This window comes from Streptomyces sp. NPDC088400 (assembly GCF_044753355.1).
Classification (GTDB): Bacteria; Actinomycetota; Actinomycetes; order Streptomycetales; family Streptomycetaceae; genus Streptomyces.
The window spans coordinates 230,687-438,422 of record NZ_JBIVMZ010000008.1; the positions used below are offsets into that span (position 1 = coordinate 230,687).

Annotated in this window: 190 protein-coding genes, 2 tRNA genes, 7 pseudogenes and 1 riboswitch (1 of these 200 only partly in view); of the genes and pseudogenes, 90 read left to right on the plus strand and 109 right to left on the minus strand. The window is 69.5% G+C overall.

The genetic code is table 11. From position 1 onward, the window contains the following. Positions 1-535, plus strand: the 3' portion of a protein-coding gene (gene murQ, locus ACIQD6_RS21610) for an N-acetylmuramic acid 6-phosphate etherase (protein ID WP_401884705.1). Its footprint begins 509 nt before the window's first position; the window shows 535 of its 1,044 coding nt (coding positions 510-1,044); its start codon lies off the left edge, out of view; its stop codon occupies positions 533-535. Positions 536-603: 68 nt separating this feature from the next. Beyond that, a complete protein-coding gene (locus ACIQD6_RS21615; RefSeq protein ID WP_401884706.1) occupies positions 604-2,208 on the plus strand; it encodes a PTS transporter subunit EIIC in 1,605 nt (534 codons plus the stop codon). Here the strand turns inward: ACIQD6_RS21615 and ACIQD6_RS21620 are convergent. Continuing rightward, positions 2,204-3,142 (minus strand): annotated as a pseudogene (locus ACIQD6_RS21620) (GlxA family transcriptional regulator); the annotation flags it as partial. The gene ACIQD6_RS21615 and the pseudogene ACIQD6_RS21620 overlap by 5 nt on opposite strands. Before the next feature lie 162 nt (positions 3,143-3,304). Here ACIQD6_RS21620 and ACIQD6_RS21625 point away from each other — a divergent pair. Beyond that, a complete protein-coding gene (locus ACIQD6_RS21625) occupies positions 3,305-3,835 on the plus strand; it encodes a protease (RefSeq protein ID WP_401884707.1) in 531 nt (176 codons plus the stop codon). Between the two features lie 75 nt (positions 3,836-3,910). Here the strand turns inward: ACIQD6_RS21625 and ACIQD6_RS21630 are convergent, their stop codons facing one another. Next, entirely contained in the window at positions 3,911-4,189 is a 279-nt protein-coding gene (locus tag ACIQD6_RS21630) for a hypothetical protein (RefSeq protein ID WP_401884708.1), read from the minus strand. Beyond that, entirely contained in the window at positions 4,186-4,425 is a 240-nt protein-coding gene (locus ACIQD6_RS21635) for a hypothetical protein (RefSeq protein ID WP_401884709.1), read from the minus strand. Before ACIQD6_RS21635 ends, ACIQD6_RS21630 begins: the two co-directional genes overlap by 4 nt. 114 nt (positions 4,426-4,539) lie before the next feature. Here ACIQD6_RS21635 and ACIQD6_RS21640 point away from each other — a divergent pair, with 114 nt between their 5' ends. The 3 genes and pseudogenes from ACIQD6_RS21640 to ACIQD6_RS21650 all read left to right on the plus strand — a co-directional run. After that, positions 4,540-5,382: a helix-turn-helix domain-containing protein gene (locus ACIQD6_RS21640; protein ID WP_401884710.1), complete on the plus strand. Its 843-nt coding sequence runs from the start codon at positions 4,540-4,542 to the stop codon at positions 5,380-5,382. Next, positions 5,363-5,536, plus strand: a pseudogene (locus ACIQD6_RS21645) (DUF397 domain-containing protein); the annotation flags it as partial. The gene ACIQD6_RS21640 and the pseudogene ACIQD6_RS21645, both read left to right, overlap by 20 nt. Before the next feature lie 18 nt (positions 5,537-5,554). Continuing rightward, positions 5,555-5,824, plus strand: a pseudogene (locus ACIQD6_RS21650) (DUF397 domain-containing protein); the annotation flags it as partial. Positions 5,825-5,842: 18 nt separating this feature from the next. On the opposite strand, the gene ACIQD6_RS21655 reads toward ACIQD6_RS21650, so the two are convergent. The 3 genes from ACIQD6_RS21655 to ACIQD6_RS21665 form a co-directional block, all read right to left on the minus strand. After that, entirely contained in the window at positions 5,843-6,241 is a 399-nt protein-coding gene (locus tag ACIQD6_RS21655; protein WP_401884711.1) for an ACT domain-containing protein, read from the minus strand. A gap of 182 nt (positions 6,242-6,423) precedes the next feature. After that, positions 6,424-7,410: a hypothetical protein gene (locus ACIQD6_RS21660; protein WP_401884712.1), complete on the minus strand. Its 987-nt coding sequence runs from the start codon at positions 7,408-7,410 to the stop codon at positions 6,424-6,426. A 322-nt stretch (positions 7,411-7,732) separates the two neighbouring features. Continuing rightward, complete coding sequence (locus tag ACIQD6_RS21665; RefSeq protein WP_401884713.1) at positions 7,733-8,329, minus strand: TetR family transcriptional regulator; 597 nt, start codon at positions 8,327-8,329, stop codon at positions 7,733-7,735. A gap of 97 nt (positions 8,330-8,426) precedes the next feature. Between ACIQD6_RS21665 and ACIQD6_RS21670 the strand changes: the two genes are divergently transcribed. Further along, entirely contained in the window at positions 8,427-9,455 is a 1,029-nt protein-coding gene (locus tag ACIQD6_RS21670) for an NAD(P)-dependent alcohol dehydrogenase (protein ID WP_401884715.1), read from the plus strand. A 69-nt stretch (positions 9,456-9,524) separates the two neighbouring features. On the opposite strand, the gene ACIQD6_RS21675 is transcribed toward ACIQD6_RS21670, so the two are convergent. The 5 genes from ACIQD6_RS21675 to map all read right to left on the minus strand — a co-directional run bounded on the left by ACIQD6_RS21675 (position 9,525) and on the right by map (position 15,203). Continuing rightward, a complete protein-coding gene (locus ACIQD6_RS21675; protein WP_401884717.1) occupies positions 9,525-10,391 on the minus strand; it encodes an effector binding domain-containing protein in 867 nt (288 codons plus the stop codon). A gap of 221 nt (positions 10,392-10,612) precedes the next feature. Continuing rightward, positions 10,613-10,939 (minus strand): SCO4225 family membrane protein, encoded by a 327-nt coding sequence (locus ACIQD6_RS21680; protein WP_401884718.1) that lies wholly within the window; start codon positions 10,937-10,939, stop codon positions 10,613-10,615. A gap of 100 nt (positions 10,940-11,039) precedes the next feature. Next, positions 11,040-11,717 (minus strand): response regulator, encoded by a 678-nt coding sequence (locus ACIQD6_RS21685; protein WP_401884719.1) that lies wholly within the window; start codon positions 11,715-11,717, stop codon positions 11,040-11,042. Beyond that, complete coding sequence (locus ACIQD6_RS21690; RefSeq protein ID WP_401884721.1) at positions 11,702-14,212, minus strand: histidine kinase; 2,511 nt, start codon at positions 14,210-14,212, stop codon at positions 11,702-11,704. The genes ACIQD6_RS21685 and ACIQD6_RS21690 overlap by 16 nt, the downstream gene beginning before the upstream one ends. Positions 14,213-14,432: 220 nt before the next feature. After that, the gene (gene map, locus ACIQD6_RS21695; RefSeq protein WP_401884722.1) at positions 14,433-15,203 is read right to left on the minus strand and encodes a type I methionyl aminopeptidase; all 771 of its coding nucleotides are present in this window, start codon (positions 15,201-15,203) and stop codon (positions 14,433-14,435) included. Positions 15,204-15,643: 440 nt separating this feature from the next. Here map and ACIQD6_RS21700 point away from each other — a divergent pair, with 440 nt between their 5' ends. The 5 genes from ACIQD6_RS21700 (at position 15,644) to ACIQD6_RS21720 (ending at position 21,352) form a co-directional block, all read left to right on the plus strand. After that, on the plus strand, positions 15,644-16,885 hold the full coding sequence (locus ACIQD6_RS21700) for a cytochrome P450 (RefSeq protein ID WP_401884723.1): 1,242 nt from the start codon (positions 15,644-15,646) through the stop codon (positions 16,883-16,885). 53 nt (positions 16,886-16,938) lie between these two features. After that, positions 16,939-18,219: a cytochrome P450 gene (locus tag ACIQD6_RS21705; RefSeq protein ID WP_401884724.1), complete on the plus strand. Its 1,281-nt coding sequence runs from the start codon at positions 16,939-16,941 to the stop codon at positions 18,217-18,219. 262 nt (positions 18,220-18,481) lie between these two features. Then, positions 18,482-19,270: an alpha/beta fold hydrolase gene (locus tag ACIQD6_RS21710; RefSeq protein WP_401884725.1), complete on the plus strand. Its 789-nt coding sequence runs from the start codon at positions 18,482-18,484 to the stop codon at positions 19,268-19,270. Continuing rightward, positions 19,267-19,626 carry a winged helix-turn-helix transcriptional regulator gene (locus ACIQD6_RS21715; RefSeq protein WP_401884726.1) on the plus strand — a complete coding sequence of 120 codons (360 nt, stop codon included), beginning with the start codon at positions 19,267-19,269 and terminating at the stop codon, positions 19,624-19,626. The genes ACIQD6_RS21710 and ACIQD6_RS21715 overlap by 4 nt, the downstream gene beginning before the upstream one ends. A gap of 373 nt (positions 19,627-19,999) precedes the next feature. After that, positions 20,000-21,352, plus strand: coding sequence for an MFS transporter (locus ACIQD6_RS21720; RefSeq protein WP_401884994.1), 1,353 nt, complete (start codon positions 20,000-20,002; stop codon positions 21,350-21,352). A gap of 195 nt (positions 21,353-21,547) precedes the next feature. On the opposite strand, the gene ACIQD6_RS21725 is transcribed toward ACIQD6_RS21720, so the two are convergent. After that, positions 21,548-22,540, minus strand: coding sequence for a zinc-binding alcohol dehydrogenase family protein (locus ACIQD6_RS21725; RefSeq protein ID WP_401884728.1), 993 nt, complete (start codon positions 22,538-22,540; stop codon positions 21,548-21,550). Between the two features lie 784 nt (positions 22,541-23,324). On the opposite strand from ACIQD6_RS21725, the gene ACIQD6_RS21730 reads away from it, so the two are divergent. Both ACIQD6_RS21730 and ACIQD6_RS21735 read left to right on the plus strand, forming a co-directional pair. Continuing rightward, a complete protein-coding gene (locus ACIQD6_RS21730) occupies positions 23,325-24,209 on the plus strand; it encodes a hypothetical protein (protein WP_401884729.1) in 885 nt (294 codons plus the stop codon). Beyond that, the gene (locus ACIQD6_RS21735; RefSeq protein ID WP_401884730.1) at positions 24,206-24,790 is read left to right on the plus strand and encodes a Uma2 family endonuclease; all 585 of its coding nucleotides are present in this window, start codon (positions 24,206-24,208) and stop codon (positions 24,788-24,790) included. The genes ACIQD6_RS21730 and ACIQD6_RS21735 overlap by 4 nt, the downstream gene beginning before the upstream one ends. 109 nt (positions 24,791-24,899) lie before the next feature. On the opposite strand, the gene groL is transcribed toward ACIQD6_RS21735, so the two are convergent. The 4 genes from groL to thrC form a co-directional block, all read right to left on the minus strand. Beyond that, the gene (groL, locus tag ACIQD6_RS21740) at positions 24,900-26,525 is read right to left on the minus strand and encodes a chaperonin GroEL (protein WP_401884731.1); all 1,626 of its coding nucleotides are present in this window, start codon (positions 26,523-26,525) and stop codon (positions 24,900-24,902) included. A 406-nt stretch (positions 26,526-26,931) separates the two neighbouring features. Further along, on the minus strand, positions 26,932-27,135 hold the full coding sequence (locus tag ACIQD6_RS21745; RefSeq protein ID WP_005315736.1) for a cold-shock protein: 204 nt from the start codon (positions 27,133-27,135) through the stop codon (positions 26,932-26,934). 377 nt (positions 27,136-27,512) lie between these two features. Continuing rightward, positions 27,513-27,788: a ubiquitin-like small modifier protein 1 gene (locus tag ACIQD6_RS21750; protein ID WP_401884733.1), complete on the minus strand. Its 276-nt coding sequence runs from the start codon at positions 27,786-27,788 to the stop codon at positions 27,513-27,515. Between the two features lie 80 nt (positions 27,789-27,868). Continuing rightward, entirely contained in the window at positions 27,869-29,167 is a 1,299-nt protein-coding gene (gene thrC, locus ACIQD6_RS21755) for a threonine synthase (protein WP_401884734.1), read from the minus strand. 17 nt (positions 29,168-29,184) lie between these two features. After that, positions 29,185-29,315: riboswitch (SAM riboswitch) on the minus strand. 167 nt (positions 29,316-29,482) lie between these two features. Between thrC and ACIQD6_RS21760 the strand changes: the two genes are divergently transcribed. Both ACIQD6_RS21760 and ACIQD6_RS21765 read left to right on the plus strand, forming a co-directional pair. After that, positions 29,483-30,472: a glucosyl-3-phosphoglycerate synthase gene (locus ACIQD6_RS21760; RefSeq protein ID WP_401884995.1), complete on the plus strand. Its 990-nt coding sequence runs from the start codon at positions 29,483-29,485 to the stop codon at positions 30,470-30,472. A gap of 116 nt (positions 30,473-30,588) precedes the next feature. Continuing rightward, positions 30,589-32,052 (plus strand): trehalose-6-phosphate synthase, encoded by a 1,464-nt coding sequence (locus tag ACIQD6_RS21765; protein ID WP_401884735.1) that lies wholly within the window; start codon positions 30,589-30,591, stop codon positions 32,050-32,052. Positions 32,053-32,311: 259 nt separating this feature from the next. Here the strand turns inward: ACIQD6_RS21765 and otsB are convergent, their stop codons facing one another. Together otsB and ACIQD6_RS21775 are read right to left on the minus strand one after the other, a co-directional pair. Further along, entirely contained in the window at positions 32,312-33,154 is an 843-nt protein-coding gene (gene otsB / locus ACIQD6_RS21770; RefSeq protein WP_401884736.1) for a trehalose-phosphatase, read from the minus strand. Positions 33,155-33,232: 78 nt separating this feature from the next. After that, positions 33,233-34,441, minus strand: coding sequence for an FAD-dependent monooxygenase (locus ACIQD6_RS21775; RefSeq protein ID WP_401884737.1), 1,209 nt, complete (start codon positions 34,439-34,441; stop codon positions 33,233-33,235). Positions 34,442-34,595: 154 nt separating this feature from the next. Between ACIQD6_RS21775 and ACIQD6_RS21780 the strand changes: the two genes are divergently transcribed. Then, positions 34,596-35,153 (plus strand): MarR family winged helix-turn-helix transcriptional regulator, encoded by a 558-nt coding sequence (locus ACIQD6_RS21780; protein ID WP_401884738.1) that lies wholly within the window; start codon positions 34,596-34,598, stop codon positions 35,151-35,153. Positions 35,154-35,241: 88 nt separating this feature from the next. Here ACIQD6_RS21780 and ACIQD6_RS21785 read toward each other — a convergent pair whose 3' ends face one another. Together ACIQD6_RS21785 and ACIQD6_RS21790 are read right to left on the minus strand one after the other, a co-directional pair. Beyond that, positions 35,242-35,724, minus strand: coding sequence for a DUF3263 domain-containing protein (locus ACIQD6_RS21785; protein WP_401884739.1), 483 nt, complete (start codon positions 35,722-35,724; stop codon positions 35,242-35,244). A gap of 12 nt (positions 35,725-35,736) precedes the next feature. After that, on the minus strand, positions 35,737-36,963 hold the full coding sequence (locus ACIQD6_RS21790) for an ABC transporter substrate-binding protein (RefSeq protein WP_401884740.1): 1,227 nt from the start codon (positions 36,961-36,963) through the stop codon (positions 35,737-35,739). A 266-nt stretch (positions 36,964-37,229) separates the two neighbouring features. Here ACIQD6_RS21790 and ACIQD6_RS21795 point away from each other — a divergent pair. The 4 genes and pseudogenes from ACIQD6_RS21795 to ACIQD6_RS21810 all read left to right on the plus strand — a co-directional run. Further along, a pseudogene (locus tag ACIQD6_RS21795) lies at positions 37,230-38,120 on the plus strand (ROK family protein); the annotation flags it as partial. 251 nt (positions 38,121-38,371) lie between these two features. Next, the gene (gene nagA, locus ACIQD6_RS21800; protein ID WP_401884741.1) at positions 38,372-39,538 is read left to right on the plus strand and encodes an N-acetylglucosamine-6-phosphate deacetylase; all 1,167 of its coding nucleotides are present in this window, start codon (positions 38,372-38,374) and stop codon (positions 39,536-39,538) included. 274 nt (positions 39,539-39,812) lie between these two features. Continuing rightward, the gene (locus tag ACIQD6_RS21805) at positions 39,813-40,862 is read left to right on the plus strand and encodes a 1-phosphofructokinase family hexose kinase (RefSeq protein WP_401884743.1); all 1,050 of its coding nucleotides are present in this window, start codon (positions 39,813-39,815) and stop codon (positions 40,860-40,862) included. Positions 40,863-41,315: 453 nt separating this feature from the next. Continuing rightward, positions 41,316-41,723 (plus strand): hypothetical protein, encoded by a 408-nt coding sequence (locus ACIQD6_RS21810; protein WP_401884744.1) that lies wholly within the window; start codon positions 41,316-41,318, stop codon positions 41,721-41,723. 182 nt (positions 41,724-41,905) lie between these two features. Here ACIQD6_RS21810 and ACIQD6_RS21815 read toward each other — a convergent pair whose 3' ends face one another. After that, complete coding sequence (locus ACIQD6_RS21815) at positions 41,906-42,937, minus strand: CBM35 domain-containing protein (RefSeq protein WP_401884745.1); 1,032 nt, start codon at positions 42,935-42,937, stop codon at positions 41,906-41,908. 347 nt (positions 42,938-43,284) lie between these two features. After that, the gene (cdgB, locus tag ACIQD6_RS21820; RefSeq protein WP_401884746.1) at positions 43,285-45,054 is read right to left on the minus strand and encodes a diguanylate cyclase CdgB; all 1,770 of its coding nucleotides are present in this window, start codon (positions 45,052-45,054) and stop codon (positions 43,285-43,287) included. Positions 45,055-45,553: 499 nt separating this feature from the next. Here cdgB and ACIQD6_RS21825 point away from each other — a divergent pair, with 499 nt between their 5' ends. Further along, positions 45,554-46,147, plus strand: a complete 594-nt coding sequence (locus ACIQD6_RS21825) for a flavin reductase family protein (RefSeq protein WP_401884747.1) — start codon at positions 45,554-45,556, stop codon at positions 46,145-46,147. 50 nt (positions 46,148-46,197) lie between these two features. Here ACIQD6_RS21825 and arfB read toward each other — a convergent pair whose 3' ends face one another. Continuing rightward, positions 46,198-46,629: an alternative ribosome rescue aminoacyl-tRNA hydrolase ArfB gene (gene arfB / locus ACIQD6_RS21830; protein ID WP_401884748.1), complete on the minus strand. Its 432-nt coding sequence runs from the start codon at positions 46,627-46,629 to the stop codon at positions 46,198-46,200. 179 nt (positions 46,630-46,808) lie between these two features. Here arfB and ACIQD6_RS21835 point away from each other — a divergent pair, with 179 nt between their 5' ends. Beyond that, a complete protein-coding gene (locus ACIQD6_RS21835) occupies positions 46,809-47,384 on the plus strand; it encodes a TerD family protein (RefSeq protein WP_401884750.1) in 576 nt (191 codons plus the stop codon). Positions 47,385-47,508: 124 nt separating this feature from the next. On the opposite strand, the gene ACIQD6_RS21840 is transcribed toward ACIQD6_RS21835, so the two are convergent. Continuing rightward, positions 47,509-49,014: a M1 family metallopeptidase gene (locus ACIQD6_RS21840; RefSeq protein WP_401884751.1), complete on the minus strand. Its 1,506-nt coding sequence runs from the start codon at positions 49,012-49,014 to the stop codon at positions 47,509-47,511. Positions 49,015-49,187: 173 nt separating this feature from the next. Between ACIQD6_RS21840 and ACIQD6_RS21845 the strand changes: the two genes are divergently transcribed. Then, positions 49,188-49,685: a hypothetical protein gene (locus ACIQD6_RS21845; RefSeq protein ID WP_401884753.1), complete on the plus strand. Its 498-nt coding sequence runs from the start codon at positions 49,188-49,190 to the stop codon at positions 49,683-49,685. 110 nt (positions 49,686-49,795) lie between these two features. On the opposite strand, the gene ACIQD6_RS21850 is transcribed toward ACIQD6_RS21845, so the two are convergent. Further along, entirely contained in the window at positions 49,796-50,518 is a 723-nt protein-coding gene (locus ACIQD6_RS21850) for a pentapeptide repeat-containing protein (RefSeq protein ID WP_401884754.1), read from the minus strand. 233 nt (positions 50,519-50,751) lie between these two features. Here ACIQD6_RS21850 and ACIQD6_RS21855 point away from each other — a divergent pair, with 233 nt between their 5' ends. Beyond that, positions 50,752-52,272 carry an MFS transporter gene (locus ACIQD6_RS21855; RefSeq protein WP_401884755.1) on the plus strand — a complete coding sequence of 507 codons (1,521 nt, stop codon included), beginning with the start codon at positions 50,752-50,754 and terminating at the stop codon, positions 52,270-52,272. A 65-nt stretch (positions 52,273-52,337) separates the two neighbouring features. On the opposite strand, the gene ACIQD6_RS21860 is transcribed toward ACIQD6_RS21855, so the two are convergent. The 3 genes from ACIQD6_RS21860 to ACIQD6_RS21870 form a co-directional block, all read right to left on the minus strand. Further along, a complete protein-coding gene (locus tag ACIQD6_RS21860) occupies positions 52,338-53,219 on the minus strand; it encodes an alpha/beta fold hydrolase (RefSeq protein ID WP_401884757.1) in 882 nt (293 codons plus the stop codon). A 379-nt stretch (positions 53,220-53,598) separates the two neighbouring features. Next, positions 53,599-54,117 (minus strand): GNAT family N-acetyltransferase, encoded by a 519-nt coding sequence (locus ACIQD6_RS21865; RefSeq protein WP_401884758.1) that lies wholly within the window; start codon positions 54,115-54,117, stop codon positions 53,599-53,601. A 25-nt stretch (positions 54,118-54,142) separates the two neighbouring features. Continuing rightward, positions 54,143-55,021, minus strand: coding sequence for an aminoglycoside phosphotransferase family protein (locus tag ACIQD6_RS21870; protein WP_401884759.1), 879 nt, complete (start codon positions 55,019-55,021; stop codon positions 54,143-54,145). A 34-nt stretch (positions 55,022-55,055) separates the two neighbouring features. Here ACIQD6_RS21870 and ACIQD6_RS21875 point away from each other — a divergent pair, with 34 nt between their 5' ends. Beyond that, positions 55,056-55,739, plus strand: coding sequence for a rhomboid-like protein (locus tag ACIQD6_RS21875; RefSeq protein ID WP_401884761.1), 684 nt, complete (start codon positions 55,056-55,058; stop codon positions 55,737-55,739). A 116-nt stretch (positions 55,740-55,855) separates the two neighbouring features. Here ACIQD6_RS21875 and ACIQD6_RS21880 read toward each other — a convergent pair whose 3' ends face one another. The 4 genes from ACIQD6_RS21880 to hflX all read right to left on the minus strand — a co-directional run bounded on the left by ACIQD6_RS21880 (position 55,856) and on the right by hflX (position 60,375). Continuing rightward, positions 55,856-56,170, minus strand: coding sequence for a hypothetical protein (locus tag ACIQD6_RS21880; protein ID WP_401884762.1), 315 nt, complete (start codon positions 56,168-56,170; stop codon positions 55,856-55,858). A gap of 70 nt (positions 56,171-56,240) precedes the next feature. Further along, entirely contained in the window at positions 56,241-56,558 is a 318-nt protein-coding gene (locus ACIQD6_RS21885) for a hypothetical protein (RefSeq protein WP_401884764.1), read from the minus strand. A gap of 323 nt (positions 56,559-56,881) precedes the next feature. Beyond that, the gene (car(A), locus tag ACIQD6_RS21890) at positions 56,882-58,537 is read right to left on the minus strand and encodes an ABC-F type ribosomal protection protein Car(A) (RefSeq protein WP_401884766.1); all 1,656 of its coding nucleotides are present in this window, start codon (positions 58,535-58,537) and stop codon (positions 56,882-56,884) included. Positions 58,538-58,917: 380 nt separating this feature from the next. Continuing rightward, a complete protein-coding gene (gene hflX / locus ACIQD6_RS21895; protein WP_401884768.1) occupies positions 58,918-60,375 on the minus strand; it encodes a GTPase HflX in 1,458 nt (485 codons plus the stop codon). Between the two features lie 668 nt (positions 60,376-61,043). On the opposite strand from hflX, the gene ACIQD6_RS21900 reads away from it, so the two are divergent. Further along, complete coding sequence (locus ACIQD6_RS21900) at positions 61,044-61,862, plus strand: helix-turn-helix domain-containing protein (protein WP_401884770.1); 819 nt, start codon at positions 61,044-61,046, stop codon at positions 61,860-61,862. 75 nt (positions 61,863-61,937) lie between these two features. On the opposite strand, the gene ACIQD6_RS21905 is transcribed toward ACIQD6_RS21900, so the two are convergent. Then, positions 61,938-62,363 (minus strand): hypothetical protein, encoded by a 426-nt coding sequence (locus ACIQD6_RS21905; RefSeq protein WP_401884772.1) that lies wholly within the window; start codon positions 62,361-62,363, stop codon positions 61,938-61,940. 441 nt (positions 62,364-62,804) lie between these two features. Here ACIQD6_RS21905 and ACIQD6_RS21910 point away from each other — a divergent pair, with 441 nt between their 5' ends. Continuing rightward, on the plus strand, positions 62,805-63,428 hold the full coding sequence (locus ACIQD6_RS21910) for a hypothetical protein (RefSeq protein WP_401884773.1): 624 nt from the start codon (positions 62,805-62,807) through the stop codon (positions 63,426-63,428). A 5-nt stretch (positions 63,429-63,433) separates the two neighbouring features. Next, complete coding sequence (locus ACIQD6_RS21915; protein ID WP_401884774.1) at positions 63,434-63,715, plus strand: hypothetical protein; 282 nt, start codon at positions 63,434-63,436, stop codon at positions 63,713-63,715. A 41-nt stretch (positions 63,716-63,756) separates the two neighbouring features. On the opposite strand, the gene ACIQD6_RS21920 is transcribed toward ACIQD6_RS21915, so the two are convergent. Continuing rightward, positions 63,757-64,401 carry a response regulator gene (locus ACIQD6_RS21920; RefSeq protein ID WP_401884775.1) on the minus strand — a complete coding sequence of 215 codons (645 nt, stop codon included), beginning with the start codon at positions 64,399-64,401 and terminating at the stop codon, positions 63,757-63,759. A 455-nt stretch (positions 64,402-64,856) separates the two neighbouring features. Here ACIQD6_RS21920 and ACIQD6_RS21925 point away from each other — a divergent pair, with 455 nt between their 5' ends. Continuing rightward, the gene (locus ACIQD6_RS21925) at positions 64,857-65,612 is read left to right on the plus strand and encodes a S1 family peptidase (protein WP_401884776.1); all 756 of its coding nucleotides are present in this window, start codon (positions 64,857-64,859) and stop codon (positions 65,610-65,612) included. Between the two features lie 232 nt (positions 65,613-65,844). Here the strand turns inward: ACIQD6_RS21925 and ACIQD6_RS21930 are convergent. Then, positions 65,845-65,918, minus strand: a tRNA-Thr gene (locus tag ACIQD6_RS21930). 27 nt (positions 65,919-65,945) lie between these two features. Next, complete coding sequence (locus ACIQD6_RS21935) at positions 65,946-66,095, minus strand: hypothetical protein (protein ID WP_401884778.1); 150 nt, start codon at positions 66,093-66,095, stop codon at positions 65,946-65,948. Positions 66,096-66,281: 186 nt separating this feature from the next. Between ACIQD6_RS21935 and ACIQD6_RS21940 the strand changes: the two genes are divergently transcribed. From ACIQD6_RS21940 to ACIQD6_RS21950, 3 genes are all read left to right on the plus strand, one after another. Continuing rightward, entirely contained in the window at positions 66,282-67,406 is a 1,125-nt protein-coding gene (locus ACIQD6_RS21940; protein ID WP_401884779.1) for an ABC transporter ATP-binding protein, read from the plus strand. Positions 67,407-67,680: 274 nt separating this feature from the next. Then, positions 67,681-68,103, plus strand: coding sequence for a hypothetical protein (locus tag ACIQD6_RS21945; protein WP_401884780.1), 423 nt, complete (start codon positions 67,681-67,683; stop codon positions 68,101-68,103). Between the two features lie 38 nt (positions 68,104-68,141). Beyond that, the gene (locus ACIQD6_RS21950; RefSeq protein ID WP_401884781.1) at positions 68,142-68,858 is read left to right on the plus strand and encodes an NDP-sugar synthase; all 717 of its coding nucleotides are present in this window, start codon (positions 68,142-68,144) and stop codon (positions 68,856-68,858) included. Positions 68,859-69,067: 209 nt separating this feature from the next. Here ACIQD6_RS21950 and ACIQD6_RS21955 read toward each other — a convergent pair whose 3' ends face one another. The 7 genes from ACIQD6_RS21955 to ACIQD6_RS21985 all read right to left on the minus strand — a co-directional run bounded on the left by ACIQD6_RS21955 (position 69,068) and on the right by ACIQD6_RS21985 (position 76,595). Continuing rightward, positions 69,068-70,798, minus strand: a complete 1,731-nt coding sequence (locus tag ACIQD6_RS21955) for a DoxX family protein (protein ID WP_401884782.1) — start codon at positions 70,796-70,798, stop codon at positions 69,068-69,070. Positions 70,799-70,953: 155 nt separating this feature from the next. Next, positions 70,954-71,907: a 23S rRNA (guanosine(2251)-2'-O)-methyltransferase RlmB gene (gene rlmB / locus ACIQD6_RS21960; RefSeq protein ID WP_401884783.1), complete on the minus strand. Its 954-nt coding sequence runs from the start codon at positions 71,905-71,907 to the stop codon at positions 70,954-70,956. Between the two features lie 237 nt (positions 71,908-72,144). Beyond that, positions 72,145-73,545 carry a cysteine--tRNA ligase gene (gene cysS, locus ACIQD6_RS21965; protein ID WP_401884784.1) on the minus strand — a complete coding sequence of 467 codons (1,401 nt, stop codon included), beginning with the start codon at positions 73,543-73,545 and terminating at the stop codon, positions 72,145-72,147. 277 nt (positions 73,546-73,822) lie between these two features. Continuing rightward, a complete protein-coding gene (locus ACIQD6_RS21970) occupies positions 73,823-74,227 on the minus strand; it encodes a PPOX class F420-dependent oxidoreductase (protein ID WP_401884785.1) in 405 nt (134 codons plus the stop codon). 194 nt (positions 74,228-74,421) lie between these two features. Then, positions 74,422-74,952: a 2-C-methyl-D-erythritol 2,4-cyclodiphosphate synthase gene (gene ispF / locus ACIQD6_RS21975; protein ID WP_401884787.1), complete on the minus strand. Its 531-nt coding sequence runs from the start codon at positions 74,950-74,952 to the stop codon at positions 74,422-74,424. Beyond that, complete coding sequence (gene ispD, locus ACIQD6_RS21980; RefSeq protein ID WP_401884788.1) at positions 74,942-75,688, minus strand: 2-C-methyl-D-erythritol 4-phosphate cytidylyltransferase; 747 nt, start codon at positions 75,686-75,688, stop codon at positions 74,942-74,944. The genes ispF and ispD overlap by 11 nt, the downstream gene beginning before the upstream one ends. A gap of 424 nt (positions 75,689-76,112) precedes the next feature. Beyond that, on the minus strand, positions 76,113-76,595 hold the full coding sequence (locus tag ACIQD6_RS21985) for a CarD family transcriptional regulator (protein WP_003953493.1): 483 nt from the start codon (positions 76,593-76,595) through the stop codon (positions 76,113-76,115). Between the two features lie 764 nt (positions 76,596-77,359). Here ACIQD6_RS21985 and ACIQD6_RS21990 point away from each other — a divergent pair. Further along, complete coding sequence (locus tag ACIQD6_RS21990; protein ID WP_401884789.1) at positions 77,360-78,058, plus strand: DUF461 domain-containing protein; 699 nt, start codon at positions 77,360-77,362, stop codon at positions 78,056-78,058. 238 nt (positions 78,059-78,296) lie between these two features. On the opposite strand, the gene ACIQD6_RS21995 is transcribed toward ACIQD6_RS21990, so the two are convergent. Together ACIQD6_RS21995 and ACIQD6_RS22000 are read right to left on the minus strand one after the other, a co-directional pair. Next, positions 78,297-78,977, minus strand: coding sequence for a response regulator transcription factor (locus ACIQD6_RS21995; RefSeq protein WP_142217884.1), 681 nt, complete (start codon positions 78,975-78,977; stop codon positions 78,297-78,299). Continuing rightward, positions 78,974-80,251, minus strand: coding sequence for a sensor histidine kinase (locus ACIQD6_RS22000; protein ID WP_401884791.1), 1,278 nt, complete (start codon positions 80,249-80,251; stop codon positions 78,974-78,976). Before ACIQD6_RS22000 ends, ACIQD6_RS21995 begins: the two co-directional genes overlap by 4 nt. 217 nt (positions 80,252-80,468) lie before the next feature. Here ACIQD6_RS22000 and phoU point away from each other — a divergent pair, with 217 nt between their 5' ends. From phoU to ACIQD6_RS22020, 4 genes are all read left to right on the plus strand, one after another. Further along, complete coding sequence (gene phoU / locus ACIQD6_RS22005) at positions 80,469-81,149, plus strand: phosphate signaling complex protein PhoU (RefSeq protein WP_401884792.1); 681 nt, start codon at positions 80,469-80,471, stop codon at positions 81,147-81,149. A 301-nt stretch (positions 81,150-81,450) separates the two neighbouring features. After that, positions 81,451-81,588 carry a hypothetical protein gene (locus ACIQD6_RS22010; protein ID WP_401884793.1) on the plus strand — a complete coding sequence of 46 codons (138 nt, stop codon included), beginning with the start codon at positions 81,451-81,453 and terminating at the stop codon, positions 81,586-81,588. A 777-nt stretch (positions 81,589-82,365) separates the two neighbouring features. Further along, positions 82,366-82,719: a hypothetical protein gene (locus ACIQD6_RS22015; protein WP_401884794.1), complete on the plus strand. Its 354-nt coding sequence runs from the start codon at positions 82,366-82,368 to the stop codon at positions 82,717-82,719. Positions 82,720-82,722: 3 nt separating this feature from the next. Further along, positions 82,723-83,043 (plus strand): hypothetical protein, encoded by a 321-nt coding sequence (locus tag ACIQD6_RS22020; protein ID WP_401884795.1) that lies wholly within the window; start codon positions 82,723-82,725, stop codon positions 83,041-83,043. A gap of 234 nt (positions 83,044-83,277) precedes the next feature. Here ACIQD6_RS22020 and ACIQD6_RS22025 read toward each other — a convergent pair whose 3' ends face one another. The 6 genes from ACIQD6_RS22025 to ACIQD6_RS22050 all read right to left on the minus strand — a co-directional run bounded on the left by ACIQD6_RS22025 (position 83,278) and on the right by ACIQD6_RS22050 (position 88,590). Continuing rightward, the gene (locus tag ACIQD6_RS22025) at positions 83,278-83,925 is read right to left on the minus strand and encodes an RloB family protein (RefSeq protein WP_401884796.1); all 648 of its coding nucleotides are present in this window, start codon (positions 83,923-83,925) and stop codon (positions 83,278-83,280) included. Continuing rightward, positions 83,894-85,240, minus strand: a complete 1,347-nt coding sequence (locus ACIQD6_RS22030; protein WP_401884797.1) for an ATP/GTP-binding protein — start codon at positions 85,238-85,240, stop codon at positions 83,894-83,896. The genes ACIQD6_RS22025 and ACIQD6_RS22030 overlap by 32 nt, the downstream gene beginning before the upstream one ends. A gap of 413 nt (positions 85,241-85,653) precedes the next feature. Beyond that, a complete protein-coding gene (locus ACIQD6_RS22035) occupies positions 85,654-86,415 on the minus strand; it encodes a phosphoglyceromutase (protein WP_401884799.1) in 762 nt (253 codons plus the stop codon). Between the two features lie 146 nt (positions 86,416-86,561). Further along, positions 86,562-86,930, minus strand: coding sequence for a hypothetical protein (locus ACIQD6_RS22040; protein WP_401884801.1), 369 nt, complete (start codon positions 86,928-86,930; stop codon positions 86,562-86,564). Between the two features lie 104 nt (positions 86,931-87,034). Beyond that, on the minus strand, positions 87,035-88,243 hold the full coding sequence (locus ACIQD6_RS22045) for a helix-turn-helix domain-containing protein (protein WP_401884802.1): 1,209 nt from the start codon (positions 88,241-88,243) through the stop codon (positions 87,035-87,037). A gap of 32 nt (positions 88,244-88,275) precedes the next feature. Further along, positions 88,276-88,590, minus strand: coding sequence for a putative quinol monooxygenase (locus ACIQD6_RS22050; RefSeq protein WP_401884804.1), 315 nt, complete (start codon positions 88,588-88,590; stop codon positions 88,276-88,278). 365 nt (positions 88,591-88,955) lie between these two features. Between ACIQD6_RS22050 and ACIQD6_RS22055 the strand changes: the two genes are divergently transcribed. The 3 genes from ACIQD6_RS22055 (at position 88,956) to ACIQD6_RS22065 (ending at position 91,715) form a co-directional block, all read left to right on the plus strand. Beyond that, positions 88,956-89,282 (plus strand): hypothetical protein, encoded by a 327-nt coding sequence (locus ACIQD6_RS22055; RefSeq protein ID WP_401884805.1) that lies wholly within the window; start codon positions 88,956-88,958, stop codon positions 89,280-89,282. 133 nt (positions 89,283-89,415) lie between these two features. Then, a complete protein-coding gene (locus tag ACIQD6_RS22060; RefSeq protein ID WP_401884806.1) occupies positions 89,416-90,327 on the plus strand; it encodes a phosphatidylinositol-specific phospholipase C in 912 nt (303 codons plus the stop codon). A gap of 179 nt (positions 90,328-90,506) precedes the next feature. Next, positions 90,507-91,715, plus strand: coding sequence for a DUF2993 domain-containing protein (locus tag ACIQD6_RS22065; RefSeq protein WP_401884808.1), 1,209 nt, complete (start codon positions 90,507-90,509; stop codon positions 91,713-91,715). Between the two features lie 225 nt (positions 91,716-91,940). On the opposite strand, the gene ACIQD6_RS22070 is transcribed toward ACIQD6_RS22065, so the two are convergent. The 6 genes from ACIQD6_RS22070 to ACIQD6_RS22095 all read right to left on the minus strand — a co-directional run bounded on the left by ACIQD6_RS22070 (position 91,941) and on the right by ACIQD6_RS22095 (position 97,889). Continuing rightward, a complete protein-coding gene (locus tag ACIQD6_RS22070) occupies positions 91,941-93,353 on the minus strand; it encodes a sensor histidine kinase (RefSeq protein ID WP_401884809.1) in 1,413 nt (470 codons plus the stop codon). Next, positions 93,350-94,192 (minus strand): response regulator transcription factor, encoded by an 843-nt coding sequence (locus tag ACIQD6_RS22075; RefSeq protein ID WP_401884810.1) that lies wholly within the window; start codon positions 94,190-94,192, stop codon positions 93,350-93,352. Before ACIQD6_RS22075 ends, ACIQD6_RS22070 begins: the two co-directional genes overlap by 4 nt. Positions 94,193-94,283: 91 nt before the next feature. After that, positions 94,284-94,475, minus strand: coding sequence for a hypothetical protein (locus tag ACIQD6_RS22080; protein WP_401884811.1), 192 nt, complete (start codon positions 94,473-94,475; stop codon positions 94,284-94,286). 159 nt (positions 94,476-94,634) lie between these two features. Continuing rightward, entirely contained in the window at positions 94,635-95,804 is a 1,170-nt protein-coding gene (locus ACIQD6_RS22085; RefSeq protein ID WP_401884812.1) for a S1C family serine protease, read from the minus strand. Positions 95,805-95,972: 168 nt separating this feature from the next. After that, positions 95,973-96,995, minus strand: coding sequence for a LacI family DNA-binding transcriptional regulator (locus ACIQD6_RS22090; protein ID WP_401884814.1), 1,023 nt, complete (start codon positions 96,993-96,995; stop codon positions 95,973-95,975). A 24-nt stretch (positions 96,996-97,019) separates the two neighbouring features. Continuing rightward, entirely contained in the window at positions 97,020-97,889 is an 870-nt protein-coding gene (locus ACIQD6_RS22095) for a winged helix-turn-helix domain-containing protein (protein WP_401884816.1), read from the minus strand. A 235-nt stretch (positions 97,890-98,124) separates the two neighbouring features. Between ACIQD6_RS22095 and ACIQD6_RS22100 the strand changes: the two genes are divergently transcribed. The 4 genes from ACIQD6_RS22100 to ACIQD6_RS22115 all read left to right on the plus strand — a co-directional run bounded on the left by ACIQD6_RS22100 (position 98,125) and on the right by ACIQD6_RS22115 (position 101,815). Then, the gene (locus tag ACIQD6_RS22100) at positions 98,125-98,985 is read left to right on the plus strand and encodes an alpha/beta hydrolase (protein WP_401884817.1); all 861 of its coding nucleotides are present in this window, start codon (positions 98,125-98,127) and stop codon (positions 98,983-98,985) included. 159 nt (positions 98,986-99,144) lie between these two features. Beyond that, on the plus strand, positions 99,145-99,399 hold the full coding sequence (locus tag ACIQD6_RS22105; RefSeq protein WP_401884818.1) for a MoaD/ThiS family protein: 255 nt from the start codon (positions 99,145-99,147) through the stop codon (positions 99,397-99,399). Positions 99,400-99,409: 10 nt separating this feature from the next. After that, positions 99,410-100,777 (plus strand): hypothetical protein, encoded by a 1,368-nt coding sequence (locus ACIQD6_RS22110; protein WP_401884820.1) that lies wholly within the window; start codon positions 99,410-99,412, stop codon positions 100,775-100,777. Positions 100,778-101,065: 288 nt separating this feature from the next. Next, a complete protein-coding gene (locus tag ACIQD6_RS22115) occupies positions 101,066-101,815 on the plus strand; it encodes a DUF2993 domain-containing protein (RefSeq protein ID WP_401884821.1) in 750 nt (249 codons plus the stop codon). A 26-nt stretch (positions 101,816-101,841) separates the two neighbouring features. Here the strand turns inward: ACIQD6_RS22115 and sigJ are convergent, their stop codons facing one another. Then, positions 101,842-102,750 carry an RNA polymerase sigma factor SigJ gene (sigJ, locus tag ACIQD6_RS22120; protein WP_401884822.1) on the minus strand — a complete coding sequence of 303 codons (909 nt, stop codon included), beginning with the start codon at positions 102,748-102,750 and terminating at the stop codon, positions 101,842-101,844. 103 nt (positions 102,751-102,853) lie between these two features. Between sigJ and ACIQD6_RS22125 the strand changes: the two genes are divergently transcribed. Then, complete coding sequence (locus tag ACIQD6_RS22125; RefSeq protein ID WP_401884823.1) at positions 102,854-103,216, plus strand: hypothetical protein; 363 nt, start codon at positions 102,854-102,856, stop codon at positions 103,214-103,216. A gap of 15 nt (positions 103,217-103,231) precedes the next feature. On the opposite strand, the gene ACIQD6_RS22130 is transcribed toward ACIQD6_RS22125, so the two are convergent. Then, entirely contained in the window at positions 103,232-106,396 is a 3,165-nt protein-coding gene (locus ACIQD6_RS22130; RefSeq protein ID WP_401884825.1) for a SpoIIE family protein phosphatase, read from the minus strand. 592 nt (positions 106,397-106,988) lie between these two features. Between ACIQD6_RS22130 and ACIQD6_RS22135 the strand changes: the two genes are divergently transcribed. The 4 genes from ACIQD6_RS22135 (at position 106,989) to ACIQD6_RS22150 (ending at position 109,192) form a co-directional block, all read left to right on the plus strand. After that, positions 106,989-107,828 carry a sulfurtransferase gene (locus ACIQD6_RS22135; RefSeq protein WP_401884827.1) on the plus strand — a complete coding sequence of 280 codons (840 nt, stop codon included), beginning with the start codon at positions 106,989-106,991 and terminating at the stop codon, positions 107,826-107,828. 29 nt (positions 107,829-107,857) lie between these two features. Further along, positions 107,858-108,145: a DUF1416 domain-containing protein gene (locus ACIQD6_RS22140; RefSeq protein ID WP_028439550.1), complete on the plus strand. Its 288-nt coding sequence runs from the start codon at positions 107,858-107,860 to the stop codon at positions 108,143-108,145. 264 nt (positions 108,146-108,409) lie between these two features. After that, a complete protein-coding gene (locus tag ACIQD6_RS22145) occupies positions 108,410-108,673 on the plus strand; it encodes a DUF3099 domain-containing protein (protein ID WP_401884828.1) in 264 nt (87 codons plus the stop codon). A 111-nt stretch (positions 108,674-108,784) separates the two neighbouring features. Further along, entirely contained in the window at positions 108,785-109,192 is a 408-nt protein-coding gene (locus ACIQD6_RS22150) for an ester cyclase (RefSeq protein ID WP_401884830.1), read from the plus strand. Between the two features lie 18 nt (positions 109,193-109,210). Here ACIQD6_RS22150 and ACIQD6_RS22155 read toward each other — a convergent pair whose 3' ends face one another. Continuing rightward, on the minus strand, positions 109,211-109,582 hold the full coding sequence (locus ACIQD6_RS22155; protein ID WP_401884832.1) for a DsrE family protein: 372 nt from the start codon (positions 109,580-109,582) through the stop codon (positions 109,211-109,213). A gap of 479 nt (positions 109,583-110,061) precedes the next feature. On the opposite strand from ACIQD6_RS22155, the gene ACIQD6_RS22160 reads away from it, so the two are divergent. The 3 genes from ACIQD6_RS22160 to ACIQD6_RS22170 all read left to right on the plus strand — a co-directional run bounded on the left by ACIQD6_RS22160 (position 110,062) and on the right by ACIQD6_RS22170 (position 112,180). After that, on the plus strand, positions 110,062-110,634 hold the full coding sequence (locus ACIQD6_RS22160; protein ID WP_401884833.1) for an FABP family protein: 573 nt from the start codon (positions 110,062-110,064) through the stop codon (positions 110,632-110,634). Between the two features lie 61 nt (positions 110,635-110,695). Next, positions 110,696-111,133 carry a Fur family transcriptional regulator gene (locus tag ACIQD6_RS22165; protein ID WP_401884834.1) on the plus strand — a complete coding sequence of 146 codons (438 nt, stop codon included), beginning with the start codon at positions 110,696-110,698 and terminating at the stop codon, positions 111,131-111,133. Between the two features lie 81 nt (positions 111,134-111,214). After that, on the plus strand, positions 111,215-112,180 hold the full coding sequence (locus ACIQD6_RS22170; RefSeq protein WP_401884835.1) for a YgfZ/GcvT domain-containing protein: 966 nt from the start codon (positions 111,215-111,217) through the stop codon (positions 112,178-112,180). A 132-nt stretch (positions 112,181-112,312) separates the two neighbouring features. On the opposite strand, the gene dtd is transcribed toward ACIQD6_RS22170, so the two are convergent. Then, complete coding sequence (gene dtd, locus ACIQD6_RS22175) at positions 112,313-112,750, minus strand: D-aminoacyl-tRNA deacylase (protein WP_401884837.1); 438 nt, start codon at positions 112,748-112,750, stop codon at positions 112,313-112,315. 489 nt (positions 112,751-113,239) lie between these two features. On the opposite strand from dtd, the gene ACIQD6_RS22180 reads away from it, so the two are divergent. The 3 genes from ACIQD6_RS22180 (at position 113,240) to ACIQD6_RS22190 (ending at position 116,391) form a co-directional block, all read left to right on the plus strand. Then, positions 113,240-113,896, plus strand: coding sequence for an ABC transporter substrate-binding protein (locus ACIQD6_RS22180; protein ID WP_401884839.1), 657 nt, complete (start codon positions 113,240-113,242; stop codon positions 113,894-113,896). A gap of 107 nt (positions 113,897-114,003) precedes the next feature. Then, entirely contained in the window at positions 114,004-114,951 is a 948-nt protein-coding gene (locus ACIQD6_RS22185; RefSeq protein WP_401884997.1) for an asparaginase, read from the plus strand. A gap of 198 nt (positions 114,952-115,149) precedes the next feature. Then, on the plus strand, positions 115,150-116,391 hold the full coding sequence (locus tag ACIQD6_RS22190) for a GNAT family N-acetyltransferase (protein ID WP_401884841.1): 1,242 nt from the start codon (positions 115,150-115,152) through the stop codon (positions 116,389-116,391). 160 nt (positions 116,392-116,551) lie between these two features. Here the strand turns inward: ACIQD6_RS22190 and gntA are convergent, their stop codons facing one another. The 3 genes from gntA to ACIQD6_RS22205 all read right to left on the minus strand — a co-directional run bounded on the left by gntA (position 116,552) and on the right by ACIQD6_RS22205 (position 119,389). Continuing rightward, the gene (gntA, locus tag ACIQD6_RS22195; protein ID WP_401884842.1) at positions 116,552-117,310 is read right to left on the minus strand and encodes a guanitoxin biosynthesis heme-dependent pre-guanitoxin N-hydroxylase GntA; all 759 of its coding nucleotides are present in this window, start codon (positions 117,308-117,310) and stop codon (positions 116,552-116,554) included. Positions 117,311-117,546: 236 nt separating this feature from the next. Further along, on the minus strand, positions 117,547-118,302 hold the full coding sequence (locus ACIQD6_RS22200; protein WP_401884844.1) for an ABC transporter permease: 756 nt from the start codon (positions 118,300-118,302) through the stop codon (positions 117,547-117,549). Next, positions 118,295-119,389: an ATP-binding cassette domain-containing protein gene (locus ACIQD6_RS22205; RefSeq protein WP_401884846.1), complete on the minus strand. Its 1,095-nt coding sequence runs from the start codon at positions 119,387-119,389 to the stop codon at positions 118,295-118,297. Before ACIQD6_RS22205 ends, ACIQD6_RS22200 begins: the two co-directional genes overlap by 8 nt. Positions 119,390-119,605: 216 nt before the next feature. On the opposite strand from ACIQD6_RS22205, the gene ACIQD6_RS22210 reads away from it, so the two are divergent. From ACIQD6_RS22210 to ACIQD6_RS22255, 10 genes are all read left to right on the plus strand, one after another. Continuing rightward, positions 119,606-120,391 carry a TetR/AcrR family transcriptional regulator gene (locus ACIQD6_RS22210; RefSeq protein WP_401884848.1) on the plus strand — a complete coding sequence of 262 codons (786 nt, stop codon included), beginning with the start codon at positions 119,606-119,608 and terminating at the stop codon, positions 120,389-120,391. Between the two features lie 72 nt (positions 120,392-120,463). Continuing rightward, complete coding sequence (locus tag ACIQD6_RS22215) at positions 120,464-121,165, plus strand: TetR/AcrR family transcriptional regulator (RefSeq protein WP_401884849.1); 702 nt, start codon at positions 120,464-120,466, stop codon at positions 121,163-121,165. 43 nt (positions 121,166-121,208) lie between these two features. Next, entirely contained in the window at positions 121,209-123,476 is a 2,268-nt protein-coding gene (locus tag ACIQD6_RS22220; RefSeq protein ID WP_401884850.1) for a HelD family protein, read from the plus strand. A gap of 1,371 nt (positions 123,477-124,847) precedes the next feature. Next, positions 124,848-125,978: a helix-turn-helix domain-containing protein gene (locus tag ACIQD6_RS22225; RefSeq protein ID WP_401884852.1), complete on the plus strand. Its 1,131-nt coding sequence runs from the start codon at positions 124,848-124,850 to the stop codon at positions 125,976-125,978. A gap of 273 nt (positions 125,979-126,251) precedes the next feature. After that, positions 126,252-126,809 carry an SMI1/KNR4 family protein gene (locus ACIQD6_RS22230; protein WP_401884853.1) on the plus strand — a complete coding sequence of 186 codons (558 nt, stop codon included), beginning with the start codon at positions 126,252-126,254 and terminating at the stop codon, positions 126,807-126,809. A gap of 1,176 nt (positions 126,810-127,985) precedes the next feature. After that, a complete protein-coding gene (locus ACIQD6_RS22235; protein ID WP_401884854.1) occupies positions 127,986-128,723 on the plus strand; it encodes an SAM-dependent methyltransferase in 738 nt (245 codons plus the stop codon). Positions 128,724-128,988: 265 nt separating this feature from the next. Continuing rightward, positions 128,989-130,440, plus strand: coding sequence for a glyceraldehyde-3-phosphate dehydrogenase (locus ACIQD6_RS22240; RefSeq protein ID WP_401884855.1), 1,452 nt, complete (start codon positions 128,989-128,991; stop codon positions 130,438-130,440). Between the two features lie 949 nt (positions 130,441-131,389). Then, a complete protein-coding gene (locus tag ACIQD6_RS22245) occupies positions 131,390-131,752 on the plus strand; it encodes a PadR family transcriptional regulator (RefSeq protein WP_401884857.1) in 363 nt (120 codons plus the stop codon). Further along, positions 131,749-132,744, plus strand: coding sequence for a hypothetical protein (locus ACIQD6_RS22250; RefSeq protein ID WP_401884859.1), 996 nt, complete (start codon positions 131,749-131,751; stop codon positions 132,742-132,744). Before ACIQD6_RS22245 ends, ACIQD6_RS22250 begins: the two co-directional genes overlap by 4 nt. A gap of 326 nt (positions 132,745-133,070) precedes the next feature. After that, positions 133,071-134,612 (plus strand): alpha/beta fold hydrolase, encoded by a 1,542-nt coding sequence (locus tag ACIQD6_RS22255; protein WP_401884860.1) that lies wholly within the window; start codon positions 133,071-133,073, stop codon positions 134,610-134,612. A 124-nt stretch (positions 134,613-134,736) separates the two neighbouring features. Here the strand turns inward: ACIQD6_RS22255 and ACIQD6_RS22260 are convergent, their stop codons facing one another. Then, the gene (locus tag ACIQD6_RS22260) at positions 134,737-135,225 is read right to left on the minus strand and encodes a MarR family winged helix-turn-helix transcriptional regulator (RefSeq protein ID WP_401884862.1); all 489 of its coding nucleotides are present in this window, start codon (positions 135,223-135,225) and stop codon (positions 134,737-134,739) included. A 366-nt stretch (positions 135,226-135,591) separates the two neighbouring features. On the opposite strand from ACIQD6_RS22260, the gene ACIQD6_RS22265 reads away from it, so the two are divergent. After that, on the plus strand, positions 135,592-136,044 hold the full coding sequence (locus tag ACIQD6_RS22265) for a hypothetical protein (RefSeq protein WP_401884864.1): 453 nt from the start codon (positions 135,592-135,594) through the stop codon (positions 136,042-136,044). 74 nt (positions 136,045-136,118) lie between these two features. Here the strand turns inward: ACIQD6_RS22265 and ACIQD6_RS22270 are convergent. After that, positions 136,119-136,484, minus strand: a pseudogene (locus ACIQD6_RS22270) (MerR family transcriptional regulator); the annotation flags it as partial. A 117-nt stretch (positions 136,485-136,601) separates the two neighbouring features. Here ACIQD6_RS22270 and ACIQD6_RS22275 point away from each other — a divergent pair. Continuing rightward, entirely contained in the window at positions 136,602-137,675 is a 1,074-nt protein-coding gene (locus tag ACIQD6_RS22275; protein ID WP_401884866.1) for an alkene reductase, read from the plus strand. Positions 137,676-137,784: 109 nt separating this feature from the next. Here the strand turns inward: ACIQD6_RS22275 and ACIQD6_RS22280 are convergent, their stop codons facing one another. Beyond that, positions 137,785-138,792 (minus strand): GNAT family N-acetyltransferase, encoded by a 1,008-nt coding sequence (locus tag ACIQD6_RS22280; protein ID WP_401884867.1) that lies wholly within the window; start codon positions 138,790-138,792, stop codon positions 137,785-137,787. A 220-nt stretch (positions 138,793-139,012) separates the two neighbouring features. Here ACIQD6_RS22280 and ACIQD6_RS22285 point away from each other — a divergent pair, with 220 nt between their 5' ends. Beyond that, positions 139,013-139,378, plus strand: coding sequence for a DUF4440 domain-containing protein (locus ACIQD6_RS22285; protein ID WP_401884868.1), 366 nt, complete (start codon positions 139,013-139,015; stop codon positions 139,376-139,378). A 187-nt stretch (positions 139,379-139,565) separates the two neighbouring features. On the opposite strand, the gene ACIQD6_RS22290 is transcribed toward ACIQD6_RS22285, so the two are convergent. Continuing rightward, positions 139,566-140,432 (minus strand): NAD-dependent epimerase/dehydratase family protein, encoded by an 867-nt coding sequence (locus ACIQD6_RS22290; RefSeq protein ID WP_401884870.1) that lies wholly within the window; start codon positions 140,430-140,432, stop codon positions 139,566-139,568. A gap of 114 nt (positions 140,433-140,546) precedes the next feature. Then, positions 140,547-141,419, minus strand: coding sequence for a LysR family transcriptional regulator (locus ACIQD6_RS22295; protein WP_401884872.1), 873 nt, complete (start codon positions 141,417-141,419; stop codon positions 140,547-140,549). A 110-nt stretch (positions 141,420-141,529) separates the two neighbouring features. On the opposite strand from ACIQD6_RS22295, the gene ACIQD6_RS22300 reads away from it, so the two are divergent. From ACIQD6_RS22300 to ACIQD6_RS22310, 3 genes are all read left to right on the plus strand, one after another. Further along, the gene (locus tag ACIQD6_RS22300) at positions 141,530-142,111 is read left to right on the plus strand and encodes a helix-turn-helix domain-containing protein (RefSeq protein WP_401884873.1); all 582 of its coding nucleotides are present in this window, start codon (positions 141,530-141,532) and stop codon (positions 142,109-142,111) included. Between the two features lie 29 nt (positions 142,112-142,140). Then, positions 142,141-142,770: a hypothetical protein gene (locus tag ACIQD6_RS22305; protein WP_401884875.1), complete on the plus strand. Its 630-nt coding sequence runs from the start codon at positions 142,141-142,143 to the stop codon at positions 142,768-142,770. 122 nt (positions 142,771-142,892) lie between these two features. Then, positions 142,893-143,237, plus strand: coding sequence for a DUF2516 family protein (locus tag ACIQD6_RS22310; protein ID WP_401884876.1), 345 nt, complete (start codon positions 142,893-142,895; stop codon positions 143,235-143,237). Between the two features lie 142 nt (positions 143,238-143,379). Here ACIQD6_RS22310 and ACIQD6_RS22315 read toward each other — a convergent pair whose 3' ends face one another. The 3 genes from ACIQD6_RS22315 to ACIQD6_RS22325 form a co-directional block, all read right to left on the minus strand. Next, the gene (locus ACIQD6_RS22315) at positions 143,380-144,663 is read right to left on the minus strand and encodes a PP2C family protein-serine/threonine phosphatase (RefSeq protein WP_401884877.1); all 1,284 of its coding nucleotides are present in this window, start codon (positions 144,661-144,663) and stop codon (positions 143,380-143,382) included. Between the two features lie 258 nt (positions 144,664-144,921). Beyond that, a complete protein-coding gene (locus ACIQD6_RS22320; RefSeq protein WP_401884879.1) occupies positions 144,922-146,127 on the minus strand; it encodes a C40 family peptidase in 1,206 nt (401 codons plus the stop codon). A 92-nt stretch (positions 146,128-146,219) separates the two neighbouring features. Next, positions 146,220-147,050, minus strand: coding sequence for a class I SAM-dependent methyltransferase (locus ACIQD6_RS22325; RefSeq protein WP_401884880.1), 831 nt, complete (start codon positions 147,048-147,050; stop codon positions 146,220-146,222). Between the two features lie 257 nt (positions 147,051-147,307). Between ACIQD6_RS22325 and mshA the strand changes: the two genes are divergently transcribed. The 3 genes from mshA to ACIQD6_RS22340 all read left to right on the plus strand — a co-directional run bounded on the left by mshA (position 147,308) and on the right by ACIQD6_RS22340 (position 151,198). Continuing rightward, complete coding sequence (gene mshA / locus ACIQD6_RS22330) at positions 147,308-148,669, plus strand: D-inositol-3-phosphate glycosyltransferase (RefSeq protein ID WP_401884882.1); 1,362 nt, start codon at positions 147,308-147,310, stop codon at positions 148,667-148,669. A gap of 91 nt (positions 148,670-148,760) precedes the next feature. Continuing rightward, a complete protein-coding gene (locus ACIQD6_RS22335) occupies positions 148,761-149,291 on the plus strand; it encodes a YbjN domain-containing protein (RefSeq protein ID WP_401884884.1) in 531 nt (176 codons plus the stop codon). Between the two features lie 326 nt (positions 149,292-149,617). Then, on the plus strand, positions 149,618-151,198 hold the full coding sequence (locus tag ACIQD6_RS22340; protein ID WP_401884885.1) for an MFS transporter: 1,581 nt from the start codon (positions 149,618-149,620) through the stop codon (positions 151,196-151,198). On the opposite strand, the gene ACIQD6_RS22345 is transcribed toward ACIQD6_RS22340, so the two are convergent. Together ACIQD6_RS22345 and ACIQD6_RS22350 are read right to left on the minus strand one after the other, a co-directional pair. Next, on the minus strand, positions 151,152-154,085 hold the full coding sequence (locus ACIQD6_RS22345; protein ID WP_401884887.1) for a SpoIIE family protein phosphatase: 2,934 nt from the start codon (positions 154,083-154,085) through the stop codon (positions 151,152-151,154). The genes ACIQD6_RS22340 and ACIQD6_RS22345 overlap by 47 nt on opposite strands. 231 nt (positions 154,086-154,316) lie before the next feature. Further along, complete coding sequence (locus ACIQD6_RS22350; RefSeq protein ID WP_401884889.1) at positions 154,317-155,600, minus strand: adenylosuccinate synthase; 1,284 nt, start codon at positions 155,598-155,600, stop codon at positions 154,317-154,319. 219 nt (positions 155,601-155,819) lie between these two features. On the opposite strand from ACIQD6_RS22350, the gene ACIQD6_RS22355 reads away from it, so the two are divergent. Next, the gene (locus ACIQD6_RS22355; RefSeq protein ID WP_401884891.1) at positions 155,820-156,821 is read left to right on the plus strand and encodes a diacylglycerol kinase; all 1,002 of its coding nucleotides are present in this window, start codon (positions 155,820-155,822) and stop codon (positions 156,819-156,821) included. 313 nt (positions 156,822-157,134) lie between these two features. Continuing rightward, positions 157,135-157,806: a TetR-like C-terminal domain-containing protein gene (locus tag ACIQD6_RS22360; protein ID WP_401884893.1), complete on the plus strand. Its 672-nt coding sequence runs from the start codon at positions 157,135-157,137 to the stop codon at positions 157,804-157,806. A gap of 38 nt (positions 157,807-157,844) precedes the next feature. Here the strand turns inward: ACIQD6_RS22360 and ACIQD6_RS22365 are convergent, their stop codons facing one another. After that, the gene (locus ACIQD6_RS22365; RefSeq protein WP_401884895.1) at positions 157,845-158,405 is read right to left on the minus strand and encodes a GbsR/MarR family transcriptional regulator; all 561 of its coding nucleotides are present in this window, start codon (positions 158,403-158,405) and stop codon (positions 157,845-157,847) included. A gap of 114 nt (positions 158,406-158,519) precedes the next feature. Here ACIQD6_RS22365 and ACIQD6_RS22370 point away from each other — a divergent pair, with 114 nt between their 5' ends. After that, entirely contained in the window at positions 158,520-159,458 is a 939-nt protein-coding gene (locus ACIQD6_RS22370; protein ID WP_401884897.1) for an ATP-binding cassette domain-containing protein, read from the plus strand. Beyond that, positions 159,455-161,083: an ABC transporter permease gene (locus ACIQD6_RS22375; protein ID WP_401884898.1), complete on the plus strand. Its 1,629-nt coding sequence runs from the start codon at positions 159,455-159,457 to the stop codon at positions 161,081-161,083. The genes ACIQD6_RS22370 and ACIQD6_RS22375 overlap by 4 nt, the downstream gene beginning before the upstream one ends. A gap of 112 nt (positions 161,084-161,195) precedes the next feature. On the opposite strand, the gene ACIQD6_RS22380 is transcribed toward ACIQD6_RS22375, so the two are convergent. The 15 genes from ACIQD6_RS22380 to ACIQD6_RS22450 form a co-directional block, all read right to left on the minus strand. After that, positions 161,196-161,855 (minus strand): response regulator, encoded by a 660-nt coding sequence (locus ACIQD6_RS22380; RefSeq protein WP_401884900.1) that lies wholly within the window; start codon positions 161,853-161,855, stop codon positions 161,196-161,198. After that, positions 161,852-163,189: a sensor histidine kinase gene (locus ACIQD6_RS22385; protein WP_401884901.1), complete on the minus strand. Its 1,338-nt coding sequence runs from the start codon at positions 163,187-163,189 to the stop codon at positions 161,852-161,854. The genes ACIQD6_RS22380 and ACIQD6_RS22385 overlap by 4 nt, the downstream gene beginning before the upstream one ends. A gap of 210 nt (positions 163,190-163,399) precedes the next feature. Continuing rightward, positions 163,400-164,284 (minus strand): alpha/beta hydrolase family protein, encoded by an 885-nt coding sequence (locus ACIQD6_RS22390; protein WP_401884903.1) that lies wholly within the window; start codon positions 164,282-164,284, stop codon positions 163,400-163,402. A 207-nt stretch (positions 164,285-164,491) separates the two neighbouring features. Continuing rightward, positions 164,492-165,826 carry a kynureninase gene (gene kynU / locus ACIQD6_RS22395; protein WP_401884904.1) on the minus strand — a complete coding sequence of 445 codons (1,335 nt, stop codon included), beginning with the start codon at positions 165,824-165,826 and terminating at the stop codon, positions 164,492-164,494. Between the two features lie 43 nt (positions 165,827-165,869). After that, on the minus strand, positions 165,870-166,742 hold the full coding sequence (locus tag ACIQD6_RS22400; RefSeq protein WP_401884906.1) for a tryptophan 2,3-dioxygenase: 873 nt from the start codon (positions 166,740-166,742) through the stop codon (positions 165,870-165,872). A 181-nt stretch (positions 166,743-166,923) separates the two neighbouring features. Beyond that, entirely contained in the window at positions 166,924-167,901 is a 978-nt protein-coding gene (locus ACIQD6_RS22405) for a DUF3152 domain-containing protein (protein ID WP_401884907.1), read from the minus strand. A 426-nt stretch (positions 167,902-168,327) separates the two neighbouring features. Next, positions 168,328-168,741, minus strand: a complete 414-nt coding sequence (locus ACIQD6_RS22410; RefSeq protein WP_401884909.1) for a DUF3151 domain-containing protein — start codon at positions 168,739-168,741, stop codon at positions 168,328-168,330. Between the two features lie 44 nt (positions 168,742-168,785). Continuing rightward, complete coding sequence (locus ACIQD6_RS22415; protein WP_401884911.1) at positions 168,786-170,270, minus strand: MFS transporter; 1,485 nt, start codon at positions 170,268-170,270, stop codon at positions 168,786-168,788. A 189-nt stretch (positions 170,271-170,459) separates the two neighbouring features. Continuing rightward, on the minus strand, positions 170,460-171,491 hold the full coding sequence (gene fbaA, locus ACIQD6_RS22420) for a class II fructose-bisphosphate aldolase (RefSeq protein ID WP_401884913.1): 1,032 nt from the start codon (positions 171,489-171,491) through the stop codon (positions 170,460-170,462). A gap of 223 nt (positions 171,492-171,714) precedes the next feature. Beyond that, positions 171,715-172,254, minus strand: a complete 540-nt coding sequence (gene pyrE / locus ACIQD6_RS22425; protein WP_401884915.1) for an orotate phosphoribosyltransferase — start codon at positions 172,252-172,254, stop codon at positions 171,715-171,717. Positions 172,255-172,365: 111 nt separating this feature from the next. After that, on the minus strand, positions 172,366-173,166 hold the full coding sequence (locus tag ACIQD6_RS22430; protein WP_401884916.1) for an aldose 1-epimerase: 801 nt from the start codon (positions 173,164-173,166) through the stop codon (positions 172,366-172,368). A gap of 9 nt (positions 173,167-173,175) precedes the next feature. Continuing rightward, positions 173,176-174,117 (minus strand): SRPBCC domain-containing protein, encoded by a 942-nt coding sequence (locus ACIQD6_RS22435; RefSeq protein WP_401884918.1) that lies wholly within the window; start codon positions 174,115-174,117, stop codon positions 173,176-173,178. Between the two features lie 83 nt (positions 174,118-174,200). Next, complete coding sequence (locus ACIQD6_RS22440; RefSeq protein ID WP_401884919.1) at positions 174,201-175,808, minus strand: polyamine aminopropyltransferase; 1,608 nt, start codon at positions 175,806-175,808, stop codon at positions 174,201-174,203. A gap of 100 nt (positions 175,809-175,908) precedes the next feature. Beyond that, positions 175,909-176,439, minus strand: a complete 531-nt coding sequence (locus ACIQD6_RS22445; protein WP_401884920.1) for a DUF2617 family protein — start codon at positions 176,437-176,439, stop codon at positions 175,909-175,911. Positions 176,440-176,776: 337 nt separating this feature from the next. Beyond that, entirely contained in the window at positions 176,777-177,103 is a 327-nt protein-coding gene (locus ACIQD6_RS22450) for a hypothetical protein (protein ID WP_401884921.1), read from the minus strand. Between the two features lie 261 nt (positions 177,104-177,364). Between ACIQD6_RS22450 and ACIQD6_RS22455 the strand changes: the two genes are divergently transcribed. Further along, the gene (locus ACIQD6_RS22455; RefSeq protein WP_401884923.1) at positions 177,365-178,561 is read left to right on the plus strand and encodes a pyridoxal phosphate-dependent aminotransferase; all 1,197 of its coding nucleotides are present in this window, start codon (positions 177,365-177,367) and stop codon (positions 178,559-178,561) included. Positions 178,562-178,750: 189 nt separating this feature from the next. On the opposite strand, the gene ACIQD6_RS22460 is transcribed toward ACIQD6_RS22455, so the two are convergent. The 4 genes from ACIQD6_RS22460 to ACIQD6_RS22475 form a co-directional block, all read right to left on the minus strand. Next, complete coding sequence (locus tag ACIQD6_RS22460) at positions 178,751-179,371, minus strand: hypothetical protein (protein WP_401884924.1); 621 nt, start codon at positions 179,369-179,371, stop codon at positions 178,751-178,753. A 515-nt stretch (positions 179,372-179,886) separates the two neighbouring features. Then, a complete protein-coding gene (locus ACIQD6_RS22465; protein WP_401884925.1) occupies positions 179,887-180,087 on the minus strand; it encodes a hypothetical protein in 201 nt (66 codons plus the stop codon). 45 nt (positions 180,088-180,132) lie between these two features. Next, a complete protein-coding gene (locus tag ACIQD6_RS22470) occupies positions 180,133-181,413 on the minus strand; it encodes a hypothetical protein (protein WP_401884927.1) in 1,281 nt (426 codons plus the stop codon). After that, the gene (locus ACIQD6_RS22475; RefSeq protein WP_401884928.1) at positions 181,410-182,075 is read right to left on the minus strand and encodes a hypothetical protein; all 666 of its coding nucleotides are present in this window, start codon (positions 182,073-182,075) and stop codon (positions 181,410-181,412) included. The genes ACIQD6_RS22470 and ACIQD6_RS22475 overlap by 4 nt, the downstream gene beginning before the upstream one ends. Before the next feature lie 257 nt (positions 182,076-182,332). Here ACIQD6_RS22475 and ACIQD6_RS22480 point away from each other — a divergent pair, with 257 nt between their 5' ends. Both ACIQD6_RS22480 and ACIQD6_RS22485 read left to right on the plus strand, forming a co-directional pair. Further along, positions 182,333-183,070, plus strand: a complete 738-nt coding sequence (locus ACIQD6_RS22480) for a hypothetical protein (RefSeq protein ID WP_401884929.1) — start codon at positions 182,333-182,335, stop codon at positions 183,068-183,070. Positions 183,071-183,309: 239 nt separating this feature from the next. Then, the gene (locus ACIQD6_RS22485; protein ID WP_401884931.1) at positions 183,310-183,933 is read left to right on the plus strand and encodes a hypothetical protein; all 624 of its coding nucleotides are present in this window, start codon (positions 183,310-183,312) and stop codon (positions 183,931-183,933) included. 218 nt (positions 183,934-184,151) lie between these two features. Here the strand turns inward: ACIQD6_RS22485 and ACIQD6_RS22490 are convergent, their stop codons facing one another. The 4 genes from ACIQD6_RS22490 to clpB form a co-directional block, all read right to left on the minus strand. Continuing rightward, positions 184,152-184,679, minus strand: coding sequence for a YbjN domain-containing protein (locus ACIQD6_RS22490; RefSeq protein WP_401884932.1), 528 nt, complete (start codon positions 184,677-184,679; stop codon positions 184,152-184,154). A gap of 119 nt (positions 184,680-184,798) precedes the next feature. Next, a complete protein-coding gene (locus ACIQD6_RS22495; protein ID WP_401884934.1) occupies positions 184,799-185,389 on the minus strand; it encodes an RloB family protein in 591 nt (196 codons plus the stop codon). Next, complete coding sequence (locus ACIQD6_RS22500) at positions 185,367-186,650, minus strand: ATP/GTP-binding protein (protein WP_401884936.1); 1,284 nt, start codon at positions 186,648-186,650, stop codon at positions 185,367-185,369. Before ACIQD6_RS22500 ends, ACIQD6_RS22495 begins: the two co-directional genes overlap by 23 nt. A gap of 172 nt (positions 186,651-186,822) precedes the next feature. Beyond that, positions 186,823-189,453, minus strand: a complete 2,631-nt coding sequence (clpB, locus tag ACIQD6_RS22505; protein WP_401884938.1) for an ATP-dependent chaperone ClpB — start codon at positions 189,451-189,453, stop codon at positions 186,823-186,825. A gap of 172 nt (positions 189,454-189,625) precedes the next feature. Between clpB and ACIQD6_RS22510 the strand changes: the two genes are divergently transcribed. Next, positions 189,626-190,111 carry a pyridoxamine 5'-phosphate oxidase family protein gene (locus tag ACIQD6_RS22510; protein ID WP_401884940.1) on the plus strand — a complete coding sequence of 162 codons (486 nt, stop codon included), beginning with the start codon at positions 189,626-189,628 and terminating at the stop codon, positions 190,109-190,111. 191 nt (positions 190,112-190,302) lie between these two features. Here ACIQD6_RS22510 and ACIQD6_RS22515 read toward each other — a convergent pair whose 3' ends face one another. After that, positions 190,303-190,623 carry a (2Fe-2S)-binding protein gene (locus tag ACIQD6_RS22515; RefSeq protein WP_401884941.1) on the minus strand — a complete coding sequence of 107 codons (321 nt, stop codon included), beginning with the start codon at positions 190,621-190,623 and terminating at the stop codon, positions 190,303-190,305. 371 nt (positions 190,624-190,994) lie between these two features. On the opposite strand from ACIQD6_RS22515, the pseudogene ACIQD6_RS22520 reads away from it, so the two are divergent. Beyond that, a pseudogene (locus ACIQD6_RS22520) lies at positions 190,995-191,996 on the plus strand (helix-turn-helix transcriptional regulator); the annotation flags it as partial. A gap of 289 nt (positions 191,997-192,285) precedes the next feature. On the opposite strand, the gene ACIQD6_RS22525 reads toward ACIQD6_RS22520, so the two are convergent. From ACIQD6_RS22525 to dnaK, 4 genes are read right to left on the minus strand one after another with little or no spacing between them, the layout of a single operon-like run. Next, a complete protein-coding gene (locus ACIQD6_RS22525) occupies positions 192,286-192,756 on the minus strand; it encodes a heat shock protein transcriptional repressor HspR (protein WP_401884942.1) in 471 nt (156 codons plus the stop codon). Between the two features lie 4 nt (positions 192,757-192,760). Continuing rightward, complete coding sequence (dnaJ, locus tag ACIQD6_RS22530) at positions 192,761-193,954, minus strand: molecular chaperone DnaJ (RefSeq protein WP_401884944.1); 1,194 nt, start codon at positions 193,952-193,954, stop codon at positions 192,761-192,763. 42 nt (positions 193,955-193,996) lie between these two features. Further along, positions 193,997-194,650, minus strand: a complete 654-nt coding sequence (grpE, locus tag ACIQD6_RS22535; RefSeq protein ID WP_401884946.1) for a nucleotide exchange factor GrpE — start codon at positions 194,648-194,650, stop codon at positions 193,997-193,999. Then, positions 194,647-196,500, minus strand: coding sequence for a molecular chaperone DnaK (gene dnaK, locus ACIQD6_RS22540; protein ID WP_401884948.1), 1,854 nt, complete (start codon positions 196,498-196,500; stop codon positions 194,647-194,649). The genes grpE and dnaK overlap by 4 nt, the downstream gene beginning before the upstream one ends. A gap of 288 nt (positions 196,501-196,788) precedes the next feature. Here dnaK and ACIQD6_RS22545 point away from each other — a divergent pair, with 288 nt between their 5' ends. The 5 genes from ACIQD6_RS22545 (at position 196,789) to ACIQD6_RS22565 (ending at position 203,379) form a co-directional block, all read left to right on the plus strand. Then, positions 196,789-197,541, plus strand: coding sequence for a sugar transferase (locus tag ACIQD6_RS22545; protein WP_401884949.1), 753 nt, complete (start codon positions 196,789-196,791; stop codon positions 197,539-197,541). A gap of 120 nt (positions 197,542-197,661) precedes the next feature. After that, positions 197,662-199,980, plus strand: a complete 2,319-nt coding sequence (locus ACIQD6_RS22550) for a (Fe-S)-binding protein (protein ID WP_401884950.1) — start codon at positions 197,662-197,664, stop codon at positions 199,978-199,980. 204 nt (positions 199,981-200,184) lie between these two features. Continuing rightward, positions 200,185-201,327 (plus strand): VCBS repeat-containing protein, encoded by a 1,143-nt coding sequence (locus ACIQD6_RS22555; RefSeq protein WP_401884952.1) that lies wholly within the window; start codon positions 200,185-200,187, stop codon positions 201,325-201,327. 216 nt (positions 201,328-201,543) lie between these two features. Continuing rightward, entirely contained in the window at positions 201,544-202,494 is a 951-nt protein-coding gene (locus ACIQD6_RS22560) for a Yip1 family protein (RefSeq protein ID WP_401884953.1), read from the plus strand. 246 nt (positions 202,495-202,740) lie between these two features. Continuing rightward, the gene (locus tag ACIQD6_RS22565; RefSeq protein ID WP_401884954.1) at positions 202,741-203,379 is read left to right on the plus strand and encodes a hypothetical protein; all 639 of its coding nucleotides are present in this window, start codon (positions 202,741-202,743) and stop codon (positions 203,377-203,379) included. A 90-nt stretch (positions 203,380-203,469) separates the two neighbouring features. On the opposite strand, the gene ACIQD6_RS22570 is transcribed toward ACIQD6_RS22565, so the two are convergent. From ACIQD6_RS22570 to ACIQD6_RS22580, 3 genes are all read right to left on the minus strand, one after another. Further along, a complete protein-coding gene (locus tag ACIQD6_RS22570) occupies positions 203,470-203,979 on the minus strand; it encodes a phosphoribosyltransferase (RefSeq protein WP_401884999.1) in 510 nt (169 codons plus the stop codon). A 17-nt stretch (positions 203,980-203,996) separates the two neighbouring features. Further along, a complete protein-coding gene (gene dcd / locus ACIQD6_RS22575) occupies positions 203,997-204,572 on the minus strand; it encodes a dCTP deaminase (protein WP_401884956.1) in 576 nt (191 codons plus the stop codon). A gap of 78 nt (positions 204,573-204,650) precedes the next feature. Further along, positions 204,651-204,842, minus strand: a complete 192-nt coding sequence (locus tag ACIQD6_RS22580; RefSeq protein WP_401884958.1) for a hypothetical protein — start codon at positions 204,840-204,842, stop codon at positions 204,651-204,653. A gap of 231 nt (positions 204,843-205,073) precedes the next feature. On the opposite strand from ACIQD6_RS22580, the gene ACIQD6_RS22585 reads away from it, so the two are divergent. Then, positions 205,074-205,147: transfer RNA gene (locus ACIQD6_RS22585), tRNA-Gly, on the plus strand. 321 nt (positions 205,148-205,468) lie between these two features. Here ACIQD6_RS22585 and ACIQD6_RS22590 read toward each other — a convergent pair. The 3 genes and pseudogenes from ACIQD6_RS22590 to ACIQD6_RS22600 all read right to left on the minus strand — a co-directional run. After that, the gene (locus ACIQD6_RS22590; RefSeq protein ID WP_401885000.1) at positions 205,469-206,635 is read right to left on the minus strand and encodes a tyrosine-type recombinase/integrase; all 1,167 of its coding nucleotides are present in this window, start codon (positions 206,633-206,635) and stop codon (positions 205,469-205,471) included. Further along, positions 206,632-206,844: an excisionase family DNA-binding protein gene (locus tag ACIQD6_RS22595; RefSeq protein WP_401884959.1), complete on the minus strand. Its 213-nt coding sequence runs from the start codon at positions 206,842-206,844 to the stop codon at positions 206,632-206,634. The genes ACIQD6_RS22590 and ACIQD6_RS22595 overlap by 4 nt, the downstream gene beginning before the upstream one ends. A 788-nt stretch (positions 206,845-207,632) precedes the next feature. Next, positions 207,633-207,736, minus strand: a pseudogene (locus ACIQD6_RS22600) (IS5/IS1182 family transposase); the annotation flags it as partial.

Genomic DNA, 207,736 nt, shown 5'->3' on the forward strand with positions numbered 1-207,736 from the left:
CCCGGACGACACGGTCGTCGGCATCTCCGCCTCCGGCCGTACCCCGTACGCCGTCGGCGCCGTCGAGCACGCCCGCGACATCGGCGCGCTCACCATCGGCCTCTCCTGCAACGCGGACAGCGCGCTCGCCGCCGCCGCCGAGCACGGCATCGAGGTCGTCGTCGGCCCCGAACTGCTCACCGGCTCCACCCGCCTCAAGGCCGGTACGGCACAGAAGCTCGTCCTCAACATGCTCTCGACGATCACCATGATCCGGCTCGGCAAGACGTACGGAAACCTGATGGTCGACGTCCGCGCCTCCAACGAGAAGCTGCGCGCCCGTTCCCGCCGGATCGTCGCGCTCGCCACCGGCGCCTCCGACGAGGAGATCGAGACGGCCCTGGCCGCCACCGACGGCGAGGTGAAGAACGCCATTCTCACCATCCTCGGCGGCGTCGACGGCCCCACGGCCGACACGCTCCTCACCGAATCCGAGGGCCACCTGCGCGAGGCGCTGCGGTCCGCCCGTACGGCAACGACAACGGCAACCGACTGACACCCTCCCCCCTCGTCTCCCCTCTCCCCTCGTCCGCCCTCCCCCTCGCACAGCAAGGCACAGGCACCATGGCAACAGAAGACAAGAACCGCGCCACGGCCGAAGCGCTCCTCCCGCTCGTCGGGGGCGCCGGAAACGTCGAGTCCGTCGCACACTGCATGACCCGGCTCCGCCTGGGCCTGCGCGACCGTTCCCTCGTACGGCACGAGGCGGTGAAGGCGCTGCCCGCCGTGCTGGGCGTGGTGGAGGACGGCACGACGTATCAGGTCGTTCTGGGCCCGGGGACGGTCGCGAGGGTCACGCCGGAGTTCGAGCGGCTGGTGGAGGAGGGCCGTACGGCGGCGGAGGACCGTACCGGGGCGGAGGGCCGTACGAGGGCGGAAGGCCGTACGGCGGCCGCCCCCGGCCCCGGCCCCACGGCCTCCACCGCCGACCAACTGGCCGCGCAGGGCGCCGAGATCAAGGCCGCCCGGAAAGCCAGGAACGCCACCCCGTTCAAACTCTTCCTCCGCCGGATCGCCAACATCTTCGTGCCGCTCATCCCCGCCCTCATCGGCTGCGGCATCATCGCGGGCCTCAACGGCCTTCTGGCGAACCTGGGTTGGCTCCCCTCCATCGTGCCCGCCCTCACCGCCCTCGCCTCCGGCTTCATGTCGCTGATCGCCGTCTTCGTCGGCTACAACACGGCGAAGGAGTTCGGCGGTACGCCCGTCCTGGGCGGCGCGGTCGCCGCGATCATCGTCTTCCCGGGCGTCGCGAACATCGACGCGTTCGGCCAGAAACTCGCCCCGGGCCAGGGCGGCGTGCTCGGCGCGCTGGGTGCGGCGGTGCTCGCCGTGTACGTGGAGAAGACCTGCCGGAGATGGGTCCCGGAGGCCCTGGACGTACTGGTCACCCCGACGCTGACCGTGCTCGTCTCCGGGCTGGTCACACTCTTCGGCCTGATGTACGTCGCCGGCGAGGTCTCCACGGCCATCGGCGACTTCGCCACCTGGCTGCTGGCGAACGGCGGTTCCGGCGCGGGCTTCGTCCTGGGCGGACTCTTCCTCCCGCTGGTGATGCTGGGCCTGCACCAGGCCCTGATCCCCATCCATACGACCCTGATCGAGCAGCAGGGCTACACCGTGCTCCTCCCCATCCTCGCCATGGCGGGCGCGGGCCAGGTCGGCGCGGCGATGGCCGTCTACGTACGCCTCCCCCGCAACGGCTCGATCCGCCGCACCATCAGGTCCGCCCTCCCGGCCGGTCTCCTGGGCGTCGGCGAACCGCTGATCTACGGAGTCTCGCTCCCGCTCGGCCGCCCGTTCATCACGGCCTGCGTCGGCGGCGCGTTCGGCGGCGGCTTCGTCGGCCTGTTCAACCAGCTGGGCGACGCGGTGGGTTCGACGGCGATCGGCCCGTCCGGCTGGGCACTGTTCCCGCTGCTGGCCGGCAACAAGGGCCTGGGCGCGATGGTCGCGGTGTACGGGGGCGGCCTGCTGGTCGGCTATGTCGTGGGCTTCGTCGGGACGTACTACTTCGGCTTCACGAAGACGATGCTGAGGGAACTGAACGTAGAGACGGAGACGCGATTGTCGGCGCCGGAACCGGCCCCCGCCCCGAACCCACAGCCGAACTCGGCCCCACACCCTCACGCTCACCCCCACCCGGATTCACAGCCCTCGAAGGCCTGAAAGCGGCCCGGTACGCGTGCGGACTCGTCCCGACGACCCGCTTGAAGCGGTCCCGGAAGGCGGTCGGCGAACCGAATCCCACCTCGGAGGCGATGCGGTCGACCGGGTGGCCGGTGACCTCCAGCAGGTACTGCGCCCGACGGATCCGGGCCCGGTGCAGCCACTGCAACGGCGTGCTGCCGGTCTGCTCGCGAAAGCGCCGGTTGAGCGTCCGGGTGCTGGTCGCGGCACGCTCGGCGATGTCCTTCAGGGTGAGTTCGCGCCACGCGTTGTCCTCCATCCAGCGCAGCAGGTCCTCCATCGTGGCTCCGGCGGGCACCGGAGGCTGGTCGCGGACGATGAACTGCGCCTGGCCCCCCTCCCGTTCCAACGGCATGACCGACAGCCGGGCGGCATCGGCCGCGACAGCGGAACCGTAGTCCTTACGGATCATGTGCAGGCACAGATCCAGCGAGGCGGCGGCCCCCGCCGAGGTGAGGAACTGCCCGTTGTCCACGTAGAGCACCTCGGGATCGACGTCGATCCCGGGATACCGGGCCGCCAGCAGCGGGGCGGCGATCCAGTGGGTCGTGGCCCGCAGCCCGTCGAGAAGCCCGGTGGCCGCGAGGACGAAGGCCCCGGTACACACGGAAGCGATACGGGTCCCGCTCGCTGCCGCCGCGCGCAGAGCGTCGCGTACGTCGTCGGGCAGCGGCGCCGTGGGATCGTCCGTGCCGGGCAGGATGATCGTGTCGGCTTCGGCGAGCGCCTCAAGGCCGTACGGAGCCCGGATCATGAAGGTTCCCGCGTCGATCTCCCCGGCGACCGGCGCACAGATCCGGACCCGGTACGCGGCACGCCCGTCCGGCAGCCGTATACGCGAGAAGACCTCGATCGGGGCGGACAGGTCGAAGGGGATGACCTGATCAAGAGCGAGTACGGCCACGGTGTGCATGGCCCCAGGCTAAGCCGGTCGCCGCGACTGGCGAGAATCCGTTGACACCTGGCGATAGTGCCACTTCTGTGTGCGTGATCGGCGTCTTAGCGTGGGCGGGTGCCTCCCCCGGGCCTCTTCCCCTTCCGATTCGTCATTCCGTACGAGGGAGCGACCCACCCCGTGACAAAGTTCCTGCTCGCCCTTCACGTCCTGGCCGCGATCGTCGCTGTCGGCCCGGTCACCGTGGCCGCCAGCATGTTCCCGCCCGGCGCCAGACGAGCGATGGCCGCGCCCGGTGATCCCCAAGCCCTGTCCGCCGTAAGCCTGTTGCACCGCATCTGCCGTGTCTACGCAGGCGTGGGCCTGGCCGTCATCGTCTTCGGATTCGCCACGGCGGCCAGCATGGGCGTCCTGACCGATGCCTGGCTCATCACCTCGATCGCCCTGACCGTGGCGGCGGCAGCAGTGCTGATCGTGCTCGTACTGCCCGGTCAGGAGACCATCCTGGCGGACCTGGAAGCGGCTGCGGAGACGGCTCCGGCCACGGTGACAGCCCCGGTGACAGCCCCGGCTACGGACCTGGTGACCGAACCCACGCAGAAGCCGAAGGTCACCGCCCAACTGGCCATGTACACCGGCATCTTCAACCTCCTGTGGGCCACCGTCACCGTCCTGATGATCATCCGCCCCGGCTCCACCACAGGCGCGTAACCCACCGGGAACGTCGTCGGCCTGCCCCTCCCAGGACCTCACCTCACGGCGAGGCGGGCAGGCCGACGACGGCACTCACGGCAATCGCCGCTCGTGGTTCAGTTCCGTCACCCGCGCCCGCAGTACGTCTCCGGGCCGGGCCGGGGAGACGGACTCCGAGGGACAGTCCCACTCCACCCCGCCACCAGGTGGCCGCAGTTGAACGCAGACGCCGTCCTGGCTCATGACCCGCCCCACGCGGCCGGTCCGGGAGTCGACGGCGTACGAACCGGGCTCGAACACCACCCCACTCCCGCCGGAGCTCGCGCCCTCGCGCCCGTCCACACTCCCGTTCGCGCTGCCGTTTGTGGTCATCGCCGCGCCCCTTCCAGTACGGCACTGAGCCGCAGCGCGGTCTCGACGGTGCAGCGTCCGAGTTCGACCAGCGGGTTCGGCTCGTTACCCGCACACGAGACAGGGTCGATCCGCAGCGACGGCAAGGTCACCCCCACCGCTGCCAGCCCGTCCCGCAACTCCGCCACCGCGTCCTCAGCCGCCCGCACCTTCCCGGCTGCCACGCGCTGCCGCTCCTTCATTTCGTTCCTCACCATCGATGCCGCTCTCTACTCTGAGTATTGGCTTTCACCACACAGAGTGGTCAACCGTCGCTAGCCTGAACAGTGACGGCTGCCCAACATCGCCATGTGTCCCATCGGGAGCTCTCTATGCCTGGACCGAAGCCACTCGACCCGTCGTCCTCCCCCCGCGCCATGCTCGGTGCCGAGCTCAGACACCAGCGCAACGAAGCGGACATGTCCCAAGAGGAGCTGGGCGCACCGCTGTTCGTGAGCGGATCGTTCATCGGCCAACTGGAAGGAGGCGTACGCCGTATCCAGCCGGAGTACGCGATCTACTTCGACCAGGTCTTCAAGACGGACGGCTACTTCCTGCGGAACTGCACCGCGCTGAAGAAGTCGAAGTACCCGGATCACTTCGCCGAGGCGGCGGAGGCCGAGGCGGTGGCGACGGTGATCAAGCAGTACGCGCCGCTGCTGATTCCGGGCTTGTTGCAGACGGAGGCGTACGCGCGGGCGGTTTTCCGCGCGGGATTGCCGACGGCGACGGAGGAGGTCATAGAGGAACTGCTGGCGGCACGGCTGGATCGAGCCAAGCTGCTGAAGGATCCAACAGAGCCCATGGTTTGGACGGTGCTGGACGAGGCGGTACTGCGTCGACGGGTGGGCGGACCTGAGGTGATGGCGGAGGCGCTGCGACATGTGGCGGGGCTGATCCGACGGCACAGGATCATCGTGCAGGTACTGCCGTTTGAGGCAGGCGCGCACGCTGCGATGGCTGGCGCCCTGAAGCTAATGACCTTCGAGGACGCGCCCCCACTGGCTTATCTCGAAGGGCTGGGATCGGGCCAGTTGCTGGACGATCCGGCATCCGTCGCCCAGCACGAACTGGCCTACGATTTGCTGGGGGCCACTGCACTGTCACCTGACGCATCCTTGGCCCTGATTGAATCAGTGGCGGAGGATTACACCCATGAAGAGCAGCAGCCATGAGTACGACCTGAGCGCCGCGTCCTGGCACAAGTCCAGCTACAGCGACGCCAGCGGCGGCGACTGCCTCGAAGTAGCCCGGAACTTCCCCGGCGCCGCCGCCTGGCGCAAGTCAACGTACAGCGGCGCCAGCGGCGGCAACTGCCTCGAAGTAGCCCAGGACTTCCCCGGCGCCGCCACGTGGCGCAAGTCAACGTTCAGCGGCGGAGACGGTGGCGACTGCCTGGAAGTAGCCCAGGACTTCTCCGGTGCAGCGGCCTGGCGCAAGTCGACCCACAGCGACGGCAGCGGCGGTGACTGCCTCGAAGTGGCCGACGGCCTCACCGGCATCGTCCCCGTCCGCGACTCCAAGACCCCCCACGCCCCGGCCCTCGCCTTCCAGGCCGCGACCTGGTCCGCTTTCGTCACCGACATCAAGGCCACCGGCCAGCGCCGGCTGGTGTGACCGGCGCGGTCGCCGGGGTCAGACGGACCGTTGCGCGAGGGCTTCCAGCAAGGTGACCGCCTCGGCCGCGCGCTCGTACGGGATGAAGAGGTGATCGTGGTGGAAGCCCGCCACGACGTTGCAACTCAGCCCTGCGGCGGCGAGTTCCTGGGCGACAGCGGCAGTGAGCCCGACCGCGTCCAGGGCGGAATGGACGCGCAGCGTGATCCAGCCCGCCACGTACTCGTACGCGAGTCCCGCAGCGTCGGCATCCTCAAGCCGTACGACCAGAGTCAGGCCCTCCTGCTCGGCGACCGTGACCACGGGCGTGAGACCGGGCGGGATGCCCGCCTCCGCGACGGTGAACACATACCGCCCCGGCCTCAACTCGGGGCTCATGCCGCTCAGTAGTTTCCGCAGGTCATCCTCACCGCTCATACCGACCGATCCTATGTGCCGCAGGACGCCCGGATGCCCGGACGCCCGGGGCCCGGACGGATGGACGACCGGGCTCGTGCGACGCCTGCGTCGGGCTCGGCCCTCCGAGAGTCCGGCGCAGGCGTCGCAACCCAGCACGCTGGACGGTCGCCGAGCTGCCGGTCGACCCGCCGTCCGTCGGACTACCGCCGTGTCGACCCGCTGCCCGTCACGTCCAGCGTGATGTCGGCCTTGTCGTTCGTCTTGTCGGTGTCGTACGGCCGCGCCTCGGGGCTGAGTTCGACCGAACCCTTTGCGCCCGTCACCTGCTTGTCGATCTTCAGCTTGAACGTGTAGGTGTGGTCCTCGTCCTCATCGACCCACCGCTGGCTGGTACCGCATGAGTAAGCCTTGCCCTCGGCGTCGCAGTACCCGTCGGGGTCGACGACCGACGTTCCGGCAGGAGGCGTGACGAGGACATTGAAGGGCGTGCTGTCCAGCGGGCTCAGCACCCAGGCGGGACCGGCGTTCTTGTACGTCACCCGCATGGTCACCGTGTCGCCGACACGGCCGCTCAAGTCGGCTCCCGTCACCTGTATGTCGGCCGTGTTGTCGGATGTGACCGGCACATCGACGGCATCCTCAACGGCTTCGCCCCCGTCGGACCGTTCGGCCAGCTTCACGGCGGGCGCGGTTCCGCGTATCGGGGTGGTAGCGGCGTCGTCCAGGTCCGGAGCCGAGTCCCAGACGGTCAGCCGCAGATTGTCATTGAGAGCGCGGTCGAGTGCTTTGAGCGCGAGAGGCTTCTCGGGCGCGTAGGCGACGCCGGGCTCCACCTTCTGGTCGAACTCGCAGACCGCGTTCCACTTGGCCGTCATCTCGTCGTACACGGGGACCTGGTGTGAGGTGCAGTTGGAAGGAAGATCCGCGTAGTCGAATCCGCGGGTGACGGAGTAGACGACCCAGGCCTTCTCCGCGGCCTGGGTGCCCTTGTTCGTCACACTGACCGGCACATCGAGGCTGCTGCCCGGCTTGACGTTGTCGATCGGGGCGATGTTCCCCAGGACCAGCTCGGGTGCCGCCTCTTCGGCGACGGCCGCGGGCGCCGCGCCCAGCGCGATCAACGCGGCAGCGCTCAGCGCCCCGAGGGCGGTACGGGAAGCGGGACGGCTTGCAGAGAAAACACGCATGGAAGAGAAACCCTTTGTGAGACGTCAGGGAAACAGGCGGAAGCGCGCGGAAGAAGACACGCTTACGAATACAAGACGGCCATCCGCGCCGGAGAGTTGCACGAAACGGCGGCCCCCTGTCGGTTCCGACGATCTTCGAGCCGCAAGGCCAACTCCCTGACCTGTGGGAAGAGGTCCCGCCGGACCCGCCCCGATGGCCTGGCGCGCCACAACCATGCGCCAACGGCCCACCCACCGTGCCCCCACTCTGCCCTCGGGTACCTGGCCCGGCCGCCCGCGCTCTGCCCCGGGTACCTGGCCCGGCCGCCCGCGCCTCGGCCGGCTAGGGCTGGAAGGCGCGGCGGACGGTGTCGGCCAGGGCCTGCTTGCGGCGTTCGTGGGCCGCGGCGAGGACCTCGGACGCGGGGGCGTCGGGCACGGGGACTCCGGGCACGGTGACCTCGGAGAGGGCGGGCTCCGTCCAGGCCAGTGCCATGGAGATCAGCAGCACGAGGATGTCTTCCGGATCGAGCGACGCCCGGACATGGCCGTCGCGCTGTGCCTGCGCGATGGCTTGCAGCTTGGCCTCCTTCGCTCGCGTTGAGGTCTCCGTGGGCTTCACTCCCTCCAGCCGGGCCCAGGCGGTCAGCCTGATCAGCTGCGGATGCGCGAGCGCGGCCGAGTACAGCCCGGCGGCGTACTGGGCGAGGTCGTCGGCGGTGAACGGCACCTGATCGACCACGGCATCGGCGTGCATACGGAAGACGGCGTCGAAGAGGCCCAGCTTGTCGCCGAAGTAGGCATACAACCGGGCCTTGTTGATGTCCGCGGCGGCGGCGATGCGGTCGACCCGGGCACCCGTGATGCCGTGGGCCGCGAAGTCCGCCGTCGCGGCTTCGAGCAGGCGGCGGCGGGTGTCTTCGCTCTTCGCATACGGCATGGCGTCATCATACGAACCGGTTGGTTTTCCATTCGGGGGCCGCCATGTATCGTAAAACAAACTAGTTAGTTTTTCGTTTCGAGGAGGGGTGGACGGCATGCCTGTACGTGCGTACGCAGTGGAGCGGGCCGGAGGGCCCGTACGGATACACGAGATCGAACCGGCGCCGCTGGGCCCGCTGGAGGTGGACATCGCCGTGACTCACTGCGGCGTCTGTCTCACCGACGTGGGGATGATCGACGACACGTACGGGATCTCACGGTTCCCGGTGGTCGCGGGGCATGAGGCGGTCGGCGTGGTCCAGGCCCTGGGGGACACCGTCGACGGCTCCCGTCTGGCCGTCGGGCAGCGCGTGGGAATCGGTGCGCGCGCGGGATCGTGCTTCGCCTGCGAGTGGTGTCTGACGGGCCGTCAACACCTGTGCCCGGATGGCGAGGAGACCGTACTCCGGGGCCAACGCGGGGGATTCGCCACACAGTTGCGTGCCAGTGACTGGCGGTATGTGCATCCGCTGCCCGACCTCATCTCCTCGGAGCAGGCAGGGCCGTTGCTGTGTGCCGGAGCGACGGTCTTCTCGGCGATCGTACGAAACAACGTACGGCCCACGGACCGCGTCGCCGTCGTGGGCGTGGGCGGGCTGGGCCACCTCGCGATCCAGTTCCTCGCCGCATGGGGCTGCCATGTCACCGCCGTATCCACCACAGCGGAGAAGGCGGACGACGCCCGCCGGTTCGGCGCCCACGCCTTCGTCACCTCCGGCGGCGGGCTCAACGGGCTCGACGGGCTCGATGGGCTCACCGGCTCGTTCGACTTCGTACTGTCGACCGTCTCGGGTGACCTGCCGTGGGACGCCTACCTGAAGACACTGCGCCCTCAGGGGACGCTCTGCGTGGTCGGTGTCCCCGAGAGCGGCCTCACCGTGCACCCGCTCAGCTTGCTGTTGGGCGAGAAGAGGCTCGTCGGGGGCCTCTCCGGTTCGGTCGCCGAGACGCGGCAGATGCTCGGCTTCGCCGCACGCCATGACATCCGCCCGGCCGTCGAGACGTTCCCGGCCTCACGTTTCGACGAGGCACTCGACCGCGTACGCCAGGGGCGCGCGCACTACCGCGCGGTCATGGAGATGTGAGGACGCGTCGTCCGCCACGTCGCGTCGTCCGCCACGCCACTCACCCGCCCAGACCGCGGTGCGCCCCGCTCAGATCTCCGTACGCTCCACCGGAATCCACAGCTCCGCCTCCGCCTCCGCCCCGTCGGGCGACAGCCGGGTGCGCAGGATCTCGGGCCCCGGCCGGCTCCGGTACGGGTTGGACGGGAACCACTGCGTGAACACGTCCCGCCACAGGTACTGGAGCGCCTGCGGGAACTGCCCGGAGTTCTCGAAGACGGCCCATGTCCCCGCCGGGACGGTGAGCGCGTCCAGGTCATCGGGAACCGCCGCTCCGGTCACCACGGCGTGGTAGTAGTCGAGTTCGGTCCCCTCGGCCCGGCTCGGGTCGAGGTTGTCGCTCACCGCGACGATCCCCTCCGGTTCCTGATCGGACAGCTCGGTGATACGCCGTATCGTCGCCTTGTCGATGCTCCGGATGAAGTCGGCGATCGCCGGATTCATCCCCTCATGGACGAGAGGGACACGGACCTTCTTGCCGACCACCTGAAACCGGTCCTTCTCCACAACCCGGTATCGCATACTGCTGCTCCCTTCGATGATGAGGCGGAAGGACATCCGTGGCTGGGAGTGCAGAGCCGCACCGGTCCGTCTGGCCTCGCCGGGACCGACGCCGTGCATGGCGCGGAACGCCCGCGCGAACGCCTCCCCCGAGGTGTAGCCGTAGCGCACCGCGATCTCCAGCAGCGTCCGCTCCCCCGCGAGCACCTCGGCACCCGCCACGGTCAGCCGCCTGCGCCGGATGTACTCCGACAGCGAGATCCCCGCCAGCGCGGAGAACATCCGCCGGAAGTGGTACTCCGACGTCACCGCGATCCGTGCCAGCTCGGACACCTCGATGCGCCGGCCGAGATGCGAATCGACGTACTCCAGGGCCTGGTTGAGCCGCTCCAACACTCCTGCCTCCTTCCCTTCTTGACCCCCACGTTAGGAAGGGAGCAGTGTGCCGCACCCGACATCCTGTGCCCGTTGCGGTCGGGTCGGATCGGACGGGACGGGTCGGCTCGGATCGGACGGGACGGGTCGGCTCGGGACGGGTCGGGTCGGGGGTCTCTCGTACGGGAATTCCCGTGAGGCGGGAATTCCGGTACGGGAGCGAGCGTGCGCGCCCCCTGGCCTCAGGCCGTCGGCCTGGAACCGCCTCGGTCCTGGCGCCCCTGGCGCAAAGCGCGGACGCACCAGCCGATCACCACGGCATTCACCAGCGCTCCGAGAGCAATGGCGAAGATGATCATTGCCATGCCTTCCGGCAGGACCAGCAGGACCAGGCTCACCGGTGCTGTGGCGAGCAGCGGGATCACCCCGGCGAAGGACGCGTCCGGGCCGGCGCTCACTGTGAGCGCCCAGATGAGCAGGCCCGCGCAGACGGCGAGGTAGACGAGTGCGACGACGTTGGTGAGCGACGAACGCACGATGCGCAGAGGGGAGTTGCTGGTCTTGGTCATGGGGTTGTGCTCCTTGGATGGGGTGGGCGTGCCGGTGGACCCGCCGGGAGCGGCGGGCACAGGAAGTCAGGGGGTCACGAAGTCAGGGCGCCAGTCGGAGCTACGCGGAAGGCGGGTTCGGGCGGGTGATGCCGAGGTCGTAGGCGAGGATCGTCGCCTGAACCCGGTCGCGCAGCCCGAGCTTGCGCAGCAAGGCGTTGACATGGGATTTGACGGTGCCGACGGTGATGCCGAGTTCCCCGGCGATCTCCGTGTTGTTCAGCCCTGAGGCGATCAGCGCGAGGACGAAGTGCTCGCGTGCGGTCAGCCGGTCCAGGACTCCCGCGTCGGCACCGGCCCGGTGCCCGGTGTGCGGTCCGGCGGCGTAGTGGCCGATGAGGCGACGGGTCGCGGAGGGGGCGAGCACGCTCTCGCCGGCCGCCACGACGCGGATGCTGTGCAGGAGTTCGGCGGCCTGGACGTCCTTGAGCAGGAAGCCGGAGGCACCGGCGCGCAGCGCGTCGAAGACGTAGGCGTCGAGGTCGAAGGTCGTCAGCACCAGCACGCGAGGCCCTCCCTCACGGCCGGTGAGAATGCGGGTGGCGGCTATTCCGTCGAGCTCGGGCATCCGTACGTCCATGACGATCACGTCGGGTGCGAGTTCTCCGGCCATGCGTACGGCGGTGGCGCCGTCGCCCGCCTCGCCCACCACCGTCAGGTCCGGTTCGGCGTCGATGACGGCCGCGAAGCCCGCTCGGACGACACTCTGGTCGTCGACAACCATCACCGTGACGGGCATCGGGGTCCCTCCTCGTCTCCCCGTTCCGGGGCGGCCGCCCCGTGATCTGAGGTGTCATTGTCTGAGGCGTCATTGTTCCGGTTCGGATTCTTCACCACGGGCCCTGCGGATCCCACGGGCCCTGCGGATCCCACGGGCCCTGCGGATCCCACCGGACCCACAGGCCCCAGCGGCAGGCGCAGGAGCGCGGTGCCCGGCCGCGGGGTGGACAGGCTGCCGCCGAGTGCGACCGCGTGCGCTGCCAGCCGCTCCCGTACTTCCGGCCGGGTGGCGCGAGGGGCGCCGGTGGCGGTGAGGCTCAGGACGCCGTCTTCCGCGTCGAGCACGAGCGAGGCGGGGCCCTCGTCACCGGCCGTCAGGAGGGTCTCGGCAGCGCGGTAGGCGGCGAGGTCCACCGCGGCCGGCAGCCGTTGCGGAACCCTGGCGGTGCGCCGTACCTCGACCTCGCGGCCACCGGCCCGGCACTGCTGGGCGAGCAGGTCGAGGGCTTCGAGCGTGGGCTGCGGCCGCAGCTCGGCGGACGGCTCGCCGTCACGTACCGCGTCGAGCAGGGCGCGCATGGCGGCCAGCGCGCCACGGGCCCGGTCCGCCGTCTCCGCGAGGCGGCCCGCCTCGGCGGCTTCGACCACGTCGGCGGTGCGCGCGAGGACGGTCGTCTCCAGCCCGGTGGTGATACGGCGGCGTTCGGCCCAGGCGTCCCGGACCGCCTCCTCGGTCCACGCGGCGAGGCGGTCGTCGTCCGCGTCCCGGGCGGCCCGCTCGCGGTGGCCGTACCGATCGCCCGACCACCAGGCGGCACCGGCCGCCAGACCCGCTCCGGCGCTCGCGATGCCGACGACCGCCACCGCGCCCTCGGCCACGCCACGATCGGAGGTGAGGACCGCGACGGTCGTGGCTGTCGCGTGTAGGACGGCGGCGGCCACGGGAACGCCCAGGCGCACCCACGCCGTGGGGACTGCGTCGATGTCGGCACCGACACCGGCACGGATACCGGCATCGGCATCGGACGAAGCGCGGGACGCCAGCATGACGAGCGCCGCGCAGGTGGCGACCATGCTCATCAGGGGCGGCAGGCCGACAGGTCCCGCGTATCCGCTCACGGCCATCGCGGCCGGCCAGAGTGCGACCAGCACGGCCAGGACGGCCAGCACGGTGCGCGGCGCCCGCCGCAGCCACAGCAGCGCGACCGCCTGCGCCGTGGCCAGCAGTGCGAACAGCACGCCGGGCGAGATCCCCGTACCGCTGGACGCCTCGTCCGCCCGTATGACCAGGATCGGCAGCAGCGGCTGCAGGAACAGTCCGGCGGCGGCGACGAACTGCGCGATCCGGTACGTCCTCGGCACCGCCGGGCGCGGCGGCCCCGCGACCCGTCCGGGCAGTACGGCGCGTACTTCCCATCCCCCGTCGGGCGTCGGCCCGCTGCTGAGCGTGCCGCCCGCTTCGCGCGCCCGCCCGCGCAGGAAGGTCTGGCCGCGCCCGCCGCCCAGTCCGGCGCCGGGCGCCGGGCCGTCGGCGGGCGGGTTCACGGGCCCGTTCCGCACGATGACCTCCGTGCCGGAGTCGTCGTGGGTGCAGCGCACGGTGGTGGGGGCACCGGAGGCATGGCGTACGGCGTTGGTGAGGGCTTCGCGGACGATCCCGTACACCGTCTCGTCGGCGGAGCCGCCCGGCAGTCCGTGGATCTCGCTGGTCACGGGCTGCCCGAGGCTGCGGAAGCCGTTGACCAGCGCGTTCAGGCGTTCCCGTGGGGCCGGGCCGTCTTCCGCCGTGGGCTGTGGGGTCCGTACGGCGCTCAGTGCCTGGCTCACTTCGCGGCCGGTGTCGGCGGCGAACACCAGCGCTTCCTCGGCCAGTTCGGGGCGTCGTTCGCGCAGCCCCAGGGCCGCTTCGCAGCTGACCACGACGGCCGTCAGGTGATGGGCGCTGACGTCGTGCAACTCCCGTTCCATGCGCCGGCGTTCGGCTGCGGGAAGCTTGTCGCGCTCCGCCTCGGCCCGGCGCAGGCGCCGTTCGGCGATGTCCCGCGCGGTCCGGACGCGGCGCAGGTGCCGTCCCGCGCCGAAAGCGGCGGCGTAGAGGAGGGCGGTGAGGAGGAGATCGAGGCCGTCGCGCTGGCCGAGCCCGTGCAGTGTGATGCCGTGCAGTGCCTGCCAGGCTTCGAGCGTCACCACGCACAGCAGCGCGGTCGTGACGTCCTGCCGGGCGGCCACGGAGAGGAGGGCGAGGGCCACACCGCCGGTGCCCAGAACGGCCACGGCGCCGACGGGCAGCGGCCCCGCGCCCAGTGCGCAGGCCACGACCACCACAAGAAGGGCGAGAACAGGACGGGTCCGCCGGGCGGCCAGCGCGACCGTCACCAACCCACCCATCAGGGCGGCCGCGAGGAGCTGAGCGGCGGACGGCTCGACACCGCGTAGCAGTGCCGCGCCGGGCCACACCGCGGCCTGGGCGGCGAGCAGCAGGACCGGGAAGAGCCGGTCATCGGTTCGTTCCATGATGTGACGAGGCTACGGTCGCCGGTACCGGGCGGACCTCCGGCGAGAGGGTGATTGCCGCCTCTAACCGTAGGTGGAGACGGTACGGCGGCGGCCACCCCTGGAGGGACCGGAGAGCCGGACGCGCCCCGGCGCGGGCGCCATGGGACACGCGGGCTCCGGCCTCACGGCTGCGCCTACTTCGACTACTTCGACTACTTCGGCACAGTGAGGATTTCGGCTACTTCGACACAGTGAGGATTTCGGCTCCGTCGTCGGTGATGGCGATCGTGTGCTCACTGTGTGCGGTCAGGCAGCCCGTCGCGCTTCGGAGCGTCCACCCGTCGGCGTCGGTGACGAGTTGAGCGGTGTCCGCCATGACCCACGGTTCCAGTGCCAGCAGCAGCCCGGGGCGGAGTTTGTATCCACGGCCGGGCCGTCCGGTGTTCGCGACGTGCGGGTCCTGGTGCATCGTCGATCCGATGCCATGGCCTCCGAACTCGGTGTTGATCGGATATCCCGCCGCGCTGAGGACCGTGCCAATGGCGTGGGAGATGTCGCCGATGCGGGCCCCGGGCCCGGCAGCGGCGATGCCCGCCGCCAGCGCGCGTTCGGTCGCACTGATCATCGCGACGCTCTCCGGGGACTTCGTCTCGCCCACGATGAAGCTGATGGCAGCGTCTGCGGCGACCCCGCGTTGGGAGACGGCGAGGTCGAGTGTCAGCAGATCGCCGTCGGCAAGCGTGTAGTCGTACGGCCGTCCGTGGAGCACGGCGTCGTTGACGGCCGTGCAGATGTAGTGGCCGAACGGGCCGCGTCCGAAGGACGGCTCGTAGTCGACGTAACAGGACAGCGCCCCCGCTTCGACGATCATGGCCTTGGCCCACCGGTCGATGTCCAGAAGGTTGGTGCCGATCGTGCTGCGGCTCTTCAGCGTCTGCAGGATGTGAGCGACCAGGGCGCCTGTGTCTTTCGCTCGGGCCAGCAGGGTGGGGTTCAGGATCTCGATCATGCGGCGTCCTTCTCACGCAACCAATAACTATACCGGCCATACTATACCGGTACGAGAATCGGATTCACGGTCAGGTTGCCGCCCCCTCCCGGGCCACCGGCTCGTCGCCAGTGCCCTGTACCGGCCTCGGCGGGCGTGGCCTGCCACTCGTTAGGGGGATCTCTGAAGGTCTCGCGTTCCCCATTTACGGTGCGTGGAAAGGCTCTTCGCGTCGTGAGCCCAAGTCATGAGCCCAAGTCATGAGCCCAAGTCATGAGCCCACGTCGTGAGCCCAAGTCGTGAGGCGAAGTCGTGAGCCTCTCTGGCGTGCTTCTACGCACCTGACTCCATGAACGCCCGTAGCCAAAACGGCCGTTGCACATCCCGTGGGACACCCAGCCAGGAGACTCAGCCCGGACACCCAGTGACATCCAGTCGGACATCCCGGAAAGGCATTGAGCATGCCGCCACCGCCGCGCATCGCGCCGGGCCCCGCGCCCGAGCCGAAGGTGTGGGACTTCCCGCACCCTCCGCCGGGCACCATGGGGCCTCCCGAGGAATACGCGCGACTGCGCGAGAGCTGCCCCGTGGCCAGGGTCGGGATGCCGATGGGCGCCGCCGCCTGGTACGTCACCCGGTACGACGACGTCCGGGACCTGATCGCGGACTCCCGGCTCATCAGACCGACCATCAACGACTGGCCACCCCGCCCCGACGAACCCACCGACCCCGGGCCCGTCCTCACCACGATGACGGAACTGAACGGCCCTCGGCACACAGCGCTGCGCAAGGCAGTGGCCCCGGCGTTCAGCGCCAAAGCCGTCCGTGACCGACTGCCGCGCATCCGAGAACTCGCCGATCACCTACTGGATCACCTACTGCGGGAACAGGAGGGGGACGACGGGGGCGGCCACGCCGACCTGGTCGCCGGATTCACCCGACCGTTTCCCCTGCTCGTGATGTGCGACCTGGTGGGCGTCCCCTACGAGGAACGGGACCACTTCCTTCCCGTACTGGACGACGCCCTCGCCGGGATGGTCACCTCGCGGGAGGGGCGCAGGGTCACCGAACTGCTGCGTGACTACGTCGCCACGCTGATCGCACAGAAGCGGTGCACGCCTGGCGACGACATCCTGACCCGGATGGTCCGCCTGCGCGAAGACGGCGAGCTGACCTACGAAGACGTGATGGTCTTCGGGCTCTCCATGCTCACTGTCGGCTTCGGCATCAGCGACATCTTCCTGGCCAACTCGGTACACACCCTGTTGAGTCGGCCGGAGCGGTACGCCCGCCTGCGCGACGATCGGCGGATCATGCCCGGCGCCGTCGAGGAACTCCTGCGGTACATGCCCGTGATGAACGGCGTTGTCATCCTCCTGGCCACCGAGGACATCGAGTTGCGCGGCCGGACGATCCGCGCGGGCGACGCCGTACTGCCCGTGATCGCCTCCGCCAACCGCGACGAAACCGCGTTCCCCGCCGCCGACCAACTCGACCTGCACCGAACAGCCAACAACCACCTCGCCTTCGGCCGAGGAACCCACAACTGCCCCGGCTCACACCTCGCACGCGCCGAACTCACCGTAGGCCTCGAAGCACTACTCGACCGCCTCCCCCACCTCCACCTCACCGAAGGACAACAACCCACCTGGGACGACGAATCCCTGACCAAGTCACCACTGACCCTCCCGGTCAGCTGGTGAACCCGGACCCGGCCACCGGAGCCAGTGGCGAACGACCGGGACGGGACCCCGCCGTGAGCAGTGCCCGACAACTGCCCGGAGAGGCGCCGGCACCCGTCATCGACTCGCCGGCACCCGTCACCGAGCCGCCGGCACCCGTCACCGAGCCGCCGGCACCCGTCATCGACATGCCCGTCCCGCCCCCGGGAAGCATGGGTCCTCCCGAGGAATACGCGCGGCTGCGCGAGAGCTGCCCCGTGGCCAGGGTCCGGCTCCCGATGGGCGCCACCGCCTGGTACGTCACCCGGTACGACGACGTCCGGGACCTGATCGCGGACTCCCGGCTCATCAGACCGACCATCAACGACTGGCCGCCCCGCCCCGACGAACCCACCGACCGGGGGCCCGCCCTCACCACGATGATGGAACTGAACGGCCCCCAGCACACGGCACTGCGAAAAGCCCTGGCCGAGCCGTTCAGCGTCCGGACCATCCAGCGCCGGCTGCCGCGCATCCGGCGGTCGGCCGACCGCCTGCTGGACGCGTTCGCCGACGGCGACCGGCCGGGCGATCTGGTCGGCGGATACCTCGAACCCTTCCCGCTCCTGGTGATGTGCGATCTGGTGGGCATCCCGTACGAGGACCGCGACTACTTCCTGCCCATGGCGGACGCCGCCCTCGGCGCACTGGTCACGCTGGAGGAGGGGCGCGATGTCACCCGCCCGCTACGCGAGTACATCCGCGCGCTGGTGGACCGCAAACTGCGCGAGCCCGACGCCGACCTGCTGACCACGTTGGTCCGCGAGTGCGGACACGGCACCCTGCACGAAGAGAGCGTGCTGAGCTTCGGACTCTCCATGCTCGTCGCCGGGTACCGGACCAGCACCATGTTCCTGGGCAACGCCGTGGTGGCCCTGCTGACCGAGCCAGGACGGTACGCCCGGCTGCGCGACGACCGCGGCCTCATGCCCGGCGCCGTCGAGGAACTCCTGCGGTACATACCGGTGATGAACGGCGTCGTACTCCTCCAGGCGGTCGAGGACATCGAGTTGCGTGGCCGGACGATCCGCGCGGGTGACGCCGTACTGCCCGTGATCGCCTCCGCCAACCGCGACGAAACCGCGTTCCCCGCCGCCGACCAACTCGACCTGCACCGAACAGCCAACAACCACCTCGCCTTCGGCCGAGGAACCCACAACTGCCCCGGCTCACACCTCGCACGCGCCGAACTCACCGTAGGCCTCGAAGCACTACTCGACCGCCTCCCCCACCTCCACCTCACCGAAGAACGACACCCCACCTGGGACGACGAATCCCCGAGCAAATCACCACTGACCCTCCCGGTCGGCTGGTGACGGTTCGGGAAGCTGGCGACTACTCGCCTTCTCCTTGAGGATTGTGCGGCCGGGGCCACAGGATGTTCGGAGGGAACGGGCGAGGTGGCGCCCTTCCGCCGGTAGGACGATGGTGGAAGGGGGAGGGGCCGTATCCGTGCGGGGACACGGAGACACGGGGACACGGGGACACAAGACCCGGGACACAGGGACGGGACCCGGGCCCCGGAGTCACAAAGGCACACAGTCGCGGGGACACGGAGTCGCGGAGGCCGGAGGCGCGGTGGTGGCACTGGAGTGGACGAATCACGACGTGGACGGGCTGCTGGTCCGCGAGGTGCGCGACCCCGCGGTGATAGAGGAGCAGGGTCGAATAGTCCTGGTGCCCGGCTCGCTGCACGGCTGGTGGGCCTTCGAGCGGTGGATGCCGATGTTCGCGGAATCGGGCTGGACCGCGCTCGCCATGTCCCTGCCCAACCACACCGGCTCCCGCGCCCTCGCCGACGCGGAGTATCTCGCCCGTACGCCCGAGGACTACGCGACCGACGTACTGACCGTCCTGGACCACGCGGCCCCGCCGGCCGTCCTGCTCGGCCACAGCATGGGAGGCCTGGTCGCCCAGCTCGTGGCGGAGCGGCACCCGCTCGCCGCGCTGGTGCTGGTCTCCTCCGTCGGGCCCGGCCAGCTGGGACCGATGCGCTCGACGTCGTACCCGACGGACCGGCCGGTCACCATCACCCGCGAAGAGGCGCGCGAGCAGTGGTTCCAGCACATATCCGAAGCGGATCTCGACACCGTCATGGCACGTCTGAGCCCCGAATCCCCCACCGTGGTCAACGACTACAGCGCGGGGACGATCTACATCGACACGGGCTCCATCCACTGTCCGGTACTGGTCGTCGGCCCCGAGAAGGACCACACACCGGTTCACGACACCCGTAGTGTCGCGAGCCTGTACGGAGTAAATCCCGTACTCGTACCGGACGTCGGCCACGACCTGATGCTGGAGGACGCGGGTCTCCCCACGGCCTCCACCATCACGCACTGGCTCGACGGCCACGCCAGACGGTGAGGGAAAGGCTCACGGAGTACCTGGGGCCGCTGGAACTGGTTGGGGCACGCTGGATCATCGAGAGCCTCGACCAGTTGCGGACCCAGCTGGAGGGCATCAGCCACAAGATACTCACCCAGACCCTGCGCGGACTCGAACGGGACGGGCTGGCGCACAGGACCGTGTACGCCGAGGTGCCACCACGCGTCGACTACCGCCTCACCGAGGCGGGCGGAACACTGCGCGAGACGGTCAACGGCAGGTGCGCGTGGACCCGCCGGTACCTGGACGAGATCGAGGCGGCCCGACGACGCTTCGACGCGAAGGACGAGGACAAGGGCCAGGACAAGGGCAAGGACACCGGAGCCGGCCAGTAAGAGGTCGCGCGGTAAGTGCTCCGCGACGACGTTCCCCATGCCCAGGAAGCTCTGGCGAACGGGCCTGCGAGTGACGACATGAGACGTCAGGCAGGCGCCTGACCCGGGTGCCTGCTCCCTGGTAGCGTTCACCGCATGTCTGCCGCTTCGTGCGCGGCCGCTTGTGCCGCAGTGACCAGGACATCCCGCTAGCGGCGGGACGTTCGACTCACCCTTCTCCTGAACGTCCAGTCGCTTCGTGATCAGTCCGGAGCGGCACGTTCGTGCTGCTCAGAACTTTTTCTGAGCGACGGAGCACCTGATGTTCCCAGACATCCTTTCTTTCCGCGGGCACAGCCCGTCCCCGGCACGCGCATGGCTGGTGCTGTGCGCGATGTCCATGCTGCAGTTCTTCATCGCGGTCGACGTGACCGTGGTCAACATCGCCCTGCCCTCGATCGGCGCCGACTTCGACGTCGACGGGCACACTCTGACCTGGGTCGTGGTCGGGTACACGGTCACTGGTGGCGGGCTGCTGATGCTCGGTGGCCGGCTGAGCGACCTGCTCGGGCGGCGGCGCGTGCTGCTGCTCGGCACCGGCCTGTTCGGCACCGCGTCCCTGCTGGCGGGGCTGGCCCCCACGTTTGCCCTGCTGGTGGTCGCGCGCCTGCTGCAGGGCGCAGGTGAGGCCATCGCGCTGCCCGCCGCGATGGCCACCATCGTCCTGTCGTTCCCCGAAGGTCCGAGCCGGTCCCGGGCCCTGAGCGTGTGGGCGGCGGTGGCCAGTTGTGGTCTCGTCGTCGGGTTCGTTCTGTCCGGAGTCATCACCGCCCACCTGGGCTGGCGGTGGATCTTTCTGGTCTCGGTCCCATTCATCCTGATCGTGCTGCTGGCGGCCGTTTTCCTGGTTGAGGGCGACCGGCCCGTGGCCAAGGATGCCTCGCCGCTGGACCTTCCCGGCGCGCTGCTGCTGACCGCTTGCCCGCTGCTGTTCGTCTTCGGCGTGGTCGAGGCGGGTGAACCCGGAACGCCCGCATGGGTGATCCCGGGGGCGCTGGCCGGGGCGGTGGCCGCCGGAGTCGGGTTCGTGCGGGTCGAGGCACGCTCGCACAACCCGCTGCTGCCGCTGCGCTTCTTCGCCAACCGCACGCGTGTGGTGGCCAATCTGGCCACGATGCTGCTGAGCGGGGCGTTGTCGACCTCGTTTCTGCTGTTCACCTTCCATCTACAGGACCAGTTGGGCGTCGGCCCGCTCGGCGCGGGTCTGACGATGTTGCCTCTGGCGGTCTCGCTGATCGTGGTCTCCATGCTCGTGCCCCGGCTGCTGGGCCGGTGGGGAGCACGCACATGCGTGCTTGCCGGCATCGGGTTCACCACGGCCGCGATGGCCGCGATCGCGCTCGTCTCGGCCCTGCGGGCAGGCGGCGTAGCGATGATCCCGCCCATGCTCCTGATCGCGGCCGGGATGGGGTTCGGCATCGTGGGGCTCCAGTACCTCGCGGTCAGCGGCGTCACCGAGGACGATGCCGGGACCGCTTCGGGCGTCCAGCGCGCGGCTGACCAACTGGGCGGTGCGACCGGAGTAGCAGTCTGCGTCGGGGTCGGGTTCGCCCCGTCCCTGCACTCCTTCGATCCGTTCCTGGTCGCCGCCCTGCTGGCCGTCATGGGACTCGTGACTGGTGCGGTCGTGGTCTGGCGCATGCCCGCGCCCGTTCCCGCAGCGGCCCCGCAGGCACAGGTCGGGTGACTTTCGCCCCGTAGGGGTGTGCCGCCTTGGCAATCGGATCGGCACACCTAGGGGACTGGCCGGTCAACCCTACGGGACTGGCCGGTCAACGCCCTCTACGGCCGGGCGACGGCTTACCGGTGGGAGCGCCGCCTGCCCGACCTCCCTGGCCTACCCGCGCGACCTCTAAGTCCGGCAGCCGCTCAGAACCGCAGGTCAGAGACACGTAGGCGTCAGGACGAGCTTGCCGAACACGGCTCCCGACTCAAGCTTGTCGTGGGCGCGCGACGCGTCCCCGAGTGACAGTTCCTCGTCCACGACACCGCGCAGAGCGCCTCGGGCAGCGAGCTCGAAAATCGCCTTCAGCCCCGATCGCATCCGCTCGGGGCTGAAGGACCGCATGCTGAGCATGAGCAGCGAGGGGGACTGGTAGAAGCGCCCCCGCAACCCCGAAGCGAAGTCGGGGCCGGGCATCCCGCCGGCCGCGCCGCACAGGACGTACCGGCCGTTGGGCCGCAACCGGCCGATGTGGCGGGCGAGATCGGGGCCGCAGACGGGGTCGATGACAATGTCGTACGTGGCGCCCTCGGCCCGGGCGCGGTCCTCGCCCGGGGCGCGGTCCTCGCCCAAGCTTCGGTTCAGGACGGTGGATGCCCCGAGCCCCAGGAGACGTTCGCCGCGTGCCGCCGAACTCGTCACAGCGGTCACGACGGCGCCGAAATACGCTCCCACCTGCGTGGCCATCAGCCCGACGCCACCGCCCGCCCCACGGACCAGGACACATTCCCCGGCCGCCACCTGTGCTCGCTCCAGCATGAACAGGGCTGTGAGCGCGTTGCCTCCGAGGGCGACCGCCTCCGACGCGCTTACCTGAGCCGGGAGTTCGGCGAGGGCCGCGTCCGTACGTACCGTGACCAGCTCGGCGTAGCCGCCGCCGTCCGGCAGTACCGCGAAGACGCGGCGGCCGAGCCACGCGTCGTCCACACCGTCACCGGTCGCGGTGACAACACCTGCCGCCTCCGTCCCCGGCACGAAGCCCGGTTCGGGAAAGCGGGCGAACTCCCCCCGCCGGGAAGCGATATCGGTGTGCCCGACGCCCGAGGCTCGGACCGTGATCTGGATCTGCCCCGGCCCGGGGACGGGGTCAGGGAGATCTACGAGGCTCAGACTGCCCGAGCCGTCGAACGAGTCCACCACAACGGCCTTCACAGCCAGGGCCGGCCCTTCCCTCCGGAGCCTTCCCCGGCTCACACCGAGGAAGGCCACAGCACGCGGAGACACAACGCTGGCGACTACAGACCGGCCAAGAGAGCCGCGACCTGGGGCGCGATACCGGCCACCGCACCAAGCACGATCCCGACCACACTGTCGAGCAAACCGCCAACGATGGGCAGGCCCATGACTACTCCTTCAGTTTGTCACGCCGTCATTACCGACGGTGAACATACCTGCTGAATCGGCCCTCACGGCCGTCCCGCCGGACCCACTGGCCCATTCGGCCGCCACGACTGCCGGTGCGATCCGCCGGACGTGGAGCCCGGATACGGAGCCCAGGACGTGGAGCCCGGACGTGGAGCCCGGACGTGGAGCCCGGACGTGGAGCCCGGATGTGGAGCCCGGATGTGGAGCATCGCCCCCCCCGGAGCTCAAGCCCCGCGCTCCGAGCCTTCTTTGTAAGGATTGGCAGGAGGGTTTCAACCCACCCACCCTCCCTGCCTCGGGTGTTGACTTTTCGTGACCGGCTTGCCACGCAGGGTTGCGACGCTCTAGCGTGCCCACAGAGCGAGAACAAGAAACCAGAGCAACCGAGCAAGCCCAAGCAAGGCCCGGGCAAGACCCCCAGCAACAAATCAGCCCCCGCCGGTGCACCAAACACCTGCGAGGGCCTGACCAACAAGATCGACGCCTAGTCACGAAAGGCGATCCCATGGCTGACACCCAGCCTAGTGCCGCCCCGCGCCCCGCGCAGCTACCTCCGCCGACGTCTCACCCCATGGCCAGCCCCGGCTACGGCAAGCGTTCGACACCCGGCCAACTGCCCCGCACAGCAACCGATTTCGCGCACCTGCCGCCCCGAGAGGCAGCCGTCGCCGCGTTCATCGACCGGCTTCCGGACGGTACGGACATGTCGGTGAAGGCCCTCGCCAGACTGCTCCCGTACGGCCAGTGCGCCCTGCGTACCGCCCTGCGCCACATCCAGACCGCCGGTCATCTGCGGCGCGGCAGAGAGCACGTGACCGGCTCGGGCAGCGCGCGCTGGGTGACGCGGACGTGGTTCTCCCGTACCGCGCGCGGCAACGACTGGTGGGCGGCGTTCAGTTCGGGCGCCGTACCGGACGAGGCCGCCACGCACGACGTACCGGACGATGCCGACCCGCGACAACGGCCGTCCGCACAGGCCCCGGCCCCCACCCGCTCCCGCGCCTTCATCCTGCTCGCCGCGCTCGGCCGCAGCGTGCCCGCCATGTCGCTGTCCGCCGCCGACTGCGTGGCCCTGGAGCCCCTGGCCGCAGCCTGGTTCGAGCGGGGCGCCACCGAGAAGGACGTCCTGAACGCCCTCACCGCCGGGCTCCCGGTCCCCGTCCACCACGCGGCCTCGCTCGCCCGTTCCCGGCTGACGTCCAAACTCCCGCCCGAGCCGATCCGCGTCCCCCGCCCGGCGCTGCGCGTCCTGGAATGCGCGAAGTGCGGCGCGCCCGGACGCCCCGAAGCGCTCCTCGCGGGCGAGTGCGCCCCCTGCCGTGGCGAACCGGCCCCCGTACTCCGTACCACCAAGCTCCCGCCCACCCAGGTCCACACCCTGGCGGCCGAGGCCCGCGCGGCCGTCCGCCCAACCGGCCGCTCAGCCGTCCGCCCACCCGAAAGGACTCACGCATGACCGTTCGGTCCCCCAGCACTCACCGCGCCCAGATGTCCACCGAGGACTTCGAACAGGTCGCTCGTGCGGCTCCCGAGACGGTGACGTTCGAGTTCATCAACGGGAGAGTCGAGGTCAAACCGGCGACAGACGGTGACCACGGAGAAATCTTCATGTGGCTGCTGCGGCAATGCCTACGGCACCGCCCTGAACTGGCGTTGTATCCGAAGCAGGGCTTGGCGGTGGAGACGTTTTACGGAGACCGCGCCCGCCCGGACGGAGCCCTCGCGCCGGTGGACCATTTCGCGGGTCAGGGCGAGTGGAGTGACCCCACTGGCGTCCTCATGGCCCTCGAAGTGACCTCTTACGACTACGAAACGAACCTCCGCGACCGCGTCGAGAAGCGTGACGGCTACGCGGCGGCCGGTATCCCCGTCTACCTGCTCATCGACCGGGACACGGAAGAACTGGCCGTGTACAGCGATCTACGAGGGGGCGTGTACGAGAGCCGCACCTTGCATCCGTACGGCGCCACGGTCAAGCTCCCGCACCCCGTCTCCATCACCCTGGAAACCGAGAAGCTCAAGGACTACACCCGCTGAGGACTACACCCGCTGACGAAGCCACTGAAACGCCCGAGGGCGGCACCCCCTCAACAGGGGTACCGCCCTCGGTCACTTCAGACCATGGACCAGGTCCGAGCCGTCAGGCTCAGAAGTCCATGTCACCGCCCGGCATACCGCCGCCGGCCGGGGCCGCGCCGGCCTTCTCCGGCTTGTCGGCGATAACAGCCTCGGTGGTGAGGAACAGCGCCGCGATGGAGGCCGCGTTCTGCAGAGCGGAACGGGTCACCTTCGCGGGGTCGATGATGCCCTCGGCGATCATGTCGACGTACTCGCCGGTCGCAGCGTTCAGGCCGTGACCGACCGTCAGGTTGCGGACCTTCTCCACGACGACGCCGCCCTCAAGACCACCGTTGACGGCGATCTGCTTGAGCGGGGCCTCCAGCGCGAGCTTGACGGCCTGCGCACCGGTGGCCTCGTCGCCTTCGAGCTCCAGCTTCTCGAAGACCGAGGACGCCTGGAGCAGAGCCACGCCACCACCGGCGACGATGCCCTCCTCGACGGCGGCCTTGGCGTTGCGCACCGCGTCCTCGATGCGGTGCTTGCGCTCCTTGAGCTCGACCTCGGTCGCGGCGCCGGCCTTGATGACGGCCACGCCGCCGGCCAGCTTCGCGAGGCGCTCCTGGAGCTTCTCGCGGTCGTAGTCCGAGTCGCTGTTCTCGATCTCGGCGCGGATCTGGTTCACGCGACCGGCGACCTGGTCGCTGTCACCGGCACCGTCGACGATGGTGGTCTCGTCCTTGGTGATGACGACCTTGCGGGCGCGGCCCAGCAGGTCCAGGCCGGCGTTCTCGAGCTTGAGGCCGACCTCCTCGGAGATGACCGTGCCACCGGTGAGGATGGCGATGTCGTTGAGCATGGCCTTGCGGCGGTCACCGAAGCCCGGGGCCTTGACGGCGACGGACTTGAAGGTGCCACGGATCTTGTTGACGACCAGGGTCGACAGCGCCTCGCCCTCGACGTCCTCCGCGATGATCAGCAGGGGCTTGCCCGACTGCATGACCTTCTCGAGCAGCGGAAGGAGGTCCTTCACGTTGCCGATCTTGGAGTTGACGATCAGGATGTACGGGTCGTCCAGGGACGCCTCCATACGCTCCATGTCGGTGGCGAAGTACGCCGAGATGTAGCCCTTGTCGAAGCGCATACCCTCGGTGAGCTCCAGCTCCAGACCGAAGGTCTGGGACTCCTCGACGGTGATGACGCCTTCCTTGCCGACCTTGTCCATCGCCTCGGCGATGAGCTCGCCGATCTGGGTGTCGGCGGCGGAGATGGAGGCGGTCGAAGCGATCTGCTCCTTGGTCTCCACGTCCTTGGCCTGCTCCAGCAGGGCACCGGAGACGGCCTCGACGGCCTTCTCGATGCCGCGCTTGAGGGCCATCGGGTTGGCGCCGGCTGCCACGTTGCGCAGGCCCTCACGGACGAGCGCCTGGGCGAGCACGGTCGCAGTGGTCGTACCGTCGCCGGCGACGTCGTCCGTCTTCTTGGCGACTTCCTTGACCAGCTCGGCGCCGATCTTCTCGTACGGGTCCTCGAGCTCGATCTCCTTGGCGATGGAAACACCATCGTTGGTGATCGTGGGGGCGCCCCACTTCTTCTCGAGGACGACGTTGCGACCCTTGGGACCAAGGGTGACCTTGACGGCGTCGGCGAGCTGGTTCATCCCGCGCTCGAGACCGCGCCGTGCCTCCTCGTCGAACGCGATGATCTTGGCCATGTGAAGTGGTCCTCCCGGACAGATGGGGTCTCCCCTGCTCGAACGGAGCTGAGAGCTTGGGGAAGGATTGCTCCGGACCGCGCTGGCGCCCGCGACGGACGGCCTGAGAACCGTGTGGTTCCTTGCCCCACCGGCTCTTCGGGCCTCACCGACCCGGTCCTAAAGTTGTCACTCTCACTTGCAGAGTGCTAACGCCAATAATTAGCACTCGACCCCCGAGAGTGCAAGCGCCTCGAAGAGGCATCGATGGGGGCGGTGGCCGGGAGACGGATGGGCGCAAGCGCCTCGAAGCACCGCCGTCGACCCGGACGCGGCCAGGGAACGGGGACGCACGAAGGGCCCGTACCCCATGTGCTGGGATACGGACCCCTCGGCGTGAGTGCGTCGGTGGCCGATCGCGCCGGGATCAGACGGCGAGCTTGACCATGTCCGCCTGCGGACCCTTCTGGCCCTGCGAGATCTCGAACTCCACTCGCTGACCTTCTTCAAGGGTGCGGTAACCGTCCATCTGAATCGCGCTGTAGTGGACGAAAACATCCGCACCACCGTCTACCGCGATGAAGCCGTAGCCCTTCTCCGCGTTGAACCACTTGACGGTGCCCTGAGCCATGCCTAACTCCCCTAGTACTGGTCCTCGGGAGGACCACACTTCGCGCCGTAACGCGTCGACCGCGGCTGAATGTATCCGCCCAACTGCCCTCTGCAACAGGTCAATCGGACGAGAAATCCGGGCATGGCTGAACACGCATAGTGATCAATTCACTGCGTTCCGGGGCAAGTCGGGCCGGGCAAAGTGCGCGTACGGCACATAGGGCACCAGGACTTCGCCCCGATGTTGTCGCGTTCTCGTATGCGCTCGGGGCGAGAAATGTAGGGGCGTTCCCATACTCTACCGTGCTCAACCATTCAGAATGGCCCCCTCCGCTTCTCGTGCGGAGGGGGCCATTCCGGTCGTGCGATACCGATACCGCGCCAGGAGGCGTCGGGTCAGCCTCCGGCGACCGCCGGGATGATCGAGACGCCGGCCCCGTCCGGGGTGGCGGTCTCCAGGCCCTGCTCGAAGCGGACGTCGTCGTCGTTGACGTACACGTTCACGAAGCGGCGCAGCTTGCCCTGGTCGTCCAGGACGCGGGCGGCGATGCCGGGGTGCTCCTTCTCCAGGGACTGGATGACGTCGGAGAGGGTCGCGCCCTCCGCCGCGACCTCGGCCTGGCCACCGGTGTACGTACGGAGGATGGTGGGGATGCGGACCTTGACGCTCATGGTGGGGCCTTTCTTGAGTACGAGGTGCGAGTGCGGGGGCGCGGCCACGGATGGTGGCGGGCGGCGGCCGGCGGTGGCGCTCAGTGGGCCAGACCGGCGGCGCGGAACGCGTCCAGGCTCGGGCGGATGGTCGCCGAAGGCCCGGTCGTCGGAGCCACGGCGTCCAGCGTCTTGAGCCCGTCGCCGGTGTTGAGGACCACGGTCGTCAGCGTCGGGTCGAGCAGACCGGCGTCGATCAGCTTCTTCGTCACGCCGACGGTCACGCCGCCCGCCGTCTCCGCGAAGATCCCCTCGGTGCGCGCCAGCAGCTTGATCGCGTCCACGATCTGCTCGTCGTTGACGTCCTCGACCGCGCCGCCGGTGCGGCGGGCGATGTCCAGGACGTACGGGCCGTCGGCCGGGTTGCCGATCGCCAGGGACTTGGCGATGGTGGCCGGCTTCTGCGGCCGTACGACATCGTGGCCCGCCTTGAAGGCGGTGGACACCGGCGAGCAGCCCTCGGCCTGCGCGCCGAAGATCTTGTACGGCTTGTCCTCGACCAGGCCCAGCTTGATCAGCTCCTGAAGACCCTTGTCGATCTTCGTGAGCTGCGATCCGGAGGCGATCGGGATGACGAGCTGGTCCGGCAGCTGCCAGCCGAGCTGCTCGCAGATCTCGTACGCGAGGGTCTTGGAGCCCTCGCCGTAGTACGGCCGGAGGTTGACGTTGACGAAACCCCAGCCCTCGCCCAGCGGGTCGCCGATGAGCTCGGAGCAGAACCGGTTCACGTCGTCGTAGTTGCCCTCGATGCCGACCAGTTCACCGCCGTAGACGGCGGCCATGACGACCTTGCCCTGCTCCAGGTCGTGCGGGATGAACACGCAGGAGCGGAAGCCGGCCCGGGCGGCGGCGGCGCCGACGGCGCCGGCCAGGTTGCCGGTGGAGGAGCAGGAGAGCGTGGTGAAGCCGAAGACGCGGGCGGCTTCGACGGCGATGGCGACGACGCGGTCCTTGAAGGAGTGCGTCGGGTTGCCGGAGTCGTCCTTGATGTGCAGGGAACCGGTGACACCCAGCTCACGGGCCAGGTTGTCGGCCTTGACCAGCTTGGTGAAGCCGGGGTTGATGTTCGGCTTCGTGGCCACATCGGCCGGTACGGGAAGGAGCGGGGCGTAGCGCCAGATGTTGTCCGGGCCCTCCGCGATGCGCTTCTTCAGCTCTTCGGGGCTGCCGCTCGGCAGGTCGTACGCGACTTCGAGCGGCCCGAAACAGCTCGCGCAGGCGAAAATGGGACCGAGGCCGAAACGCTCTCCGCATTCGCGGCACGAGAGGGCGGCGGCGGGTCCAAGATCAACGGACGCACCGGTGTCGGCGTTGTCGTTGGGGACAGTCTGCACAGCCATGGAGGCGAGGCCCTTTCTCCTCATCTTCCTCGTGACGTACTTCGCCACAAGACGGAATTGGCACCTTCCCCACCGTGACCTCTGCATGGTCGGCGGGAGGGTTGCCGGGACTTCAACGGGCCGTTCCCTCAGTCCCTCTGGATGAGCGCTATGGCACCGGAACCTGGATCCGATGCGTTTTTCGGCGTGATGACCCCGGCATGCGGTGGTCATACGCGTTGTTCAAGACTGTAACCGAAGGGGCGGATGGTGGAGATAGTCGTCCGCACCGCGAGATGGATCACGTTCATGGCACACGCTCAGGGAGTTTCGACCGTGCTGGAAGAGGTGGAGCACTGGCTGACCAGGCGTTCCTGGTCAGCGGCAGACCGTACGCTCGACCGGCTTCTGGCGGCGAAGGCCGCGCGCGGCACCACGGTGAGCGTGGTGCTGCCTGCGCTGAACGAGGAGGAAACAGTCGGCGAAATCGTCTCCGTCATCCGGCGCGAGCTGATGGAGAAGGTGGCGCTCGTCGATGAACTGGTAGTGATCGATTCCGGTTCCACCGACCGTACGTCCGAGGTCGCCGGGGCGGCGGGCGCGCGGGTGGTGCACCGGGACAGCATCCTGCCCCGGCTGCCCGCGCTTCCGGGCAAGGGCGAGGTGCTGTGGCGGTCGCTGCTGGTGACGAGCGGTGACATCGTGTGCTTCGTGGACGCCGATCTGAAGCGGTTCTCACCGGACTTCGTGTCCGGGATCGTCGGTCCGCTGCTCACGGATCAGGATGTGCACTTCGTGAAGGCGATGTACGACCGGCCGCTGGGCGGGCCGGGGGCCACCGGCTCACCGGGTTCCCTGGGCTCTCCGGGGGCGGCGAGCGGGCAGGGCGGGCGGGTGACCGAGCTGATGGCGCGGCCCCTGCTCAATCTGCACTGGCCGCAGCTGGCCGGCTTCGTACAGCCCCTGGGCGGCGAGTACGCGGCGCGGCGCTCGCTGCTGGAGCGGCTGCCGTTCCCCGTCGGATACGGCGTGGAGCTGGGGCTGCTGGTGGACACGCTGCACACGGTGGGGCTGGACGCGATGGCGCAGGTCGACGTGGGGGTACGGGTCCACCGCCACCAGGACGACCGGGCGCTGGGGCGGATGGCTGCGGCGATCTACCGTACGGCTCAACTCCGCTTGTCCCGTGGGCACTTGATACGTCCGGTGCTGACGCAGTTCGAGCGGGGCGAGGACGGTTTCGTACCGCGTACGCATGCCGTGGACACGGAGGAGCGGCCGCCGGTGCGGGAGATCGCGGAGTACACGGCCGGGCGCGCGGCGTAGGGGCGCACCGCCGGGGCGGCGGGTGTGCGCGGGGGCGGCGCCGTATGGGCGGACTCACGCGCACCGGACCGCGTCCGTACGTTTGAGCGTTTCCTGGACGGGCTAGGTTTCGGCACATGGCCTCAGAGCAAGCCGCCCAGGTTCTCGTCGCGTCCAACCGTGGCCCCGTCTCGTACACCCTGCGTGACGACGGCGAGCTGGCCGCGAAGCGCGGCGGGGGCGGGCTGGTGTCCGGCCTGTCGGCCATCGGGCCCGATACGGACGCGGTGTGGGTGTGCGCGGCGCTCGGGGACGGCGACCGGGAGGCCGTACGGCGCACGGGCGGCCGGCTCGACACCGCCGACACGGGCGGACAGCGCGTGCGCATGCTGGGCATCGCGCCGGACGTGTTCGCCGACGCCTACAACGGGGTCGCCAACTCCACGCTCTGGTTCGTCCACCACCTGCTCTACCAGACCCCGCTGGAGCCGTCCTTCGGCCCGGAGTTCCGCGCGCAGTGGGCGTCGTACGAGACGTACAACCGCGCCTTCGCCGAGGCGCTGGCCGACGAGGCGGGCGAGGGCGCGGCCGTGCTGGTGCAGGACTACCACCTGGCACTGGTGCCCGGAATGCTCCGGGCGCTCCGGCCTGACCTGCGGATCGGGCACTTCTCGCACACGCCGTGGGCGCCCGTCGACTACTTCCGGATGCTGCCCGACGACATCGCGCGCCAGCTGCTGCGCGGCATCCTCGGCGCGGACCGCGCGGCCTTCCTGACCCGGCGCTGGGCGGACGCCTTCACGGCCTGCTGTACGGAGCTGCTGGGCGGGACCGGCAACACCCGCATCGGGGTGCACGGCCTGGGCGCCGACGCCGACTTCCTGCGCGAGCGCGCGCACCGCCCGGACGTGGACGAGCGTCTGGGCGCGCTGCGCGAGCAGATCGGTGGGGGCGCGAGTACGGGCGGGGGCGCGGACCGGGGCGCGGACGCGGGCGCGGGCACGGACCGGAAGATCATCGTCCGGGTGGACCGTACGGAACTGTCCAAGAACATCGTCCGAGGCCTGCACGCCTACCGCCAGCTGCTGACCGACCGTCCCGAATGGCGCGAGCGCGTCGTCCACATCGCCTTCGCCTACCCGTCCCGGCAGGACCTGAAGATCTACCGCGACTACACCGCCGAGGTGCAGCGCGTGGCCGACGGGATCAACGCCGAATTCGGCACCCCGGGCTGGCTCCCGGTCATCCTCCATGTCCAGGACGACTTCGCCCGCTCGCTGGCCGCGTACCGCCTGGCGGACGTGGCCCTGGTCAACCCGATCCGCGACGGCATGAACCTGGTCGCGAAGGAGATCCCCGTCATCTCGGAGCGCGGCTGCGCGCTGGTGCTGTCGCGGGAGGCGGGCGCGTACGAGGAGATGGGCGAGGACGCGCTGGTGGTGAACCCGTACGACATCACGGCGACGGCGGCGGCACTGCACGAGGGCCTGAGCATGCCGGCGGAGGAACGCGCGGAGCGAGCGAAGCGCCTGGCCGCGACGGCTACGGCGCTGCCGCCGCAACAGTGGTTCCTGGACCAGCTGACGGCCCTGCGTGCGTAGCCGCCCGGCGGGGTTCTGCGCGTAGCCTCACGGCGGGGTTCTGGGTGCGGGGGTTTGTGGTGGGTGCGGGTGCCGGGGGCTCCGGAGGCGCATGTCCGGACTGCATGATTTACGGCGCGTGCGGGTCTCGTGATCGGGTGCGGGTTCGTAAGCGCCACAAATCACGCTCTACGTCCGGACACGTCACCTCCTGCGCCCCCGTCCCCCTCCCGCCCGTCTCTCGTCTGCGGGTCGGTGGGGCAACTGCGCCGCAGGCGGCCTAGCTCGCCGCCAACGTCGCCAGGAAGTCCGCCAGCGCCGCCGGGCCGGGGAGTACGAGGTCGGCTCGCTCCGCCAGTTCGGGGACTTCGCTGCCGCTGCATACGAGCAGCCCCGGGTGGCCGTCCGAGCGGAGTTTCTCGACCGCCGCGTAGGCCGGGAGGTCGCCCAGGTCGTCGCCCGCGTACAGGACCGTCTCGGCGCCCACCTCGCGTACGTACTCCGTCAGCGCCACGCCCTTGTCCATGCCGGGCGGGCGCAGCTCGAGGACCATACGGCCCGGTTCGACGATCAGGCCGTGGCGGGCGGCGAGTTCGTTCAGGGGGTCGCGCAGGGCTTCGAAGGCGGCCTGCGGGTCGGCGGAACGGCGGGTGTGGACGGCGACCGCGCGGCCCTTCTCCTCGATCCAGGTGCCGCGCCAGGCACCGATCCGGTCGAGGAATCCGGGGAGTTCGGCGCGGACCGATGCCACGCCCTCGTGGGCGGCGGGAGCTTTGACGGTGCCGCTGACGGCGTCCCAGCGCTCCGCGCCGTAGTGGCCGAGGACGACGAGATGGTCCAGCCCCGGCACTCCGGCGAAGCCGCCGTACCGCACCGCCACCCCGGCCGGACGGCCGGTGATCACCGCGACGGACGCGACGCGTGGCGCCAGCGCGGCCAGGGCGGGGAGGGCGCGCGGATGGGCGCGGGCCTGTTCGGGGTCGGGGACGATCTCGGCGAGGGTGCCGTCGAAGTCGAGGGCGACGACGGCTTTCCCGGGCCTGGCCAGGAACGCGGCCAGGCCGTCGGCGCCGGCGGGAGTGGTCGGATTCGGCAGGGGGTGCGAATGACTGCTGCTGCCCATGGCCCCGAGCCTATCGGGGGATCCCCGCGCGCGGGGTACGGACCCTGTCATGGACGGGGAAGGATGTGGGGCCGTCTGTTACCCGACACCCGTGTAGGAGGGGAGGTCGAGCGCGGAGTGAACGGCCTTTCTGCGGTCGTCGGGGAGGAGGGAGGGGTCTTGCAGGGCGTGGTTGCGCAGGGCCAGTTCGTCGGCGGTGCGGGGAAGCATCTTGGCGCCTCCGGCGGTGGCGAGCGCCTGGTTCAGCTCCGCGAACTCCCGTGTCCGGTCCTCGTACGCGGCGAAGGCGGCCGTGTGGCCGGCGTGGGAGGCCAGTTCACCGGCGAGGACATAGGCGCCCACCAGGGCGAGGCTCGATCCCTGTCCCGAGATGAACGAGGTGGCGTGTGCGGCGTCGCCTGCGAGAACGACGCGTCCGGTGGACCAGCGGGGCATATGGATCTGGCTGACGGTGTCGAAGAACAGGTCGTCGGCGGCGCGCATGGCGGCGACCATGCGCGGGATCTCCCACTGGTCGTCGGGGAAGAGCGTGGCGACGAGGTCGCGCTGGGCGCCGGGGTCGCGGAACGCGTCGAAGGGCGGTTCGGGGCGGGTGAAGTTGAGGAAGGCGTGGACCTGGTCGCCGTCGCCGGCGGCGTAGAGGACCGCGGCCCTGCCGGGGACGTTCCACGTCACGCCCTCGTGGGAGAGTCCGAAGTCGTTGGGCATGGTGAAACCGGCGAAGCAGTAGCCGAGGTAGCGGTGGTACCGCTCCTCGGGGCCGAAGGCCAGGCCTCTGGTGTGGGAGTGGAGTCCGTCGGCGCCGATGACCAGGTCGAAGGTGCGCCGGGCGCCGCCTCGGAAGGTCACGTCCACACCGTCGTCGTGGTCATGGAGGGTGGCGATGGAGTCGTCGAAGAGGAACTCGACGTCTTGGCGGACGGTGTCGTAGAGGGCGTCGGTGAGGTCCCCGCGGCGCACTTCGAGGTCACGGCCCTCGACGCCGCCGGTGATGACCTCGGGCTTGATGGCGGCCACCGGGCTGCCGTCGGCGTCCAGGAAGGTGATCAGGCGGCTGTCGACGTGCGCCGCCTGGAGCCGTGGGAGCAGGCCCATGCGCGTGACCACCTCCAGCGCGGTGCCGCGGATGTCGATGGGGTAGCCGCCGCCCCGTATCGCGCCGGCCTTCTCCACGACGGTGACCCGGAAGCCGTACCGGTGGAGCCAGTAGGCCAACGCGGGTCCCGCGATGCTGGCGCCGGAGATGAGGACCGTCCGCTCGGCCGTCCGCTCGGTTGCCGTGCTCATGGATACTCCTTCTCCCGGTCGGACTCGGGGAGACCGACCGGATATTGATGGATGCGTAATTTAGGTATCTTTAAAGAGGGCGTGGCGCACCTCGGATGCGTGCGCCGCCCAGGAAGACTATATACCTAACGTAGGTATTTAACGAGGAGTCGAAATGGATCGCCAGCAGCCGGACACGGCCGCCGCAGGCCGCGCCGTAAGTGACGGAAGCGGTGGAAGTGACGGAAGCGACGGAAGCGATCAGGATGTGCTGGCCGTGCTCCCCCGGCTGACGCAGCTCAGCAACGTGCTGACCCGCGGTCGTCTGATCGAACGCGCCATGGAGACCGCCGCGATCCACGTGGACCGGCCGGCGATGTCGGTGCTCCTCGCGCTGCACATGACGGACCGGCCGCTGCGGATCGGCGAGATCGCCGCGCGGATGCAGGTCGTGGGACCGCACATCACCCGGCAGGTGAACGAACTGGAGCGGCGCGGCCTGGTCGTGCGGGTCAAAGACCCCGATGACCAGCGGGCCCGGCTCATCGAGGCGACCCCCGAGGGTGCGGCGGCGGCCGGGCGCTACATGCGGACCGTCGTCGGATGGTTCACCGACGCCCTCGCCGACTGGCCCCAGCAGGACCGCCAGAACTTCGGCCGCCTCCTCGGGCGCTTCGCGGACGACCTCACCAGCCACCTCGCGGCCTTCGACGACCAGCCGTCGTCCGGGTGAGGCGCGGCGCGCGGATGCGGCGGGCGCGCCCCTGCGAGGGGCGCCCGGGTGGCGGGTGGGCGTGTTCCGGTGCTGGTCCGCCCCCGGCTCAGCGGCGCTCGCGCCTCGCCTGCCGGACCCTCCGCAGCCTGTTGACCGTCACGGGATCGTGCTCCGCGGCCCGGGGATCGTCCAGCAGCGCGTTCAGCAGCTGGTAGTAGCGGGTCGGTGAGATGCCGAGCTGTTCCCGTACGGCCCGTTCCTTGGCGCCGGGCCCCGGCCAGCCGCGGGCTTCCACCGCGAGGACGGCACGATCCCGCTCGGAAAGCTCCGCGGGTCCGCGGCGTACGCCGTCGGCGCCGACTTCGGCTTCGGCAACCGCGTCCGCGTCCGCGTCCGCGTCCGGTGAGGCTGAGGTGTCCGGCGAGGCCGAGGTGTCCGGATGTCCCGGCTCCGCGTGTGCGGGGTCCGGGGCCGCGGGCTCCGCGTGTGCGGGGTCCGGCTTCTCCGGTTGTGGGTCCTGGGGGTTCGACTCCCCTGGTTCCGGGTCCCGGGGGCTCGGCTCCCCGGGGGCGGCTGGGTGTGCGGTCATAGGACCCGTACGTTACTCGGCGGACTCCGCGGACTCCGCGGTCTGTGCGTCCCGCGCGATCCCGCCGAGGACGCCCCCGGGACTCGAACCCGGTTCGACCGCCTGGCCGATGTTCTTCCTGATGCTCTCGCTGACGATCGACCACGACGTCTTGTCGTACGGGAAGAGCTCGGACTGGTTCAGCGGCGTCTGGAACTTGGTCAGGTTCCGGTAGGCCCGGTTCGCCGACATCCTCTCGTTCGCCGTGTACGTGACCGGCAGCTGGTCGTAATTGCCCACGAAGGTCAGGACGTTCTGGTCGTCGAACGTGAAGTCCATGAACTTGGTGATCTCGTTCTGGTGGTCGTTCTGCTTGAAGGCCACCGCCCAGTCGGCCACGCCCATCGACGACTCGGCCTTGCCCTCGACGCCGGGCAGCGGCACCGTACCGACGTCGATGCCCCGGTCCTGGGCCGCCACCAGCAGCGACGGGTTGCCGTTCAGCATGCCGACCTCGCCGGAGGTGAACGCCTGGAAGGCGGTGGCGCGGTCGAGGTTCTTGGGCGCGATCGGGCCGGTCAGCCCCTCCCCGACGAGGCCCTTCAGCCACGAGAAGGTCCTGACGTTCTGCGACGAGTCGAGGCTGTACGAACCGTCCGCCGTGTCGGTGTAACCGCCGTCACCGCTCAGCAGCCACATCAGGGTCTCGGTCTGCGCCTCCTCAGAACCCAGCGGCAGCGCGAGCGGTGTGGTCACGCCCTGATCCTTGAGGGCCTGCGCGGCGCCCTTGATGTCCGCCCAGTCCTTCGGGGCGGCCAGGCCCGCCTTCCTGAAGAACTTCTTGTTGTAGAAGAGCAGCCGGGTGGAGGCGGTGAACGGCACCCCGTACTGGATGCGGTTGACCGTTCCGGCGTCGGTGAGCTGGGTGAGGAAGTTCGCCTGAGTGGGAACGGAGAGGACCTCGTCGGCGGTGTAGAGCTTGCCGCTCTTGGCGTAGTCGGCGTACGAGCCGACCTGCGCGATATCGGGGGCCTTGCCGTCCTTCACCATCTTGGCGACATCGGAGTCGATGGTCTTCAACGGGCGGATGTCGATGTCGATCTTGATGCCCGGATTCCGGGACTCGAACTCGGCGACCATGGCCAGCCAGTACCGCTCCGTACTGTTCGCCGCACTCGATCCGTACTCTGCGGCGACCAGTCTGAGAGTGACGTCCCCGGAGTCTCCTGTGCTGCCGCAACCGGCAAGCGCAATTGTCATGCCCAGTGCAGATATCGCCGCGGTCACACTCAAAGAACGCTGTCGCACTGCTCAGTTCCCCGCCCTTGATCTCAATACCTCAACGAAGTTGAGATTTTGTCTCATCCGGAGCGGCACAGTCCACACGGGGCCGGTTTCGCTTCAGCAACGCACGTTACGCCACCCCGGCCAACAAATAGAGAACAGTGGACTAGACCTCTCCCGGGTCTACGCGCGACACTGTTCCCGTGAGACACGTCATCGCCCTGGATGTGGGCGGCACCGGCATGAAAGCCGCCCTCGTCGCGGCGGACGGCGCGCTGCTGTACGAGACGCGGCGGGCGACCGGCCGGGAGCGCGGCCCGGAAGCCGTCGTGGAGAGCGTCCTCGGCTTCGCCGCCGACCTGCGCGCGTACGGCATCGAGCAGTTCGGCGAGAGCGCCGTCGCCGCCGGGGTCGCCATCCCGGGGATCGTCGACGCGGAGCGCGGCATCGCGCTGTACGCCGCCAACCTCGGCTGGCGCGACGTCCCGATGCGCGACCTGCTCGGCGAGCGGCTCGGGGGCGTACCGGTCGCACTCGGCCACGACGTACGCACCGGCGGCCTCGCCGAGGGGCGGCTGGGCGCGGGCCGGGGCGCCGACCGGTTCCTGTTCGTCCCGCTGGGCACCGGGATCGCCGGGGCCATCGGCATCAGCGGCGCCATAGAGGCCGGCGCGCACGGCTCCGCGGGCGAGATCGGCCATGTCGTGGTCCGCCCCGACGGTCCCGAGTGCGGCTGCGGGCAGCGCGGTTGTCTGGAGACCCTCGCCTCGGCGGCGGCCGTGACCCGCGCCTGGGCGGCGGCGAGCGGCGACCCGTCGGCGGACGCCGCCGACTGCGCGAAGGCCGTGGAATCCGGTGACCCCGTGGCCGTACGGATCTGGCTCGACGCGGTCGACGCGCTCGCCGCCGGGCTGGTCACCGCGCTCACCCTGCTGGACCCCGGCACGCTGATCATCGGTGGCGGCCTGGCCGGGGCCGGGGAAACATTGTTCACGCCTCTGCGGGCCGCGGTCGAGGCGCGGGTGACGTTCCAGAGACTGCCCGGGATCGTCCCGGCGGCCCTCGGGGACACCGCGGGATGTCTGGGCGCCGGTCTGCTGGCCTGGGACCTGCTCGGCGGGGCCGCCGCCGCTCAGAGCTCGTACGGCGACGGCAGAGGCCGCTCAGGCGGCTCAGGCGGCTCAGGCGGCTCAGCGGGCACGCACAGCGCAGATGACTCGGGCGGCTCGGGCCACCGCGCGGGCTCCGTCGGCACCACCAGTTCCACCGGCACCATCAGTCCTGCCAGTTCCGCCGGTTCCGCCGGTTCCGCCGGTTCCGCCAGTTCCGCCAGTTCCGCCGGTTCCGACCACTCCGACCGTCTCTCCACGGAGGTAACCACCTGATGGCCACACGCGCCGAAAGCACCGTCCTCACCGGTGCCCGGGTGGTCCTGCCCACCGGAATCGTGGACGGCGGGCGGGTGATCGTCGAGGGGCGCCGGATCGCCGGCGCCGCCCCGGCCGACGCCGTCACGCTGGATCTGCCGGGACACTGGGTGGTCCCCGGCTTCGTGGACACGCACAACCACGGCGGCGGCGGGGCCTCGTTCACCTCCGGCTCGGTGGACGACGTCCTCAAGGGCGTCCGTACGCATCGCGAGCACGGCACCACCACGCTCGTCGCCTCCACCGTCACCGGCGAGATGGACTTCCTCGCGCACCGCGCCGGGTTCCTCTCCGAGCTGGTCGAGCAGGGCGATCTGGCGGGCATCCACTTCGAAGGCCCGTTCATCTCCCCCTGCCGCAAGGGCGCGCACAGCGAGACGCTGCTGCGCCACCCCGACCCGGCCGAGGTACGCAAACTGGTCGACGCGGCACGCGGTACGGCCAGGATCGTCACCCTCGCCACCGAACTGCCGGGCGGCATCGAGTCCGTACGGCTGCTGACGGAACACGGCGTGATCGCGGCGATCGGGCACACGGACGCCACGTACGAGCAGACTGTCGAGGCCATCAACGCGGGCGCGACCCTGGCGACGCACCTCTTCAACGCGATGCCGCCGCTCGGGCACCGGGCGCCGGGGCCGATCGCCGCGCTGCTGGAGGACGAGCGGGTCACGGTCGAGCTGATCAACGACGGTACGCATCTGCACCCGGCGGCACTGGAGTTGGCGTTCCACCGCGCGGGCGCGGGCCGCGTGGCGTTCATCACGGACGCGATGGACGCGGCGGGCTTCGGCGACGGGCGGTACCAACTCGGCCCGCTCGCCGTCGAGGTCAGGGAAGGCGTCGCGCGGCTGGTGGAGGGCGGCTCGATCGCCGGCTCCACGCTCACGCAGGACACGGCCTTCAAACGGGCGGCGACGGTGGACGGGCTGCCGGTGGAGGACATCGTCCAGGCGATCTCCGTCAACCCGGCGAAGCTGCTGGGGATGTACGACAGGATCGGCTCGCTGGAGCCGGGCAAGGACGCGGACCTGGTGGTGCTGGACGCCGGCTTCGCGGTCAAGGGCGTGCTGTACAAGGGCGAATGGGTGGTCGATCCCCGGGCCGACACCCGGGTGGGCTGATGTCCGGGGCCTGACACCCGGGTGGGGTGATGTCCGGCGCGTGGGCCGTGATCCACGTACGCGCCACGAGGCTCGCGCGGAGCCACGGGCGCGTGGGGCCACGGGGCGCGTACGGGGGCTCTTGTACGAGGCCCGTACACGGCGCGTACGGGGCTCGTACGCCCCGCGCGAGTCCGTACGAAGGCGGTCGGCCCGGGGGCTGGGCCAACCACCTTCTTTTTGACATGATCGTTTCGATAATCGGCCGACAGCGCTTTCCCCAGGAGTGTGACGGATGATTCTGACGGTCACGCTCAATACCGCGCTGGACATCACGTACCGCACTCCCGAGCTGATCCCGCACGCCACGCACCGCGTCGGCGACGTCGTCGAACGCGCCGGCGGCAAGGGCCTCAATGTCGCGCGCGTGCTGGCGGCGCTGGGCCACGAGACGGTGGTGACGGGGTTCGCGGGCGGCCGTACGGGCGATGTGGTGCGGGAGTTGCTGGGCGGCTGCACGGCCGGCGGCAGGGCGGGCTCGGCAGGCCGTCCGGGATCCGGGCCCGGCCGTACGAGACCCGGCGGCGGACGTGCGGGATCCGGCGGCGGCCGGAGCGCCCCGGCCGCGCCCACGCGACCGGTCGACGCGCTCGTACCGATCTCCGGGGCCACCCGCCGCACCATCGCCGTCGTCGACGAGAGAACCGGCGACACCACCCAGCTCAACGAACCGGGCCCGCTCGTCTCGGCCGCCGAGTGGACCACCTTCCTCGGCAGTTACGACCGGCTGCTCACCGGCGCCGACGCCGTGGCCCTGTGCGGCAGCCTGCCGCCCGGCATCCAGGTCGGGGCGTACGCCGAGCTGATCCGCCGGGCGCGCGGCGCGGGCGTACCCGTACTGCTCGACACCAGCGGCGAACCTTTACGGCGGGGCATCGCCGCCCGGCCCGACCTGGTCAAGCCGAACGCCGACGAACTGGCCGGGCTCACCGGCTCCCGCGAGCCGCTGCGCGCCACCCACGACGCCCGCCGCCGGGGTGCCCACGCCGTCGTCGCCTCGCTCGGCCCGGACGGCATCCTCGCGGCCACCAAGGACGGCGTCTGGCAGGCGACCCCGCCCTCCCTCGCGAAGGGCAACCCGACCGGCGCGGGCGACTCGGCGGTGGCCGGGCTGATCTCGGGGCTGGTGGAACACCTCCCCTGGCCGGCCCGGCTGACCCGCGCGGTGGCGCTGTCCATGGCGACGGTCCTGTCCCCGACGGCGGGCGAGTTCGACGCCGAGGCGTACGAGGAACTGCTGCCGCGCGTCACGGTGACGGAACACCCGGCACACCCGGCGGCGTGAAACCCGGGAACACCGGAACAGCCCGGATGTTCAGAACAATCACGGAAGTCATGACGGCCGCAACAACCAGGACAACCGCGAGCGGATCCGGGAAGCGCATGGCACTCCTCAGCGCCGGTGAACTCGTCACCGCCCGCTGAGGCCACCGTCACACGCGCATTCTCCGTACCGCTCACGCTCCATCTCGGCCATGTCGAATCGCCGGGACCGTTAGGGACCTCATCGGTCGAAGGCCTGAATAACGTCGCAACTGATTGCACCGAGCGCAGACCGGTTGAGAATTCCTGAAAAAGCGCAATGGTACCCGCGCAGCCGGCACACGAAACCCAATGACTGCATCGAATGTATTTTGACCGGATCGCAATTTTAGCCACATCCCCGACCGCACTTCCCCCTCGGTCAATCGTTCCGGTAAATTACCTTTCGAACAAAAAGAACAGGGAGGGAACTTTGATGAAAAAGAGCTTAATCGCTGCGGCAGCTGCAATCACCTTGACATTGACAGCTTCGGGTACAGCTCAAGCAGACGGCTTCGAGGGCACGCTCGCGTGCAGCACTACGGGAGCCAAAGGCTCGATCTATTACAACAACTGGCACGGACCGGACGCCACCATCAACATGTCGATCAGCCTGAACGACACGGCTGCCGACGGGCATCACGTGAGGGTCAGATTCCTCTCGAAAAATACATTCGGAACGACAAAGTACTGGGCGTGGCGTTCCATCACCGGAGGCAGTGGAACTGGTAACGCTTGGTACACAACAGCATCAGACAGTGGTGGACTCTTCGATATTGGCGTACAGGTTGCCAGATTCGAAGGCGACCAGATGCTCAACTCATGCACAGATGTGACTTGGTAAGTGACATCCCTGAGCCGCCGCTGAACCTTGGCATGAAATAGATGCTCCCCGCCTCGGGTCTCTCGCGGTGAGAACGTAGTGAATTAAATTTCGCCCCACCGGAGCACCGGTGGGGCGAAATTTTGCTCAGTCTCCGGAGAATCGTTCGCGAACGACCACTTCGCCATGCGAATTGCCGCGTGTTATCCCTTGACGTGACCGGCCTTGAGCTGGAGCTGGTCGAGATTCGCCTCGCACTGGTCACCCTGCTCGCAGGAGATCTTGATCGTGTTCGATCCCTTGTCGAGGTTGATGTAGGCAAAGGTGTTCGTCCAGCCCTTGGCCCAGTCGCCCTCGGCGGCGCGCGCGAAGTTGGACATGTTGAGGGACTGGATCTTGCCGCCGTTGTAGCTCAGCGACGTCTTGGCGTCCTTGCCGGGCACTCCGTAGGTGACGGCGAGGGTATACGGCCCGGCCTCGGGGACATCGACAGTCCACGTGGTCGCCGCTCCGACGCCGTTCAGCGACACATAAGCGCCGCTCTCACTCTTCGCCCCGGCGATGTCCGTGGCGGCTGCCGCAGGCGGAGTGAGCTTGAGAGTCGCCGCATCCTGCTTGGGCAGGTCGACGGGCTCCTTCTCCTTGTCCGTCGCCGCGTCACTCGGCTTTCCCGCGTCCTCGGACTGCCCCGCCGACGGGGACGCGGACGGCCCCGCCTCCTCGCCGGTCTTGTCGTCGCTGGTGGCCAGCGCTATGCCGATGCCGACCACGACGACCGCGACCACCGCGAGCGCGATGCTCAGCAGAACCTTGGTGTTGGGGCCGCCGCGCCCGCCTCCGCCGCTGCCGCGCTGGGCCGGGACCTGGCGGGTGGAGGGGCCGCCGCCGCCCGGCTGGGTCTCGGGAGCCGCGTAGTGCGCGTTGGGCTGCTGCCCCTGCTGCCCCTGCTGGCCGTAAGGAGCCTGGCCGTAAGCCTGCTGTTGTCCGTAGGTCTGCTGCTGGCCGTACGGCGCCTGCTGCGGGACGGGGGCCTGCTGACCGTACTGACGCTCGCCGACCGTCCTGACCTGGTTGTACGAAGTCCGGGGCACGCCGGGCTGCGCCGCCGGGCCCGGGTAGCCGTAGCCGCCCTGGCGCCGCTGCTGATTGCCGCCCGCTGCCTGTCCGTCCTCGTACAGATAACCGAACGGATCGTCGTCCTCGGGCTTGCTCGCGCCGTTGTTCCCGGCCGTCATCCCTGGTCACTCCTTACCATCTCGCCAGCGTCGCCGACCGGCCGAGCCTACCTCGAATGCGTAAGCCTACGGACGGGTCTTGACGGGTGGCAGCCAGTCTGCGACCGCCGGGTGAACAACGGGTCGCGGCCATGTCCCAGCCCTGTCCCGAACGTTGCCGGGCGGGCCCCCTGAGACCGGAGTCTCATCCGGGATTCTGTCCCGCTGTCTCTCTGTACCTGCCGCTTTGCGCTTCGGCTCTGTTGCTCTGTCTTCTGCCCCGAGGCGTCGGCCTCGATGTTCCGCCTGTCCCTGTCCGGCTGCCCCGGTTCCGCCGGCTCACCCCGCCGTCGTTGTCCCGACGGTCGTCATCCCGCCCGCCGGTGGACCTTGCTCCGCGAGCGCTTCTCCACGTACATCCGCTGGTCAGCGGATTGCAGTACTTCCTCCACGGACATCCCGCAGGCGGCCCAGCTGATCCCGAAACTCGCGCCGACCCGGACGGCCCTGCCGTCGACCCTGATCGGCGGGATGATCGCGTTCCGCAGCCGTACGGCGAGGTCGGCGGCGTCCGCCGCGCCCAGGCCATCCGCGAGTACGACGAATTCGTCGCCTCCGAGCCGCGCGACCGTGTCCCCGTCCCGTACGCCCGTGGTCAGCCGGCGCGCGACCTCGATGAGGACCTCGTCGCCCGTGTTGTGCCCGAAGCGGTCGTTGATCGACTTGAATCCGTCGAGGTCGCAGAAGAGCACCGCGAGACCCTTCGTACCGTCGTCGGCCTTACCGTCACCGCCGGGCGCGACCATGTGCTCGTGGTGGTCGAAGGTGCCGCCGCCGATCGGCCGGCCGAGCCCTTCGGGTCCGGCTCCGCCCCGGATCCCTCCGCGCCGGCCCGCCCGCTCCTCGTACCCGTCGTATCCGTCATAGCCGTCGTACGCGTCGTACCCGGGCTCGTACAGGACCGTGCCCTCGTACCCGCCGAACGCCGCGTCCAGGGCCTCGACCGCCGTCTCCCGCGGGGCACCGGGGTGCGAGCAGAGCCGGGCGGCGAGGCGGGAGCGCAGTTCCGCGCTGTTCGGCAGGCCGGTCAGCGCGTCGTGCGAGGCACGGTGGGCGAGCTGGAGCTCGCGGCTCTTGCGCTCCTCGATGTCCTCGACATGGGTGAGCAGGAGGCGGGGGCCGTCCGTCGTGTCCGCGACGACGGAGTTGCGCAGCGAGACCCAGACGTACGTACCGTCGCGGCGGACCAGCCGCAGCTCGGCACGGCCGCCTTCGGCGGAGGTACGGAGCAGGGTCCCGATGTCCTCGGGGTGGACGAGGTCGGAGAACGAGTAGCGGCGCATCACGGACGTCGGGCGGCCGAGCAGCCGGCAGAGCGCGTCGTTGGTCCGCAGCAGCCGGCCGTGCTGGTCGCCACCCATCTCGGCGATGGCCATGCCGCTGGGCGCGTACTCGAAGGCCTGGCGGAAGGATTCCTCACTGGCCCGCAGCGCCTGCTGCTCACGCTCCAGGCGGACCAGGGCGCGCTGCATATTTGCTCGGAGGCGAGCGTTGCTTATCGCAATCGCCGCCTGCGACGCGTACATCTGGAGGGCTTCCTGCCCCCAGGGGCCGGGACGGCGTCCGCCGCGCGGCTGGTCCACGGAAATCACGCCGAGCAGCTCACGCCCGCCGCCCACCGCGTGCGCGGGCGGGTCCTTGCGTCCCGACGCGTACATCGGGGCATAGAGGCGGTCCTGCGGGTGCCACTCGTCCTCGAAGCGGGGTTCGGGGCCCTCCGTGTACCACTGCGGGACGTCGTCCTCCAGCAGAACCCAGCCCTCGGTGTGGGGTATGAAACGCAGCTCGCCCCAGCTCTCGCCCATGCTGAGCCGGCGCTCCCAGGAGGCCCGCGAACCGACCCGGCCGGTGATCAACGCCTCGGCCGCCGCACTGCCCGCGAAGGCCGCGACCACGAGATCACCGTCGGCCTGGACGACGTTCACGCACGCGAGTTCGTATCCCAGGCCGGAGACCACTCCGTCCGCGACGGTCTTGAGGGTGTCCGCCAGGCTCCGGGCGGTGTTGAGTTCGGCGACGGCCTCATGCAACTGCCGAAGGGTCGCAAGACGGACGTACGGCTCCGACTCGGTCTCCATACGCTCGCTCTCCCCGAGACCTCGACAGCAACTCCAGGATTCTGATCGACTCTCGTGCTGCATTGTCCTCGCAACTGAATCACAGTGAGCTGTTCGCTCGGTACACAGGGTCAACAAATACCCTGCTCTGTGAGTCAAGTCACATCACCTGATTAACATCTGATTCTTGGGGGAGCGCCTGATGAGAGTGGCTCCAGGGTCTTCTTGAACGCAAACTCCGGGCGCCTGTGGGGCGGCACTTCCGGGCGCCTCCGGGCGGCGCTTCCGGGCACCTGTGGGGCGGCGCTCGGGTACTTCGATCCGCAGCCGGGCCCTTCGGCCGCTTGTTCGGCCGCTTGTTCGGCCCCTTGTCGAGCCTTTGTCGGGCGCCTGGCTGGGTGGTCGGCGGTCGGGTCGACTGCCGGGTCGGCTGCGTGGTCGGCTGCCGGGGAGGTCCTAGGACCAGGCTGGTCCCCTGGCCCGATGCGGGCGCGGGACGGACGAGACTAGCGTCTCCCTCGTGTCCCAGACGACCCCCGCTTCCCAGCCCGCTTCACGGTCCGCCACTGTCGGCGAGGCCGTGCCCCATCCTGAAGGGGTGAGTAACGACGAGTTCCGTGCCGCCCTTTCCCGACTCACGGCGGGTGTCGTGCTGGTGACGGCACATGAGCCGGCCTTGAGCGCGGACGGACCGCGCGGCGAGGACGCCGGCATGACGGCGACCGCCTTCATGTCGGTCTCCCTGGATCCGCCGCTGGTGCTGGTCAGCGTGCGCAACGGCTCCCGGATGGACGACCTGCTCCTCGAACAGCCGCTGTGGGCCGCCTCGCTGCTCGGCGAGAACCAGCGGCAGATCGCGGGCCGGTTCTCGATGAAGGGCAGGATCAGCGACCGGCTGCTGTTCCAGGACCTCCGGTACCGGCGGGGAGAGGTGAGCGGCGCGCCCCTGATCGAGGGGTCGCTGGCGGTGCTGGAGTGCCGTACGGAACAGCGGGTCGAGGCGGGCGACCACACGCTGGTCATCGGCCGGGTACTGACGGCGGATCTGCCGCTCGCGGAGGGCGGCCCGCTGACGTACTTCAAGGGGCGGTACCGGCAGTTGGGGCAGAACTAGCAGCAGAACCGGCAGCTGGAGGACGAGGAGGGGTTTACGGGCTCGCGGGCTTACGTCCAGCCTCGGCCCGTGCGGCCGCGCTTGGTCTCCGAGCGCTGCTTCTTCTCCCGCAGCCTGCGTTCGTTGATACCGCGCGGGATCTTCGACTTCCGGCGTGCCCTCGGGGGCGGGGCCGTGGCCTCCGCGAGCAGGGACGCGAGCCGCACCGCCGCCGTCTCGCGGTTGCGCCACTGGGAACGGTGCTCCGACGCGCTTACGGTGATCACGCCACCCGCGAGCCGGCCGTCGAGCCGCTCCAGCGCCCGCTCCTTCCACACCGGAGGGAGCGCCTCCGTCTTCGCGAGATCGAACCGGAGCTCCGCCTTCGAGTCACTGGTGTTGACGTGCTGGCCGCCGGGTCCCGAGGAGCGCGAAAAACGCCACATCAGCTCGGCCTCCGGCAGGGAGACCGAACCGCGGATGACATAAGGAGGCCCGGACATGCCTCCATGGTCGCGTGCCCGCGCCACTCGCGTCACCCTCTTTTTCCGGGCGCGCCCTCAGGTTCGGTAAAGAAAGCAAAGAGGTCTGGAACCTCTCGGACCTCTGCCAGCGTTATGCCGGGTGACGGTAGCTTCGGGACGACTCGGAGCCCGCACTCGACAACGAAAGGGACATCCCCATGGCTGTAAGCCTGTCCAAGGGCGGCAACGTCTCGCTCACCAAGGAGGCACCGGGCCTGACCGCCGTCACGGTCGGCCTCGGCTGGGACGTCCGTACCACCACCGGCACCGACTTCGACCTCGACGCCTCGGCGATCGCGGTGAAGGCGGACGGGAAGGTCTTCTCCGACGGCCACTTCGTCTTCTTCAACAACAAGTCGACGCCGGACCAGACGATCGTCCACACGGGTGACAACCGCACCGGCGAGGGCGCCGGCGACGACGAGGCGATCAACGTCAACCTCGCGGGCCTGCCCGCCGAGATCGACAAGATCGTCTTCCCGGTCTCCATCTACGACGCCGAGAGCCGCAGCCAGAACTTCGGCCAGGTGCGGAACGCGTACATCCGCATCGTCAACCAGGCCGGCGGCGCGGAGATCGCCCGCTACGACCTGAGCGAGGACGCCGCCACCGAGACCGCCATGGTCTTCGGCGAGCTGTACCGCAACGGTGCGGAGTGGAAGTTCCGCGCGGTCGGCCAGGGCTACGCCTCGGGCCTGGCGGGCATCGCCACGGACTTCGGCGTCAACCTCTGACCCGTAGCCCGTAGCCCGTAGTACGTCGCGTTGAGAGCGGGTGACCCCCGGCCCAGCCTGGGGCCACCCGCCCGCGCGCTGCCGGGTGCACAGCCCGGGGTGCCGCCCGGGGTGCCGCCCGGGATCAGACGACGGTCGGCTTGCTGTCGCCGTACAGCCAGGCGTCCCACACCCCGCGGAGATCCTGGCCCGACTCCTTCTCCACGTACGCCGTGAAGTCGTCGGTGCTGACATTGCCGTGCCGGTGCGTCCGCAGCCAGCCGCGCACGATGCGGAAGAAGGCCTCGTCGCCCACGGCCACCCGCACCCGGTGGAGGACCATGGCGCCGCGCCCGTAGACCGGCGAGTCGGAGATGTTCGCCGCGGAGGGCGGACGGCCCGGCGGGAAGGCCCAGTTGTCGTCGTCGCCGTACGCCTCGTCGAAGCTCTGCTGGACCGGTATGTCGTCGGAGTGTTCCTCCCAGAGCCACTCCGCGTACTCCGCGAAGCCCTCGTTGAGCCACATGTCCTGCCAGGACTTGGGGGTCACGGAGTTGCCGAACCACTGATGGGCCACCTCGTGGACCAGCGTGCCAACGCTGGTCGGGCCGGGGAGGAACGGCTTGGTCTGAGTTTCCAGGGCGTATTCGGAGTCGTCCTCACGGCCGATGATCACGCCGGCGGAGGAGAAGGGGTACGGGCCGAAGGTCTTCGTCTCCCATTCGATGATCCCGGGGAGTTCCGCGAGCAGTTCCGCGCCGTCCTCGGCGGCGGTCGGATCGACCGCCGTGTAGAGAGGCACCACCGGCACCGCCGCTTGCCCCTTCGGAGTCTTCGCCGACTTCGGAACCTTGGCTGCCTTGGCCCCCTCGGTCACCTTGACCCCCTTCGTTCCCTTCTTCCCCTTCACCTCATTCGTCTTGTACGGGCCGATGGCCACCGTGGCCAGATAGCTCGCCATCGGCTCCGCCGAGTGCCAGGCGAAGGCGGTGCGGCCGGCGGACGTACGCTCGCTCCTCAACTCACCGTTGGAGATGGCCTTCACGCCCTCGGGCACGGTGATCCGGATGTCGTACGACGCCTTGTCGCTCGGATGGTGATTACCCGGGAACCACGCCATCGAGCCCGTCGGCTCCCCCAGCCCGACCGCCCGGTCCCCCTTCCTGAGCCAGCCCTCGTGCGACTCGTCGGGGTCCGTGATGCGACGCGGTACGCCGGCGTAACGGACGACCGTACGGAACGTGTCGCCGCGGGAGAGGACGGCGCGGGGGCGCAGGGTGAGTTCCGTACCGGCCCGGTGGACGGTGGCCTTCTTGCCCCCGACGGTCACGGAATCGACGGTCATCCCGGCGAAGTCGAGATTGAAGGCGCTGAGGTCCTGTGTGGCGCGGGCGGTGATCGCGGCGGTGCCCTTGAGCCGGCCGGTGGACGGGACGTAGTCGAGTTCCAGGCCGTAGTGCTGGACGTCGTAGCCGCCGTTGCCGAGGCGCGGGAAGTAGCGATCGCCGACGCCGGCGGCGCCCCGCGTGCCGTGCTCGGCGGCATCGGCGGTACAGCCGACGAGGAGGAACAGCGCGAGGGCTGCGGCTGTGGCTGCTGTGACGAGTGGAGCTGCTGAGACTGCTGGAGCTGCTGGAGTGCGCTGGTCCACGCAGCGATCGTAAGTCCGCCGGTACGGGCCTGCGCCTTGGTTCGGGCCCGTACCGGCCTTGACTCAGGCCCGTCGTGCGACGGTGATGATCTCCATCACGTATCCGCAGGCCAGTGGCGTCCGGCCGGATCCACGGCCGCCGGCATTACTCCGTCCGTGACACCATCTAGCCCGTGCTCGACATCGGCTACTCCCTCTCCCGCCGCTTCCCCGATCCCCCGCAGACCGACTACCGCCTCGCGGACGTCCAGGCTCTGCGGCACGACCTCTTCTGCGGGGACGTCTATCTCGCGGACACGCACGCGGACCGCGAGGTGTCCACGGCCTGGGGATGGGTGCCGGTACTCGATTTCGCGTGGGCGCTGTGCGACATCGTCGAGCAGCTCGACCGCGACCCGCGCGGCAGCCGCGCGGCCAAGCCGCAGTACGCCGAGCTGGACTTCACCGAGTCCTCGGACCGCATGCTGTTCCAGCGGCGCTTCGGCTGGGTCGATGTGGAGGCCGACTGGATGCCCGGCGACGAGCCCCCGCTGACCTTCAGCCACCGGCTGCTGCGCCGGGAGGCCCGGGACTTCCTGCACGATCTGATCGCGGATCTCGCCGACATGCACGAGGGCCTGGCCGACAACCCGATCGTCTGGGACCTTCAGGCGCGCTTCACCCGCGTCTGAGACCGAGCCGCAGCCTTCACGCCGGTGCCACCACCACCACCTCCACCACCGGCACCGGCACCGGCACCGGGCAAGCTCGGGGCGGCCATGGTCCTGTGCGGCTGCGGCCTCTACACCCCGTCCTCCACGCGCACCCCTATCTGCGCCGCGAACGCCGGGGCCAGTTGCAGCAGTTGGGCCGAGTTGATCACCGCGCCCGCCAGCCGGTCCAGCCCCCGCGCGATATCCAGCTCGGCGACCGTCCGCAGATCGACGTCCTTCATCCGCACCCCGCTCAGGTCGGCCCTTCTCAGCACACAGTCACGGAACTCCACCCGGGTCAACTCCGCGCCCCCGAAGTCCGGTTCGGACAGGACGCAGCCCTCGAACACCACGTCCTTCAGCCGGGCCTTCCGGAGATTCAGGTAGTCGATCTTCCCGCCCCGGATCAGCACCCGCTCCAGCACGGCGCCGTGCAACTGCACCCCGCCCAGACGTGCGTCCACGATCTCGACGTCACGCAGCGACGCCCCCGCCAGGTCCGTACCGACGCCCCGGACACCGCTCAGTACGGAATCGATGAACCGCGCCCGCCCCAGCGCCGTCTCGTCCAGCCCGCAGCCGTCCAGCGAGCAATCGATGAATCGCGCCCCAGGGCCCTCCTGCCCCGTCAGGTCGAGGTCCTTGAACTCAAGCCCGTCGTAGTCACCATCCGGATCGAGCCCACCGCCGTAAGGACTCAACGGAGGCAGCAGCACCTCCGCCCGCTTCGGCGAAACCCTCACCGCCGCCCTCGCCGATCGCCCCGCTGAAGCCCCGCTCACACCGCTCCTCGCCGTCGCCTTTCGTGCCATGGCCCCATGGTGACGCACGGCACTGACAACGCCTCCATGTCCCATCCAGTTGGCAAGCACTCGTCATATGACTGCGGCGCGTGGGCGAACGAACGAGCGATAGGGCGAGCGATAAACGGACGAGGTGCTGGAGGAGCATGACGCCGCGCGGGGGCGAAGAGATCCGATTCATGGTGTTCTGGGCGGAGGTCTGTCAGCGATCCGACGGAGATCCACTGCGAAGGAAGATCTCTATGAGCGACCCAGTCACACCCGACGTCCCACCCGACGCCCCGGCGGAGAGTGAACAGGACGCCCACCGCTGGTGGGGCCTGGCCGTCATCGCCATGGCCCAGCTGATGGTCGTACTCGACGCCACCATCGTGAACATCGCCCTGCCGTCCGCCCAGCGCCAGCTCGGCCTCACCAACGGCAACCGGCAATGGGTCATCACCGCCTACACCCTCGCCTTCGGCGGACTGCTGCTGCTCGGCGGCCGGGTCGCCGACCTCGTCGGCCGTAAACGGACCTTCATCATCGGACTCATCGGCTTCGCCGCCGCCTCCGCGTTCGGCGGCGCGGCCGAGAACCCCACCATGCTCTTCGCGGCCCGCGCGCTCCAGGGCGCGTTCGCCGCCCTCCTCGCCCCCTCCGCGCTGTCCCTGCTCACCACCACCTTCAGCAACGGCAGGGAACGCGCCAAGGCCTTCGGCATCTACAGCGCCATCGCGGGCGGCGGCGCCGCCATGGGTCTGCTCCTCGGCGGGATCCTCACCGAGTACCTCTCCTGGCGCTGGTGCCTGTACGTCAATGTCCCGATCGCCGCCCTCGCCGTCCTCGGCGCCCTCACACTGCTGCACGACCGGGCCGCTCACCGGGAAGTACGGCTCGACATCCCCGGTGTCATCCTCGGCTGCGGCGGACTGGTGGCCCTCGTCTACGGGTTCAGCGAGGCCGAATCCCATGGCTGGTCCGCGCCGCTCGTCCTCGGCCTGCTCTGCGGCGCCGTCGCGCTCCTCTCGGTCTTCGCCTGGTGGCAGACCCGCGCGCCGAGCCCGCTGCTCCCGCCGCACGTCATCGGCAACCGCAACCGGGGCGGCTCCGTACTCACGATGTGCCTGACGACGATCGGCATGTTCGGCCTGTTCCTGTTCATGACGTTCTTCCTGCAGAACATCCTCGGCTACTCACCCCTCAGGACAGGGATCGCCTTCCTGCCGATGTGCGCCGCGATCATCATCGCGTCGACACAGGTCGCGGCCCGCCTGCTGCACTTCGTACCGCCACGGCTCCTGATGGGCCCCGGGCTGCTGCTCGCCGCCGGCGGGCTGTACACCCTGACCTTCATCGACACCCACTCCAGCTACGCCGCCCACATCCTGCCCGGCACGCTGATGCTCGGCTTCGGCATGGGACTCACTTTCCTGCCGGTCATGTCCGTGGCCACCTCCGGAGTCGCCCCGAAGGACGCCGGTGTCACCTCCGCGACCGTGAACACGGCGCAGCAGGTCGGCGGTTCCATCGGTACGTCCCTGCTCAACACCATCGCGACGACCACGACGAGCACCTACCTGGCGAGCCACCTCGCCCAGGCCGCGCGGCAGGGCGGCCTCACCCCGGCCGAGAAGGCCCGCATCGTGGCCACGGGCACCGTCCACGGCTTCACCGTCGCCATCGGCTGGGCGGCGATCATCATGGTGGTCGCGGCGATCCTGGCCATGACGCTGGTCACGGCCCGCTCCCCGCGCCGGGGCGAGGAGAGCGTCGCGGTCTGACCGACCTCCGGCGCGCCCCGGCGTTCATACCCGACCGGGCATCGGGCTCGAAGCAGGGACCGCCCTCACCGTGCCCGGCGCAGGAAGTCGACGACCAGGTCTGTCGTCGCCTGCGGCTGCTCCTCTGTGATCCAGTGCCCGCAGTCCGGGATGATCGCGTCTTCGACGTCATCGGCGACGCACCGGATCACCTCGCCGATCGCAGGGCCGAACGTAGCTTCGCCGCCGAAGGCCAAGACCGGCATCTGGAGCTTGCCCTGCGCGAGGAACGCCCTGTTGTCGGCCGCGTCCTGGCTGAACGCCAGGAACTGGGCGAAGCTCGCTCGCATCGCGCCCGGTTGCGCGTAGAGCGCCGCATAGTGCTGGCGCTTCGCTTCGTCAAACCGCTTCGGGTCCACGGAGAGTTCGTTCCAGAAGCGGTCGAGATAGATGCGCTCGCGGCCGGCGACGAGGCGCTCCATGTCATGGCCACCGAAACCGAAGTGCCACATGGCCGGATCCCGTGTGATCTGATCCCAGGGTCCGATGCCGGGCAGCGGCGCATCGATCGCCACCCATCGGCTCACGCGCTCGGGGTGGGTGGCGACAGCCGCGAAGCCGACCATGATGCCGATGTCGTGCGTGACCAATTCGGCCGTACGCACACCCAGGGCATCCAGGACGCCCCACACGTCCGCCGCCTGATTCTTCTTGTCGTAGCCGCCATCAGGCTTCGACGAGAGGCCCAGCCCACGCAGGTCGGGCACGACTACCGTGTGGTCCTCGATGAGTGCGCTCGCCAGATGACCCCACATGTCACCCGTCGTGCCGAAGCCGTGCAGCATGACGACCGCTGGGCCGTCCCCGCCGACGCGTACGTGGATCTTGGCGCCGTTGGTTTCGATCTCACGCGACCGCATACCGGCCGGGAAGGGGTGGATGCCGTCCTGATGCCTGTTGTCGTTCATCGCTTTACTCCGGGCTTGAAGGGAACACGGCTCCGACAGCGAGGACGGCCGGAGGGACAGAACTGAGTTTGGGCATGGAAACCCCGCCCGGATGGCAGGACTCCCTGGTGTACGCACTGATGGCGGATCTCCTTGAGGAACTGGACCAGGAGCGATCGCCCATCCGTGCCGCACCACCGAAACTAGCCGACCGGTCCACTAAGTTCCACGGCGCGGCACCACGCCGTTCCCCCAGGGCAGACCGCTGACCTGCGATGGAAGGAAGGGACTATCAGCTGGGAGGAAGCCGGTCGTGATTTCCTCCCCGCCCGGAGCGCGAAGTGACCCCACCGGCTCTCTCCGCCAACCCGGCAGGCGGACGGCGGCCGGGGCCGCTTCCCTACCCGGCCGGCTCGGACGTACCCAGCTTGCGGAGCGCGTCGTCCGTCAGGCGGTTCACGGTCCACTCGTCCATCGGCACCGCTCCGACCGACCTGTAGAAGTCGATGGCGGGCGCGTTCCAGTCGAGGACCGACCATTCGAGCCGTTCGTAGCCGCGCTCGACGCAGATCCGCGCCAGCTCCGTCAGCAGCGCCTTGCCGTGTCCGCCGCCGCGCCGGTCGGGGCGTACGTACAGGTCTTCCAGGTAGATGCCGTGGACCCCGCGCCACGTCGAGAAATTGAGGAACCACAGGGCGAACCCCACGACTTCGCGGTCCCTGCCCCGGCCCCCGTCCCCGTCCCCGTCGTCGTCCGCCTCGGCGACATGCGCGTATACGGCGGGGCGCTCCCCGAACAGCGCCTCATGCAGCTGCTCCTCGGTCACACGCACCTCGTCGGAGGACTTCTCATACGCGGCCAGTTCCCTGATCATCGCGTAGATCACGGGAACATCGGCGGCTGTGGCAGTACGGATCATGCCCGCAGCCTGCCTCCTCACCGGCCTACGGCGCCAGCAGCGACCGGGCGATGGACACCTGGTCCGGATCCAGCGCCCGCTCCCCGTCCAGTACGTGCCACAAGCTGTTCTGGAGCACCCGCCCCAGCGTCCACGCCCGCGCGCGCTCCCGGTCCAGGCCCAGCACCTCCGTCATCAGATCGAAGCGCCACAGCGTCTCCGAGGCGTCAAAACGGTTGTCGAGAGCCGGCATCAGGTCGAAACCCGGGTCGCCCGCCAGCGGTTTCGGGTCGATCGCCAGCCACGGCTCCCGGTCCGACGCCAGGACGTTCTCGTAATGCAGGTCCCAGTGCAGCAGCCGGTCTCCCGGCTCGCCCACCACCTCGCGCAGCGCAGCCGCGCAGTCCCGCAGCAGCCGTCGCTCGCCCTCGTCCGGCAGGGACTTCGACACCACCGGTACGTCGTCGATCATCCGCGCGGCGATGTCACCCAGGGTGCGCATCCCCTCCGGCGCCTCGAACGCCGTGAGGTGCGCCAGCAGCTCCGCCAGAATCCGGACCGCCTCCCGGGAATCCACCCCGTTCAGGTCCCGCGTATGCAACCGCTCCAGCAGCATCGTGCCCGTCACGTCGTCGGACCGCAGCAGCCGTACCGCACCGTCGCCGTCCCACACGCGCAGCGCCACCGGCTCGCCGTCCGACTCGCCGTCCAGATACTGAAGCTTCAGCATCGCGGGCGTACCGTCCGCGCACTCCACCGGCAGCACCAGCGCGCACATGCCGTGCAGCGAAGGCCCGGTGAGCCGCAGCTCCCACCGCTCCAGGAAGTCCGCCGCCCGGCCCGGCAGTGCCCGGACGAACGCGCGACCCGCCTCCCCGAAGAACTTCGACTGCGTTTCCGCCAGCTCCACCGGAATGTCGATCACGCCTCAAATCCTACGACCGTGGGTGAATCGGACCATGCGCCGCTTCCTCCGCACGGTCCGCGCGGTCCGCGTCTGGATCACGAGCGCCCCCGGCACCTATCTCTGGCTGGCAGCCCTCTTCGTCACCACCGTCGCTCTGCACCGCATGTCGCCGGAGTTCGAGAGGGAGTTCCTGCTCCAGCGCTCGACCAACATCCACGAGCTGTCCACCAACCCGGTCCGGGTGCTGATCGCCAGCGCCTTCTGGATCGACGGCGGCTCCTGGATCCCGTACGCCCTGCTCTACACCGTCTTCCACGCCCCCGCCGAACACTGGCTCGGCACCGCGCGCTGGCTCGCCGTCGCCGCCCTCGCCCATGTCGGCGCCACGCTCATCAGCGAAGGCGTCCTCAACTGGGCGATCCTGAACGGCCATGCCCCGCAGTCCGCCGTCAACACCCTGGACATCGGGGTGAGTTACGCCCTCGCGGGGGTCGTCGGCGTCCTCACGTACCGCGTGCCCCGCCCCTGGCACCTGCCGTACCTCGGCGCCGTACTGATCTTCTACGGCATCCCGCTGATCACCGGCCGCACCTTCACCGACCTCGGCCACTTCACGGCCGTCCTGATCGGACTCGCCTGCTATGCGCTCACACTGAGCCGCGGCTCGGACGCGGACACGGGCAGGGGCGGGGGCGGGCACAACGCCCGTCGCGGTGTTGGCCGGAAGCCCAGGTAGCTCTGCTACGAGGGCTCCCGGCCGCCTTGCGATCAGACACGCCCCAACTCGGCGGTCCTCGGCGCCAGTCCTCGACCTCAGCCCTCGACGTCAGCCCTCGACGTCAGCCCTCGACGTCAGTCCCTGATGTCCGCACCGACACGGACGAGAAAGCCCGAGCCGGGGCACGCACGACTTGTCGTCTTGCCGTTTCCGACCCACGGGCCATAGACAGTGGTCTCTACGCCTCGGATATCCGTGCAGACCACCTTGGCCCGAAATGCACCGACGACTCCGAGTCCGGAGCAGTAGACGTAGCCGGTTTCTCCCTTGGACCATGTGTTGCAGTCCACAGACCGAACGCCGGACTCGGCCGCCACGGCCGAAGGCGCGGCCAGGCCGGCGCCCATGATTACCGCCGCAATGACCAGGGCGGCCTTCTTCTTATTCATTGTTTCCCCGTTCCCCGTAGTTCCCGTAGTTCCCGTAGTCAATAAGTACTGATACTCAGTGTGCGAGACCTCAGCCCAGTTCGACTTGGAAGCCGACATGGTAGAAGAACCCCGAGCCGGGGCACGTCTTGCTCGACCACTCACCGCTGCGACCGGGCTTCCAGGGGCCGAAGAAGGTGGTCTGCACTCCACGGATGTCCGTGCAGATCACCTTGGCCCGGTAGCGGTCGACCGTCGCCAGGTCAGCGCACTTGGCGGAGCCGGTGTTTCCCGAATGCGATGTGGTGCAGACGTACGTCGCCCTCGCGGAAGCGCTGGGAGCCACGACCACACCTGCGGCAACGGTGGAAGCCACGATGGCGAGTACCGTTCCGACTTTCTTTCGCACAGTTCCCCCTTTTGCGGGGGCATGGGCAAGGATTCCCATGAATCCACATCCGCCCCCGGTTTGGATCGCGAGTTGACCTCGCGGCCGTTACTCTAGGCACGCCGCCCCGCCCCCGCAAGCGATCTTCTGGGAAATTATCGGCGGGAATCTCTTAGTGCCGCGACCGGCACTGGCGCGTCCGGTGCCGGCCCTCCCCATAACCGGCGCGGCGCCGGAGAAACGGGGCGGATCAGATCCGTCCCTCCGCCCCCGTCTCTCCGGCCCCGTCCCTTCCGGCCCCGTCTCTCCGCTTCCGTCGCCGGACGCCCGCACCCGAACGCCCGTCAGGCCTCGATGAAATCGGCGATACCGCCGTCGCGCAGCGTCAGATGGGACCCGGTGAACCGGGACCGCATCCGGCGATCGTGCGTGACGACGACCACCGTGCCCTGATAGCCCGTCAGCGCCTGCTCCAGTTCCTCGACGAGCACGGGCGAGAGGTGGTTGGTGGGCTCGTCCAGCAACAGCAGATCCACCGGATCGCTCACCAGCCGGGCGAGTTCGATCCGCCGGCGCTGTCCGTACGACAGCTCCTCCACCCGCTGCCGCATGTCGGAGGGGGTGAACAGGCCGAGCGAGAGCAGCACTTCGGTGTGTTCGTCCGGATCGCCCGGCCGCCCCTGGGCGAACGCCTGCGGTACGGTCAGCCCGCGCGGCCACGGTGTCTCCTCCTGCCGCAGGTGTCCCACTCGGCCGGACACCCGCACCGATCCGCTGTCCGGTGACAACTCTCCCGAGAGCAGCCGCAGAAGCGTGGTCTTGCCGGCCCCGTTGGGACCGGTGACCAGCAGCCGCTCACCGCGCTTCAGGCACAGGGACGCGATGCCGAGCCGGTCCCCGACACGGGCGTCGGTGATCTCGGCCACCGCCTCCGGCGCCTCCGTGTCCGCGGTGCTGATGCGCGCGGTGAGGGAGAGCGGGTCGGCCGGTGCGGCGACCGGGTTCTCGTTCAGCCGCGCGACCCGCTCCTTGGCGTTACGGATGCGCACCATGGCGCCGTGTCCTCGTCCGCGCGACCGGAACTGACCGGACCCGAACACGGCGAACGGCAGCTTGCGCGGGATGTTGTCCAGCCGCGCCACGTTGGAGGCGATCAGGTCCCGGCTCCGGTCCATCTCGGCTCGCCACTCCTCGTACTCCCGCAGTCGCCGCTGCCGCTCCGCGGCCTTGGCGGCGAGGTAGCCCTCGTAGCCGTTCCCGTAGCGGGACACCTTCCCGCCGTCCACCTCCAGGATCGTGCTGGTGAGCCGTTCGAGGAACAACCGGTCGTGGGTGACCGCGACGACCGTGCCGTGATGCTGGCGCAGGTGCTCCTCCAGCCAGCCGACCGCCCGGTCGTCGAGGTCGTTGGTCGGCTCGTCCAGCAGCAGCAGTTCGGGCACCGAGGCCAGCGTCGCCGCCAGGGCCAGCCGGGACCGCTCGCCACCGGACAGGGTGCCCAGCGACCGGTCCCGGCTCAGCTTCGGCAGCCCCAGCCCGTGCAGTGCGATCTCCACCCGGGCGTCGGCCTCGTAGCCGTCACGGGCCTGGTACCGCTCGACCAGAGCGGCGTAACGCTTGAGGATGGCGTCGAGCCCGGGGTCCTTCCCCGCCTGATACGGCCGCTCGGCCAGCTCGGCCTCGGCCTCGCGCATCCCCGCCTCCAGCTCGCGCAGGTCGGCCAGGGCCAGATCGACCGCGTCCTGCACGGTGGCCTCGGGCGGAAGTGCCAGCGTCTGCGGCAGATATCCGACGCCTCCCGGCGCGACCACCGTCAACGCCCCGTTGTCGGCCTGCTCGCGTCCCGCGATGAGCTTGAGCAGGGTGGACTTGCCGGATCCGTTGTCCCCGATCACGCCGACCTTCTCGCCCGGCCCGATGTTGAAACCGACCCGGTCGAGAACGACGTGGTCGCCGTAGCGCTTGGTGATGTCATGCAGAGCGAGTTGTGATGGGTGCATGCAGGGGCCCTCCTGGTTCGCCACTGAGGATGAGTGATGGCACCGCGCACACAGCAGACCGCCGGGACAGGCCACAAGGCCGTAAGGACAGGGGGTATCCGGCGGAAACACACCGACACAACGGAAGACTCCGGTGTGTCGGTGTTTCAGGAGTGCGCGGTCGGAAGCGGCGGCGGAGTAGAACTCAACGCCCCGCATCCTCATTGATCACAGAGAACCCATAGCGCCAATCGTAAGTGCTCAACGAGCAACCCGGCAAGGGAGATTCGGACCCGGCCGGAGCGGCACGGGGCGCGGGCGGGGCGCGGGCGGGGCGCGGGCGGGGCGCGGGCGGGGCGCGGGCGGGAGAGCCGGGCCGCCGGCCGGCCCTCCCGTCCGGTTCACGGCCGCAGGTGTGCCTTCAGCGCGGACGCGAGCTCGGGGTTCACCCGTGCCTTGAGCACCGTGCCCTGCGGTGTGTGCTCCACGGAGAGCACCTCGCCCTCGCGGTGTGCCCGCGAGACGAGACCGCCCTCGCCGTACGGGACCATGGCCTCGACCTCCACGGCGGGGTGCGGCAGCCGGGCATCGACGAGGGCCCGCAACTCCTCGATGCCCTGCCCGGTGCGCGCGGAGACGACGATCGCCTCCGGCTCCTCGTCCAGAAGCCGGGAGAGCACCTCGGGATCGGCGGCATCGGCCTTGTTGATCACCACGACCTCCGTGCTCCCGGCGGCGCCGACATCACGGAGCACCTCACGGACGGAGGCGAGCTGCGCCTGGGGATCCGGATGTGATCCGTCCACCACATGCAGGACCAGATGCGCGTCGGCGACCTCGTCGATCGTGGAGCGGAACGCCTCCACGAGCTGGTGCGGCAGATGCCGTACGAAGCCGACGGTGTCGGCGATCGTGTAGTTCCGGCCGCTCGGTGTCGTGGCCCGGCGCACGGTGGTGTCCAAGGTGGCGAACAGGGCGTTCTCCACCAGGACTCCGGCCCCGGTGAGCCGGTTCAGCAGCGAGGACTTCCCGGCGTTGGTGTAGCCCGCGAGAGCGACCGACAGCACACTGTTGCGCCGGCGTCCCTCCCTCTTGGCCTCCCGTCCCGTCGACAACTGGTCGATCTGGCGGCGGAGTTTCGCCATCCTCTCGTGGATCTGCCGCCGGTCGGTCTCGATCTTCGTCTCGCCGGGACCGCGGGTGGCCATGCCACCGCCGCCCCCGCCGCCCATCTGCCGGGACATCGACTGGCCCCAGCCACGCAGCCTCGGCAGCATGTACTGCATCTGCGCCAGCGCCACCTGGGCCTTGCCCTCACGGGACTTGGCGTGCTGCGCGAAGATGTCCAGGATCAGGGCCGTACGGTCGACGACCTTGACCCCGACGACCTGTTCGAGGTGGACCAGCTGTCCGGGGCTGAGTTCACCGTCGCAGACCACCGTGTCGGCGCCCGTCTCCTCGACGATGTCGCGTAATTCCGAGGCCTTGCCCGATCCGATGTACGTCGACGGATCGGGCTTCTGCCGCCGCTGGACGACCCCGTCGAGCACCAGGGCACCGGCGGTCTCGGCCAGCGCGGCCAGCTCGGCGAGGGAGCTGTCCGCCTCGGCGGCCGTCCCCGACGTCCATACTCCGACGAGAATGACGCGCTCCAGGCGCAGTTGGCGGTACTCGACCTCGCCGACATCGGTCAGCTCGGTGGAGAGACCGGCGACGCGGCGCAGTGAGGCGCGTTCCTCACGCTCGTACTGCTCGCCGTCGAACTCGCTGGTGGGCGCGAGGTGATCCTCCATCAAGGAGTCCGCCCTCAAGGAGTCCGCGCGCCGCTGGGGTGTTGGGGAACTGTGGGGATGGGTCATCTGGGTCCTTTCCCAAGGAAACCGAAGCGCCCGAACAGCGGTCCGCTCCGCGCGAGGGCAGGCGGGACGGGTTCGGTGCACGGCTCGGTGCATGGCTCGGTGCATGGCGAAGAAGGTGGAAGAGGGGGAACGGAGGCGCGTGGGCGTGACGAGGGGGCGGGCCGCCTTGCCAACCGGTAAGGGAGGGCTACCCGGGCTCGACAGGCAGGCGCTGCGGGCGTTGCGCCCGGCGCCGCATCACAGAAGGCCTATGCCGTATTTCACACGCGGACAACGCTAGTCGATTCTCGCGCCGCACGCATGGGAGTTACGCGAACCGGTGGCGCGAGGTCCGTACCGAGTGCGGGTTCCACAGCCCGCCCGGACCGACAATCCGCTGCCAGGTGAGGGAGTACGCGTTGGCGCAGAGGGTGAGGCCGATGCTGCGGCCCCGGCCTGGTTCGCCCAGGCAGGGCCGGAGATGTACATGGCGTTTCCTGCGGCCAATTCGTATCCGACTTCATCGACCCGCACCAGCCAGGAACAACAAAAAGGGAGGCACCAAAGGTAAAGGAAGGCACACCGAACACGCCCCGACACGGATCCGATAGACCGTCAACTTCACTCCTCACCAACGGCGTTACCGTTGTCTGCCGGGTCGTACGGGGAATGGGATAGGGGCAGGGGCCATGACGTCTGATGTCATCGGAGGGGTGAACAGGGCCGCGGTCGGGACCCTGCTGAGAAACTGGCGCAAGCAGCGTCGGATCAGTCAGATGGAACTGGCCCTGAAGGCCGACAGTTCTGCCCGCCACATCAGCTTCATCGAGACCGGCAGGTCCCGGCCGAGCCAGGACCTGCTGCTCCGCCTGGCGGAGCAGCTGAGCGTTCCCGTGCGCGACCGTAACGCCCTGCTAATCGCCGCCGGTTACGCGCCGGCCTATCCCCAGACACCATTGGGGCATCCGGCAATGCACTCCCTCAGCAAGGTGCTCGACTTCCTTCTGACGGCCCACGAGCCCAACCCGGCCCTGGTCATGGATGGCGTGCACGACATCGTGGCGGCCAACCGCGCGATCCGGATACTGCTCGGTGATACGCCGGAACATCTGCTGCGGCCACCGATGAACGCCATCCGGCTCACGCTCCACCCCCAGGGACTCGCCCCCCGCATCCACAACCTGACCGAATGGCGCACGCATCTGCTCGAACGCCTGGAGCAGCAGATCGCGATGCGTTCGTCCCCGGCGCTGCGCAGACTGTACGACGAGGTCAGCGCGTACCCCGCGCCCGATGGTGCGGTGGCGGACGCCGGCTCACCGCACCCGGTGGAGTCACACCCCTACGCGCTGCCACTCAGGATCGAGGCCGGTGGACGGGTGCTGTCCCTCATCTCGACGGTGACCACCTTCAACACACCGATGGATGTGACCGTCTCCGAACTGGCTCTGGAAACGTTCCTCCCAGCCGATCCAGAGACCGCCGACGCCCTTCAAGCCCTCGGCTGAGGGCGGCTACCTCGCGATTCCCCTCGAACCCGATCCGCTCGACAGGTGGTCGCACTCAGCTGCTTTCGGATCGGTTCACCGGCAGGAGATCCGGCGCAGCGCCCTGTACTGAAGTCCGGCGAAGCCGCCGACCGCGACCGCCTGCATCACGGTCCAGACCTGCCCCGCGGTACTGGCGCCGAGGAAGTCGAACACCACCGCGGCGATGCTGAGCACCGCCCACAGGAGGTTGATTCCGACGACCGCCCGCACGGCACCGGCCGGCGGGCGCGGCCGTCCAGCCGTGTATCCCACCACCACGCCGTACAGGACCAGGAAGGCGCCGAGACCGGACAACAGACCGCTGTCCACCCCGAGCAATCGTTCCAGCGGCCCGGAAGCCGCCACGTAGGCAAGGCCGTTGACCGCCGTGACGACGGCGTCCAGGGCCAGGTAGATCCGTAGCCGGACGATGGCCTTGTCGCCGGTTCCGGTCGATGTACGGAATTCGTTCGTGACCACTGCATCGACCTCCGAGATAGGGGGATCTGTCCTCAGATCACCTGCCGGAATCACCATGACGGGCCCCGCGGAGGGTGTCGATTACCACTCAGGTAATCACGGAGTGCCGGTAGTCCGGTCCCCGACCAGCAAGCCCCGGGCGCGGTGCCGGCACTGCCCGGCGCGCCCTCGCCGCCCACCCTGGTCGAGAACGGCATCCGGCCACCTGAAGCACTTCGCGCTCGTCCATCTTCGGGTTCGCGAGGGCCCACAGGATCGGCATGCCGGTCGGGGATTCGACAACGCGGCGAGGTGCCATGCCGGGCGTCGCGGTCCCGCAGTGATCCGGGAAACAGGACCTGGTGTCGTCGCAGCACATGGGCTGTTGCACTGGACGGTGGCGGGCAGCACGACGGGCCTCCACCGGATTTCCGGTCCGGTGCCGCCTTCTATCCTCACCGGATGAGAACCACCAGTCGTACTCGCCAGCTCGGAAACACGCTGCATGGCTTGGCGTTCCTGCCCGGCGACGACGAGGGCACGGCTCAGAGACTCGTGACGCGGCCCGAGCCACGCCCGCCCCTGCTGTCGGCGCGCGCCGCGGACCTGGTGCTGATGGTCGTCGCGTTGCTGCTCGCGGTGTGGATCAGTCTCCAGAACCCCTACATGGGACCGGCCGCCTCCTGGGCGAATCCGCTGATCGCCGCGGTGAGCGCGCTGCCACTGCTCGTACGGCGCCGGGCGCCCGAACTGGTACTCGCCGCCGGACTGCTCGCCAAGGTTCTCCAGGTCTCGGCTTTCGCAGCGGGCGGCGCCCGGCCGGTGACTCGGACACCGGGGCCGGAGAGCCGCGGACACCCGCGGGAAGCGACACCACGAAGGATGCGTCAGGGGCCGCGGCGCACGATCCTGCCGCGCCGGCCGAGCGGCGGCCCGTCCCCGGAACGGCCGTTGGCAGGATCGCCGAGCTGGCAGACGGCTCCCGGACCGCCGGGCTGCCCGTCACCGTACTCGTCGAGGGCACGCCGCAACCGCTGGCAGATCCGGTCGAGCGTGCCGCACACCGGATCGTGCAGGAGGCTCTGACCAACGTGCACAAGCACGCACCCGGCGCCACGACGCGGATTCAACTCCTGTTCGGCCCGCGGGCCGTGCGCGTCGGAGTCGTCAACGGCCCGCCCGAGAGGCCCGCCGAGCAGGCTGCCGACGGTGAGCCTCTGCTGCCCAGCGGAGGACACGGGCTGATCGGTCTGACGGAGCGGGTCCGCCTGGCCGGAGGCACCATCGAGTCCGGGCCCACCGGTGACGGCGGCTTCCGGATCGACGCCGCGCTGCCCACGTCCATGCCCGGAGCGGCCGCAACCGGAGCGTGACGCCGCCGGGGACAGTGGCCTTCTGCCGACGAGCCGGACGTTCAGGTCAGCCCGGCATCGTGGGTGATGAGCGCGACCTGGGTGCGGTTGGCGGCGTCGAGCTTGGTCATGATCCGGCTGAGATGGACCTTGACCGTGGACTGGCTCACGAACAAGTAGGTGGCGATCTCGGAGTTGCTGTGGCCCTGGGCGACCGCCACGGCGACCTCGCGCTCACGGGCGGTCAGCTCCGCCATCCGCGATCGCGCCTGCGGGGCGACCGCGCCCGCGGCGAAGGTGGCCAGCAGCTTGGTGGTGATGCGCGGTGAGAGCATCGCCTCGCCGCGCGCGAGGACCCGTACCGCGTCGGCCAACTCGCGGGGCGAGGTGTCCTTGAGCAGGAACCCCGACGCACCGTGCTGGAGTGCGGCGTAGACGTATTCGTCGACGTCGAAGGTGGTGAGCACCGCGACGGCGGGAGAATCGGGCAGCGCGGCGAGCCGCCGGGCGACCTCCAGGCCGCCGACGCGGGGCATCTGGATGTCGGTGAGCACCACGTCCGGACGGTGCTCGGCCACCAGGTCCACTGCCACCGAGCCGTCATCGCCGTCGGCGACCACTTGGATGTCCGGCTCGGCCTGGAGGATCATCCGGATGCCCTTGCGCACCAACTTCTCGTCGTCGAGGAGGACTACCTTGACGGTCACTCACGCCACCTCCTTTGTCCGTGTACGGGCAACATCGCGCCCGTACACGGTATCCGCCGTCCCCGGTACGCCCGGCACGCAGTGATCTGCCTGCCCGCATCCCCGCATCCCCCCATTCCCGCATTCCCGCATTCCCGCATTCCTGTCAGGCCGTAGCGCGGGGCGGCGGCGTCCGCGTCGTCGGCGGCCCCCCTCACCTCACGGTCATCCCGCAGCACGAGCCGGCCGGTGTGCCGTACGTCTTTCGGGCAAGTCCACACCGGGCGGAGAGGGTGACGCCCCGAGGACGCCGACCGGAACACGATGGACGGCGTCGGGTCCGGCCGGGGCCGAGCGGTCTCCGTGGCGGACGGGAGCACGGGGCTTTCCCAAGCCGGTTCCGTTCCGGCACCGCTCGTGAGCTCCGCGGGTGACGGGGTTTCCGACCAGATTTCCGACGAGACACAGGAGGACAGATGATCAAGCGCGGCAAGGCGGCATTGTGCGCGATGGCAGGGGCGATCACGCTCACCATGGCCGTGGCACCGCCGGCATCAGCGATCATCGGGGGACACGACGCCACCTCGCCGTACCCGTTCATGGTGAGCGTGCAGAAGGACGGCCACCACTACTGCGGAGCCTCTCTGATCAAACCGGACTGGATCGTGACCGCCGGGCACTGCACGGTGAACGTCAAGCCCGAGCAGCTTTCCGTACGGGTCGGCGACCACGATCGTACGAAGGGAGCCGCAGCGAAGGTCACCAGGATCGTCACGCACTCGGGCTTCTCCTACGAGCCGTTCCGCAACGACGTGGCCGTCATGAAGCTCGACCACCCCGTGGACGCGAAGCCCATCAAACTGGCCGCTGAATCCGCGCCGACGGGCACCGACACCCGGATCCTCGGCTGGGGAATGACCTGCGAGGACGGCAGCGAGTGTCCGCAACCCCCGATCCGTCTGCAGGAATTGGACACCAGGATCGTCCCCGACGGCCGGTGCAGCGAGAACTACAACGCGGACAACGAGTTGTGCACCGACAGCCCCACCAAGAACGCGCAGGCCTGCATCCTCGACTCCGGCGGGCCGCTGATCAAGGGCCGTCCCGGGCGGTGGGAACTGATGGGGGCGACCAGCCGCGACGGCGACGCCGATCCGAAGTGTGCCACCGGTCCCGGCATCTACACCGATCTGACGGCCCACCGCGAATGGATCGAGCGGGCCACCGCGTAGAGATCGGCCTGCCGCCACCAGGTTCCGTCCGGGGTGGGCCGCGTCGCCGTCCGCGTTGTCCACCTAGTACGTCGATGCCGCAGAGGAGGCGTACTGCGGCCTCGTCGTCATTCGCACGCTCCTTCCTCAGCCGGCCGAGACCACCGTCAGCCGTACGGCCCGCGCAAGGCCCCGCCGCATCCGGTGAACAGAAAAAGCCAGGTCAGACACTCTCTGACCTGGCTTTTCGCGGAGCCCCCTGTCGGATTCGAACCGACGACCTACGCATTACAAGTGCGTTGCTCTGGCCAACTGAGCTAAGGAGGCATGCCCGAGCAGTGTAACCGCCCCGGATCATTGCCTCGGATCACGGCCCGGGATCACGGCTTGGACGACGACCTGGACGAGGGCTTGGACGAGGGCTTGGACGACGACCTGGACGACGACCTGGACGACGGCTTGGACGACGGCTTGGACGACGGCCTGGGTCACAGCCCGGACCACGCCCTGGATCACCGTCCCTGCCAGGATTTTCGTCGCGCACCACCTACTGACAGATCACACGTCGCGAGGCTAGTGTCACCTCACAGTCCATCCAGGTGGACTAGACATCTCCCGCTCTCCGGCGGGGGACCCATTCCTTTACTCGGATCGTCCGGCACGTTCCTGCCGGTGAGGGGACACATCACCATGGCAACTGTCTCGTTCGACAAGGCAACCCGCGTCTACCCCGGCTCCACGAAGCCCGCGGTGGACCAGCTGGAGATCGAGATCGAGGACGGCGAGTTCCTCGTCCTCGTCGGTCCGTCCGGCTGCGGCAAGTCGACCTCCCTGCGCATGCTCGCGGGTCTCGAGGACGTCAACGGCGGCTCCATCCGTATCGGTGAGCGCGATGTCACGCACCTGCCGCCGAAGGACCGGGACATCGCCATGGTGTTCCAGAACTACGCGCTGTACCCGCACATGTCCGTCGCCGACAACATGGGCTTCGCGCTCAAGATCGCCGGTGTGAACAAGGCGGAGATCCGTACGAAGGTCGAAGAGGCCGCGAAGATCCTCGACCTCACCGAGTACCTGGACCGCAAGCCGAAGGCTCTCTCCGGTGGTCAGCGGCAGCGTGTCGCGATGGGGCGCGCCATTGTGCGTGAGCCGCAGGTGTTCCTCATGGACGAGCCGCTGTCGAACCTCGACGCCAAGCTCCGTGTCTCCACCCGTACGCAGATCGCCTCGCTCCAGCGGCGCCTCGGCATCACCACCGTCTACGTGACCCACGACCAGGTCGAGGCCATGACCATGGGCGACCGGGTGGCGGTCCTCAAGGACGGGCTGCTCCAGCAGGTGGACTCACCGCGCAACATGTACGACAGGCCGAACAACCTCTTCGTCGCCGGCTTCATCGGCTCCCCCGCCATGAACCTGGTCGAGGTGCCGATCACCGACGGCGGTGTGAAGTTCGGCAACAGCGTCGTGCCGGTCTCGCGCGAGGCGCTCGCCGCCGCGTCCGAGAAGGGCGACAAGACCGTCACGGTCGGCGTCCGCCCCGAGCACTTCGACATCGCGGAGGAGGGCGGCACCGCCGGTGCGCTCTCCAAGGACGCGCCGGCCGGTCTGGCCGTCACCGTCAACGTGGTCGAGGAACTGGGCGCCGACGGTTACGTCTACGGCACCGCCGACCTCGGCAGCGAGAAGAAGGACCTCGTGGTCCGCGTCAACGGCCGTGCCGTGCCCGAGAAGGGCGCCCAGTTGCACGTCGTGCCGCGCGCGGGCGAGACGCACGTCTTCTCGACCTCGACCGGCGAGCGCCTGACCGACTGACGAAGTCGGCCCGCTCATCGGGCCGACCTCGTCCGTACGACACGACACGGAATACGGCCCCGGCTGACGCGCCCGCACCGCGCGTCGGGCCGAATTCCTCCGCGCGGCCCCGCACTCCGGTGCGGGGCCGTACGCGTCCCACGCCAAATACCCCGGCACACAGGCCATTTCGGACCAGTCGCGTCAACAGCCCATTCGAAAAAACCTATCGAACCATCACTCAAGCGAGTGACTAAATGTCGCCATATCATCACTGACCGCTACGCTCGCCTGCGTGACCCACACAGCCCGCCGTATCGGCCGAACTCTCGCTCTCGTACTGCCCGTCGTCCTGGTGCTCTCCGGGACCCTCGCGGTCGCCCGTGTTCCGTGGTCGACCAGCAACACAACGGCGCAGGTCCTGACCGCATCCTCGGACACCGCGTCGGTCCGGGCCAAATCCCGTGCCCCCCAGGACGTTCTGCGCGACAAGCTGCTCCGGGAGCTCCAGGAGAAGGATCCGGGGATCGCCCTGACCCACCTGCAGCGCGAGGTCGAAGAGCGCCCGTCGCTCGCCAAGCACTGCATCGCGATCGCGCGGGCCCTCGGCCGTACAGCCGTGGAGACCTACGGCCCCACGCGCGCGCAGTCCTTCTCCCGTCCCGTGTGTGACACCTCGTTCGCGTTCGGGGTCTCCCAGCAGACCGCGGGGAGCTGACCGCCGCCTCCCTGACCGCCCCGCCTATCGTTCACGGCATGCATACGTATCCGACGCAGGCCGTGATCCTCGCGGGCGGCCAGGGGTCGCGGCTGCGCCCGTACACCGATGACCGTCCCAAGCCGATGGTCGAGATCCCTGGAACGGGGACCCCGATCATCGGCCATCAGCTTGCCTGGCTCGCCGCCGAGGGCGTGACCGACGCCGTCGTCTCGTGCGGGCATCTCGCCGAAGTCCTCCAGGAATGGCTGGACTCGGCCGACCTTCCGCTGCGTGTCACCACCGTGGTGGAGCCCGAGCCGCTGGGACGCGGCGGAGGCCTCAAGTACGCCGCCGCCCACCTGCCCGACGCCGGGCAGCCCTGGTACGCGACCAACGGCGACATCTGGACGCGCTTCTCACTGCGCGACATGGCCGCCTTCCACGCGGAGCGCGACGCGACCGCCACACTCGCTCTCGCCCGGCCCCGGATTCCGTGGGGGGCCGTCGAGACGGACGAGTTCGGGCATGTTCTCGACTTCATCGAGTCGCCCCCGTCGCCGTATCTGATCAACGCGGGCGTGTACGTGTTCTCCGCGGCCTTCGTCGCCCTGCTGCCGGACCGCGGCGACCACGAGCGGACCACGTTCCCCCGGCTGGCGCGCGAACGCAGCCTGGCGGGCTACCCGTTGCCGAACGGGGCGTACTGGCGCGCCATCGACACCGCGAAGGACCTCACGGAGGCGGCCAAGGAGCTGGCCGGCGGGGCCAACTGACGTCGTACGGTGCCCCGGTAACGCCATAAGTGCCTTGGTGACGTCGTACGCGGCTCAATGACGTTGTACGCGGCGCACTGACGTCGTACGTGCCCCGGTAACGCGTGCGTGTTCCGGAGACACCGTACGAACCCGACGCACTTCGAAGACGCACGTAGGAGGGGCGGCCACCGTGACCGGGTGGCCGCCCCTCCTACGTCCCGTACGCGTCAGCCCAGCAGGCCGCCGATGGGGTTACGGGCGCCGCTCCCGCCCGAGGACGAGCCGCCGGTGTCGGATCCGGAGTCGTCGCTGCCGCCGCCTCCGCCGCTTCCGTCGCCCGTACCGCCCGTGGAGGACGGTCCCTGGCTGCTGGGTGGTGGCGGGGCCTGCTCGGCCGTCTGCGGGGGCTGCTGGACCGTGCCCTGGGTCTGGCTCGGCTGCTGCTGTCGCGTCTGGCCGGTACCGGCGGCGCCGCCGGTCTCGCGGACCGTACCGGCACCGGGCGTCGGCTGCTGGGCGGCGGGGCTGCCCGACCGGGTCGCGGACGGCTCGGACCGCTTGTCGCCCGTGCCGCCGCCGCTGTCGGGCGAGCCGGACGCGCTGCTGCCACCGCGGCCGGGCCGCTGGGGCAGCGGAACACCGGGCAGCTGGTTGACCGGATCGACGTTGGGGCCGGGCACGGTCACCATGTCGGAGGACCGTACGGCCCCGCCCAGCACCGAGCCGACCAGCAGCGTGAGCCCGATGACGACGGTCGCGAGGACCGCGCCACGGCGCAGCACGCGGCGCCGCAGGTCCCAGATCTCCGAGCGCGGCCCGAGCTTGCGCCAGGCCTCGCCCGCGAGCCGTCCGTCCACGGAGTAGACGGGGGCGCCCGCGATGATCAGCGGGGACCAGGCGGCCAGGTAGATGATGTCCGGCGCGTCGTACGCCGGTACGGTCCGCCAGCTGACGGTGAGGAGCAGCGCCGCCGACAGGAGCGTGCCGAAGCACGCGGCGACGCGCTGCCAGAGGCCGAGGACGGTCAGTACGCCGGCCACGATCTGGAGGAACGCGACGCTGAGGCCCGCGCCGACCGGGTGGGAGAGCGCGAAGTCCCTCAGGGGCTCCGCGAGGGCCCACGGGTGCAGCGAGCTGAGCCACTTGACCATGGACCCGCGCTCGCCACCGTCGAAGTAGACGGGGTCGCAGAGCTTGCCCATGCCCGCGTAGATGGAGATGAAGCCGAGGAAGACGCGGAGCGGGAGGAGCACCACGCCGAGGTTCATCCGGCGGCCGGGGTAGTAGGCGTGCCGGACGGCGTCGGCGCCGTGCCGCTGGGCGCGGGGCGGGCCGTCCGGGTCGGAGTCGAGGTCGTACGGCTCCTGCTCGGGCCCGTCGTACGCGTCGTGGTCCGACTCGTACGCCGTGTCGTGGGAGGTGTCGTAGGCGCCGACGGCCTTGCGCATCGGCGGCAGCAGCGGGGTCGTACGGGTGCCGGGTCCGCCGAGCCTGCCCGAACCGCCGGGGCCGCCCTGTCGGCCGATGCCCGCACCGCCGACGACGGGCGTCGGCATCGTGGTCTCGCCGTCAACGCCGATCCGCGGGATGACCTGGGTGGCACCGGCCTCGTACTCCCTCGCCGACGCGTCGCGGTGGGCGCCGCCCGCCGGGATCTGGGGGGAGTTCCGTACCGCCTGGAGGAGGCCGCTCGCTCCGGGGTCGCCCGGCTCCGACTTCCCGCTCCAGACGACGGGCGCCCGGCGGCGGCCCGCCCCACCGCCGTCGGCACTCACCGTGGGAATACGCCCTGTCCCGGGCGCCGCGCGCCCGGGTCTGGGGCGCTGGGGCGCCGCGAGCTTCACCCGGAAGCTGGCGTGGTTCACGATGACCTGCGCGGGATCGCAGTCCACCTTGAGCATGCTCAGCGGGGGCTGGTCGTCGAACCCGGGCCGGGGCGTTCTGGTGTCCACACTCATCTAACCGAGTGACTTGTGTTTAGGACACTGCCTTGACGTACGGGATGTCCGAGACCCGTCAAGATCGCCTTACGGAACGGTCCAGGAACGCCTTGCGGAGCCGTCCGTGAACCCCGCGCGGACAGGCCACACGGCCTGTCCCCTCCCTCGGAGAATCAGGCGCGGCGGCGGGACGCCTCGTACAGCACCACACCGGCCGCGACGCCCGCGTTCAGCGACTCGGCGCCGCCCGGCATCGGGATCCGTACGCGGAAGTCGCACGTCTCGCCGACCAGCCGGGACAGGCCCTTGCCCTCGCTGCCGACCACGATCACGACGGGACCGCCGAGCGCTGCGAGGTCACCGACCTCGGCCTCGCCGTCCGCCGCGAGCCCGACCACGACGACACCGGCCTTGCGGTAGGCCTCCAGGGTGCGGGTGAGGTTGGTGCAGCGGGCGACCGGGGTACGGGCCGCCGCGCCGGCCGAGGACTTCCAGGCACCGGCGGTCATCCCGGCGGCACGCCGCTCCGGCACGACGACGCCGTGACCGCCGAAGGCGGAGACGGAGCGGACGACCGCGCCGAGGTTGCGCGGGTCGGTGACCCCGTCGAGCGCGACGATCAGCGGGTCCTCACCGTCGTCGAACGCGGCGGCGGCGAGATCGTCGGGGTGCGCGTACTCGTACGGCGGGACCTGGAGGACGAGGCCCTGGTGGTTCAGGCCGTTCGTCATCCGGTCCAGCTCGGGCTTGGGCGCCTCCATCAGGTGGATGCCGCCGCGGTCGGCCGCGAGCTGGAGCGCCTCGCGGACCCGCTCGTCGTTGTCGATGAACTGCTGGACGTAGAGCGTCGACGCCGGTACGCCGTCGCGCAGCGCCTCGAAGACCGGGTTACGGCCGACGACCATCTCGCTGGTGCCCTTGCCGCCACGGCGGGCGATCTGGCGCCGGGCGGCGGTCTGCTTGGCTTTCGCGTTGGCCGCGCGGTTCTGGACATGGCCCTTGCGCGCGGACGCGGGCGGCGTCGGGCCCTTGCCCTCGAGTCCGCGGCGTCGCTTGCCACCGCTACCGATCTGCGCGCCCTTCTTGTTGGACGTGCGGCGGTTCCTGCGCTGGCTGTTCCCGGCCATGACCTACCTGTTTCGTTGCTTCAGAACTTCAGTGTCGTGCTTCGTCGTGCTTCGGGGTGGTGCTTCGTCGTACTTCGGAGTGGTACTCGGATGTGCGTACGAGCCGTACGCGGAGTCCACGTGGGTAACAGCGTACGGAAGACAGCCCCCCAGTGTGCCGCCCCGAGGACCGGACGGCACAACGGGCGAGGTCAGCGCGGCCTTCGGCAGCTACCGCGGGGACCGCACCGGCACCTCTCAGCGCGGGCCGAGGGTCCAGCGCGGGCCGCTCGGGCTGTCCTCGATGACGAGTCCGCTCTGCTGGAGCTGGTCCCGGATCGCGTCCGCGGTGGCCCAGTCCTTGCGGCTGCGCGCCGCCTGGCGCTGGTCGAGCACCAGCCGTACGAGGGTGTCCACGACGCCGTGCAGATCGTCACCGCGGTCGCTCTCGCCGGCCCACTGCGGGTCGAGCGGGTCCAGGCCGAGGACGCCGAGCATGGCCCGTACCTCCGCGAGCCGGGCCACGGCCGCTTCCTTGTCGTCGGCGGCCAGCGCGGAATTGCCCTGCCGGACGGTGGTGTGGACGATCGCGAGGGCCCCCGGCACACCCAGATCGTCGTCCAGGGCCTCGGCGAAGGCGGGCGGCACCTCGCCGGCCGCGGCGACCACTCCCCCGGCCTTCTCCACGACGCGCTGGACGAAGCCCTCGATGCGCGCGAAGGCGGACTCGGCCTCGCGCAGAGACTCCTCGCTGTACTCGATCATCGAGCGGTAGTGCGGCGTGCCGAGGTAGTAACGGAGCACGATGGGGCGCCAGTGCTTGACCATCTCGGAGACCAGCACCGAGTTGCCGAGCGACTTGGACATCTTCTCGCCGCTCATGGTGACCCAGGCGTTGTGCACCCAGTACTTGGCGAACTCGTCGCCGTACGCCTTGGCCTGCGCGATCTCGTTCTCGTGGTGCGGGAAGATCAGGTCGAGTCCACCGCCGTGGATGTCGAAGACGGTGCCCAGGTACTTGTGGGCCATCGCGGAGCACTCCAGGTGCCAGCCGGGACGGCCGCGTCCCCACGGGGTCTCCCAGCTCGGCTCGCCGGGCTTGGCGGCCTTCCACATCGCGAAGTCCCGCTGGTCGCGCTTACCGGTCTCGCCCTCGCCGGACGGCTGGCGCAGATCGTCCAGGTCCTGGTTGGAGAGCTCCAGATAGCCCGGGAAGGAGCGGACGTCGAAGTAGACGTTGCCGTCGGCCTCGTAGGCGTGACCGCGCTCGATCAGACCGCGCATCATCTCGATCATCTCGGTGATGTGCCCGGTCGCGCGCGGCTCGTATGTGGGCGGCAGGCAGCCGAGGACGTCGTAGCCCGCGTTGAAGGCGCGCTCGTTCTCGTACCCGATGGCCCACCACGGGCGGCCCTGCTCGGCCGACTTGACAATGATCTTGTCGTCGATGTCCGTGACGTTCCGGATGAACGTCACGTCATAGCCGCGGTACTCGAACCAGCGGCGCATGATGTCGAAGTTCAGCCCCGACCGGATGTGCCCGATGTGCGGAGCGGCCTGCACGGTGGCGCCACAAAGGTAGATCGAGACACAGCCCGGCGTGAGCGGGGTGAAGTCACGGATCTGCCGGGCACCGGTGTCGTACAGCCGAATAGTCACCCGACAAGGGTAGTCCGCTTTGAGCAGTGCCCCGCGACCCTTTGGGCCACGGGGACACAGAAGCGTGACATTTATGACCACCTGGTCATGTCATCTGTCATCATTTCGGACCCATCGAACTCATCACGAGCCGATCGCAACCGATCGCGAACCGATCGCCGACTCGTCCCGAGCCACTCGCCGGCTGATCGCGAGTCGATCGCGAGTCGATCGCGAATGATCAGCAGCCTCTCGCAAGCCGCTCGCGAGCTCCGGTGGGCCTCGTCCGCCATCCCGGTCAGAGGCTGCCGACGACCTTGCGCGGCGTGATCCGGACGACCACACGCTCGTCGTCCTGACCCGAGGCCGGGTTGAACTCCGCGTACGGCTTGCCGGTGTACTTGAGCGACAGTTCGTCGATCAGGTCCTGGCCGCCCTCGGTGGTGAGGGTCGCGGCGCCGCGGATCTCCGCGTAGGTGTACGGCGCGTCGGCGGGCTGTACGACGACGGTCACCCGGGGGTCCCGCCGCAGGTTCCGCTCCTTGCGCCGGCCGACCGTGGTCGAGATCAGCACGTCGTCGCCGTCGCGCTTCGCCCACACCGGCGAGACCTGCGGGCTGCCGTCGGGCTGGATGGTGGCGATGGTGACGAAGACGGTTCCGTCGAGGACTTCCTTGAGCTGCTCGGAGAGCGCGGCTGTCATGGCTGCCTTCCTGATACCTGGGGCGTGGACCTGCGGATCGCGGCCGTACGGATAACGGATACTCGCCGATATTCCCTCAACCCACGCCCCGCGACAGGTATTTCGCGCGGGCCGGTCGCTATGCACCGGCCGGCCCGCCCGCCGGGGACCGGCCGGCCTACGTGATGCGGCCGGCCGCCCGGCCGCCCAGTCAGTCAGTCGGTACGAATCACCAGCGCCGTGGCGATCGCGGCCAGCCCCTCGCCCCGGCCCGTGAAGCCAAGTCCGTCGGAGGTGGCGGCGGAGACCGAGACGGGAGCGCCGACGGCCTCGGAGAGGACCTTCTGCGCCTCCTCCCGGCGCTTGCCGATCTTCGGTCGCGCGCCGACGACCTGCACGGCGACATTGCCGATCGCGAAGCCCGCGTCCCGGACGATCCTGGCCGCCTCCGTAAGGAGGGTGATGCCGGGCGCTCCGGACCATTCGGGGCGCCCGGTCCCGAAGTGCGCGCCGAGGTCGCCGAGGCCGGCGGCCGAGAACAGCGCGTTGCAGGCCGCGTGCGCGACGACGTCCGCGTCGGAGTGCCCGGCCAGACCGGGCCCCTCGCCCTCCCAGAGCAGACCCGCGCACCACAGCTCGCGGCCCTCCTCGAACGCGTGGATGTCGGTGCCGATACCGACCTGCGGCAACCGCGCGAAGGCGGCTACGGGCGCGGTCGGCGGGTGGCCGGAAGCCTCAGAAGCCATCGTTGGCCCTCCTCCGGGCGAGAACCGCCTCGGCCAGCACGAGATCCAGCGGCCTGGTCACCTTGAACGCCTCCTCGTGGCCGGGCACGACCACCACGGGCGCGCCGAGCCGCTCGACCATACCCGCGCAGTCCGTCGCCCCCTCTCCGACCGATGCCACGGTCCGGTGCGCGCGGTGGAGCGTTTCGCGGTCGAAGCCCTGCGGAGTCTGTACGGCGCGCAGCAGGGCCCGGTCGGGGGTGGCGACGACCGGCTCCGGCTCGCCCTTCTCGCCGGGCTCGACCTGCTTGACGGTGTCCGAGAGCGGCAGCGCGGGCACCACGGCCGGCGCGCCGTCCCGTACGGCTTCGACCACGGCGTCCACGGTGTCGACGGGCACGAGCGGCCGGGCCGCGTCGTGGACGAGGACGGTGGTGATGCCGTCGGGAAGGGCGTCGAGACCGCGCCGTACGGACTCCTGGCGGGTCTCGCCGCCGGGCACGACGAGGTAGTCGGTGCTCTCGGGCAGCGGGTGTTCGTTGAGGAGGTGTTTCACCTCGGGGGCGCCGTCGGGCGGGGCGACCACGACGACGAGCGAGACGGCGCGGGAAGCGGCCATCGCGCGGACGGCGTGGATCAGCATCGGTGTGCCGCCCAGCACGCGGAGCGCCTTGGGGGCTCCCGGGCCGAGCCGTACCCCCCGGCCTGCTGCGGGGATCACCGCGGCGGTGCGGTGGGGGCGGGCTTCGTCAGACATCGGTTGCACTCCGGCAGGTTTGTTTCCTCGGCCGACATGGGTATGGCCACAGCGTGCCGGGCGCGACGCCTTGACCGGACCCTTCCGTGACACGGTCGAGACGGGCCGCCCCGGCTCCCCGGTCCCGGCACATCTGGTACTGCTCCCGGGACTCGGGGCATGACCCCGAAAATCACGACAGATGAATGTGTACGCACAGGACCTTGGGGAAGGTGCCCGTTCGTACGAGAGATGTCGGAGCGAGGGGGTCAGGAATGACCGCTGCGGGACCACGCATGCCGGACGGGATGCGTGTGTACGGACATGCCGCAGCGCCCGGCGACTCAGCTCTTCCGTCATTGCTGGTCAGCGGGCACCACGGCATTCACTGCGTTATTCGGCATGCGCTGCTGCTGGATGGAGATGGAACCGGCAGCGTCATGATTCAGGACGCGAGGACCTCGTCGAGCAGAGCCTCGGCCTTGTCTTCATTCGTGTTCTCCGCGAGAGCCAGCTCGCTGACAAGAATCTGCCGCGCCTTGGCGAGCATGCGCTTCTCACCTGCGGAGAGTCCGCGCTCGCGCTCCCGGCGCCACAGGTCGCGCACTACTTCAGCGACCTTGATGACGTCGCCGGAGGCGAGTTTCTCGAGATTTGCCTTGTAGCGACGGGACCAGTTCGTCGGCTCTTCTGCGTACGGCGCCCTGAGCACCTCGAAGACCCGGTCCAGCCCGTCCTGACCGACCACATCGCGCACTCCGACGAACTCCGCATTGTCCGCCGGCACACGCACCGTCAAGTCGCCCTGGGCGACCTTGAGCACCAAGTAGGTCTTGTCCACGCCTTTGATCTGGCGAGTTTCGATGGCCTCGATCAGCGCGGCCCCGTGATGGGGATAGACCACGGTGTCGCCAACCTTGAACGTCATGTGACAGGTACCCCTTCCGTGGCTATCCAGGGTAACACGAGAATGGCTTCTTCTGAATGGCGTTTTCGCAGGTCAGGGCGCATCTCGGGGCTTGACAACAGCAACAGGAACGTGCTGCGAGCGGCTTCCGGAAGAGGGTATTCGCAGGTCGGACCGGCTGTGCGGGCACACCGAAACGCGCACGTTACCCGGCACAGAACGTCCTCCGAAGGGGACGAACGTCCCGTTTTGCCGGGTTCGGGGAGTCGAACTTCCTCTACTCCGTTCGGATGTCGATCACTCGTACGGATGGAAACGGATGGAAGGTGAGACGGAAGTACAGCGGAAGTGCGAGGGATTCTGAATTTGATCACCACGGCTCCCGGGACGGTATTCGTAAGGAATGTGTGGCGGCCGAAGGAATTGATCACCCGTGTTTTGTGAACGGCGTGCGAAACAGAGCCGGTGAGCGGGGGTGAAACAGCGGGAGCGGCCTGGGATCAGCCTGGAACCGGTCGAGCCGATCGGTTCCAGGGCGCGAGCCGGGAGCGCGGAGAGGGACGGCCCGCCGCCGCAGATTGCGCAGTCCGCCGCCCCGGGACAGGCATGGAGCGGGCCGGGACAGGCATGGAGGGGGTCGGAGGCGGGTCGGGTGCGGGGCGCCGGGGGCGGCTCGGTAACCTGAAGCCGCTGACAGATCTCCGTCCGCCCAGAGCTAGTTCTTCGCTTTGATCTTCGCTCGTGCTCAGTCCCCTCGTCCGAACGTCCTAGGAGTTGCCGCCGCCGTGAGCCGCAGCCTTCGACGCGGCGTCCTCGCCGCTTCTGCCCTCGTGTTCTCGCTTGCCTCGCTCACCGCGTGCGGCGCCGGCAACAACGCGCAGACGCTCGGCGTCAAGCCGGACAGCGCCGCCACCTCCGTGGACGTGATCACCATCCAGAACGCGACGGTGGTCACCCAGCCCGAGGCCGACGCGGCGGGTCCCGCGGTCGTCACCGGCACGTTCTTCAACAACGGCAAGAGCGCGCAGACCCTCGACTCGATCAAGCTGCCGGGCACCAGCGCCACGGTGAAGCTCTCGCCGGCCAAGGGCTCCGGCCCGGTCACCGTGCCGGCCGGCGGTTCGGTCCAGCTCGGTGGCGCGGGCAATGCCTCCGCCGTGATCGACAAGGGCAACGAGGCCGCGAAGAACGGCGACGCGCAAGAGGTCGTGTTCACGTTCAGTGAGACCGGCGAGGTGGGCCTGCGCGCCTTCGTCTATCCCTCGAACAGCTACTTCAAGGGCGTCGGCCCGAGCAGCCTGCCGGCATCGCCCTCGAAGTCGCCCTCCGCGACCGTCTCCGGATCCTCCACGGGCAAGCCGTCGGGGAACGGGTCCGGCGCGGCCGGCGCGCCCGACACGGCGAATCCGTCGGACACCGCGAACCCGTCCGACACCGCGAACCCGTCGGACTCCGCGTCGGCCTCGCACGAGACGGACGACTGAGGCCGCTGAGGCGCAGGTCGGCACGGCACGTACAGGCCGGCACGACACGTACAGATACGGCTGTGGCGCCCCACCCGGGTCAGGGTGGGGCGCCACAGCCGTACGTACAGGCACGTCACGCGCGCGGGCGCTCAGGGCGCACGCATACGGGCCGGAGCGGACCCTCAGGAGTCCGCGCGGGCCCGGGAAGCCGGTCTTGGTGACCGGGGCTGTCCGAGTGGGTCAGGAAACCACCGGTTTACGGCTCGAACTTGTAGCCGAGGCCTCGCACCGTCACCAGGTAGCGCGGCGCCCCCGGGTCCGGCTCGATCTTGGCGCGCAGCCGCTTGACGTGGACATCGAGAGTCTTGGTGTCGCCCACGTAGTCCGCGCCCCAGACCCGGTCGATCAGCTGCATCCGGGTCAGCACCCGGCCCGCGTTGCGCAGCAGCATCTCCAGCAGGTCGAACTCCTTGAGCGGCAGGTCGACCTTGCCGCCGGAGACCGTGACGACATGGCGGTCCACATCCATCCGGACCGGACCCGCCTCCAGGGCGGCCGGAGTGACCTCCTCGGGCTCACCTCGGCGGCGCAGCACCGCGCGGATGCGGGCGACCAGCTCGCGCGAGGAGAAGGGCTTGGTCACGTAGTCGTCGGCTCCTATCTCCAGGCCGACGACCTTGTCGATCTCGCTGTCCTTGGCGGTGACCATGATCACCGGGACATTGGACCTGCCGCGCAGCTGGCGGCAGACCTCGGTGCCCGGCAGGCCGGGCAGCATCAGGTCGAGGAGGACGAGGTCGGCGCCGTTGCGTTCGAACTCGTCGAGCCCCTCGGGGCCAGTGGTCGCGATCGCGACCTCGAAGCCCTCCTTGCGGAGCATGTAGGACAGGGCGTCGCTGAAGGATTCCTCATCCTCGACGACGAGCACTCGGGTCACGGAAGGACCTCCGGGGAAGGAATCACGGTCGGGGGATCCAGCTCGTTGCTGGCATCGGTGGCGGTATCGGGGGTGTAGAGGGAGCGGTCGTCTTCGTCCGGGCCCGTAGGTGTGCGATCCCGCGCGGCGCCCGCTTCGGGCAGCCGCAGGGTGAAGGTGGAGCCCTGGCCCTCTGAGCTCCATACGGTGACCTCCCCGCCGTGCGAGGCGGCCACATGCTTGACGATGGCGAGGCCGAGCCCCGTACCGCCGGTGGCCCGGGAGCGGGCCGGATCGACGCGGTAGAACCGCTCGAAGACACGCTCCCGGTCCTTCTCGGAGATACCTATGCCCTGGTCGGTCACGGCTATCTCGATCAGGTCCCCGCCGCTTGCGGAGACCCGGCGCGCGGCGATGCCGACGCGCGTGCGGGCCGGTGAGTAGTTGACGGCGTTCTCCACGAGATTACCGAGGGCCGCGGCGAGCTGGCCGCGATTGCCCCACAGGCGCAGGTCGGCGGTGCCGCCCGCGGCCATGGTGATCTGTTTGTTGGACGCGGGCTGCCGGGACCGGTCGATGGCCTCGTCGACCAGTTCGTCCACCCGTACGGACTCCGAGTCCTCCAGCGGGTCGTCGTTCTGCACCCGGGAGAGGTCGATGAGCTCCTGTACGAGATTGGTCAGCCGGGTCGCCTCGATCTGCATCCGGCCGGCGAAGCGGGTGACCGCCTCGGGGTCGTCCGAGGCGTCCATGACGGCCTCGGAGAGCAGGGAGAGCGCACCGGTGGGGGTCTTGAGCTCGTGGCTGACATTCGCCACGAAGTCGCGCCGTACCGCTTCGATACGGCGGGCCTCGGTGAGGTCCTCGACCAGGAGCAGGACGAGGCGGGACCCGAGGGGGGCGACCCGCGCGGAGACCGCGAGGGCCTCGCCCCGGCCCGTACCGCGCCGGGGGAGATCCAGCTCCACCTGCCGTATCTCACCATCGCGACGGGTGTCGCGCGCCATGTGCAGCATCGGCTCGACGGCGAGCTTGCCGCCCCTGACCAGGCCCAGCGCGTACGCGGCGGAGCTGGCCTTGACGACGGAGTCGCTCTCGTCGAGCACGACCGCCGAGGAGCGCAGCACGGAGAGGACCGTGTCGACGCCCGGGGGCAGCACGGCGTCCGTGTGCAGTGAGGTGCGGGTGGGTCGTGCCTGGTCGCGTTCGCTCCAGCGAAACGCCAGCATGGCGATCACGCCGGTGCACACTCCGGCGATCGCTGCCAATGCGGCGACTGCCGCGTTCACGTCCATGCAGCCAGGTTATGCGCGCCCACCGACACTCTCCCAGCCGTCGAGGTGTCTCCTCGAACACTCGTCGCCCAGAGTTCACCGAGGAGAAAGTGACGGTTCACTTGGGAGGGAGGAGCCGGACGCGTAACGGACAGAACGTGGGAACGTGGGGGTCCACGGCCCCTGCCTCCGGCCCTGGCAGGAACGTCGCAGGAACGTCAAGAGAGGGACAAACCCTATGCGGGACGCGTACCACGAGGAACTGGACTCGATAGGCGAGGACCTGGTCGAGATGGCCCGGCTCGTCGGTTCCGCCATCGGGCGGGCCACCACCGCCATGCTCGACGCGGATCTCAAGCTCGCCGAGACCGTGATCGCCGCCGACGAGAAGGTCGACGACCTCCAGCACGACCTGGAGGCCAGGGCCATCGCCCTGCTGGCACGGCAGCAGCCGGTCGCGACCGATCTGCGGATCGTGGTCACCTCACTGCGGATGAGCGCCGATCTGGAGCGTTCGGGAGACCTGGCGCAGCACGTGGCCAAGCTGGCGCGGCTCCGCTTCCCGGAATCGCCCGTGCCGCTCGACCTGCACGCGACGCTGCTGGAGATGGGGCAGCTGGCGCAGCGCCTGATGGCGAAGTCCGCCGAGGTGATCATCACCAAGGACGTCGACCTGGCCCTCCAGCTGGAGCAGGACGACGACGAGATGGACCTGCTGCACCGCACGCTGTTCCAGCACCTGATGGACGACCGCTGGAAGCACGGCATCGAGACGGCGGTGGATGTGACGCTGCTGGGCCGCTACTACGAGCGGTTCGCGGACCACGCGGTGTCGGTCGCCAAGCGGGTCGTCTACCTGGTGACGGGCGAGCACGCGGACGAGATCCAGCAGCTGGAGACACCGGTCGAAGGCGCGTAACGGGCCGGACGGGGGCACGTGGCGCCCACGTAGCGGACCGTACGGGGGCACGTGGCGGACTGTACGGGGGCACGTTGCGGGCGGGTCGGGGCGTGTGGCCGAGGGCGCTCGGGCCGGACGGGGGCGCGCGGGCGGGCATCGGCAGTGCATCGAGGGCGCATGGAAGGCCGGAGGCGTGCGGAGGGGGCGCGTACGTCGGCGCTTGCGCGCATGCGCCGCAGATGCGCCGTTGATGCGTCCGTCGCGATGAGCTTGCAATAGGGCGAAGGCGACATTCATGCACGCCCTTGAGGAGGATTCCATGGCCGATTCCCCCACGACCGCCCCCGCCGTCCCAGCGGTGCACCCGCCCGTGCTCAGCGCCTGCGGCTGCGGCTCCGGCTGCGGCTGCGGCTGCCAGTCGGGCGGCTCGTGCCAGTGCGGCGGCGGCTGCGGCTGACGTCGTACACGAATGCGAACAAGGAGGCCCCCTGCGTGCGGGGGGCCTCTTCGTATGAACCGGCCGATCCGGGCCTCGGGCCTGCTCCGCTCCGCTCCGCTCCCGGAGGTACTGCCTGGTCATCCGCTGAATCGCAACTCGTACGGTCTCCCGCTGCAACTCAAACTCACGTCGTTCCGTGATGTGCAACGATGCCGTGGCGGCAGTTGGGCCTGTCACATATCCCGAGTGGTCTCCTGCTGTCCGTGAATCCTGAACATTTGCTTGGGCCGCAGACGAGGCAATATGAGGCTTCGGAGTCCAGGTCCCAGCCCGCCTCGGAAAGTCGCGACTGGGCGCTCTCGTGGAACCTTCGGACTTGCACCTCCATCTGATCAAAGTCAGCCGCATTCGCCTCAACTGCCTTTTGCTGAGCGTCCGTCAGTGCATACTCGGTAGCCATTGACCCTCCTTGGGTTTTCGCTTTCTTCAGCAGTATGCGCCCGAGATCCCGAGAATTCATCTCGGGATCTATGTAGCTATCGAGTTGTCAAACTGTTGACCGTTGATCGATACGCACATTGGCGATGCCGGCCATGGCAGCGGTTGGGCCGTCCGCTTTCCGTGCACCTGGCGGAGCGCCCACGACGGGCTCAGCCATATCGCGGCAGCAGTTGCTACGACGGCTGGCCCATCTTGGCTGCGGCAAGGCGTCGTTGACTGTGCTTGACCGCTCGATGTGGCACGACTGTGGCACGTGCAGAGTGCGCATCGCTGATGGCCAGTAGGCTCATGTTCATGGATGCGTTCTTGCCGTTCCTGATCATGATCGGTGGCCTTGCCGCGGTCCTGGGCTTCTTTTCCTGGCTGGCTGTACGTATTCGTCACCGGGGCCTCGCGGGCGGGGCCATGAGTGCGGCCCTGGCCTCCTACGAGGAGGCGTTCCGTATCACTGCTCACGAATCCCACGTCGAGATCCAGGCGCAGAAGGAACGCAAGGCGCCGATCCTGTCGCCTGATGATCACTGGGGGCGTGGCCCTGTCGAGGCATGCCCAGTCGGCGCAGCGGACCGTGGAACGCCTCGGTCGCGAACTCGGCGCTCGCGACGGGGCCTTGGCCGTTGGGTCGATCGTCTGAGGCCGGGACGCTGATCCATGCGCACCGTGTGGCTGATTGTCGGAGTAGTTGTTGCGCTGGGCGTCGTCGCGTTCCTGGCGGATCGTGTTCTGCTGGCGATGGAGGCGCGGCGCTGGATCTACTGGCGCAAGACCAAGAGCCTGTCATCCATCGGTGCCGACCTCATCCAGGAGAGCGATCCCGGGGCCCAGGCCGCCAAACGGGCCATGGAGCAGGAACGCGTACGCAAGAACGTCAGGCCCGCGGAGGACCCGCCCTTCCGGATCGACCTGAACGCCGGCACGGTGCACATCCGCCGCGCCGGAGGCGACGGGAAAGACCCGGGCGGGATGTCGTAACTGGCGGCAGTTGGTGCGTTGACCTGCGGTGAAATGGCGTTGCAATCCTGGTCGCACCCGCAGCCAGTGCTCTGGCCGAGAAGGTTCGCCGGTGTAGCTCGGTGACGCCGCCCACCTCACAGACCGAACAGCAAAGGCGCCAACCTGTCCATGTACGACGGCGCCGTTGCGGTGTGCTGGGCATCAGTAGTCTGCTCGCTCGGCTACTAGTAATTTACGCAGGATTTCAATGACTTATGGGTTGCGACCGTATGCCTGCAGCAAGGCCGAGATCAACGCAGGGACTGAACTATGCGGATTTGGCGGAGCGTGCTTCATCTTCACCTCTCCACATCCAGAAGCGCGAGCCATAGCTTCCAAGTAATTTTGATAGGGAAATTCATCAGGCATATTCTTGCCGGAAAACCCTCGTTTCTGCAGAAGTTTGACCAGAGCAGTCGCATCTACCCATGATGTGCGACTCTCAAAATGCCATAGAAGCCAAATCTCAAAGCATGGAGAGCTAATATCTATTTCAATATTCGAACGACTCGCTTCGATGCACGCCCTCTCTAGACTGGCATGTTCATCTACATCAACTACGCACCAGACTGCATCAAAGGGATCCCCGCCCTTATCTTCGAGATCGCGACGTCTTACTGCTTCACTTACCACACTCAAGGGGTCACGGCCGACACCCACTGGCCTGACACTAACCACGCGTACGGCTTTAGCCCTCAATAACGCAGCGAATTTTTCGAGTACTGTGGCTCCGTATTGACACCTTCGGTGGCGATAAGCATCTTTATGTACTCGGATCGCTTTTTCTTCGACTTTGAGATTTTCCGCGATCCGCGCAACTGTCGACGACTCATGCTTGATTCTCCATCTGTAGAGATGCAAGCAATTCCTCCCAAGCGAGCGTGGGGACTGCCCCATATCTTCCCCCGAGATACCGGCGTTCCACATTGTGATCCTTCTTGACGGGAAAGTCCGTCAGAGGATAGATCTCTGTGGCCCCATCGAGAGTTTTCTCGGCGAACCACATCTCCTCGGTGTCCAAGCCGTCACCTGATAGGTGTCCCATGAGGGACGTGTCGTGCGAGGTGAATACAAGCTGAGCCCCAAGCGTGTTGATCTCCGGGGACTTGAACAGGGCGATGAGTGCCGACGCGAGCCTCGGGTGCAGGCTGGAGTCGAGCTCATCCACCAGAAGTACGCCGCCGTACTTAATTTCTCGCAGCGCAGGCAACGCAAGGGAAAGCCAAGCGACGGTGCCACTGCTCTCATCGCCGAGTTCCAGGCTGTGGGGATCCTCGGATGAGGCCCCTTGATGCCAAAAACTGATCACCTTCCTTTGCTCCTTCAGGAAGTCGGCGAAGAATTTTTCTTCATCGTCCTCTTCGTCCAAAACTGCTCTCATTGCCCTTCGCATGCTCAACTGAGTCATCTCGTCGACCTCGATTTCCTCCAGCGAGAGTCGATGGATGCCCAGGTCGGCGAATCGCAGCAGGCTCTGAGCTTGTTCTAGCGCCTCCTTTTCCTCAATCCATTTCTTGACCGACATGATTCGGCTCCGCTTGAAGAATTCAGAAAAAGCCGCATAGGTCAAATGCCTGGTCAGGAAGTGGTTGACGCTCTTCAGGTAGGAATGGTTTGCCATGCTTGCCGTGGAGAGATACAGATTATAGCCTCCCATAAGGCGGGAAATTCGAATATTCTCACCTTTGAGGCTCCTGCTGAATGTCATGTCTCCTGGGTCAGGACCGCCCCTTTCGAACAGGATTCGACGGCGCCCCTCGGGATATGAGTGTAGCCATTCAGCAGCGACCCCCTTGGGGCCAGTCTCGAAGCCGTACACGTGGCGTGTTCCCTCGACTGTGAAGTCAAACTCGTATGCCGAGGTTTCCTTCTTGGAATCCTTGTCGAGCAGGAAGGGGGCATGAGGGAAGGATTCTCGATCGCTCCACTTGGCGGAATTACTAATGGCTTTCACTGCAAAATCCATTGCGTCAAGGAGCGTAGTTTTCCCTGATGCGTTGGGGCCGAAAATTCCGACGACCCGGCTGGTTACCAAGTTCCAGTCATCCTCCTTGGGGCGTACCCCTTCGAAGCTTGACTTGGTGAACACGAGTTCGGCAGTGTCACGGATGGACTTGTGGTTCGTGGCTCGGAACCTCAGAAGCATGTCAACCTCACAGGCTAGGTGCAGTTTCATCCACTCATAGGACGATTACCGCCCTCGTTGCCCTTCAAACGGTATGCCCTGTGTAGCTACACCGCTAGCTGTGTCCCCGCCAGATCGCCAGCGTGGGAGGCTGCGGAGGCGGCGCCGACCATCTAAGCCAGAGGGGTTTTCTCCCACGTCACGCTTGCAGCCGCCAGCGCGCCGCCTGGCGCGGGCCTTGAAGTCGTAGGCGCAGACTTGGAGTTCTGCACTTCGACGGTGCGCGGAGTACCAACTCGCCCTCGTCGGTGAGGCCTTCGGCCCAGCACTCGCACCAGTGGCCCCGGTGGGCTTCGATCTTCCATGGCTCGCATCGCAGTCCGACAGCCCAGGGACGGCCCCAGAACAACGAAAAGCCCCCTACCAGCGGAGAAACCGCAGGCAGGGGGCCTGATCGGTGAGGCTTACTTCTTCTTGCCCTGGTTCTTGACCGCCTCGATCGCGGCCGCCGCCGCGTCCGCGTCCAGGTAGGTGCCGCCCGGGTTGACCGGGTGGAAGTCGGCGTCCAGTTCGTAGACGAGAGGGATGCCGGTCGGGATGTTCAGGCCCGCGATGTCGGCGTCGGAGACGCCGTCGAGGTGCTTGACCAGGGCGCGGAGGCTGTTGCCGTGGGCGGCGATCAGGACCGTGCGGCCGGTGAGCAGGTCCGGGACGATCGCGTCGTACCAGTACGGCAGCATCCGGTCGACGACGTCCTTGAGGCACTCGGTGCGCGGGCGCAGCTCGCTCGGGATCGTCGCGTAGCGGGGGTCGTCGCTCTGCGAGAACTCCGTGCCGTCCTCCAGGACCGGCGGCGGGGTGTCGTACGAGCGGCGCCACAGCATGAACTGCTCCTCGCCGAACTCGGCGAGCGTCTGCGCCTTGTCCTTGCCCTGGAGCGCGCCGTAATGGCGCTCGTTCAGCCGCCAGGAGCGGTGGACCGGGATCCAGTGGCGGTCGGCGGACTCCAGCGCGAGCTGCGCGGTGCGGATCGCGCGCTTCTGTACGGAGGTGTGCAGTACGTCGGGCAGCAGGCCGGCGTCCTTGAGCAGCTCACCGCCCCGGACTGCCTCCTTCTCGCCCTTCTCGGTGAGGTTGACGTCCACCCAGCCGGTGAACAGGTTCTTCGCGTTCCATTCGCTCTCGCCGTGGCGGAGGAGGATCAGCTTGTACGGTGCGTCGGCCATGGGCCCGAGCCTAATGGAACGGCTCCGGGGGCCTCGATCGACGTCCACCGTCGCCTCACCGGCGCCGGTGAGGCCACCGTACGTACGTTTCCGGTGGCCCCGCCCGGCCTCGCGCCCGTGGCGATGGAATGGGGGAGGAACCGAGGTCAGTCGTTGAGTTCTTCGGTGACGAAACGGCGTGCCTCGCGGCGGGCCGCGTAGCGTTCCTTGCGGTTGCTGGTCTTGACGTACGCCTGCCATTCCTTGACGCAGGTGCGCATGTGGCATCCGGAACAGCAGGTTCGGCCCGACACCAGCGCGCCGGGTTCCCACCGGCAGTGTGTGTCCGTGGCCTCTTGTGTGGGGCTCGGCGGCAGATCGCAGGCGCCGTCGCGGTGATCGTGGACCGGCCGGGGGTTGTGTTCCGCGTAACGCACCCACAGGGGCTTCGTCTTGTCCGTACGGGACATCTCGTTCCTTCCGGAACCCGCCGCCCGTGCTCCCGGTCCTTCCGGGCGGGCGGCTAGATCGTCCACGTCATGGCGTCACGCTCCTTCCCTGTGTCCTCGGCGCCGGCTCTGGTCCTGGCGCGGATGGGATTTTAGGTCACCCCCCTCCGGCATGACGAGAGTTCATCCCGTCAAGCCATGGCGTCCGCGCGCTCCGCCAAGCCGCGCAGATCCTTCGAAGCCGTGCGTCCGGCCATCAGCATCAGCTCCCGGATAACAGCACGAGCCGCGACATGCCCGCAGATCAGTTCAGGGGCGATCTCCTCGGCCCGCAGCAAGCACTGCAACGCATCACCGAACTGACGCCGCTGGGAGTGAGCACGTCCAAGGTCCATCAACAGCCTGGCTCGTCGTTCGACGGACAGTTCACCCGCGTCGAGTCCCTTGGCGATGTCGAGTGCTTCTCCGGCGTCTCCGAGGTCGACTGCGGCGGAGACCGCCTGGACCTCGACGTTGACGGGGCCGAACTCCAGATTGAAGTCGTTTCTCTCGACACCGATGCGCGCCGCCACAGCTCTGGCCTTGTCGATCTGCTGACGTGCTGCCGACCGTTCGCCGGCGCGCGCGTGCACCAGGGCCAGCGCGAGGTGGAGGGAACCGACGACCGAAAGCTCCTCAGCAGCGGTCGTGTCAGCTTCGGCATGCCGTGCCAAGGTGTTGATGGCGGTGGCGGCCGCGTGCTCGGCCTGGTCCAGGTGCTGAAGGCGAACGAAGGCGTGGACCAGCCGGAAGATTCCGACGAAGACTCCGAGGCGGTCGCCGGCGAGTTCGGCTGCCCGGATCGCGCGGTCCGCTGACACCCAGGCGGCGTCCGCCTCGTTCTGTCGTACAAAAGCCGCTGCCAAGGCTTGGTACGTGCGGGCCAGAAGCCCGTGGATCTCCGAGCGGTGGCCCTCGGGCGCGGTTCGCGACGCACGTTCCAGCCGTGGCACGAGTGGCCCCAAAACCGTGCTCAGCTCCGCGAACCGACCGACATGAGTGAGCTCCCAGACTCGATCGACATCGGCCCGCAGCTCGGGCAGCGTTTCGGCGCGAAGGTCGCTGCGCGGCTCCAGCAGCACGTCAAGCGCTGAATGCCCCGAGATCACCAGACGCGCCTGGTCCAGATCGTTCGGTGATGCCTCATCCGTCGCTTCCGGCTCAGGGGCAGTCGGCGCATCAGGCTGGAGCGCTTGCAGTGGTACGCCGAGACCGTCCGCGAGCAAGCGGAGCACGTCAAGTCGGTTGATCGGCTGTATGCCCCGTTCGACCTGGGACATCCAACTCGCCGTGCGCCCGATCGCGGCGGCCAGTTCGCTCTGGGTGAGACCGCACTGCCTGCGCAGTTCGGCCACCCGCATGCCAAAGGCGCGCCGTCTCTCCGATGACACTGCTACAACGCACCCTTTCCCGCGACGGCGTGGAGGAACATCACTTCGACGTCGGTGAGGTACTGCTCACGCTCGGCAAGGAAGTGCCGTGTGTGCGGCTGCGCTTCATGCGTCTCGAACGCGGCGCGGTCGGCGTACAGCTCGTAGAAGACGCGTACCAGCGGCTCGTCAACCGGGATGTGACTGACGTACGTCAGCGTGCCCGATTCCCTCTCCCTGATGCCCTCCAGGGTGCGAACACATAGATCGTCAAAGGCAGTTGCCGCCCGCTCGTCGCGCAACGTGAAGCGCACGACCAACCCGTAACCCTCACTCATGTGCACCCTCTCCCAGTCACCGCAAGTCTGCCAGGTACACAGTTCAACTGCGAGTCGCAGTTTTTCTTCACTCGCAGAGAATCTGTGAGTACACTGCAATCGTCGCGCTACCCGGAGTGACCAACCGTGCGCCTCATGGCAGTTGAGAGCGCTTCAGTACCGGTTATCACCGGCGCGCAACACCACGACGGACCGCGCAACCGTCTGACCGCGGTTCGGGGACATGACCAACCTGAAGGAAGCAGGCCAACAATGCCGCATCGCATCTCCCGTCCCTTCGAGCGGTCGCCGAAACCGCTCCTGCCCCCTCGCAGCCGGCGCCGCGCGCTCGCCCGTGCACGCCGTGACGGCGTCAAGGTGGCGGCATGAAGTCCCCTGAGCGCGTCACCCGGCTGCTCCCCTGGGGCGACACAGAAGGCAAGCCGTGCTATCTCCTCACCGACTCCAACGGCGGCCATGTCTCCCGCCTCGCCGACGAGATCGAGTCCGTACAGCTCAGCATGGGCAGGGACCTCATCCAGCACGCGCGCCCGCTCCTCGACGACTCCAAGGCGACCTGCGGCGAACTGCGTTTCCTCGCCGCCCGGTTGACCGAATCCCTGCGTGATGTGCTGCGTGTCGCCGAAAGTCGGGGCGCGCGGCTCCCCTTGTACGACGATGTGGGCCAGGACGACGAACCGGCTTCCGGATAGCCAGGAATCGCCGCAGAGCTCCCGCCTCTCCGGGGGCTCCGCGCCGCCCTCGATCAGAACCTTTCCTTCATGACGTGTACGGGACATACTCCGAAAGGCTCTCTCCCCCCACGGCCTACGGAGGCACCCCCGCATGAGCACGCAGCCCGGCAGGTACATCGGCGCGCACCCCGGCACCCGACGCGGTTTTCTCGCCGGCGCCCTCGCCGTATCCGCCACCGCCCTCATGGGCGCGGCTCCCGCAACCGCCGCGTCGCGGCGGGTACTCGCCACGCAGGACTGGATGCGCGGCTTCGCCGACTCCACTCCCGTACAGCGGCTGACCATTCCCGGTACGCACAACTCCGGCGCGCGCTCCGGCGGGCTCTACGTGGCGTGCCAGAGCACCACCGTCGCCGAGCAGTTGAACAGCGGGGTCCGCTTCCTGGACGTCCGCTGCCGGGCGTACGAGAACGCGTTCACGATCCACCACGCCGCGTACTACCAGAACCTGAACTTCGACGACGTGCTCGGCGCCTGCCGGGGCTTCCTCCAGGCGAACCCCTCCGAGACCGTGCTCATGCGGGTCAAGCAGGAGTACTCCACGGAGAGCGACGCCGAGTTCCGGCGGATCTTCGACACCTATCTGGACGGCAAGGGATGGCGTTCCCTCTTCCGGCTGGACGGCGGGCTCCCGACGCTCGGGGAGGCGCGCGGGCGGGTCGTGCTGCTCGCGGACAACGGCGGGCTGCCCGGGGTCCGGTACGGGGACGCCGGACTGTTCGACATCCAGGACGACTACCAGGCGGAGCCCGGCGCCAAGTACCCCAAGATCGAGGCCCAGTTCCGCAAGGCCGCCCAGCAGCCGGGCAAGATGTACATCAACTACGTCAGTACGGCGGCCCTGCTGCCGCCCCGCTGGAACTCCGACCGGCTCAACCCTCAGGTGCACAGCTTCATCGACGGGAGCGAGGCGAGCGGCTGGCGCGGGCTCGGGATCGTACCGCTGGACTTCCCCGCCACCCGCTCCGGACTGGTCGAGTCACTGATCCGCCACAACGGCTGACCCTGACCCTGACCCGTCGATACGGCCCCGTCGGCCTAGCACGGAAAGTCGACGGCGTGGGCGATCCCAGGCCTCAGGGTGGGATCGCCCACGTGAACAGTGGGCTAATTGACGGCAAACTGCCACATACCGCTGATGAGACTTGCGTGCTGGACAGGTGAACGTGGTGGGATGAGTCGATGCGACCCCCCACACGCATACCCGAGCATCCACCCAATCCCTATGACGAGCTGGCCCAACTCGCCACACCTGAGACAGACTTCACATACGATCCCCGCGACCCGCTGGAGCTGGGGCTCGCGTCGGACAACGACGACGACAGGGACGAGTGGTCCCCGCCGAACCACCGTGGCCGCAGCCGCTTCGGTTCTCTCCCCGCCGCTCTCAAGATGACCGTCGCCCTCGTCGTCTGCGCCGCCTTCCTGCTGCTGGGCGACCGCGCCGCCGAGTTGTACGCGCAGGACAAGGCCGAGGACACGCTCCAGCAGTCGCTCGGCCTCGCCACCCGCCCGGCCGTCGACATCCACGGGTTCCCGTTCCTCACCCAGGTCGCGGCCAAGCGGCTCGACCGGGTCGACGTCACCGTCCCCGATGTCGCCGCGAACCGGGTCTCGCTGGCAGAGGTCCACGCCAGTGCCCATGACATCGACATCAAGGGTGACCTGCCGACCTCCATCAAGGGCGCCGTCATCGGCCGTATGGACGGCGATGTACTGCTCTCCTTCGACGACCTCAACCGTGAGCTGGGCATGTCCCAGGTGAAGTTCACCGACGCGGGCAAGGACTCCGTGAAGGTGGCGGGGTCGCTGCCCGTGGCAGGCCATGACCTGCGGCTTCGGGCCACGGCGCACATCAAGCGCGAGGGCGTCGGTACGGTGTCCACCACCGTGGACGGCATGCGGCTCGACGTCCCGGGCGTGGCCAGTTACACGCCCGGCAAGGACCGCGCCCACTCGGGGCTGCGGCTGGCGCCCGAGACCGCCAAGGCGATCGCCCAGCAGAAGACCCGCGCCAGGGCGCTGCTCGAAGTACCCACCGTGGTGGACCGGCTCGGGGTCCCGGAGGAACGGGTACAGGAGGCGCTGCGCAGCGAGGACGAGCTGAGCCGGCTCACCGGAACGCCGCGCTTCGCCCAGCAGTTGATGGGGGTCAACCTGGTCGACGTGGTCGCCGACAACCCAGAGCTGCTGAAGGAGGCCGGTGTCGACCCGAGCCTGGTGGACGCGCTGCTCAACCTGCGTCCCCCGGAGCTGTCCGACCGGCTCTCGCTCTCCTTCACACTGCCGAAGACACCCGGCAATCTGGGGTTGCGGGATGTCACCGTGGAGCCGGAAGGAATCAAGGCGGAGCTGGCCGGTTCGGGGCTGCGCTTCGGCAAGGACGGTTGAGCGGAAGCGGAAGCGGGCGGTTACTCAAGGCTGCCGGGGCCGCTGGGGCCGCCGCGGCAGCTGGGGTGGTTTGCGGGCTGCTGCTCGACGCAGTTGGGGGCAGCTGGGGCGGGCCCCGGGAGGCCTCGTACGGCCCTGCCCCGGGTAACCCGCCCCGCTCCTCCCGCCCCCGGCTCTACCCCGGCCCCGTACCGCCCCACTCCGGTACCACCCGGCCCGGCCCGCTCACGGAGTCTCCGGCGGCGGCGTCGGTGCCCCCGGGATACGGATCGCCGCGACCGTCCCGCCGCCCGCCGCCTGACGCAGCGCGACCTCACCGCCCGTCTGCTGGACCGTACGGGCCACGATCGACAGCCCGAGACCGGAGCCGGGCAGCGCGCGGGCCGTCGGTGAGCGCCAGAAGCGTTCGAAGACGTGGGGCAGTTCCTCGGCCGGGATGCCGGGGCCGTGGTCGCGTACGGTCAACTCGCCCCACACGCTCAGCGCGACCTCGACTGACCCGCCGGGCGGGCTGAACTTCACCGCGTTGTCGAGGACGTTGACCAGCGCCCGCTCCAGGGCGGCCGGCTCGGCCCGTACGTACCAGGGGTTCAGCTCGGCGCCGATGGTCAGATCGGGGCCGCGCAGCCGGGCCCGTTCCAGCGCGCTCGCCATGATCTCGTGCAGCGCGACGACCTGGAGCGGCCCCGGATCGGCGGCGTCCGGGCGGGACAGTTCCTGGAGGTCCCCGATGAGCGCGGCCAGCTCGGTCATCTGCGCCTTGACCGACGCCATCAGCGCCTTGCGGTCGTCGGGCGGGATCGCCCGGCCCGTCTCCTCACTGCGGGCGAGCAGCTCGATGTTCGTACGGAGCGAGGTGAGCGGGGTACGCAGCTCGTGCCCGGCGTCGGCGATCAGCTGCGACTGCCGGTCCCTGGAGGACGCGAGCGCGGCGGTCATCGAGTTGAACGAGCGGGACAGCCGGGCGATCTCGTCCTCGCCCTCCACGGGGATACGGACGGTGAGATCCTCGGTCCGCGCGACATGCTCGACCGCGCGGGTCAGTCCGTCCACGGGCCGCAGCCCCGCCCTGGCGATCCAGAGGCCCGCCGCGCCCGCCCCGAGGACGCCGATGCCGGCGACGGCGGCGAGCAGCAGGGCGAGCTGGTTCAGGGAGGAGTCGATCTCGCCGAGGGGACGCGACACGGAGACCGCGATCTCGGTGCCGGGACGCAGAAGCTCGCGCTGGGTGTAGACGCGGACCTTGGCACCGTCCTGAGTGGTGCTGTCGTGCAGGGTGTCGCGCCGGCTGCCGCGCGCCACGTCGACGTCCTGCGGCTGGAGCTTCACCGGCTCCGAGTACGTGGCGACGCAGGAGTGGCCGCCGGGCGTGACCACCTGGATGTAGGCGAAGCCGGTGGTGGCCGTGGTGTCCGGGTTGGTGCCGGTGGCGCAGTTGTCCAGGGCGTCCTGCACGGTGCCCGGCGGGGCGGAGCTGTTCTGGAGGGAGGTGTCCAGCTCGCTCCACAGCTGGGCGCGGGTCAGCAGCCAGCAGGCGACGGCCGCCGCCGCCACGGCGACCGCGACCGCGAGGGCGACGAGCAGCGCGAGCCGGGACCGGAGCGGCAGCCCACGGAACCGGCTCACAGGACCGGTCACTCCGGACCGCCGGTCCCGGCGAAGCCGGTGCCCGTCCCCATGCCTGGGCCCATACCGGTACCTGGGCCCGTACCCATGCCTGAACCCGTACCGGTGCTTGGGCCCATGCCCGTACCGCTCCCCCCGTCCGCACGCAGCGCGTACCCCACTCCCCGCACCGTGTGGACCAGCCGCGGCTCGCCGCCGCTCTCCGTCTTCCGGCGCAGATACATCACGTACACGTCCAGGGAGTTGGAGCTCGGCTCGAAGTCGAAGCCCCACACCGCCTTGAGGATCTGCTCACGCGTCAGCACCTGGCGGGGGTGCGCCAGGAACATCTCCAGCAGGGTGAATTCCGTACGGGTCAGCTCCACCCGCCGGTTGCCCCGGGTGACTTCGCGCGTCGTCAGGTCCATCCGCAGATCGGCGAAGGCGAGCACGTCGTCCTCGGGCAGATCGCCGGTGGTCGTCGCGTACGAGCTGCGCCGCAGCAGCGCGCGGATCCGGGCGAAGAGTTCGTCCAGCTCGAACGGCTTGACGAGGTAATCGTCGGCGCCCGCGTCGAGACCGGTGACACGGTCACCGACCGTGTCCCGGGCGGTCAGCATCAGGATCGGCACCTTCGAGCCGCCGGCCCGGAGTCGGCGGGCCGCGGTCAGCCCGTCCATCCGCGGCATCTGGATGTCGAGGACGATCAGATCCGGGGCGTGGGCCGCGGCCTTGGTGAGGGCGTCGATTCCGTCGACGGCGACTTCCGTCCCGTATCCGTCGAAGGCGAGGCTCCGTTGCAGGGCCTCGCGCACGGCGGGCTCGTCGTCGACGATCAGGATCCGCTGGGGATCGCCTTCGGCGGGACTCATGTCGCTTCTACCTCGTCAGTTCGGCCGTCGCCGTGGGCGACGGAGCGGGCAAGGACCTTTCAGGGACCTCTGAGCGGGCGACCGGTGGTCTTCAGCCTCGCATGCCGGCGGAGCGGCGGCGTGCGCCGCGCCTTCCGGCGCCGGCCGAGCCCGGGGCGCTGTCGCCGCGCGCCCCGTCGGTGGGGTGCGCGGCGGTGTGGAGGAGATCATGGACGAGGGCGAGCGGAAGGGCCAGATCGGCCGGACCGGCGGGCCGGGTTACGTTGCTCTCGGTGCTGGCCATGGGGGCCTCCTCGGGTGTTCCCCGGTAACGCGGTATTACTGATGTGCTCTTCGGCTTCTTCGGCTTCTTCGGTGATCTCTTCGGTGATCTCTTCAGTGATCCTTCGGTGATCTCTTTGGCGACCGCCCTCGATCACGTCCGGATCAGGTCCCGATCAGGTCAGTTGTCGCCTCCGGAGCGGAGGCTCGCGAGATCCGCCTTGACCGTGTTGATCGGGATGGCGAAGCCCAGGCCGACGCTTCCGGCACTGGAGTCACTGCCGGCGGACGCCGAACTCGGCGCGTACATCGCGGAGTTGATGCCGATGATCTGGCCGTTCATATTGATCAGCGCACCACCCGAGTTCCCCGGGTTGAGCGAGGCGTCGGTCTGGAGCGCCTTGTACGTGGTCTTCGAGGACCCGGTGTCCCCGTTGAACTGCTGCCCGCCGAACTCGAACGGCCAGCTGCCGCCGCCCTGCTGCTGTTGCTGTTGTTGCTGCTGCTGCCCCTGGTCCTCGTCCTTGGCCACGGTGACATCCCGGTTCAGGGCCGAGATGATGCCGCTGGTGACGGTGCCGGTCAGGCCCTCGGGGGAGCCGATCGCCACGACCTCGTCGCCGACCTTCACCTGGCTGGAGTCGCCGAGCGAGGCCGTCTTGAGGCCGCTCGCGCCTTCCAGCTTGATGAGCGCGAGGTCCTTGTCGGGGTCGGTACCGACGACGTTCGCGGTGTACGACTTGCCGTCGTCGAGCTGGACCTTCACCGACGAGGCACCGGAGACGACATGGTTGTTGGTGACGATCTCGCCGTCGGACGTGATGATCACCCCGGAGCCCGTGGCCTGGCCGCCTGTGGTCGTCGCGATGATCTCGACGATGGCCGGGGAGACCGCCTGGGCGACGCCGGAGACCGTGCCCTTGCTGCTCTGCGAGACCGTCGTACCGCTGACGGTCGTACCGCCGCCGTTCGAGCCGTTGTCGGCGTACTGCCCGACGAGTGTGGCCGTACCGCCGCCGATGACCGCCGCCGCGATCGCCACGGCCGCGAGCAGCGCGACCGGCCCCCTGGCCCGGCGTGCCGTCGTGGCGCCGCCGTGCGCGTGGTGGTGGGGCGGGACGGGAGGAACGGGGGGAACCGGAGGACCGTACGCGGGCGGCGGCGGCCAGGCGCCGCTGCCCTGGGCGCCGTGGACACCCTGAACGCCGTGGACGCTCTGGGCCGGGGCTCCGTGAGGCTGAGAACCGTGGGGCTGAGAACCGTGAGACTGAGACCCGTGGGACGGGAACCCCTGGGTGGGGTGCTGCTCTTCGCTGCCTTCGTCGCCGTAACGGCGGTCATGGTCGGTCATGTATATGACTGTCGGCGCTGGAGATGAGAACGGGCTGAGGACGCTCTGAGAAGCCCGACAGAACCGCGTATGCCCGATATAAGGCTGCCCCGAAGGGGTGCTTCAGCGGCTCCGGTCCACCACGCCTGCTCCGCGTGTCCTACGCGCAGGACGCGCGCTACGCGTGCCCTACGCGCAGCCGCAGGACTTCCGTACGACCAGCGCCGACGGGAACTGCTTCACCCGTTCCCGGCGCGATCCCGCCACCCGCAGCCCCTCGTCCAGCACCAGGTCCACCGCCGCCCGCGCCATCGCCGGCCGGTCCGAGGAGACCGTCGTCAGCGGCGGATCGGTGAGCCCGGCTTCCTTGACGTCGTCGAAGCCCGCCACGGCCAGCTCGCCGGGGACGTCGAGCCGCAGCTCGCGGGCCGCGCGCAGTACGCCGAAGGCCTGGTCGTCGGTGGAGCAGAAGATCGCCGGGGGCCGGTCGGGGCCGGCCAGCAGCTCCAGCGCGACCTGGTAGGCGTCGTACCGGTTGTACGGGGCCTGGAAGAGGCGTCCCTCCAGCGACCGGCCCGCCTCCAGCATCGCCCGCCGCCAGCCCTCGACATGGTCGGCCACCGGGTCGCCGACGGCCGGGGTGGACTCGACCCCGCCGAGGCAGGCCACGTACGGGTGCCCGTGCTCCAGCAGGTGCCGGGTGGCGAGCTGGGCGCCGCCGATGTCGTCCGTGACGACCGCGACGTCGTCGATCGCCTCGGGCCGCTCGTGCAGCAGCACGACCCGGGCGTCCCAGGCCTCGATCTCGGCGGCGGCTCGCTCGCTCGGGCCCTGGCTGACCAGGATCAGCCCGGAGACCCGCATCCCGAGGAAGGCCCGCAGGTAGTGGACCTCGCGCTCGTCGCGGTAGTCGGAATTGCCGACGAGGACCATTTTCCCGCGCTCGGCCGCGGCCTGTTCGACCGCGTGCGCCATCTCCGCGAAGAAGGGCTGCCGGGCGTCGGGCACGACCATGCCTATGAGGTCGGTACGCCGCGAGGCCATCGCCTGGGCGACCCGGTCGGGCCGGTAGCCCAGCTCCTTGATCGCGGCGACCACCCGCTCGCGCGTGGCCGGGGCGACCGGCCGGGGTCCGTTGTTGATGACGTAGCTGACGACCGCGGTCGACGTACCCGCCAGTCGTGCCACATCGTCCCGCGTCACCTTGGCCACGCGCGGCAGTCTACGCGTGGTGACCTACCGGTTGGCAGGCCGTACCGCGGGTTCCTGCGCGGAGACCGGCCCGGCGGTCGTCCCATGATCACCGGGCTGCCCGAGGGCCTCGGACTCCTCGGCCCTCTCGGCCTTCTCGTGCCGGGGCTCGTGCGCCGGGGAGTTGTTGGCCGCGGCCTTCGCCCTGGCCTCCTCGGACCCGCGGTCGACCCCGCGCTCGACCTTCTCCGGGGCGACGAAGCGGTAGCCCACGTTCCGCACGGTCCCGATGAGCGACTCGTACTCGGGGCCGAGCTTGGCGCGCAGCCGCCGTACGTGGACGTCGACCGTCCGCGTACCGCCGAAGTAGTCGTACCCCCAGACCTCCTGGAGGAGCTGGGCCCGGGTGAAGACCCGGCCGGGGTGCTGCGCGAGGTACTTGAGCAGCTCGAACTCCTTGAAGGTCAGGTCGAGGACCCGTCCCTTCAGCTTCGCGCTGTACGTCGCCTCGTCCACCGACAGATCACCGTTGCGGATCTCCATCGGGGAGTCGTCGGTCGAGATCTGCTGGCGGCCCATCGCGAGCCGCAGCCGCGCCTCGACCTCGGCCGGACCGGCGGTGTCGAGCAGTACGTCGTCGATGCCCCAGTCGGCGGTGACGGCGGCGAGGCCGCCCTCGGTCACGACGAGGATGAGCGGGCAGCCGGGTCCGGTGGACCGCAGCAGCTGGCAGAGCGACCGCACCTGCGGAAGGTCGCGCCGGCCGTCGACGAGGATGACATCGGCACCAGGAGTGTCGACGAGAGCGGGCCCTTCGGCGGGAGCCACCCGCACGTTGTGGAGCAACAGTCCGAGGGCGGGCAGCACCTCCGTCGAGGGCTGAAGAGCATTGGTCAGAAGCAGCAGAGAACTCATCGCCGCTCACCTGCCTCGGTCGCCATTGCCTGGTTCGCCTTGGTCGGGCGGTTCGCCTGGGTCGGGCTGTAGTCGTACACGATTCGCTTGCCCATTACGTCGGTTCCTCCTCGGTCCCTGCGAGGACGTATGCGGCACTGCATGTGTCATGTCATCTGTCTGTAACAACGGACGGGAAACACAAAAGGACCCGGGGGCTACATTGCCCGGATCCTCTTCACAGAGAATAACGCACATGCGCGCCATGTCAGAGGGGCAAGACCGCAGATCACTGGTTCCCTCGACCCCTCCGGGCACCCTGCGAGGGGCCCTCAGGACCACCGACGGCATCAGCATCCAGGCGGTGTACGAGCCATGTACGGAAGGTTTCGAGGGCGATTTCCCGAAGGACTGCGGGACCGCAATCGTGATTGCCCACGGATTCACCGGTTCGGCGGAGCGCCCAGCCGTGCGGCGTACGGCGCGCGTATTCCGGCAGTATGCGGCGGTGGTCACATTTTCATTTCGGGGCCACGGCCGTTCGGGTGGGCGCTCCACCGTCGGCGACCGCGAGGTCCTCGACCTGGCGGTCGCTGTGGAATGGGCCCGCGCGCTCGGGCACACCCGCGTCGTGACGGTGGGCTTCTCGATGGGCGGATCGGTCGTCCTGCGGCATGCGGCGCTGTACAGGGGGCGCACCGAAGCGCGGACCGACGCGGTGGCCTCCGTGAGCGCGCCCGCGCGTTGGTACTACCGGGGCACGGCCCCGATGCGCCGCCTGCACTGGGTGGTGACCCGCCCCGCCGGACGGCTGGTCGGCCGGTACGGATTGCATACACGCATCCACCACCGGGACTGGGATCCGGTGCCGCTCTCGCCGGTCGAGTCGGTCCCGCTGATCGCGCCGACCCCGCTGCTCGTCGTGCACGGCGACCGTGACCCGTATTTCCCGCTGGACCATCCGCGCATGCTGGCGGAGGCGGCAGGGGCCGACGGAGCCGGCGGATCCGGCGGCCCCGCCGAACTGTGGCTGGAGCCGGGCATGGGGCACGCGGAGAACGCGGCGGACGAGGCGCTGCTGGCCCGTATCGCGAGCTGGCTGACGCGGACTGGCTGAGCTGAGGGGACGCGGGCCGGCTGACACGGGCCGCCTGACGGACGCGGGTCTGACGGACACAGGCCGGCTGACACGGGCCGGCTGACGGAGCACCGTCCGTCGGTGTCCGGGCTGTCGGTGCCGTCGGCCATCATGGGAGCCGACGAAAGGGGAGCCGGTATGGCAGCGGGCACGATCCGCTACTGGGCCGCGGCCAAGGCCGCGGCGGGGACGGCGGAGGAGCCGTACGCGGCGGAGAATCTGGCCGACGCGCTCGACGCCGCGCGCCTGAGGCACCCGGGCGAGCTGGCTCGCGTACTCCGGAGATGTTCCTTCCTCGTCGACGGTGCCCCCGTGGGGACCCGTGGCCATGAGACCGTACGGCTTGCCGAGGGCGGCACGGTCGAGGTGCTCCCGCCGTTCGCAGGAGGGTGAAGCGCACAGCATGAGCAACGATCAGCAGTATCCGTACGGTCAGTACGGGGACCAGGGGCACGGCCAGGACCAGGGGCACGGGCAGGGGCACGGGCACGGGCAGATCCCGGGGCAGGACGACCCGTACCCGGGCGCCGGTGGTCAGGACCCTCGGGACTCCCAGGGCTCCCAGGGCTGGGCCGAGCCTCAGCAGCAGGCCCAGGCGCAGCAGGAGCAGGCCGTCGCGCAGACGTGGGAAGGCCAGACCTGGGACACCCAGTACCAACCGCAGGTCCAGTGGCAGCAGGACGCGCAGGGGCAGCCGCCGCAGCAGGCGCCGTACGCCCCGCAGGCACCGCAGACGCCGTACGCGCCGCAGACCCCACAGGCTCCGTACGCGCCGCAGGGACCGGCGCAGGCCTATCAGCCGCAGCAGGCCGCCTCGGCCGCCGACACCGCGTATCTGCCGCCTCAGGGCGGCTACTCGCAGCCGCAGGAGCCCCCGGCTGCGGCGCGGGCAGCCACTCCGCCCCCCGCCCAGCAGGCTCCCGCGCAACCGGCTCCCGCTCAGCCGGCTCCCGCCACGGGACCGGGAGCGGACGGCAACGGGTACAGCGCGCCCACCACCCTCAGCAGCGGCCGGATGACCGCCGCCCAGCGCGCCCGCGCCGAGGGCCGGTCGCCGATCATCCCGCCGGGCATGCAGCCGGCGGGGCTGACCGCCCTGCTCGGCCTGCTGCTGGCCGGGGGCGCGGCCATCGGCACGTACGGGCTGGTCGTCCCGCTCGTCCTGCTCCAGGCCGTCACGGCGGCGGGCTGGTTCCGGCTGAACGGCATGTGGCCGGCCCGGCAGGGCATCGCGCTCGCCTTCCTCGGCGGCGTCACCGCCGACATCGTGCTGCTCACCGTCGGCAGGGAGAACGCCCCGGCCGCGATCATCGGGACGCTCGGCGTGTGGGTGCTGCTCACCGTCGTCCTGCAACTGCGCAGTCGCGCGGGCGCCGACGAGCGGATGCAGGGCCTGATGGCCACCGTCGCCTCGGCCGCCCTCACGATCCTCGCCACCGGTCATCTCGCGGCCGTACCGGACGCGGTGGTGGTCGGCGCTGTGGCCGTCGCGGCGGCGACGGTGGCCCGTGCGCTGCCGCTGTCGGGAGCCGCGTCCGTCGTGGTCGCCCTGCTCGCGGCGGCGGGCGCCGGGGTCGCGGCCGGCGGGATGACGGCCCTGGGCGCCGAGGGCGCGCTGCTGGGTCTCGGAGCGGGGGTCTGCGCGCTGGTCGGCCTGCGGGCGGCGAGCTACGACTATCCGTCCCGCTTCGTGCACATGACGGCCGGGGTCGCCCTGCCGCTCACGGCCGCCGCACCGGCCGTCTATCTGCTCGGACGCGCCCTGGCCTGACGGGGATTCAGACCGGCCTGGCCCCCGGTCAGGCCGGCCTGACCGGGGGCCAGGCCGGTCTGAACCGACCGGGGGCCAGGGGGCCTGACAGGGAGTCCGACGCAGGTCCGACGCGGGTCCGACGCGGGTCCGACGCAGGTCCGACGCGGGTCTGACGAACCGCCAGGGAACCACGGCCCCCCGCCGAACGTCGATCTCTCCGGCACCAGACGGTGCCGACCGGCGTTACGCTCACGGTCGTCGGGGGCCGGGGAACACAGAGAATGACCAGGGTGGGGGCACCGAGCAATGCGTGCACTACGAATACTGCTGATACTCGCCGTCGTCTTCGGCGGACTGTTCGTCGCCGCCGACCGGGGGGCCGTGTACTTCGCCGAGGGTCAGGTGGCCGACCGGATCAAGTCGAGTCAGGGGCTGACCTCCGACCCCAAGGTCTCCATCAAGGGCTTCCCGTTCCTGACCCAGGTCCTGAACTCCTCGCTGGACCAGGTCGACATCAGCATCGACGGCGTCAGCGCCTCGGCGGACGGCCACGATGTCCAGGTGACCGAGGTCAAGGCCGAACTCAAGGACGTCAAGATCGACAGCAGCTTCTCGTCCGCGACCGCCGCGCGGGCCAACGGTTCCGCGCACATCTCGTACGGGGATCTGGCCAAGTCGGCGCCGCCCGGCTCGACCATCGGTTACGCGGGGCCCGAGCGGGCCGCCGAGGGACAGGTCAAGCTCTCGGGGCCGCTGGCGGACGTACTGGACGGCGCGGGCATCGATCTTCCGCAGCCGGTGAAGGCGCTGCTCGGCGACCGGGACGTCAGCATGTACAGCACGGTGTCGATCGAGAACGGCAACACCGTCCGGCTGCGCGCCAAGACCCTTCCCACACTGCCGATTCCGGGCCTGACCGACCAGATCCGGGACGTGGTCGACTACGACCTCAAGATCGACGGAATCCCGTCGACCATCAAGCTCGACCAGGTCACGGCCACGCAGGACGGCCTCCGCTTCTCCGGCGCGGGCACGAACATCTCGCTCGCGGGGTAGGCGGAGGCGGGGCTTTCGCAACACGCCTAGCGTCTGTCCCGCGCCCACGGCCGCAGCTTCTCCGGATTGCGGACCGCCCAGATGCGGGTGACGCGGCCGTCGGCGACATCGAACGAGGCTACGGTCATGACGGCGCCGGCCCGCCGGGCCACCAGGCCCGGCACACCGTTGACCGACCGCTCCAGGAGTTCGAGCCCCGGAGCCTTGTCGGCGATGGCGACCAAGTACTGGGCGATGCGCGCACCGCCTTCGATCGGGCGCAGGACGGTACCGACCAGGCCGCCGCCGTCGGCGGTCATCACCGCGGCCGGGTCGAGGAGTTCGACGAGGGCCGCGATGTCCTTGGTCTCCCATGCCTCTTTGACATGCCGCACCGTGTCGGCCTGCCCGGCCCCGGCCGCCGTCACCGGAGTCCGCGCGACACGCACCCGCCGCCGGCCGGAGGCCGCGAGCTGCTTGCATGCCGCGGGGGTCCGGCCGAGGATGCCGGCGATCTCGGCGAAGGGGTACCGGAAGACGTCGTGCAGGACGAACGCCACCCGCTCGGCGGGTGTCATCGACTCCAGGACGACGAGGAAGGCCATGGTCACCGATTCGTCCAGGACCATCTGGTCGGCGGGGTCGGTGCCGTGGCCATGGTCCCACTCGGCGTGGTCGGGCAGCGGATCGGGCAACCACGCGCCGACGTAGCGTTCACGCCGGGCCCGCGCCGAGCCGAGCACGTCCAGGCAGATGCGGCCGGTCACCGTCGTCAGCCAGGCACCGGGGGACACGATCTCGTCCCGCCGGCTTCGCGGCAGCGCGTACCAGCGCGCGTAGGCCTCCTGCACAGCGTCCTCGGACTCGGCCAGTGAACCGAGCAACCGGTAGGCGACATTGATCAGTTGGGGCCGCTCACCGGCTGTCCCACCGCTGCTCACCCCAGCCGTGCCCATGCTCGCGACCGCCTCCTCGCCTTACCTTTCGCGGGCCCGCGTCGTCGGACTGGTGAGACCTTATCGATCTACTGCCCCCCGGGGCGGAAAAGGGGACCGTGGCATGGCAACCCAGGCGACGGCACAGCACCGCTTCTCGTTTCTGCAGATCGCGATCGCCGTCCAGACCCTGACCATCTTCCTTCAAGCGGTCTCCGCCGGACTGCTGTTGACCTCGTCCTACGGAGAGATGCTGCACAGTGCCGGAGCCCGCGTGATGTACGGGGCGTCGATGCTGTATGTGCTCGCGGCAGTGCTGGCGTGGAAGCCGGGCGGCGGCTCGCCCCGGCCCATCCGGCACGCGTCCGGCTTCCTTGTCCTCGCCTCGGTCCAGGTCGTGCTCGGCATCGCGCACATACCGTCGGTCCATCTCCCCCTGGGCGTCGCGATGTTCGGACTGAGCGTGCTGGCGCTGGCGCGGCGCTGAAGCCCTGTACGGAACCTAGCCGAGCGGCTGCTCGGTCCAGATGACCTTGCCGGTGGGTGTATAGCGCGTACCCCATCGCTTGGCGAGCTGGGCGACCAGGAAGAGGCCGCGTCCGCCCTCGTCCGTCGTACGCGCCCGGCGCATCCGCGGGGAGGTGCTGCTGCCGTCCGAGACCTCGCAGATCAGCGTGCGGTCACGGAGCAGCCGCAGGCCGATGGGGGCGTCGCCGTAGCGGATCGCGTTGGTGACCAGCTCGCTGGCGATCAGCTCGGTGACGAAGGCCAGCTCGGACAGGCCCCACCGGTCCAGGCACTCGGTGACCGCCGTACGCACACGGGAGACGGCCGCCGGGTCGGACGGCAGTTCCCAGTGCGCGGCCTGGTCGGCGCCCAGCGCGCGGGTACGGGCGACGAGCAGGGCGATGTCGTCGCAGGGACGGTCGGGCAGCATGGCGCCCAGGACCGCCTGACAGGTCTCCTCTGGGGTCCGGCGGGTCTCCTCCGGGGTAAGGCCTCCGCCCGGCAGATCCGGGGTCCGGCCCCCGGACCGGGGCTGTGACCGGGGCCGGACTTCCGGCCCGCCGGACGGGACGGTGAGGGTACGGCGCAGCAGGTCGAGCCCGACGTCGATGTCCCGCTCACGCTGCTCCACGAGACCGTCGGTGTAGAGCACCAGTTGGGTGCCTTCGGGCACCTCGACATCGACGGTCTCGAAGGGCAGGCCGCCGCCCAGGCCCAGCATCTGGCCGCCGGGCAGGTCGAGGAATTCCACGGTGCCGTCCGGCAGGACGAGCACGGGCGGCGGGTGGCCGGCCCGCGCGAAGGTGCACACCCGTGTCACCGGGTCGTACACCGCGTACAGGCAGGTGGCCCCCACGGTCCCGTCGCCCGTACCGCCCGGATCCGCGTTCATGTCGAGCTGGGCCACCAGGTCGTCCAGCTGCGTGAGGACCTCGTCCACGGACAGGTCGAGCGCGGAGAAGTTGTGGATGGCCGTACGCAGGCGGCCCATGGCGGCCGCGGCGTGCACGCCGTGTCCGACGACATCGCCGACGGCGAGCGCGACCCGGGCGCCGGAGAGCGGGATGACGTCGAACCAGTCGCCCCCCGCCCCCGAGTGGGCGGGCAGGTAGCGGTACGCGGCGTCGACGGCGTTCTGCGGCGGCAGGCTGTGCGGGAGCAGGCTGCGCTGAAGGGCCAGCGCCATGGTGTGTTCGCGGGTGTAGAGGCGGGCGTTGTCGATGCACGTGGCCGCTCGCCGCGCCAGTTCCTCCGCGAGCGAGAGGTCGTCGTCCTCGAAGGGCTCGGGACGTTCGGAACGGTAGAAGCCGACGACTCCGAGGATGGTCCCCCGCGCGACCAGCGGAACGGTGATCAGCGAATGGATGCCGTGACGCAGCACCTCTCCGCCGCGAGCGGGATCCTGTTCGAGCCAGCCGGATGCCGCGAGGACCGGCTCCAGCACCGCGTCGCCGGTGGCGAGGGAGCGTGCCTGCGGCGTCGAGGGCACGTAGCGCATGACATCGCCGATATCGAAGAGAGGGGCGTCCGGGCGGATGCCCCCGACGGCCACCCGGTGCAGGCCGTCCTCCGTGCGGATCGGCTCGTCGCCCGAGAGCACGGCCTCCGGCAGGTCGACCGTCACATAGTCCGCGAGTCCGCGTACGGCGACCTCGGCCAGTTCCTCGGCGGTCCTGGTCACGTCGAGCGTGGTACCGATGGCGACCCCGGCCTCGGCGAGCAGGCCCAGGCGCCGCCGCGCCAGCAGCGCGATGCTGCTCACTCCCGAGTCGCCGACCGCCAGCAGGCACTTGTCCATGGCGGCCGTCAGCTCCTCGGCCGTGGCGGCGGAGAAGCCGCCGGGGCCGGGGGCGGCGGGTGCGGCGGCGGGCGGGGTGGTGAGAGCGGTGACGGGCGCGGGCTCCGGCGCGGGCGTGAGCTCCGGCGTGGGAGCGGGCGCGGGCGCGGGCTCCGGCGTGGGCCGGGAGTGGGCGACGCCGCCGGGCAGGATGAGGGCGGTCGCCTGCGTACGGTCGGGGCCGCCGGTGCCGTCCGTACGGCCTCTGCCGGGGGTGGCCGTACCGGAGGGGTCCGCACCGAAGGCGGCTGTTCGGCCGACACCAGGGGCCTCTGTTCGGCCGGCACCGCCGCCGGTCGTGTCGGTCGCCACGTGCCGCAGCGTCCCGCCCGGCAGAGCGACCTCGACGACCACGCCCGTACCGCTGCTCCTGCTGCCTCTGCTGCTCGTACCGCCCGTACTGCCCGTACCGGCTGTGCTGCCCGTACGGTCCGTGCCGCTCGTGCCGCCGGTACCGGGTGGTGCGCCGTTGGCCGCGCCGCGCGGTGAAGCGTTGATCGCGTGGGCGAGGAGTACGGCCGTACCGCCTCCGGAGAGCCGTATCTCGGTGATGGCCGTACGCCCGGCGGAGATCAGTTCGGCCGCGCGTTCCTGAAGGGTGAGCCGGTCGCGCGGGCTCAGGCCGTCGCCGGCGCCGGTCGCCTGCGGGAGGAGGCCCGAGCCGGCCCGGGTGGCGAGAAACGTCCGGTACAGGGCGCGTTCCCTCGCCTGGGTACGGTCCAGCAGTGCCCGCTCGATGTCGCGCGCCGCCTCGCGTACGAGCGGGAGCATGGCCGGGTCGGCGTCGCGCTCGAAGCAGGTGAGGTCGAGCGCGCCCAGCACCTGGCCGCTCAGCGGGTCCCTGATGGGGGCCGCCGCGCAGGCGAGGAGCCGCATGGCGTCGGCGAAGTGCTCGCGGCCGTAGACGAAGGCGGGCTTTCTCTCCGCCAGTGCCGTACCCATGCCGTTCGTACCGGTGGACTCCTCGGCGAAGCCGAAGCCGGGGGCGAGCCGCAGCCGGTCGAGCGAACTGTTGAGGGACGGCTCCCCGACCCGGCGGTCCAGCACCCGCGCGCTCGCGTCGCACAGCACGGCGCTCGCGCGGATCCCTGAGATGGTGGAGCCGAGTTCGTCGAGAATCGGCCGGGCGAGCTGGACGAGGGGGCCGGAGAAGTCCAGATCGTCGTGGTACAGCACCTCGACGTGGTCGGCCGTGATGCCGAGCATGCGGCAGCGCTGCCAGGACGCCAGAATCGGGCCGCGCACCCGGTCGCCGACCTGCTCGCCCCCGAGGAACTCGTCGTGCGCGGAACCGACGGCCTTGACGTCGTTCCAGTCAGCCACCCGGATCACTTCCCCGGCCCGCTTCGTCGGTTACACGGGCTCATGCCGCTCACGCCTCAGCCTACTCGCGGGGCCTGCCGCGGGAGAGCGGGACCAGCACCCGCAGCGCGCGGGACCAGCAGCCGTGCGGCGCGGGATCAGCAGCGGCAGGGCGCGGGAGCAGTAGCCGCGGAGCGCGGGATCAGCCGGATGATGAGACGCTGATGTCCGCTCCGCAGATGGATACCGGGCGAGCGCGCCCGCCCGGCATGCGGGACCCGTACGGACCAGATATCCGTCTCACTCAACGGACGATCGCGTCTCACCATGCGACACACCGGTGACATGGCCGCCAGGACGTCCTTACGATCGAGGTATGAAGCGTCAGGCGGACCTCACGAAGCGGCGGGCAGTAGACCTGTGCCGCGTCGCCGCCATGCTCTGTCGCACTGTCTGAGCGGGATCCTCGACTCCCGCGTTTCCCCGGCCCTTCGAGCATCTCAGGGCCACCCTCCGCGCCGTAAGCAGGCTCTTCTGCCCCGCGCCCGGAAGCCGCACAGCCCCACCGCATCACCGTATCGCCCCGCCGCCCACTGCCCCGGAGGAGAAAAGTATGAGCCGCAGCGACGTTCTGGTAGACGCCGACTGGGTCGAGGCCCACATCGACGACCCGAAGGTTGTCATCGTCGAGGTCGACGAGGACACGTCGGCCTACGAGAAGAACCACATCAAGAACGCCGTCCGGATCGACTGGAAGCAGGACCTCCAGGACCCGGTCAAGCGTGACTTCGTCGACCAGGAGGGCTTCGAGAAGCTCCTGTCGGCCAAGGGCATCGCCAACGACGACACGGTCGTCCTGTACGGCGGCAACAACAACTGGTTCGCGTCCTACGCCTACTGGTACTTCAAGCTGTACGGCCACGACTCGGTCAAGCTCCTCGACGGCGGCCGCAAGAAGTGGGAGCTGGACTCCCGCGACCTGGTCGAGGCTGTCCCGGAGCGCGCCGCCACCTCGTACAAGGCCAAGGCGCAGGACACCTCGATCCGCGCCTTCCGTGACGACGCGGTCGCCGCGATCGGCACGCAGAACCTGGTCGACGTGCGCTCGCCCGACGAGTTCAGCGGCAAGCTGCTCGCCCCGGCGCACCTCCCGCAGGAGCAGTCGCAGCGTCCGGGTCACATCCCGTCCGCCCGCAACATCCCGTGGTCCAAGAACGCCAACGACGACGGCACCTTCAAGTCGGACGAGGAGCTCAAGGCGCTCTACGCCGACGAGCAGGTCGACCTGGCGAAGGACACCGTCGCGTACTGCCGCATCGGTGAGCGCTCCGCGCTCACCTGGTTCGTACTGCACGAGCTGCTCGGCGTCCCGAACGTCAAGAACTACGACGGCTCGTGGACCGAGTACGGCTCGCTCGTCGGCGTGCCGATCGAGCTCGGCGCCAACAAGTAATCACGCCCCGACCTGGAGGACTGAACAGTATGTGTGGAGCACAGGCCGGTGGCCCCGACGCTTCGACGATCAAGCCCGGTGAGACCACCATCCAGGGTTCCGTGACCCGTGACGGCGAGCCCGTCACCGGTTACGTGCGCCTGCTGGACTCGACCGGAGAGTTCACCGCGGAGGTCCCGACCTCGGCGACCGGACAGTTCCGCTTCTACGCGGCCGAGGGCACGTGGACGGTGCGCGCTCTCGTTCCGGGCGGCACGGCGGACCGTACGGTCGTCGCGCAGACCGGCGGTCTCAGCGAGGTCGCGATCGCGGTCTGAGACCGGAGACCGGTTCGCGGTTCGCGGTCCGAGACCGGACAGCGGTCCGCGACCGTTTCGCATCGGCCGAAGGGCCGCACCCCAGGGGGTTGGACGCCACTGGACGGGGTGCGGCCCTTCGGCCGTTCCTGGCTACGGCTACGGCTACGACCACGGCTCCGGCTCACAGACGGCACGTGCGGGACGTACAGACGGCACGTGCGGGACGTACATCCGCCGGGCGGACACCTGTCGGAGGGGCGCTGCCAGTCGTACGCTGAAGGTATGTACGCGCGACGCCGTCGCCGGTATTTCCTGCTCATGGGCGGATGCCTGTTCCTCTTCGTCTCCGCCTGGAGCTTCGTACGGATCTGGTCGATTCCGGCCGCCGTCGGCCTCTGCGTCGCCGCCATGATCATTCCGCCGATCGCGGCCATGGTCGGCAATGCGCGCGGCAAGGACGACCGCTGGTGGGACGACCCGTCGGGCGACCCCAAGTCCGACGAGTGGTGGGACGAGCTGGACGGCAAGAAGCGCGACCGCCGCTAGCCGGCGGGCCACCTCGGGCGGCCGGAACCAGCGTGGATGGCACGAAGGGGCGACTGCTTCACATCCCCTGGATGTGTACACGCCCAGGACCGCAACGTGAAGGAGCGCGTCATGTCGCGCGACAGCAACACCGCCGTCCTGGAGGGCTTTGGATCAGCGGTGAACAGTGACCACCTCGGCGAGCTCGATGAATACGTGGCGCCCGACTCCGTGGACCACGACCCGGCCCCAGGACAGGCTCCCGGACCCGAAGGTTATGAGGAGATGTTCGCCACCATGAGGCGGGCCTTCCCCGATCTGCACATCGAGGTCGAGCACGTCATGGCCACCGACGACGAAATCGCCTTCGCGTACACCATCACGGGCACACATCTCGGTGAACTGATGGGGCGCGGCGCGACGGGAAAGACGGTGAGTTACCGAGGCATGCAGATCAGCCGGTTCGCCGACGGGAAAATGGTCGAGCGCTGGGGGAGCAGCGATGAGCTCGGCATGCTGCGTCAGCTCGATCTCACCTGAGCACTCGATCTCACCTGATCAGTAGACGAGGGCCTGGACGCCGTCCGCCATGATCTCGCTGACGAAGACCTGCGCGCCGGCGATCCGTACCCCTTCGAGTACGTCCGTCTCCGAGATGTCGCGCCTGGCCGCGCACTGCGTGCAGAGCGTGATCCGGCCCGCGGCCTGGATCGACTCGATCAGATCCGGCAGCGCTGCGGCGTGCGGCAGTTCGAACTCCGCCGCCCTGCCCGGCAGCGCGAACCACGCGGACTCGCCCGTCAGCCACAGCGAGACCTCCACCCCGCTGGCCACGGCCACCGCGGCCACCGTGAAGGCCTGGGAACAGCGCTCGGGGGCGTCGGCTCCGGCGGTCACTTTGATCACGAGCTTCTTCGTCGTCGTCGGCATACGCCGAACTGTATTCCGCACCGCCGCACCGCCACACCGCCTCGAAGCACCTCGGAAGCACCTCGGAAGCACCTCGGAAGCACCTCGGAGCACCCCGGAAGCACACCGGAACCACCTCGGCGCTCCCTCCAGCGCTCCCTCACCGCACCTCGACGAGAGGGCCGGTCCCCCACCCATTAGGCTGGTGCCCGGCCCTTGCCGCCCTGGCGCTAGCGATACCGCTACCGCGACCGGCTACCGACACCGCGCATCCGAGGAGCACTCGTGCTTGAGGCTTTCTTCACTTCCCTGCTGATCCTCGTCTGCGTCGGCGTGCTCGCCTTCACCGGCCTGGCCGTGAAGAAGCTGTACCAGGGTCAGCGCTAGGCCGTACCCCAGGGGCTGCCCTACGGCCCCTGGCACGTCCCGGTCCCGATCCCTATCCCTCCGGTCACCTCGCCTCACCTCACCCTCACGCCTACAGATCGTCTGAGCTGCTCATGATCGAGATTCCGTCCGACCTGCACCCGGACCTCGTCCCCCTCGCCTTCCTCCTCGGCAACTGGGAGGGCGTCGGCGTCTTCGATTTCCCCGGTGAGGAAAAGGCCAATTTCGGCCAGGAAGTCACCTTCAGCCATGACGGCCGGGACTTCGTCGAGTACGTCTCGCACACCTGGGCGCTCGACGGCGAGGGCAAGAAGGTCAGGCCGATCGAGTCCGAGTCCGGCTTCTGGCGGATCGACAAGGACCGCAAGGTCGAGGTGGTCATGGTCCGCGACCAGGGCGTCGTGGAGGTCTGGTACGGCGAGCTGGCCGACCAGAAGCCGCAGATCGACCTGGTCACCGACGCGGTGGCCCGTACGGCGGCCTCCGGCCCGTACAGCGGTGGCAAGCGGCTCTACGGCTATGTGAAGAGCGACCTGATGTGGGTGGGCGAGAAGTCCACTCCGGACATCCCGCTGCGCCCGTACATGTCGGCGCACCTGAAGAAGGTCGTGTCCCCGGACCAGGTCGAGGCATGGGCCAAGGACCTCGGTGACCTCCCGGACGACGGCATCGCCTTCTTCAAGTAGACCGGTTTCGCGCGGACCCGACAGGGTCCTCGGTGCGCCCGCGCCTGCCTACACTGGGTACGTGGTGAGCACCGACTGGAAGAGCGATCTGCGGCAGCGCGGCTACCGGCTGACTCCTCAGCGCCAGCTTGTCCTCGAAGCCGTCGACACCCTCGAACACGCGACGCCCGACGACATCCTCGGCGAGGTGCGCAGGACCGCGTCCGGGGTGAACATCTCCACCGTCTACCGGACGCTGGAGCTGCTGGAGGAGCTGGGCCTGGTCTCGCACGCCCATCTCGGGCACGGCGCTCCGACGTACCACCTCGCCGACCGCCACCATCACATCCACATGGTCTGCCGGGACTGTACGAACGTGATCGAGGCGGACGTCGAGATCGCGGCGGAGTTCACCGCCAAGCTGCGGGAGAACTTCGGTTTCACGACGGACATGAAGCACTTCGCGATCTTCGGGCGCTGCCGGACGTGCACGGCCCGCGTCGCGAACGGCGAACCGTGACGACCTGGTGCGCGCCAGCGAGCGGACTCCAGATCGTCAGCGATTCAAGGTGCGGCGGCGTCAAGTCGTAGGCTCGTCACTATGAAAAGCCCTCTGCTGTCCCTGCCCGGAGCTGTCGCAGCCGAAGGACAGGACGAAGGTGTCGCCGCCCACTACGGCGATCTGTTCCGTGAACAGCGCGCCCTCGCCAACGGCACCGGCCTGGTCGACCTCTCGCACCGCGGTGTCGTCGCCGTCACCGGCGACGACCGGCTGAGCTGGCTGCACCTGCTGCTCACCCAGCACGTCAGCGAGCTGCCCGCGGGCCGGGCCACCGAGGCGCTCATCCTCTCCGCGCACGGCCACATCGAGCACGCGCTGTACCTCGTGGACGACGGCGAGACCGTCTGGGCGCACGTCGAGCCGGGCACGCGCGAGGCGCTCATCGCCTATCTGGAGTCGATGAAGTTCTTCTACCGGGTCGAGGTCGCCGACCGTACGGACGACTTCGCGGTCGTGCACCTCCCGGCGGGCTCCATCGCCGAGGTGCCCGAGGGCGTGGTCGTACGGGAGACCCCGCACGGCCGGGATCTCTTCCTGCCCCGTGCCGACCTGGAGTCGTTCGCCGCCGGTCATGGCCCGGCGGCCGGGATCCTCGCGTACGAGGCGCTGCGGATCGAGGGCCACCGGCCGCGCGTCGGCTTCGAGACCGACCACCGGACCATCCCGCACGAGCTGGGCTGGATCGGCAGCGCGGTGCACCTCCAGAAGGGCTGCTACCGGGGCCAGGAGACCGTGGCGCGCGTCCACAACCTGGGGAAGCCGCCGCGCCGGCTGGTCTTCCTGCACCTGGACGGCAGCGAGGTCCACCTGCCGGGGCACGGCACCCCGGTCCGGCTCGCGGCGGACGGGGCCGAGGGGCGCCAGCTGGGCTTCATCACCACCTCGGCCCGCCACCACGAGCTGGGGCCGATCGCGCTGGCCCTGATCAAGCGCAATGTGCCGGTGGACGCGGAGCTGATGGCCGGGGACACGGCGGCGGCGCAGGAAGCGGTCGTGGAGGCCTGAGGACGGCCGTGGAGGCCTGAGAGCGGCCGTGGCGAGGGTTTCGCACACTCCTCACGCCCGCTCCTCACGGACGCTCCCACGGGCGCGTCACCGTCGCATGCCCAGGCCACATATCCACGTCACATATCCACGTCACATGTCCAGGACCACCGTGAACGGGCCGTGGTTCGTGAGCGAGACACGCATCTCCGCTCCGAACCGGCCCGTCTCCACGTGCGCGCCCAGCCCACGGAGGCACGCCACCACCTCGTCGACCAACGGTTCGGCCACCGGGCCCGGCGCCGCGGCGTTCCAGGTGGGGCGGCGGCCTTTGCGGGCGTCCCCGTAGAGAGTGAACTGCGAAATCACCAAGAGCGGGGCGTTCACCTCCGAACAGGACTTCTCGCCCTCCAGTATCCGTATCGACCAGAGCTTCCTGGCCAGCCGCTCGGCCTGCTCCTTGGTGTCCTCGTGGGTGACTCCCACCAGCACACACAGTCCTTCACCGGCGATCTCGCCGACGGTTTCGGTCCCGGACCCGGTCACCGCGACGACGCTCGCGCCGTCGACTCTCTGCACCACTGCACGCATACAGACCAACCTATCGGGGGCCGAACGGGTGCAGACCGCCCCCATGCGTGGGCGCATGAGTGGCACGATGCGGGGAGGGCGGTGCGTTCACGCACCGGTCGAGGGATGGGGGTTCCCAGCGAAGCGAGGGACGGGGTCTCCCCAGCGGAGTGAGGGGAAGTACGCGCGATGAGCACATCTGGAGCCGGGCAGCCGCCCGGTCCCGTACCGACGACCCGTACAACCGGCGGCACAGGAACCGGAACAGCCGGGACAGGCGGCGACACAACCAGTGGTGGTGCCGCAGCGGGCAGCGCCACGGCCGGCAGCGCCACGGCCGGGGGGCCGCGACCACCCGCGCAGCGGACGGGAGCGGGGACGGGCGGAACGGGCCCTGGAAGCACCGGAACGGGCACCGGAGGAACGGGTACGGGCACTACCGGAACAGGCACCACCGGCACGGGCACTACCGGAACGGGAACCCCCGGGACGGGAACCGGCGTCGGGGCCATGGCGGAGACCGTGGCAGGGGCCGGTGCCGGAGCCGTCACAGCAGCCGCCCCGGGGGCCGTGACAGGGACCGCGACGGGATCCGCGACGGGATCCGTGACCGGAACAGTGACCGGAACAGTGACGGGAACCGTGACCGCGACCGGCGCCGGCATCGAGGGCTCGCTGCCCGCTCCCCGGCCGTACGACTTCGCGGTGCTGCGGCTGCCCGAACTGCGCGAGCTGCGCCGGGACTCGCAGCGCGACGAGGCCGACCTGAGCTATCTGCGCCGGCTGCTCCAGGGCCGTATCGACATCCTGCGGGCCGAGTTGGCCCGCCGTACCGCGCCCGAGACACCCGTCGTCGACCGGCTCTCCGAGATCCTCGCCGACACCCCTTCCCGGCACCGCACCTCCGCCCGTCACGTCACGCTCTCCACCCCGCGCCGGGAGGAGTACCGGGTACTGGCCGCCGAGACGCTCGCCGAGGTGGAGCTGTCGGACCTGGAGGCGCGTACGGACGAGGAGTTGCACGCGGCGATGGCGCGGTTGGTCCGTAACGAGCAGCAGTTGTCGCGCCGCCGTCACCAGTTGCAGCGTACGGCCGACGACTGCACGGCGGAGATCGCGCGCAGGTACCGTGAAGGCGAAGCCCAAGTAGACGACCTGCTCACGTGATCCCGCCGCCGGCTTCCCCGACGGGGCCCGCCGGGGTGGGTCCACTCGCCGCTCCGGAAGGCTGACGATGACCAGCACCACCGCCATATCCCCGGCCACGGGCCCGGATCCGGCCCCGGCCCCGGATTCTCGCGGAGGTCGTACGGTCCGGCTTCGCCGAAGGCCGTCACCGCGGATCGCTGGTGCTGCTCGGCGCGGACGGCCGGGTGGAGCTGGAACTGGGCGACCCGGGCGCCCCGGTCTTCCCCCGCTCCAGCAACAAGCCGATGCAGGCGGCGGCGGTGCTGCGCGCCGGGCTCGACCTGTCCGACGAGCGGCTGGCGCTGGCCGCCGCGAGCCATTCGGGCGAGGGCTTCCACCTCGCTCTCGTACGCACGATGCTCACCGAGCACGGGCTGACGGCCGAGGATCTGCGGAACCCGCCGGACCTGCCGCTGGACCCGGTGGAGGCGGAGGCGTACCTCGCGGCCGGCCAGGTGCGTGACCGGGTGACCATGAACTGCTCCGGCAAGCACACCGCGATGCTGGCGGCCTGCGCGCTGAACGACTGGCCGGCGGACAGCTATCTGGACCCGGTCCATCCGCTCCAGAAGCTCGTCCGCATGGTGATCGAGGAAGCCGCCGGGGAGCGGGTCTCGGCGGTCGGTACGGACGGCTGCGGCGCCCCGCTGATGGCGATCGGTCTGACCGGACTCGCCCGCGCCTTCCGCCACTTCGTGCTCGCCGAGCCGGGTACGGCCGAGGGCCGGGTGGCGGACGCGATGCGAGCCCACCCCGAGTACGTCGCCGGCACGCGCCGGTCCGACACCTGGCTGATGCGCGAAGTCCCGGGCACGCTCTCCAAGATGGGCGCGGAGGCGGTCCAGGCGGTGGCCCTGGCGGACGGCCGGGCACTGGCCTTCAAGATCGAGGACGGTGGGAGCCGGGCACTGGGGCCGGTGCTGGCACGCGCGCTCCAACTGCTGGGCGTCGAGGCCGAGGTGGTGGGCCGGATCGGGCGGGCGCCGCTGCTGGGCGGCGACGCGGAGGTCGGGGCGGTCCGGGCCACGTTCTGAGAGCCGGGGCACGGGCGGCCGGGCGCGGGGCAGGCCGGGGCGCGGGCGGCCGGGGCGCGGGGCAGGCCGGGGCGCGGGGCAGGCCGGGGCGCGGGGCAGGCCGGGCGTGGGGCAGGCCGGGCGTGGGGCAGGCCGGGCGTACGGGAACGGTAAAAACGCGGATGCGGCAGGCCGGACGCAGCGCCTAGCGTGCTGACCATGAGCCTTGAGATCCGTACCGTCGCCGCGTCCGAGTTCCCCGACTGGACGCGGGCGCTGGACACCGGGTTTCTGCGCCCGCCGGTCACCTCGGACGAGGTGCTGGCCGATCGCCTCGCCCACAGCGATCCGGCCCGTACGCGCGGCGCCTTCGACAACGGCCGCTGTGTCGGCACCTTCCGGTCCTTCTCCCAGGAGCTCACGACGGTCGGCGGCGCCGTACTGTCCGCCGACGCGGTCAGCAACGTGACCGTGACACCCACGCACCGCCGGCGCGGGCTGCTCAGCCGGATGATGTACGCCGACCTGGCGGAGGCGAAGGAACGCGGTGACGCCGTCGCCACCCTGATCGCCGCGGAGTACCCGATCTACGGGCGGTACGGCTTCGGTCCCGCCGCCTTCACCACCGAGTGGGAGATCGACGTGGTGCGGGCGGGGCTCGACCCACGCCGGCCGGCCCCGGACGACGGCGGCCGGATCGACCTGATCGACGGAGCGGAGGTGCGGAGGACCGGCCCGGAACTGTTCGAACGTTTCCGGCCGCGCCAGCCCGGTACGGTCAGCCGCGACGAACGCTGGTGGCGGATCAACACCGGCGTGACGCCCAACGGGCACCCCTGGACGGAACCCTTCCACGCCGTGTACCGCTCGGCGGCCGGCCTGGTCGAGGGCCTGGTCACATACTCCGCCGACGACACGTGGGGCGATCGCAAACAGCCGCTGAACACCGTGTCCGTACGGAAGTTGATCGCGACGACCCCGGCCGCGGAGCGTGCCCTGTGGCACTTCCTCTGCTCGATCGACTGGGTCACGACGGTCAGGACGGGCCACCGCGCCCCGGACGACCTGCTCCCCCGGTTCCTCCCCGACCCGCGCGCGGCCCGGATCGTGACGCAGGCCGACTTCCTGTGGGTGCGGATCCTCGACTCCGTACGGGCGCTGGAAGCGCGTACGTACGCGGCCCAGGGCACCCTGGTCCTGGAGATCCACGACAAGGCCGGCCTGGCCGGCGGGCGCTTCCGCCTGGACGCGTCTGTGGCGGGCGCGAGCTGCGTTCCGACCGACGAGTCGGCCGATATCACCCTGGATGTACGGGAGTTGGGCGCGCTGTACCTGGGCGACGAATCAGCGGTACGCCTCGCGGCGCTGGGCAGCCTGTCGGAGGAACGCCCGGGCGCGGCGGCGCTCGCGGAGGCGCTCTTCCGTACGCCGCGCCGGCCGTGGTGCCCGGACATCTTCTGAGGCCGACGAGGCCGATGAGGCTGGACCCGGCTTCGTCGCCGACCGGCCAGGGTCACCGCACCCGGCGGGGGCGCGGTGACCGACTGTGTCCACGCCGACCGACGTCGGTTCCGGCCGGCCGATCACGTCCGCGCCGACCGGCCGCGAATGACCGCGTCCGTCAGTTCGGGGCGCCGGGCCCGGACGGCCTCGCGGCGGCCAGTTCTCGCTCCGCCTCGAACTCCGGCTCCCTCTCGAACTCTCGCTCCGCCTCACGCTCCCGCTCCGCCTCGCGGGCGGCGAAGGGGCACTGCCATTCGGCGGGCTTGGGGCGGCCCGAGTAGCGGCGGGCCTCGGAGAGCTGCTCGTACTCGTACAGGTTGGGATTGATGTCGCCCTGCAGCTGGATGTCCTGCTTGCGGATCTTCTCCGCCAGCCGGTCCCACATCCGGGCGCCCTTGATCTGGTCGAACTGCTCATGGGAGTTGAAGGCCAGCATGGGGAAGGGAGGCCGGCGGCCCCAGCGGCGGTGGGTCTCGTGCAGGCCGATCACGAAGAAGGGATGGCCGGCCACGCTGAACGCGAACTGACCGGACTGGGGATCCGACGAGTAGCCCTCGGCCCAGCGATGGGATTGCGCGTCCTGCTCATGGAGCAGCTGCAACTGCTGCCAGAGAAGCTCTTCGAACCGCAGCTCATCCACCCCGCGAGGTTGCGCGAAGGTCGCGATGAAGCTGGTGAACGTCCGGGGGCTCCAGTTCGCCGACCCCACGAACTCCGCGAGATCGAGCGCCATCAGCCGGGCGGATTCCTCGCTCCCCAGCAGGTCGTAGTGCCGGTGCGTGATACCGCCCCGGCGCCAGGCGGAGCGACCCGCCAGACAGGTGAACCGGTCCCCCAGGATGAACTTCTCGACCTCACCACGCGCATCCGCCGTCATGGCAGCCTTCCTTCCCACCTACGTACCTCCTCTAAGGGAGATCATCTCCTTCACGCATTCGAAAGCGCCCACCCCACACCTGCGGTACGCGGTCCCACAAGCGAGCGCGATCGTCATAACCGCACGCGGGCAGGACCGAGTCCGCTGGAGAACGGGGGGTCACTCGGTGATTGTGACGGGGCCGAGGCCGATCAACAAAATTCCCTGACGAAGCCTGCTACTCGTGTCACCACCGGCTACGCGGTGCGCACCCTGAACAGCACGCCGGACAGCCCCAGCGCGACGGCCAGCAGCCCGGCGCACCAGGCGAGTGCGACCCAGGGCGCGGAGCCGACCGGCTGCCCCAGGAGCAGGCCGCGAAGCGACTCGATGACCGAGGTCACCGGCTGGTGGTCGGCGAAGCCGTGGAGCCATGTCGGCATGGTGTCGATCGGTACGAAGGCGCTGCTCGGGTAGGGCAGGAACATCATGAGGAAGGTGAAGCCACCGGCCGCCTCCGGGGTCTTGGCGAGCAGTCCCACCGCCGCCGAGAGCCACGAGACCGCCACGATGAAGCCGAGCAGGATGCCGATGGCCGCGAGCGCGGCGGCCGGGGTCGCGGAGGGGCGGAAGCCGATCAGGAGGGCGACACCGAGGACGAGAGTGATCGAGACGAGGTTACGGGCGACGCTCGCCGTGACATGCCCGGCGAGGATCGGGCCGCCGCCGACGTCCAGGGAGCGGAGCCGGTCGATGATGCCGCCCTTCATGTCCTCGCTGACGCTCACGGCGGTGCTGGAGGAGCCGAAGCCCGCGCAGAGCAGCAGGACGCCGGGGACGACGTAGGTCACGTACTCCGTTCCGGTGCTGATGGCGCCGCCGAAGAAGTAGACGAAGATCAGCATCAGCATGACCGGCAGCAGCATCGCGGTGATGACGGCGTCGATGTTGCGTCTGCTGAGGCGGATTCCGCGTCCGGCCATGGTGAGGGAGTGGGTGAGCGCGTCAGGCATGGGCGCGGTCCTTGTCGTCGGTGGCGTTGTCGCTGTCGTCGGTGGCGTTGCCGTCAGTGGCGGGAGCCTCCCCCGTCGGCACTGCCGGGGTCGTCGGCACTGCCGGGGTCGTCGGCACTGCCGGGGTCGTCGGCGCGCCCGTGAGCGCGAGGAAGACGTCGTCGAGCGTGGCGCTGTGGACCGCGAAGCGGATCACGTCCGTACCGTCCGGATCGATCTCGTCGAGCAGGGCCCGCACATGGCCGGCGGTGCCGTCGGTGGGCAGCCCGACCGTGAGGCTTTCGGCGGCGTGGTGCACGGCGCGGGACGCGAGGCGCAGATACGCGTGGGGGTCGGCCATGACGAGATCGAGCCGGTGGCCGGCGACCCGGCCCTTCAGTTCGCCGGAGGTGCCCTCGGCCACCAGTCGGCCGTGGTCGACCAGCGCGATACGGTCCGCCAACTGGTCGGCCTCCTCCAGGTATTGAGTGGTGAGGAAGACCGTGGTGCCCTGCGCGGACAGGTCCCGTACGACCTGCCAGAGCTCCTGGCGGCTGCGGGGGTCGAGGCCGGTCGTCGGCTCGTCCAGGAAGACGACCCGGGGTTCGCCGACCAGGCCGGCCGCCAGGTCGAGGCGGCGCCGCATGCCGCCGGAGTAGGTGCCCGCGAGGCGGCGGCCGGCGGCGGCGAGGCCGAACCGGCCGAGGAGTTCGGCGGCGCGGCGGTGGGCGCGGGACCGCGACAGACCGCTGAGGCGGGCCATCATGCGGAGGTTCTCCTCGCCGGTCTGCTTCTCGTCGATCGCGGCGAACTGGCCGGTCAGGCTGATGGCGTCACGTACCCGGCGCCGGTCGATGACGGTGTCGTACCCGGCCACCCGGGCGGTGCCGCTGTCCGCCGTGGTGAGTGTGGCGAGTATCCGCACGGCCGTCGTCTTGCCCGCGCCGTTGGGGCCGAGGAGGGCGAAGACGGTGCCGGGTTCGACACGGAGATCGATTCCGCGCAGGACCCTCACCCGCGCTTTGCCTCTTCCGTAGGACTTTTCGAGGCCGCTGGCCTCGATGGCCGGCCGTGTGCTCATGGCCACCGCTCCTTCGTCGCGCGTCATCGGATCGCCTCGAACGGCTCGCCCTGACGCTCCACTACTGCGTATGACATACGCGTTACTGTGTAAGGGTTACGCATTACTAGGATGGGCGTCAAGCGGTACGGCGAACGGCGAGCCGAGCGGTACGGCGAACCCCGTGACAGGGACGGGGCCAGTGACGGGCCAGTGACGGGGACGGACACCCATGGCGACACCAGACGGAGAGGGGCAGCGGCGATGACCGACAACACCGGCGGTACGGGGCTGCCCGCCAGCATCGAGGCCGCCTGGGGCCTGCGCGAACGCCCGGCCAAGGGCCCCAAGCCCGGCATCGGTGTGTCGCGCATCGTGGCCGCGGCGATCACCGTCGCCGCGACCGAAGGGCTCGGCGCCGTCTCCATGGGGCGGGTCGCCAAGGAGCTGGGCGTCTCCACGATGTCGCTGTACCGGTACGTGGCCGCCAAGGACGAGCTGTACGTCCTGATGCAGGAGGAGGCCATCGGCGAACCGCCCGCCCCGCCGGAGCCCGGCGCCGACTGGCGCGAGGCGCTGACCGCATGGGCGTGGGCACAGCGCGAGATGTTCCAGCGGAACCTGTGGGTGCTGCGCATTCCGATCTCGGGCCCGCCCGCCACACCCAACTCGGTGGCGTGGTGGGAGCGCGGCATGGTGGCCCTGGACGGCACCGGGCTGGACGACGGCGCCAGAATCTCGGTGATCCTGCTGGTCAACGGCTTCGTACGGAGCGAGGCGACACTGATGGCGGACCTGGACTCCGCCGTCACCGCGAGCGGCTCCACCGCCGACGAGGTCATGGCCGGCTACGCCCGCACTCTTCAGCGGCTCGCCGATCCGGGCCGCTATCCGTCGGTCGCCAGGATGCTGGAGTCGGGGATCGTCGCCCAGGCGGACGGGCCGGACACCGACTTCACCTTCGGCCTGAACTGCCTGCTGGACGGGGTGGAGGCGCTGGTACGGAAACGGGGCGGCGGCGACGCCAACGCCGGCGGCACGAGCCTGTAGCCGCCGAGCGGTCACCAGGTTGAGCGTCGGGCGGGTTCGACCGAGGTCAGGCGCTGCGTAGGCTCCCTGCCCATGAGCGGCGACGATCACACGAACCACGACGAACAGAACCACGACGAACAGAACCGCAACGGACAGAACCGCGACGGACAGAACCCCGGCGAACAGCACCTCGGCCTGCGCGAACGCAAGAAGCGCCGGCGCCACCAGGCCATTTCCGACGCCGCGATCACGCTCTTCCTCGCCAAGGGCTTCGGCAGCGTCTCCGTCGCGGAGGTCGCCGCCGCCGCCGAGATCTCCAAGCCGACCCTCTTCCGGTACTTCCCGGCCAAGGAGGATCTCGTACTGCACCGTTTCGCCGACCACGAGGACGAAGCGGCCCGGGTGGTGTCGGGGCGGCCCGACGGTGTACGGCCGCTCGACGCCCTGCGCCGCCACTTCCTCGCCGGGCTCGACCGGCTCGACCCGGTGACCGGGCTCAACGACCACGCCGAGGTGCTCGCGTACCACCGGCTGCTGTACGGGACACCGAGCCTGGTCGCCCGGCTGTACGGGTACCAGCGGCGCTCCGAGGAGGCGCTGGCCGGGGCCCTCGGGGGCGGGATCGAGGGCGCGCTGGGCGCCGGGCAGATCATCGCCGTACAGCGCGTCCTCGCCCAGGAGAACTGGCGGCGGATCGAGGCGGGCGAGACGGCGGGACAGGTGCGCGCCGACGCGGTGGCGGCGGCGGAGCTGGCGTTCGAGCGGCTGCGCACCGGACTCACCTTCTGGTGATACTCGGTAAAGTTTTTAACTCGGTTACGTTATTCTCGACGGAATGACGGCACCCGACCCTGACCTCGCCGACGAACCCAACAGCGACCGCGACCACGTACTCGGCCACGCACTGGACGGCGAACTCGACAGTGAACGCGCCTACCACCAGACCTGCCGCGCCGCGCTGGCCGGCATGGTGGACGGTGCGCACGAACAGGTCGTCACCGGCCAGAACGCCTTCGCGTCGGGTGCGGACGCCGAGGTCCTCGGCCGCCATCTGCGCAGCTACGCCAAGGAGTTGCGGCTGGAGCCCGACGGTCCGCTGTTCTTCGGCCGCCTCGACTTCGCCGCCACGGCGGACGGCGCCGACGGGAATCACGGCCCGGGGGATTCCACAGGCGACCATGCAGGCGACCACGCGGGCGACCAATGCGCCGACCGCGACCACACGAGCGACCACGCAGGCGATCAAGGCGCCGACCGCGACTACACGAGCGATCACGCGGGCCAGAGCTACCACATCGGCCGCCGCCGCATCAGCGAACACCCCTCCGCCCCACCCCTCGTGGTCGACTGGCGGGCACCCGTCTCGCGCGCCTTCTACCGGGCGAGCGCGCGCGATCCGCAGGGTGTCGCCGTCCGCCGCCGGTTCGGCTGGGCGCCGTGGAGCAAGGGCGCACCGGAGGATCTGACCAGCCTGGAGGACGAGCCCCTGGGCGCGGGAGGGGCGCCGCCGACCGCCGGAAGCGCGATCCTCACCGGCGAGATCGAACGCCCCCGCGTCGGCCCGATGCGTGACATCGCCGCCACCATCCAGCCCGAACAGGACGCTCTCGTACGCTCCCCCCTCTCCACCTCCGTCTGCGTCCAGGGCGCCCCCGGCACCGGCAAGACCGCCGTCGGCCTGCACCGCGCCGCCTATCTCCTCTACACCTACCCGCAGCGGATCCGGCGCGGCGGCCTGCTGATCCTCGGCCCCAACCGCACGTTCCTCTCCTACATCTCGGAGGTGCTGCCCGCCCTGGGGGAGATCGGCATCCGCCAGTCGACGGTCGCGGACGAGATCGCGCGTCCCCACGTACGGACGACGACCGACGCGGACACCGGGGCGGCGGCGGTCGTCAAGCACGATGCCCGGATGGCCGAGGTGCTGCACCGCGCGCTGTACGGACGGGTCGCGGCGCCCGCCGAGCCGCTCACGGTGCCGGACGGCTCGTACCGCTGGCGCCTGGGACTGGACGAGTTGGCCCGGATCGTGGACGAGGTACGGGCGGAGGCGCCCCCGTACGCCACCGGCCGGGAACGGATCCGCAGCCGCGCCGTACGAGCCGTCCAGCTCCAGGCGGAACGGCGTGCCGGGCCGCAGTCGGCGGCCTGGGCGCAACGGGTCGGCCGGTCGCGGGCGGTCACCGCGTATCTCGACACGACCTGGCCCAAGGTGCGCCCCGAGGAGGTGCTGGCGGCTCTGCTCGCCGACCCCGGTCCCGCGTCCGACGGCATCCTCACCCTCAGGGAACAGCACGCGATCCGCCGGCCCCGGCCCCGGCGCGGCGACGCCACCGGACCGCTGTCCGCGCGCGCGATCAGGTCACTCCCGTGGTCGGCGGCCGACCTCGTACTGCTCGACGAACTCGCGGGCCTGATCGAACACCCCGAGGGCTACGGCCACATCGTCATCGACGAGGCGCAGGACCTCTCCCCCATGGAGAGCCGCGCGATCGCCCGCCGCGCCGCCTTCGGTTCGCTGACGGTACTGGGCGACCTGGCCCAGGGCACCACCCCCTGGGCCGCCCGCTCCTGGCCCCAACTCCTGGCCCACCTGGGCAGACCGGACGCGGCCGTGATCCCCCTGACCACCGGCTTCCGGGTCCCGGGCGCGGTCGTGGACCTCGCCAACCGGCTGCTCGCCTCGCTGGACGTGGACGTACCACCGGCCCGTTCCCTGTGCGGGGACGGTCACTTGACGATCCGTCAGGTATCGGATCTGACATCGGGAGTGACCGAGGCGGTACGGGAGGCACTCACCCACGAGGGTTCGATCGGCGTCATCGCGGACGGAGGCGAGGCGGACCGTCTCCGTACGGCGCTCGATGCGGCCGGCATCGCCACCTCGACGGCGGACGAACTCGGCACGACGGCGGCAAGGGTGACCGTACTGCCCGCGACGGCGGCGAAGGGCCTGGAGTACGACCATGTCGTCCTGGCCGAACCGGCGGCCATCGCGGAGGCGGAGGCCCGGGGCCCGCACCGGCTGTACGTGGCCCTCACGCGCGCGGTGTCCCGCCTGGACATCGTGCACGGCCGCCCGCTGCCCGAGGAGTTGGCGTGAGAGGGAGCGCAAGAGGGAGGAAGCCGGGTCAACTGAGCCCCTGCGGTCCGTAGATCACGGTCGGGCACGCGTGAACGTACCGCCGGACTGGCACCAGCGCGGGCACGCACAGCCGGACACCTACCGCCCGGCGGCTACAGCAGCGAGGGCGGCGAATAGCCCCGCCCGCCTGTTACGGGGCGACAGACAGGCGGGGCCGTTCCGGGAGAGTGGGGGCTCTCCCGAGGGAAGCCCGTACCGGTGCCGTACCCGCCGATCGATTACGGGACCGGTACGGGCGGCTCATGATGGGCCGATGACGGCGAGGCCGACGCCCAGAAAGACGAGTGCCACCAGGCAGATCAGGATCGTGACTCCCGCAGCGAACAAGGCCAGTCCGGTTTTCCGCACACTCATTCCTGACAGCGCTCCTTTCCACGGCATTCTCGACAGTGCAGCGGGGGTGGCGGGTGCGGCAGACCGGCCCCCGACGGGATGCAAACCACTCCGGAACGTACGTCCAGCCCTCCGCCGTACTCCGTCCACCACCCATCCGGGCTGCCTTCGTACGGCGTGCCCGCGTACGGGTCGTCTTTCCTCGGCGTCACCACCACGCCCAATGGGCATCGAGGGGCCCCGACACGGCCAGGCGTCCGTGTTGTGGATGTCTACGGAGTAGCCCCACGCAGTCGGTGACTGCCGTGAGATCTCCTGACTCCTCGGCTGCTTTCTTCTTGGCCGTCAACTCCGCGCACCGCGCGCATTCCGGCTCGCTCACCACCAATCACCCCTGGCCCGACGGTTTTCCTCCTCCAACGAGGGGCGCGCGTTCTATGGTCGGGCTGTGGGACCGGTCGTCCGCGCGCGAATGCTCGGGCTCGCCGTCGCCCGTGACGTGATCCGGCCGTTCGGGGCAGTTCTCCCCCAACGGACAAGCACACGTGGGCAATTTGGTAGTCGACACCATCGGAACGTCGCCGCCTTCCGGTAAGTCGTGGTTCACCACCACCGCTCACCCTCCCTCGGCACGGACTCCGCCAAGAGCCGCAGCGCAACTCTCCGGAGAAGCCCTCGCGTTGGCGCGGCGTAGCCCCCACGGGGCACCCAGCCCGGGGCGAGCCCGTAGAACCCGCCGGCACGTACGAGCGCGTGCAGTTCGTCGGCGTCGCTCGCCCGTGGCCGGTGATAGCCAGGTGGCGAACCCCTGTTCTCGTTTGCGTGGATAGCATCCGACACGTTGATGCTCCTCATCAGCGTTGGCCGGTCCCGGGGGCGGTTGGACGTCGCCGGGGCTTACGTCATCAAGGAGAACGAAGCGACTTAGCTGTGGGGCAGTTGACCAGTGTTGACTACTCTGGACAGTCAGTAGTCAGCACCTTCCGAGGATCAAGCATGGATGGTTTCGGCACCCGTGTACGGGAAGCATTGGCAGCGCAAGGAACCAGCATGCGTGCTGCTGCGAGAGCACTTCATTACGATGTCTCGTACCTATCCCGCGTACTCAACGGAAAACAGCAGCCGTCTCCTCAATTGGCCCAAGGGCTGGACGAGTTACTAAAAACGGGCGGCGATTTCGCTGCGCTTTTGAAGAAACCCGAGCCAGAGGCCGATGACACCACCCGTGCACGGTCTGCGATTTCACACCTCCTGGATCACGATAATAGATATGGTGGCGACCAAGTCGCTTCTGCCGCAGTCCAGGTCTGGAAGACTGAACAGCGCAAATTGGATCGCAATATTGATCCAGATAAGGGCTACCTCGCCGCAGTTTCGGAGGTGGCAGAAGCTGCGGGATGGATTCTCTTTGATGCGAATCGGAAAACCGAAGCCCGGCAAGCTTTCATAGAATCGCAAATGCTCGCGCGTCATGCGGGCGATCGACCTATGCAGTGGTTCGCAATGGATCTACTAGCGATGCAAGATGTCCAAGACGGGAGACCCGGAGAAGCACTGCGAATTGCGGATAGCCTCTTGGCCACGCCGAGGCTTCCTCGCCGAATTGCATTGATTGCGCGAGTAAGAAGATCACGCGCGTTGGCACAAACAGGAGATCGAGCGCGTAGCCTCACGGAGGTCGAAAGAGCAAAGAGCGCACTGCAAGATTCCATCACCGTTCGTGACCCCGATTGGACGTGGTGGGTTGATGAAATGGAAGTGGTTGGACACCACGCTGAGGTGCTGATTTCTTTGGGGGAGAGCGCTGCGGCAATTCCACATCTTCAACGAACAAATGAGCTCGTTGTTCCCGGCGGACGCGGCGCGTTCTATTATGCAGTAGCAGAATTGTCGGCATTCGCAGAGGTCGGAGCATGGCGAGAATGCGAAACGACAATCATGCGCCTTGTTGCGATCCTGGAGGTGGTCACCTCCGCTCGCAGCCAAGCTCGGCTTGACGCCACTCTTCGAATTATCGAACGCGACGCGCCCTCCTGGCTAGTTGGAATTGTCAGGGATATTTTTAGATCGTTGCCGATAAGGAAGCAAAGACAACCCCGCACCCGCCACCCCGGTCAAGGGAGATGAGCACGGGGACTCTATAGCGCTGTGCCTCAGTCCAGATATCCGCGTCGCCATCATCGGGCTTCGGTGCAGTTCGTCTGCCTACGGCCCGCGCCGTTGCGCGAAGGGGGATCGCTGCAAGCCAGCCGTACCTGCCGCAGGATCCGCCGAGGCCGCGTCGCGTCCCGAGCAGCTGTTTCAAGGGCCAGGTCGCCGCAGAGTCAGCACACGCTTCGATTGTCAGTGGATCGTGTGAGGCTGTCCGAGACCCACCGTACTCATCATCGGAGTTCTGGAATGACGCCCCCTTCACCCCTGACGGTCGCGGAATGGCGCGCGTTCCTCAGCGGCTTCAACGCCAGGCACATCAACTCGGACAAGGTCCGTGAGGCCATCGAGGACCAACGTCAGGTCATCAGCAGGGAGCGGCTGGAGGCCGGGTGGGCCGGCGCCGAACCTGCGGGCGAGGAAGCGATCGTGGCCACCGAGGGGCGGCTCGGGATGAGGCTTCCTCTCTCGTACCGAAACTTCCTCCAAGTCAGTGACGGCTGGGAGGACATCGGGTCCGTCGACCTGTTCCAGGTCGGGGACATCGGCTGGTTCGCCGACCTGAACGCCGACCTCATCGAAGCGTGGTCGGACAGCGACTTCTTCATGGACCAACTCGGCATGCTCAAGCGGTGCCTGCTGATCGGCGACGACGACGGCGGCAGCGGCTGCTACTGGCTGCTGCACGCCGACAGCATCGCGGAAAACGGCGAGTGGACCGCGTACGAGTGGTGGCCCGGTGACGGTGACGACCCCGAGCCCTACCACGACTTCGCCGCCATGGTGCGGGAAGCAGTGCACTCCTAGGGCCTCTCGTTTGGATCTTGCCGGGCTCGCGTGCCCTGGCACCGCGCCTCGCCGCGTTGTCGTCACTCCACGACGCTCCGCGTCGCCTCACTCCTCCGCCTTGCGATCCACGGCACCAGACCCCGCTCCCTGATCCGGCCTGATCCAAACGAAAGACCCTAGGTTCTGTGCGGCCGATCATGGTCGGAGCCATAAGCGGATCGCCGCAGCGGTGATCGTGGGGCCGATGTTCGAACTCCGCTGCGGCGACGTGCACTTGATCATTCAGCGCGTTCCCGTGTGGCTGATTACGTTGGTCACCACGGCTACCGGAACGGGCGCCGCGTGGTGGACCAGTCGATAGAGCGGGGTGGGCGGGATCGAACCGCCTCTACCGCCCGATTTCAGCGCGCGAACCGTCCGCACCTACTCGGGGCAGAGTGCACACCTACACACCGCGCCCCTTCCCCACCAGGACGAGCCGGCCACGGCGGTCTAGATCGGCGGTGTCCGTGCTCGCCTGTAGTGTCTGATGGTCCGTTCGTTCAACTTGGGGTCAGGCAGTCGGTTCGAGTCCGGCCGTCACGGTCTCCGCCCTCTTGCTCGTTCTGCACGCGTCCGAACTCGTCTGGTACGTCCTCGCCAAGAAGGCACGCCGTTGGGTGAAGGAGCACATCAGGAAGGAGGTACGGAGCATGGTCCCTAGTAACCCGTCTGTCTTCGCGGCCGATATCCGTTGCCGGGCCAGTACCACGCGCCTCTACCGATTGGGTCAGGTGGGCTTGTCGTCGTCCTCGCTGACCGGTGACCGGTGACCGGTCCGGGCAACGCTTCGGCCCTCTACCCTCGTCGCATGATCGACCGTCAGCGGGTTCATTGTGCTGGTCGTACCCCCCTGTAGGGACGGACGGTTCCCCGCTACAGGGTTTGACCAGGACCGATGCCACCATGCAGACACTCCAGAACGTCTGGTTCCGTGTGTTGGGAGACCCCGAGGGCAACCGATTCCGCGTGATCGGCACCAGTCACGGCTGACGCACACGTGGGCTCGGCCGACGCGGATGCGAGTGCAGGTGTGGGTGCGGGTGCAGGCGCGGGAAAAGACACCCCGATCCATCCTGCTCGGCGTGCCGGGAGGACTCGGCCGCCGCCGCAAAGGAAATGCAATGAGTATCCGGCGCTGTCAGGCTGCGCGCCATGGACCGCGAAAAGATCTCTCGGCTGGCACACACCGATCACCCCATCAACAGTCCTCTTGACGACGAGTCGGTACGCCGGCTGCTGCATCGGACCCTGAACCGGGGCGATGAACGCATACTCGATCTCGGTTGCGGTGAGGCGGCTTGGCTCCTACGAACCCTGGCCGCTCATCCGGATGTCACCGCCGAGGGTGTCGACAACTCGGCCCAGAGCCTGGCCAAGGCCCGTAAGGAGGCGGCCGGTCTGGGTGTCGGGCAACGACTCGTACTTCACCATCGGAACGCCACGGAGTTCACCTCTACCCGCCCCTTCGACGCAGTGCTCAGCGTCGGTGCCACCCACGCCTTCGGCGGTCTCCTGCCCACCCTCGACGCCGCCCACAAACACCTCGCTCCCGGCGGCCGTGTCCTGGTCGGCGATGCCTATTGGGAGTGCGAGCCCAGCGCCGCCGCCCGCGAGATGCTGGGCGAGTACGAGGACCTGGCGACCACCATGGACCGCGTCGTCGCCCACGGCTGGACCCCTGTCTTCGGGCACATCAGCACACGTCAGGAGCTCGACGACTTCGAGTGGTGCTATACGGGATCCCTGGCGACGTGGGCGCTGGACCACCCCGAGGACCCCGACAGCGCCGAGGTTCTCGCCGCTGCCGCCACCCACCGCTCGCAATGGCTGCACGGCTATCGCGACAGCTTCGGCTTCGTCACCCTTGTGCTGCGCCGGACTCCCGAGTGACCCGTACGGGCATGTAACGGATCCCGTAGGGGCGTGCACGGCTCCCGTACGGGGATGTCTACCGGATCCCGTACGGGGCGCGCACCGGCCCCCTACGGGAGAGCCGCCCGCACCCCGCCCTCGGGGCCGGGCCCGATCACGGCATCCCGCCCAGGTGGCCGCAGGTGGCCCCAGGTCGCCCTGGTCGCCCAGGTGGCACCGTCTGATCGATCAAAATGGCGGGAGGGTTAGCATATGAGCGCCGCCTAGCTCGAAAGAGAAGCCTGTGACTGTCAACGAGGATTCATTCACCAACTGGAAGAACCGCGAAGAGATCGCGGAATCGATGATCCCCATAATCGGGAGGCTGCACCGCGAAAAGGACGTAACGATCCTGTTGCACAGCCGTTCCTTGGTGAACAAGTCGGTGGTGAGCATTCTCAAGACTCACCGATTCGCCCGGCAGATCGCCGGTGAGGAACTCTCGGTCACCGAGACGCTGCCCTTCCTGCGGGCCCTCACCACACTCGATCTCGGCCCTTCCCAGATCGACATCGGCATGCTCGCCGCGACGTACCGGTCCGACGACCACGGCCTCTCGGTGGAAGACTTCACCGCCGAGGCCGTCGTCGGCGCCACGGGTGCCAACAAGACCGAGCGCCGCGACGGGCGCGATGTCGTCCTCTACGGGTTCGGCCGCATCGGCCGCCTCCTCGCCCGTCTGCTCATCGAGAAGGCCGGCTCCGGCAACGGCCTGCGGCTGCGCGCCATCGTGGTCCGCAAGGGCGCCGGCCAGGACATCGTCAAGCGCGCCTCGCTGCTGCGCCGGGACTCCATCCACGGCCAGTTCCAGGGCACGATCACCGTCGACGAGGCGAACAGCACGATCATCGCCAACGGCAACGAGATCAAGGTGATCTACTCCGACGACCCGACGTCGGTGGACTACACGGCGTACGGCATCAAGGACGCCATCCTCATCGACAACACCGGCAAGTGGCGCGACCGCGCGGGCCTGTCGAAGCACCTCCGCCCCGGGATCGCCAAGGTCGTCCTGACCGCGCCGGGCAAGGGCGACGTCCCCAACATCGTGCACGGCGTCAACCACGACACGATCGAGCAGGACGAGCGGATCCTGTCCTGCGCGTCCTGCACCACCAACGCGATCGTGCCGCCGCTGAAGGCGATGGCGGACGAGTACGGCGTCCTGCGCGGCCACGTGGAGACCGTCCACTCGTTCACCAACGACCAGAACCTGCTGGACAATTACCACGGTTCCGACCGCCGTGGCCGTTCGGCCGCGCTCAACATGGTCATCACCGAGACCGGCGCCGCCTCAGCCGTCGCCAAGGCGCTGCCCGACCTCAACGCGAGGATCACCGGCAGCTCGATCCGCGTCCCGGTGCCGGACGTCTCGATCGCGATCCTCAGTCTGCGGCTCGGGCGCGAGACCACCCGCGAGGAGGTCCTCGACCACCTCCGCAACGTGTCGCTGACCTCGCCGCTCAGGCGCCAGATCGACTTCACCAGCGCCCCCGACGCGGTCTCCAGCGACTTCATCGGTTCGCGTCACGCCTCGATCGTCGACGCCGGAGCCACCAAGGTCGAGGGCGACGACGCGATCCTCTACCTCTGGTACGACAACGAGTTCGGCTACTCCTGCCAGGTCATCCGCGTCGTCCAGCACGTGTCCGGGGTGGAGTACCCGACCTACCCGGTTCCGGTTCCGGTGGTCTGACTCGTCAAGTCCGCACGGAGGATGGAGTGATGCCGCCAACGGGACGGCGGCGTCCACTCCACTCCACTCCACTCCACTCGGCTCGGCGCCACTCGACTCGGCTCGGCTCCACTCCACTCCGCTCGGTGTGGGAGTGCGGGTGTGCGCGCCGCCGGACAAGGAGTTCACGGGCTGCCGGCCGGTGTCGGCGTGCCGCTGATTCCGATCGGCGAACCGGTGCGCCCGATGACGCACGGGGCGACCCCGCCGTCGGCGGCTGACCTGCACCGGCGCCGTGTCGAGAGGTCGCCACGCAGTTCGACACGGTCGCCGCGGCGGCCGAACCGGCCCTGATCGACGCTCAGGACGGCCCTGGCACCCGAGCCCCGCGTACGAGCGAGGGCCCCCTGGCCGGCCGATCCGCACCGACGGGGCGACGGTGGCGGCGAGGCTGCTGCTCGACACGGTCAGCCGGGAGAGGCCGGCGGTGTCCGCCGGAAGCCACGTGTTCGCCTGAACCGCACGTGTCTGCCTCAACCACACGCGTCCATCTGAACCACACGCGCCCTCTGAACCACACATATCTGCCTCAAGCACACGCACCCGCCTGAACCACAGATGGCGGCGACGGCGAATGCGGCGGGGCACCACAGCTCCGTACACCTTCACTTGGCAGCTCCGTACGCCTTCGCTCAGCAGCTCCGTGCGCCTTCACTTGGCAGCTCCGTACGCCTTCGCTCGGCCACCCCGCGCCGGTCCCGATCGGTGACCTCCCCTCCGGCGCCCCTCTCTCCCGGCCGCCCGGCCCACGCCCCGTACCCCCTGCACCCGTACCGCCTCAGACGTGCCCCCACGCCGCCGCAACACGGAACAACCTTGCCGGCGCGACTAGTCTGAGATAGAACTAGTGCATTCCACTACTAGATCGCTATCACCACTACATCGCCATTACTACGAGAAGGGGAGCCGCATGAGTCCGCAGGCAACCCCCAAGGCGGACGCGGCCGGCGGCTGGGTCCGAGCGACCCTCGAAATCGCCATCCTGGCCGTGCTCACCGAAGGCGACCGGCACGGCTACGCGCTGGCCCAGCGCCTGGGCGAGTACGAGTTCGGCCCGATCCGCGGCGGGTCCCTCTATCCCGTGCTCGGCCGACTGGAGGCCGAGGACGCCGTCCGCTCCTTCTGGCAGGCCGGCGAGGGCGGCCCCGGACGAAAGGTGTACGCACTGACCGAAACAGGCCGGGCCAAACTGAGCACCGACCGCGCCCGGTGGCAGGAATTCACAGCGAAACTCGACCGGCTCCTGAGCGCATCCGGAGAGGAACGGCCATGACAGACCAGCAGACCGAGACGTGGGAACTCACCGCCCGAATCGCCCTGGCCAAACAGGGAGTTGACCACCACACCGCGGATCCACTCCTCGCCGACGTCAAGGCGCGCTGCGCGGAGTCCGGGCAGAGCGCCGAGGAACTGTTCGGCTCCCCCGCCGAGTTCGCGGACACGACCGTCGCGGAGCAACCCGACGCGGTACGGAAACAGGACACCCAGGGCATGACACCCGGCGCCTACCTCTCCGGGGCACCGTTCGCCGTGATCTTGGTGACGCTCGTCGGCGCGCTCCTGTACTGCCTGTTGACCTGGACCTTCAGCTTCACCGTGACGCCGGCCTCGCTCACCGGATCGGTACTGGTGGGGATATGCCTGGTAACGCTCTACAGCCTGCCTGACGCCCTACGGTCCGCCGGGCGTCCGCAGCTGGCCGGGTGGGCCTTCGGCCTCGTCGCACTCCTCGTCCTGCTCGCCGCCGTCGCGTTCACCGAACTGCCCCGCACCCGCCTCGCCACCGTCCCGGTGTTCGCGGTCGCCGCGGTGGCCGTGGGTGTGCTCGCCTTCCAGCTCAGGAAGAGCAAGCCCCGGCGCCCGTCCGTGTCCGCGAACGACCCCGTCGATGTCGACGAGTGGCTGCACCGCCTCACCGGTGTTCTGATCGGCCGTTACGACCTGCCGCCCGAGCGGGCCCGCGCACTGGCCGGAGAGGCGGGCGACCACCTCGCCATCGCGGCCACCACACCCACCGAGGAGTTCGGCCCGCTCGACCAGTACGCCAAGAACCTCGCCGAGTACGAGCCCCGGCGGCGCCCGCCGTGGTGGCGCAGCAAGGTGGCGGACATCGTGATCGCGGCGTTCGGCGCCGTAGTCGGCATCGTGGCGTTCCGGTACTGGCTGAACGACGGTCACGTATGGGCGGCCTACCTGCTGGCGCTGCCCTTCACCCTGGCCCGAATCGCCCGCGTGGTGCTGAAGACCCGCCGCCTGATCCGCTGACAGGAACGTACCCGCCGCCGAGAGTGCGCGTCGGTGCTGTGCCAAGTCCGGTCGGCGAGGCTCCGACCGGCCCCGGGGAACGATGATGATCTGGCCTCGGGTCGGACGGGGCACAAGTCCGGATGGCACCCCCTAAGGCACCTCCCTAAGGCACCTCCCTGAGGCACGCCGGGCCCCCGAGGCACCCCTCCCGAGGACACCCCTGATCACGCCCCTGTGCCTGCCCTGATTTCCGTCTTGTTCGGTTGTGACGCCGGGTGGATCACTGCAACGCTCGACCCGGGAGACAGCCCCCGTGATCTCGTAAAACCCTCGGGAGGGACCTCATGCGACTTCTTTTCAAGGCGCTCACCGGAGTGCTCACCGCTGGATTACTCGTCGGGGCGACGACGCCGGGCGTGGAGGCGGCGGATGCCCGCCTTCCCGGCGGCAGAAGCCCGACGGCGCAGGATGCCATCGACTGGAAACCATGCCCCCGGGACGCCACAGCGGAATGCGGGACCCTGCGCCTGCCCGTCGACTGGGCGCGCCCGTCGGGTGAGAAGTTCTATCTGGCGGTAGGCCGTCGCAAGGCGACCGATCCGGATCGCCGGATCGGCGTGCTGCTGGTCAACCCGGGTGGACCGGGCGCCTCGGGGGTGGACTATGCCGTGAAAGATGCCCCGACCCTGTTCAGCGCGGAGGTCCAGGAGAAGTTCGACATCGTCGGGTTCGACCCACGGGGGGTCGGAGGCAGCCGGCCGGTGAAGTGCTCGAAGGAGCTGCTGGCCCAACAGCCTTCGGTGTACCCGCGCAATCAGGCGGAGTTCGATGAACTCGCCACGTTCAACAGAGCGTTACGACAGGACTGCCGACGTCACAGCGGACCGATCTTCGACCACGCCGACACCTTGAGTGTCGTCAGGGACATGGACGCGCTCCGCGGGGCGCTGGGCGAGAAGAAGATCAACTATTTCGGTCACTCCTACGGCACGTTGATCGGCGAGCAGTACGCGGAGCGGTACGGCGACCGGATCCGGACCATGGCCCTCACCGCGAACATCGACCACAGCCTCGGCACCCGCGACTTCATAGTCTCCTCGGCGGCCTCCGCGGAGGACTCGTTCCACCAGTTCGTGAAGTGGTGTGAGGCCACCACCTCCTGCGCACTGCACGGCCGGGACGTCACCGCCGTATGGGACGACCTGCTCGCCAGGGCGGATCGCGGGGAGATACGCGATCCCGAGAACCCGGACCAGGTTCTCACCGCGAACGCCATCGCGTTTGCCGCCTTCCGGCAGTTCTTCTACGGCCCGGACTGGGACGAGCTGGCCACGTATACAGCGGGACTCGACGCGCAGGAACCGAAGGAACGGCGGCAGCCCGAGCAACCTCAGCAGCCTCGGCATGCTGAACCCCCGGCATCGCAGGGAACGGAGCAGCAGACGCAAGCGAACCCGTTCCACGCTGTTTTCTGCCAGGACTGGCGAATCCGGCCGAAGGACTACCGGGATTACGCGCGTCTGACCGAAGCCGAACTACGGGCCGCACCGCACATGCGCGGCTCACCGCGGGTGCACGCCGCGGTGGCCGGCTGCGTCGGCTGGCCGGACGAGGTGAACAACCCGCAGCACCGTCTGCGCATCACCGAGGCCCCCAAGATCCTCATGCTTCATTCGATGCACGACCCGGCGAACCACTACTCGTGGGCGACCAATGTGCACCGTCAGACGCGCGGGACGACCGTCCTGCTGCCGTACGAGGGCGCGGGGCACAGCGTCTACGGCCGCAGTGACTGCACACGCGATGCCGTGGACAACTACCTCACGGAGCTGAAGGTCCCGAGTCCCGGCAGCAGTTGTGCCCCCGCCGGCCCCGGACTGGGGTGAGTTGTTCCGGCCCGGCCGGCTTCTGATCGCGGGGGTCGGCTTCTGATTGCCTACGAGGCGGCTGTGACCGGCATGCCTAACCAGTGGCGGTCGCAGCGCGCGTCGAGGAACCGGACCCGCCCGCTCATCGCGGTGGTTCGACGAGATGGTGAAGGATCCGCTGCCGCATCGAGCGCTGCTCCAGCGCCCGCCGCAGCTCCTCGACGACGGTGGTCAGCGCGTGCGGGATTTCGCCGTCCAGTTCGGCGACAGTCGTATGGGTGGCGCGCCACTCGGCCTCCAGGAACGGCACCAGCGACCGGCCGCGCTCGGTCAGATCGATCCGCCGGGTGCGGGCGTCGGGCCCCGGCTCTGAGGTGACCAGATCCTCCTTGCGCATGGCGGCGATGGTCTGACTGATCGCGGAGTGCGAGCGGTTCAGGGACTCGGCGAGCTCGCGGATGGTCAGCGGCCCGGTGTGGGCGAGCCGGATCAGCGGATAGGCGAACCGTGGCCGTACCCCCTTGATGCCACGCTCGACGTAGACCTGTTCGATCTCGGCGTCCATGGCGGCCAGCAGCTGGTGCAGCGACTGCCAGGGATCAGGCAGTGCCGTGGGATCGGAAGATGTCACAGCGCTAATATAACAGCGCAGCCATAATCGAGGAGACCTTCGCCCGGCCGCCCCTCCCTTGCCGAGGCCGAGCTCCGCAACGGGCGGGCAGGGCGCCACCCTGGAGAAACTCCGCGTCGACCGGCAACTCGGAGAAGTACTCACCCGCGGCCCCCGACCCGCTCCACCTCACCGAGGTGCTCGGGCTCGACGACAAGACCGCGACGCGCTACGCGGACTCCGCGCAAGCCTTGCTGAAACAAGCGGCTGGACAGCGACTTCGACGAAATCAGCTCGACCGGGACGCGCTGTGAAAGGAATCATGGGCCGGTGACGTCGACCGAAGCAGCAGCACGTGTTCTACAGGACCACGCCGCCCTCTGGAGCATGGGAGACGTGCGCGCATACGACGTCGTCATGGCGGCCTGTGATGCGCTCGCCGCCGGGCTCGACAGCCCCGGGCTTCGCGCCCTGGCGGCCTGCACACGTGCCGAGGCGGACTACGACGTGCACGAATTGCTCCCCGACGCACTCGACGAGCTCGGCCTCACCTTCTATCCGGTCGACAGCGAGGCCGGCGCGGAGGCCGCAGTACGAGCGCTCGCACCGCGCGTGCTCACCGGCGAGCTGTCACCTCGGGAGTTCACCCGCCGGATTCACCGGCGCCACGGATACGAACTCGCCCTGACGGAAGAGCTGGCCGCGCTTGACGACGAGTACGACACCCTCGAATACGGCGACAGGACGGCGGCGCAGATCGATGCCGAGGTCACGGCCGAAGCCCGCCGCCTCACAGGCCTCCCTCATGTTCCCGCCGACCCCACGGACGCACCCGGCTGATGCTCACCGGACGGCCCGCCCGACGGGACGGCCGACGGGTGGCGGCATGCGGCGCTTGCCAGTTGGCCGGCCGCGGCCGTCCCCAGCTGTTCGCGGTACGCCCGGGCCACGGCCATCAGCTCGTCGAGTGTGTCCCTGGTCCGCATGAGGCCGGCGATGTGGGCGGAGAGCCGCTCGCGTTCCAGCGCCATCCGTTCCAGCGCGGAGTCGGAGTTCTCCTCGCTGGGATCGTCGACGCAGGGCAGCAGCTCGGTGATGGTGCGGCTGGACAGGCCCGCGGAGTACAGCCGCTGGATGAACGCGACCCGCTCGACCTTGGCCTCCGTGTAGTGCCGCTGCCCGCTGGCGCTGCGGGTGCTGGTGAGGAGGCCCTGCTCCTCGTAGTAGCGCACGGACCGGACGCTGACTCCGGCCCGTGACGCGAGTTCCCCGATCCGCACGATGCCCTCCCGGCTGTGTCCCGCGTCACAACAGCTTGCCTCTGACGTCAGTGTGAGGTTTTAGCGTAGTCGACGTGCCCGAGGCGCGGGCGCCGCGGACCACGAAGGACCCCTGACATGACGACCCTTTTCACCAGCTACCAGCTCGGCGGCCTGACCCTGCCCAACCGGGTGGTCATGGCGCCGATGACCCGGGTCCGGGCCGCCGCCGGCGGTCTGGCGACACCGTCGATGGCGACCTACTACGCCCAGCGGGCCACGGCCGGACTGATCGTCAGCGAGGGCGTGCAGCCGAGCGTGATCGGGCAGTCCAACGCGGGTACGCCGGGTCTGCACACCGACGAGCAGGTCGAGTCGTGGCGTCCGGTGACCGATGCCGTCCACGCCAACGGCGGACGGATCTTCGCCCAGATCATGCACGGCGGCCGGGTCTCGCATCCCGACACCACCGGCATGCGGCCGGTCGGGCCCTCGGCCGTCCCCGCCGTCGGCGACGCGTTCACCCCGACCGGACCCCAGCCCTTCCCGACGCCGCGCGCGCTGGACACCGCCGAGGTGGCCGAGCACGCGCAGTCCTACGCCCGGGCCGCCGGCCGCGCCGTCGACGCGGGCTTCGACGGCGTGGAACTGCACGGCGCCAACGGCTATTTGATCTCGCAGTTCCTCTCGTCCAACGCCAACCTGCGCACGGACCGCTACGGAGGCCCGGTCGCCAACCGGATCCGCTTCGCCGTCGAGGCCGTCGCCGCCACCGTCGATGCCGTCGGCGCCGCCAGGACCAGCATCCGGTTTTCACCGGGCGGAACGTTCTGGGGAATCGAGGAGTCCGACACCGTCGAGCTCTACACCGCGCTGCTGACCGAACTGGCCCGCCTTGAGGTGGCCTACGTACACCTCGAAGCCACCGTCGGCGAAGAGGCCCTCCTCACCCTGCGCCGGGCATGGCCGGGCACCCTCGTCATCAACCCCTCGGTTCCGATGGGGCCCAAGCAGACCGGCCGGGACGACGCCGACCACTGGCTCGCACTGGGTGCCGAGCTCGTCAGCTTCGGCCGCGCTTTCATCTCCAACCCCGACCTGGTCGAGCGGCTGCGCGGCCGACTCCCGATCGCCCCCGTCGATGAGGCCTCGTACTACCAGGGCGGTGACGCGGGCTACCTGACCTACCCGGCCCACCAGTACTCGGCCTGACTCCGGGCGCGGCGAACGGGCGGAACCGGGGCGCGGGCGGTGGTGCTCGGCCTGGGCCCTGTGAATCCGGGCCCGGCCGCGCCGAATCCGGGCCCACCCGCGCCCCCGGCTACCCGCCGTACGCCGGCTGGTCCGTCTTGACGCGATCGAGGGGATCGACGCCCGCGCGCAACTCGAGCTCCAACTGCCCGATGGCCACTGTCGTAGCCATACCGGCCTGCTCGTAGAGGAGATTCGCGCCGGTCGGGCTCTCGCTGTCGACGTCAAGTCCTACGGAGGCGGCACCCCGTTCGGCGAAGAGCGCGAAGCTGGCCAGCAGCAGCGCCCGGCCGAGCCCGAGCCGACGGGCTTCGCGGCGAACGCCCAACTGGCCGATCTCACCGGCCGCCAGACCTTTGACCTGGCGGGCGCGGCACAAGGAGGCGCCGACGATCCGCCCGGCGCGTTCAGCCACGAGCCAGAGCGCCGGGTCGAACCCCTCGTACATCATGTCCTCGGCCCACCGGTCGTACGAGCGGCGCGCGCGGCCCCAGCGGTCGGCGAAGGCCTCTTCGACACACGCGTGCACCCGCCGCAGATCCTCCCGAGTCCCGTCGCACGCACGCACGTTGACCTCAGCGGGCCACACCGGCGCTGCCGGCGGCCCGTCGAGAGCCATCCGCATACGCTTGTGGACGCGCGTCATGCCGTACCCCCGGGCGCGAAGCATCCGGTCGGCCGCACCGCCGAGCAGGACATAGTTCACCAGGGCGACGCGCGTGGGTTCGTCATCCGAGGCGATGCCGGCCGCCATCACGGTGGCGCGGGCTTCCATACGGTCGAGGAGCGCCGTTCCGATGCCCGCCCCGACATGTTCCGGGTGCGTGTACGCGTCGGCGAAGACGCGGCCCTCGTGCGGCGCGGGGATCACCTGCGCGTACCCGTGGATCCCGTCGTGCGGCCCGGTCACGACCCATGCGTCCCGGGCGAGGTCCATCCGCGCCCACTCACGCCGGAACTCGTCCTCGGTCCGGGCGCCCGCCTCGGGGTCGTGCGACCGCTCGGCAGCGCTCACCATGCCGGTGACCGCCGGAAGATCGGATTCCCGCACAGCGCGTACCGCGTACTCAGCTCGCATCAAAGCCCCCCCATGCCCCTCATGCCCCATCCCCATCGCAACTCGCCGCGGCAACGCACCACGCACGCGCATGCTTAACAACGCCGGCGGCCGTCCGGCAATCGGTTTACCGGCTTCATCGATGTCCAGTTGACGAGAAGTCATGGCACGGCCGGTCGCTCCCCGCGCCGCGTCAACTATTCGCTGTGCCGGGGTGGGGGAGCGTCCGTAGGGTTCGTGCATGGCGGACGAGAGCAAGCGGGCCGTTCAGGAGGCTGTTGAGGCGGAGTTGCGGCTTCTCGACCCTGACGTGCGCGCTTCGCCGGTCCTGGTCTCGCGGCTCCTCGACCCCGAGTTCACCGAGATCGGTGCGTCCGGCAGGCGCTGGGACGCGACGTCGATTCTCAGCGTGACAAGTGCCGGTTCAGTGGACCCCGAGTCTCCGGTCAGGGTCAGCGAGATGTCAGGGGCCGTACTCGCCCCGGGCATCGTCCACTTGACGTACTTCGCCGACCACCGGGGGCGCCGAGTATGGCGGAGCTCCCTGTGGCGTATGACGGAAACGGGCTGGCGCATGTACTTTCACCAGGGCACTTTGGCGAGCTGAGCGGGGGTGGCCTGCCGGCCTTCGCCCGACACCTCGGCCGTCCCAGCGCGTGACCACATCGCGTGACCGCATCGCATGACCGCATCGCGTGACCACAGGGTCGAGAACGGTCGCGACGAGACCGGTCGTGGCGGTGTGCCCGCCATGTCATGGCCGGCACACCGCCGTGAGAACGGCCGCGCTGACGTCAGCCCTGCGCGAGTTCGGTCAGGGCGTCGAGACGGGTGGGCGTCCAGCCGAGCTCGCGGCGCGCCCGGGCGCCGCTGAACTGCTGGTCGAGCGCGAATGCCTCGGCGATCGGGCCCATCCGCCGCACGGCCTCCTCAAGGGTCAGCGAGTCGATCTTGTCCGGGCATCCGGCGGCGTGGCTGAGGGCCCGGGTGATGTCGGTCAGCGGAAGGTTCTGGCCGCCGGCCCCCGCGTAGACGGAACCGGCCGGGGCGTTCAGGGCCAGGACGTACAGCTCGGCGATGTCGTCCACATGGACCAGTGCCCAGTGGTTGGAGCCGGCCCCGATGCGGGGCACGGCGCCCGCGGTGCGTCCCGGCTCGACGAAGAACGTCTGCGTCAGTCCGCCGGAGCGGCCGTAGACCAGCCCTGGCATCACCACCACCGGGTGCTCTCCGGTGGCGGCGCGGGCGAGTACCCGCTTCTCGTTCTCCTGCCGCCAAGCGGTGATGCGCGGCGGGCTCAGCGGGGCGTCCTCGTCGACGACCCCGTCGGTGTCGCCGTACACCCACACCCCGCCCGTGTGCACGTAGGGGCCGCTTCCCACGCCGTCCTGCAGCGCCTCCGACGCCGCGCGGTCGATGTCCGCGGCGCCCTCGGCGTTGTCCGCCCCGAGGTGGATGACCCCGTCGGCCTCGCGGGCCGCCTTCTGGAGGACATCGGTGTCGGTGAGCGCCCCCGCGACCGGGGTGGCACCCAGGTCCGACACGGTGCGCGCCGAGCGCTCGCTGCGCGCCAGCGCCGTCACGCCGATGCCGTGCCCGGTCAGTGCCCGGATGGTGGAACGGCCGATGTAGCCGGAGCCACCTGTGATGAAGATCTGCATCGCTCTCACGGTCCTTGTCGACGGCGGCGGGAAGTTCCGCCGCTCTTCCACCCTGGCTCCGTGCCACGGCCGCCGTCCAAGACCTCTTCCGTCAGTACTGATGCCCCCAGGGCATCAGTACTGGCCGGCGGCGATGTCGGCGAACTCCGGGAGCAGCGGTGAGCGGCGGCCGGCGCTCCAGGCAAGGCAGACCTCGTTGGGGCCGATGTCGTCGATGGGCACATGCGCGACATCCGTATGCGTGTAATAGACCGCGGTGGACAGCGGCAGGACGAGGACGCCCCCGGACGTCGCGACGTGTTCCAGCTTCTCCTCGACGGTGGCGAACGAGGGCCGCGGCCCGTCGCCCTCGCCGCCGGACCGCTCGGGGAGGTCACGCCACTCGGGGACGGCGTCGGGGTCCTGCAGCAGCCGCTCGGGCGCCAGATCCGCGATGACGAGGGACTCCTTGCCCGCCAGCCGGTGGTCCGCCGGCAGTACGACGACGCGCGGCTCCCGGAAGAGCGGGCGCAGCTCCAGGTCGCGGTGGTCGACGGGCAGCCGTACGAAGCTCACGTCGAGAAGGCCCTCGTGCACCCCTTGGACCTGGTCGCCCCAGGAAGTGCGCACCACCCGCACACTCAGCTCGGGATGCCTGGCGGAGAAGGCGCGCACCGCTCCGGTCACGGTGATCCCGGGCATGAAGCCGACCGTGAACGCCGACGATCCGTGGGCGGCCTGCTGGACCCGGCGGCACAGCGCCTGCGCGGTGGCCAGCAGAGGGCGGGCGTCCTCCAGCAGTTGACGGCCGGCGGCCGTCAGCTCGGTGGTCTGTTTGTTCCTGGTGAACAGCTCCGCGCGCAGCTCCCGCTCCAGCGCGCGGATCTGCCGGGACAGCACCGGTTGCGTGATGTGCAGCCGCTCGGCGGCCCGGCCGAAGTGCAACTCCTCGGCCACCACCACGAAGTAGCGCGTCTTGCGCAGATCGACATCCACGACTTCTCCCACCGTGCAGCCTCATGTCCCAGCCTAGGGTCTGTACCGCACCCCGCGTGGCACGGAACACTTTTGCAAGCAGGCGCTTGCAAAAGTTAGCGGGGTGGCGCAGCATGGGCGTCATGGCATCACTCAACGTCGGCAATCTCGGTGAGTACCTCCGCGAGCAGCGGCGCAACGCGCAGCTGTCACTGCGGCAGCTCGCCGATGCCGCCGGGGTGTCCAATCCGTACCTGAGCCAGATCGAACGAGGTCTGCGCAAGCCCAGTGCCGACATCCTTCAGCAGCTGGCCAAGGCACTGCGGATCTCCGCGGAGACGCTGTACGTGCAGGCCGGGATGCTCGACGAGCGGGAGCGGGAGGAGCTGGAGACGCGTGCCGTCATCCTCGCCGACCCCTCGATAAACGAGCGGCAGAAGCAAGTACTGCTCCAGATCTACGAGTCGTTCCGCAAGGAGAACGCGCTCGCCCCGGAGAGTACGAAAGGCACGGACGACACGGAGCGCTCCGGGGGCGGACGCCCTGAAGACGGACGCTCCGAAGGTTCCGAAGGTACGGAGAGCAAGGAAGCCACGGAGACCGCGGACCGGGCGGCCGGTGCGGACGCCGGCGCGGCCGGGGATTCCGGGGACACCTCCGCCGACGGCCCCCGCACGGCCGACGGAAGTGGCGACGGAAGTGCTGCCACCCCACCCTCACACTGACCTCACTCTGATCCGGGAGGACCACAGTCATGGCCATCACTGATGACCTGCGCAAGACCCTCACCGACCCGAAGCCCCTCTACTTCGCGGCCGGTACCGCCGACCTCGCGGTCGAGCAGGCGCGGAAGGTGCCCGGCCTGATCGACCAGCTGCGGGCCGAGGCCCCGGGCCGTATCGAGGCCGTACGGAACTCGGACCCCAAGGCCGTCCAGGACAAGGTCACCGTCCAGGCCAAGGAGGCCCAGGCGACCGTGCAGGCCAAGGTCACCGAGGTGTTCGGGACGCTGGACACCGACCTCAGGAAGCTGGGCGAGTCCGCCCAGGACCTGGCGCTGCGGAGTGTGGGCGTGGCGGCGGAGTACGCGGTCAAGGCCCGTGAGACGTACGAGAAGGTCGCCGAGCGCGGCGAGCAGACCGTGCGGTCGTGGCGCGGCGAGGCCGCGGACGAGATCACCGAGATCGCGGTCGCCGTCGAGCCCGAGACCGAGACGAAGGCCAAGCCGGAGACCAAGCCGGGCGAGGCGAAGGCCGGGCCGGCCGAGGCCAAGGCGACACCGAAGCCGGAGGCCAAGACGGAGGCGAAGACCGCCACCGCGAAGAAGGCCACTCCCCGTAAGACGACGGCGAAGAAGGCCACCCCGCCGTCCACCGCCAAGTAACGGCGGCAGCTACGGCATGAAAGGCGACGGGCCGGGCACCTCAGAGGTGCCCGGCCCGTTGTCCAGGTACCTTGGCGGTCAGTTCGCGAGGCGTTTCATCCACTTATTAGGCGGTGCTCCGCATGTTGCTCTCGGGATTCAGCTCGTTCCTCTGGCTGCTCAACATGGCCATGCTCGTCCTCGCCGTCGTCGCGCTGTTCATCTCCGCGACGACCCGTGGGGACGCCTATCCGGCGGCCGACAAGCAGACCAAGAAGTTCTGGTTGATCATTCTGGGGATCACGGTCGCCGTGAACCTCCTCGTGCCGATGCTGTTCCTGCAGATCGCCGGGCTCGTCGCCACGATCGTCTTCATGGTCGACGTACGGCCCGCCGTCAAGCAGATCTCCGGCGGTGGCGGGGGCGGCAGCAGCCGGGGCGGTTCCAGCAGCGACGGTCCCTACGGGCCGTACAACGGCGGACGCTGAGCCTGAACCGAGGGAAGCCGGGAGCGCCTCACCAGGGCCAGGGGCCCGGAGCCGGGCGGAGCCAGGGCCTCCGCCCTTCGCCACGCGCGACGAAGGGCAGCGAAGGCGGCAGAGGCACCAGACGCGTCAGAGGCCTCAGACCTCACCCCGCGCCACGCCCCAGGAGCAGCACCGCCACGTCGTCGGTCAGCTCCCCGCCGTTCAGCTCCTGCGCCTGGGCGACCGCCGCCTCCAGCAGGTCGTCGCCCGCCAGCCCCCGCGCCAGCTGGCTGTTGATCATCTCGACCATGCCCTCCTGGCCCAGCCGCTGCTTGGCGCCCGGTCCGACCCGGCCCTCGATCAGGCCGTCGGTGTACATCATCAGATTCCACGCCCCGCCCAGCTCGACCTGCCGGCGCGGCCAGCGGGCGCGCGGCAGCAGCCCCAGGGCCGGGCCGCCCTCCTCGTTCGGGAGCAGCTGCGTCGCCCGCCCCCGGTGGGTGACCAGCGGCGAGGGGTGGCCCGCCAGGCAGAGCCCGGCCCGCCGCCCGTCCGGTGCGATGTCCACCGTGCAGAGCGTCGCGAAGATCTCCTCGCTCTCCCGCTCGTGCTCCAGCACCTGCTGGAGCGTGGAGAGCAGCTGATCGCCGCAGAGCCCCGCCAGCGTCAGTGCCCGCCAGGCGATGCGCAGCTCCACCCCGAGCGCGGCCTCGTCGGGGCCGTGGCCGCAGACGTCGCCGATCATCGCGTGGACCGTGCCGTCCGGCGTACGGACCGTGTCGTAGAAATCCCCGCCCAGCAGCGCCCGCGAGCGGCCGGGCCGGTAGCGGGCGGCGAAGCGCAGGTCCGAGCCCTGGAGCAGCGGCGTGGGCAGCAGACCGCGCTCCAGCCGGGCGTTCTCCTGGGCACGCAGCCGGGACTCGGTCAGCTGGCGCTGGGCCATGTCCGCGCGCTTGCGCTCGACGGCGTACCGGATGGCACGGCTCAGCAGCCGCCCGTCCAGTTCGTCGCGGAAGAGGTAGTCCTGGGCGCCGACCCGTACGGCCGCCGCCCCACGCTCGCTGTCGCCCTCCGCCGCCAGCGCCAGTACGGCATGGCGCGGCGCGAGCCGCAGCACATGCTTCAGCGGGGCCAGCTCGTCGCTGTCGTCCGCCCCCGGTGTGCCCGGCGCCGGTGTCATACCCGGCGTCCTCGGCAGGGCGAGATCCACGAGGATGCAGTGGATGTCGTCGGTGAGCAGCCGCTCGGCCTCGGTGAGGTTCCGGGCGGTACGGATGCGGACGCGCGTGCCCGCCCCCTCCGGGAGTTCCGGAACGGTGAAGGTGCCCGCCGGGTCGTCGTCGATCACCAGGAGCATGAGGTCGCCGCCCGTGGCGGTCGCCGCGGCGGGGTGTTTCTCCACTGTTGAGCCTGTGCGCTGCCGCGGTACGGGTACGGGTACGGCCATCGGTCTGGGTTTCCTTCCCTCCCCCCGAGGGCACGGTGAAACGACGATCGACGCCTCACCAAACGGGGACCATAGCGGTAGCGGCGGCCCCAACGGAATGGCGCGGGAGCGACGGGACAGCGTCATATGCCGCTTCACGCCACGCATCCGGCGGGATCGGGGTGCTGGGGCCCATGACAAACATCACGTATGGGGACAGGCCTCACGGCCGTGCGGATGCGCTGCGTCACACGTGGCGCCGCCGGTAGATCACGTGACCTATTTGTCCGGGCGTACGGCGCCTTCGTCCGGGCGTACGACGCCCTCGTCCGGGCGTACGACCCCGAGAATCCGCATCGAGCCCGCCCCCGTCAGCGTCACGTCCCGCCCCGGCCTCGGCGCGTGCACGATCGAACCGTCGCCGACATACATCCCCACATGGCTCGCGTCCTGGTGGTAGATGATCAGGTCACCGGGCCGCATGTCCTCGATGTCGATGCGCGGCAGCAGCCGCCACTGCTCCTGCGAGGTGCGCGGGACGGTCCGCCCGGCCGCCGCCCACGCCTGCGAGGTCAGCCCGGAGCAGTCGTACGAGGACGGCCCCTCCGCGCCCCAGACGTACGCCTTGCCGATCTGCTCCGTCGCGAACTCGACCGCCTTCCTGCCCTGCGCGCTCGACGCCCGGTTGATGTCCTTGAGCGCGCCGGAGGAGAGCCAGGCCGACTGCGCCGTGAGCGCCGCGTCCTTCTCCAGCCGCGCCAGCCGCGCGCGCTCCTCCTTCGCCAGGCCCGCTTCGATCTTCTTCGCGGCGGCGATCCGCTTCGTGATCTCCTTCTTCGCCTTTTCCTTCTTGGCCCGGTTGGCTTCGAGCTTCCGCCACTGCGCGCCCGCGTCGGCGGTATAGGCCGTCAAGTCCTCCTGGGCCCTGGACAGTTCGGCGATAAGATCCTTGGTGGCCTTCATGCCCTGCTGTATTCGCCCCGCGCCGTCCAGGAAGAGCCGCGGATCGTCGGTGAGCACCAACTCCGCCTCGGGCGGCAGCCCGCCCCCGCGGTACTGGGCACGGGCGGCGGCCCCCGCGCGCTGCTTGAGACCGCTCATCCGCCGCTGCCCCTCGGCGATTTTCCCGGCCAGCTTCACGACCTCGGCCGACTGCTTCTCGGCCCGCTCCTCGGCGAGGTTGTACGCGTCGGTGGCGGAGGCGGCCGTCCGGTAGAGGCCGTCCAACTCCGCCCGTACGTCTTCGAGGGACTTCCCGCGCGGAGTACCGGAGCCGGAGGGGGCTCCCGAGGGAGCGCCGGTGCCGGTCGACGCCCGTGCGCCCGGGGGGAGTTCGACCGCGGGCGGGGCGACGGCCGGCGGGGACGACACGGGGGCCGGGTCGGGCGGCGCCGCGTACGCCTGGTTCATCAGGTCCGGCGACGCCAGGACCGCGAGCGCGCAGACCAGCGTGATCGCGGCAGCGGCACAGCGACGTCGGTTCACAAGCTCCCCCTCCGAGCCAACCCCACACCTCGCGTGATCGTGTCACGACCCCTCTGAAATCGACAGAGAGAGCCAGAACCTCACAGGAAGCGTCAGCGAACGTTCGTACCCGAACCAGGCGCGAGCGCCGCCCAGTTGACGGTCACCTCGCCCTGCCGCAGCCGGTGCGGATCGTCCGCGAGCGGCCAGTCGGCCGCGAGATCCCGTACGGCCCTGATCCACCGCTGCCGCGCGCTCAAGGAGGCGTACGGCGCCGCCGCCGCCCACGCCCGGTCGAAGTCGCGCAGGAAGGCGTGCACCGGCTCGCCCGGCACATTGCGGTGGATCAGCGCCTTGGGCAGCCGTTCCGCCAGGTCGGACGGCCGCTCCAGCGAGCCCAGCCGGGTCGCGAAGGTGACCGTACGCGGCCCCTCGGGGCCGAGCGCGACCCAGACATGCCGCCGGCCGATCTCGTCGCACGTTCCCTCGACCAGCAGCCCGCCCGGCGCCAGACGTGCGCACAGCCGCGCCCAGACCGCGGCGACCTCGCCCTCGTCGTACTGACGCAGCACATTGGCCGCCCGGATCAGCATCGGCCGCCGGCCACCCGCCAGCGGGACCTCGAAGCCGCCGTGCCGGAAACGGAGTCCGTCCCGCTCGTACGGTCGCGCGCCGGCGACCCGGGCCGGATCTATCTCGACGCCGACGACCTCGGCGCGCGGGGCGGCCGTACGCAGCCGCAGCAGCAGCTCGACGGCGGTCCAGGGCGCCGCCCCGTACCCCAGATCCACCACGACGGGATCCGCGGAGCGGCGCAGCGCGGCCCCGTGCACGGCGGTGATCCAGCGGTCCATACGGCGCAGCCGGTTCTGGTGGGTGGTGCCACGGGTCACCGTGCCCACCGGGCGGGACACAGGCCGGGAGGAAGGGGACGGATGCGCCATACGAGTGAGGGTAGCGAGACCGGGCAGCCACACGAGAGGCGAGCCGTCACCGCTGACCGCCCACGCCCTCGCCCTCGCCCACGCCCTCGCCGCCGAAGGTTGAGCCCTCTCCGGTAATGATTTGGCAAAACGGAAATGAAGGAGTGCGTTCAGCTGTTGACGGCCTTCGGAGGGGGTCGCAGCCCTCTCTCCTTGCCGTGATCCGAGCTCCGAGCTCCGCGTTTCGTTTTCCGAGCTCCGATGAGAGGACCGCAGACGTGAGCCAGTACGTGTCCCGTATCGCCGGCACGCTGGTGGGGCCCCCGCGGCAGCCGCGGCCGTCCCGTCTCCGACTCCCCGGCCACCACCGCCGCCCCCGCCGGATCGCCATGCTCAGTGTCCACACCTCCCCGCTGCACCAGCCGGGCACGGGCGACGCGGGCGGCATGAACGTCTACATCGTCGAGCTGGCGAAGCGGCTGGCCGCCATCGACATCGAGGTGGAGATCTTCACCCGCGCCACGGCCGGCGGACTGGACTCCGCCGTGGAACTGGCGCCCGGTGTGCTCGTACGGCATGTCGACGCCGGTCCCTACGAGGGCCTGGCGAAGGAGGAGCTGCCGGCGCAGCTCTGCGCCTTCACCCATGGCGTGATGCAGGCCTGGGCGGGCAACCGCCCCGGCTACTACGACCTCGTCCACTCCCACTACTGGCTGTCCGGGCATGTCGGCTGGCTCGCCTCCGAGCGGTGGGGCGTCCCGCTCGTCCACGCCATGCACACCATGGCGAAGGTCAAGAACGCCGCGCTGGCGGAGGGCGACACCCCCGAGCCCGCGGCCCGTGTCATCGGCGAGACGCAGATCGTGCGCGCCGCCGACCGGCTGATCGCCAATACGGCGGAGGAGGCCGAGGACCTGGTCCGCTTCTACGAGGCCGACCACGCGAAGGCCGCCGTCGTGCACCCCGGGGTCAATCTCGACCGTTTCCGTCCGGCGGACGGCCGCGCCGCCGCCCGCGCCCGCCTCGGGCTGCCGCAGGGCGCGTTCATACCGCTCTTCGCGGGCCGCATACAGCCGCTGAAGGCCCCTGACGTGCTGCTACGCGCCATAGCCGTACTCCTCGAAGAGGAGCCCTCGCTGCGTACGAAGCTGGTCGTGCCGATCGTCGGCGGTCCGAGCGGTACGGGCCTGGCCAAGCCCGAGGGGCTCCAGAAGCTCGCCGCGCGGCTGGGGATCGCCGATGTCGTCCGCTTCCGGCCGCCGGTCGAACAGGGGCGGCTCGCGGACTGGTTCCGGGCCGCTTCCGTCCTGGTCATGCCCTCGTACAGCGAATCCTTCGGCCTGGTCGCCATCGAGGCCCAGGCGACGGGCACCCCGGTGGTGGCCGCGTCGGTGGGCGGTCTGCCGGTGGCGGTACGGGACGGGTCGACCGGCATCCTGGTCGAGGGGCACGAACCGGCGGCGTACGCGCGGGCGCTGCGCGAGTTCATCGACCACCCGGAGCTGGTGGACCGGATGGGCGAGGCGGCGGCGCGCCACGCCGAGTCCTTCGGCTGGGACAGGGCGGCCTCGGCCACGGCGGACGTGTACACGGAGGCCATGCACGATCACCGCCGCCGGGTCCGCGCGCACCACGGCTGAAAACGTGCCTCGGACCACGGCTGAGTGTGTGCACCCGCACCACGGCTGAGCGTGTGCCCTCGCGCAACGGCTGAACACGTACGCTCGCACCATGGCTGACGTACAGCGGACCACGCACGAAGTCCCGGCAACCCAGGCCGCCTCCCGGACCATCGAACGCACCCTGGAATCCGCCGAGTTGGAGTGGGAGAGCCCGGAGCCCGGCTCGTACGTCGTCACCCTCCCCGGCACCCGCAAACTGTCCACGACCTGCTCCCTGCGGGTCGGCCGGCACGCGCTGTCTCTCAACGCCTTCGTCATCCGCCACCCCGACGAGAACGCCGAGCGCGTCCAGCGCTGGCTGCTGGAGCGCAACCTCAAGCTGTACGGGGTGAGTTACGCGGTCGACCGCCTCGGCGACGTCTACCTCACCGGCAAGCTTCCGCTGGCGGCGGTCACGGAGGACGAGATCGACCGGCTGCTGGGGTCGGTCCTCGAAGCGGCGGACGGTCCCTTCAACACCCTGCTGGAGCTGGGGTTCGCGAGCGCGATCCGCAAGGAGTACGCGTGGCGGGTGTCGCGGGGCGAGTCGACGCGGAACCTGGACGCGTTCGCACATCTGACGCGGCCGTCCGGGGACTGACACCCGGGGACTGACGCGGCGGCCGGTCCCCGGAATGCCCCGGACCGGTCGGTCCCGTCCGGGGTGCGTGACACCCCACCCCAGGGGAAGATTCCCGCATGAGCGACAAAGGGGATATAGCGACCCCAGGAAAGGGCCCCTGGCGGGGCCTCTCGAAGGGCCGGGACCTCTGGAAGAGCGCGCGGAAGGCCACGGCACGAGGCACCGGACCGGGTACGGGACCGGGCTCCGGACCGGGTACGGGACCGGGCTCCGGACCAGGTACGGGACCGGGCTCCGGACCTCGTACGGGACCGGGCACCGGTAACAGCGCGCCGGACCGGACCATGGCTCTGGCCGCCATGCTCTTCGCCGTGTCGATGACGTTCGTCGACCAGACCATCGTGGCCGTCGCCGCGCCCGACATCGTCCACGATCTGGGGCTCTCGGCCACCGCGATGCAGTGGGTGTTCAACGCCTATCTGCTGACCCTGGCCGCGTTCTTCGCTCTCGGCGGGCGGCTGTCGGAGATCCTCGGGCATCGCCGGGTGATGCTGATCGGCACCCTCGTCTTCGTGATCTCCTCGATCCTCTGCGCGGTCGTCCCCACGGGCGATGTCGCGCAGGGCTGGCTGATCGCCTTCCGGGCCACCCAGGGAGTGGGCGCGGCGCTGATGTTCCCGGCGGCGCTCGCCGTGGTCGTCGCGGTGTTCCCGGTGAACCGGCGCGGCCAGGCCCTGGGCCTGTTCTTCTGGGTGGCGGGCGCGCTCACCGTACTGGGCCCGCTGCTCGGCGGCTGGCTCACCGCCTGGAGCTGGCGGGCGATCTTCTGGATCAACGTTCCGGTCGCCGCGATCGCCCTCGTCCTGGCGGCGAAGGCCAGGATCCCGGACACCGCGCGCCGCCACGAACCCTTCGACCTGCCCGGCGCCGTACTCGTGGCGGCCGGCATGGGACTGAGCGTGCTGGGGCTCCAGCAGTCGGCCACCTGGGGCTGGGGGTCGGCCGCGACCTGGTTGTGCCTCGTGATCGGGGTGCTCCTGCTGGTGGCGTTCTGCCGCTACGAACTGAGCCGGAGGAGCCATCCGCTCCTCGACCTCCGGGCCTTCCGGGACCGGGGGTTCGCGGTCGACGCGGCGGTGCTGTTCTTCGCGATGACGGCGTTCGTCCCGGTGTTCTTCTTCGCCTCGGTGTACGGCCAGGTCTCGCTCAGCGCCTCACCGCAACAAGCGGGGCTGTACCTCCTCTACTTCTTCGTCGGCTTCGCCATCGCCTCGTACTGGGGCGACCGTATCCAGGACCGGTACGGCGCACGCCCGGCCATCCTGCTCGGCACCGCGCTGGGCACGCTCGGATTCGCGCTGTGGGCAAGCAAGGTGACCCAGCTCTCCATGCACGACCAATGGCCGTACGTGGCCCTGTCGGGAGCGGGCATCGGCCTCCTGCTGTCCCCGGCCTCGACGGACGCGGTCCACCGCGTGATCGGCGCGCCGTACGGAGAGGTCACCGCCCTCACGCAGACCGTCCGCACCTTCTCGGCCTGCGTGGGCGTCGCGTTGTTCGGCACGGTGCTCATGCACACCACCACGAACCGCGTCGCCGGGACTCTCCAGTCGCTGGGAGCCCCCAGCGGCCCGGCCCACAACGTGGGGCACACCATCGCCGAAACCGTGACGGGCAACGGCGACACCCGCGTACCCACCGGTTCGGACCCCGTCTCCCAGATCACCCGCGAACTCATCGGCGAGATCCGCCTGGACTTCGCCGAGGCCAACAGGGCGGTCTTCTACGGAATGGCCATCGCGCTCGCCATCGCCTTCGTGTGCGCGCTGTTCCACCCGGGCGGGAGGGTCGGGAGCGTACCCCGCGAGGGCCTGACTGTCACGGGGCCGAGTCGTCCCACTGGTCCAGCAGGGCCTCGTCCGTGAGGGCGTTCGGGGGCAGGTTTCCGTCCGCCAGTGACTGTTCGGTCCAGACGATCTTGCCCCTGGTCAGGTACCGCGTACCCCACCGTTCGGCGAACCGGGAGACGAGGTAGAGCCCGCGGCCGCCTTCGTCCGTCGTCGCCGCACGGCGCAGGTGCGGGGCGACCGTACTGCCGTCCGCCACCTCACAGATCAGACTGCGGGTACGCATCAGCCGGACCTGGATGGGACCGGTGCCGTAACGGATCGCGTTGGTGACCAGCTCGCTGACGATCAGCTCGGTGGCCGGTGCCAGCTCCGCCAGGCCCCATACGGCCAGCCGGTCGGCCGCCTCGGTACGGATCCGGGCCACGGCGGCCGGATCGCGGTCCACCGGCCACTCGGCGATGTGCTCCGCGTCCAGTCGGCGGGTACGGGCGACGAGCAGCGCGACGTCGTCGCTCGGGTGCGGCAGCAGGACCGCGTCGAGAATGCCCTGGCAGGTCTCCTCCGGTGTGCGGTCCGGCAGCCCGGCCAGCGCCGCGCGCAGCCGCCCGATGCCGATGTCGATGTCCTGATGCCGGCCGGCGACGAGGCCCTTGGTGAAAAGGACCAGCCGGCTCCCCTCCGGCAGATCAAGCTCCGCCGTCTCGAACGGCTCGCCACCGAGCCCCAGCGGCGGCGAGACGGGGATCTCGGGGAAGGAGACCGTGCCGTCGGGCCGCACGAGCGCGGGCCCCGGGTGGCCGTTCGTCGCCATCGTGCAGCGCCCCGAGGCCGGGTCGTAGATGGCGTACAGGCAGGTCGCGCCGGAGATCCGGGCCGTGTCCGCGCCGACGCTGTCGTCGATCCTGGTGACCAACTCGTCCAGGCAGCCGAGCAGTTCGTCGGGGGGCAGGTCCAACGCGGAGAAGCTCTGGACGGCGGTCCGCAGCCGGCCCATCGTGGCGGCCGCGTGCAGACTGTGCCCGACGACGTCCCCGACGACCAGCGCGACCCGCGCGCCCGGGAGCGGGATGACATCGAACCAGTCGCCGCCCACCCCGGCCCCGTCGGCCTGGGCCGGCAGATAGCGGTACGCCGCCTCCACCGCGTCCTGGTCCGGCAGCGCCCCGGGAAGCAGGCTCCGTTGCAGCGTGACGGCGGTGGCGTGCTCGTGGGTGAAGCGGCGGGCGTTGTCGATGCTGACGCCCGCCCGGCCGACGAGTTCCTCGGCCAGGGAGAGGTCGTCCTCGTCGAAGGGACCCGATTCCTCGTACCGCCAGAAGGTGGCCACTCCCAGCACCACGCCCCGGGCCCGGACCGGAACGGAGATGAGTGAGCGCAGCCCCAGCTCACGGATCCTCCCGGCCTGCCGGAAGTCCTCCAGCCACGCCTCGTGTCCGGTGAGGCCGGGCTCCAGCACCGCCCGGTGCTCCCGCAGCGCCCGCGCCTGCGGGGCGGGCGGGGAGTAGTCGACCAGTTCATCCGCGGGGAAGGGCGCGGGGGCTGGGGCCGCGCCCTGACCCGTACCGGCGGTACGGGACGTATCGGCCGCGTCCCCCACCCGACCGGCCACGTCCCCCACCCGACCGGCCGCGTCCTCGTAGGCCGACTCACCGGTGTCGATCGCCTCACCGGTGTCGATCGACTGACCGGTGTCGATCGACTGACCGGTGTCGGTCGACTCGCCGCCGGGTGGCTGAGCGGCGCTGACCGCCGTGCGGCGCAGTGGGCCGCTCGGGTCCGTCGGCTCGTCGCCCCGCAGTACCGGGTCCGCCAGCTCGACGGTGACGAGATCGGCGAACCGGGGTACGGCAGCCTCGGCCAGCTCCCGTGCCGTCCGGCGCACGTCCAGAGTCGTGCCGACCCGCGCTCCGGCCTCCTGGAGCAGACGGAGCCGCTCCCGGGCGGATTCGGCACGGCCCGAGAGCGCGCGCAGCTCCGTGGTGTCACGCAGGGTCGCCACGCTGCCCGCCTGGCCGCCGAGTGTGTCGGTGGGCCGGATGTTGATCGCCAGCAGCCGGTCCCCGGCCGGGCACACGGCGTCCGAGACGACGCGGCGGGTGGTCAGCAGCTCGACGACCCGCGGGTCCATCCCCAGGCCGGCGACCCGCTCTCCCTCGGGAAGCGGCCCCAGGTCCAGCAGACGCCGCGCCTCGTCGTTCGCCAGCAGCAGTCGGTGATCCGCGTCCATGATGAGGACGCCCTCGCGGACCGAGTGCAGTACCGCGTCGTGATGGTCGTACATCCGCGTCATCTCGGCCGGACCCAGCCCATGGGTCTGCCGCCGCAGACGGCGGCCGACGAGCAGCGTGCTGGCCGCGGAGAGAAGAAGGACGCCGACCGCGCCGCCGAGCAGGACCGGCAGCTGGGCCGCCGCGTCGCTCTGCACCCGCTTGACCGTGATGCCCACCGAGACCAGTCCGGCGACCGAGCCGTTGCCCCGGACGACCGGCGCGATCGAGACCACCGTGAGCCCGGTGCTCGCGTTGAACGTACGGGTGAACGTCCCCTGCGTGAGGGCCTGTTTGTACGGGCCGACCACATGCTTGCCGATCAGCTTCGGGTCCGGGTGGGTGTACCGGATTCCCCGCGGGCTGAACACCACCACCGCGTCGACATCGGCCTTGCGGCGGTCCCGTTCGGCCGCCGACTGGAGGACCGCGGTGGGGTCGGGGCCGTCCAGGGCCCGCACTGTTCCGGGCGCCTGCGCGAACGTCTCGGCCACCGCTCGTGAGCGGCGCTCCGCCTCCTGCATGACGGCGGCACGCGACTGGAGCACCAAGGTCAGGACCGCGATGCCGACGAGTACCACCACGAGCCCCAGCTGGACCCACATCAGCTGACCGGCGAGGGAGCGCGGCCCCCAGGAGAGGCGGCCCGCTCGCCGCGGTACAGCACCCGCCGCCTGGTGCCCGCGCTTGTGCATTCGGCCTCCGTCACCTGCCGGAATCCGCCGTAGTGCCCGCCGGCCGGACGGGCTCCGGCCCGGCCCGGGGAAGGGCCGACTGAGGCTGGATCACCCCAGAATCTACCTCCATATCACTTCTGCCGCGCGGGTTGGGCATCCGGGTACGACAGCGCCCCGGCGGCCGTCCGTCACGGCCGCCGGGGCGCTGCGCGATCCACGCGCCGGGGCTCGGCGCGGTCAACCACCGGTCTACAGGAACGAGTTGATCTGGATCGTCTCCGTACGTCCCGGACCCACGCCGATCGCCGAGATCGGTGCGCCGGACATCTCCTCCAGCGCCTTCACGTACGCCTGCGCGTTCTTCGGCAGCTCGGCGAAGGTCGTCGCCTTCGTGATGTCCTCCGACCAGCCCGGCAGGTACTCGTACACCGGCTTCGCGTGGTGGAAGTCCGTCTGGCTGTACGGGAGTTCCTCGACGCGCTTGCCGTCGATCTCGTACGCCACACACACCGGGATCCGCTCCCAGCCGGTCAGCACGTCCAGCTTGGTGAGGAAGAAGTCCGTCAGACCGTTGACCCGCGTCGCGTAACGCGAGATCACCGCGTCGAACCATCCGCAGCGGCGGTCGCGGCCCGTCGTGACGCCCCGCTCGCCGCCGATACGGCGCAGCGCCTCGCCGTCGTCGTCGAACAGCTCCGTCGGGAACGGCCCGGCGCCGACACGTGTCGTGTACGCCTTGAGGATGCCGATGACCCGGGTGATCTTCGTCGGCCCCACACCCGCGCCGGTGCAGGCGCCGCCCGCGGTCGGGTTGGAGGAGGTGACGAAGGGGTACGTGCCGTGGTCCACGTCCAGCAGCGTGCCCTGGCCGCCCTCGAAGAGGACGACCTTGCCCTCGTCGATCGCGTTGTTGAGGACCAGCGTCGTGTCGGCGACGTACGGCTTGAGCTGGTCCGCGAACGTCAGCAGCTCTTCGACGATCCTGCCGGACTCTATGGCGCGCCGGTTGTAGAGCTTGGCGAGGATCTGGTTCTTGAAGTCCAGCGCCGCGTCGACCTTCTGGATCAGGATCGACTCGTCGTACAGGTCCTGGACGCGGATACCCACGCGGTTGATCTTGTCGGCGTAGGTCGGGCCGATGCCCCGGCCCGTCGTACCGATCTTCCTCGATCCGAGGAACCGTTCCGTCACCTTGTCCATCGTGGTGTGATACGGAGTGATCAAGTGCGCGTTACCGCTGATCAGGAGCTTGGACGTGTCGACACCGCGCTCGTTGAGCCCGCTCAGCTCGGAGAACAGGACAGCCGGGTCGACGACCACTCCGTTGCCGATCACCGGGGTACACCCCGGGGAGAGGATTCCGGAAGGGAGGAGATGCAGTGCGTACTTCTGGTCGCCCACGACGACCGTGTGGCCGGCGTTGTTGCCGCCCTGATAGCGCACGACATAGTCCACGGATCCACCGAGCAGGTCGGTGGCCTTTCCCTTGCCTTCGTCACCCCACTGAGCACCGAGCAGCACAAGTGCGGGCACAGGCGTACACCCCTTCCGGGCGGGGCATGTCCAAGGTCAGGGAGCGCGCACACGCTTTTCCGTACGGCGCACGTGTGCCGTATGTCATCGCATTGCCATCGCACGACGTCGTACGACACAGCCCGAACCGTCGAACCGGTTGCCCCGGAATAGACGAAGCCCCTGGCGCAATAGCGCAAGGGGCTCTTGCACAAAGATGCTACCCGAGGAAGGACCGAGGTGTCGGCTCCGGAGCCCGCCGAGAACGGCGCGCAAGATCTTCTGGTGGTCATCGACCCGGTCGCCCGCCGGACCGACGGCGAATCCGTACGGATCGCGAAAGACGTGCTGGGCGCGGGTGCGACGATGAAGATCGCGCTCCCGGACAGCCCTGAGGAGTTCGCGCGGGCGCTGGCCAGACGGGGCAGCAGACGGCCCGTGCTGATCGGTGACGACCGCGCGCTGCTGCGGATGGTCGGCCTGCTCCACCGGGAGCGGGATCTGGCGTCCGGGGCGCTCTCGCTGGTGCCGGTCGGCGCCTCCGTGGAGCTGGCGCGCTCGCTGGGCGTACCGACGGGCGCGGTGGCGGCGGCGCGCGCCGTGCTGGACGGGGTCGTGCGCCGGCTGGATCTGCTGGTCGACGACAGCGACGGGGTGGTGCTGGGAGACCTGCGGATCCCGGCCCTCCCGGTGGCCGACGGGGCCGACCGGAGGGAAAGGACGGACCGGGCGGACGGGATGGACCAGCCGGACCGGACCGATCGGGCGGACGGGATGTTCGGCGCCTTCGGAGCCCTCGGGTCGCTCGGGGCGGGCACCTCGGGCGGCGCGGGCCCGGCGGCCGGGGCGGCTGCCGTCTGGCACACCTGCCGGTCCCTGGTCCGCACGCTGGTCCGGCCGGTCCCGGGAGCTCTCGCCACGCGTACGCACCGGCTTCGGGTCGAGGCGGACGGCGTGCTGCTCAGTGACCTGGACGAGCCGGTCGAGGGGGTGACGGTGCGCTCCTGCGGCGGCCGCGCCGAGGTCGTGATCCGCACCCACGCGGCGGCCGAACCGGTCCGGGCCAGCGCGTTGTCCGTGACGGTCTCGGGCGCGGACTTCCGCTACCGCGCGGACGCCCGGCTCACGGGCCCGGTACGGACCCGGACCTGGACGCTCCGGCCGGCGGCCTGGGAGCTGACGCTGCCCGCCGGTGCGGGGACGGGCGCGGCGGCGGGGGCCGGGACGGCGACCGGGGCGTAGAGCGTGGGCGTGGGGCGTGGCCTCGGCCGGGCGCCGCTTCCCGCTTCCCGCTTCCCGCTTCCCGAGCGTGATCAATACCGCGACCGCACACACATGCTGTTGGGGGGCCGCAGTCAGAATCCTGCTCTGCGGCCCCCCAATCCCCCGAACCCTAATGCGTGCTTCCACGCATTAGGGCGGCTACGTTATCGCGACGTGAGCACGTCATGCAACGTGCAACGGCCGAGGCGGGAGGAGACGGGAGTGAAGATCCGGTGCCCACCGGACGCATTAGATTGCGCGGTACGGGACGACGGCGACGACGACGAGGACCATGACGACAGAGCGACCCCCTCACGGCTCGGCCCGGCCCGGCGGACGGACGGCCCGCACCCGCGCGGCCGTCCTGGCGGCGGCCCTCGAAGAGCTCGGCACACGTGAGTTCTCGGCCCTGACGATGGACACACTCGCCGAGCGTTCCGGAGTCCATGTCTCGACCATCCGGCGGCGCTGGCGCACCGTCGAAGGCGTCGTCATCGACCTGCTGTCACAGCACAGTGCGACGATCCCCACCCCCGACTCGGGCGACTTCCGGCGGGATCTGCACGAACTCGCCCAGGCCATCGCCGAGTTCCACGGCACGCTGCGCAACCGCAACGTCATCGAGGGAATCATCGCCGCGGCCGCGCACGACCCTCATATCGCGGACATCGTCCGCGCCACCTTCACCGCCCGGATCGAGCATGTGACCCGGATCGTCGGCCACGCGGTCGCACGCGGCGAACTCTCCCCGGACGTGGACGCGAAGGAGGTGATCGAAGCCCTCAGCGCCCCCTTCTACTACCGGATCCTGGTCCTGCGCGGCTCGGTCGACGAGCGCCTGGTCCAGCTCAGCGCGGAAGCGGCGTACCACGCGGCGCACGCCGGAGTGTTCGACGCGGGCCCGGCCACCGGCCGAGGTACGGACCCGGCCACCGACCCAGGGGCGGGCCCGGTCACCGACTGAGGGACGGACCCGGCCGGCCCTCCCGGCCGCATCTACGCTCAACCCCGGTCGCTCCCGGCCCCGCCCCCTTCGAGGAGCAGGTTCGCCCGGTGCTCCCGCCAGCGGTCCAGCAGGTCCCCCAACTCCTCCTGCATGAATTCGAAGAAGGCCAGCGTCTCCGCGATCCGCGCCCCCGCCGGACTGTCCCTCCCGAGCGAGTCGACGCCTTCGCGCAGGGCGTCTTCCCAGCGGGTCAGCAGCGAGTCCCGCTGGGCGAGGGTGGCGTACCAGAGTTCGTTGCGCAGCCGGTACCGGTCCCGGCGGGAGCCGGGGTCGCGCTCCCTGCTGACCATGCCGACCGTGGTGAGGTAGCGGATCGCGCCCGATACGGCGGCGGGGCTGATGCTGAGCCGTTCGCTCAGCTCGGCGGAGGTCAGGCTCGCGTCGTCCGAGGCCAGCAGAGCGGCGAAGACCCGGGCCGCCGCCCGCTGCATCCCGGCACCGGTCATCTCGGACGCGAAACGCTCCACGAAGCGCGCCACCGCCTCCGTGTCCGCCCTCGGCCCCGGGCCGCCCTGGTCCGGGCCGCCCGGACCGCTCGCGCTGTTCTGGCTGCTCATCGCCCCATCGTCTCCCTCAACGCCCCCGGCTCGGCCTGCTCCCTGATCTTAACCCGACCCTTTTTACGCTTCCTTAACTTCATAACTTTGTGAAAGTAGCGTACTTTCCACATCATGACGAAGGCAATCACCGTCGCCGGACTGCACAAGTCGTTCGGGCGGACACATGCGCTGGACGGCCTGGACCTCGCCGTCGAGACCGGTGAGGTCCACGGCTTCCTCGGCCCCAACGGCTCGGGCAAATCCACCACCATCCGAGTCCTCCTGGGCCTGCTGCGCGCCGACTCCGGCGCGGCCCAGCTCCTCGGCCGGGACCCGTGGAAGGACGCGGTCGACCTGCACCGGCGCGTGGCCTACGTACCGGGGGACGTGACGCTGTGGCGCAACCTCTCCGGCGGTGAGGTCATCGACCTGTACGGACGGCTGCGCGGCGGCCTGGACACCGCCCGCCGGGCGCGGCTCGTCGACCGCTTCGAACTCGACCCCACCAAGAAGGGGCGTACGTACTCGAAGGGCAACCGCCAGAAGGTCGCCCTGGTCGCCGCGTTCGCCTCGGACGTGGACCTGCTGATCCTCGACGAGCCGACCTCCGGGCTCGACCCGCTGATGGAGGAAGTCTTCCAACAGTGCGTCGTCGAGGAGCGCGACCGGGGCAGGACCGTCCTCCTCTCCAGCCATGTGCTGAGCGAGGTCGAGGCGCTGTGCGACCGGGTGAGCATCATCCGCAAGGGGACGACCGTCGAATCGGGTTCGCTCACCGAGCTGCGCCATCTGACCCGTACGAGCGTCAGCGCGGAGCTCTCCGGCCCGCCCGGCCCACTCGCCGGGCTCCCCGGCGTGCACGGATTCGCCGAACAGACCGTCACGGGGGGCCAGGGCCACCGGGTCCGGCTCCAGGTGGACACCGACAAGCTCGACGCCGTACTGCGCTCCCTCTCCGCGTCCGGCATCCGCTCGCTGACCAGCACTCCGCCCACCCTGGAAGAGCTGTTCATGCGCCACTACGCGGCCGACGAGCAGCGGCCGGCCGTCGGCGGGGCGGTGTCCCGATGACCGCCACCGCCGCCACCACCGGGGTCGTACCGGCCGCGCGCACCGGCGGCTCCCGGCATCTCGCCGGTACGCGACCGCTGCTGAGGCTCGCCCTGCGGCGCGACCGGATCATGATCCCGGTGTGGGTGCTCGTCCTCGGCGCTTCGTACCTGTCGGTCTCGAACTCCTACTCCTCGCTGTACGGCACGGCCGCCGCGCGGGCGGACGTCGTACGGTCGATGTCGGCCAACAGCTCACTGCGCGCGCTGTACGGGCCCTTCTTCACCGACTCCATCGGCGGGCTCACCACCGCGCGCATGATCGCCTTCGGGTCCGCGCTCGCCGCCGTCATGAGCCTGCTCATCGTCGTACGGCACACCCGCGAGGAGGAGGAGACGGGCCGTCAGGAGATGCTGTCCTCCGCGATGGTCGGACGCCGGGCGCCGTTGACCGCCGCCCTGCTCACGGCCCTGATCGCCAACGCCGCGCTGGCGCTGGTGATCACCGGTGGCCTGGCGGGTGGCACCGGGGACACGACCGGTTCGCTGGCGCTCGGCCTCGCGACCGCGGGCGTCGGCATGCTCTTCGCCTGCACCGCCGCGATCGCCGCGCAGATCACCGAGAACGCCCGGCTCGCGAAGGGCCTCACGGGCGCGGTCGTCGGCGCCGCGTTCGTACTCAAGGCGGCCGGCGACGCCGCGACCGACGACGGCTCCTCCGTCCTGACCTGGCTCTCCCCGATCGGCTGGGCGGAGAACGTACGCGCCTACGCCGATGAACGCTGGTGGGCCCTGCTGATCCTGGCGGCGGCCATCACCGTCCAGGCCGTCCTCGCGTACGCCCTCACCGGCCGGCGCGACATCGGCATGAGCTTCCTGCCCGCCCGGCCGGGACCGGCCGCCGGGAGGCTCGGCACGGCGGGCGCGCTCGCCCTGCGGCTCCAGCGCGGCAGCCTCATCGGCTGGGGAGCCGGCTTCCTGGTGGCCGGGATCCTCTTCGGCGGCATCACCGAGGGCGCGGCGGAGCTGGTCGGCGACAACGAGCGGACCAAGGAGATCTTCGAGCGGATGGGCGGCCATCAGGGCCTCACCGACGCCTTCCTCGCCGCGATGACCGGCATGCTCGGCATGGTCGCGGCGCTGTACGTGGTCGCCTCCGTGCTGCGGCTGTACGGCGAGGAGACCGGCGGGCGCGCCGAACCGGTCCTCGCGGGTTCGGTCGGCCGACTGCGCTGGGCGGCGGGCCATCTGTTGATCGCCTTCGCCGGAGCCGTCCTGATCATGCTGCTCGGCGGGGTGGGCCTGTTCCTCGGATACGGCCACGACCTGCCGGGAATCCTGGGCGCCGCCCTCGTGCAACTGCCCGCGATCTGGCTCCTGGGCGCGCTGGCCGTCCTGCTGTACGGCGCCCTCCCGAAGGCGGCCGTGGCCGCCTGGGCGGTCGCCGGACTGGCCCTGACCCTCGGCTGGATCGGCCCGGCGATCGACCTCCCGCAGGCGGTGATGAACCTGTCGCCGTTCGGGCATCTGCCCAAGCTGCCGGGCGCGGAGATGGCGTGGACGCCGGTGGCCGTACTGACCGCGCTCGCGGCGGCGCTGACGGCGGCGGGTCTGGCGGGGCTGCGGCGCAGGGACATGCTGAACTGAACCGGACCGGGCGCGCGACGCGCATCGGCCCGCCTCGTCCACAGCCTGTGGGCGAAGCGGGCCGACACGGGACGCCGGCGCACGCTGCCGACTGCTTACCTCTACCGCCACCTCACCCCGGCGTGACCAGCCGCGCCTCGTACGCGAACACCGCCGCCTGCGTACGGTCCCGCAGCCCCAGCTTCACCAGGATCCGGCTCACATGCGTCTTGATCGTGGACTCCGCGACCACCAGATGCTCGGCGATCTCCGCGTTCGACAGGCCCTGCGCGATCAGCACCAGGACCTCCGTCTCGCGTTCCGTGAGATCACCTATCCGGGCCATCGTCGGGGCCCGCGGGGTCTCCGAGATCTTGGAGAACTCCGTGATCAGCCGCCTGGTGACGGTCGGCGCCAGCAGCGACTCGCCGGCCGCCACCACCCGTACCCCGTCGGCGAGTTGACGCGCCGAGGCGTCCTTGAGCAGAAAGCCCGAGGCACCGGCGCGCAGCGCCTCGTACACGTACTCGTCGAGGTCGAAGGTGGTCAGCACCAGCACCTTCGCGTCGGCGTTGCCCGCGACGATCTCGCGGGTCGCCTCGATGCCGTTCAGCTCCGGCATCCGGATGTCCATCAGCACCACGTCGGGGCGGAGCACGGTGACCTGGCGGACGGCCTCGCGGCCGTTCACCGCCTCCCCCACGACCTCGATGTCCGGCATCGCGTTCAGCAGCACCGAGAAGCCTTCCCGGACCATCACCTGATCGTCGACGATCAGTACCCGGATCGTCATGACGCGTCCCCGTCCCGTACGGCGGCCACCGGGATGAACGCGGCTACCTCGTAGCCACCGTCCTCCAGGAGATCCGCGGTCATCTCACCGTTCAGCATGGCCACACGCTCCCGCATACCCGTGATGCCGTGTCCCGATCCGGGAGACGGTTTGACCAGGCCCCGGGGCGGTGTGTTGACGATCCGCAGACCGATCCCGCCCAGTACGTAACTGATCTCGACGCTCGCGGTCGACCCCGGCGCGTGCCGCAGCGCGTTGCTGAGCGCCTCCTGGACGATGCGGTACGCCGACAGCTCGACGCCCTGCGGAAGCGCACGGACCGAGCCGGTGATCACCTTCTCCACGGTCAGTCCCGCGTCCCGGACATTGCCGAGGAGCCCGTCGAGATCGGTGAGCGTGGGCTGCGGGGCGTCCGGGGCCTGGTAGTCCGCCGACCGTACGACGCCGAGGACGCGGCGCAGCTCGGTCAGCGCGGCGACCGCGTTCTCGCGGATCGTGACGAAGGCCTGCTCCAGCTCGGGTGGCGGATTCTCCACCCGGTACGGGGCGGCCTCGGCCTGGATCGCGACGACCGACATGTGGTGCGCGACCACATCGTGCAGCTCACGGGCGATGGTGGTGCGCTCCTCCAGCAGCGTGCGCCGGTCGCGTTCGACGGCGGTGACGCTCTGCTGGGCCGCGACCTCCCGGTCCGCGTCGCGCCGGACATGCAGCATGGCGATGCCCAGCAGCATGATCGCGGAGAGGAAGATCATCATCAACGACGTCGAACTTCCGTACCCGTGACCGCGGTTGAGGAAGGTTTCGACGAACGTCGCGTAGCACACCGTGATCATCCACATCCAGACGGCGACGCGGGGGCGGGTGCGGACCGCCACCACCGCCATCACGATGAGGTAGGCGAGGAAGACACCGGGTGTCCAGGGCCAGTCGAAATCGTCGAAGGCGGTTATCACCATGCTGACACCCAGCGCCAGCCACCAGGCACCGACCGGCCTGACCATCGTCAGGAGAACCACCAGCACCGCGAGGTAGTCGGGCGGGTACGCGTGGTCGACGAAGGCCAGGAACAGGACCGCCATCGCGCCCATCACGATGGCGGCGTGCGGGGTCCAGACCGCGCGCTCACGCAGCCGGTCCGGCAGCCGGCGGACCATCGGGCCGTCCGTCCGCATGGGCTTCAGCGGACGGTAGGCGAAGGCGTCCTGGAAGAGATCCTTGCGCAGGCCGGCGAGCGCCCCCACGGCCAGGCGGAACTCGGGGCTCCGGGGCTTCCCGGTGTCTGTCTCGGTCACGGTGCCACGGTAGGCGGCGGGGGTGGGCGGGGTCGTCACCAGGGATGGGGATCCTCGCCCGTCCGTCCCAGGTACTACGCGGTCCGACCAGGAAGGGAAGACATCCGCTTCACGGAGTACAACCGGGGCGGTGAGGTGCCGCACACCGTCCCCCCGCACACCGTCCCCCGCGCGCGCTCACCCCGGCGCTCGTGCTCACCACGGCGCTCGCGCTCACCACGCAGCTCGGACTCATCACGGCGCTCGCGCTCACCACGCGAGCTGGGCGATCTCCTCCACCACCACCGCGCACGCGTCCGCCGCCGGGTCGATGAGCGGGAAGTGCCCGACGGCCTCCAGCAAGGTCAGCCCGACCATCTCGCCCGCCCGGCCCGCCGCGTCCACATAGGCCTCGGAGACGGCGTACGGCACGGTCAGGTCCGTACGGCCCTGCACCACGGCCGTCGCGATCCCCGTCGGCACCAGCACCGCCGGGTTGGCACTCTCCCTACGGTGCTTGAACTCCTCCTCGCCTCCCAGCAGTTGGAGGATCGCGCCACCGCACACATCCAGCTCCACGGCCCGTACGAGATCCGCGATCGGCGCCAGCGCGACGACACCGCGCAGCGGCGGCGGCTGCGGCAGGCGCCAGGGTGAGCCCTCGGGCAGCACATGCCGGGCCGACGCCCACAGCGCGAGATGGCCGCCGGCGGAGTGCCCGGTCACCACGGTCCGCCGCGCGTCGGCCTGCGGCAGCGCGTCCGCGACGAGCGCGGGCAGCGCGTCCATCGCGGCGGCCACGTCGTCGAACGTCTCCGGCCAGCGCCCCGCCACCGCCGCCTCGCCGCCCTGCTGTGGCAGCACCGCACCCCGCCGGTACTCCACATTGGCGACGGCGAACCCGCGCCGGGCCAGGAAGTCCGCGAACGGACTGAGGTGGGCACGGTCGTACGGTGCCCGCCAAGCCCCGCCGTGCAGGACGACGACGAGCGGCACACTCTCCTGGTTGGCCCGGGGAGCGTAGAAGTCGATCACCTGATCAGGGTGATCGCCGTACGCGGCGGTGGCGTCGGGCCGGACGGCCGGGTGGGCGAAGGCCGATTCGGCCTCTGCGGCGTCACGAGCAACAGCATCGCGCGCGGCGGGGTCCGGCATCTTGCTCCAACCTTTCGGTACGGGGGCCGAATTGACCTGATCGCACAGGGCTGATCAGCATGGGTTTGATCAGCGGGACGCTACCAGCCCCACAGGCCCCCGTTCGCCCCTCACGCCCCTGCAGTCACGCGGACAGATCGTGGAGCGTGCCCGGCACTGGAGCGTGCCCGGCACTGGAGCGTGTCCGGCACTACGGCGTGTCCGGTACTACGGCGTATCCGGCACTCCCCTCAGGACCTCCCCCAGCACTCTCGCCGCCCGTTCCGTGTCCGCGAAACCCGTGTACAGAGGGGTGAAGCCGAAGCGCAGTACGTCCGGCCGGCGGAGGTCGCCGACCACCCCACGCGCGATGAGCGCCTCCATGACGGCGGGCGCCTCGGCACACCGCAGGGCGATCTGGCTGCCGCGTTCGGCATGCGCGGTGGGCGTCAGCGAACGGACCCTCCCGCGCGGGGCATACGCCTCCACACACTCCAGGAAGAAGTCCGTGAGCGCCAGGCTCTTCGCCCGTACCGCCTCTATCCGTACCCCCTCCCAGACGTCGAGGGCCGCGTCCATCGCCAGCATCGAGAGGATGTCCGGGGTGCCGACCCGGCCGCGTACGGCGCCGTCCCCGGCCGCGTAGTCGGGGGCCATCGCGAACGGATCGGTGTGCGAGTTCCAGCCGGGCAGCGGGGAGTCGAACCGTTCCTGGTGGCGCTCGGCGACGTAGAGGAAGGCCGGTGAACCGGGCCCGCCGTTCAGGTACTTGTACGTGCAGCCCACCGCGAGATCCACACCGTGCGCGTCCAGCCCCACCGGCAGGGCGCCCGCGCTGTGGCACAGGTCCCAGACCACGATGCCCCCGGCCTCGTGCACGGCCGCGGTGATCCCGGGGAGGTCGTGGAGGCGTCCCGTACGGAAGTCGACATGGTTGAGGAGTACGACGGCGGTACGCGGACCGAGCGCGCCGAGCAGGCTGGACGGGTCGACCGGGACGATCGGACTGCCCGTCATCCGGGCCGCGGACCGCGCGATGTACCCGTCCGTGGGAAAGGTCGTGGCGTCGACCAGGATCTCGTCCCGGGCCGGTTCGGCGGGATCCAGCAGGCGCCCGGCCGCGACCACGGCCTTGAAGACATTGACGCTGGTGGAGTCGCCGACCACGATCCGGCCCGGCCCTGCGCCGACGAGCGGCGCTATCCGGTCGCCGATCCGCTCGGGCGCGGTCCACCAGCCGCTCTCGCTCCAGGACCGGATACCCAGCTCGCCCCACTGGCGGCCGATGACGTCCTGGAGGCGCGCGGGGACATGGCGGGGCAGGGCGCCGAGGGAGTTCCCGTCGAGATAGACGGTGGCGTCGTCGAGCGTGAACAGGTCGCGGAGTGCGCGGAGTTCATCGGCGGCGTCGAGCGCGGCGGCCTTCCGGGCCAGGGGTCCGACCGGAGACTCAAGGAGATCGGAGGACTCATCAGAAGACCCGGGGAGCGCGGAGGACTCAAGGTGCGCGGAGGACCCGGCAGGTACGGAGGGCCCGACAGGTACGGAGGGCCCGACAGGCACGGAGGACCCAGCAGGCGCCGAGGGCTCGTTAGGCGTGGAGGACTCAGACATGGCTGCGCGCCGTCCACAGCTCGGGGAAGACGTTCTTCGTGGCCCGCTTCTCCAGCCAGGTGACGCCCGCGGAACCGCCCGTACCGGTCTTGGAACCCATCGCCCGCCGCGTCGCCACCAGATGGTCGTTGCGCCAGCGCCAGACCAGCTCACCGACATCCGTCAACGCCTCGCCGAGCCGGACGAGTTCGCCCTGCTGGTCGGGGTCCGCGTAGATGCCCGCCCAGATCTCCTCGACCCCCGGGGACGGCTCGTACCTCAGCGACAGATCCCGATCGAGCACCGCCGTCGGCACCGGCAGCCCGCGCCGGGCGAGCAGCCGCAGCACCTCGTCGTACAGGCTCGGCTCCTGGAGCGCCTTCTCCAGCTCGGCGTGGACGCGCGGGGCGCCCCGGTGCGGCACGAGCATCGACGCCGACTTGTCACCGAGCAGGAACTCCATCCGCCGGTACATCGCCGACTGGAAGCCGGAGCCCTCGCCGAGCGCGCTGCGGTACGAGTTGAACTGCGCGGGTGTCAGCTGACCGAGCGGCTTCCACGACGCGTTGAGCGCGTCCAGCTCGCGCACGGACCGCTTGAGCGCGTCCACGGCCACCTGCGTGCGGTCCTCGCGCAGCGCGCGGGACGCGGTCTCCCACTCATGGACGATGACGGTGAACCACAGCTCCATGACCTGAGTGGTGACGAGAAAGACCATCTCGCCGGGGTCGTCCGAGAGCGGGTGCTGCAAATGGGTGAGGACGTCCGCCTGGACGTAGTCCTCGTACGGAGTGGTCCCGGCGAAGTCGAGATTCGGGGTGTCCGAACCGGCAGAACCGGCAGAACCGGCAGAACCGGCTCCGGGAACATCGGGGGCATGCGACATCTCTGTCTCCTCGATATGTGCTCCGGGTAGCGGTCCGCCCCTTCCGTGTGGTTACGGAGCTCCGGTCCCCTCTCGGCATCATAATCCGGGGCCGGTGTCCGGGGTCAGATCGGTCTCCGCCCCCGCCCCGCCCCCGTTTCTGCCCCGGTTCCGGTCCCCGAGCCGGTCCTGTCCGGTCCGGTCAGACCGCGGGGCCCGTGACGTACTCCCCGTCCTCGTCGTACGGCCAGGCATTGGCCCGGCAGCCGTCGAGGCCCTTGATCTGCTGCATCATCACCGGCGCGAGCTTGCCGGCGCCGGGACAGCCCAGGTGCTGCTGGATGCCGATCTCATGGCCGACCTCGTGGTTGATGATCAGGTGCCGGTAGTCGGCGGGCGGCCCGTCGAACGTCGGCGACCCCAGCAGCCAACGCCGCAGATTGACCACCACGCCGTCGATGGTCTCGCAGTTCAGCTCGCCGCCTGTGTCGAGCCCCTGGGCGAGGCAGAGCTTGTCGGCGGTGGCCGGGGTGGCTATCCGGATGACGAAGTCGGCGTTCGAGGAGACCAGTTGGAAGGAGCCGCGGCCGTGCGCGGCCCAGCCGCGCGGGTGGGCGAGGATCCGCTGGATCTCGTTGGCGGCCCCGGAGGCGGAGACGTCGATCCCGTCCTCGACCTGGACGCGGTAGCGGCGCAGCGGACCCGAGCCGGCCTTGGCGCCCTGCGCCTGGGCGGTGGTGAAGGTGCCGGGGCCAGAGGCGGGGACATCGGCCGACGAGGAGGCGGAGGGGGAGTCGGAATCGGGCTCGGAGTCCGGCTCGGACTCGGCGGCGGAATCGGACTCGGAGGGGCTCGACCCGGGGGAGGCGGAGGGGCTCGTGGCCGGGGAGGCCAGGCGCTCGGCGTCCGCCGACTCGGCGGGTACGACGGGCTTGGCGGCGGCCTCGTCCTTCGCGGCGGTGTCGGCGTCCGCCTTGCCGCCCTGCCAGGCGGCGACGGCGACCCCGCCGCCCACGATCACTACGGCGAGGCCGAGCCCGGCCAGGACGAGGGACGTGGTTCTACGGCGGCGGGCTCTGCCGGTGCCTCTGCCGGCTTCGCCGAACTGGCTGTGTGCGGTGGTACCCGCGACTCGGCGGCTTCCGGTGACTCGGCGGCGGACAGCGGCGCGCTTACCCAAAACGGACTTCTCCCCTGGTGAGACCGGCGTTCCTTGCGGGGGGAGAGGCGAGTGGGGAGCCTCTGTGCCGGAGTGACGGAGTACGGACGTACGGACTGACGGAGGGACGGACTGACAGAGGGACGGACTGACGGAGCGACGGAGGGACGGAGGGACGGAGGGACGGAGGGACGGACTGACAGAGGGACGGACTGACGGAGCGACGGAGGGACGGAGGGACGGAGGGACGGAGGGACGGAGGGACGGAGGGACGGAGGGACGGACAGATACGACTGGCGCACTGAAGCGAACAGTCATTCACAGCACGCGCGTTCGCACGCACGAACGAACGAAGGCCCGCGCCCTTGCAGACGGGCGGGGCCTTCGAAAGGTTCCGTTTTCAAACAAGCAGCCGACTCAAGCAGTCAGGCCGACACAGCCGGTCAGCTAGCCGAGCGTGTCCGCCGCCTGCGGGGAGGAGTCGCGCAGGAACGCCGCGCAGCGCTCGTACTCCTCCTGCTCACCGATCGCCTGCGCGGCGCGGGCGAGCCCGTGCAGAGCGCGCAGGAAGCCACGGTTCGGCTCGTGCTCCCACGGCACCGGGCCGTGTCCCTTCCAGCCGCTGCGCCGCAGGGCGTCGAGCCCGCGGTGGTAACCGGTCCTGGCGTACGCGTACGACTCGACGACCCGCCCGTTCTCGAACGCACCGTCGGCGAGCTGTGCCCAGGCCAGCGAGGAGGTCGGGTACTTCGCGGCGACGTCGGCGGGCGCCGTCCCGTTCGCGAGCAGCTCACGCGGCTCGGGGTCGTCGGGCAGCTGAGTGGGGGGCGGTCCCCCGAGGAGGTTTTCGTGGATGGCCATACGTACAGTCTGCCCTGCCCTCGCCCCGCCCGGACGCCGCTCCCTCACAGCTCACCCGAACCCCCTTCCGCCGCCGGAAGATCCGTGGGTTTCACCACTCTCCTCGGCTCCAGGGGTGGCGCCGACAGCCCGCAGTTCACCCGGCACTCGGGCGTGCTCGGCGCCGTCTTCAGCAGGGGCGTACGCACCGTCACGAAGGCGATCACCGCCCCCACCACCAGCACGCCCGCGCACAGCGGCATCGCGCGCCGGAAGGTATCGCCGAATTCCGTCGCCGAGCGGTACGCCTCCGGGCCCGTGCCGGCCAGCAGGGGCAGCGCGGCCACCGCGAGCAGGCCGGCCGCGCGGGCCGCCGCGTTGTTGATGCCGCTGGCAAGCCCCGCCTTCGCGGTCTCCACGGAGGCGAGGACCGTCGCCGTCAGCGGCGCCACCAGGGTCACCATGCCCATCCCCATCACCACCAGCGCGGGCAGCACATCCACCAAGTACGAGGCGTGCTCGCCCACCCGCAGCATCAGCATCATGCCCGTGGCACACAGCAGGGGGCCTACGGTGAGCGGGATACGCGGCCCGATCCGCTGCGCCAGCGCGCCGGACCGGGCGGAGAGCAGCAGCATCAGCACGGTCGTCGGCAACAGGGCCGCCCCCGCGCCCAGTGCCGAGTACCCGACGACGACCTGGAGCTGGAGCGCGGAGAGGAAGAAGAAGCCGCCGAACGCCGCGTACACGCACAGCGTCACCGCGTTCACCGAAGTGAACTGCCGGGACGTGAAGACCGACGGCGGCACCATCGGATCGGAACGCCGCCGCTCGACCTGGACGAAGACCACGGCGACCAGCACACCCGCGATCCCCGCCCACAGGGCCTTGCCGATCAGCGCGTACGTGATCAGGGCCAGCCCCGCCGCACCGAGGAACGCGCCCAGGACGTCGAACCGGCCGTGCGCCGCCGGGTCCCTGGTCTCCGGTGCGTGCCGCAGGGCCACCGGCGCGCAGATGGCGGCCAGCGGCACATTCAGCAGGAACACCCAGCGCCAGCCGGGACCGTCGACCAGCCAGCCGCCCAGGAACGGACCGACCGCCGCGCCGACTCCGCCGAGCCCCGACCACAGCCCGACGGCCCGCGCCCGGTCCTCCGGACGAAAGCTCGCCTGAATGATCGCGAGCGAGCCCGGCACCAGCAGCGCCCCGCCCACGCCCTGCAACGCCCGCGCGAGGATCAGCACAATGGCGTTCGGCGCGAACCCGCACATCAGCGAACCGCACGCGAACCAGATCACCCCGAGGACGAAGATCTTCCGCCGTCCGTACCGGTCACCGAGCGAACCGCCGAGCAGGATCAGTGCGGCCAGCGTGAGCGTGTAGGCGTTGACGATCCACTGAAGAGCCGCGAGGTCGGCGTTGAGCGAGTCCCCGATATGGGGCAGCGCGACATTGACGACGGTCGAGTCCAGCAGGGCCATGCTGGAACCGAGCACCGTCGTGAAGATGATCCAGCGTCCCTTGGCCGAGGACAGCCTGATGTCCATACGGGGATCATCCTCGCCCCGGAGCGGGAGGGCGACCCGGCGAACACGGCAACAGCCGGGCATGGCACGGGCCCGGCACCGTCATACGGGATGCTGTTGCTCGACCAACAGCATCCGTCATACGGATACCGGACCCGGCGTACTTGCCCGGCGTACTTGCCTGGCGTCCTTGCCTGCGGACAGGCTCGCTTACTTGAGCTTGGTGCCCGTGGAGCGCAGCGCGCCGCACGCCTCGGTCACACGCTTGGCCATGCCCGCCTCGGCCGCCTTGCCCCAGGTGCGCGGGTCGTAGGTCTTCTTGGAGCCGACCTCGCCGTCGACCTTCAGCACACCGTCGTAGTTACGGAGCATGTGGTCCGCGACGGGACGCGTGAAGGCGTACTGGGTGTCGGTGTCGAGGTTCATCTTCACGACGCCGTTCTCCAGCGCGGTGGCGATCTCCTCGGCCGTGGAGCCGGAGCCGCCGTGGAAGACGAAGTCGAAGGGCTGGCTGCCGGCGGGCTTGCCGTACTTGGAGCTGACACCGGCCTGGAGGTCCTGGAGCAGCTCGGGACGGAGCACCACGTTGCCCGGCTTGTAGACGCCGTGAACGTTGCCGAAGGACGCGGCCAGCAGGTAGCGGCCCTTCTCGCCCAGGCCGAGCGCCTCGGCGGTACGCAGGGCGTCGTCCACCGTGGTGTACAGCTCGTCGTTGATCTCGTGGGTGACGCCGTCCTCCTCACCGCCGGTCGGGGTGATCTCGACCTCAAGAATGATCTTGGCGGCGGCGGCCTTCGCGAGGAGCTCCTCGCCGATGGCCAGGTTGTCGGCCAGGGTCTCGGCGGAGCCGTCCCACATGTGCGACTGGAAGAGCGGGTTACGGCCGTCCCGGACGCGCTCGGCGGAGATGTCGAGCAGCGGACGGACATAGCCGTCGAGCTTGTCCTTGGGACAGTGGTCGGTGTGCAGCGCGACATTGATGCCGTACTTGGCCGCGACGATGTGCGCGAACTCGGCGAGCGCCACCGCGCCGGTCACCATGTCCTTGCTGTACTGACCGCCCAGGAACTCAGCACCACCCGTGGACATCTGGATGATGCCGTCGCTCTCGGCCTCCGCGAAACCGCGCAGCGCGGCGTGCAGGGTCTGGGACGAGGTCACGTTGATGGCCGGGTAGGCGAACTTGCCTGCCTTCGCCCGGTCGAGCATCTCGGCGTAGACCTCGGGGGTTGCGATGGGCATCAGGCCGCTCCTTGTGATGTGCGGGTGTGAGGTGCTTGTCCCTGACCTGGGTGCGACGACGTCGTCGCACCCATCCTTCCAGACTCCTTCACGGGCTCCACCTGGAGCACCGGCCTACCCGGCAGCGGGGGCTGGGCCGTTTCACGTGAAACGGCCCAGCCCCCGGCAAAATCCCTGGTCAGACCTGGTCAGGCCAGGTCAGGCCAGGTCAGGTGAGAGCCGGTCAGGCCAGGCCCAGCTCGTCCAGTGCGTAGACCTTGAGGTACGGGAGCCCGGCCGCCTCGATGGCCGGAGCCGCGCCCCGCTCGACGATCACCGCGACCGCGACGACCTCGCCTCCGGCCTCGCGTACCGCCTCGACGGCGGTCAGCGGCGAACCGCCCGTGGTCGAGGTGTCCTCGACCACCAGACAGCGGCGGCCCTTCACATCCGTGCCCTCGATCCGGCGCTGCATTCCATGCGCCTTCTGCGCCTTGCGGACGACGAACGCGTCGAGCCGCTTCCCGCGCGCCGCCGAGGCGTGCAGCATCGAGGTCGCCACCGGGTCGGCGCCCAGCGTCAACCCGCCCACGCAGTCGAAGTCCAGCTCGGCGGTGGTGTCGAGCATGACCTGCCCGACCAGCGGCGCGGCATGACCGTCCAGCGTGATCCGGCGCAGGTCGATGTACCAGTCGGCCTCGAGCCCCGAGGAAAGAGTCACCTTGCCGTGCACCACGGCCTTGTCCTTGATCAGCTGGAGCAGCTCAGCCCGTACGTCAGTCATGGCCATGAGCTTACGACCTGGTGCACGACAGCGGACGGGCTCCCGACGCTCTGCGACTCCAGGGCAGGACCCTCGCTGCGCGGCGCCCTCGGAAGCATCCCCGGAGGCGCCTCAGAGCCGCTGCCACGTCCAGGTCGTCGCGATCTCCAGCGGCTCGACCGGGGTGACCAGGTGCGGCAGGGTGTTGAGCCCGTTCGGCGGGCCGGACTGCGGCTCCACACAGACCGCCTCGGCCTGCTCGTCGTAGATCACCGCCCACTCGGCCCGGCTGGCGACCTTCAGCTCCAGCTGTCCCGGCCAGGTCAGGGTGACATCGACGCCGTCGGGCATGCCGAAGCAGTCGTCCCAGGGACCGGGGAGCGGCGGGATACGGCGCCCGGTGGGCAGATGATCGTCCCCGCGCTCCTCCTGCCAGGCGGCGGTGAAGTCGACGCTCACCTCGCTCTCGCCCTCCCCCAGCTTCCGCAGGAACCAGGGGTGCCAGCCGGCCTGCGCGGGGAACGACGAGTCGTACGTCTCCACCCCCAGCGCCAGCGTCAGCGAGTCCTCGGTCAGCTGGAAGGTCTGGGTGACCCGCCCGCTGTACGGCCACGGCTCGACCAGGTCGTACGTGAACGCCGCCTCGCTCTCGCCCGCCCGCGCGGTGCGCCAGGCCGTGTCCCGGCCGGTGCCGTGGATCGCGTGCGGCGGAGAGTTGAGCGGCATCTGCTGGACCGCTCCGCCGTTGCGGAACTGACCGTGCTCGATCCGGCCGCACCACGGCACCATCGGGAAACAGCCGTACCGCTCGCCCTGGCGCAGCAGTTCGGTCCCGCCGATGCGCAGACTGCTGATCCGGCAGCCGTTCGCCGGAGTGATGGTCAACTCGGCGTCGCCCGCCGCCAGCTGGATGCTCTTCTCGCTGCTACTCACACCCCGACACTACTTGCGGCGCCGCAGTGCGCGCCCGACCACCACGGCGGAGGCGAGCGCGAGCGCGGCGGCGGGCGCGACCCAACGGAGCGTGGCGCGCGTACCGGCGGCGTCGGGCGCGGGTACGGGCGCGTAACGCCCGCGCGGCGGCGCGTGATCGACCTCCTCGGCGCTGCGCCCGATCATGGTCCGGCGGGCGTGCGCGGCCTCGGCGGGCGGCTCGTCGGGGACGAGGAAGTCCCCCTCGCCGGAAACGGTCTCCGCGTCGATCGAGGCGCCCTCGGCACCGGGCTCGATGTCCGCGCCGGTGTCGTCTCCGGTGCCCGCACCGATGTCGTCGCAGGTGTCATCGCAGGTTTCCGCACCGGTGTCATCACCGGCACTCACGTCCCGACGCACGTCCCCACTCTCACGTACGTCCCCGTCCCCACGCACGCTCCCGTCCGCATCCACGTCCGCATCAACATCACCGTCCGCAGGGGGATCCTGCCGCTCCGAAGACTCCGAAGACTCAGGGCCCGGGGCGGCCGACTCCTCGCCCAGACGCACGACCAGACGGTCCAGCAGGCGGTGCGCGGCGGCCACGGTCGTCTCGGCGGGGAACTCCGCCAGGCGGCCCTCCACGTGCGATCCCCCGGTGAAGGTGAGCGCCGTGCCGCCCGGCGCCTGGGCCAGCCGTACCGCGAGCGTCACCTTGACGGATCCCGTGCCGCGGACCTCCGTCCCCTCTCCCTCCGCGGTGAACACACCGTCCCGCTCGGTGAGGGTCAGCGAGCCGCGGTAGGTGATCGTGTGCCCACCGACCCGGATCCTGAGCCGCCCGGCCAACGGCCCCGCCGCCCCGTCCGCGTCCTGTTGAAGCCCGGGGACACAACGGGCCACCCGGGCGGGATCCCGCAACGTCCGCCGGAGTGCCTCTGCCGTGACCGGAACGAACACCTCATGCTCCATGGAACCGAGCCTACTCAGTTCTCCCGGCGCACGACCCGTCCTCGGGCCCCCCAATGCCGCACCCGTAGGTTCGCGGAGGGCGACTACCCCCCGTACCGCGGATGCATCAGCGTCGATGCCGGCAGGCCCTTCATCCGCGTCTCCTCCACCCCCCGCACCCCCGCCGACAGCACCGGCATCGCCAACGACCGCAGTCTCGGTGCGTCGGCCGCCAGGCCGAGCCGCGGACGCGTGCCCAGGCGCGCCAGCTCGAACCCCCAGTCGCGAACAGCCGGTTTGCCGTCCTTCACGCGGTCGGGCCCCGCCGCGAAGCCGGACGGTCGCCCCGTCGCGCGGTACGGGCTGGTGCTGAACCCCGCCGCGCGCAGCGTCGCGTCGACCGTCCAGTACAAACGCGGCTCGGCCATCGGCGACCCGGCGTGCACGGCCAGCCGTCCGCCGTCCGCGAGGACCCGCGTGGCCAGGCCGTAGAACTCCTCGGAGTACAGCTTCGTGCTGGGTGTGATGCCGGGGTTCGGCAGATCCGAGATGACCACGTCGTACGCCCCCTCGTGCCCGCCCTGCGCGCCTCGCAGCCAGGTGAACGCGTCCGCGGCCACCGCCCGCGTCCGCGGATCGTCGTACACATGCCCGTTCAGCGCGGCCAGCGCCGGGTCCGTACGGGCGAGGCCCACGAACTCCGGGTCCAGGTCGACGACGGTGACCGAGCGGACGTCCCCGTACCGCAGGACCTCGCGCGCGGCCAGCCCGTCTCCCCCTCCCAGGATCAGCACGCGCGTGTGCGCCCCGCGCATCGCGGGATGCACCAGCGCCTCGTGGTAGCGGAACTCGTCCCGTGCGCTGACCCGCAGCCGCCCGTCCAGAAACAGCTCCAGCGGCCCGTCCCGGTCCCCCGTGACCACGACCTCCTGCAGGGCCGTGCTGAGGGCGACCCGCACCTGGTCTCCGTACACGGCCCGCCGCGCCGCGCGCTCGAAGTCGTCGACCAGGACCGCCGCCGTGGCCAGCACGGTCAGCACCAGAACGTTGACCGTCAGCAGCAGCCAGCGCGAACGGGACGTCAGATCACGCCCGAAGACCCACAGGACCAGCGCCCCGCCCGCCACCGCGTTGACCGCGCCCGTCAGCAGCGCGCCCGTGAGCTGCCCGAGCCAGGGCAGCAGCAGGAACGGGAAGGCGAGCCCGCCGACGAGCGCGCCCACATAGTCCGCGGCGAACAGATCCGCGACCGTCCCCTCCGCGTCCTGCCGGGAGACCCGCTGGATGAGCGTCATCAGCAGCGGGATCTCGGCGCCGATGAGGATGCCGATGCCCAGCGAGAAGCCGACGAGCACATAGCGGGACTCGCCCATCCACACGAAGCTCGCGTACAGCACGAGCGCCGAAGAGCCGCCCAGCAGCGCCAGCGCCGCCTCCAGCAGCCCGAAGCCGAACGCCGCGTGGCAGCACAGCCGCTTGGCGAGCAGCGAGCCGACGCCCATCGCGAAGACCATCACCGACAGGACGACGGATGCCTGGGTGACGGAGTCCCCGATCAGATACGAGGCGAGCGCGACCAGCTCCAGCTCGTACACCAGTCCGCACGCGGCGCAGATGAAGACCACGGCGAGGATCAGAAAACGCCCCGCGCCGGGGCGCACGGGCAGCCGCGTCTCACCCAGGGGCGGCGAATGCACAGACTGTTCGATCACACACGTAACGCTACGTCACGAATTGATTGCGGTTTGTCACCCACACGGGTGTAACTCCCGCACGGGCGTCACTACAGCACGGGCTCTCGCACCGGTGCGACTACAGCTGCGACTGCAGCACGGCAGGAATACGGGCCCCGATCCGCGTCCGCGTGACGACGAGCTGACCCTCCTGTGGATACGCGTGCCAGGTGCGCCACCGCACTTGGCCCTCGTCACGCTGCGCGAGCATCGCGGTGAAAGCGTTCGGGATGCCGGGGAAGATGCCGGCCAGCCCGTTCGGGTGGTCGGCGACCAGCGCGAGCAGTTCCTGCGCGCGCCCCGCGAACGAGCCGTGCGAGAGCGTCTCCACGCGCGCGGCGAATTCGTACTCACGCTCCCCCACGCGCGTGGAGACACCGAGCGGCAGCGGCGTACTGCTGCCCGGGATGCAGGCGACGGTCTCGGAGCAGGTACCCCGCTCGTCCTCCAGAAGCACTTGATGGGAGGCGCCGAGCAGTCTCAACTGCACTGCGGCACCGTCGAGATGGAGATCGAGAACGGCCAGAGCGGGGAGCGACTCCCTGCCCAAGGCCCAGGCCAGGTCGGCTGCACGGGAGTCGGTGTAGGCGGTATGGAGAGTGGTGAGCATGGGTCGGCTCCGCAAACACGCTTGACGGGTGGACCGGGGACGTCCCGGACGATGAGCGAGGGAACTTATGGGGGGAGATCGCCTGCTCGGTGCCGAATGAGGCCCGAGGGCTGGAAGCTCTCAACAGCGAGGGAATCATGAACTACGCGACGCTCACAGCGTTTTTACCCAACTTGAAGGGGTTTCCATCCCCTCGGGGGCCGCACAGTTCAAATGTTCAACAAATGCCGTCGGAGACGGTCAGGTACATAGTCAACATGAAGATGCCCGGTGGGTTTTCGCTCCCCACCGGGCATTGTCGGCGCACTGTCGGCCGCTGCGGACCAGCTGCCCCGTGTCAGCCGCCACCACCACCGCAGCCCCCGCCGCCGCCCCCGCCGCCGCACGACGAGCTCCCGCCGCCGCACGACGAGCCGCCGCCGCAGGAAGAGGAGCCGCCGCACGACGAACCGCCGACGCCACCGGCAGCGCCGCCACCGGCCCACCAGCTGCCGTTGGAGGACTTGCCTTTGGCGCCCTTCTTCTTCAGCGAGGGGCTCGACACACCGCCGCGCCCGGCCGCCTTGCGGGACTTGACGCCCGCGCCGTTCCGCCCGTTCACCATGCTCACCACGAGCCCGACGAACGCGACCACGACCAGTACGACCACTACGAGTCCTGCCATTGTCCTCACCGTCCTTCTGTTCCCCCGAGGCGAAGCCCCCGCGCCCTCACGCGTCCGGCTCCGCGTTGACCTGCCTGCTGTGCTGCTTTCGCGTACCGCCTTAGACGTTGCGTGCCGCCCGAGAGGTTGCGCTCGGCCTTCGCCGCCGTAACGCGTCGCCTTACCGCGTCGTCGCCTCTCGCGTGACGTGAATGTCCCCTCCCGGCCACCGGCCCAAAGGCGACTTGAGCAAGTCCAGAGGTTCGGCGCAGGATGGCGGCCATGACCGCACGCGAACCGGGCTCACGCCCTCTGCTCAACCGCCGCCTCGGGGAGTTCGGTACGACGATCTTCGCGGAGATGTCGGCGCTCGCCCTCAAAACCGGGGCGATCAACCTCGGCCAGGGCTTCCCCGACACCGACGGCCCCGAGGAGGTCAGAGAGGCGGCGGTACGGGCGCTGCGCGACGGGCGCGGCAACCAGTACCCACCGGGCCCCGGCATCCCCGAACTGCGCACCGCGATCTCCGAGCACCAGCTCAAGCGGTACGGCCTGACATACGACCCCGACACCGAGGTCCTCGTCACGGCGGGCGCCACCGAGGCGATCGCCGCCGCACTGCTCGCCCTGGTCGAGCCCGGCGACGAGGTGATCGCGCTGGAGCCGTACTACGACTCGTACGCCGCCTGCGTCGGCCTGGCGGGCGGCACCCGCGTCCCGGTCACCCTCCGGCCCCGGGACGGCACGTACCACCTGGACCTGGATGAACTGCGCGACGCCGTCACCGACCGCACCCGCCTGATCCTGCTCAACACCCCGCACAACCCGACCGGCACGGTCCTCACCCGCGAGGAACTGGCGGCCGTCGCGGAACTCGCCGTCGAACGCGATCTGCTCGTCGTCACGGACGAGGTGTACGAGCACCTGGTCTTCGAGGGCGAGCATGTGCCGATCGCGTCGTTCCCCGGGATGCGCGAGCGGACCCTGTCGATCAGCTCGGCGGGGAAGACCTTCTCGTTCACGGGCTGGAAGGTGGGCTGGGCGACCGGGACCCCCGAACTGGTGGCGGCGGTGCGCTCCGCCAAACAGTTCCTGACGTACGTGTCCTCGGGCCCCTTCCAGTACGCGATCGCCGAGGCACTGCGCCTGCCCGACACCTACTTCGAGGGCCTGCGCACCGACCTGCGGGCCAAGCGCGACCTGCTCTCGGCAGGCCTCACGGCGGCCGGCTTCGAGGTCTACCGCCCGGCCGGCACCTACTTCGTCACCACCGACATCCGCCCCCTCGGCGAGAGCGACGGCTTCGCCTTCTGCCGCGCCCTGCCGGAAAGGTGCGGGGTCGTGGCCGTACCCAACGCGGTCTTCTACGACCACCGGGACCAGGGGGCACCCTTCGTGCGCTTCGCGTTCTGCAAGAGGGACGACGTCCTCCACGAGGCCGCCGGCCGCCTGCAACGCCTACGGCCCTCTGAGCGATAATCCTGAAGCCCTCATCGGAAAGCCCTCATCGGAAACTCGGACAGCACCTCAAGAAAGAGCCAGGCTCGCCCACACTAACCGGATAGACAAGAAGCGAGCAAACCCAAGAATAACCCCCAGAATAAGAGCAGCGGCAGCGATCTTCAATGCGATGGCTGCCCACCTGGGCTCCATGTCAGCGAAACGGGCTCAGCTCTCGCTGGGCGAGGCTGAAGAAATCGGAGTGCTGGACGACCAGAAGGCATCGTGGACGCTGGGGCGGGGTACCTCGTTTCCGTAGTAGTCGTGGCCGTTGGCTTTCGTGGCGGGGTCGGCGACATCAGATTTCTTGACGCAGGGCGTCTGAACCTTAAGGAAGAACTGCCCCTTATATCCAACGATCAAGCTCATACCGAAACCGTCGCCGGTTTTAGCGTAGATCGCGGGAGAATCCTTATCCGAGTTGACGCTTGTGATTTTATAGCCATCCTCCTTCCAATTTCTCTCAATTACTCCGAGGAGCGCCCCCCGCCGCTCCTCTGAAACCTGTGTCATGACGACAGCGTTACGAATGGTGGATCCATATCCATGCGAATCATTCTTGAAATCTGTGCAGCCTCCGCCACTCGATGTGTCATGAGTCCACTGAAGTGGCGGATCAACCATTGAAAGCGTCTTGAATACCACTGCATCGGCCTTCTCTGCGGCCTCCTGCATGTTCACCTTCGAGTTCCTCTCGGCATCATCGGAACCAGCTTCACTCACGGTGCAACCAACTACGGAAAAAGCGATGAGCGCGAAGCCGAGCATCCGGAAGGGGGTGTATGTCATCGAGGCGTCTCCGTCGTGATGCTGTCTGACTTTCCTGCCACAATCCTAGCGATGTTGTCTGCCGATTCTGGGTCCTCTTCAGGAGTAAAGTACTCGGAGTGCGCCGGAGTTGGCCCTCCCTCGATTCCAGCCAGATAGAAGGGCAGAGGGCCGTCGCCGACTCTGAAGCGTGTGGCTCCGAATGCTTCGCTCGCCGGGTCCTTCCCAAACCAGACGTCGTCGCCTCCAGGGTCGGCCAGGGGGCCCACAACGGGGCCAGCCAGAAGCGCGGCAGCAGCCTGGGCTTTCGAGGGGAGCCAGGTCACAGGATCGTTTCCTGCAGAGCCAACGAATACGTGATCCTTTCCGACATTGAGGTCGGACGCCTTGTCGACCCCTACACTCGGACGGGGCGATGCTGCCCGATGCGCTCGGGGATCAATTCGGAGTCTGCGCGAAAAGCCTTGTCTCGTACGGGAATTGACTCGGGCCGGTCATGGCGGCCCCGACCGCCTCCGCGAGCGGTCAGCCAGAGCTCACTCGGTGTCCTTCGGATGCCGTGGCGAGGCGTACACGACGATCACGGTGGAGGTCTCCGGGCTGACCAGGTGGCGAACCCGGCCACCGCTGGTGATCTCGTACTCCCACTGCTCCAGCTCGGACCCCTTCCACTCCTTGGTGGCATGCCTCCCCCGGAGCTGATGCCGGCGGCTCCAGTTCGACCCGGCCGAGGTCATCACGATCGAGCGGACGCAGCGATTCCCTGAGCTGGTCGGAATCGGCTAAACAGCGCCGGTCCGGTCGGATGCTGTGGCGGTGCGGGCCTCACCCGCGAACGCGGCGGCCTCGACGACGAGCGGATGGTGCAGGTGGCGGGCCACGGCCACGAGATGCTGCCGCTCGGCATGGGGCTCGACATCGCTACCCGGAAGCCGCGCGAGCCGGTGAGGGGAGGGAAGCGCGGGCGGGACGGCGTCACGGGCCTGCGCGGCGTGCAGCAGGGTGGCCGCCGCGTGCGCGGCCGTCACGTCCCAGTCGGCGCCCGGTACGGCACCGTCGGCGCCCGGTCCGGCACCGTCTCGGTCCCGCTGATCGGCCGCGAGACGGTCGACGAGCAGGGCGGGCAGGGGGCTCCACCACGGACTGAGGCGTCCGGCCCCGTCGTGGATCGCGGCCATGACGGCGACGAGGTCGAGAGCCGTGTTCAGGCCCGGCCAGAGAGCGGAGGCCTTGGCGGCCTTGGACACGTCGGATTCCCTGGACACCAGGTCGAGCAAGGGCTTCAACGTCCGCCGGTCCTGACGTTCGGCCCGCCGCGAGCGCAGCATGACCGAGGCCAGGGCCACGTTCGCGGCGACACAGCTGGCGATGGTGGCGAGCCAGGCGCTCGCAGCGACGGTGTCGAGGCGGCGCTGTCCGGTGGCCGAGCCGATCATGGCGGTGGCGGCGAGGGGGACGTTCACCAGGTTGAGCCCGACTGCCACGGAGAACCACCCCAGAGCCGATCTGAGGTCGTCGGCGAGGGCGGGGCGCGCGGGGATCGACAGGGACCTGCACTCCCGGACGGTGACCACGATGGTGATGATCAGCGCAGTCCAGTAGACCAGGTGGAGCGCGATGACATCGGGCACGCGGGCGTAGACGGCGACGAACCGGAGGGGAGTCGCCGGTCCCAGATCCGCGTGCGCGTAGAGCGCGACCATGGTGACGATGGCGACGCCGTAGACGGGCCCCCAGCGCAGAGCCGTGGAACGCAGGGCGGCCGGCGTGTTCCGGTCGGGCTGCCAGAGCTGGCTCAGCGCGTGAGCGTGCGCGACGCACACCAGGGTGAGGACGGGGACCAGGAGCGAGCAGACGTTGGGAGAGCGCACCGCCGTGCCGACGGTCCGGTACACGACCGGGGTCGCGAGCAGGAAGATCAGCCCGGCGCAGAGGAGTACCGAGGCCGTCAGCGTCAGGGTCCACTCGCGTTCGTGGCGTGCGGCGAAAGCCTTGACCGTGCCGAGGCCGAGAGTCACCCCGGCGATGACCAGGTTGGTCAGGGTGAGGAGCAGGCTCGTCATATCGAGCGTCGGTTGCTGAACGCGGTGGTGAGGGAGCCGACACTGCGCCCGTCCCTGTTCAGGTCGAGCAGCGGCAGCGCGACCCGCGCGAACCACTCACAGGCGCGCTCCTCGGGATCGTCATAAGTGGAACGCAGCTTCGCGGGCCGGGTGAGGATCTCCTCCCTGACCCGGGCGGGCAGGGCGGACATCTGGTCGCGCAGTGCCTGGAGGCTCACGCCGTCGAAATGCTGGTGCGCGGCGACGGCTTCGGCGTCGCCTCCGGGCGAGGGGCGCAGGTGGCGCACCTCGTGCAGGAGGACATGGGCGTGGTGGCGGCGGCTGAGGCGGTCACTGAGCCCGATGTAGTCGACGTTCTCACCCGGTACGGCTATGCCGCTCACGTCGGGCGGCAGGCCGGGCAGCAGGAGACTTTCGACCTGACGGCCGCGCAGTGCGGAGATGGCCCGCAGCACCTCGGGCACGCTCGCCCCCGCGGCGAGACGCAGCTCGTCGTGGAAGAAGCGGCGCGCCTCGCGCAGTTCGCGGGTACGGGAGCGGTGGTCCCGTACGGCCGTGCCGAGCCGGGTGGTGGTCGCGCCGACCCTGCTCGGTACGGCCACGGCCTCGGCGAGACGGAGGAGACCGGCGCGGCGTGGGGATGGTGCGCCGGTGGTGGTCACGGGCCGGTCAGTCCTCGGACGGCCGCGCGGTCCTTCGGAGCCTGGTAGGGCACCTGGAGGCGGCTGTGCATCGGCTTCACGCTTTCAGGCTCCCCGTTTCCCCTGTCGTGACAGGCTGCGCCGACCGACCTGCGGGGCGACAGTATCAAGGCTGCCGGGAGCGGCGCTTGGGAAGAGCGCGGTAGTACGGCCTTAGCGGTGGCACGGCCTTACTGGGGACGCCATTCCCGTGGATCATCAGCGTAAACTGTCAACAAATGACGACAGTTCTGGTCGCGGCCGGTGCCGTCCGGATACGCTGCCGCCGCACCCCGTCTGCCATGGCCCCTGGAGACCGCAAGGTGAACGTTCCTCGCGAGGTAACCGCAGCCGATATCGCCCAGCTCCTCCGCGATGTCGACGCCGCCGCCTGGCGGCTGGGCTACGAGGGCCGCGATCCCGTCCTGGACGTCTCCGACATCGCACGGAAGACCGGCATCGGGCCCGGTCGCGTACGGGAACTCCTCGACGGCGCCGAGCCCGAGCCGCCGCCCCGCGAGAACAAGGCGCGCGAAGCCTTCTACCGCCGACTCGTCAGTCAGCGCCTGGACGCGCTCCGGCGCCGGAACCCGGACTCCCCGGACGGCGAGAGCTACCGCGAGATCGGTGACGAGGTCGACCTCTCACACTCGCTCATCGGACACCTCGTCAACGGAAAGCGCAGCTCACGCCCGGAGTACAGCTCCCCCCTGGAGACGCGTTACGGCGTGACCCACGGCTTCCTGTCCAGGCCGGAGGGCGACGCCCTCGCCGATCACCTGATGAAGGTCAAGGAAGGCCTGCACGCGGGCGCGGTCCTCGAAGGCCTGCGGGTCCTCGGCGGCGAGCAGGTCTCGCTGCGTCGCACCGACGACGGCGCCCCGTCGCTGGAGGGCCTGGTGGAGGTCGTCGACGCCCTGGTGGCCCGCAAGCGCATTCTCGACCGCAGGAAGCCGGACGGGCCCGAAGGGTCCTGACGGCGCCACTGATCCACGCCTGTGGGGATATCACCCCGTCTGGGACCTGACCCGCACTCCCCACTGTAGCCATTTGTTGACAGCGTGGCGGATGGTGCATGAGTATCTGGGCACGTCAGAGATTCACCGTCGGCACCCCCCACGACCAGGCCCGCCACGTGCGCGGCCTGCTTCGTGCCGGCCGTACGCAACTACGTGAGCGCCCCACGGTGGCCCCCCATCTACAGCAGGAGCATGTCTTGCCGCACCACAAGCCCACCCGTCTCGCCCTGGCCGTGCCCGCCGCCCTCCTGGCTCTCACGCTCAGCGCGTGCGGAGGCGGAGACGACAGCGCCGGGAGCACCGGGCAACCCGCCCCCTCGTCGAAGGACACCTCCCCGACGGCCACCGCGTCGCAGGCCGAGGCCGCGTCCGGCGGCGACGTGGCCACCGGCGAGAGCGTCACGGGGAAGGTCGCGGAGGAGGAGGGCGAGGTCACGTACGAGATCACCGCCGAGAAGGTGGACCTCGGCACGGAGGCCGAGGCCGCCGCGGTGGTCAAGGACAAGGCCGACGCCAAGGGCATGGTGATGGCCGTCGCCCACGTACGGTTCACGCACAAGTCCGGGCCGACCCTCAGCAGCAGCTCCGATGTGAACGACGGCACGACCATCTGGGCCGACGACCAGCGCGGCGCGGTGATCCTGTTCGCTCCCGACGACGCGCCAGGGTGTGAGGACGTGTACGACATCGAGAGCTGGAAGGCGGGCGAGAGCCACACCGTGTGCACCACGTACCTGGTACCCGCCGCGGCCAAGGACGTACAGGTCCACTGGTCGGAAGAGGACGGCGAGCCCTACATCTGGACCTTCCCCAAGGGCTGACACTCCCAGATCCGGCGGGGTGCCGCGCAGGGGACGGCACCCCGCCCCATTCTTCCGGTCCGGCCCCGGCGGCCCGGCGGGCCTCTGTCGTCCGCCCGGAGAGCGGGGCCGCCCCTCAGCACGAAAAAGCCCGGCCAGGGGCCGCGATCATGGACGATCACGGCGCCTGCCGGGCTCTCACGCCGTTACGGCGCGGGGGCGTGCGGCGGAGGAACGGCTCAGGCCTCCTCGGGCTTCTCGTCCCCCGGTTCCAGGCCGAGCTGTTCCACGAGCCACTTGTCGAACTCGATCGACGCCCGCACCCAGCTGACCGTCGATGAAACGAAGTGCTCCAGGCTGACACCCATGCCGATCAGCATCTGGGCCTCGCCGATGAGACGGACGGTGGGCGGACCGTCGCCCTCCTCGTGGATGTGGCTGTAGACCTTGGGCCACAGTGTGCGGCGGTTCCAGTCGTCGATCGCGTCCAGGATCTTGGACTTGTCGGTGACAGGGTGCGGCCGGTCGTAGAACGTCCGTACCGAGAAGACCTGCTGGTCCTCCTCCCCACGGAACATGAAGTACGTGCGGAATTCCTCCCACGGCGCCGCGAGGTCACCCTCGTCGTCGACGACGTACTTCAGCTCCATCTGTTCGAGGAGCTGCTTCACCAGGTCCTGGTCAGGGACGACGGGGCCCGCCGGTTCTGCACCCTGCGGTTGGGGCTGGCCCCCGAAATTCGGAATCGAGGACGGGTCGATGCTCACCGTGTATTTCCCTTCGTACGGTTCCTGCCATCCTCTCCCATAGCAGGAGGGCCCTGGCAAGCCCGGCCCGCCCCGATCCGCCACGAGCTGACACGATCAGACGGGCCCTACCGCCGTTTTCACGGGTTCGTCATGCGGTCGGTGAGCCGCCATACACTGGTCGAGGGGTTGCGGGTATGCGCCTCCCCTGTCGGGTCCAGCTTCCGCGCCCGCTCTCCCGCCTCTCCCACACCGTCCCGGTACCTGCCGAAATCCACGCGGGTCTTGTCGTAGCCGGGCACCCACTTCTCCAGCAGCGGCTGGAGCTTCTTGTACGTGGCGACGTGGGCGCGATGATCCGCGAAGTGGAGCAGCAGCCACAGTTCGAAGCACGGATTGGAGACGGCGACCCTGATGCCGTTCCGGCGGGCCACGGCGGCGGCCTCGGCCACATCGGGGTATTCATCGACGTCGAAGACGCACCACACCTCGTCGTAGCCGCCCTTGTTCAGGTCCCGCTGACCGCGCGCGTACGCCACGAGCTGCGTCGGAGAGCACGCCTTGCCTCGTACGACGACGGAGACCGCGGGGTTACGGAGATGATCACGTAACCCCTGGAGGTACTGGCGCTCGGTCTCCTTGCTGCCGCAGACGATCAGCATCGTGCGCGAGGAGCGCCGGACCGGACCGCGCCGCCGGACCGACCCCTCACGCGGAAACGCCTTCGCCATGAGTCCCCCAGTATTTCTTGAGCATGTCCTCGAAGGCCGTCTCCGGCAGGAGCGGTACGGCGCCGTAGCTGCCCGCCAGATAGCGGCGCTCGAAGTTCTCGCCCTTGCGCGGCTTGAAGTCGCTGAGCGGATACAGCTCCGACGCGCCCGTCGCCGCGCTCTTCTCGACGAACCAGACCTGGTCCCGGCGGAGCACCTGCTCACCGAGCATCGTGCCGAGGAGCGACGCGTCGTGCGTGGTGAAGACGAGCTGGGCGCCGCGTGGGTTCAGCTCGGGGTTCTGGAAGAGTGTGAGGAGCTTCGCGGTGAGCATGGGGTGGAGGCTGACGTCGATCTCGTCCACCCACATGGCCGATCCGCCGAGGAGGCACGTGAGTGCCGTGGTCACCATGGAGAGCCAGACCTTGGTGCCCGCCGATTCGGCCTCCACCGGCAGAACGAACTCCTCGTTTCCGACCCGGTGGACGAACTCGAGCGACTGGGCCGCAGCGAGCGCGAATTCCTCCGGCAGGTCCAACCGCTGCTCGGCCAGTGCCCTCTGAATCGAGGCGACGGCCTCGCTTCTCGTCGCGCCGCTCCGCATGTCGTGCACGCCCAGATCGGCCACCGCCAGAACATCGGTTCTGAGCGGCAGCCCAATCTCTTCGAGCCTTTTGTACGTAGCGACCACCGACGCGCCAACCTCGGTCACCGCCTGCCGACTGCCGTCCCCCAGGACCCCGCCGTCCAGGGCGTGCCACACCGCCCCGAGCTGCGGATGCGCGGACTGCGCCCCTGCTGAGAGGTAGAGGCTGTTCGGCCGCATCGTCCGTTCGACGGCCATGCGCTCACCGGTGAGCGAGGCGCCGTACGTCATGGCCATGCGAGCCCGTTCGAAGAGGACGCGTTTACGGGCCTTGGGATAGGCGTACAGCCACTCCTCCACGACCTCCGCGTCCGAGACGCTGAAGCCGTACACGTACCGCACACCCTCCACCAGGAGATCGACGGCGTACGACGACGGCTCGAGCCGGCTCTCGTGGTCGAGCAGGAAAGGGCGGCGCGGTACGGGGGCGTTCGGCAGCCAGCGGGCCTGCGATTCCCGCACCGCTGACCTGAAGAATTGGAACGCGTCCACCACGGTGGACTTGCCCGAAGCGTTGGCCCCGAAGATCGCCGCCACGGTCACCGCAGGCCGGTCGTCCTCGTACACGGGGACAAGGTTCAGTTCCTGCGGCTCGCGCAGGGAACCGTGGTTGGCGGCACGGAAGCTCAGCAACATGGAATGCGCCACCCCTAAAAAGCGCCTTGTGAACAAGTGAATCGCGATATTCGGATTCAGAGTCATGCTAGTGCGTGTCCACGAACGTGGACAGGCCCGCCACCCGAGCGGGTGACGGGCCTGTCGTCGATCCGGAGAGCCCCGAAGAGCCCCGAAGAGCCCCGGAGACCTCCTACAGCGACTTGTCCAGCGAAGGCGCCGCCCCCGCCGCGCCCGCCGCCCCCGCCGCGCCCACGATGAGTCCGTCCCCGACCCGGTCCACCCGGACCGTGTCGCCGTCCGTGACCTCGCCCGCGAGGATCTCCTTCGCCAGCTGGTCGCCGATCGCGGTCTGCACCAGGCGGCGCAGCGGCCGGGCGCCGTAGGCCGGGTCGTTGCCCTCGTCGGCCAGCCACTCCAGGGCCGCCGGGGTGACCTCCAGGGTCAGCCGGCGTTCGGCGAGGCGGGTGGCCAGGCGGGCGATCTGGAGTTCCGCGATGTGGGCCAGTTCGTCCCTGGTCAGGGCGGTGAAGACCACCAGGTCGTCCAGGCGGTTGAGGAACTCCGGCTTGAAGGACGCCCGTACGACCTCCAGGACCTGCTGCTTCTTCTGTTCGTCGCTGGTCAGCGGCTCGGCCAGGTACTGGCTGCCCAGGTTGGACGTCAGGACCAGGATGGTGTTGCGGAAGTCCACCGTCCGCCCCTGGCCGTCGGTGAGCCGGCCGTCGTCCAGGACCTGGAGCAGGATGTCGAAGACCTCGGGGTGGGCCTTCTCGACCTCGTCCAGGAGGACGACGGAGTACGGCCGCCTGCGGACCGCCTCGGTGAGCTGGCCGCCCTCCTCGTAGCCGACATAGCCGGGCGGGGCGCCGACGAGCCTCGCGACCGAGTGCTTCTCGCCGTACTCGCTCATGTCGATGCGGATCATGGCCCGCTCGTCGTCGAAGAGGAAGTCCGCGAGGGCCTTGGCCAGCTCCGTCTTGCCGACGCCCGTCGGGCCGAGGAAGAGGAAGGAGCCGGTGGGGCGGTCGGGGTCGGCGATGCCCGCGCGGCTGCGGCGTACCGCGTCGGACACGGCCCGTACCGCCTCGCCCTGGCCGATCAGCCGCTTGCCCAGCTCCTGCTCCATGCGCAGCAGCTTCTGGGTCTCGCCCTCCAGCAGCCGCCCGGCCGGGATGCCGGTCCAGGAGCCGACCACGTCGGCGATGTCGTCCGGGCCGACCTCCTCCTTGACCATCGTGTCCTTGGCGGCCTCCTCCTCGGCCGCCGCGGCCTCCTCCAGCTCTCGCTCCAGGCCGGGGATCTCCCCGTACAGCAGCTTGGAGGCGGTGTCGAAGTCGCCGTCGCGCTGGGCCCGCTCGGCCTGGCCGCGCAGGTCGTCCAGGCGTTCCTTCAGCTCACCGACGCGGTTGAGGCCCTGCTTCTCCTTCTCCCAGCGGGCGTTGAGCCCGCGCAGCTCCTCCTCGCGGTCGGCGAGGTCGCGGCGCAGTTTCTCCAGCCGCTGCTTGGAGGCGGGGTCGGACTCGTTCTTCAGCGCGAGCTCCTCCATACGGAGGCGGTCGACCGAGCGCTGGAGTTCGTCGATCTCGACCGGCGAGGAGTCGATCTCCATACGGAGGCGGGACGCCGCCTCGTCGACCAGGTCGATGGCCTTGTCGGGGAGGAAGCGAGAGGTGATGTAACGGTCGGAGAGCGCGGCGGCGGCCACCAGGGCCGCGTCCGCGATCTGCACCTTGTGGTGGGCCTCGTACCGGCCCTTGAGCCCGCGCAGGATCGCGATCGTGTCCTCGACGGTCGGCTCGGCGACCAGCACCTGCTGGAAGCGCCGCTCCAGCGCCGCGTCCTTCTCGATCCGCTCGCGGTACTCGTCCAGCGTGGTCGCGCCGACCATCCGCAGCTCGCCGCGGGCCAGCATCGGCTTGAGCATGTTGCCGGCGTCCATGGCGGAGTCGCCGCCGGCGCCCGCGCCCACGACGGTGTGCAGCTCGTCGATGAAGGTGATGATCTGTCCGTCGCTCTCCTTGATCTCGGAGAGGACGGTCTTGAGGCGTTCCTCGAACTCACCGCGGTACTTGGCGCCCGCGACCATCGCGCCGAGGTCCAGCGACACCAGCCGCTTGTTCTTGAGCGACTCCGGCACATCGCCCTTGACGATGCGCTGCGCGAGGCCCTCGACGACGGCGGTCTTGCCGACACCGGGCTCACCGATCAGCACCGGGTTGTTCTTCGTACGGCGCGACAGCACCTGCACCACGCGACGGATCTCCTGGTCCCGGCCGATGACCGGGTCGAGCTTGCCCTCGCGGGCCGCGGCGGTGAAATCGGTGCCGAACTTCTCCAGGGCCTTGTACTGACCCTCCGGGTCGGGTGTGGTCACCCGGCGCCCTCCCCTTGACTTCTCGAACGCGTCCAGCAGCCTCTTGGCGCCGGCCCCCCGCTGGTCCAGCACCTCGCCCGCCTGGCCGCCCTCGGCCGCGATGCCGATGAGCAGATGCTCGGTGGAAAGGTAGTCGTCCCCCAGCTCCTTGGCCCGCCGGGCCGCGTCGGCGATGACGGCGAGCAGCTCACGGTCGGCCTGCGGGGGCGCGACGGTGGAACCGGTCACGCTGGGCTCGGCGGCCAGCAGCCGCTCCGCGCCCGACCGTACCCCGGCCTGGTCCGCCTCGACGGCCGCCAGCAGGTCGGTGACGTTCTCGTTGTCCTGGCCTTCGAGCAACGCGAGCAGCAGGTGCGCGGGGGTCAGATCGGGATGTCCGGCCGCCACCGCCCTGCTGGTGGCGGCGTTGATCGCGTCCCGGCTCTTGTTGGTCAGCTCTGCGTCCACGTGCCCTCTCCTCCTCGTTCCACGCCTCGTACCACGCCTCGTACCGTGCGCGTACTCGCCCGTAGTCGCCCCACATCTGCCACAGACAACATACGTAAAGTTGAGCCTATTCCACTCAACCTGAAAGCGGGAGTCCGGGGCCCGCGAATCCGGCGCGTTCTACGCTTCCGGCATGACCAATGGAGTACGTAGCCCCAGCCCCGATTTTCTCGCGTTCTGGCGGGAGAACCACCTGTGCACGCTGACCACCACGCGCCCGGACGGCAGTCCGCACGTGGTCCCGGTGGGTGTGACGTACGACCCGGTGGCCGGGGTGGCGCGCGTCATCGCCAACAAGAACAGCCGGAAGGTGGCCAACATCCTGGCGGCGAGCGCGGGCACGGGAACCGACGCGGAGGCGGGCACAGAGGCAGGCACAGGGGCGGGCACAGAGGGAGCCACAGGATCGGACGGAGGCGGCGGCGCGCGCGTCGCGGTGTGCCAGGTCCAGCGCCGCCGCTGGTCGACGCTGGAGGGGCGCGCCACGGTCCGTACGGAGCCGGAGGTGGTGGCGGACGCGGTGAGCCGTTACGCGGAGCGGTACGAGCGCACTCCCGCGCCCAACCCGGACCGCGTCGTCATCGAGATCACGGTGAACCGGACACTGGGCCGCCTCTGACGGCCCACGGCCGTGGCGGGCCCACGGCCCCGTACCGGGAGCCGCAGCGGGCGCACGGCCCGTACGGGGGCCGCGGCGGGCGCACGGCCCCCGTACGCGGACAGCACAACGGCGCCATCGTGTTTCAGGTCCACGATGGCGCCGTTGTGTGGGGGAAGCGCCCAAGCGATTTACAACGACGGGGGAATCGCTCAGGCACTGCGGGGGGTGGCGATGGTGGTATTTGATCCGACCAGCTGGTGGTCGCGCTGGTCGAGGTTGACGAAGATCATGTCGTATCGGATCGTGCACCGTACCGGCTGCGGGGCCCCCCGCGGCCTGCGGAGGCAGCGGTAGGCACGGACGTCGTCGTCCTCCTCGCGCACGACGACGATCGGCTCTCCGAACAGAGTGACCATCAACGAATCACCACGGTGAGGAATAGCCGTGACGATGTCGATGAAATGCCACCCGGACCGGTAGGCCGTGGCCATCTCGCGCCGGAAGACCCGATCGTCCGGCGGCACGGTCATGCGCCGGCGCCGGCCGGCGAGGTGTGCCAGCCGATGTCCTTTGGGGCGTTCTTCGGGGACACGATCCAGCCAATGTCACCCGGCGTCCCACCCTGAGCGTCGGATCCACGGGCCGAATCGCTCCAGCCGATGTCACCGCCCGTACCCTCAGCGGCAGATGCGACAGGCTTGGTGCTCCAGCCGATGTCCCCCCCGACAACCAGCGCACCATAGGCCAGAGCCGCAGAGAAAGCAGTGGCAACCACCGCGCGAAGCATTCTCTTGTACATAGTCGGCTTCGTCCTCACTTGATGGATTCCTCTCCCCCGCCATCTAGACGATGTCTCACCCGGACACGTCAACACCACCAGGACGAGGCATCATGTTCCTGCATGTTCAGGACCCTGGGGGGTGGAGCTTTGCCCGCAAACAACTCAAAACCGACACATCCCCATGCCGTCACTGATCTGTGTGATGACGGCAGACGGCTTTACGCCAGCGCGTTGCGCTCCGGACGCCTCGCCCGAAGCGAAGCCGCCGCTGCTCCCTGCCTGATGGAATTCCCTCTCCTGCATCCCGATCCCGACGATCCGGACTGGCTTCGCCCTGTTCCACCATCCGCGGCCCTCGCCCAGCGGCTCCACCCCATCGAGCGCGAGATCCAGCAGCGCCGTCACTTCGCCGTCGAACTGACCGACTCTTTCGAGCCGTTCATGACCATCAGCGCTCAGGACCCGCCCACCACCCACGCCATCACCGTGCTGGAAGGCGTCAGCCGGATCAACGCGGCGCTCGACCTCTCCACCGCCGAGTGCCGGACCGAAGTGCTCACCGTGCAGCCCGGCGGCGGACGCAGCGCGCATGTGCTCGCCCAGTCGCTGGAGCGCGGCCGGTCCGTGGTGGACCGCGGTGTCAGTCTCCGCACGCTCTATCAGCACACCGTCCGGCACAGCCAGGGCACACTCGCCTACGCGGAGCGGCTCGCCGAGGGCAAGGTCGAGATCCGGACGCTGGAAGAACTCATCGAGCGGCTGATCATCTTCGACCGCACCGTCGCGTACATACCCGCCCGTTCCGACCGCCAGGTCGCCCTGGAACTGCGCCATCCGGGTCTGGTCGACTATCTGGCCCAGGTCTTCGAGCAGCTCTGGCGCCGGGCCACCCCCCTCACCCAGCATGTCCTGTACGAGCCCACCCCCGACGGCATCACCGGCGTCCAGCGCTCCATCGCACGCCTTCTCGTCGAGGGGTACGTGGACGAGGCCATCGCCCGCCGCCTGGGGATGAACGTACGGACCTGCCGCGCGCACATCGCCAAACTCGCCGCCACCCTCGGCAGCGGCAGCCGTGCCCAACTCGGCTACCTCATCGCGCGGTCGGGCATCCTGGAGCAGGGGCAGGGGGGCACCGAAGGGACCACGGCCATCGGTGCGTCGGGAACAGTGGGGACGGCCGGAGGCGCCGGGACGGTCGGGGGCGCGGGGCCGGCGGGCAGAGCACCCGGAGAGTACGAGAAGGACCCCCACCCGGCGGGTCCGCCGGGCGGGGGTCCTTCGCAGACGGTGCCGGGCCGCTGAACACACTCCTCGGCGATGCCCGGCCTCAACAGGACCCCGTCAGGCCCTCAACACACTTACGTCGCCGACCGCTTCGGCCGCTCAGTCCGCCGACCACTCCGGCCGCTCAGTCCGCCGACCGCTTCGGCCGCCACACCACCAACGCGCTCGTCTGCTGCACATCCTGATACGGCACCAGGTCCCGGCGGTACGAGGCATGCACCTGCGCCTCGCGCTGCCGCATCGCCGCCGCCGCGCCGTCGACCGCCGACGACAGCTCGGCGATCCGGGCCTGGAGCGCCGCGACCTGGTCCTCCAGCTCGATGATGCGCTTGATGCCGGCCAGGTTGATGCCCTCGTCCTGCGACAGCTGCTGCACCTGACGGAGCAGCTCGATGTCACGGGCCGAGTAGCGGCGGCCCCGGCCCGCCGTACGGTCCGGGGAGACCAGGCCGAGACGGTCGTACTGCCTGAGGGTCTGCGGGTGCAGCCCGGAGAGCTGGGCCGCCACCGAGATGACGTACACCGGCGTTTCCTCGGTCAGCTGATACGCCCTGCCGAACGATGCGGACTGCCGACGACGCCCGTCCCTGTCCATCGCGTCATGCTCCCTTCGCCGCCTGGAACAGCTCTGCCCGCGGGTCCTGGTCCGCGGTCGCCTTCCGGTAGGCCTCCAGCGCGTCACGTGCCTCCGCGCCGAGGTCCTTGGGAACGACGACCTCGACGGTGACCAGCAGGTCGCCGCGAGTGCCGTCCTTACGCACGGCGCCCTTGCCCCGGGCGCGCATCGTACGGCCGTTGGGAGTCCCCGGGGGCAGTTTCAGCGTGACCGGGGGTCCGCCGAGGGTCGGCACCTTCACCTCGCCGCCGAGCGCCGCCTCCGAGAAGGTGACGGGCACGGTGACCGTGAGGTTGTCGTCCCTGCGGCCGAAGACCGGATGGGCGTCGACGTGGACGACCACGTACAGGTCCCCGCCGGGACCGCCGCGCTCGCCCGGCGCGCCCTTGCCGCGCAGCCGGATCCGCTGGCCGTCGCTGACGCCCGCCGGGATACGGACCTGCATGGTCCGTGAGGACCTGGCGCGCCCGCTGCCCTTGCACACCTCGCAGGGGTCCTGGGCGATCAGCCCACGCCCCTTGCAGTCGACACAGGGGTCGGTGAGCGAGAAGCCACCGCCGGTGCCGCGCGACACCTGGCCGGTGCCCACACAGGTCGGGCAGACCCGCGGGGTGCCGTTCTTGTCGCCCGTACCGGAACAGGCCTTGCAGGGTGCCTGGCTGGACATCCGCAGCGGGACCGTGGCCCCGTCGACGGCCTCGGTGAAGCTGAGCGTCACCTCGGACTCGATGTCCTGACCACGGCGCGGCTGCGTGCGGGTCCCCGGGCCACCCCGGTTGAAGAGCCCGCCGAAGACGTCCCCGAGTCCGCCACCGAAGCCGCCGGCGCCCGCGGGGCCCGTCTGCGGACCGCCCGGGCCGCCGCCGAAGAGGTCGCCCAGGTCGAAGTTGAACGAGCCGTTGCCGCCGGCGGCGCCGGGTCCCGGACGGAACCCGCCGTTGCCGAACAGCGCGCGGGCGTCGTCGTACTCCTTGCGCCGCTTGGGGTCACCGAGGATGTCGTTCGCCTCGGAGACCTCCTTGAAGCGCTCCTCGGCCTTGGCGTCACCCGTGTTGGCGTCCGGGTGGAACTCGCGGGCGAGCTTCCGGTACGCCTTCTTGATCTCGGCCTCGGTGGCGTCCTTGGGGACGCCGAGAACCTTGTAGTAGTCCTTCTCCACGAAGTCCTTGGTGCTCATTCCCGACGTCCCTCCTCTCCGCCTTCATTGCCTGTCACCGCGTCAGCCCCCGTCCGGGCCACCGCTCTCCTCGTCGCCTGCCTGCTCCTCCGCGGACTTGGGCTGGGCCCCTGGCTGGGGCTCGGCCACCGCGACGCGGGCGGGCCTGATCGTCCGCTCGCCGAAGCGGTACCCAGGCTGGAGGATCGCGACGCACGTCGTCTCCGTGACGTCCGGCGCGTACGAGTGCATCAGGGCCTCGTGGACCGTCGGGTCGAAGGGCTCGCCCTCCGTACCGAACTGCTGGAGCCCCAGCTTCGCGGTGACCGCCTCCAGGGACTCGGCGACCGACTTGAAGCCGCCCACCAACTCCTCGTGGTCCCGCGCCCGGCCGATGTCGTCGAGCACGGGCAGGAGCTCGGTCAGCAGGTTCGCGACAGCGATCTCCTTGACCGTGACCCGGTCCCGCTCCACCCGACGGCGGTAGTTCTGGTACTCGGCCTGGAGCCGCTGGAGGTCTGCCGTGCGCTCACCGAGCGCCGTACGGACCTGGTCCAACTGGGCCTGCAGGGCTACATCCTGGACGTCCCCGCCCGGGGCCGCCGGGCCCGGCTCCGGTACGGAGTCCGGCTCGGCGGCCTTCGGCGCGGTCTCTTCGGGTGTCGCGCCGGAGGGGACGTCGGGCTTCTCCTCGAAGCCCGGGGTCTCCTCGGTCACGCGGCACCATCCTTCTTCGGCTTCTCGTCGTCGACGATCTCGGCGTCGACGACATCGTCCTCGGCGGCCTTGCCGGCACCCGGGGCCTCGCCCGCGCCCTCGGCACCGCCGGCGGCCTGGGCGTCGGCGTACATCGCCTGGCCGAGCTTCTGCGAGACGGCCGCGACCTTCTCGGTGGCCGTCCGGATCTCGGCGGTGTCCTCGCCCTTGAGCTTCTCCTTCAGCTCGCCGATGGACGTCTCGACCTCGGTCTTGACGTCGCCGGGGACCTTGTCCTCGTTGTCCTTGAGGAACTTCTCCGTCTGGTAGACGAGCTGCTCGGCCTGGTTGCGCGTCTCGGCGGCCTCGCGGCGGCGGTGGTCCTCGTCCGCGTACTGCTCGGCCTCTTCGCGCATCCGGTTGACCTCGTCCTTCGGCAGCGAGGAGCCACCGGTGACGGTCATCTTCTGCTCCTTGCCGGTGCCGAGGTCCTTCGCGGCCACGTGCATGATGCCGTTGGCGTCGATGTCGAAGGCGACCTCGATCTGCGGCACACCGCGCGGCGCGGGCGGCAGACCCGTCAGCTCGAACATTCCGAGCTTCTTGTTGTACGCCGCGATCTCGCGCTCGCCCTGGTAGACCTGGATCTGCACGGACGGCTGGTTGTCCTCGGCCGTCGTGAAGATCTCCGAACGCTTCGTCGGAATCGTCGTGTTGCGCTCGATGAGCTTGGTCATGATGCCGCCCTTGGTCTCGATACCGAGGGACAGCGGGGTGACGTCGAGGAGCAGGACGTCCTTGACCTCACCCTTCAGGACACCGGCCTGGAGCGCGGCGCCGATGGCGACGACCTCGTCCGGGTTGACGCCCTTGTTGGCGTCACGGCCGCCGGTCAGCTCCTTGACGAGCTCCGCGACGGCGGGCATACGGGTCGAACCACCGACGAGCACCACGTGGTCGATCTCGGACAGCTGGATGCCGGCGTCCTTGATGACGTTGTGGAACGGGGTCTTGCAGCGGTCCAGCAGGTCCGAGGTCAGCTGCTGGAACTGAGAACGGGTGACCTTCTCGTCCAGGTGCAGCGGGCCCTCGGCGGACGCCGTGATGTACGGCAGGTTGATCGTCGTCTCGGACGAGGACGACAGCTCGATCTTCGCCTTCTCCGCGGCCTCGCGGAGACGCTGGAGAGCCATCTTGTCCTTGGACAGGTCCACGCCGTGACCGTTGGCGAACTGCTTCACCAGGAAGTCGACGAGACGCTGGTCCCAGTCGTCACCACCGAGGTGGTTGTCACCGTTGGTGGCCTTCACCTCGACGACGCCGTCGCCGATCTCCAGCAGCGAGACGTCGAAGGTGCCGCCACCGAGGTCGAAGACGAGGATGGTCTGGTCGTCCTTGTCGAGCCCGTAGGCCAGGGCGGCCGCCGTCGGCTCGTTGACGATACGCAGCACGTTGAGGCCCGCGATCTCGCCGGCCTCCTTCGTGGCCTGGCGCTCGGAGTCGTTGAAGTACGCCGGGACGGTGATCACCGCGTCGGCGACCTTCTCGCCCAGGTACGACTCCGCGTCCCGCTTCAGCTTCTGCAGCACGAAGGCCGAGATCTGCTGCGGGTTGAAGTCCTTGCCGTCCAGGTTGATCTTCCAGTCGGTGCCCATGTGGCGCTTGACCGACCGGATGGTCCTGTCGACGTTCGTAACCGCCTGGCGCTTCGCGACCTCGCCGACGAGCACCTCGCCGTTCTTGGCGAAGGCGACGACGGACGGCGTGGTCCTGGCGCCCTCGGCGTTGGTGATGACGGTGGGCTCGCCGCCTTCGAGAACGCTGACGACGGAGTTAGTCGTGCCCAGGTCGATGCCGACCGCACGTGCCATTTCAATTCCTCCAGCTGACTTGAGTGGAACAGACTCAAGGATGCATCACGGATCCCAGGGAGTCAAAGGACCTGAGTCAAGGAGACTCAACTATTGTGCGGATGCCTTGCGCCTGAGGGCTTCGCGAGGGCTTCCTCCGGGGGTTTGAGCGCGCCCGGCGGGGCCGCCTACCCGATCCGCGCCGGTTCACCGTGCGATCGTTCCGTAACAAAAGATGCGAATCCACAGCAAATGGAACAGAACGTAACGGAACTCACAGAACGGTCGGGTACCACCATGAAGCAACGCGTGAGACGCGCGAAACGGCCCCTGCGGTGGCGCCCGAGACCACACCTCACCTGGCGCCCCACCTGGAACCCGCGCCCCCGCCCGGAACCCGAGCGCTTCCTGGAACCCAAACGCCTGCTGGACCTGACGCTGGGCACGGCACTGCTGGTTCTGTCCGCGCCCGTCCTGGCGACCGCCGCTCTCGCCATGGCGCTCTCCAGGAAAAGGCCGATGGAGTTCTCCGGGGAAAGGCCGCCGGACGGCCTTTTCCTGCGCGAGTACCGCATCGGGTTGAACGGACGGCCCTTCATCCTGAGTTCCCTGCGCACCCGGCGTTTCCGGCTCGACCTGCTCTCCCGACTGCCCCATGTCGTACGCGGCGACCTCTCGCTGGTCGGCCCCGCACCCCTGAAGCCCGGCTCCCCTGCGGCGGCCGCGCCCTGGCGGCAGCTCGTACGGCCGGGCCTGACCGGCCTCGCGCAGACACGGCGGCACTCGGCACTGCCGTGGGACGAGACGGCGCTGCTCGACCAGCATTACGTGGAGCACCACTGGATCGGCCTCGACCTGGCGATCCTCGCCCGAAGCATCCCGTCGCTGTGCCTCACCCCCGGACAGGCGCCCGCACGCGCGCCCCGGCGTCCCGGGCGCGGACACGGGCCCCGGCCATTCCTCACACACGGGCACAGGCACGGGTACGCCCCCCGGCCGCCCGCTCAGGGCACCCCGAGCGACACAGATCACCGGGTACGCCGTTACATTGCGACCGGATAAGTGGGTAACCTCAGCACGACCTGATTAAGTTACCGCTTAGTACGTTTGTAAGAGTGCTCAGCAGGAGTGCTCGGTAAGAGTGCGGATTTCCCCACCCTCGCAGGCCCGAGGAGCCCCCAAATGCAACTCGCCGCGATCACCGTGTCGTTGGTACTCGCCGTCGTCGGTGTGGCGCTGTTCGGCCGAGCCATCGCGCAGATCTACCGCTTCGTGAGGCTCGGCCAACCGGTCCCCGCGGGCACGCGCACGGACGAGCCCACCCAGCGGACCCTGACCGTGGCCAAGGAGTTCCTCGGTCACACCCGCATGAACACGTGGGGCGTCGTCGGTGTGGCGCACTGGTTCGTCGCGGTCGGCTTCTTCTCGCTCGTACTGACCCTGGTGAACGCCTTCGGGCAGCTCTTCCAGGCCGACTGGCTGCTGCCGCTCATCGGCGACTGGACACCGTACGAGGTCTTCGTCGAGCTCATCGGCCTGCTGACCACGCTCGGCATCCTGACGCTGATCGTGATCCGCCAACTGTCGCTGCCCTCCCGCGCGGGCCGCAAGTCCCGCTTCGCGGGCTCCAACTTCGGCCAGGCGTACTTCGTCGAGGCCGTCATCCTCGTCATCGGCATCGCGATCCTCGTCCTGCGCGGCCTCGAAGGCGCCCTGCACCACGCCGACTCGTACCAGGCCGCGTATCTGGTCTCGTATCCGCTGGTCGCGGCGTTCAAGGGACTCAGCCTCGGCACCCTCCAGAACCTGGTCTACCTGGTCGCGATGATCAAGATCGGGACGTCCTTCGTCTGGATGATCACGGTCGCGCTGAAGACCGACATGGGCGTCGCCTGGCACCGCTTCCTGGCCTTCCCGAACATCTGGTTCAAGCGCGAGGCGGACGGCGGGACGGCCCTCGGCGCGCTTCTGCCGATGGTCTCCGGCGGCAAGGAGATCGACTTCGAGACGGTCTTCGACGACGAGGAAGGCGGCGAGGAAGCCGTCTTCGGCGCCTCGCAGATCGAGCACTTCTCCTGGAAGGGCATCCTCGACTTCTCCACGTGCACGGAGTGCGGCCGCTGCCAGTCGCAGTGCCCCGCCTGGAACACGGGCAAGCCGCTCTCCCCGAAGCTGCTGATCATGTCGCTGCGCGACCACGCGCACGCCAAGGCGCCGTACCTGCTGGCCGGCGGCGGCAAGACCATGGAGGGCGAGGAGAAGGCGACCGAGGAGCAGCTGGCCGGAGTGCCGGCCGCGGCCCTCGCCGAGGCCGAACGCCCGCTGATCGGGACGCTGGAGGAGAACGGCGTCATCGACCCGGACGTGCTGTGGTCCTGCACGACGTGCGGCGCGTGCGTGGAGCAGTGCCCGGTCGACATCGAGCACGTCGACCACATCGTGGACATGCGCCGCTACCAGGTGATGATCGAGAGTTCCTTCCCGAGCGAGGCCGGGACGATGCTCAAGAACCTGGAGAAGAAGGGCAACCCCTGGGGCCTGGCCAAGAAGCAGCGCCTGCAGTGGACGAAGGAAGTCGACTTCGAGGTGCCGGTCGTCGGCAAGGACGTCGAGGACCTGACGGAGGTCGACTACCTCTACTGGGTGGGCTGCGCGGGCGCGTTGGAGGACCGGGCCAAGAAGACCACCAAGGCCTTCGCGGAGCTGCTGCACATCGCGGGCGTCAAGTTCGCGATCATGGGCGGCGACGAGAAGTGCACCGGTGACTCGGCCCGCCGGCTCGGCAACGAGCCGCTGTTCCAGCAGCTCGGCCAGGAGAACGTGGCGATGCTGAACATGGCGTACGGGGAGTCCCTCGACGAGGAGGGCGACGCGGACGCCGCCACGAAGAAGCCGAAGCCGTCGAAGAAGATCGTCGCGACCTGCCCGCACTGCTTCAACACGATCGCGAACGAGTACCCGCAGCTCGGCGGCGAGTACGAGGTCATCCACCACACGCAGCTGCTCCAGACCCTCGTGGACGAGGGCAAGCTGGTCCCCGTCACACCGGTCGAGGGTCTGATCACGTACCACGACCCCTGCTACCTGGGCCGCCACAACAAGGTCTACACACCGCCGCGCGAGATCATCGCGAGTGTGCCGGGCCTGCGGAACGAGGAGATGCACCGCCACAAGGAGCGCGGCTTCTGCTGTGGCGCGGGCGGCGCGCGGATGTGGATGGAGGAGCGGATCGGCAAGCGCATCAACAACGAGCGCGTGGACGAGGCGCTTTCGCTGAATCCGGACATCGTCTCGACGGCCTGCCCGTTCTGCCTGGTCATGCTGACCGACTCGGTCAACGGCAAGAAGAACGACGGTCAGGCGAAGGAGTCCCTCCAGGTCGTGGACGTGGCGCAGCTGCTGCTCGAATCGGTACGGACGCCGGCGGACCCGGCGGACTCCGAGGAGCAGGAGAACGCTCCGGACCCGGATCCGGAGCCGAAGGCGGAGCCGGTGAAGTAGCCGGTGAAGCAGCTGGTGAAGTAGCTGGTGAAGTAGCTGGTGAAGTAGCCGTCCTGGGACGTGTGTGAGCGGCCGGATCTGCCAGAGGCGGGTCCGGCCGCTCACGTATGACCACCGAAGCACTGGAGCCCGGGGGCGGCGATGGCCACAATGACCTGACTGTGGTCACCGGAGTTGGCCCGTACGGATGGGATGGGTGGGGTCGTGCGCATACGCGTCTGTACGGCGTTCTTGCTACTGCTGGCGGTCGGCGCGGTGGGCGCCGTCAGCACGGGCTGTACGGCATCGCCGGACCAGGAGACCAGGGCGGGGACCGAGGCGAAGAACGGCGACACCGCCCCGGCCTCCGGTATCCGCCGGCCCGTCCCCCGCGGCAAGGGGAGCCGCCTCCCGGACGACTTCAACGGCGACGGCCACCCCGACCTCGTACTGAACGACCTGGTCAAGGCTCCGGACGACTCCTACGGCGACGACGCGGGCATCGGGATCGTGTACGGCACGGCCGCCTCCCGAGGGCGCGGCCCCGGCCTCGATCCCGCCGTACGCCAGACCCTCGGCCCGCGCACGCGGGGCGCCCGGGTGGGTGGCGTGCTTCCCGCCGCGTTCGACGCCGAGGAGGCGTGTGATCTCGACCAGGACGGCTTCGGCGATCTGATCATCGCCACGGACCCGCCGTACAACGGCACCGGCATGCCGCCCGTCCCCCTCCAGGTCCTCTTCGGCGGCCCCACCGGCCTGGGCGGCAAGGCGGTCGTCCTGAAGATCCCCGCCAAGGCCCGGGCCGGCAACGAATGGCCCGACCACCCCGTCTGCGGCGACTTCGACGGCGACGGCGAGAACGACCTCGCGGTCACCGCGAGCGCCGGCCAGATCAGCTATCTCCGCGGCCCCTTCACCCGGGCCGGTGCCCCGCGCGCCGCGTCCGCGCCGATCCAGGACGGCGGCCCGGTCCTCGAAGCACCCGCGCCCAAGGCCGATGCCAACGGCGACGGCTACGACGACCTCGTCCACTCCACCCGTGCGCACACTCCCGGCGAGGCGGCCCGGGGCACACTGCTGCTGGGCGGCCCGGACGGCCCGGGGCGCGCGGGAGGGGCGTACCGCTCCAAGGCCGTACGGCTCCCACCCGCCCCCAAGCTGCCCGCCGGCAAGGGCAAGGCGTCGACCGAGGTCCTCCGGTACGCGGACCTCGACGGCGACAAGCGCCCGGACCTGGTGACACGTACGCACCGGGGGGAGAAGACGGACCTGATCGCGCTGTACGGGTCCGGTGGCCCGGACGGAGCCGCCGGGGCCACGGCGGACCGGCCGGTGATCACGTTCAGTACGAAGATCTTCCTCGGATAGCCGTCGAGCCCGCCGAGCCCGCCGAGCCGGGGCGCAGGTACGCCAGAACTGCCCCAGGGGTACGACAGGTGTACGACAAAGGCGCGACAGAGGTCCGCCAGAGGTGCGGCAGACCCCCCAGGGATCCCCTAAGGGATGTCACAGCTCGGCCGCAAAGGCACCCTCGTTCCCCTCCCTCAGTCATTCGACCCGTCAGGACCGGGTACGTTCGATCGCGTGGCTGGATTCAGGATCGGACGCGGCCGGGACAACCGCACCCCGCAACAACAACCGCAGCGGCAGCGGCAGCAACCGCCGCAGCAGCAACAGGCGTACGGACGGCAGGCAGCGCCGCCGGGATACGGAGGCGGGCCCCAGGCCTCACCTTCGTACGGGCAGCAGCAGTGGCCTCCCGCGGGCGGCGGACAGTACGGCGGGCACGGCGCGCAAGGCGGCCAACACGGCGGCGGGCACGGCGAGCCAGAGTACTTCGGCGACCCGTACGGCCAGCCGTCGCACCCGGGCTCGCACGGCGGCCCGCATGGTGACTCGTTCGCCAACAGCCCTGGCAGCACACAGGCGTTCAGCGTCGGCGAGGACCCGTACGGCGACGCGGACGCCTACCGCGCCCCCGCGCCCCCCACGGGCCCCCGGCTGCCCTGGAAGGAACTGCTGAGCGGCATCGTGCTGCGGCCCGCGCCGACGTTCCTCCAGATGCGCGACTACCCGGTCTGGGGCCCGGCCCTGATCGTGACGTTCCTCTACGGTCTGCTGGCGCTCTTCGGCTTCGACACGGCCCGTGAAGAAGCGATCAACGCGACGCTCTCCACCGCCATCCCGTACGCCCTGACGACGGCCGTGGCCTTCGTCATAGGCGGCCTGATCCTCGGGGCGGTGACCCACACGCTGGCCCGCCAGCTGGGCGGCGAGGGCGCCTGGCAGCCGACCGTCGGCCTCTCCATGCTGATCATGTCGTTCACGGACGCCCCGCGCCTGATCTTCGCGGTCTTCCTGGGCGGTGAGAACTCCCTGGTGGTGATCCTCGGCTGGATCACCTGGCTCGTGGCGGGTGCGCTCTTCACGGTGATGGTGAGCAAGTCGCACGACCTGCCGTGGCCGAAGGCACTGGGCGCGTCGGCGATCCAGCTGGTCGCGCTGCTGTCGATGCTGAAGCTGGGCACGATCTGACACACACGTGCGGAGGGCCCCCTTGATCCCGGATCACTCCTGGATCAAGGGGGCCCTCCGCGTGTGTGCCGCCGGTATCCGGACGGCGGCCGAGGACGTCCGGCGATCAAAGCCAGAGAGGCGCTGTTCCGGCCCGCGCCGACGGATGTCATGCCTGGTGGGGGCGGGTAGTACCTGGGACGGACGGGCAAGGATCCGCTTTACCGGGGACGCCCCCGGCCCGCCCGCACGCCTAGCGTGGCAAACGTGATCAAGACAGCTGCCGGGAAGACTCGGAACAACAAGTACCGCCTCGCCGCCGAAGCACTCGGCGGGCTGGGCCAGGACCTCTTCCGCCATGCCTTCGCCAACCGTCCGCTGAAGCCCCTGCGCACGGACGCCCCGATCATCCGCCGGCTGCCGGTCCCGCTCCGTGCCATCGCGGCCTGGACCCCGCATGCCGCGATCGTGGCGGGAGCACTGTCCGTCCTGATCGTCGCCGTCCAGACCCATTCCTACCTGCCCGACTTCCTTCCGGTGCTGGCAGTCCTGCTGACGATGTTCCGACCGGTCGGCGCCTGGTGGTTGGCGCTGGCGGGCTCCGTCGTGATCACCGCCCTCGATGATCACAACTGGCCCTGGACACCCAGCGCCTTCCTCGGATACCTCATCGTGATGGCGGTCGTGACGATCCGCACCAGCCCACGAGTCGCCGCCGGGATGTGGGTGATCACAGCGGCCTACGCGACCTACGTCGAGACCTTCCTCACCATCGGATTCGGGGACGGCAACTCCACGTCCCTGCCCATGCTCCTCATCTCCGCGCTCCTGCTGCCGGCGGTGAGCATGGTGCACGTACGCCGAGAGACACCTCAGGGAGTCGCGGCGGCAGAGGCCACCGGCTGAGGTCACCGGCTGAGGTCACCGGCTGAGAAATCAGCCGCCATCCGTCGGCCGGCAGACAGCGGGACCGGTCACGCCCCCGTTTGTCCGGCGCTACAGCGCATCCCTGGAGGGCGTGATGGGCTCGCCCGCCCTGCGTACCGGAGGCAGGACGCTCCAGGGGAAGTTGATCCAGTCGTCCGTGCGCTGCCAGACGTACTCACACTTCACGAGCGACTGCGTCTTCTCGTATATGACCGCGCTGCGCACCTCGGCGACCTCGTCGACACAGAAGTCGTGCACCAGCTTCAACGTCCTGCCGGTGTCGGCGACATCGTCGGCGATGAGCACCTTCTTGTTGGAGAAGTCGATCGCGTTGGGCACCGGCGCCAGCATGACCGGCATCTCCAGGGTGGTGCCCACGCCGGTGTAGAACTCCACGTTGACCAGGTGGATGTTCTTGCAGTCGAGGGCATAGGCGAGACCGCCGGCGACGAACACACCACCGCGCGCGATGCTCAGGACGACATCCGGTTCGTACCCGTCGTCGGCGATGCTCTGCGCGAGCTCACGGACGGCACGGCCGAACGTCTCGTACGTCAGGTTCTCCCGTATCCCGTTCATGTCAGTCATCTGGGCCATCACACCTGCGTCCGATGGAAGTTGAGATACGAACGAGAGGCCGTCGGCCCCCGCTGCCCCTGATAACGCGACCCGTACCTCTCGGATCCGTACGGGAACTCCGCCGCCGAACTGAGCCGGAACAGACACAGCTGCCCGATCTTCATCCCCGGCCAGAGCTTGATGGGCAGCGTCGCCATGTTCGACAGTTCGAGCGTGACGTGCCCGGAGAACCCGGGATCGATGAACCCGGCGGTCGAATGCGTCACCAGCCCGAGCCGCCCGAGACTGGACTTGCCTTCCAGGCGGGAGGCGATGTCGTCGGGCAGGGAGATGACCTCGTACGTCGAGGCGAGCACGAACTCCCCGGGATGAAGGATGAACGGATCGTCTCCCTCCGGCTCGACCGTCCGCGTCAGATCGACCTGCTCGACGGCGGGGTCGATATGCGGATAGCGGTGGTTCTCGAACACCCGGAAGAACCGGTCGAGCCGCACATCGATGCTGGAGGGCTGCACCATCGATTCGTCGTACGGTTCGAGGCGTACGCGTCCGGAATCGAGCTCGGCCCGGATGTCCTTGTCTGAGAGAAGCACGCCCCGAGGATACGCAGAGCGCGCGAGCCCACCCCAATCGGGCAGCCCCGCGCGCCTCGGCCGACTACGCGACCACGGTCAGTGCTGCTTCAACTCCAGCAGCTCCGCGGACTCCACCGGCACGGCATGCCGCAACCGCGTACACCGCGGACAACGGATGAGCCGACCGGGCCCGATCCGCCCGGCGTCGAGCTGCTGCATCGGGAACGACGCGGTACTGAACACATGCCCCTCGGCACAGCGGACGACGGTGCGCTCCATCAAGTCCATCAGGTCCTTTCCCCAACAAACGCGGACGAAAGCCCACACTAGGGGATGAACGGAACGCCCCCTCAAGCGGCACTCCACCCCCGGACCCTACGCCCCAACTCCCGCCCCCCACAGCCACATCCGCCCCCAGCGCGAGCCGCCCAACATGACGACGACCCCGCGGCGCGATACGCCCGGGGCCTGCGATGGGGTAGAGTGTCCGACGATGCGAAGCCGATCATCGGCTGCCTCGCGGGTGTAGTTTAATGGTAGAACATGAGCTTCCCAAGCTCAGAGCGCGAGTTCGATTCTCGTCACCCGCTCCACAGAAAAGCCCCAGGCCAGCGGCCCGGGGCTTCCTTGTTGTCTAGACCATTTTCCGCTTTGCCAGCCCTCCGCCAGCCCTTTCTTCTGGCAGAAGCAGAGCTTCGGCGGCCTTCCGCTGCAGCCGGGGGCCTTCCCCTGCCAGACTTCTCGAATAGCGAGACGCGCCTCTTATGAACTGGGCCACATGGGCGTTAGGCGTTGCGGAACCGCGAAGGCAATGCCGCTTGCCCGAACTCCGCCAAGGGCATGGAGCGGAGACCGAACCGCTGCGCTGAGCGGTCCCGCCTCCGCCACGCCGCCCTGGGCGGGCCGCCGCAGCCTCAGCCGGAGTGCTTCCGCCTCTCCACCTGAGTCCGCTCGGCTACCTCGCCGCGCTGCTGCCGGACTTCGGCGTCGATACTCTTCGCGAGCTTGCGCTGGTGCTTCTTCTTGGAGTGCTGGTAGATCAGTTGTGCTTTCGGGCTGGACTGCCCCGCTCGGACCATGAGGTCCTTGAGCTTCGCGCCCGAGTCCGCCGCCAGAGTGTTGCCGGTGTGGCGCAGATCGTAAAAACGAAAGCTGTCCGGCAGACCCGCCGCGGTCCGTGCCTTGCGCCACTTGCGCCCGAAGGAAGACCGGCGCAAAGCGGCTCCCCGCTCTCCGACGATGAGCAGTCCGTCCGGTTCCTTCTCGGCGAACCACTGAAGGTGGCGACGCAGCTCGGGCATCACGAAGTCGGGCAGGTAGATCGCGCGCTTCCCTGCTCGTGACTTCGGAGCGCCCACGGCCTTCTGGCCGTTGGTCAGCTCCGGTGCGGCTCGCCTGATCCACACGACGCCTTCGTCGAGGTCGATATCGCCACGCCGCAACTCCGCGAGCTCTTCGGGACGGAGAGATGCGAAGGCTCCCAGGAAAATCATGATGCGCCAGCGCGGTCCGACCGCCTCGGCCAGGGCGTAGACCTGCTGGATCTCGGCGACATCACGCTCGTCCGCCTCCTCCTTCCCGGCACCCTTGATACGGCACGGGTTGCTCTTGAGGAGTTCGTCGTCGACCGCGGTCTGGAGCACCGCCTTCAGCAGACGGTAGGACTTGGCCACTGTGGTCTTGGCGCCGTTGGTCGCCTTGAGCCGCTCGGCTCGCCATACACGCACATCCGCCGGCTGGATGTCGTCCAGGTCCCACGCGCCGAAGGCGGGCAGGATATGGAGCCTGAGCAAGCGGGTGTACAGATCCTCGGTGGTCGCCGCGAGACCGCGCTCCCGAACCCACCTGTTGGCGAAGTCCTCGAAGTTGACCGCTCCGGCGTCCGGGTCGGTCCAGTGCTTGCGCTCTATGTCCGCCTGGGTCAGCGTGAGCCAGGTCGTCGCCTCCGTCTTGGTCTCGAAGGTATGTGGCGCGTAACGCCGCACACCGTCCGGAGCCCAGTAGCGGGCCTGGAAGCGTCCCGACTGGGTCTTACGCACGCTGCCGAAATCGCGCCGCCGCTGCGGCTTGCGCGGCATCAGGCGGCCCTGCCGTAGCTGGGCCGACCCCGTCGTGCGGGCTGAACGGTGTGGGCTTCGACGTACGCGGTGAGAGCACTGTCGGCAATGCGGACGTGGCGTCCGACCTTGACGAAGACGATGCGGCGTTCCGCCACGAGGCGGCGGACGAAGCGCACGCCTGTGCCGAGTCGTTCGGCAGCCTCGTCCACGGTGAGGAGGCGGTCAGCCATGCAGCGTCACCTCCTTCGCGGCACGGGTGGTCCAAGCGGAGCCATGGGGTATCACTGGCCGGCGCAAGGCGGGGTCCTCTCTTCGCAGGCATATGGCACGGCAATGCCGGCCTGCGTGGTCGATCGCTTGGGATGGCGGTTTTTGGCGGGCGCCCGCCCCTGTTCCCTTGCCAGGGAGGGGAGTTGAGCGACGCGTCGTTGCTGGGGCTGTTCTCACTGGCCGAGCCGCCTGGGGACACGGTGGTGTTGGTCATCGGGCCGCCCAAAGCGGCTCCTCGGTGGCCGAGTTGGCTCTGGTCGATGCCTTGTTGAGCGCGGGGGAATTCAACAGTGCTGCGACCCTGAATTCCTTCCGGGCACATTGCGAGCGGTCTGTTTTCCATGACCAAAGGTGTACCTCGCGTTCGCCGGTTTGGTGAACCGGCGTTCTGCGGCTATGTTGCGCTCCGCTTCACCGTGGAAGGGAGTTGAGCCGGACTCCTGAGGGCGCGGCCATGAGTAGTGGATTCGATCGCCGAGGTATGGCCTGACGTGGAGTTATGTGTTGTAGCTCGGGTCACGACGGCTGCGCAAGATATCCGCGATGTGATGCTTCTGGCTTTGCCGATGCTCGGGCTTTTTTGTCGACCGGCGTTTCGGGTCTACCGTTATATGCAAGCCCCGCAGCAGGTGTTCGCCGACAGCTGTCCGCTTTCTCTGGCGAGTGCTGGACTTGTGCGGGGTGGTTGTGGCTGTCTTGGATTCACCCGCCGCGGCGACCCAACCAGCCCTAGGTTCTGTTTCCTGGATCATGTGCGGAGCCAAATGACCAGGGATGCGACGGTGACCGTTCCGAGGTAGATGTAAGCGCGTTTGTCGTAGCGGGTGGCCACGGCCCGGTGGTTCTTGAGGC

What these genes read in the sequence shown, in the direction of transcription:
- ACIQD6_RS21615 (WP_401884706.1), top strand. Translation starts at nt 604, where the DNA reads ATGGCAACAGAAGACAAGAACCGCGCCACGGCCGAAGCGCTCCTCCCG.
- ACIQD6_RS21630 (WP_401884708.1), bottom strand. Translation starts at nt 4,189, where the DNA reads ATGACCACAAACGGCAGCGCGAACGGGAGTGTGGACGGGCGCGAGGGC.
- ACIQD6_RS21635 (WP_401884709.1), bottom strand. Translation starts at nt 4,425, where the DNA reads ATGGTGAGGAACGAAATGAAGGAGCGGCAGCGCGTGGCAGCCGGGAAG.
- ACIQD6_RS21640 (WP_401884710.1), top strand. Translation starts at nt 4,540, where the DNA reads ATGCCTGGACCGAAGCCACTCGACCCGTCGTCCTCCCCCCGCGCCATG.
- ACIQD6_RS21655 (WP_401884711.1), bottom strand. Translation starts at nt 6,241, where the DNA reads ATGAGCGGTGAGGATGACCTGCGGAAACTACTGAGCGGCATGAGCCCC.
- ACIQD6_RS21660 (WP_401884712.1), bottom strand. Translation starts at nt 7,410, where the DNA reads ATGCGTGTTTTCTCTGCAAGCCGTCCCGCTTCCCGTACCGCCCTCGGG.
- ACIQD6_RS21665 (WP_401884713.1), bottom strand. Translation starts at nt 8,329, where the DNA reads ATGCCGTATGCGAAGAGCGAAGACACCCGCCGCCGCCTGCTCGAAGCC.
- ACIQD6_RS21670 (WP_401884715.1), top strand. Translation starts at nt 8,427, where the DNA reads ATGCCTGTACGTGCGTACGCAGTGGAGCGGGCCGGAGGGCCCGTACGG.
- ACIQD6_RS21680 (WP_401884718.1), bottom strand. Translation starts at nt 10,939, where the DNA reads ATGACCAAGACCAGCAACTCCCCTCTGCGCATCGTGCGTTCGTCGCTC.
- ACIQD6_RS21685 (WP_401884719.1), bottom strand. Translation starts at nt 11,717, where the DNA reads ATGCCCGTCACGGTGATGGTTGTCGACGACCAGAGTGTCGTCCGAGCG.
- ACIQD6_RS21690 (WP_401884721.1), bottom strand. Translation starts at nt 14,212, where the DNA reads ATGGAACGAACCGATGACCGGCTCTTCCCGGTCCTGCTGCTCGCCGCC.
- map (WP_401884722.1), bottom strand. Translation starts at nt 15,203, where the DNA reads ATGATCGAGATCCTGAACCCCACCCTGCTGGCCCGAGCGAAAGACACA.
- ACIQD6_RS21700 (WP_401884723.1), top strand. Translation starts at nt 15,644, where the DNA reads ATGCCGCCACCGCCGCGCATCGCGCCGGGCCCCGCGCCCGAGCCGAAG.
- ACIQD6_RS21720 (WP_401884994.1), top strand. Translation starts at nt 20,000, where the DNA reads ATGTCCATGCTGCAGTTCTTCATCGCGGTCGACGTGACCGTGGTCAAC.
- ACIQD6_RS21730 (WP_401884729.1), top strand. Translation starts at nt 23,325, where the DNA reads ATGGCCAGCCCCGGCTACGGCAAGCGTTCGACACCCGGCCAACTGCCC.
- ACIQD6_RS21735 (WP_401884730.1), top strand. Translation starts at nt 24,206, where the DNA reads ATGACCGTTCGGTCCCCCAGCACTCACCGCGCCCAGATGTCCACCGAG.
- groL (WP_401884731.1), bottom strand. Translation starts at nt 26,525, where the DNA reads ATGGCCAAGATCATCGCGTTCGACGAGGAGGCACGGCGCGGTCTCGAG.
- ACIQD6_RS21745 (WP_005315736.1), bottom strand. Translation starts at nt 27,135, where the DNA reads ATGGCTCAGGGCACCGTCAAGTGGTTCAACGCGGAGAAGGGCTACGGC.
- ACIQD6_RS21750 (WP_401884733.1), bottom strand. Translation starts at nt 27,788, where the DNA reads ATGAGCGTCAAGGTCCGCATCCCCACCATCCTCCGTACGTACACCGGT.
- thrC (WP_401884734.1), bottom strand. Translation starts at nt 29,167, where the DNA reads ATGGCTGTGCAGACTGTCCCCAACGACAACGCCGACACCGGTGCGTCC.
- ACIQD6_RS21765 (WP_401884735.1), top strand. Translation starts at nt 30,589, where the DNA reads ATGGCCTCAGAGCAAGCCGCCCAGGTTCTCGTCGCGTCCAACCGTGGC.
- otsB (WP_401884736.1), bottom strand. Translation starts at nt 33,154, where the DNA reads ATGGGCAGCAGCAGTCATTCGCACCCCCTGCCGAATCCGACCACTCCC.
- ACIQD6_RS21775 (WP_401884737.1), bottom strand. Translation starts at nt 34,441, where the DNA reads ATGAGCACGGCAACCGAGCGGACGGCCGAGCGGACGGTCCTCATCTCC.
- ACIQD6_RS21780 (WP_401884738.1), top strand. Translation starts at nt 34,596, where the DNA reads ATGGATCGCCAGCAGCCGGACACGGCCGCCGCAGGCCGCGCCGTAAGT.
- ACIQD6_RS21785 (WP_401884739.1), bottom strand. Translation starts at nt 35,724, where the DNA reads ATGACCGCACACCCAGCCGCCCCCGGGGAGCCGAGCCCCCGGGACCCG.
- ACIQD6_RS21790 (WP_401884740.1), bottom strand. Translation starts at nt 36,963, where the DNA reads ATGACAATTGCGCTTGCCGGTTGCGGCAGCACAGGAGACTCCGGGGAC.
- nagA (WP_401884741.1), top strand. Translation starts at nt 38,372, where the DNA reads ATGGCCACACGCGCCGAAAGCACCGTCCTCACCGGTGCCCGGGTGGTC.
- ACIQD6_RS21805 (WP_401884743.1), top strand. Translation starts at nt 39,813, where the DNA reads ATGATTCTGACGGTCACGCTCAATACCGCGCTGGACATCACGTACCGC.
- ACIQD6_RS21810 (WP_401884744.1), top strand. Translation starts at nt 41,316, where the DNA reads ATGAAAAAGAGCTTAATCGCTGCGGCAGCTGCAATCACCTTGACATTG.
- ACIQD6_RS21815 (WP_401884745.1), bottom strand. Translation starts at nt 42,937, where the DNA reads ATGACGGCCGGGAACAACGGCGCGAGCAAGCCCGAGGACGACGATCCG.
- cdgB (WP_401884746.1), bottom strand. Translation starts at nt 45,054, where the DNA reads ATGGAGACCGAGTCGGAGCCGTACGTCCGTCTTGCGACCCTTCGGCAG.
- arfB (WP_401884748.1), bottom strand. Translation starts at nt 46,629, where the DNA reads ATGTCCGGGCCTCCTTATGTCATCCGCGGTTCGGTCTCCCTGCCGGAG.
- ACIQD6_RS21835 (WP_401884750.1), top strand. Translation starts at nt 46,809, where the DNA reads ATGGCTGTAAGCCTGTCCAAGGGCGGCAACGTCTCGCTCACCAAGGAG.
- ACIQD6_RS21850 (WP_401884754.1), bottom strand. Translation starts at nt 50,518, where the DNA reads ATGGCACGAAAGGCGACGGCGAGGAGCGGTGTGAGCGGGGCTTCAGCG.
- ACIQD6_RS21855 (WP_401884755.1), top strand. Translation starts at nt 50,752, where the DNA reads ATGAGCGACCCAGTCACACCCGACGTCCCACCCGACGCCCCGGCGGAG.
- ACIQD6_RS21860 (WP_401884757.1), bottom strand. Translation starts at nt 53,219, where the DNA reads ATGAACGACAACAGGCATCAGGACGGCATCCACCCCTTCCCGGCCGGT.
- ACIQD6_RS21865 (WP_401884758.1), bottom strand. Translation starts at nt 54,117, where the DNA reads ATGATCCGTACTGCCACAGCCGCCGATGTTCCCGTGATCTACGCGATG.
- ACIQD6_RS21875 (WP_401884761.1), top strand. Translation starts at nt 55,056, where the DNA reads ATGCGCCGCTTCCTCCGCACGGTCCGCGCGGTCCGCGTCTGGATCACG.
- ACIQD6_RS21880 (WP_401884762.1), bottom strand. Translation starts at nt 56,170, where the DNA reads ATGAATAAGAAGAAGGCCGCCCTGGTCATTGCGGCGGTAATCATGGGC.
- hflX (WP_401884768.1), bottom strand. Translation starts at nt 60,375, where the DNA reads ATGACCCATCCCCACAGTTCCCCAACACCCCAGCGGCGCGCGGACTCC.
- ACIQD6_RS21900 (WP_401884770.1), top strand. Translation starts at nt 61,044, where the DNA reads ATGACGTCTGATGTCATCGGAGGGGTGAACAGGGCCGCGGTCGGGACC.
- ACIQD6_RS21910 (WP_401884773.1), top strand. Translation starts at nt 62,805, where the DNA reads ATGAGAACCACCAGTCGTACTCGCCAGCTCGGAAACACGCTGCATGGC.
- ACIQD6_RS21925 (WP_401884776.1), top strand. Translation starts at nt 64,857, where the DNA reads ATGATCAAGCGCGGCAAGGCGGCATTGTGCGCGATGGCAGGGGCGATC.
- ACIQD6_RS21940 (WP_401884779.1), top strand. Translation starts at nt 66,282, where the DNA reads ATGGCAACTGTCTCGTTCGACAAGGCAACCCGCGTCTACCCCGGCTCC.
- ACIQD6_RS21950 (WP_401884781.1), top strand. Translation starts at nt 68,142, where the DNA reads ATGCATACGTATCCGACGCAGGCCGTGATCCTCGCGGGCGGCCAGGGG.
- ACIQD6_RS21955 (WP_401884782.1), bottom strand. Translation starts at nt 70,798, where the DNA reads ATGAGTGTGGACACCAGAACGCCCCGGCCCGGGTTCGACGACCAGCCC.
- rlmB (WP_401884783.1), bottom strand. Translation starts at nt 71,907, where the DNA reads ATGGCCGGGAACAGCCAGCGCAGGAACCGCCGCACGTCCAACAAGAAG.
- ACIQD6_RS21970 (WP_401884785.1), bottom strand. Translation starts at nt 74,227, where the DNA reads ATGACAGCCGCGCTCTCCGAGCAGCTCAAGGAAGTCCTCGACGGAACC.
- ispF (WP_401884787.1), bottom strand. Translation starts at nt 74,952, where the DNA reads ATGGCTTCTGAGGCTTCCGGCCACCCGCCGACCGCGCCCGTAGCCGCC.
- ispD (WP_401884788.1), bottom strand. Translation starts at nt 75,688, where the DNA reads ATGTCTGACGAAGCCCGCCCCCACCGCACCGCCGCGGTGATCCCCGCA.
- ACIQD6_RS21985 (WP_003953493.1), bottom strand. Translation starts at nt 76,595, where the DNA reads ATGACGTTCAAGGTTGGCGACACCGTGGTCTATCCCCATCACGGGGCC.
- ACIQD6_RS22000 (WP_401884791.1), bottom strand. Translation starts at nt 80,251, where the DNA reads ATGGACGTGAACGCGGCAGTCGCCGCATTGGCAGCGATCGCCGGAGTG.
- phoU (WP_401884792.1), top strand. Translation starts at nt 80,469, where the DNA reads ATGCGGGACGCGTACCACGAGGAACTGGACTCGATAGGCGAGGACCTG.
- ACIQD6_RS22010 (WP_401884793.1), top strand. Translation starts at nt 81,451, where the DNA reads ATGGCCGATTCCCCCACGACCGCCCCCGCCGTCCCAGCGGTGCACCCG.
- ACIQD6_RS22015 (WP_401884794.1), top strand. Translation starts at nt 82,366, where the DNA reads ATGGATGCGTTCTTGCCGTTCCTGATCATGATCGGTGGCCTTGCCGCG.
- ACIQD6_RS22020 (WP_401884795.1), top strand. Translation starts at nt 82,723, where the DNA reads ATGCGCACCGTGTGGCTGATTGTCGGAGTAGTTGTTGCGCTGGGCGTC.
- ACIQD6_RS22030 (WP_401884797.1), bottom strand. Translation starts at nt 85,240, where the DNA reads ATGAAACTGCACCTAGCCTGTGAGGTTGACATGCTTCTGAGGTTCCGA.
- ACIQD6_RS22035 (WP_401884799.1), bottom strand. Translation starts at nt 86,415, where the DNA reads ATGGCCGACGCACCGTACAAGCTGATCCTCCTCCGCCACGGCGAGAGC.
- ACIQD6_RS22045 (WP_401884802.1), bottom strand. Translation starts at nt 88,243, where the DNA reads ATGCGGGTGGCCGAACTGCGCAGGCAGTGCGGTCTCACCCAGAGCGAA.
- ACIQD6_RS22050 (WP_401884804.1), bottom strand. Translation starts at nt 88,590, where the DNA reads ATGAGTGAGGGTTACGGGTTGGTCGTGCGCTTCACGTTGCGCGACGAG.
- ACIQD6_RS22055 (WP_401884805.1), top strand. Translation starts at nt 88,956, where the DNA reads ATGAAGTCCCCTGAGCGCGTCACCCGGCTGCTCCCCTGGGGCGACACA.
- ACIQD6_RS22060 (WP_401884806.1), top strand. Translation starts at nt 89,416, where the DNA reads ATGAGCACGCAGCCCGGCAGGTACATCGGCGCGCACCCCGGCACCCGA.
- ACIQD6_RS22065 (WP_401884808.1), top strand. Translation starts at nt 90,507, where the DNA reads ATGCGACCCCCCACACGCATACCCGAGCATCCACCCAATCCCTATGAC.
- ACIQD6_RS22075 (WP_401884810.1), bottom strand. Translation starts at nt 94,192, where the DNA reads ATGAGTCCCGCCGAAGGCGATCCCCAGCGGATCCTGATCGTCGACGAC.
- ACIQD6_RS22080 (WP_401884811.1), bottom strand. Translation starts at nt 94,475, where the DNA reads ATGGCCAGCACCGAGAGCAACGTAACCCGGCCCGCCGGTCCGGCCGAT.
- ACIQD6_RS22085 (WP_401884812.1), bottom strand. Translation starts at nt 95,804, where the DNA reads ATGACCGACCATGACCGCCGTTACGGCGACGAAGGCAGCGAAGAGCAG.
- ACIQD6_RS22095 (WP_401884816.1), bottom strand. Translation starts at nt 97,889, where the DNA reads ATGAGTTCTCTGCTGCTTCTGACCAATGCTCTTCAGCCCTCGACGGAG.
- ACIQD6_RS22100 (WP_401884817.1), top strand. Translation starts at nt 98,125, where the DNA reads ATGCGCGCCATGTCAGAGGGGCAAGACCGCAGATCACTGGTTCCCTCG.
- ACIQD6_RS22105 (WP_401884818.1), top strand. Translation starts at nt 99,145, where the DNA reads ATGGCAGCGGGCACGATCCGCTACTGGGCCGCGGCCAAGGCCGCGGCG.
- ACIQD6_RS22110 (WP_401884820.1), top strand. Translation starts at nt 99,410, where the DNA reads ATGAGCAACGATCAGCAGTATCCGTACGGTCAGTACGGGGACCAGGGG.
- ACIQD6_RS22115 (WP_401884821.1), top strand. Translation starts at nt 101,066, where the DNA reads ATGCGTGCACTACGAATACTGCTGATACTCGCCGTCGTCTTCGGCGGA.
- sigJ (WP_401884822.1), bottom strand. Translation starts at nt 102,750, where the DNA reads ATGGGCACGGCTGGGGTGAGCAGCGGTGGGACAGCCGGTGAGCGGCCC.
- ACIQD6_RS22125 (WP_401884823.1), top strand. Translation starts at nt 102,854, where the DNA reads ATGGCAACCCAGGCGACGGCACAGCACCGCTTCTCGTTTCTGCAGATC.
- ACIQD6_RS22135 (WP_401884827.1), top strand. Translation starts at nt 106,989, where the DNA reads ATGAGCCGCAGCGACGTTCTGGTAGACGCCGACTGGGTCGAGGCCCAC.
- ACIQD6_RS22140 (WP_028439550.1), top strand. Translation starts at nt 107,858, where the DNA reads ATGTGTGGAGCACAGGCCGGTGGCCCCGACGCTTCGACGATCAAGCCC.
- ACIQD6_RS22145 (WP_401884828.1), top strand. Translation starts at nt 108,410, where the DNA reads ATGTACGCGCGACGCCGTCGCCGGTATTTCCTGCTCATGGGCGGATGC.
- ACIQD6_RS22150 (WP_401884830.1), top strand. Translation starts at nt 108,785, where the DNA reads ATGTCGCGCGACAGCAACACCGCCGTCCTGGAGGGCTTTGGATCAGCG.
- ACIQD6_RS22155 (WP_401884832.1), bottom strand. Translation starts at nt 109,582, where the DNA reads ATGCCGACGACGACGAAGAAGCTCGTGATCAAAGTGACCGCCGGAGCC.
- ACIQD6_RS22160 (WP_401884833.1), top strand. Translation starts at nt 110,062, where the DNA reads ATGATCGAGATTCCGTCCGACCTGCACCCGGACCTCGTCCCCCTCGCC.
- ACIQD6_RS22170 (WP_401884835.1), top strand. Translation starts at nt 111,215, where the DNA reads ATGAAAAGCCCTCTGCTGTCCCTGCCCGGAGCTGTCGCAGCCGAAGGA.
- dtd (WP_401884837.1), bottom strand. Translation starts at nt 112,750, where the DNA reads ATGCGTGCAGTGGTGCAGAGAGTCGACGGCGCGAGCGTCGTCGCGGTG.
- ACIQD6_RS22180 (WP_401884839.1), top strand. Translation starts at nt 113,240, where the DNA reads ATGGCGGAGACCGTGGCAGGGGCCGGTGCCGGAGCCGTCACAGCAGCC.
- ACIQD6_RS22190 (WP_401884841.1), top strand. Translation starts at nt 115,150, where the DNA reads ATGAGCCTTGAGATCCGTACCGTCGCCGCGTCCGAGTTCCCCGACTGG.
- gntA (WP_401884842.1), bottom strand. Translation starts at nt 117,310, where the DNA reads ATGACGGCGGATGCGCGTGGTGAGGTCGAGAAGTTCATCCTGGGGGAC.
- ACIQD6_RS22200 (WP_401884844.1), bottom strand. Translation starts at nt 118,302, where the DNA reads ATGCCTGACGCGCTCACCCACTCCCTCACCATGGCCGGACGCGGAATC.
- ACIQD6_RS22205 (WP_401884846.1), bottom strand. Translation starts at nt 119,389, where the DNA reads ATGACGCGCGACGAAGGAGCGGTGGCCATGAGCACACGGCCGGCCATC.
- ACIQD6_RS22210 (WP_401884848.1), top strand. Translation starts at nt 119,606, where the DNA reads ATGACCGACAACACCGGCGGTACGGGGCTGCCCGCCAGCATCGAGGCC.
- ACIQD6_RS22215 (WP_401884849.1), top strand. Translation starts at nt 120,464, where the DNA reads ATGAGCGGCGACGATCACACGAACCACGACGAACAGAACCACGACGAA.
- ACIQD6_RS22220 (WP_401884850.1), top strand. Translation starts at nt 121,209, where the DNA reads ATGACGGCACCCGACCCTGACCTCGCCGACGAACCCAACAGCGACCGC.
- ACIQD6_RS22225 (WP_401884852.1), top strand. Translation starts at nt 124,848, where the DNA reads ATGGATGGTTTCGGCACCCGTGTACGGGAAGCATTGGCAGCGCAAGGA.
- ACIQD6_RS22230 (WP_401884853.1), top strand. Translation starts at nt 126,252, where the DNA reads ATGACGCCCCCTTCACCCCTGACGGTCGCGGAATGGCGCGCGTTCCTC.
- ACIQD6_RS22235 (WP_401884854.1), top strand. Translation starts at nt 127,986, where the DNA reads ATGGACCGCGAAAAGATCTCTCGGCTGGCACACACCGATCACCCCATC.
- ACIQD6_RS22245 (WP_401884857.1), top strand. Translation starts at nt 131,390, where the DNA reads ATGAGTCCGCAGGCAACCCCCAAGGCGGACGCGGCCGGCGGCTGGGTC.
- ACIQD6_RS22250 (WP_401884859.1), top strand. Translation starts at nt 131,749, where the DNA reads ATGACAGACCAGCAGACCGAGACGTGGGAACTCACCGCCCGAATCGCC.
- ACIQD6_RS22255 (WP_401884860.1), top strand. Translation starts at nt 133,071, where the DNA reads ATGCGACTTCTTTTCAAGGCGCTCACCGGAGTGCTCACCGCTGGATTA.
- ACIQD6_RS22265 (WP_401884864.1), top strand. Translation starts at nt 135,592, where the DNA reads ATGGGAGACGTGCGCGCATACGACGTCGTCATGGCGGCCTGTGATGCG.
- ACIQD6_RS22275 (WP_401884866.1), top strand. Translation starts at nt 136,602, where the DNA reads ATGACGACCCTTTTCACCAGCTACCAGCTCGGCGGCCTGACCCTGCCC.
- ACIQD6_RS22280 (WP_401884867.1), bottom strand. Translation starts at nt 138,792, where the DNA reads ATGCGAGCTGAGTACGCGGTACGCGCTGTGCGGGAATCCGATCTTCCG.
- ACIQD6_RS22285 (WP_401884868.1), top strand. Translation starts at nt 139,013, where the DNA reads ATGGCGGACGAGAGCAAGCGGGCCGTTCAGGAGGCTGTTGAGGCGGAG.
- ACIQD6_RS22290 (WP_401884870.1), bottom strand. Translation starts at nt 140,432, where the DNA reads ATGCAGATCTTCATCACAGGTGGCTCCGGCTACATCGGCCGTTCCACC.
- ACIQD6_RS22300 (WP_401884873.1), top strand. Translation starts at nt 141,530, where the DNA reads ATGGCATCACTCAACGTCGGCAATCTCGGTGAGTACCTCCGCGAGCAG.
- ACIQD6_RS22305 (WP_401884875.1), top strand. Translation starts at nt 142,141, where the DNA reads ATGGCCATCACTGATGACCTGCGCAAGACCCTCACCGACCCGAAGCCC.
- ACIQD6_RS22310 (WP_401884876.1), top strand. Translation starts at nt 142,893, where the DNA reads ATGTTGCTCTCGGGATTCAGCTCGTTCCTCTGGCTGCTCAACATGGCC.
- ACIQD6_RS22315 (WP_401884877.1), bottom strand. Translation starts at nt 144,663, where the DNA reads ATGGCCGTACCCGTACCCGTACCGCGGCAGCGCACAGGCTCAACAGTG.
- ACIQD6_RS22325 (WP_401884880.1), bottom strand. Translation starts at nt 147,050, where the DNA reads ATGGCGCATCCGTCCCCTTCCTCCCGGCCTGTGTCCCGCCCGGTGGGC.
- ACIQD6_RS22335 (WP_401884884.1), top strand. Translation starts at nt 148,761, where the DNA reads ATGGCTGACGTACAGCGGACCACGCACGAAGTCCCGGCAACCCAGGCC.
- ACIQD6_RS22340 (WP_401884885.1), top strand. Translation starts at nt 149,618, where the DNA reads ATGGCTCTGGCCGCCATGCTCTTCGCCGTGTCGATGACGTTCGTCGAC.
- ACIQD6_RS22345 (WP_401884887.1), bottom strand. Translation starts at nt 154,085, where the DNA reads ATGCACAAGCGCGGGCACCAGGCGGCGGGTGCTGTACCGCGGCGAGCG.
- ACIQD6_RS22360 (WP_401884893.1), top strand. Translation starts at nt 157,135, where the DNA reads ATGACGACAGAGCGACCCCCTCACGGCTCGGCCCGGCCCGGCGGACGG.
- ACIQD6_RS22365 (WP_401884895.1), bottom strand. Translation starts at nt 158,405, where the DNA reads ATGAGCAGCCAGAACAGCGCGAGCGGTCCGGGCGGCCCGGACCAGGGC.
- ACIQD6_RS22370 (WP_401884897.1), top strand. Translation starts at nt 158,520, where the DNA reads ATGACGAAGGCAATCACCGTCGCCGGACTGCACAAGTCGTTCGGGCGG.
- ACIQD6_RS22375 (WP_401884898.1), top strand. Translation starts at nt 159,455, where the DNA reads ATGACCGCCACCGCCGCCACCACCGGGGTCGTACCGGCCGCGCGCACC.
- ACIQD6_RS22380 (WP_401884900.1), bottom strand. Translation starts at nt 161,855, where the DNA reads ATGACGATCCGGGTACTGATCGTCGACGATCAGGTGATGGTCCGGGAA.
- ACIQD6_RS22390 (WP_401884903.1), bottom strand. Translation starts at nt 164,284, where the DNA reads ATGCCGGACCCCGCCGCGCGCGATGCTGTTGCTCGTGACGCCGCAGAG.
- ACIQD6_RS22400 (WP_401884906.1), bottom strand. Translation starts at nt 166,742, where the DNA reads ATGTCGCATGCCCCCGATGTTCCCGGAGCCGGTTCTGCCGGTTCTGCC.
- ACIQD6_RS22410 (WP_401884909.1), bottom strand. Translation starts at nt 168,741, where the DNA reads ATGGCCATCCACGAAAACCTCCTCGGGGGACCGCCCCCCACTCAGCTG.
- ACIQD6_RS22415 (WP_401884911.1), bottom strand. Translation starts at nt 170,270, where the DNA reads ATGGACATCAGGCTGTCCTCGGCCAAGGGACGCTGGATCATCTTCACG.
- fbaA (WP_401884913.1), bottom strand. Translation starts at nt 171,491, where the DNA reads ATGCCCATCGCAACCCCCGAGGTCTACGCCGAGATGCTCGACCGGGCG.
- pyrE (WP_401884915.1), bottom strand. Translation starts at nt 172,254, where the DNA reads ATGACTGACGTACGGGCTGAGCTGCTCCAGCTGATCAAGGACAAGGCC.
- ACIQD6_RS22435 (WP_401884918.1), bottom strand. Translation starts at nt 174,117, where the DNA reads ATGGAGCATGAGGTGTTCGTTCCGGTCACGGCAGAGGCACTCCGGCGG.
- ACIQD6_RS22445 (WP_401884920.1), bottom strand. Translation starts at nt 176,439, where the DNA reads ATGCTCACCACTCTCCATACCGCCTACACCGACTCCCGTGCAGCCGAC.
- ACIQD6_RS22450 (WP_401884921.1), bottom strand. Translation starts at nt 177,103, where the DNA reads ATGGCAGGACTCGTAGTGGTCGTACTGGTCGTGGTCGCGTTCGTCGGG.
- ACIQD6_RS22455 (WP_401884923.1), top strand. Translation starts at nt 177,365, where the DNA reads ATGACCGCACGCGAACCGGGCTCACGCCCTCTGCTCAACCGCCGCCTC.
- ACIQD6_RS22460 (WP_401884924.1), bottom strand. Translation starts at nt 179,371, where the DNA reads ATGACATACACCCCCTTCCGGATGCTCGGCTTCGCGCTCATCGCTTTT.
- ACIQD6_RS22465 (WP_401884925.1), bottom strand. Translation starts at nt 180,087, where the DNA reads ATGACCTCGGCCGGGTCGAACTGGAGCCGCCGGCATCAGCTCCGGGGG.
- ACIQD6_RS22470 (WP_401884927.1), bottom strand. Translation starts at nt 181,413, where the DNA reads ATGACGAGCCTGCTCCTCACCCTGACCAACCTGGTCATCGCCGGGGTG.
- ACIQD6_RS22480 (WP_401884929.1), top strand. Translation starts at nt 182,333, where the DNA reads ATGACGACAGTTCTGGTCGCGGCCGGTGCCGTCCGGATACGCTGCCGC.
- ACIQD6_RS22495 (WP_401884934.1), bottom strand. Translation starts at nt 185,389, where the DNA reads ATGGCGAAGGCGTTTCCGCGTGAGGGGTCGGTCCGGCGGCGCGGTCCG.
- ACIQD6_RS22500 (WP_401884936.1), bottom strand. Translation starts at nt 186,650, where the DNA reads ATGTTGCTGAGCTTCCGTGCCGCCAACCACGGTTCCCTGCGCGAGCCG.
- ACIQD6_RS22510 (WP_401884940.1), top strand. Translation starts at nt 189,626, where the DNA reads ATGACCAATGGAGTACGTAGCCCCAGCCCCGATTTTCTCGCGTTCTGG.
- ACIQD6_RS22515 (WP_401884941.1), bottom strand. Translation starts at nt 190,623, where the DNA reads ATGACCGTGCCGCCGGACGATCGGGTCTTCCGGCGCGAGATGGCCACG.
- ACIQD6_RS22525 (WP_401884942.1), bottom strand. Translation starts at nt 192,756, where the DNA reads ATGGACAGGGACGGGCGTCGTCGGCAGTCCGCATCGTTCGGCAGGGCG.
- dnaJ (WP_401884944.1), bottom strand. Translation starts at nt 193,954, where the DNA reads ATGAGCACCAAGGACTTCGTGGAGAAGGACTACTACAAGGTTCTCGGC.
- dnaK (WP_401884948.1), bottom strand. Translation starts at nt 196,500, where the DNA reads ATGGCACGTGCGGTCGGCATCGACCTGGGCACGACTAACTCCGTCGTC.
- ACIQD6_RS22550 (WP_401884950.1), top strand. Translation starts at nt 197,662, where the DNA reads ATGCAACTCGCCGCGATCACCGTGTCGTTGGTACTCGCCGTCGTCGGT.
- ACIQD6_RS22570 (WP_401884999.1), bottom strand. Translation starts at nt 203,979, where the DNA reads ATGAACGGGATACGGGAGAACCTGACGTACGAGACGTTCGGCCGTGCC.
- ACIQD6_RS22580 (WP_401884958.1), bottom strand. Translation starts at nt 204,842, where the DNA reads ATGGACTTGATGGAGCGCACCGTCGTCCGCTGTGCCGAGGGGCATGTG.
- ACIQD6_RS22595 (WP_401884959.1), bottom strand. Translation starts at nt 206,844, where the DNA reads ATGGCTGACCGCCTCCTCACCGTGGACGAGGCTGCCGAACGACTCGGC.